Annotated in this window: 209 protein-coding genes, 6 tRNA genes, 2 rRNA genes, 19 pseudogenes and 1 riboswitch (2 of these 237 cut by a window edge); of the genes and pseudogenes, 94 read left to right on the top strand and 142 right to left on the bottom strand. The window is 33.5% G+C overall.

Annotation, left to right across the window (positions count from 1 at the left end; genetic code table 11):
* Positions 1-599 carry the 5' end (the start) of a TrkH family potassium uptake protein gene (locus OPS21_RS03645; RefSeq protein ID WP_265027729.1) on the bottom strand. It extends 859 nt beyond the left edge of the window, so the window shows 599 of its 1,458 coding nt (coding positions 1-599); it begins with the start codon at positions 597-599; its stop codon lies off the left edge, out of view.
* A 124-nt stretch (positions 600-723) separates the two neighbouring features.
* On the opposite strand from OPS21_RS03645, the gene OPS21_RS03640 reads away from it, so the two are divergent.
* Positions 724-2,019, top strand: a complete 1,296-nt coding sequence (locus OPS21_RS03640; protein ID WP_264336768.1) for a hypothetical protein — start codon at positions 724-726, stop codon at positions 2,017-2,019.
* A gap of 102 nt (positions 2,020-2,121) precedes the next feature.
* On the opposite strand, the gene OPS21_RS03635 is transcribed toward OPS21_RS03640, so the two are convergent.
* From OPS21_RS03635 to rpsB, 5 genes are all read right to left on the bottom strand, one after another.
* Positions 2,122-3,138: a substrate-binding domain-containing protein gene (locus OPS21_RS03635; RefSeq protein ID WP_264336767.1), complete on the bottom strand. Its 1,017-nt coding sequence runs from the start codon at positions 3,136-3,138 to the stop codon at positions 2,122-2,124.
* Positions 3,139-3,331: 193 nt separating this feature from the next.
* Positions 3,332-3,889, bottom strand: a complete 558-nt coding sequence (gene frr / locus OPS21_RS03630) for a ribosome recycling factor (RefSeq protein WP_015588404.1) — start codon at positions 3,887-3,889, stop codon at positions 3,332-3,334.
* A gap of 7 nt (positions 3,890-3,896) precedes the next feature.
* Positions 3,897-4,640, bottom strand: a complete 744-nt coding sequence (gene pyrH, locus OPS21_RS03625) for a UMP kinase (protein WP_264336766.1) — start codon at positions 4,638-4,640, stop codon at positions 3,897-3,899.
* Positions 4,624-5,469: a translation elongation factor Ts gene (tsf, locus tag OPS21_RS03620; protein ID WP_264336765.1), complete on the bottom strand. Its 846-nt coding sequence runs from the start codon at positions 5,467-5,469 to the stop codon at positions 4,624-4,626. Before tsf ends, pyrH begins: the two co-directional genes overlap by 17 nt.
* On the bottom strand, positions 5,466-6,281 hold the full coding sequence (gene rpsB / locus OPS21_RS03615) for a 30S ribosomal protein S2 (RefSeq protein ID WP_026092703.1): 816 nt from the start codon (positions 6,279-6,281) through the stop codon (positions 5,466-5,468). Before rpsB ends, tsf begins: the two co-directional genes overlap by 4 nt.
* 181 nt (positions 6,282-6,462) lie before the next feature.
* On the opposite strand from rpsB, the gene OPS21_RS03610 reads away from it, so the two are divergent.
* The 3 genes from OPS21_RS03610 to glmS all read left to right on the top strand — a co-directional run bounded on the left by OPS21_RS03610 (position 6,463) and on the right by glmS (position 8,906).
* A tRNA-Asp gene (locus OPS21_RS03610) sits at positions 6,463-6,539 on the top strand.
* Between the two features lie 130 nt (positions 6,540-6,669).
* A complete protein-coding gene (gene yajC / locus OPS21_RS03605; RefSeq protein WP_264336764.1) occupies positions 6,670-7,086 on the top strand; it encodes a preprotein translocase subunit YajC in 417 nt (138 codons plus the stop codon).
* A gap of 8 nt (positions 7,087-7,094) precedes the next feature.
* A complete protein-coding gene (gene glmS, locus OPS21_RS03600) occupies positions 7,095-8,906 on the top strand; it encodes a glutamine--fructose-6-phosphate transaminase (isomerizing) (protein WP_264336763.1) in 1,812 nt (603 codons plus the stop codon).
* 256 nt (positions 8,907-9,162) lie between these two features.
* Here the strand turns inward: glmS and OPS21_RS03595 are convergent.
* Positions 9,163-9,316 (bottom strand): annotated as a pseudogene (locus tag OPS21_RS03595) (IS481 family transposase); the annotation flags it as partial.
* A 213-nt stretch (positions 9,317-9,529) separates the two neighbouring features.
* Here OPS21_RS03595 and OPS21_RS03590 point away from each other — a divergent pair.
* Both OPS21_RS03590 and OPS21_RS03585 read left to right on the top strand, forming a co-directional pair.
* Positions 9,530-10,270, top strand: a complete 741-nt coding sequence (locus OPS21_RS03590) for a hypothetical protein (protein ID WP_264336762.1) — start codon at positions 9,530-9,532, stop codon at positions 10,268-10,270.
* Positions 10,271-10,497: 227 nt separating this feature from the next.
* A complete protein-coding gene (locus OPS21_RS03585) occupies positions 10,498-11,538 on the top strand; it encodes a hypothetical protein (RefSeq protein ID WP_264336761.1) in 1,041 nt (346 codons plus the stop codon).
* Here OPS21_RS03585 and OPS21_RS03580 read toward each other — a convergent pair.
* The gene (locus OPS21_RS03580) at positions 11,528-12,052 is read right to left on the bottom strand and encodes a gamma carbonic anhydrase family protein (protein WP_015588396.1); all 525 of its coding nucleotides are present in this window, start codon (positions 12,050-12,052) and stop codon (positions 11,528-11,530) included. The two genes, OPS21_RS03585 and OPS21_RS03580, sit on opposite strands and share 11 nt — an antisense overlap.
* Before the next feature lie 116 nt (positions 12,053-12,168).
* Between OPS21_RS03580 and secG the strand changes: the two genes are divergently transcribed.
* The 5 genes and pseudogenes from secG to OPS21_RS08145 form a co-directional block, all read left to right on the top strand.
* Positions 12,169-12,489, top strand: a complete 321-nt coding sequence (secG, locus tag OPS21_RS03575; protein WP_007302593.1) for a preprotein translocase subunit SecG — start codon at positions 12,169-12,171, stop codon at positions 12,487-12,489.
* Positions 12,489-14,099, top strand: coding sequence for a CTP synthase (locus tag OPS21_RS03570; protein WP_264336760.1), 1,611 nt, complete (start codon positions 12,489-12,491; stop codon positions 14,097-14,099). The genes secG and OPS21_RS03570 overlap by 1 nt, the downstream gene beginning before the upstream one ends.
* A gap of 33 nt (positions 14,100-14,132) precedes the next feature.
* Complete coding sequence (locus OPS21_RS03565; protein WP_264336759.1) at positions 14,133-14,417, top strand: hypothetical protein; 285 nt, start codon at positions 14,133-14,135, stop codon at positions 14,415-14,417.
* A 17-nt stretch (positions 14,418-14,434) separates the two neighbouring features.
* Positions 14,435-14,842, top strand: coding sequence for a nucleoside deaminase (locus tag OPS21_RS03560; RefSeq protein WP_010404879.1), 408 nt, complete (start codon positions 14,435-14,437; stop codon positions 14,840-14,842).
* Between the two features lie 73 nt (positions 14,843-14,915).
* Positions 14,916-15,057, top strand: a pseudogene (locus OPS21_RS08145) (IS3 family transposase); the annotation flags it as partial.
* Positions 15,058-15,315: 258 nt separating this feature from the next.
* On the opposite strand, the gene OPS21_RS03555 reads toward OPS21_RS08145, so the two are convergent.
* Together OPS21_RS03555 and OPS21_RS03550 are read right to left on the bottom strand one after the other, a co-directional pair.
* Positions 15,316-16,335: a hypothetical protein gene (locus tag OPS21_RS03555; RefSeq protein WP_264336758.1), complete on the bottom strand. Its 1,020-nt coding sequence runs from the start codon at positions 16,333-16,335 to the stop codon at positions 15,316-15,318.
* 138 nt (positions 16,336-16,473) lie between these two features.
* Complete coding sequence (locus OPS21_RS03550; protein WP_264336757.1) at positions 16,474-16,902, bottom strand: hypothetical protein; 429 nt, start codon at positions 16,900-16,902, stop codon at positions 16,474-16,476.
* 425 nt (positions 16,903-17,327) lie between these two features.
* Here OPS21_RS03550 and OPS21_RS03545 point away from each other — a divergent pair, with 425 nt between their 5' ends.
* The gene (locus OPS21_RS03545) at positions 17,328-17,759 is read left to right on the top strand and encodes a hypothetical protein (protein ID WP_143689087.1); all 432 of its coding nucleotides are present in this window, start codon (positions 17,328-17,330) and stop codon (positions 17,757-17,759) included.
* A gap of 728 nt (positions 17,760-18,487) precedes the next feature.
* On the opposite strand, the gene OPS21_RS03540 is transcribed toward OPS21_RS03545, so the two are convergent.
* On the bottom strand, positions 18,488-19,453 hold the full coding sequence (locus tag OPS21_RS03540; RefSeq protein WP_264336314.1) for an IS110 family RNA-guided transposase: 966 nt from the start codon (positions 19,451-19,453) through the stop codon (positions 18,488-18,490).
* Positions 19,454-19,780: 327 nt separating this feature from the next.
* Here OPS21_RS03540 and OPS21_RS03535 point away from each other — a divergent pair, with 327 nt between their 5' ends.
* The gene (locus OPS21_RS03535; RefSeq protein ID WP_264336801.1) at positions 19,781-20,116 is read left to right on the top strand and encodes a GPW/gp25 family protein; all 336 of its coding nucleotides are present in this window, start codon (positions 19,781-19,783) and stop codon (positions 20,114-20,116) included.
* A gap of 2 nt (positions 20,117-20,118) precedes the next feature.
* Positions 20,119-20,454: pseudogene (locus tag OPS21_RS03530) on the top strand (baseplate assembly protein); the annotation flags it as partial.
* Positions 20,455-20,467: 13 nt separating this feature from the next.
* On the opposite strand, the pseudogene OPS21_RS03525 reads toward OPS21_RS03530, so the two are convergent.
* The 5 genes and pseudogenes from OPS21_RS03525 to OPS21_RS03505 form a co-directional block, all read right to left on the bottom strand.
* Positions 20,468-20,626 (bottom strand): annotated as a pseudogene (locus tag OPS21_RS03525) (IS982 family transposase); the annotation flags it as partial.
* Positions 20,627-20,689: 63 nt separating this feature from the next.
* Positions 20,690-21,670, bottom strand: coding sequence for an IS481 family transposase (locus tag OPS21_RS03520; protein ID WP_265027728.1), 981 nt, complete (start codon positions 21,668-21,670; stop codon positions 20,690-20,692).
* A gap of 192 nt (positions 21,671-21,862) precedes the next feature.
* Positions 21,863-23,701, bottom strand: a complete 1,839-nt coding sequence (locus tag OPS21_RS03515) for a coiled-coil domain-containing protein (RefSeq protein ID WP_265027727.1) — start codon at positions 23,699-23,701, stop codon at positions 21,863-21,865.
* 41 nt (positions 23,702-23,742) lie between these two features.
* The gene (locus OPS21_RS03510) at positions 23,743-26,307 is read right to left on the bottom strand and encodes a valine--tRNA ligase (protein ID WP_264336734.1); all 2,565 of its coding nucleotides are present in this window, start codon (positions 26,305-26,307) and stop codon (positions 23,743-23,745) included.
* 407 nt (positions 26,308-26,714) lie between these two features.
* Positions 26,715-27,992 carry an IS4-like element ISWpi18 family transposase gene (locus tag OPS21_RS03505; RefSeq protein ID WP_264336305.1) on the bottom strand — a complete coding sequence of 426 codons (1,278 nt, stop codon included), beginning with the start codon at positions 27,990-27,992 and terminating at the stop codon, positions 26,715-26,717.
* 106 nt (positions 27,993-28,098) lie between these two features.
* Here OPS21_RS03505 and OPS21_RS03500 point away from each other — a divergent pair, with 106 nt between their 5' ends.
* Positions 28,099-28,689 (top strand): hypothetical protein, encoded by a 591-nt coding sequence (locus OPS21_RS03500; RefSeq protein WP_265027726.1) that lies wholly within the window; start codon positions 28,099-28,101, stop codon positions 28,687-28,689.
* 117 nt (positions 28,690-28,806) lie between these two features.
* On the opposite strand, the pseudogene OPS21_RS07975 reads toward OPS21_RS03500, so the two are convergent.
* A pseudogene (locus tag OPS21_RS07975) lies at positions 28,807-30,002 on the bottom strand (cbb3-type cytochrome c oxidase subunit I).
* Here OPS21_RS07975 and OPS21_RS03485 point away from each other — a divergent pair.
* The 4 genes from OPS21_RS03485 (at position 29,968) to OPS21_RS03470 (ending at position 33,835) form a co-directional block, all read left to right on the top strand.
* Positions 29,968-30,108, top strand: a complete 141-nt coding sequence (locus tag OPS21_RS03485) for a hypothetical protein (protein ID WP_237398596.1) — start codon at positions 29,968-29,970, stop codon at positions 30,106-30,108. The pseudogene OPS21_RS07975 and the gene OPS21_RS03485 overlap by 35 nt on opposite strands.
* Positions 30,109-30,421: 313 nt before the next feature.
* On the top strand, positions 30,422-31,531 hold the full coding sequence (locus tag OPS21_RS03480) for an outer membrane protein assembly factor BamB family protein (protein ID WP_264336738.1): 1,110 nt from the start codon (positions 30,422-30,424) through the stop codon (positions 31,529-31,531).
* Positions 31,524-32,912 carry a dihydrolipoyl dehydrogenase gene (gene lpdA / locus OPS21_RS03475; protein WP_265027725.1) on the top strand — a complete coding sequence of 463 codons (1,389 nt, stop codon included), beginning with the start codon at positions 31,524-31,526 and terminating at the stop codon, positions 32,910-32,912. The genes OPS21_RS03480 and lpdA overlap by 8 nt, the downstream gene beginning before the upstream one ends.
* Before the next feature lie 2 nt (positions 32,913-32,914).
* Positions 32,915-33,835 (top strand): tyrosine-type recombinase/integrase, encoded by a 921-nt coding sequence (locus OPS21_RS03470; RefSeq protein ID WP_264336740.1) that lies wholly within the window; start codon positions 32,915-32,917, stop codon positions 33,833-33,835.
* 206 nt (positions 33,836-34,041) lie between these two features.
* On the opposite strand, the gene gatB is transcribed toward OPS21_RS03470, so the two are convergent.
* Positions 34,042-35,472 (bottom strand): Asp-tRNA(Asn)/Glu-tRNA(Gln) amidotransferase subunit GatB, encoded by a 1,431-nt coding sequence (gene gatB / locus OPS21_RS03465; RefSeq protein WP_264336741.1) that lies wholly within the window; start codon positions 35,470-35,472, stop codon positions 34,042-34,044.
* Between the two features lie 205 nt (positions 35,473-35,677).
* Complete coding sequence (gene pdhA / locus OPS21_RS03460; RefSeq protein ID WP_264336742.1) at positions 35,678-36,658, bottom strand: pyruvate dehydrogenase (acetyl-transferring) E1 component subunit alpha; 981 nt, start codon at positions 36,656-36,658, stop codon at positions 35,678-35,680.
* A gap of 65 nt (positions 36,659-36,723) precedes the next feature.
* On the opposite strand from pdhA, the gene hemJ reads away from it, so the two are divergent.
* The 7 genes from hemJ (at position 36,724) to OPS21_RS03425 (ending at position 46,136) form a co-directional block, all read left to right on the top strand.
* Entirely contained in the window at positions 36,724-37,152 is a 429-nt protein-coding gene (gene hemJ, locus OPS21_RS03455; protein WP_264336743.1) for a protoporphyrinogen oxidase HemJ, read from the top strand.
* 154 nt (positions 37,153-37,306) lie between these two features.
* Positions 37,307-38,818, top strand: coding sequence for an HlyD family type I secretion periplasmic adaptor subunit (locus OPS21_RS03450; RefSeq protein WP_264336744.1), 1,512 nt, complete (start codon positions 37,307-37,309; stop codon positions 38,816-38,818).
* A gap of 556 nt (positions 38,819-39,374) precedes the next feature.
* On the top strand, positions 39,375-40,139 hold the full coding sequence (gene coxB / locus OPS21_RS03445) for a cytochrome c oxidase subunit II (RefSeq protein WP_265027724.1): 765 nt from the start codon (positions 39,375-39,377) through the stop codon (positions 40,137-40,139).
* 15 nt (positions 40,140-40,154) lie between these two features.
* Complete coding sequence (ctaD, locus tag OPS21_RS03440) at positions 40,155-41,705, top strand: cytochrome c oxidase subunit I (protein ID WP_139686463.1); 1,551 nt, start codon at positions 40,155-40,157, stop codon at positions 41,703-41,705.
* Position 41,706: 1 nt separating this feature from the next.
* Complete coding sequence (locus OPS21_RS03435; RefSeq protein ID WP_264336746.1) at positions 41,707-42,594, top strand: heme o synthase; 888 nt, start codon at positions 41,707-41,709, stop codon at positions 42,592-42,594.
* Between the two features lie 175 nt (positions 42,595-42,769).
* Positions 42,770-43,207 (top strand): ribonuclease HI, encoded by a 438-nt coding sequence (gene rnhA / locus OPS21_RS03430; protein ID WP_010401349.1) that lies wholly within the window; start codon positions 42,770-42,772, stop codon positions 43,205-43,207.
* On the top strand, positions 43,200-46,136 hold the full coding sequence (locus OPS21_RS03425; protein ID WP_265027723.1) for a DUF3971 domain-containing protein: 2,937 nt from the start codon (positions 43,200-43,202) through the stop codon (positions 46,134-46,136). Before rnhA ends, OPS21_RS03425 begins: the two co-directional genes overlap by 8 nt.
* 30 nt (positions 46,137-46,166) lie before the next feature.
* Here OPS21_RS03425 and OPS21_RS08050 read toward each other — a convergent pair whose 3' ends face one another.
* From OPS21_RS08050 to OPS21_RS03400, 6 genes are all read right to left on the bottom strand, one after another.
* The gene (locus tag OPS21_RS08050; protein ID WP_012481730.1) at positions 46,167-46,580 is read right to left on the bottom strand and encodes a YqaA family protein; all 414 of its coding nucleotides are present in this window, start codon (positions 46,578-46,580) and stop codon (positions 46,167-46,169) included.
* The gene (gene cysS, locus OPS21_RS03420; protein WP_264336748.1) at positions 46,549-47,943 is read right to left on the bottom strand and encodes a cysteine--tRNA ligase; all 1,395 of its coding nucleotides are present in this window, start codon (positions 47,941-47,943) and stop codon (positions 46,549-46,551) included. The genes OPS21_RS08050 and cysS overlap by 32 nt, the downstream gene beginning before the upstream one ends.
* The gene (locus OPS21_RS03415; RefSeq protein WP_264336749.1) at positions 47,936-48,592 is read right to left on the bottom strand and encodes an exopolysaccharide biosynthesis protein; all 657 of its coding nucleotides are present in this window, start codon (positions 48,590-48,592) and stop codon (positions 47,936-47,938) included. The genes cysS and OPS21_RS03415 overlap by 8 nt, the downstream gene beginning before the upstream one ends.
* 114 nt (positions 48,593-48,706) lie before the next feature.
* Entirely contained in the window at positions 48,707-49,360 is a 654-nt protein-coding gene (locus OPS21_RS03410; RefSeq protein WP_264336750.1) for an exopolysaccharide biosynthesis protein, read from the bottom strand.
* Positions 49,361-49,486: 126 nt separating this feature from the next.
* On the bottom strand, positions 49,487-49,654 hold the full coding sequence (gene tatA / locus OPS21_RS03405) for a twin-arginine translocase TatA (RefSeq protein ID WP_006013840.1): 168 nt from the start codon (positions 49,652-49,654) through the stop codon (positions 49,487-49,489).
* 140 nt (positions 49,655-49,794) lie between these two features.
* The gene (locus OPS21_RS03400; RefSeq protein WP_007302769.1) at positions 49,795-50,532 is read right to left on the bottom strand and encodes an ABC transporter ATP-binding protein; all 738 of its coding nucleotides are present in this window, start codon (positions 50,530-50,532) and stop codon (positions 49,795-49,797) included.
* Between the two features lie 151 nt (positions 50,533-50,683).
* Between OPS21_RS03400 and OPS21_RS03395 the strand changes: the two genes are divergently transcribed.
* Positions 50,684-50,757, top strand: a tRNA-Arg gene (locus tag OPS21_RS03395).
* 66 nt (positions 50,758-50,823) lie between these two features.
* Here the strand turns inward: OPS21_RS03395 and OPS21_RS03390 are convergent.
* Positions 50,824-52,188 (bottom strand): ankyrin repeat domain-containing protein, encoded by a 1,365-nt coding sequence (locus OPS21_RS03390; RefSeq protein WP_265027722.1) that lies wholly within the window; start codon positions 52,186-52,188, stop codon positions 50,824-50,826.
* 449 nt (positions 52,189-52,637) lie between these two features.
* On the opposite strand from OPS21_RS03390, the gene OPS21_RS03385 reads away from it, so the two are divergent.
* Positions 52,638-54,692 (top strand): recombinase family protein, encoded by a 2,055-nt coding sequence (locus OPS21_RS03385; RefSeq protein WP_264336378.1) that lies wholly within the window; start codon positions 52,638-52,640, stop codon positions 54,690-54,692.
* A gap of 5 nt (positions 54,693-54,697) precedes the next feature.
* On the opposite strand, the gene OPS21_RS03380 is transcribed toward OPS21_RS03385, so the two are convergent.
* On the bottom strand, positions 54,698-55,105 hold the full coding sequence (locus OPS21_RS03380; RefSeq protein ID WP_265027721.1) for an ankyrin repeat domain-containing protein: 408 nt from the start codon (positions 55,103-55,105) through the stop codon (positions 54,698-54,700).
* A gap of 119 nt (positions 55,106-55,224) precedes the next feature.
* On the opposite strand from OPS21_RS03380, the gene glpX reads away from it, so the two are divergent.
* Positions 55,225-56,148: a class II fructose-bisphosphatase gene (gene glpX, locus OPS21_RS03375; protein ID WP_264336800.1), complete on the top strand. Its 924-nt coding sequence runs from the start codon at positions 55,225-55,227 to the stop codon at positions 56,146-56,148.
* 146 nt (positions 56,149-56,294) lie between these two features.
* Positions 56,295-57,719, top strand: a complete 1,425-nt coding sequence (locus OPS21_RS03370; protein ID WP_264336753.1) for a hypothetical protein — start codon at positions 56,295-56,297, stop codon at positions 57,717-57,719.
* Between the two features lie 7 nt (positions 57,720-57,726).
* Here OPS21_RS03370 and ychF read toward each other — a convergent pair whose 3' ends face one another.
* Positions 57,727-58,821 (bottom strand): redox-regulated ATPase YchF, encoded by a 1,095-nt coding sequence (ychF, locus tag OPS21_RS03365; protein ID WP_265027720.1) that lies wholly within the window; start codon positions 58,819-58,821, stop codon positions 57,727-57,729.
* A 118-nt stretch (positions 58,822-58,939) separates the two neighbouring features.
* On the opposite strand from ychF, the gene OPS21_RS03360 reads away from it, so the two are divergent.
* The 11 genes from OPS21_RS03360 (at position 58,940) to OPS21_RS03310 (ending at position 70,374) form a co-directional block, all read left to right on the top strand.
* Positions 58,940-60,118: a hypothetical protein gene (locus tag OPS21_RS03360; protein ID WP_264336754.1), complete on the top strand. Its 1,179-nt coding sequence runs from the start codon at positions 58,940-58,942 to the stop codon at positions 60,116-60,118.
* A 479-nt stretch (positions 60,119-60,597) separates the two neighbouring features.
* Positions 60,598-61,209: an OTU domain-containing protein gene (locus OPS21_RS03355; protein WP_265027719.1), complete on the top strand. Its 612-nt coding sequence runs from the start codon at positions 60,598-60,600 to the stop codon at positions 61,207-61,209.
* 10 nt (positions 61,210-61,219) lie between these two features.
* A complete protein-coding gene (locus OPS21_RS03350) occupies positions 61,220-61,618 on the top strand; it encodes a hypothetical protein (protein ID WP_265027718.1) in 399 nt (132 codons plus the stop codon).
* A 137-nt stretch (positions 61,619-61,755) separates the two neighbouring features.
* Positions 61,756-62,922 carry a hypothetical protein gene (locus tag OPS21_RS03345; RefSeq protein ID WP_264336732.1) on the top strand — a complete coding sequence of 389 codons (1,167 nt, stop codon included), beginning with the start codon at positions 61,756-61,758 and terminating at the stop codon, positions 62,920-62,922.
* 43 nt (positions 62,923-62,965) lie between these two features.
* Positions 62,966-63,646: an orotidine-5'-phosphate decarboxylase gene (pyrF, locus tag OPS21_RS03340; protein WP_264336731.1), complete on the top strand. Its 681-nt coding sequence runs from the start codon at positions 62,966-62,968 to the stop codon at positions 63,644-63,646.
* A gap of 790 nt (positions 63,647-64,436) precedes the next feature.
* Positions 64,437-65,585 carry a phage major capsid protein gene (locus OPS21_RS03335; protein ID WP_264336730.1) on the top strand — a complete coding sequence of 383 codons (1,149 nt, stop codon included), beginning with the start codon at positions 64,437-64,439 and terminating at the stop codon, positions 65,583-65,585.
* Positions 65,586-65,664: 79 nt separating this feature from the next.
* Positions 65,665-66,261, top strand: a complete 597-nt coding sequence (locus tag OPS21_RS03330) for a hypothetical protein (RefSeq protein WP_264336729.1) — start codon at positions 65,665-65,667, stop codon at positions 66,259-66,261.
* A 132-nt stretch (positions 66,262-66,393) separates the two neighbouring features.
* The gene (locus OPS21_RS03325) at positions 66,394-68,106 is read left to right on the top strand and encodes a hypothetical protein (RefSeq protein ID WP_265027716.1); all 1,713 of its coding nucleotides are present in this window, start codon (positions 66,394-66,396) and stop codon (positions 68,104-68,106) included.
* Positions 68,107-68,324: 218 nt separating this feature from the next.
* Entirely contained in the window at positions 68,325-69,119 is a 795-nt protein-coding gene (dapB, locus tag OPS21_RS03320; protein WP_264336727.1) for a 4-hydroxy-tetrahydrodipicolinate reductase, read from the top strand.
* Positions 69,116-69,874, top strand: coding sequence for a phosphate ABC transporter ATP-binding protein PstB (pstB, locus tag OPS21_RS03315; RefSeq protein ID WP_010401422.1), 759 nt, complete (start codon positions 69,116-69,118; stop codon positions 69,872-69,874). Before dapB ends, pstB begins: the two co-directional genes overlap by 4 nt.
* A gap of 68 nt (positions 69,875-69,942) precedes the next feature.
* The gene (locus tag OPS21_RS03310; protein ID WP_264336726.1) at positions 69,943-70,374 is read left to right on the top strand and encodes a hypothetical protein; all 432 of its coding nucleotides are present in this window, start codon (positions 69,943-69,945) and stop codon (positions 70,372-70,374) included.
* 144 nt (positions 70,375-70,518) lie between these two features.
* Here the strand turns inward: OPS21_RS03310 and OPS21_RS03305 are convergent, their stop codons facing one another.
* A complete protein-coding gene (locus OPS21_RS03305; protein ID WP_264336725.1) occupies positions 70,519-71,796 on the bottom strand; it encodes an IS4 family transposase in 1,278 nt (425 codons plus the stop codon).
* A gap of 49 nt (positions 71,797-71,845) precedes the next feature.
* On the bottom strand, positions 71,846-71,995 hold the full coding sequence (locus tag OPS21_RS03300) for a hypothetical protein (RefSeq protein ID WP_264336724.1): 150 nt from the start codon (positions 71,993-71,995) through the stop codon (positions 71,846-71,848).
* Between the two features lie 682 nt (positions 71,996-72,677).
* Between OPS21_RS03300 and OPS21_RS03295 the strand changes: the two are divergent.
* Together OPS21_RS03295 and OPS21_RS08045 are read left to right on the top strand one after the other, a co-directional pair.
* A pseudogene (locus tag OPS21_RS03295) lies at positions 72,678-72,818 on the top strand (IS110 family transposase); the annotation flags it as partial.
* Positions 72,798-72,962: an MGMT family protein gene (locus OPS21_RS08045; protein ID WP_264336797.1), complete on the top strand. Its 165-nt coding sequence runs from the start codon at positions 72,798-72,800 to the stop codon at positions 72,960-72,962. The pseudogene OPS21_RS03295 and the gene OPS21_RS08045, both read left to right, overlap by 21 nt.
* Positions 72,963-73,243: 281 nt before the next feature.
* On the opposite strand, the pseudogene OPS21_RS03290 reads toward OPS21_RS08045, so the two are convergent.
* A pseudogene (locus OPS21_RS03290) lies at positions 73,244-73,636 on the bottom strand (WPE palindromic element domain-containing protein); the annotation flags it as partial.
* A gap of 155 nt (positions 73,637-73,791) precedes the next feature.
* On the opposite strand from OPS21_RS03290, the gene OPS21_RS03285 reads away from it, so the two are divergent.
* Entirely contained in the window at positions 73,792-75,042 is a 1,251-nt protein-coding gene (locus OPS21_RS03285; protein WP_264336723.1) for a hypothetical protein, read from the top strand.
* 214 nt (positions 75,043-75,256) lie between these two features.
* Here OPS21_RS03285 and radC read toward each other — a convergent pair whose 3' ends face one another.
* Positions 75,257-75,937 carry a RadC family protein gene (gene radC, locus OPS21_RS03280; protein WP_264336722.1) on the bottom strand — a complete coding sequence of 227 codons (681 nt, stop codon included), beginning with the start codon at positions 75,935-75,937 and terminating at the stop codon, positions 75,257-75,259.
* A gap of 662 nt (positions 75,938-76,599) precedes the next feature.
* Here radC and OPS21_RS03275 point away from each other — a divergent pair.
* Complete coding sequence (locus OPS21_RS03275) at positions 76,600-77,706, top strand: D-alanyl-D-alanine carboxypeptidase family protein (protein ID WP_264330504.1); 1,107 nt, start codon at positions 76,600-76,602, stop codon at positions 77,704-77,706.
* 32 nt (positions 77,707-77,738) lie between these two features.
* Here the strand turns inward: OPS21_RS03275 and OPS21_RS03270 are convergent, their stop codons facing one another.
* From OPS21_RS03270 to OPS21_RS03260, 3 genes are all read right to left on the bottom strand, one after another.
* Entirely contained in the window at positions 77,739-79,079 is a 1,341-nt protein-coding gene (locus OPS21_RS03270; RefSeq protein ID WP_264336720.1) for a DNA recombination protein RmuC, read from the bottom strand.
* A gap of 253 nt (positions 79,080-79,332) precedes the next feature.
* Entirely contained in the window at positions 79,333-80,493 is a 1,161-nt protein-coding gene (locus tag OPS21_RS03265) for a porin (protein WP_264336719.1), read from the bottom strand.
* 279 nt (positions 80,494-80,772) lie between these two features.
* Complete coding sequence (locus tag OPS21_RS03260) at positions 80,773-81,399, bottom strand: hypothetical protein (protein WP_264336718.1); 627 nt, start codon at positions 81,397-81,399, stop codon at positions 80,773-80,775.
* 276 nt (positions 81,400-81,675) lie between these two features.
* Here OPS21_RS03260 and OPS21_RS03255 point away from each other — a divergent pair.
* Positions 81,676-82,775 (top strand): annotated as a pseudogene (locus OPS21_RS03255) (IS3 family transposase).
* Between the two features lie 89 nt (positions 82,776-82,864).
* Here the strand turns inward: OPS21_RS03255 and OPS21_RS03250 are convergent.
* Positions 82,865-83,926 (bottom strand): hypothetical protein, encoded by a 1,062-nt coding sequence (locus OPS21_RS03250; protein WP_264336717.1) that lies wholly within the window; start codon positions 83,924-83,926, stop codon positions 82,865-82,867.
* A 225-nt stretch (positions 83,927-84,151) separates the two neighbouring features.
* Here OPS21_RS03250 and secA point away from each other — a divergent pair, with 225 nt between their 5' ends.
* On the top strand, positions 84,152-86,812 hold the full coding sequence (gene secA, locus OPS21_RS03245; protein WP_264336716.1) for a preprotein translocase subunit SecA: 2,661 nt from the start codon (positions 84,152-84,154) through the stop codon (positions 86,810-86,812).
* Positions 86,813-87,199: 387 nt separating this feature from the next.
* Here the strand turns inward: secA and OPS21_RS03240 are convergent, their stop codons facing one another.
* The 5 genes from OPS21_RS03240 to OPS21_RS03220 form a co-directional block, all read right to left on the bottom strand.
* A complete protein-coding gene (locus tag OPS21_RS03240) occupies positions 87,200-88,141 on the bottom strand; it encodes a P44/Msp2 family outer membrane protein (protein WP_264336715.1) in 942 nt (313 codons plus the stop codon).
* Between the two features lie 58 nt (positions 88,142-88,199).
* Positions 88,200-89,426: a tRNA (N(6)-L-threonylcarbamoyladenosine(37)-C(2))-methylthiotransferase MtaB gene (gene mtaB, locus OPS21_RS03235; RefSeq protein WP_264336714.1), complete on the bottom strand. Its 1,227-nt coding sequence runs from the start codon at positions 89,424-89,426 to the stop codon at positions 88,200-88,202.
* 339 nt (positions 89,427-89,765) lie between these two features.
* A complete protein-coding gene (locus OPS21_RS03230; RefSeq protein ID WP_264336713.1) occupies positions 89,766-89,990 on the bottom strand; it encodes a hypothetical protein in 225 nt (74 codons plus the stop codon).
* 167 nt (positions 89,991-90,157) lie between these two features.
* Positions 90,158-90,319, bottom strand: a complete 162-nt coding sequence (locus OPS21_RS03225; protein WP_264336712.1) for a hypothetical protein — start codon at positions 90,317-90,319, stop codon at positions 90,158-90,160.
* 182 nt (positions 90,320-90,501) lie between these two features.
* A complete protein-coding gene (locus OPS21_RS03220) occupies positions 90,502-91,821 on the bottom strand; it encodes an IS4-like element ISWosp7 family transposase (RefSeq protein WP_264336202.1) in 1,320 nt (439 codons plus the stop codon).
* A gap of 311 nt (positions 91,822-92,132) precedes the next feature.
* On the opposite strand from OPS21_RS03220, the gene OPS21_RS03215 reads away from it, so the two are divergent.
* Positions 92,133-92,381, top strand: a complete 249-nt coding sequence (locus OPS21_RS03215; RefSeq protein WP_007301923.1) for a hypothetical protein — start codon at positions 92,133-92,135, stop codon at positions 92,379-92,381.
* Positions 92,382-92,753: 372 nt separating this feature from the next.
* Here OPS21_RS03215 and OPS21_RS03210 read toward each other — a convergent pair whose 3' ends face one another.
* Positions 92,754-93,725: a hypothetical protein gene (locus OPS21_RS03210; RefSeq protein WP_264336710.1), complete on the bottom strand. Its 972-nt coding sequence runs from the start codon at positions 93,723-93,725 to the stop codon at positions 92,754-92,756.
* A 144-nt stretch (positions 93,726-93,869) separates the two neighbouring features.
* Between OPS21_RS03210 and recG the strand changes: the two genes are divergently transcribed.
* Together recG and OPS21_RS03200 are read left to right on the top strand one after the other, a co-directional pair.
* Positions 93,870-95,909, top strand: a complete 2,040-nt coding sequence (gene recG / locus OPS21_RS03205; protein WP_264336709.1) for an ATP-dependent DNA helicase RecG — start codon at positions 93,870-93,872, stop codon at positions 95,907-95,909.
* Positions 95,910-96,215: 306 nt separating this feature from the next.
* Entirely contained in the window at positions 96,216-96,434 is a 219-nt protein-coding gene (locus tag OPS21_RS03200) for a hypothetical protein (protein WP_241653901.1), read from the top strand.
* A 184-nt stretch (positions 96,435-96,618) separates the two neighbouring features.
* Here OPS21_RS03200 and lepA read toward each other — a convergent pair whose 3' ends face one another.
* Positions 96,619-98,415 (bottom strand): translation elongation factor 4, encoded by a 1,797-nt coding sequence (gene lepA / locus OPS21_RS03195; RefSeq protein ID WP_264336708.1) that lies wholly within the window; start codon positions 98,413-98,415, stop codon positions 96,619-96,621.
* Positions 98,416-99,057: 642 nt separating this feature from the next.
* Positions 99,058-100,157: pseudogene (locus OPS21_RS03190) on the bottom strand (IS3 family transposase).
* Positions 100,158-100,300: 143 nt separating this feature from the next.
* Between OPS21_RS03190 and OPS21_RS03185 the strand changes: the two are divergent.
* The 7 genes and pseudogenes from OPS21_RS03185 (at position 100,301) to OPS21_RS03155 (ending at position 106,095) form a co-directional block, all read left to right on the top strand.
* Entirely contained in the window at positions 100,301-100,861 is a 561-nt protein-coding gene (locus tag OPS21_RS03185; protein ID WP_264336707.1) for a hypothetical protein, read from the top strand.
* Positions 100,854-102,038, top strand: a complete 1,185-nt coding sequence (locus OPS21_RS03180) for a phage tail sheath subtilisin-like domain-containing protein (protein WP_264336799.1) — start codon at positions 100,854-100,856, stop codon at positions 102,036-102,038. Before OPS21_RS03185 ends, OPS21_RS03180 begins: the two co-directional genes overlap by 8 nt.
* A gap of 17 nt (positions 102,039-102,055) precedes the next feature.
* The gene (locus OPS21_RS03175) at positions 102,056-102,562 is read left to right on the top strand and encodes a phage major tail tube protein (RefSeq protein ID WP_264336706.1); all 507 of its coding nucleotides are present in this window, start codon (positions 102,056-102,058) and stop codon (positions 102,560-102,562) included.
* A gap of 36 nt (positions 102,563-102,598) precedes the next feature.
* Entirely contained in the window at positions 102,599-102,856 is a 258-nt protein-coding gene (locus OPS21_RS03170; RefSeq protein WP_264336705.1) for a phage tail assembly protein, read from the top strand.
* Positions 102,857-102,965: 109 nt separating this feature from the next.
* A pseudogene (locus OPS21_RS03165) lies at positions 102,966-103,340 on the top strand (phage tail tape measure protein); the annotation flags it as partial.
* A 273-nt stretch (positions 103,341-103,613) separates the two neighbouring features.
* Entirely contained in the window at positions 103,614-104,891 is a 1,278-nt protein-coding gene (locus tag OPS21_RS03160) for an IS4 family transposase (protein WP_264336725.1), read from the top strand.
* Between the two features lie 250 nt (positions 104,892-105,141).
* Entirely contained in the window at positions 105,142-106,095 is a 954-nt protein-coding gene (locus tag OPS21_RS03155) for an IS110 family RNA-guided transposase (RefSeq protein ID WP_264336703.1), read from the top strand.
* Between the two features lie 180 nt (positions 106,096-106,275).
* On the opposite strand, the pseudogene OPS21_RS03150 reads toward OPS21_RS03155, so the two are convergent.
* The 3 genes and pseudogenes from OPS21_RS03150 to wmk all read right to left on the bottom strand — a co-directional run.
* Positions 106,276-107,166, bottom strand: a pseudogene (locus tag OPS21_RS03150) (hypothetical protein); the annotation flags it as partial.
* Positions 107,167-107,273: 107 nt separating this feature from the next.
* Positions 107,274-107,930, bottom strand: coding sequence for a JAB domain-containing protein (locus OPS21_RS03145; protein ID WP_265027715.1), 657 nt, complete (start codon positions 107,928-107,930; stop codon positions 107,274-107,276).
* Positions 107,931-108,100: 170 nt separating this feature from the next.
* Complete coding sequence (gene wmk, locus OPS21_RS03140) at positions 108,101-109,012, bottom strand: WO male-killing family protein Wmk (RefSeq protein WP_264336992.1); 912 nt, start codon at positions 109,010-109,012, stop codon at positions 108,101-108,103.
* 129 nt (positions 109,013-109,141) lie between these two features.
* On the opposite strand from wmk, the gene OPS21_RS03135 reads away from it, so the two are divergent.
* Positions 109,142-110,059 carry an Rpn family recombination-promoting nuclease/putative transposase gene (locus OPS21_RS03135; protein ID WP_264336993.1) on the top strand — a complete coding sequence of 306 codons (918 nt, stop codon included), beginning with the start codon at positions 109,142-109,144 and terminating at the stop codon, positions 110,057-110,059.
* Positions 110,060-110,267: 208 nt separating this feature from the next.
* A pseudogene (locus OPS21_RS03130) lies at positions 110,268-111,333 on the top strand (IS481 family transposase).
* 252 nt (positions 111,334-111,585) lie between these two features.
* Here OPS21_RS03130 and OPS21_RS03125 read toward each other — a convergent pair.
* Together OPS21_RS03125 and OPS21_RS03120 are read right to left on the bottom strand one after the other, a co-directional pair.
* Positions 111,586-122,220 carry an ankyrin repeat domain-containing protein gene (locus OPS21_RS03125; protein WP_265027714.1) on the bottom strand — a complete coding sequence of 3,545 codons (10,635 nt, stop codon included), beginning with the start codon at positions 122,218-122,220 and terminating at the stop codon, positions 111,586-111,588.
* Positions 122,221-122,248: 28 nt separating this feature from the next.
* On the bottom strand, positions 122,249-123,550 hold the full coding sequence (locus OPS21_RS03120; RefSeq protein WP_264336996.1) for a hypothetical protein: 1,302 nt from the start codon (positions 123,548-123,550) through the stop codon (positions 122,249-122,251).
* A gap of 278 nt (positions 123,551-123,828) precedes the next feature.
* Here OPS21_RS03120 and OPS21_RS03115 point away from each other — a divergent pair, with 278 nt between their 5' ends.
* Positions 123,829-124,506 (top strand): hypothetical protein, encoded by a 678-nt coding sequence (locus tag OPS21_RS03115; protein WP_265027713.1) that lies wholly within the window; start codon positions 123,829-123,831, stop codon positions 124,504-124,506.
* 624 nt (positions 124,507-125,130) lie between these two features.
* Here OPS21_RS03115 and OPS21_RS03110 read toward each other — a convergent pair.
* The 17 genes from OPS21_RS03110 to OPS21_RS03030 form a co-directional block, all read right to left on the bottom strand.
* Positions 125,131-127,476, bottom strand: coding sequence for a hypothetical protein (locus OPS21_RS03110; protein ID WP_265027712.1), 2,346 nt, complete (start codon positions 127,474-127,476; stop codon positions 125,131-125,133).
* Positions 127,476-129,707, bottom strand: a complete 2,232-nt coding sequence (locus OPS21_RS03105; protein WP_265027711.1) for a hypothetical protein — start codon at positions 129,705-129,707, stop codon at positions 127,476-127,478. Before OPS21_RS03105 ends, OPS21_RS03110 begins: the two co-directional genes overlap by 1 nt.
* 140 nt (positions 129,708-129,847) lie before the next feature.
* Positions 129,848-131,332 carry a recombinase family protein gene (locus OPS21_RS03100; protein WP_265027710.1) on the bottom strand — a complete coding sequence of 495 codons (1,485 nt, stop codon included), beginning with the start codon at positions 131,330-131,332 and terminating at the stop codon, positions 129,848-129,850.
* Between the two features lie 9 nt (positions 131,333-131,341).
* The gene (locus OPS21_RS03095; protein ID WP_264954020.1) at positions 131,342-131,773 is read right to left on the bottom strand and encodes a DUF2924 domain-containing protein; all 432 of its coding nucleotides are present in this window, start codon (positions 131,771-131,773) and stop codon (positions 131,342-131,344) included.
* Positions 131,774-131,777: 4 nt separating this feature from the next.
* Complete coding sequence (locus OPS21_RS03090) at positions 131,778-132,227, bottom strand: ankyrin repeat domain-containing protein (protein ID WP_265027709.1); 450 nt, start codon at positions 132,225-132,227, stop codon at positions 131,778-131,780.
* A 38-nt stretch (positions 132,228-132,265) separates the two neighbouring features.
* Positions 132,266-132,970: an ankyrin repeat domain-containing protein gene (locus OPS21_RS03085; protein WP_265027708.1), complete on the bottom strand. Its 705-nt coding sequence runs from the start codon at positions 132,968-132,970 to the stop codon at positions 132,266-132,268.
* Positions 132,971-133,138: 168 nt separating this feature from the next.
* Entirely contained in the window at positions 133,139-134,293 is a 1,155-nt protein-coding gene (locus tag OPS21_RS03080) for a phage tail protein (RefSeq protein ID WP_265027745.1), read from the bottom strand.
* A gap of 7 nt (positions 134,294-134,300) precedes the next feature.
* On the bottom strand, positions 134,301-134,555 hold the full coding sequence (locus tag OPS21_RS03075; RefSeq protein WP_265027707.1) for a DNA alkylation repair protein: 255 nt from the start codon (positions 134,553-134,555) through the stop codon (positions 134,301-134,303).
* 27 nt (positions 134,556-134,582) lie between these two features.
* A complete protein-coding gene (locus OPS21_RS03070) occupies positions 134,583-135,902 on the bottom strand; it encodes an IS4-like element ISWosp7 family transposase (protein WP_264336202.1) in 1,320 nt (439 codons plus the stop codon).
* A gap of 30 nt (positions 135,903-135,932) precedes the next feature.
* Positions 135,933-136,457, bottom strand: coding sequence for a DNA alkylation repair protein (locus tag OPS21_RS03065; protein ID WP_265027706.1), 525 nt, complete (start codon positions 136,455-136,457; stop codon positions 135,933-135,935).
* Between the two features lie 24 nt (positions 136,458-136,481).
* Positions 136,482-137,264: a baseplate assembly protein gene (locus OPS21_RS03060; protein ID WP_265027705.1), complete on the bottom strand. Its 783-nt coding sequence runs from the start codon at positions 137,262-137,264 to the stop codon at positions 136,482-136,484.
* Positions 137,265-137,266: 2 nt separating this feature from the next.
* Positions 137,267-137,602, bottom strand: a complete 336-nt coding sequence (locus tag OPS21_RS03055; protein ID WP_265027704.1) for a GPW/gp25 family protein — start codon at positions 137,600-137,602, stop codon at positions 137,267-137,269.
* A gap of 2 nt (positions 137,603-137,604) precedes the next feature.
* A complete protein-coding gene (locus tag OPS21_RS03050; RefSeq protein ID WP_012481797.1) occupies positions 137,605-137,859 on the bottom strand; it encodes a PAAR domain-containing protein in 255 nt (84 codons plus the stop codon).
* Positions 137,856-138,320, bottom strand: coding sequence for a phage baseplate assembly protein V (locus tag OPS21_RS03045; RefSeq protein WP_265027703.1), 465 nt, complete (start codon positions 138,318-138,320; stop codon positions 137,856-137,858). Before OPS21_RS03045 ends, OPS21_RS03050 begins: the two co-directional genes overlap by 4 nt.
* Positions 138,307-138,786, bottom strand: a complete 480-nt coding sequence (locus tag OPS21_RS03040; protein WP_264731787.1) for a hypothetical protein — start codon at positions 138,784-138,786, stop codon at positions 138,307-138,309. The genes OPS21_RS03045 and OPS21_RS03040 overlap by 14 nt, the downstream gene beginning before the upstream one ends.
* Before the next feature lie 9 nt (positions 138,787-138,795).
* On the bottom strand, positions 138,796-139,287 hold the full coding sequence (locus tag OPS21_RS03035) for a phage tail protein (RefSeq protein ID WP_406833378.1): 492 nt from the start codon (positions 139,285-139,287) through the stop codon (positions 138,796-138,798).
* Entirely contained in the window at positions 139,284-139,550 is a 267-nt protein-coding gene (locus OPS21_RS03030; protein ID WP_265027702.1) for a head-tail joining protein, read from the bottom strand. The genes OPS21_RS03035 and OPS21_RS03030 overlap by 4 nt, the downstream gene beginning before the upstream one ends.
* Before the next feature lie 45 nt (positions 139,551-139,595).
* On the opposite strand from OPS21_RS03030, the gene OPS21_RS03025 reads away from it, so the two are divergent.
* The 4 genes from OPS21_RS03025 to OPS21_RS03010 all read left to right on the top strand — a co-directional run bounded on the left by OPS21_RS03025 (position 139,596) and on the right by OPS21_RS03010 (position 145,077).
* Positions 139,596-140,738 carry a hypothetical protein gene (locus tag OPS21_RS03025; protein ID WP_265027701.1) on the top strand — a complete coding sequence of 381 codons (1,143 nt, stop codon included), beginning with the start codon at positions 139,596-139,598 and terminating at the stop codon, positions 140,736-140,738.
* Positions 140,739-140,814: 76 nt separating this feature from the next.
* The gene (locus tag OPS21_RS03020; RefSeq protein WP_264336202.1) at positions 140,815-142,134 is read left to right on the top strand and encodes an IS4-like element ISWosp7 family transposase; all 1,320 of its coding nucleotides are present in this window, start codon (positions 140,815-140,817) and stop codon (positions 142,132-142,134) included.
* Positions 142,135-142,786: 652 nt separating this feature from the next.
* Positions 142,787-144,019 (top strand): TomO hydrophobic C-terminal domain-containing protein, encoded by a 1,233-nt coding sequence (locus tag OPS21_RS03015; protein WP_264336981.1) that lies wholly within the window; start codon positions 142,787-142,789, stop codon positions 144,017-144,019.
* 191 nt (positions 144,020-144,210) lie between these two features.
* A complete protein-coding gene (locus tag OPS21_RS03010) occupies positions 144,211-145,077 on the top strand; it encodes an Rpn family recombination-promoting nuclease/putative transposase (protein WP_264336980.1) in 867 nt (288 codons plus the stop codon).
* A 68-nt stretch (positions 145,078-145,145) separates the two neighbouring features.
* Here OPS21_RS03010 and OPS21_RS03005 read toward each other — a convergent pair whose 3' ends face one another.
* The 3 genes from OPS21_RS03005 to odhB form a co-directional block, all read right to left on the bottom strand.
* Positions 145,146-146,126: an IS481 family transposase gene (locus OPS21_RS03005; RefSeq protein ID WP_264336561.1), complete on the bottom strand. Its 981-nt coding sequence runs from the start codon at positions 146,124-146,126 to the stop codon at positions 145,146-145,148.
* A gap of 288 nt (positions 146,127-146,414) precedes the next feature.
* Positions 146,415-147,050: a hypothetical protein gene (locus OPS21_RS03000; protein ID WP_264336979.1), complete on the bottom strand. Its 636-nt coding sequence runs from the start codon at positions 147,048-147,050 to the stop codon at positions 146,415-146,417.
* A 437-nt stretch (positions 147,051-147,487) separates the two neighbouring features.
* Entirely contained in the window at positions 147,488-148,660 is a 1,173-nt protein-coding gene (gene odhB, locus OPS21_RS02995) for a 2-oxoglutarate dehydrogenase complex dihydrolipoyllysine-residue succinyltransferase (RefSeq protein ID WP_264336977.1), read from the bottom strand.
* A 151-nt stretch (positions 148,661-148,811) separates the two neighbouring features.
* On the opposite strand from odhB, the gene OPS21_RS02990 reads away from it, so the two are divergent.
* Both OPS21_RS02990 and OPS21_RS02985 read left to right on the top strand, forming a co-directional pair.
* Positions 148,812-148,994, top strand: a complete 183-nt coding sequence (locus tag OPS21_RS02990; protein WP_264337287.1) for a hypothetical protein — start codon at positions 148,812-148,814, stop codon at positions 148,992-148,994.
* Positions 148,912-149,203 (top strand): annotated as a pseudogene (locus OPS21_RS02985) (transposase); the annotation flags it as partial. The gene OPS21_RS02990 and the pseudogene OPS21_RS02985, both read left to right, overlap by 83 nt.
* A gap of 87 nt (positions 149,204-149,290) precedes the next feature.
* Here the strand turns inward: OPS21_RS02985 and OPS21_RS02980 are convergent.
* Positions 149,291-149,506: a hypothetical protein gene (locus OPS21_RS02980; RefSeq protein ID WP_264336975.1), complete on the bottom strand. Its 216-nt coding sequence runs from the start codon at positions 149,504-149,506 to the stop codon at positions 149,291-149,293.
* A gap of 449 nt (positions 149,507-149,955) precedes the next feature.
* Here OPS21_RS02980 and OPS21_RS02975 point away from each other — a divergent pair, with 449 nt between their 5' ends.
* The gene (locus OPS21_RS02975; protein ID WP_265027700.1) at positions 149,956-150,657 is read left to right on the top strand and encodes a hypothetical protein; all 702 of its coding nucleotides are present in this window, start codon (positions 149,956-149,958) and stop codon (positions 150,655-150,657) included.
* A gap of 412 nt (positions 150,658-151,069) precedes the next feature.
* Here OPS21_RS02975 and ubiH read toward each other — a convergent pair whose 3' ends face one another.
* On the bottom strand, positions 151,070-152,218 hold the full coding sequence (gene ubiH, locus OPS21_RS02970; RefSeq protein WP_264336973.1) for a 2-octaprenyl-6-methoxyphenyl hydroxylase: 1,149 nt from the start codon (positions 152,216-152,218) through the stop codon (positions 151,070-151,072).
* Between the two features lie 162 nt (positions 152,219-152,380).
* On the opposite strand from ubiH, the gene OPS21_RS02965 reads away from it, so the two are divergent.
* Positions 152,381-153,019, top strand: coding sequence for a hypothetical protein (locus OPS21_RS02965; RefSeq protein WP_264336972.1), 639 nt, complete (start codon positions 152,381-152,383; stop codon positions 153,017-153,019).
* Between the two features lie 224 nt (positions 153,020-153,243).
* Here OPS21_RS02965 and OPS21_RS02960 read toward each other — a convergent pair whose 3' ends face one another.
* The gene (locus tag OPS21_RS02960) at positions 153,244-153,912 is read right to left on the bottom strand and encodes a septal ring lytic transglycosylase RlpA family protein (RefSeq protein ID WP_012481726.1); all 669 of its coding nucleotides are present in this window, start codon (positions 153,910-153,912) and stop codon (positions 153,244-153,246) included.
* Between the two features lie 86 nt (positions 153,913-153,998).
* On the opposite strand from OPS21_RS02960, the gene OPS21_RS02955 reads away from it, so the two are divergent.
* Positions 153,999-154,877, top strand: coding sequence for a Mur ligase domain-containing protein (locus tag OPS21_RS02955; protein ID WP_265027699.1), 879 nt, complete (start codon positions 153,999-154,001; stop codon positions 154,875-154,877).
* 49 nt (positions 154,878-154,926) lie between these two features.
* Positions 154,927-156,204, top strand: a complete 1,278-nt coding sequence (locus tag OPS21_RS02950) for an IS4-like element ISWpi18 family transposase (protein WP_264336305.1) — start codon at positions 154,927-154,929, stop codon at positions 156,202-156,204.
* Between the two features lie 588 nt (positions 156,205-156,792).
* Here the strand turns inward: OPS21_RS02950 and OPS21_RS02945 are convergent.
* Positions 156,793-157,953, bottom strand: coding sequence for a multidrug effflux MFS transporter (locus tag OPS21_RS02945; RefSeq protein ID WP_264336970.1), 1,161 nt, complete (start codon positions 157,951-157,953; stop codon positions 156,793-156,795).
* A gap of 16 nt (positions 157,954-157,969) precedes the next feature.
* On the opposite strand from OPS21_RS02945, the gene OPS21_RS02940 reads away from it, so the two are divergent.
* On the top strand, positions 157,970-158,527 hold the full coding sequence (locus OPS21_RS02940) for an acetyltransferase (protein WP_264336969.1): 558 nt from the start codon (positions 157,970-157,972) through the stop codon (positions 158,525-158,527).
* A 254-nt stretch (positions 158,528-158,781) separates the two neighbouring features.
* A complete protein-coding gene (locus OPS21_RS02935) occupies positions 158,782-159,711 on the top strand; it encodes an AEC family transporter (protein WP_264336968.1) in 930 nt (309 codons plus the stop codon).
* Positions 159,712-160,094: 383 nt separating this feature from the next.
* Here OPS21_RS02935 and OPS21_RS02930 read toward each other — a convergent pair whose 3' ends face one another.
* Together OPS21_RS02930 and prfA are read right to left on the bottom strand one after the other, a co-directional pair.
* A complete protein-coding gene (locus OPS21_RS02930; protein ID WP_264336967.1) occupies positions 160,095-160,340 on the bottom strand; it encodes a hypothetical protein in 246 nt (81 codons plus the stop codon).
* A 118-nt stretch (positions 160,341-160,458) separates the two neighbouring features.
* Positions 160,459-161,550, bottom strand: a complete 1,092-nt coding sequence (prfA, locus tag OPS21_RS02925; protein WP_264336966.1) for a peptide chain release factor 1 — start codon at positions 161,548-161,550, stop codon at positions 160,459-160,461.
* A 110-nt stretch (positions 161,551-161,660) separates the two neighbouring features.
* On the opposite strand from prfA, the gene yihA reads away from it, so the two are divergent.
* Both yihA and argB read left to right on the top strand, forming a co-directional pair.
* Positions 161,661-162,257: a ribosome biogenesis GTP-binding protein YihA/YsxC gene (gene yihA / locus OPS21_RS02920; RefSeq protein ID WP_264337276.1), complete on the top strand. Its 597-nt coding sequence runs from the start codon at positions 161,661-161,663 to the stop codon at positions 162,255-162,257.
* Positions 162,232-163,170, top strand: coding sequence for an acetylglutamate kinase (argB, locus tag OPS21_RS02915; protein ID WP_264336965.1), 939 nt, complete (start codon positions 162,232-162,234; stop codon positions 163,168-163,170). Before yihA ends, argB begins: the two co-directional genes overlap by 26 nt.
* Here the strand turns inward: argB and OPS21_RS02910 are convergent.
* Positions 163,167-164,379 (bottom strand): annotated as a pseudogene (locus OPS21_RS02910) (IS4 family transposase). The gene argB and the pseudogene OPS21_RS02910 sit on opposite strands and share 4 nt — an antisense overlap.
* Before the next feature lie 263 nt (positions 164,380-164,642).
* Here OPS21_RS02910 and OPS21_RS02905 point away from each other — a divergent pair.
* The 3 genes from OPS21_RS02905 (at position 164,643) to OPS21_RS02895 (ending at position 168,055) form a co-directional block, all read left to right on the top strand.
* Positions 164,643-166,508 carry a DNA polymerase V family protein gene (locus tag OPS21_RS02905; RefSeq protein WP_264336964.1) on the top strand — a complete coding sequence of 622 codons (1,866 nt, stop codon included), beginning with the start codon at positions 164,643-164,645 and terminating at the stop codon, positions 166,506-166,508.
* A gap of 235 nt (positions 166,509-166,743) precedes the next feature.
* Complete coding sequence (uppS, locus tag OPS21_RS02900) at positions 166,744-167,439, top strand: polyprenyl diphosphate synthase (protein ID WP_264336963.1); 696 nt, start codon at positions 166,744-166,746, stop codon at positions 167,437-167,439.
* A complete protein-coding gene (locus OPS21_RS02895) occupies positions 167,429-168,055 on the top strand; it encodes a phosphatidate cytidylyltransferase (RefSeq protein ID WP_143689098.1) in 627 nt (208 codons plus the stop codon). Before uppS ends, OPS21_RS02895 begins: the two co-directional genes overlap by 11 nt.
* A 14-nt stretch (positions 168,056-168,069) precedes the next feature.
* On the opposite strand, the gene OPS21_RS02890 is transcribed toward OPS21_RS02895, so the two are convergent.
* Together OPS21_RS02890 and coaD are read right to left on the bottom strand one after the other, a co-directional pair.
* The gene (locus tag OPS21_RS02890; protein ID WP_006013766.1) at positions 168,070-168,279 is read right to left on the bottom strand and encodes a zinc-finger domain-containing protein; all 210 of its coding nucleotides are present in this window, start codon (positions 168,277-168,279) and stop codon (positions 168,070-168,072) included.
* Positions 168,280-168,350: 71 nt separating this feature from the next.
* Positions 168,351-168,857 carry a pantetheine-phosphate adenylyltransferase gene (gene coaD, locus OPS21_RS02885; RefSeq protein WP_063630499.1) on the bottom strand — a complete coding sequence of 169 codons (507 nt, stop codon included), beginning with the start codon at positions 168,855-168,857 and terminating at the stop codon, positions 168,351-168,353.
* 74 nt (positions 168,858-168,931) lie between these two features.
* Between coaD and OPS21_RS02880 the strand changes: the two genes are divergently transcribed.
* Both OPS21_RS02880 and OPS21_RS02875 read left to right on the top strand, forming a co-directional pair.
* Positions 168,932-169,004, top strand: a tRNA-Phe gene (locus OPS21_RS02880).
* Positions 169,005-169,064: 60 nt separating this feature from the next.
* Entirely contained in the window at positions 169,065-169,994 is a 930-nt protein-coding gene (locus tag OPS21_RS02875; RefSeq protein ID WP_264336961.1) for a gamma-glutamyl-gamma-aminobutyrate hydrolase family protein, read from the top strand.
* A gap of 116 nt (positions 169,995-170,110) precedes the next feature.
* On the opposite strand, the pseudogene OPS21_RS08140 reads toward OPS21_RS02875, so the two are convergent.
* The 9 genes and pseudogenes from OPS21_RS08140 to pgsA form a co-directional block, all read right to left on the bottom strand.
* A pseudogene (locus OPS21_RS08140) lies at positions 170,111-170,999 on the bottom strand (transposase); the annotation flags it as partial.
* A 550-nt stretch (positions 171,000-171,549) separates the two neighbouring features.
* Entirely contained in the window at positions 171,550-172,230 is a 681-nt protein-coding gene (locus OPS21_RS02855) for a thiamine diphosphokinase (RefSeq protein ID WP_319606860.1), read from the bottom strand.
* Positions 172,202-172,486 (bottom strand): SemiSWEET family sugar transporter, encoded by a 285-nt coding sequence (locus tag OPS21_RS02850; RefSeq protein ID WP_265027698.1) that lies wholly within the window; start codon positions 172,484-172,486, stop codon positions 172,202-172,204. The genes OPS21_RS02855 and OPS21_RS02850 overlap by 29 nt, the downstream gene beginning before the upstream one ends.
* Positions 172,475-172,577: riboswitch (TPP riboswitch) on the bottom strand. (Overlaps the previous gene by 12 nt.)
* Positions 172,578-172,653: 76 nt before the next feature.
* The gene (locus OPS21_RS02845; protein ID WP_264336955.1) at positions 172,654-173,523 is read right to left on the bottom strand and encodes an SPFH domain-containing protein; all 870 of its coding nucleotides are present in this window, start codon (positions 173,521-173,523) and stop codon (positions 172,654-172,656) included.
* Entirely contained in the window at positions 173,507-174,547 is a 1,041-nt protein-coding gene (locus tag OPS21_RS02840; protein WP_264336954.1) for a M23 family metallopeptidase, read from the bottom strand. Before OPS21_RS02840 ends, OPS21_RS02845 begins: the two co-directional genes overlap by 17 nt.
* Positions 174,544-175,284, bottom strand: a complete 741-nt coding sequence (locus OPS21_RS02835) for a YebC/PmpR family DNA-binding transcriptional regulator (protein ID WP_211907905.1) — start codon at positions 175,282-175,284, stop codon at positions 174,544-174,546. Before OPS21_RS02835 ends, OPS21_RS02840 begins: the two co-directional genes overlap by 4 nt.
* A 7-nt stretch (positions 175,285-175,291) precedes the next feature.
* Positions 175,292-175,969, bottom strand: a complete 678-nt coding sequence (gene bamD, locus OPS21_RS02830) for an outer membrane protein assembly factor BamD (protein ID WP_264336953.1) — start codon at positions 175,967-175,969, stop codon at positions 175,292-175,294.
* 67 nt (positions 175,970-176,036) lie between these two features.
* Positions 176,037-176,984: a hypothetical protein gene (locus tag OPS21_RS02825; protein ID WP_264336952.1), complete on the bottom strand. Its 948-nt coding sequence runs from the start codon at positions 176,982-176,984 to the stop codon at positions 176,037-176,039.
* Between the two features lie 99 nt (positions 176,985-177,083).
* Positions 177,084-177,626, bottom strand: a complete 543-nt coding sequence (pgsA, locus tag OPS21_RS02820; RefSeq protein ID WP_264330557.1) for a CDP-diacylglycerol--glycerol-3-phosphate 3-phosphatidyltransferase — start codon at positions 177,624-177,626, stop codon at positions 177,084-177,086.
* Positions 177,627-177,745: 119 nt separating this feature from the next.
* Between pgsA and OPS21_RS02815 the strand changes: the two genes are divergently transcribed.
* Genes OPS21_RS02815 through grxD form a run of 3 tightly spaced genes read left to right on the top strand, consistent with a single transcriptional unit; the run spans position 177,746 to position 179,662 of the window.
* A complete protein-coding gene (locus OPS21_RS02815; RefSeq protein WP_264336951.1) occupies positions 177,746-179,065 on the top strand; it encodes a malic enzyme-like NAD(P)-binding protein in 1,320 nt (439 codons plus the stop codon).
* 38 nt (positions 179,066-179,103) lie between these two features.
* Positions 179,104-179,322, top strand: coding sequence for a BolA/IbaG family iron-sulfur metabolism protein (locus OPS21_RS02810; RefSeq protein ID WP_006012412.1), 219 nt, complete (start codon positions 179,104-179,106; stop codon positions 179,320-179,322).
* 16 nt (positions 179,323-179,338) lie between these two features.
* Complete coding sequence (gene grxD, locus OPS21_RS02805; RefSeq protein ID WP_063631065.1) at positions 179,339-179,662, top strand: Grx4 family monothiol glutaredoxin; 324 nt, start codon at positions 179,339-179,341, stop codon at positions 179,660-179,662.
* 278 nt (positions 179,663-179,940) lie between these two features.
* On the opposite strand, the gene OPS21_RS02800 is transcribed toward grxD, so the two are convergent.
* Entirely contained in the window at positions 179,941-180,975 is a 1,035-nt protein-coding gene (locus OPS21_RS02800) for an efflux RND transporter periplasmic adaptor subunit (RefSeq protein WP_264336950.1), read from the bottom strand.
* 268 nt (positions 180,976-181,243) lie between these two features.
* Between OPS21_RS02800 and OPS21_RS02795 the strand changes: the two genes are divergently transcribed.
* Positions 181,244-181,507, top strand: a complete 264-nt coding sequence (locus tag OPS21_RS02795) for a hypothetical protein (RefSeq protein WP_264336949.1) — start codon at positions 181,244-181,246, stop codon at positions 181,505-181,507.
* Between the two features lie 334 nt (positions 181,508-181,841).
* On the opposite strand, the gene OPS21_RS02790 is transcribed toward OPS21_RS02795, so the two are convergent.
* From OPS21_RS02790 to OPS21_RS02780, 3 genes are all read right to left on the bottom strand, one after another.
* Positions 181,842-183,119: a hypothetical protein gene (locus OPS21_RS02790; protein WP_264336948.1), complete on the bottom strand. Its 1,278-nt coding sequence runs from the start codon at positions 183,117-183,119 to the stop codon at positions 181,842-181,844.
* 157 nt (positions 183,120-183,276) lie between these two features.
* Positions 183,277-185,946 carry a pyruvate, phosphate dikinase gene (gene ppdK, locus OPS21_RS02785; RefSeq protein ID WP_264336947.1) on the bottom strand — a complete coding sequence of 890 codons (2,670 nt, stop codon included), beginning with the start codon at positions 185,944-185,946 and terminating at the stop codon, positions 183,277-183,279.
* Positions 185,947-186,002: 56 nt separating this feature from the next.
* Positions 186,003-186,146: a hypothetical protein gene (locus OPS21_RS02780; protein WP_017532507.1), complete on the bottom strand. Its 144-nt coding sequence runs from the start codon at positions 186,144-186,146 to the stop codon at positions 186,003-186,005.
* 460 nt (positions 186,147-186,606) lie between these two features.
* Here OPS21_RS02780 and fabG point away from each other — a divergent pair, with 460 nt between their 5' ends.
* Together fabG and OPS21_RS02770 are read left to right on the top strand one after the other, a co-directional pair.
* Positions 186,607-187,341: a 3-oxoacyl-[acyl-carrier-protein] reductase gene (gene fabG / locus OPS21_RS02775; RefSeq protein ID WP_264336946.1), complete on the top strand. Its 735-nt coding sequence runs from the start codon at positions 186,607-186,609 to the stop codon at positions 187,339-187,341.
* Between the two features lie 95 nt (positions 187,342-187,436).
* The gene (locus OPS21_RS02770) at positions 187,437-187,775 is read left to right on the top strand and encodes a TrbC/VirB2 family protein (RefSeq protein WP_264336945.1); all 339 of its coding nucleotides are present in this window, start codon (positions 187,437-187,439) and stop codon (positions 187,773-187,775) included.
* 1 nt (position 187,776) lies between these two features.
* Here the strand turns inward: OPS21_RS02770 and OPS21_RS02765 are convergent, their stop codons facing one another.
* From OPS21_RS02765 to carA, 36 genes are all read right to left on the bottom strand, one after another.
* Positions 187,777-189,066: a M48 family metalloprotease gene (locus tag OPS21_RS02765; protein ID WP_063631059.1), complete on the bottom strand. Its 1,290-nt coding sequence runs from the start codon at positions 189,064-189,066 to the stop codon at positions 187,777-187,779.
* Positions 189,067-189,137: 71 nt separating this feature from the next.
* Positions 189,138-189,782, bottom strand: a complete 645-nt coding sequence (ribB, locus tag OPS21_RS02760) for a 3,4-dihydroxy-2-butanone-4-phosphate synthase (RefSeq protein ID WP_007302560.1) — start codon at positions 189,780-189,782, stop codon at positions 189,138-189,140.
* Between the two features lie 3 nt (positions 189,783-189,785).
* Positions 189,786-190,280 carry a transcription elongation factor GreA gene (gene greA / locus OPS21_RS02755; protein ID WP_007302559.1) on the bottom strand — a complete coding sequence of 165 codons (495 nt, stop codon included), beginning with the start codon at positions 190,278-190,280 and terminating at the stop codon, positions 189,786-189,788.
* A 9-nt stretch (positions 190,281-190,289) separates the two neighbouring features.
* Entirely contained in the window at positions 190,290-191,831 is a 1,542-nt protein-coding gene (gene atpA / locus OPS21_RS02750) for a F0F1 ATP synthase subunit alpha (protein ID WP_265027697.1), read from the bottom strand.
* Positions 191,828-192,376, bottom strand: a complete 549-nt coding sequence (atpH, locus tag OPS21_RS02745; protein ID WP_064085599.1) for an ATP synthase F1 subunit delta — start codon at positions 192,374-192,376, stop codon at positions 191,828-191,830. The genes atpA and atpH overlap by 4 nt, the downstream gene beginning before the upstream one ends.
* Before the next feature lie 38 nt (positions 192,377-192,414).
* A complete protein-coding gene (locus OPS21_RS02740) occupies positions 192,415-192,768 on the bottom strand; it encodes a YraN family protein (RefSeq protein WP_010404733.1) in 354 nt (117 codons plus the stop codon).
* 11 nt (positions 192,769-192,779) lie between these two features.
* Positions 192,780-193,208, bottom strand: coding sequence for a 50S ribosomal protein L17 (gene rplQ, locus OPS21_RS02735; RefSeq protein WP_010404731.1), 429 nt, complete (start codon positions 193,206-193,208; stop codon positions 192,780-192,782).
* A gap of 7 nt (positions 193,209-193,215) precedes the next feature.
* Complete coding sequence (locus OPS21_RS02730) at positions 193,216-194,283, bottom strand: DNA-directed RNA polymerase subunit alpha (RefSeq protein WP_264336944.1); 1,068 nt, start codon at positions 194,281-194,283, stop codon at positions 193,216-193,218.
* Positions 194,284-194,303: 20 nt separating this feature from the next.
* Complete coding sequence (rpsK, locus tag OPS21_RS02725; RefSeq protein ID WP_264336943.1) at positions 194,304-194,690, bottom strand: 30S ribosomal protein S11; 387 nt, start codon at positions 194,688-194,690, stop codon at positions 194,304-194,306.
* A 24-nt stretch (positions 194,691-194,714) separates the two neighbouring features.
* The gene (gene rpsM, locus OPS21_RS02720) at positions 194,715-195,083 is read right to left on the bottom strand and encodes a 30S ribosomal protein S13 (RefSeq protein WP_010404723.1); all 369 of its coding nucleotides are present in this window, start codon (positions 195,081-195,083) and stop codon (positions 194,715-194,717) included.
* A 59-nt stretch (positions 195,084-195,142) separates the two neighbouring features.
* Positions 195,143-195,784 carry an adenylate kinase family protein gene (locus tag OPS21_RS02715; RefSeq protein ID WP_052265056.1) on the bottom strand — a complete coding sequence of 214 codons (642 nt, stop codon included), beginning with the start codon at positions 195,782-195,784 and terminating at the stop codon, positions 195,143-195,145.
* Positions 195,781-197,109 (bottom strand): preprotein translocase subunit SecY, encoded by a 1,329-nt coding sequence (gene secY, locus OPS21_RS02710; RefSeq protein ID WP_264336942.1) that lies wholly within the window; start codon positions 197,107-197,109, stop codon positions 195,781-195,783. Before secY ends, OPS21_RS02715 begins: the two co-directional genes overlap by 4 nt.
* A gap of 3 nt (positions 197,110-197,112) precedes the next feature.
* Positions 197,113-197,583 carry a 50S ribosomal protein L15 gene (gene rplO, locus OPS21_RS02705; RefSeq protein WP_006012263.1) on the bottom strand — a complete coding sequence of 157 codons (471 nt, stop codon included), beginning with the start codon at positions 197,581-197,583 and terminating at the stop codon, positions 197,113-197,115.
* 3 nt (positions 197,584-197,586) lie between these two features.
* Positions 197,587-198,099 (bottom strand): 30S ribosomal protein S5, encoded by a 513-nt coding sequence (gene rpsE, locus OPS21_RS02700; RefSeq protein ID WP_010404712.1) that lies wholly within the window; start codon positions 198,097-198,099, stop codon positions 197,587-197,589.
* Between the two features lie 12 nt (positions 198,100-198,111).
* Positions 198,112-198,483, bottom strand: a complete 372-nt coding sequence (rplR, locus tag OPS21_RS02695) for a 50S ribosomal protein L18 (RefSeq protein WP_052265059.1) — start codon at positions 198,481-198,483, stop codon at positions 198,112-198,114.
* A gap of 5 nt (positions 198,484-198,488) precedes the next feature.
* Complete coding sequence (gene rplF, locus OPS21_RS02690) at positions 198,489-199,034, bottom strand: 50S ribosomal protein L6 (RefSeq protein ID WP_010404706.1); 546 nt, start codon at positions 199,032-199,034, stop codon at positions 198,489-198,491.
* Between the two features lie 16 nt (positions 199,035-199,050).
* Entirely contained in the window at positions 199,051-199,446 is a 396-nt protein-coding gene (gene rpsH / locus OPS21_RS02685; RefSeq protein ID WP_007302546.1) for a 30S ribosomal protein S8, read from the bottom strand.
* A gap of 22 nt (positions 199,447-199,468) precedes the next feature.
* On the bottom strand, positions 199,469-199,777 hold the full coding sequence (gene rpsN / locus OPS21_RS02680) for a 30S ribosomal protein S14 (protein ID WP_007302545.1): 309 nt from the start codon (positions 199,775-199,777) through the stop codon (positions 199,469-199,471).
* A gap of 12 nt (positions 199,778-199,789) precedes the next feature.
* Positions 199,790-200,326: a 50S ribosomal protein L5 gene (gene rplE, locus OPS21_RS02675; RefSeq protein WP_211907859.1), complete on the bottom strand. Its 537-nt coding sequence runs from the start codon at positions 200,324-200,326 to the stop codon at positions 199,790-199,792.
* A gap of 6 nt (positions 200,327-200,332) precedes the next feature.
* The gene (gene rplX / locus OPS21_RS02670) at positions 200,333-200,650 is read right to left on the bottom strand and encodes a 50S ribosomal protein L24 (protein ID WP_010404700.1); all 318 of its coding nucleotides are present in this window, start codon (positions 200,648-200,650) and stop codon (positions 200,333-200,335) included.
* Positions 200,650-201,009 (bottom strand): 50S ribosomal protein L14, encoded by a 360-nt coding sequence (rplN, locus tag OPS21_RS02665; protein WP_007302542.1) that lies wholly within the window; start codon positions 201,007-201,009, stop codon positions 200,650-200,652. Before rplN ends, rplX begins: the two co-directional genes overlap by 1 nt.
* An 18-nt stretch (positions 201,010-201,027) precedes the next feature.
* A complete protein-coding gene (gene rpsQ, locus OPS21_RS02660) occupies positions 201,028-201,258 on the bottom strand; it encodes a 30S ribosomal protein S17 (protein WP_264336940.1) in 231 nt (76 codons plus the stop codon).
* Positions 201,251-201,454: a 50S ribosomal protein L29 gene (gene rpmC, locus OPS21_RS02655; RefSeq protein WP_264336939.1), complete on the bottom strand. Its 204-nt coding sequence runs from the start codon at positions 201,452-201,454 to the stop codon at positions 201,251-201,253. Before rpmC ends, rpsQ begins: the two co-directional genes overlap by 8 nt.
* Before the next feature lie 11 nt (positions 201,455-201,465).
* The gene (gene rplP / locus OPS21_RS02650) at positions 201,466-201,879 is read right to left on the bottom strand and encodes a 50S ribosomal protein L16 (RefSeq protein ID WP_264336938.1); all 414 of its coding nucleotides are present in this window, start codon (positions 201,877-201,879) and stop codon (positions 201,466-201,468) included.
* Positions 201,880-201,890: 11 nt separating this feature from the next.
* Entirely contained in the window at positions 201,891-202,511 is a 621-nt protein-coding gene (gene rpsC / locus OPS21_RS02645) for a 30S ribosomal protein S3 (protein ID WP_264336937.1), read from the bottom strand.
* A gap of 39 nt (positions 202,512-202,550) precedes the next feature.
* The gene (gene rplV / locus OPS21_RS02640) at positions 202,551-202,901 is read right to left on the bottom strand and encodes a 50S ribosomal protein L22 (protein WP_007302537.1); all 351 of its coding nucleotides are present in this window, start codon (positions 202,899-202,901) and stop codon (positions 202,551-202,553) included.
* Positions 202,902-202,910: 9 nt separating this feature from the next.
* Positions 202,911-203,195, bottom strand: coding sequence for a 30S ribosomal protein S19 (gene rpsS, locus OPS21_RS02635; RefSeq protein ID WP_010404687.1), 285 nt, complete (start codon positions 203,193-203,195; stop codon positions 202,911-202,913).
* Positions 203,196-203,198: 3 nt separating this feature from the next.
* The gene (rplB, locus tag OPS21_RS02630; protein WP_264336936.1) at positions 203,199-204,023 is read right to left on the bottom strand and encodes a 50S ribosomal protein L2; all 825 of its coding nucleotides are present in this window, start codon (positions 204,021-204,023) and stop codon (positions 203,199-203,201) included.
* A gap of 1 nt (position 204,024) precedes the next feature.
* Positions 204,025-204,312, bottom strand: coding sequence for a 50S ribosomal protein L23 (locus tag OPS21_RS02625; protein ID WP_264336935.1), 288 nt, complete (start codon positions 204,310-204,312; stop codon positions 204,025-204,027).
* The gene (rplD, locus tag OPS21_RS02620) at positions 204,309-204,923 is read right to left on the bottom strand and encodes a 50S ribosomal protein L4 (protein WP_264336934.1); all 615 of its coding nucleotides are present in this window, start codon (positions 204,921-204,923) and stop codon (positions 204,309-204,311) included. Before rplD ends, OPS21_RS02625 begins: the two co-directional genes overlap by 4 nt.
* A 2-nt stretch (positions 204,924-204,925) precedes the next feature.
* Positions 204,926-205,648, bottom strand: a complete 723-nt coding sequence (gene rplC, locus OPS21_RS02615) for a 50S ribosomal protein L3 (RefSeq protein ID WP_264336933.1) — start codon at positions 205,646-205,648, stop codon at positions 204,926-204,928.
* Positions 205,649-205,657: 9 nt separating this feature from the next.
* Positions 205,658-205,978, bottom strand: coding sequence for a 30S ribosomal protein S10 (gene rpsJ / locus OPS21_RS02610; RefSeq protein WP_264337275.1), 321 nt, complete (start codon positions 205,976-205,978; stop codon positions 205,658-205,660).
* A 14-nt stretch (positions 205,979-205,992) separates the two neighbouring features.
* Complete coding sequence (gene tuf / locus OPS21_RS02605; protein WP_264336932.1) at positions 205,993-207,165, bottom strand: elongation factor Tu; 1,173 nt, start codon at positions 207,163-207,165, stop codon at positions 205,993-205,995.
* A gap of 78 nt (positions 207,166-207,243) precedes the next feature.
* Positions 207,244-207,314, bottom strand: a tRNA-Gly gene (locus tag OPS21_RS02600).
* Positions 207,315-207,318: 4 nt separating this feature from the next.
* A tRNA-Tyr gene (locus OPS21_RS02595) sits at positions 207,319-207,401 on the bottom strand.
* 109 nt (positions 207,402-207,510) lie between these two features.
* Positions 207,511-208,599 (bottom strand): glutamine-hydrolyzing carbamoyl-phosphate synthase small subunit, encoded by a 1,089-nt coding sequence (gene carA / locus OPS21_RS02590; protein ID WP_264336931.1) that lies wholly within the window; start codon positions 208,597-208,599, stop codon positions 207,511-207,513.
* Between the two features lie 149 nt (positions 208,600-208,748).
* Here carA and OPS21_RS02585 point away from each other — a divergent pair, with 149 nt between their 5' ends.
* Entirely contained in the window at positions 208,749-209,216 is a 468-nt protein-coding gene (locus tag OPS21_RS02585; RefSeq protein ID WP_264336930.1) for a hypothetical protein, read from the top strand.
* A 527-nt stretch (positions 209,217-209,743) separates the two neighbouring features.
* Here the strand turns inward: OPS21_RS02585 and fsa are convergent.
* On the bottom strand, positions 209,744-210,385 hold the full coding sequence (fsa, locus tag OPS21_RS02580; RefSeq protein WP_264336929.1) for a fructose-6-phosphate aldolase: 642 nt from the start codon (positions 210,383-210,385) through the stop codon (positions 209,744-209,746).
* Between the two features lie 428 nt (positions 210,386-210,813).
* Here fsa and OPS21_RS02575 point away from each other — a divergent pair, with 428 nt between their 5' ends.
* Positions 210,814-213,198, top strand: coding sequence for a coiled-coil domain-containing protein (locus OPS21_RS02575; RefSeq protein ID WP_265027696.1), 2,385 nt, complete (start codon positions 210,814-210,816; stop codon positions 213,196-213,198).
* Between the two features lie 312 nt (positions 213,199-213,510).
* On the opposite strand, the gene OPS21_RS02570 is transcribed toward OPS21_RS02575, so the two are convergent.
* The 3 genes from OPS21_RS02570 to pstC form a co-directional block, all read right to left on the bottom strand.
* Entirely contained in the window at positions 213,511-213,852 is a 342-nt protein-coding gene (locus OPS21_RS02570; RefSeq protein WP_264336926.1) for a F0F1 ATP synthase subunit epsilon, read from the bottom strand.
* A gap of 5 nt (positions 213,853-213,857) precedes the next feature.
* Complete coding sequence (atpD, locus tag OPS21_RS02565) at positions 213,858-215,294, bottom strand: F0F1 ATP synthase subunit beta (protein WP_211908760.1); 1,437 nt, start codon at positions 215,292-215,294, stop codon at positions 213,858-213,860.
* Positions 215,295-215,390: 96 nt separating this feature from the next.
* The gene (pstC, locus tag OPS21_RS02560; protein WP_264336925.1) at positions 215,391-216,479 is read right to left on the bottom strand and encodes a phosphate ABC transporter permease subunit PstC; all 1,089 of its coding nucleotides are present in this window, start codon (positions 216,477-216,479) and stop codon (positions 215,391-215,393) included.
* Positions 216,480-216,586: 107 nt separating this feature from the next.
* Between pstC and rpmH the strand changes: the two genes are divergently transcribed.
* From rpmH to OPS21_RS02545, 3 genes and pseudogenes are all read left to right on the top strand, one after another.
* A complete protein-coding gene (gene rpmH, locus OPS21_RS02555; protein WP_264336924.1) occupies positions 216,587-216,721 on the top strand; it encodes a 50S ribosomal protein L34 in 135 nt (44 codons plus the stop codon).
* Between the two features lie 70 nt (positions 216,722-216,791).
* Positions 216,792-217,082, top strand: a pseudogene (gene rnpA / locus OPS21_RS02550) (ribonuclease P protein component); the annotation flags it as partial.
* A gap of 74 nt (positions 217,083-217,156) precedes the next feature.
* A complete protein-coding gene (locus OPS21_RS02545) occupies positions 217,157-217,366 on the top strand; it encodes a hypothetical protein (protein WP_143689147.1) in 210 nt (69 codons plus the stop codon).
* A gap of 74 nt (positions 217,367-217,440) precedes the next feature.
* On the opposite strand, the pseudogene OPS21_RS08040 reads toward OPS21_RS02545, so the two are convergent.
* From OPS21_RS08040 to OPS21_RS02535, 3 genes and pseudogenes are all read right to left on the bottom strand, one after another.
* Positions 217,441-217,935: pseudogene (locus OPS21_RS08040) on the bottom strand (IS66 family transposase); the annotation flags it as partial.
* A 222-nt stretch (positions 217,936-218,157) separates the two neighbouring features.
* A 5S ribosomal RNA gene (gene rrf / locus OPS21_RS02540) occupies positions 218,158-218,264 on the bottom strand.
* Positions 218,265-218,331: 67 nt separating this feature from the next.
* Positions 218,332-221,096 (bottom strand): 23S ribosomal RNA (locus OPS21_RS02535).
* 317 nt (positions 221,097-221,413) lie between these two features.
* Between OPS21_RS02535 and OPS21_RS02530 the strand changes: the two genes are divergently transcribed.
* The 3 genes from OPS21_RS02530 to ruvX are packed head-to-tail and all read left to right on the top strand — an operon-like array spanning position 221,414 to position 224,842.
* Positions 221,414-222,484: a methyltransferase domain-containing protein gene (locus OPS21_RS02530; RefSeq protein WP_264336923.1), complete on the top strand. Its 1,071-nt coding sequence runs from the start codon at positions 221,414-221,416 to the stop codon at positions 222,482-222,484.
* A 48-nt stretch (positions 222,485-222,532) separates the two neighbouring features.
* Positions 222,533-224,317, top strand: a complete 1,785-nt coding sequence (locus OPS21_RS02525) for a ribonucleoside-diphosphate reductase subunit alpha (RefSeq protein ID WP_264336922.1) — start codon at positions 222,533-222,535, stop codon at positions 224,315-224,317.
* Between the two features lie 57 nt (positions 224,318-224,374).
* A complete protein-coding gene (gene ruvX / locus OPS21_RS02520; RefSeq protein WP_264336921.1) occupies positions 224,375-224,842 on the top strand; it encodes a Holliday junction resolvase RuvX in 468 nt (155 codons plus the stop codon).
* 25 nt (positions 224,843-224,867) lie between these two features.
* On the opposite strand, the gene ruvC is transcribed toward ruvX, so the two are convergent.
* The 5 genes and pseudogenes from ruvC to metK all read right to left on the bottom strand — a co-directional run.
* On the bottom strand, positions 224,868-225,356 hold the full coding sequence (ruvC, locus tag OPS21_RS02515; RefSeq protein WP_264336920.1) for a crossover junction endodeoxyribonuclease RuvC: 489 nt from the start codon (positions 225,354-225,356) through the stop codon (positions 224,868-224,870).
* Complete coding sequence (locus OPS21_RS02510; RefSeq protein WP_264336919.1) at positions 225,357-226,184, bottom strand: cytochrome c oxidase subunit 3; 828 nt, start codon at positions 226,182-226,184, stop codon at positions 225,357-225,359.
* 47 nt (positions 226,185-226,231) lie between these two features.
* Positions 226,232-226,891 (bottom strand): TenA family protein, encoded by a 660-nt coding sequence (locus OPS21_RS02505; RefSeq protein ID WP_264336918.1) that lies wholly within the window; start codon positions 226,889-226,891, stop codon positions 226,232-226,234.
* 39 nt (positions 226,892-226,930) lie between these two features.
* Positions 226,931-227,596, bottom strand: a complete 666-nt coding sequence (locus OPS21_RS02500; protein ID WP_064085980.1) for a TenA family protein — start codon at positions 227,594-227,596, stop codon at positions 226,931-226,933.
* 110 nt (positions 227,597-227,706) lie between these two features.
* A pseudogene (gene metK / locus OPS21_RS02495) lies at positions 227,707-228,546 on the bottom strand (methionine adenosyltransferase); the annotation flags it as partial.
* A 102-nt stretch (positions 228,547-228,648) separates the two neighbouring features.
* Between metK and OPS21_RS02490 the strand changes: the two are divergent.
* Entirely contained in the window at positions 228,649-229,926 is a 1,278-nt protein-coding gene (locus OPS21_RS02490) for an IS4-like element ISWpi18 family transposase (protein ID WP_264336305.1), read from the top strand.
* Positions 229,927-230,122: 196 nt separating this feature from the next.
* On the opposite strand, the pseudogene OPS21_RS02485 reads toward OPS21_RS02490, so the two are convergent.
* From OPS21_RS02485 to rpmA, 3 genes and pseudogenes are all read right to left on the bottom strand, one after another.
* Positions 230,123-230,458: pseudogene (locus OPS21_RS02485) on the bottom strand (S-adenosylmethionine synthetase N-terminal domain-containing protein); the annotation flags it as partial.
* 39 nt (positions 230,459-230,497) lie between these two features.
* Positions 230,498-230,574 (bottom strand) — tRNA-Ile (locus OPS21_RS02480).
* An 8-nt stretch (positions 230,575-230,582) separates the two neighbouring features.
* Positions 230,583-230,686: the end of a 50S ribosomal protein L27 gene (gene rpmA / locus OPS21_RS02475; protein WP_006012184.1), read on the bottom strand. The gene runs 166 nt beyond the window's last position; only the last 104 of its 270 coding nucleotides appear in the window; the start codon falls outside the window, past its right edge; its stop codon occupies positions 230,583-230,585.

Genomic DNA, 230,686 nt, shown 5'->3' with positions numbered 1-230,686 from the left:
AGATAGTAGGAAAATATGCACAATAAAATTAGGCAGTAATATATTTCTGCAATATGTATTACTACGCTTCGCGTATGTGGTAACTTTCTTTTAAGAGCATCTGAGTACTCAGAATAGAGTAAATTATTTAAGCTCAAAACCTTAAATATGGGAAAAATTGCAATTCCTACTGTAATTACTCCAAAACCACCTATACCGTGCAGCATTGCTCTCCACAGTAGTATCCCCGGAGATTGTTGCTCGATGTAACTTAGAACAGTTGCTCCTGTGGTTGTAATCCCAGATACTGCTTCAAACAGTGCATCAATGTAGCTTAAACTATCAAGATAAAATGGAATAGCTGCAAATAGAGATAATGCAATCCAGGTACAACTGGTAATCGCAAAAATTGCCGGCATTCCATGTACCCTATTTAGTTTACCCAGTAGAATAAAAGTCGCACTAAATGTGCAGGTAACTATAAATCCAACCAGAAAATTTTTCCATTCGTAACCTAGATAATTATTAGTAATAGCAGGAATAAGCATTGCTACGCCAAACAACAATAGGAAAATTCCCACAATAAATACAATTGAACGTAAAATTTGCAAATTTTCCATAGATAGTACAGTGAAAGCTATATGTTATTAAAAATTCAACTACTTTGCTAATTTTTTCTCTTGACTTGATTATAAATACGTATAATTATAGCGCTAAATTTGCCATAAGAGATAGAGGTAGGGTATGGTATTAGATTGTGGCCTTATTAAAACTCAAGAATCATTATATTTTGCAATTTTGAATAACAATCTTCAAGAGGTCCAGAATATATTCAATATTAATTCTTACAGTAATATACAAAAGGTTTTCAGAAGCCAATTCCCGAGTGGTCGTACAATCTTTGATGTTGCTAAATCCATAGGAAATGAAGAAATCATTCAGACACTTCAGCAGAAAGCTAATGAATACACTAATGCTTTATGGAATAAGCGTAAAGAAACTCAAAATTCATTACGTCTTGCAATTGTGAATAGCAATCTTCGAGAGGTCCTGAGCATACTCGAAAAAATTAATTCTGAGGAGGGTATAGATTATACACAAGAGGTTTTAAGGAGTAAGTTCGATGGTAATTATACTATCTTAGATTTTGCTATTTTACAACGAGAAAAAGATATCGTTAAGGCACTTTGGCAGGAAGCTAATGAAGACACTCGTGTCTTCTTGAGTGATAGTGCAATCAAATCAGCTAATTATAGTTCAAATTTTGATTTAAAAAAAATTATTCCAGAAATTGAGAGTGATAATAGAAAGTGCACTAAAAAAGCCACCAAACGAACTTATGAAGAATCTCATCGGGAAAATGATATTCGTGATATAGATATGCAAAAAGTGGAAAATTTTCAGAGAATAGGTACCCTTCATTACAAATTATGTGAAGCAATAAATTCTTTGGAAATTGAAAAAGTTAAAGCAGTATTAGAAGATTGTGATACAAATCTAGAAATGATTTTAAATAGACCTATACATTCACCGAGCAAAACTACCCTTTTACTTTACCCTCTGTACGTTGGTCTTAAAAAACTACGTACCGGTGATGGTAAAAGATTGAAACAAGAAGATCTGAGCAATATAAAAGAAATTACTAAACTTCTTTGGGATAAAGCTTCTCCTGATATTTGCGATTTCTGGCTTAAATTCCATCAAGATCAACAAGAAGAAAGTACAAAAGACAAAAAAGCAACCTTTGAAGCTCATTTGAAAAACGCTTCTCCTGATATTCGTGACTCGTGGCTTAAAAATCAAAGAGCTCCTGAAAATCAAGATGCAGCTGTAATAAAACTTCTTAAAGGTGAGCAACAACGACATGCTAAGATAGGTAGTGAGAAGTGGCTTGAAGATTTCATTCAAGAAGTTAAAGATTACACAGAACAAAAAAGCATAGAAGAAAACCTTGAAATAGCTACAGAGAAACCTACAACAAAATCTGTTCTACAAGACGCACAACTTTCTCAAATAAATAGAACTTGTTGTATTTTGTAGTAAATAAGTTCTTAGGAAATCTAAGTATGATAACAATAAAAACAAGAAATTTAAACGTTCTATTTTTAACCTAGTATCCAGAATAAAAAAATATCAAAGTCATCATATTATATCACGAACCTTTTCCAAGACTTTTTTTATATTTTCGCTTGAAAGTGGAATTAAGCCAAGCCTAGATAAATATCCACCTTCAGTACTAATAGAGTCTATAACTTCTCTAATGAATTCCCTTAATCCATCAACAGTATCTAAGTGTTCTTTCTTTATATAAAGATATAAAGGCCTTGCTAACATATACTCCCCCGATGATATATTTTTATAAGTTGGCTCAATTCCTGCGATTGTGCTTCCTTGAATCTCATCTTGGTTTTTCGCTAAAAAGCTGAAGCTAAATATTCCTAAAGCATTTTTATTGCTCTTCAATTTTTGTATTATTATGTTTTCATTAATTCCAACTTCTATATATCTTCCATCATCTCTGATATTACTACATGCTTTCTTTCTTTTTTCTTGGTCTTGATAATTCTCTTTGAAAATCCTTGAGTTCATACATGAATATTGATCAAGCATAATAAAATTAATCAAAGTTTCATGTGTACCTGTATTTTGATGTGGGCCATAGATTTTAATTTCTGTTTTTGGTAGAGCTTGATTTACATCAGACCAAAATTTCTTGTTATTCTTTACTAATCTATCATTGTCTTCAGAATATGAAGATAAAGTTTCAAACAGGTCATTTTTTGTAAAATCAAATCTATGGCTTTGATTTGAATTTGCAATAACAATTCCATCATAGCCAATTATGATCTCTATTACTTCATTCACTTTATTTCTTTTACATAATTCTCTCTCTACTTCCTTCATAGGGCGAGATGAAGTAGTGATATCTGGTGTGCCTTCCCCTATTCCTGAACAAAACATTTTGAACCCTGATCCACTTCCTATCGATTCTACAACTGGAGTTTTAAAGGGAAATATACGACTGAATTCCTCAGATACAAATGAGATAAAAGGAAAAACAGTTGAAGATCCAACAATTCTGATATATTTTCTGGCATCAGCATCTGAAAGTGGCACGAGTAATACAAATGCAAAAATAAGGAAAAAGCGTTTCAGCATCGTTTTCGCTCAAGAGTGTAAACTTAATTATCGTAATAAAAAATCAAACTGAAAAGCTTTTTTTCTAGATTTCAAAAGGTATAACGATCAAATGTGTGCGTAATGATGAGATCTGAATCACAGCATTCATACAACTGTATCTATATCGAATCCTCTTATGTTTTTCAATACTGAAAAATTCTTTCATATTAACTTAATGATGCAATATATCCTTTTCTTTAATAGATAAGTCATCATCGACTTTTTTTACATTATCATCAGTAATGTTTTGTATTTCCTTTTTGGCAACATGAAAATCATCTTCTGAGATTTCCTTATTTTTCTTCATTTCCTCTATTTCTTCCATAACATCTCTGCGTATATTTCTAATTGCAACTCGTGCATTTTCAGAAAATTGATGCAATAATTTCACTAATTTTTCACGAGTTTCTTGCGTTAAGTCTGGAAGAACTATACGTATAGTATTTCCTTCAACAACAGGATTTAAATTCAGGTTAGCATTGATTATCGCATTTTTTACTTCACCGATAACAGTAGCATCCCAAACTTTAACTGATAGAGTTTTGTTATCTATAGCTGAAACGCCTGCAACTTGGTTCAGTTTTTGATGTCCACCATAGATATTTACAACTATACCATCAAGTAATGATGAGTTAGCTCTACCAGTACGTACACCTTTCATATCATCATGAAAAGACTGAATAGTTTTTAGCATTCTTTCTTTTGTTTTAGCTTTTATTTCGTTTAACATAAATTACCTAATGTTTATAATCTGAGACTATAGTATAAGTACCTTGACCCTTAATAATATCGACCATTTTTTCTCTTTTTAAAGAAAAAACTATAATCGGGATAGAATTCTCACGAGCAAGTGAAATTGCTGATGCATCCATAACTTTTAAATCACGAGTTAGCAAATCTGTATAAGAAAGCCTATCATACATCACAGCATCCTCATTTTTTTTTGGATCAGCAGAATATACACCTCTTACTTGCGTACCTTTTAGAATAACATCACAATTCATTTCAACAGCACGTAGAGCTGCAGCTGTATCTGTGGTAAAAAATGGGTTACCTGTACCTGCTGCAAAAATGACAACTCTACCTTTTTCTAAATGATGAATAGCCTTCCTTCTTATATAAGGCTCACATATGGTAGTCATAGGTATAGCAGATAATACCCTAGAAACTATAGAGCTTTTTTCTAAAAAATTCTGCAAAATTAAAGCATTAATGACAGTGCCAAGCATTCCAATATAATCACTGCTTGCTCTTTCACAGCCACTTAAAGATGCTGATGCACCACGAAAAATATTCCCACCACCAACAACAATACAAACTTGAACTCCGAGATTACAAACTTCAACTATGTCTTTGGATAGTTTATCTATCACTTCCATATCATGGCCAAATAGCTTTGATCCCATCAAAGCCTCCCCAGAGATTTTGAATAACACTCTGGGGTATTTTACTTCTGAAGTTTTGTTACTTATTTGCATCATCCAAAGTAAGTAACTTATAATTAGCTAATTTAACAGCACTTGATTCTATAAAATCAGCAATCTTCATTTTATCATCTTTTATAAACTTCTGCTCTAGCAGAACAACTTCTTCATAGTATTTAGCCATTCGTCCATCTACTATTTTTTTCGCTACCTCTTCAGGTTTATTTAAGCTCTTTACTTGCTCCTCAATTATAGAACGCTCATTGTTTAATTTTTCTTGATCTAAATCATCTATAGATAAAGCTTCAGGTTTCATAGCAACTACATGCATAGCTATTTGCTTTCCAATCTCTTGTTTATCACCAGATGATTGCAATGCTACTAAAGCACCAATCTTACCTAAGCCATGCATATCACCATGTACATAGCCAGCAATAATCCCATCCTCAGTCTCTAGGTAGCAAAGATTGCTTAACTCTAACTTCTCACCAAGAACCGATATACCACTCATAATAGCTTCCTGCACTGTACCAACATCTTCATATTTGGCATTTTTTAACTCATCAAGACTAGTACAACGTTCTTGACAAGCAATTGATGCTAAATTTGAAACTAATGCTATGAACTTCTCATTTCTAGCAACAAAATCAGTTTCACAATTAACTTTAACCAATACACCATAATTTTTAGCCAAGCACATAGCAATAAGCCCATCTGAAGCTACTCTATCAGACTTTTTGTCAGCTTTAGCAAATCCTATTGTACGTAACCTATCAACGGCTTTCTTAATATCACCATCACACTCTTCTAACGCTTTCTTACAATCGCTTAAGCCAAGCCCTGTTCTATCGCGTAATTCCCTTATACTACTTGAATCCATCTTCATTTACTTACTATTACCTCCCTTTCTGTTTCATCCTTCATACGCTTCTTTTTAGTTTGCACAATACCCCCTTCTTTTTCTTGAATAAGCTCATCATCCTTAACTCTAGACCTTGTCAAACTAGACTCTATTCCAGCTAATATAGAATCAGCAGCTAATTTACAGTAGAGCTCTATTGATTTTCTTGAATCATCATTTCCTGGTATAGGATAGGCAATATCATCTGGGTCAGAATTGGTATCAAGTACTCCAACTACAGGAATACCTAATTTTTTAGCCTCTTTAACCGCTATATGCTCTTTGTTAGTATCAATAATGAATAAAATATCAGGAACTGCTCCCATTTCTCTAATGCCACCCAATTCTTTATCAAGCTTTTTTCTTTTCTTTTCAATATTTCCTAATTCTTTTTTTGTTAAGATACTATCTTCATCATTTAATATTTTCTCATATTGTATCAAAGTTTTTATCGAAGAAGAAACAGTGTTCCAATTAGTAAGCATACCACCAAGCCATCGATCATTTACATAATATTGACCACAACGAACCGCTTCACTTGCAACAATATCTAAAGCTTGAAATTTCGTACCAACAAATAAAATGCGACCATCTTGAGATGCAACATCGTATAAAGCTTTCATCGCCGCCTCTAACAATGGTAATGTTTTTCGTAAGTCTATTATGTGTATACGATTCTGTTGATGTACACCATATATATATGGGGCCATTTTCGCATTCCAGCGACTAACTTTATGGCCAAAATGCACACCAGATTCAGCTAAATCACGTATAGTGACTTTAGGCAAATTTGTCATATTTACTCCTCCAAATAGTTTATCCTCCATGGCATAACCCTAACGGGACTACTTGCATAAGCCATGTGTGAAATTAAGTTATTTACATAGTAATAAAAAAGACAAAAAAGCGCAAACAAAAAATATTGACAAGTAGCAACACGTTGATTAGCTTTAAGATTGCAAACGTTAAAAAGCAATGGGGGGTGTAGCTCAGTTGGTTAGAGCGCATGCCTGTCACGCATGAGGTCGTGAGTTCAAGTCTCATCACTCCCGCCATTACAGCAGAAACACCTTAAAATTCCTTAAGTTTCTTATTAATTTGAATTAATTTCTTTCAGAGACTTGACATGATATTGTAATTGCTGCTTAATCTATTTAACTTTATCGTTAATAATTGGGATTAAATATGTTCATTTCTGAGGTTTTTGCGGCAGATGCGACTAACAATGTATCAGCATCTGTTGCTAGCTTTATTCCACTCATTTTAATATTTGTAGTATTTTATTTTCTCATTATTCGCCCCAATCACAAAAAACTAAAAGAACATAGAAGGATGATAGATCAAATAAAACGTGGTGATACGGTTATTACTTCTAGTGGAATAATAGGTGAAGTAAACAAAGTTGACGAAGTAAATGCACAACTAATACTAGAAATAGCACCAAAAATTGAAATAAAAATCCTAAAGTCTGCTATATCTGAAATCTTAAATAAAGAAATTCAAAAGCCAGTAGCTAAATCTATTGAAAAAAGCAAAGTTGAAAAGAATGGCAAGAAAAATAAACTAGAAGAGGAAAGTAAAAAAGACAAAAATGCTTCATAATTTAAGAAGTGTGTGGAATATTAGGTATAGTAAGTAGTGGTGATTCAGTAATACCAACTTTACTAACCGCGTTGCAAAAATTGGAATACAGAGGGTATGACTCTTCAGGTATAGCAATTATAAATAATAGAGGTAAGATAGAAGTCAAAAAATCAGAAGGTAAAGTTGAAAGATTGTGTGAAGTTGTCCATGAGAGCAAGATATCTAGTAGCAAAATTGGTATAGCACATACTCGTTGGGCTACACATGGAGCTCCAGATCTTAAAAATGCTCATCCCATTTATATAAATAATGTTGTTGTTGCTCATAATGGCATAATTGAAAATTACAATATATTAAAAAAGGATCTGGAGGAAAAGGGAGTATCTTTCCACACCGATACTGATACAGAAGTGATACCAAACATATTAACTTCATATCTTAATGAAGGATTGTCACCAGTTGATTCTATATTACAGTGTCTAAACAATTTACAAGGTTCACTTGCTTTGGCTTTATTATTTGCAGAATATCCAGATGCTTTGTTCGTTGCGAAAAGAAATTTACCTTTGGCAATAGGATATAACTATAATAAAGTATTTGCTGCTTCTGATACTAATACTTTGAGTTCATTTGTAGAAAAAATATTGCATTTAGAAGATAATGATATTGCAGTAATAAAATCTAACGAATTCAGTATATATAATAATGGTATACAAGTTAAACGCAGAACAGAAAATAGCAGTCCAAGAAATTTTCTAATTAGTAAAAATGGTTACCCTAGCTTTATGCTAAAAGAAATTTTTGAGCAACCGTATGCATTAAACAAAACAATAAATCAATTTTATAAACAATGTAAAGAAATCAACAAAGAATTATTTTCTGAACTAGGTTACATTACTATAATTGGATGCGGTTCATCCTATTTTGCTGGACTAATAGCAAAGTATTGGCTGGAAAGTATTGCTCAAATTCGGGTATATCTAGAAATCTCGTCAGAATTTAGGTATAGCAGCGTCAAGCTCGAAGAAGGTAGTATTGGCTTATTCATTTCTCAATCTGGTGAAACTGCAGATACTATGGAAGCACTACGTTATGCGAGATTGCAGAAACAAATGATCATTAGCATAATTAATACATTTAATAGCAGCATAGAAAAAGCCTCAGATATTGTATTGCATACTCTTGCTGGACCTGAGATTGGTGTTGCTTCGACAAAAACCTTTTCTACGCAGCTTGCAATTTTAGCATGCTTTGCTGTAGAGCTTGGAAAAATAAAAGGTATACTGGGTAGAGAGAGGATAAAGGAACTAAGCGGTGCTATTAATTCTATTCCCGAACATGTTGAGCATGTTTTGAATGTGATGGAAATACAACATATATCAGGCAGTATATTAGAGCACAATAATATAATTATAATTGGGAGAGGAAGCTCATATGGAGTTGCAATGGAAGGTGCATTGAAGATAAAAGAGCTTTCATATATCAACACAATTGGTATTGCAGCGGGAGAAATGAAGCACGGTTCTATCGCTTTGATAGACTCTACTGTACTTGTTATCGCAATTATTCCTTACGATAATTTATTCTTTAAAACGCTATCCAATATACAAGAGATTATTGCAAGAAAAGGTAAAGTAATTGCCTTTAGTGATAAGCAAGGAGCATCGCTCTTAAAAGGAATTTGCATAGATGTGGTGCAACTTCCAGAAGTTGACAATTTTGTTTCTCCAATTATCTACAGTGTTGCTATGCAATTTCTTGCTTATTCTATTGCAGAAAAAAAAGGGTTAGATGTAGATTGTCCGAGAAATTTAGCTAAATCTGTCACAGTTGAGTAACTTATTTAAAGTGAGTTGCTAATTAACAGCTCTAATTGTCAGTTATAAATTACTGAATTTTACTAATAAATTCATTAGCCCTCTGCGAAAGAATATGTAACTAATGTAAGGATGAGAGAGGCTAAAATCCACGCCTCAGATTAACAAGATTTGCCATTATGGTTACCAGAGACAACTTAACCTAGCAAGCAAGAATTAACTAACAGAAAAATTGAAAACTAATATCAGTCTCTTATGTAATGCTACTAATATTTTTCTAAAAAGCAATATGTTTTCTATTCAGGAAAGTCTACATCGTCATAACAATATTTACTAGAATGAGGTCTTGTCTCACTGTAAAAACGCAACCAATGATCAACGTCTATCTGAAGATCTTCTAATGAATTGTAGATTGTTTTACAAAAAAAGAGGAGTAAATGAGAGTTCAGTAACTTGATTATAGAGTTGTACTGCCTTTCCATATTTGAAGCAAGTTGTTATTCTATCTCAAACCATAGCACAAAGTAAATATGGCAATTTATACTAAAATTTTCTGTTTATGAGTTATATTATGTAAAGATACTATTTGACATTGAGCTTTAAAGATATTATGTAATATCATTATTTTTAATAAGCGAGGTGTTATGGTTAAAGCAAGTGCTGGTGAAAACTCAAAAAAGCTTAAAGATGGTAAAAATCAGCCTATGTCGCCAAAAAAGTCCAAAAGCAGTCAACAAATGTCACCAAAACGGAGTCGGAATGCTGGTGAAAAGCTATTGAATGCATTAGAATCATTAGAAGGTGCAAAAGCAGAGTTAAAAAAAAGAAAGTTTGAAATAGAACTAAAAAAAGACGATGAAATATCAGACGAAAGAATAGAAAAAGTAGTGGAATTGGAAAAGAAAATAGAAAAAGAGGTAGAAGAAATAGCAATGCCAATATCAATGTCACTACTTAAGGAAGCAATAATAAAATTACAAGGAATAAAAATAATAAATTTTGTTAAAAAAGTAGAAAAACAAGCAAAAGCAATGCAAGAATTATGTGATAAACTAGAATTCAATGCTGAAATAGAAGAAAAAGATCTAAATAAGCTCAAGGGCATAAAGGAAGAATCAGAAAAGTATTACAAAGAGTTAATAAGCTGTACGTCTAATGCGAACCCGATAATGTTGTACACTGCTGTTATTGGTCTTGCTGTTGGGCTGGTAGCAAGTACTGTACTTGAACATACAACTAGACTAAGTCTGTTAGCAATAATTGTCATAGCCACAGCATCTGCATTCGTAGCTGGTGGTGCTACATACACAACACTAAGACCTAATACTAAAATAGATGAATCAAAAGAAGTCCAAATAAAAAGTTCTCATCACTCACTTTCCTAATCACACTTTAATTCAAACTTTATCAGTTTTATTCAAGTTGCTTCTAAAAGGAGAAGATCAATGGTGTTCTCCTTACTGATTTGGTTAAAATGCAGAAAACGCCCATGTCAAAATTTACATAGATGTTAAGTGCTGCCACTAATTCCCAGTTAGTACAATTTGTGTATCTTATTGACATATTTAATTTATTCTGTTACAATTTTTAGTAGTTAGATGGGGGCAAAACAATGAAGAGTTTTAAATGGCTACTTAATCAAGTCAGACTTTCATGGATTAGCTTAATATCAAAAGTAAAGAGCTTTTTTCAAACTAACGATACACATCATCAAACAACCGCTAGCAATGGAAATGAACATACAAAAAAAATAAGTATAGAGAATAAAATAGAAACGAAAGGTAATGAGATTGATTTAGAGGATGAGCAGGATGTGTTTGAGGATGCTCTAACAGGAGAAGAGCTAGATGAAGAAGAATTTTTTTATGCTGTTGAAAGTTTTGATGAACAGGAAGTTAATGCTAGTAGAGAAAAAAAGGAATATGAAAAAAATCAGTACTACAGTTTACAAGATAGTCTACAAGAAAAAAATGAATTTGATCATGCAACGCATACTCTTACACTTGCTTTCGAAATTGAAAAGCCATTTCCAGACTCTGACCTTAGTAAATTTAAGTTATGCGAACTTAAGCAAAATGGTGATAAATATACGTTTGTCTTAGAAAATGATCAGAAAAATCGAATAGAATTACACTCTGAATATCTCAATATTTATTTTCCTAAGTATTTTGAGAAACACAGTAAAAAAGGAGCTTACACCGAACTTTTTTCTCAAGAAGAAAATAGAATTAGCAATGATATTATAATACCGCTACAAGTTCCAAAAGAAGCAAGCATACTTACCAAAGAGTGCAATTGGCTAATAAGAAAGGTTGTAGGTGAAATACCAGATTATCCAGTGGGCAAATCGCTTGAATACTGCAGGAGTCGTGTAAATTTCTTTCTCAACTTAAACAATACTATGTCTTTTTCTCTAAAATCAGCAAAAGCACAATATGCAGCTATGCTATCAGGTACTCCAACAGAAACAAACTGGCCAATAAAGGATATTCTAGTCAGAGGTAGTTTTATTAATCAGCATATTGATAAGCAAACTAGAGTTGAAAAAGTGATTGAGCCTTATATTGATAAGCATTCTATAGTTGAAGAAGCTTTTGAAGTAGTTAACGTAGAATGTGCATCAGAGCTGAAGATTTCTCAACCTAGCATATAGCCTTATATTCTTTCATCAGCATGATATAATTTTGTGCAGATTGTGTAATATGTTTAATTTCCTCATCTGACATTTTTTTGAAGAATTGTGCTGGCCTGCCAGCCCATACTTCACCACTTTTTATCACTTTCCCATGCGTTACCAGTGAGCCAGCAGCTACCATAGCTTCAGACTCCACAATCGCATGATCCATTATAACAGAGCCCATACCAATAAATGCTTTATCGTGTATCGTGCATGCATGTAACACACAAAAATGTCCAACCGTCACCATACTACCAATAATCGTATCACCGCCTGGATTTCTATCTACATGAATTACGGTGCCATCTTGAATATTCGTTTCATCACCTATTTTGATTGATCCAACATCTCCTCTGATCACACAATTAAACCAGATACTCGCATTCCTTCCTATTTCAACGTTACCTATGATACGCACACCATCTGCGATAAAAGAACTTTCATCCATTTTTGGTTCATAATCTTTGTATTTTAAAATGTGATAGCTCATAATTTAAATAAGGTTTAATACATACTTGGATTCCAGTAGTCAAGTTACTCGGGTAAAGATATTCTTGACTTATGATCCTTATGCTCCTAAAATCTTTATTTTTAGCTCTATTCATAATGTCAGTAACAGTACTTAGTGTACTTCAAATAATATTAGTTGTTGTATTGGTAATTTTAGTGCTCCTGCAGCCACCTGGAAGTAGTTCATTAAGTGGCTTTAGTAATTCACAACAGGGAATGAATTCAATAATTCCGGTAAAGTCTTCTGAAAATCCACTCAGTAGAATAACTTCTATAGTTGCTGGGCTGTTCATTATAAATACACTGTTACTATCAGGATTATGTTCAAAAGATGTACATAAAAAATCAATTGCAGAGAAGATTATATCAGAAAAGAAGCAAGAAGGCCAATCAACTTCTGTTCCATTTGAAAATTAATGAAAGAAACCAAGTTTATCTTTGTTACAGGTGGAGTTGTTTCATCACTTGGTAAGGGTTTAGTTGCTTCAAGTGTGGGAGCACTTCTTCAAGCTTATGAATTCAATGTTCGCATCAGAAAGCTTGACCCATATCTCAACATTGATCCTGGAACAATGAGCCCAGCTCAGCACGGGGAAGTATTTGTTACTGAGGATGGTGCTGAAACTGATTTAGACCTTGGACATTACGAGCGTTTTACTAAAATTAAAGCAACCAAGGACGACAATATAACAACTGGTAAAGTATATAATAAATTATTAAAGAAGGAAAGGTGTGGTGATTATCTAGGCAAAACTGTGCAAATCATTCCTCATGTGACAGATTTAATCAAATCTTTCATTTTTAATGGTACAGAAGATTTAGATTTTGTAATATGCGAAATAGGCGGAACCGTAGGTGATATTGAAAGCCAACCGTTTTTGGAAGCTATACGCCAAGTTAATTATAAACTAGGAAAGCAAAAAGTTATCCTTATTCACTTAACTTTAATACCATACCTCACTGCAGCACAAGAATTAAAGACAAAACCGACACAGCATTCAGTTCGAGAGTTAAACTCTGCGGGGTTACAACCAGATATTATATTATGTCGCAGTGAAAAAGAAATTTCCGATAATCAAAAAGAAAAGATAGCCAATCTTTGCAATGTTTCTTTATCTAACGTAATACCTGCTCCTGATGTAAACCATATATACGAGTTACCGTCCTTGTATAATCAATGTGGGCTCGGGACACAAATTTTGGATCACTTTCACTTAAGTAAGCCAAAACCAAGCTTACCTGAATGGGACCAAATAGTACACTCTATGAAACATCCAACACAAGAAGTTATCGTTTCCATAGTAGGAAAATATACTGAATTTCCTGACGCATATAAATCACTGATTGAAGCATTAAACCATGGTGCAATTAGTAATAAAGCTAGAGTGAAGATAAATTGGGTCAACTCAAGAGAAGAGAATGGAAAATCTATAGATGCAAAGTTTATCAGAGAAAAATTACAAAGCTCTAATTCAGTCCTTGTTCCAGGAGGATTTGGTGATAATGGAATAGAAGGTAAAATATTAGCAATAAACTATGCCCGTGTAAATAACATTCCTTTTTTAGGAATATGTCTTGGTATGCAGCTTGCAGTGATTGAATTTGCTCGTAACGTTATTAAGCTTGAAGATGTACACTCTGAAGAATTTTATACTTGCAAACACCCAATCATCAAGCTCGCTGATGGTAAGAACGTTGATCTTGGTGGAACCATGAGACTTGGAACATACAAGTGTAATATAAGTCCAAATTCAAAAATGGCAAATGTGTATAGTAGTGTCACTATTTCAGAAAGACACAGACACAGATATATAGTTAATTTAGATTATAAAAGTAACTTAGAAGAGAATGGAATGATATGCAGTGGTATATCAGAAGATAAAACATGCATAGAGACAGTGGAGCTAAAAAATCACTCATGGTTTATTGGTGTGCAATTTCATCCAGAATTTCAATCAAGACCATTTTCTCCTCATCCTCTCTTTACATCATTTATTAAGGCAGCTATTGACAACAGAGTTTCATAGAACTTAATAAATTTTCTAATAGAGAGGTAAAAAATGTTACTAAGAAACAGTAAAGATAGCATTACATATGGATCTGCGACCTTCGAGGAATTGAATAGGCATGTAGAACAAATAATATATAAATTAGAGGAGGATCAAATTATAGAGGATATAATGGAAGAAGTAATTGTAGCTATAAACGAACTAAAATCGGTAGAAGAAATAAAAAAATATTTAAAGCAAGAAATAGATAGCCTTGTAAAAAGGACAACAGTCCTTAGTGAATTCTATAACCTAGAAAAGCCAAGAAAAGAAAATTATATTTACCCAAGCACCTAATGTTTAAGTACCAATACATGGAACTTGCCATAGAGCAAGCAAAACTTGCTCAGAAAGATGGCGAAGTGCCAATAGGTGCTGTAATAGTTAATGGAAACAATATCATCTCCTCTGCACACAATATATCTAATGATCCAACTGCACATGCAGAAATGTTAACAATTAGACAAGCATTTTCAACTTCCACGCTTTATGAAGCTGAAATGTACGTAACGTTAGAGCCGTGCCCGATGTGCGCTCAAGCTATCTCTTTTGCAAAAATTAAACGTCTGTACTTCGGGGCTTACAATCCCAAAGGTGGAGGAGTTGAAAACGGCACTAGAATATTTCAATTCTGTAACCACATACCTGAAGTTTATGGTGGAATATTAGAAACAAAATGTTCTCTTTTATTAAAAGATTTCTTTGAGAAATTGAGAACTTAGTTTAAGATGTGTGAGATTGTTTCAATATTTTTTGAGTAAAATCTGTATTATAACTCTTTCGTATATTTGACCAATCTGCTCATGCAACGTACATAAGGGATGTTATTACGATAACTCCGTTGCAGAAAAGTTTACTCAAAAGGGAGCTTCTTATTGATACTTCTCAACGTTCTGTTCAGCAAACTAGAACTTCCATATTTGAATACGTAGAAATTAGATTTCTTGCACTACTGGAATTTAAAGAGTTTCAGCGCGTAACGCTGGAATCTAGATTTTCTTGCTAAATCCCAGACTGGCTGGTTATGCAAAAAATCTATTTTTTATCATAAATAACTTAAATATTATATTATAAACTCTGCTAAATTTATTCTCACAACAAAAACTTCTTCTCTACTTTTTTTTGAGTAAGGTCACCAACTCTATTTTTCTACAAAAGTGTTCTCTGAACTAAAAAATCCAGAGAACATTCTCTCTTATATCAACTCATTATCAATGGGAAAAGAACTAACCTCATTATCATAAGAGTAAGGAGTTGTTCTTTGCACATTATCAAAGACAGCTTTTAATAGTACTTCCTTATCACTATCCCATGCAACTTTCTCCATAATTGCATTATAATCTTTACACTTTTGATCATTTCCACAGTCCCTGATTTTACCATTAAGCTTTAGATAAGGCTTTAATGAATTATATTGTATTTGAGTGTTATTGCCCTCTTTATCTATCATATTCCCTGCGTTATTAACAATTATCAATGGTGCAACTTGTTTCGCTTTCACAATACTTGCTCCACCGGGGTCTTTGATGAGATCAGGACATGATTCTCTAGAAAAAAAATTCTTGTTTAATTCTTTATTAGCATAATCATCGCCAGATTGGCAGAAACTCTTAACCTTCTCGTCCTGACAAGCTAACTCTTTTGGACTATCAATACATTTAAGACATTTCGTATTACCAAAGTTGGCTGCTGAACTAATAGTATCAGTAAAGGCAAATTTAAAATTTACTGCACTATAAATACCCTCTGATCCCTTTTCTATATATGGCAAAATTTTAGAATTACTATACATCTCAGGATAGAGTTCTTTTAATAAATCAGATGTATTAAAACCTTGACAACCTATCTTATTATTCGATTTATACAAAGTAGCCTTAGGCCCACAAATTCCTGGCAGGCTAAGATCTGGTGTTATTTCTCGAGATGTAATTTCTCCACTTTCATTCCCTCCTTCATTGGTAACATGTTTGCCTCTATCATTTTCATTCCCTCCTTCATTGGTAACATGTTTGCCTCTATCATTTTCATTCCCTACCTTAATACTAGGTTTATCTGTACCGATTCTTTTCTCATTTTTACATTCTTCAGCTGCTTTTTTATACCACTCAGTCTCTGCTTTTGCCATGTTAATTTTACACTTTAAAAGTTCTTCTTTTACTCCTTCAATCTTACTCTGCATCACTTCTTCTTTCTCCTGTTCAATTTTGTACCTCAAAACTTCCTCTTTTGCTGCCTCAGCTTCATTCTTAGTTTGTTCTACCTTCTCTCTTTCTTCTTGAACTTGTTTTTTTAATTTATCAACTTCTGCTTTTGCTTCATTCTCAGCTTCTTTTAACTTACCTTTAAATTCTGCCTATACCTTCTCTCTTTCTTCTTGAACTTGTTTTTTTAACTTATCATTTTCTTCTTTTACCTTATTAGCTTCACTCTCAGCTTCTTTTAACTTATCTTTAAATTCTGCCTCTACCTTCTCTCTTTCTTCTTGAACTTGTTTTTTTAACTTATCATTTTCTTCTTTTACCTTATTAGCTTCACTCTCAGCTTCTTTTAACTTATCTTTAAATTCTGCCTCTACCTTCTTTCTTTCTTCTTGAACTTGTTTTTTTAACTTATCAACTTCTTCTTCTAATTTTGTAATTTCTTTTTGTGATTCCACAGCATCCTCTTCTCCCGCAACCTGATCTCTTAGATTTTCGACTTGCTCACCCTCTTCACCATAAAAAAGTTTGTTGGCATATAAATTACTATTATTAACTTGATCGCTATAGATATTGTTTGACATTGTGACCTCCTATACAGTCAAAACTGGAATTAAATTAGAGTATAAAAGCTGAGAATTCAACATGGGTAAAAGAAACCACAGTTCAGGAAATCTCAGGTTAACTCAGAAATTATTATAAGCCAAAATGATTAAAAATTTTATAACTTATATTTTAGATCTAGCATGATAACCAACAATTATTCAATTTCCACCTTACTCACCAGCTTGACACAGTCCATCTTTATTCATTAGAGAGCCGTGATTCCTTCTCCAATGATTAATCACTTGTCAGTTTTGAGTGTAGTAGTTGATAGCCTGTACGTAAATACGTTGCTTTTGTTCTTTAGAAATTTTTAGTCTACTATCTTTATCCAGAAAAAAATTGTAAAATTTCTATAGTTATGGTATAATTGTAAATACCGCTTGCCAATAAGCTGAGTATAAAAATGCCGTTCGGACAAATCATTACATATAGTACAATATTACTTGCTGTAATTGCAGTATTTCTCTTTTTGAGAAAAATATACAAAAATCACATTAGAAAAATTATATTTCCTCTAAAAGTTCTCAAAGAAGAATGGGAAGAAAATAGAAGATTTAATGAATTATATCAAAAAAATAAGCAAAAAGAGTTGATGAAACAACAGGAAATGCTAAGCGAGAAGCAAAAAGATATTCAAGTTTACAAAGAAGATCTAGAAATAGTTGATATAACAAAGCCGCTAGGTAAATGGACAAAGATGGTTATGATGGGTAGTGGTTTAATGAAGCATTTTGCACAATTGATACACAGAGAAGGTGATAAAAAAGGATTTTGGGAGCTATTTATAAAAGCTCAGTCTTCAACTAAGGGTAAACATAAAGGAAAAGGCAGATGAAGTATCCGTTGTATAACCTGGTTTCTGGCATTAAACTTCTTAAGTGTTATAGCCAGTCAAGTATAAGGGTATCATCCCAATGCGTGACACTGGGATCCAGCTCTGCATGTAATCTAGTCAAAAATATTAATTTTAACATAAAGCAACTACTTTTATGCCAACCAGCTCAGCGTGCTTACTTAAAATTTCTGGATCCCAGATTCATGCGTCAATGTTAAACAAAATACCATAGAATTCAAGAAGACAATTCCTAGAGAATTACTAGACCCCAAAAAAAGGTAAGTCATGCTAATATTATTTGAAAAGGATAAGTTAAATTTTTTTAATCTATAAAATGGCAAAATATAATTGATTAAAGATAATGATTGAAAGGTTGGAAAAATAAATTAAAGAAAAGATTAATCGATATTATGCCGCATAAAGGTGAATTCATAAGCAATTCTTACGTTCTACTCTCCAGCGGCAGATTTACGAGTAACACGATGGCAAGGTATCAAGTAGGAAATTGGGTTGTTGGCAATTCCATTTGGTTTAACAACCATATGAGAATATTGGTATAGCCTGTTGTTGTATCTGTTGGAATGAAAACCAATACTTGACTAAAAAAGTTCTTAGAGCCTGTTCATAATCTTTTGAGCAGTTGTGTTAAAAGTCAATAGAAAAATTGATGTAGCTGTGAATAAATACTTAAAGTTGTGTGGACGTATTTATTCACAGCTACGCTAGTACTAGATAAAAGCAGAATTAGGACTATATTCCTTAGTGAACACTCTACCATCTCTTACTAAAGAGTTAGCAAGAATAAGTAATTTTCTCATGGCAGCAGTAGAAGCAACTTTATATGGTTTTTTGTATTGATCATATAGTCTATCAAAGAAGATTTTTATATAAGAATTGTACCTTTGTGCACTAAGGATACACATATACAAAACTGTTCTAATTTGTGATCTACCGCCTTGAATACACCTTTTTCCTTTACTAAAACCGCTGTCTCGATTAAATGGCGCAATTCCAGAAAGGCTAGATATTTCTTTATGTTTAAGAATTCCTAGTTCTGGCATGTAACAGATCATAGTAATAGCCAAGGTTTTACCGGCACCTGGTATACTAGTTATTGACATGTATTTTTTTTTAAGCTCTTGACTTTGATCAATTAATACCATCATTTCATCTTCCAAGATTTGAATTTGATTTTGCAAAATTACAAGCAATTCTTCTATTTGTTTGATTATGGATACATCGGTTATCTGGTGAGCTTGGGTTTTCTGTATCTTTGCCATTTCCACTAGTTGATTTCTGCGAGATAGTTTTTGCTTCAAACAATCAGTATTATTAACATTTAAAGGAGTAACACGCATGTCTGTATTATTAATATAACGTGAGATGATACTACAGTCTATTTTATCAGTTTTAGTACTAATACCAAGGCTTTTTGCGTAATCTCTAACCCATCTAGGTTGAATGACATATACTTCAAAACCATTGCTTAGTAAAGTGTAAGCGCATAGTTTTTCGTATCCACCAGTAGCTTCTAATCCAACTTTTGTTACATTATGCAAGTGTAGAAAGTCGAGCACTTGATCAATAGCTTGTACGTTATTTTCAAACGTTTTATAATAACCAAGTGGATGAATGTGGATGTCTAGTTTAGTTTTGCTAACATCAATGCCAGCAATAGTATTTGGTGAATTCATAATTCCTCCATAAAATAATATTGAATACTGCATTTTCCACCCTTATATACGAGCCTAAAAGCTCAATCAGTTGTTCGGAACTTTCAGTATATAAAACAGAGAAGAGAACCTTGCTCAAAAACGGTTCTTATAACCAAGAAGGGAAACGGTTCCTCTTCTCCATATGTCCTTATATTGCCATTCTATAACATTTATAAAGACTTGTTTTTAACATATAAGAAGGGAACTCTTAATCTTTCACGCAGATTTTATATCTAGGAATGGACGCAGAATTTTTCCCTTCTCCACCTAATGCTTAAGCTTAAAACATCAGATGCTTTTTTCAAGATACAAGGAATGGATGCTAAAACAGGAAAAGAATTAGAAGGAATAGAACATCTGAAACAATCAATAATTGATATACTGACCACTCCTATTAACAGTAGAATAATGAGGAGAGATTATGGGTCAAGACTATTTGAGTTGGTAGATAAGCCAATAAATAGAGATTTAACTTTAGAAATCTACGCAGCAGTAGCAGAAGCTCTACAAAGGTGGGAGGAAAGATTTAAGCTAGAAAAAGTAAAAATGACAGAGGTAAAAGAAGGAAAAGTAACGCTTGAACTAGAAGGATTATACTTACCAAGCGGGAAAAACATTCATTTTGATGAAATTGTAGTTTAAAGATGCAACAGCTAAATATTGTAGAAAAGCTGAGTTATGAAGAAATCTTTTCGAGAATGAAAGAAGAGTTAGTCCGTAGAGATGAAACCTTTACAGCATTAGTTGAAAGTGATCCAGCGATAAAGATTCTGGAGGTAGCAGCATGGAGAGAACTTTTGCTTAGAGAAAGAATAAATGAAGCAGTAAAGAGTAATTTACTTAAATTTGCGACAGGAGAAGATCTTGATAATTTGGCTGAGTTTTGTGGAGTAGAAAGGCAAAAAGAAGAAGAGGACGAACGATTTAGAAAAAGAATTAAAGCAAAGATAGTAGCGTGTGGGAGCAAAGAGTATTATAGACCCCAACTATGGATTAGGCAGCAAAGAAAGGCATAGAAATAGAGAACTTTTTCGACTGCATGGAATAGGAAATCAGAACAGAGAAAACATGAATTAGGAAATTTGTTGGCGATCTGTGTCTTGTGTGCTCAATCTCAAATTTGTTTTTCAAGGAGTCGAAAACAGTCTCAATTGTGTGATTCATAGAGGTTATTGCAACTAATTTGTCAGATCAAGTCTGAACTTGAAATACCTGTTAAGAGGTTTTATATTTTTGAAGTGACTTTAACTCTTGGTTATGTTTGTAATTTTGCATGACAAATGTTTCTTTTGATGAGATATAATTTTTTTGTATTTCATTTAGACAAGGAATTGTTTTTTCCAGTTCTTTATATTTTTCCCAAGGAGTCTTTCCCTGAAGAGAGCTATGAGGACGTTGTTTATTATAATATTCTTCCCAATCCCTAAGCTTGACTTGCAATTCATAATCCTTAATGTTAACGCTACTATAAAATTCATCTAAATCTGTACGCTGCGCTCTTTCTACTTTACCATTTAAATGTGGGGAAAACGGCTTAATTGGACGGAATTTTATTTTCCATTCTTTTAGACACTCTTGCACTTCGTAAGCAAAAAATTCTTGTCCTCTATCGGTCTGAATCCTTTGACAATGAAATGGAGCCCTTTCCCTTAATTGTTTTAGGAAATCCAGAGTATTTTTTGAAGTACGCCTTGAGTATAATGCGATAACTTTATAACGCGTACAATCATCTATAGCAGTATATTGATAAAGCCCCGAAGATATTTTGCAAACATCCATTTGTACACGCTCTCCTGGCACTTTGCAGTTATAACGCTTAATCTGCTTGCGATAGTGGCGCTTAATACGTAAAAGACTTACATCGTGTTTCTTCAAAACTTTGTGTATAGTAGCCAATGCAAAAGAGATATCATGTAAACGCTTTAATTCAGCTTGAATACGTCTTGCTCCTAATTTTCTAGCTTTTCTCAGATGAAGAATGAGCTGTTTATTTGACTTGTTGATTTTTTGTAAGGGTAAAGTTTTAGGCCTGCTACTAAGGTTTGACAATCCCTGTTCACCTAGCTTTTCATAACGTTTGTACCATTTTCGTAAGGTAAAGCGTGAAATGTTATAGTGTTGACATACTTTGCCTGCATGACCTAATTTTTTGTATAATTCTATCCAATTCAGACGCAACTTAACTTTGGTATCCATTTACTGATTGCCTCTTGTTGATGAATTTATTCATATTATTGTAATAAGGTATTTAAACTATCACAAGTCAAAGTTTTTATTTTATCTTACATTTTTGCTGTAATAACCTCTATGAATCACACAATTAAATCTTCGCACATTAACCATAGAGTTATTATTTTACAATTATTTGTTGCTGCTGATCTTCTATTTTTACTTCCTCCATACTATATCTTGGGTTAAGAGATTGTGCGAGAGGTTGCTCTTGAAGTTGTCTTGCAAACTTTTCCTCCTGCCCTTGAAGCCACTTTGCATAGATAAGATCTTCTTGCTCTTGAACTTCTCGTGCAAACAAAGAATCTTTTCGTACTCTTCAGAACAATTTTGATCTTCTTCTTCTAGATCACTTCGCAATTTTTCAAATTCTTTTCTTCCTTGATCAAGATTTCTTTCTAATTCTTTGATCCTATTGAGATACCCAGCTTCTTTCTCTTCCGATTGATTACTTAGTTCTTCTAAATCTACAGTTAGTTTCATCACTTCTTGAGTTTTTTCATCTAACTTTTCTTGTAATCGTCTTTTTTCTTTTTCTAAATCCGATGATTTAAGTATTAAATCATAAGTTTCAGAACTTTCTTTTTGCAACTGCGCTTCTAACTCTGCTATTTTTTTCTCTTTCTTTTCTAAACATGTCATCAATTCTGTTACTTTTTTAGATTCTAATTCATGTGATTGACTTTCTAATCTCTGGATTTGATTATATTTATCATCTAATTCTTTTTTAGTATCATTCAATTCTTGTTCTAACCTTCTATTTTTATTCACTAATTCATCCAGTTTAAGATATGATCGCTTTCTTTGATCAGTTAGTTTTTCTATTTTGACAACTAGAACTTTAGCATATTCTTCCAAGCGTTGCTTTTCTTGCACTAATTCAGCTTTTTCTTTACTTAACTTTTGTATCTCTCTTTGTGCTTTCCTTAACTTCGATTCTAACTCTTCCTTCTCTACTCTTCTCTTTTCAAATTCACTCTCTACCGAATCACTTAGCTGCTTGAGTTTTTGTGTTACTTCAGCCAAAACTTCATCTTTTTCCCTTACCTTTCCATTTAATTCCTCTACCTCTCTCATTTTTTGCTGTAATTGTTCTAATATAGTTTGATTATTTCCAGTTAATCTTGTATTTTCTTTTTCCAATTTATTAATTCTTTCGTTTAAGCTTTCATCTACAACTTGTGCAATTTTGTCTTGCATTTTAGTACTGCCTATTTGAGCTTCTTTGCTGCCAAGCTCAATTTCTTGAGTTGTTTGAATGTTAATATTTCTATTACTATTTTCTATCACAATCTCAGATGATTTATGATTGCCTTTCTCCTTATTTCTAAATTTTATTTGATACAAGAATAAGTTACCTATTTTTACATCTTTATTTGCTTTCAATTGATCATCAGTAACACGATTACGCTCGATAAGTTCTATACCATTAGCATCAATATTAATTATAATAGTGCACTTTTTTCCGTCCTCATCACACCAATTCAGAGTCATTTCGTATGCACCATCAGTTACAACATAGTGCCTTATTCCTTCTTCAGAAACAAAACCGTGCATTCCATTTTTTCCATTGCTATGCAGAGTTGAAAATCCTGAAATTCCATTATCTTGACAGAAATTACTATTCAAAAACTCACTGACTTTGAATTTGTTTTTATTAGCTCCCAATTTAACTTCTGCACAACTACCATATATTGACACTGTTTCAACACCATTTGCAATATACCCATTCAATACTTTTTTAGCCTCATCTTGAAGCTCTGGTCTAGCTTCTTTTATATTATTGAAATCTTGGATAACGGCTTTATATACTTCATCTTCATTAAAATTGGCATTGTATTTTATTAAAAAAGATAATATGTGAAAACTAGCTACAGCAGTGTGAATTGATTTATTCTTTTCTTTTATCTTACCGAGCAAAAACAAAAACCTTTGAATGAAGTCATGATAATCATCTTTTTGCTCTTCAATTTTATTATTATATGAATTACCAATCATTATTACCTCACAACTAAATAATTAGTATAGTAATACGAATGCTAAGTTACATCAATCAATAAACTTACAGTAAATTTTCCATTCTCAGTTATAAGCTCTGCTTCTGTACTCTCAACCCATTCTATCACTTCAGCATTGCAAACTGACTGCAAATCATGCTGAGCAGAATAATTTAACTCATCCTCTTTTACACTCGCTTTTATCATCAACTTTTGTATAAGATGCTTAACTGATACGTTATTATCTGCTTTTATTTTTCTCACAAGGTTTAATATCTGCACGAAATTATCTCCCATTTCCTCAGAATACTTATCATAGGTAAGTTCTTCCTTGTTAGGCCAATTACTTTTATTGTGAACGGAGTTATAACTATACAACTGATGATATATTTCCTCTGTAATGTATGGCAAAAATGGTGCAAATAACCGCAAAATAATATTGAGTACATATGCCAAACTCTGTTTCGCACTCATGTTTGCCTCGCTGTCCAATGCATCTCCATATGCACGTTTTTTAACTAACTCTAAGTAATTATCACAAAAATCTTTCCAAAAAAATTCTTCTATTGCGCTCAAAGCTTCGCAGTATTCAAACTGTAATAGGTTGTTCGTCGTTTTTTCTATCACTTTATATAATTTGGACAATATCCACTTATCCATCGTCTCACTGATGGAATTTATGCTCAATCCTTGATGTTTTTCCATAAACATGGAAACAAATTTGCTAGCATTCCAAAGTTTCGTAACAAGTCGTTTGCCAATTTTGAAGATATTTTCAGAGTAGACTGTGTCAACTCCAAGTCTTGAGTTTGCTGCCCAATAGCGTACTACGTCAGCTCCATAGGTTTCAAGCATTACATGAGGAGTGATGATATTACCTTTTGATTTACTCATCTTTTTTTTATCATCAGCCAAACACCAACCACTAATCATGATATTTTTCCACGGCAGTGAATCTGCATGATAATGTGCCTTCAAAATCGTATAAAAAGCCCAAGTTCTTATTATCTCATGGCTTTGGCTGCGCAGATCTGCAGGAAATATCTTATCATACCGATGGCTTGGTAAACCGAGCTCACTGTTTACTGCCAGTGCACTTAATTGAGGAGTGATCGCACTTGTTGCCCAAGTATCCATCACATCTTGATCTGGAGTAACTTCTTCTTTAATATACCCTTTCGGCAAATCTTTGAGTGGATCTACAGGTAAATCCTTTACTTCAGCTAGAATGATTTTGCCTTCTTCTCCCTTACGTTTTGAATACCAAACTGGAAATGGTACACCAAAATAACGCTGTCTTGAGATGCACCAATCCCAACTTAGCCCTTCTATCCACACCTCCATACGTTTACGCATAGATTCTGGATGCCAATTACATTTACTCACTTTATCTAATACTTGAGTTTTTTGCTCTAAAGTCTTGACAAACCATTGATAAGTAGGTAATATTTCAAGCGGCGCACCAGATCTTTCAGCACATTTAACAGAATGAGAAATGCTAGTGCTTTCTATTAAAAGTCCTTTTCCACTGAGGATTTCAATGATCCTCTTTCTTGCTTCTTTAACTTTTAGTCCATGGATCCCAGTGTCAGCTACTCGGATGACACCGGCATGTATCTCCTCTGTCACCTGAGTAGCTTGATAATGGGCATCTTTCTCCCCTGTCATCCCAGTGCGTGACACTGGGATCCATTTTTGATCACACACTGCATGCAGATTCATCCTTCCATCCTGATCAATTATAATTGTCACCGGCAGATTATGCTTTTGCTGCCAATATATGTCGAGCTCATCACCGAATGTACAGCACATAACAAGCCCAGTGCCTTTATCTATTTTGACCTTATCATCAGCTATTATTGGAACTTTTGCCTCTGTAATTGGCACTACGGCTATTTTTCCAATCAGATGGGCATATCGTGCATCTTCTGGATGACAAAAAACTGCAACACATGCAGGAAGTAACTCAGGTCGCGTAGTTGCAATATGAATCTGCTCATTTTTTTCAGTGGAAAAAACTATCGTGTTCAAAGATGACTCAAAGACTTTATCCTCTATTTCCGCTTGCGCAATTGCGGTTTTATCAACTGGGTCCCAAAGAATAGGTTGCATTTTCCTATATATATACCCTTTGTTATATAGATCAACAAACGACGTTTGAGAAAGTGCAACAGCTTCCTTGCTGATCGTGTGATATTCCAAACTCCAATCATAACTAATGCCGACCGATTTAAATAACTCCTTGAATTCTTGCTTTGACTTCTCAATAACTTCATGGCACATCTCTATAAATTTTTCTCTGCCAACTTCTTTTGCACTAACTTTATAGGTTTGCTCAACTAACCTTTCAGTCGGAAGGCCATTATCATCAAAACCAATTGGATAAAACACATCTTTCCCCAGCATACGTTGAAACCTTGCAATAAAGTCCGTATGGCAATAGCTAAATATATGGCCAATGTGCAACTTTCCCGATATCGTTGGTGGAGGCGTATCTATAGTGAAAGTATTATCCTTTTCACCATTCCATTTATAAACCTTGCTACCTTCCCATAATACGGTGTATTTGTCTTCAATTTCTCTAAAACTATATTTTTCTTCTAACATAAATATTTCTCAGTTTTAAGCTTTAAGTTAGCACAATTGAGCGAATACAGCAATTTTAATGTCTACCGTTTTAATTTATGATACAAATTCTTCTTGATCTTATAATTTTTAATGTATTACATAATAAATTTTTAGTATTGAGGTTTATTATGCTTAACTTTCACAACTTAAAAGAGATTAGAGATATTTTAACTCACCCATACTATGTGCCCACTGCCATTAAGTTAAGGGAAAGAGAAGTTAAGATTGGACAAAAAATTTGAAGTGATTGATAATTATGGTAAATACTAGGGTGAATTTTTAAGAAAAGGGAGTCTGAAAAGTGCAAGTTATTTAAAAAAGTAATAATTGCAGGTTATTTTGCAAAGAATGTACTAATGCAATGATACTGAAAAGATATCTTGAATTTAAAACACATGTTTTCTAGCTCTTTTCTGGTAGTTGAGTGAACGAATATCAGATATCTTATGACGATCAACTCTTCTCCCTTTTCTCACCACTAAAGTGTTCATCAAAAATAACTGTGATAGTCGATCCATAATGCAGTCTATGTCTGACTCTGTAGAAAAAATATCAAAGGCTAAGTTTTTAATCGCATTAAATGAGACAGATTTATTGATGCTTTTTTTTAGTTTACTATTCTGTGCGCTCAATGTCTCTTCATCATCTTCTATCATGATACTTTCTAGATTACTGATGAAGATAGTTGACCAAAAATCCTGCTTGATAGTTTCAATACTTTTTCCTGTGAAATTCTCTAAATTTAATCTTCCCTTCAGCCTAGAAAAAAATGTTTCTACTCCCCAGCGCAAGTAATATAATCTCTCAAACTCTTCAACTGTAAAACGTTTCTCATCTAACAGAGATGTTACTAACACTTCAACTTCGCCAGAAGAAAGTATTATTTTGACTAACCTGAATTTCATCTCATCAGGTAATCCTAGCTTTCGTAGCTGTCTTGCTACTTTAATAGGTGCGGTAGACACTACCACCGTACTAGATGGGCTTTCCGGCTTAAACATAGCGTTTATTTCATTGAAAGACGAACTTGAACAGCGAATTATATAATTGATTTTCCTTCCTGTAAGCTCAGCAAGAAATCGATAAGATACGTATCCTCTATCACAGATTAACAAATCGTCTGATTTTATGGATTCAAGCATACCGATTGCTAAATCAACCTCATAGCTGTCACCTCTACTTAGCACAGATTTTATTGCAATATTATTTAGCACATCGTAGCAAACTTCAAAGGTTGCACTTGTATAGTCTTCAAATCTCTGGATTCCATTCCATACTGCTCTTGAGCCAAACTCACCTATTATTTTGTCGCTCTTTGGCAGAATCAGTATTGAAGCATCAAATGCAAGTACTCTGAAGCCATGGTGGGTTTTAAATTCCTGATCTTGGTAGTATAGGGAAACTATATCATCATTTAACTCTGAAAACGCAGTATGCTTTAGCTTCTTTCTTGCTTGAGTAAATGCACTTGCCGTAATTGTATAATCTTTTCTTGTATGCAGAACAAACTCATTAAGCATCACTTGTAATGACTTTACACTCTTTCTAAAAATCAGGAGAAATACATTAACGAAGGGCAGCTTTCTTTTTCGTGAGAAGTCTTTTGAGGATGCTCTGTGTGCGTTTATAAAGTTTAAACTCATCAATTTATTTTTTATAAACATGATTATTCTTTTTTTTACTCATGTCATTACTTCTTTTAATTTGTGGATCTTACCTGATTTTATAATACAGTTCATCACTTTTCCTTAACTTAATGGCAGTGACTATGTGCCCCACCCAGCAAAAATAGATCTAGCAGAATTGCTTGAAGACGTGCTGGAGTTAAAAGGTAAAAAAAGCCCAGAAGAAGCAGTAGCTACATTAAAAGATAAAATAAGAAATGAACTAAAAAATGAAATGAAAAGTGAAATGAAGCAAAAAATAAATAAACTTGAGCAGCTAGAGAAGGAAAATAAAGACTTACAAACTAAAAAGGATAGAGCTGAACGGTTAAATAGATCCTTAGAATATGCAAGGAAGACAGCTAAGGACGAAAATATAGAATTAAAAGATGAAAAAAATAAACTAGATATTCAAATCCAGTATTTACAGCAAGAAAAGAAAATATTAGAAGTCGAAAATGAAGCAAATAAACAACTAAAAGAAAAAGCAACATACATCGCTACTGCTAGTACTGGTCTTGCTGTTGGGTTAGTAGTGTATATTACACTTGAACATACAACTAAATTGGACATGTGGTTAATCGTTGTTATAGCAACAGTATCTGCATTCTTAGCTGGTGGTTTAATAATGAAACCTAGCTCTCAAGTAAATGGAACACAAGAACCACAAGGAGTAGCAAATAAGAATTCAGTGTAGCTTGATATAGTTTTTTTCATTTCACTGCCTTTCCAAATTTGAAGCAGGTTATTTGAGCCATAGTACAAAGTAAATATAGTAATTTTACACTAAAATTTTTAGTTTTGTTTCTGTGGGTTAGTTGGTACGAGCCTTGCCTTTAAGAAGATGTGAAATCACAATTATTACGAATAACATTCCACCAATAACTGATATAGCTCCACCCGTAATAAAACAAGCACGTGCCAACATTGATGAAATACTTGGCAGATCTGCAACTTTTCTTAATGCACCATATCCACCAAGCCAAACAAGTCCAGTAATGTGGAGAAAATGTCCCAAACTGTAAGCGTAAATCTGTAATCTTACTATGGAGCTTTTTATTTCTTTACAGCCCAATTTTGGTAACAGCCAGTAGACAAAATTCATAAAAGCTATAGTAATACCAACCACAGAACCGTGATAATGCGCAGGGAAGTGACATTTCCTTCAATAGTTAGCACTCCAAGCACACCTCCATAAATGAACAATACAAACGAGTGGAGAAGATAATTGCCCTTATCATTGAGTAGAGTTTTTATGTTGCAATACACTAATATTGTTAAAAAGCACGGCAGAACTGCTCCAGCAATTCTCATATGCCAGGTAAAAAACTGTATCAATTCAGCACTATCCGCCGAATAAATAAAGTATATAAACGGCGCACCTACGGTCAAAACTGTGTTTATAAATAGTGGTAAAATGGTAATTTTATTTAGACTAATATAGCGAGCATTCAGTATGATCAAATAAACTAAAAACATTGCTTGAGCAAAGGCAAACTGCAGTAAATGTCCGCCTCCCCAAAAGAGATATTCATAAAATAAATTCTTGTCTGAGTGATATAGACCTGGAGGCATATTTTTATGTGCTAAAACAACACAAAGAAATGATGACACAAGTATAATGACCAGGCCAATTTGTCCGATTGAAAGATATGAGTCTTGTTTATTTGATATGTAGGCTAGAGCTGTATTTATCAATATGCTGGTAATGAAAAGACTGAGTCCAAGTAAAAATAATTTGTTTTGTAATACAGGTATATAGTTACTTTTGATAACTTCAGTATTTGGAACAAATGCAGATATAAACATTAGCAGCATGGAAAGGATTGAGAGAATCCATGAGAAGTTAAACCAATGATTGGTGTTTTTTAAGTTTATGATGAAGAGCAGAGATATTATAGAGCACATCCATACCAAAATTGACAAATTTACGTGTATCACCAGTGCATTATCAAAGATATATTGTGCAGAAGGAATGAGAGAAGAAATAAAAGGCAATCGTAGAAAAATAACAATTATTGACAGCAGTCCAGAACAAGCAAGAGCAAGTACTGCCAAGAATATCCATTGCCTGCAAAGTGAAGCGTTATTTTGTATGTTGAGCATTTATTTTTAGGTACTATAGCATAAGACAATGTACATTTTTCAAATTGATATGCATAGTTTAAATGAATGACATTACAACAATATCTTTCATCGTGAAAATGCTGCGTACATTTCCATTTCATATTATGGTAATATTACTGACAGCGTTAGTCTGAGCTATCGAAATGTGTTTTAATCAATACTTGATAAAAATTATTACAGTAAGAGAATCTTTACATAATGGCATGACATTACGTTAATGCTTTTGATCCACAATTAAGAACATTTTCGTTGTGATTTACGTTTCTAGTATGTATATTAATGAATCTTGTTTTCACTAAATAATGAAAATAATAATTGTCATGATAATGTTATTGTATAGTAACTATACAATGGCAAGCGAACGAATAAGTTTAGTAGATAAAAAATTATCTCAAGGATATGTAGCTCCAATACTTGCAGAAAATAGCGTTATTTTACCAGACAAGCACGGTACCTTATATTCCTTTGATATCGATAACCCAAGAGTTATAAATTGGAAATTATACCTCTCAAGTAGGAAAAAAATTGGTAATATGAGTTTATCGAGCTACAAAGAAAATGTTTTCTTTGTAGTGGATAACATTCTACACACAATAGATGCGAAAACAGGGGAGATTCAATGGGAAAAAGAATTAAGAGCTCCGGCAAGAGGGAAAGCAATAGTAATAAACAATAAGTTGGTAGTATTGACTATTGATAACTATCTACATGTATTTGATATAAAAGATGGCAGCCCCATTTGGGCTTATCAAAATGGTATAAATGAGGTTCGAGGTTTATATTCCATCTCACCAGCAGTCTCTAATGATAAAATAATGGCACCATTTTCAAATGGTGAGTTAATAGCTTTTAATGAAGAAGGTAAAAAACTATGGAGCCAAAAATTAGCTACAAATCTTTTAGATACACAGCTTACAGATGTAACTACTACGCCTAGAGTACACGATAATATCTTAATAGCTACGAGCAACTCTTATATTTATAGCATTGACGTAAACTCAGGAAATATTTTATGGTCAAGGCCACTACAAGTAAAAAGTATATCAAACATTGAGTCATATTATAGCCCTCTTATTCCTGCAGAGAAACAAAAAGAAGGCGGAAGAATTTTCATGGTGACTAAAGATAATAAGGTAATTGGCATCGACATACAAAGTGGAAAAACAGTTTGGACATCTGATTTTATAGAGAATGTGCAATTGTTTGTTCCAATTATGTATGCCCATACGCTTTGGGTAACAAGTAATAAAGGTTCAATATTTGTTTTTCCTGGATCTGAAAGTACAGGAAGGGTAATGAAAATACCTGGTAATGTGTTTCATGCTCCAGTATTTACCCATGGTAAGATGTATATAACGACTGAAGGAAATGGTGTTTATTCTTTAGAAAATAGGTTTGTTTTTTATGACTGATTATGATTTGATTATTATAGGTGGTGGTCCAGGTGGTTACAAATGCGCTATTGCTGCTGCAAAACTTGGACTCAAAGTTGCTTGTATAGACAAAAATAGCATTTTTGGTGGCACGTGTTTGCGAGTTGGGTGTATACCATCAAAAGCATTACTCCATTCCTCTTCTCAGTATGCTAGCGCGAAAAATAATCTATCAAAACTTGGCATAAAAGTTAAGGATGTAAGTCTCGATTTGAAAGAAATGCTAGGTTATAAAGACGCTAGAGTTCAAGAACTTGGAAAAGGCATAGAATATCTGTTTAACCTTTACAAAATTACTAAGATCAATGGACTTGGAAAAATTACTTCTTTTGATCAAGACAACCTTGAAGTTTCAGTTGAAGGTAAGGTACTGAAGGCAAAAAATATAGTAATTGCAACTGGTTCTGATGTTAGTTCTCTACCAGGAATTGATATTGATGAGAAAAATATCATTTCATCAACTGGTGCATTGTCTTTAACTGAAGTACCAAAAAAACTTGTTGTAATTGGAGCTGGGGCAATAGGACTTGAAATGTCTTCTGTGTGGAATAGGCTAGGCTCTGAAGTTACTGTAGTAGAGTTTTTTGATAGAATCGCTGCAGCAATGGATAGCGAACTAAGTAAGTCTTTACTTTCTAGTCTACAAAAGCAGGGAATAAAATTTTTACTCAGCACCAAAGTTGAAGAGATAAAACAAAGTAGTAACTCTTTGAGTGTGAAAGTTTGCTCTGTAAAAGATAATCAAATAAACACTATAGAGGCGGATAAGGTATTGGTGGCAGCAGGACGCAAACCATGTACTGATGGTCTTGGTATTGATGAAAAAATGGAGAAAGATAATCGTGGTTTCGTTCAAGTTAACAACAGATATGAAACTAATGTGAAAGGAATATTTGCTATTGGTGATGTGATTGGTGGAGCAATGCTTGCTCACAAAGCTGAGGAAGAAGGGGTGGCAGTTGCAGAGATACTAGCAAGGCAATTGCCTCACGTTGATTATGAAATCATACCGTCAGTCATTTACACCCACCCTGCAGTTTCTTCAATCGGTAAAACTGAAGAAGAACTAAAAAGTGCTGGTCGAAAGTATAAAGTTGGTAAATGTCAATTTGCTGCAAACGGTAGAGCAAAAGTCACTGACGATGCTGAGGGATTCGTGAAAGTTCTGACTTGTAGCAAAGCAGATACAATACTCGGTGTACATATCATAGGAGCATACGCTGATACGCTAATCAATGAAGCAGCGGTTGCAATGGCATATGGTGCAGCAGCAGAGGATATATACAGAATTTGTCACTCTCATCCTGATATAAATGAAGCCTTTAGGGATGCGTGCATCGATGCTTTCTTTAAAAAGTAACTGTGGACCTCGGTTCAATCATTGAAAAATGGTATGATTGGCTAAAGTACAACAGGTCTTACTCACCAAACACTTTGGAGTCATACATGAGGGACCTCAAAGATCTTATAAGTTTCCTAAATACTCACATTGGTGAAGAAGTAAATGTTGGCTCTTTAGAAAAATTAAGCATACCTGAACTGAGAAGTTGGTTTACCTCTCGTTATACAAGAGGTGTAAATGCGAGATCTAACACTCGCGCATTATCAGTAATCAGAAATTTTTTCAAATATATAAAAAACAATTATGAAATAAATAATGAAGCGGTATTTTCTTTATCAAGGCCAATTCAGAGAAGAACTCTACCTAAAGCACTTTCAATATCTAACATAGAAACTCTATTGAAAGAAATGAAATTGCCTGATCTAGGCGAGCCTTGGGTGGTAAAAAGAGAAATTGCAATTGTCGTTCTGCTATATGGTACGGGTTTAAGAATCACTGAAGCATTGAATCTTAAGGTTAGTGATATTAGCAATGAAAGTTTAATAGTAACAGGTAAGGGAGATAAACAAAGGCAGGTATTTATTCTTCCAGTAGTAAAAAAGTGTATACAAAAATATATAAAAGCTTGTCCCCACTTTGACGAAGCGGGACATCTTTTTGTGGGGGTAAGAGGAAAAAAATTGGGAAGAACTTATGTTGCTAATCGTTTGCAAAAAATAAGAAGATTTTTAAACTTACCAGAAATTTTATCTCCACATGCATTTCGCCATAGTTTTGCTACTCATTTGCTTCAGGAAGATATTGATATAAGATCAATACAACAGCTGCTTGGCCATTCAAGCCTTGAAACTACTCAAGTTTACACTCACCTAAATTATCAAGATGTCTTCAATATGTATAAAAACTTTCAGAAGAGTTTGAATAAAAAATCAAAATCTTAACTTCGTCTTAAATCGATAATATTGCCGAACTGAGTGCTTGCAACATCATTCAGTACTATACTTGCTTTATATAAGCAATAGTGACCAGCAGAGAGAAAGCAAAGCGTTTTGCAAAAGGTTGTGAATAGAATAGACAGCAGAATTTAAATTAGAAGCTATGTAAAGAAACAAGTCAAGCAAATAGCAAAAGATCTGGGATCGTACACCTAGGCACTCAATTTTAATTTTTCACTCAAAATCAAGTTTACGACATCAGGGCTAGCTTTTCCTTTGGTAGATTTCATAACTTCACCAACAAAGAATCCATACAATCTTGTTTTACCACCCTTATATTCTTGAACTTTATCTTGGTTGTTATTGATGATTGTATCTATTACCTCTGAGATTTGACATGTGTCAGTTATTTGCTTGAGATCCTGCTCTTCTATAATAAGGGATGCAGGCTTTCCAGTTTCAAACATAATATCAAAAACTTGTTTACCAAGTTTAGCAGAGATCGTTCCATCGACGATAAAGTCGAGGAGTTCGGATAAAGCATCTGCTTTAATTGGAGAGCTAACAATATCAATATTTGTTTTATTTAAACGACCGAAAAGCTCGACGGTTAACCAGGTAACTGCAATCTTTGAATCATGCTTTTTTGCTAATTTTTCAAAATAATCGGCAATTTCTTTATCAGAAGTGATAACGTCTGCATCATATTCATTGATACCTAATTCCTCTATGTATCGAAGTTTTTTTTGATCTGGCAACTCGGGTAAAGATGATTTAATAGAATCAATTTTGTCTTGGCTTATTTCAACAGGTAGCAAATCAGGTTCAGGGAAATATCTATAGTCACTTGAATCTTCTTTGCTTCTCATCACTTTTGTTTTTCCTAAAGTGACATCAAACAATAAGGTATCTTGACTTATTTCTCCTCCGCTTTCCAAAATTTTGATCTGCCTTTGTGCTTCATAATCTATAGCTTGTACAATATAACGTATTGAATTTAAGTTTTTTATTTCACAACGAGTGCCAAATGTGCTACTACCCTTTGGGCGAACAGAAACATTTGCATCACAGCGAAGTGACCCCTTTTCCATATCACCATCACATGAACCGATGTAACGCAAAATCTGCCTCAATTTTTTCATGAATTCTGCAGCTTCTGCAGATGAACGAAGATCTGGCTCTGAAACAATTTCCATTAAAGCAACACCTGCACGATTTAAATCTACGTAAGTTTTGCTTTCTTCATGAATACTCTTTCCTGCATCTTGCTCTAAGTGAATTCTTGCGATTCTTATTTCTTTTTCATTATTATTGATAAACACTTTACCATTTTTAACTATTGGCTCAAAGAACTGGGTTATTTGGTAACCTTGTGGTAAATCGGGATAAAAATAATTTTTACGATCAAAGTAAGAGCATTTATTAATTTCTGCAGAAAGTGCAAGACCGGTACATATTGCTTGCTCTATGCAGAAATAATTTAATATTGGCAATGTACCTGGCATTGCCGCATCAACTAGAGAAACTTGAGTATTGTGCTCAGTGCCAAATTCCGTTAGTGAACTAGAAAATAGCTTTGTCTTAGAAGAAACCTGAGCGTGTACCTCAAGTCCAATTACTGTCTCCCAGTTTTCTTTTGTCATGTATTTTATTCAATTAATAACTTTATATTCTGCAAACTAGCACAAAAAGTCAAATAAAACTCATTTAACCTATGATCCAAGAGCGGTGTATATCAATAATATAAGAGTTACTACAGTTTCTATTGACTAGGCTGTTATATAATAAAGTTAAGTGCTGCCAAAAAATATCTGTAGTAGGCCAAAACATAATTTTGATGGCAACTGATTAGCTAACAAATTTATAAACATCAGTATATAGTTCATCAATGCCTGGCTCTTTACTATTTTTAGCAAAATCTTCTGACTTTTTTACTAAATCTCGTATTTCCTTATCAATAGCTTTGCATTCTTCATCAGAAGCGATTTTATTGTCTGTTATATACTGCTTTAAGGTGCTTATAGGATCATGATTTTGCTTCATATCTTCAACTTCTTCTTTTGTGCGATAAGTAGCAGGATCTGACATCGAATGGCCACGATATCGATATGTCTTCATTTCAAGCAAGAGAGGTCCTTTTCCCCCACGTACGTGCTCAGCTATTTCACTTGTTACCTCATAGACAGAGAAAAAATCCATTCCATCAACTTGTTTTCCAGGAATACCAAAACTCTCTCCTCTTTTATATAGTTCAGTTACTAAAGTTGATCTTTGCACAGAAGTTCCCATTGCGTATTCGTTATTTTCTATGATATAAACCACAGGTAACTTCCACAAAGATGCCATATTAAATGATTCATATACTTGTCCTTGATTTGCAGCACCGTCACCAAAATATGTGAATACAATGTTATCTTTTTTCTTGTATTTATTAGCAAATGCTATTCCTGTGCCAATTGGGACTTGTGCACCTACTATTCCATGTCCACCAAAGAAATTTTTTTCAACATCAAATATGTGCATGGAGCCACCTTTGCCTTTTGAACACCCTGTTTCTTTGCCGGTTAGTTCTGCCATCACAACATTCGGATCAGAATTACATGCAAGCATTAAGCCATGGTCTCTATAGCTTGTGATAAAAGCATCACCAGGTTTTGATGCAGCTTGAGTCCCAACTGCAACTGCTTCTTGCCCTATTGATAAGTGACAGAATCCGCCTATTAATCCCATTCCGTATAATTGTCCTGCTTTTTCCTCAAATCTGCGTATTAGAAGCATTTTTCTGTAGAACCCAATCACTTGCTCTTTAGTGAAATTTTCTGCTTTCATATTGACTTTCTTTTATTAAACTGAGATCATACCAGAAATCTTTAACATTTTGTAACACTATCTATATGGACTACTATCACTGGCTTGAAGCTTTTCACGTTATCTCTGTAATTATGTGGGTGGCAGGTATGCTCTATTTGCCAAGGCTTTATGTTTACCATGCATCTGTAAAACCAGGGTCAGAAAATGACAGCTTACTTCAAATAATGGAGAAGAGACTCCTTAGATATATCATAAACCCTGCAATGCTTTTCTCGCTTAGTTTTGGAATTATGCTAATGATTATTAGGGAAGCATACCGCGAAGGGTGGTTTCATGTAAAAGCGCTAGCATTATTCTTAATGTTTGCTATTCATGGCCTACTTGCAAAACATAGGAAAAATTTTGCAGTGGGCTTGAATAAGAAAACTCACGTTTATTTTCGTGTTTTAAACGAAGCAGTAACAGTGTTAATAATAATTATAGTTATCATGGTTGTTGTAAAACCGTTTTGATTTTCTAGCCTAATGCTGAACCATTGAATGGAGTATAAGAATTGTTACTAAATAGTTTATTCTAGTGTCTCACAGTCTAAGTAAAATGCTTAAGTTATAGATTCTTTGTTTTTGTGTGTTATTCTGATTAACAAGAATTCAAAGTAGCATTATAATGAGTAAGTTAAAAAAACTTAGTGCTGGACTTTCTTTGACAGGCCTGATTGGTGGCGATGATATAGATATGCAAGGGGCAGGAAATAGAAAGAAGAAATATCAATTTTTGGATAAGACGTTCGCATGGATTGATGCGATGATAAATTTTATTTTTAAACGTGAGAGTAATAACATAAATGAAGTCCTAAAAGTCACATGGGGACCACTATTTTTTGGTTTAGTGGTAATATTCATCTTTTTTGGAATAGGTGGTATTTGGTCGGCTATAGCTCCAATTGATGGAGCAGTGCATGCAAGTGGAGAAGTTATTGTCTCTTCAAATAGAAAAATAGTGCAACACTTGGGTGGGGGAATAATAAGCAAAATTTTAGTAAAAGAGGGCCAAACAGTCAAAAAAGACGAACCTTTAGTTTTATTAAGCAATATTAATGAAAAGGCAAATTTGAGTATAATTAAAGAAAAACTCTTATCACTTTTGGCAACTGAAGCAAGACTTATTGCAATCAGAGGAGATTTAGACACGCTAGAATTTTCTGACGAGGTTAAAAAATTGTCGGACGATGAACTTGTAAGTAAAGCGATAAAGAATCAAGTAAAGTTATTCAACTCTCAGAGAAAGAGCATATTGGGAAAAACAGACATACTGCAACAACGTATAAAGCAGTTAAATGATGAATTAGCGGGGCTAAACTTTCAACTAAATGCAGCCCATAAGCAATATGACTTGATAACTGAGGAGTTAGAAACAAAAAGACAATTACTTGATAGTGGCCATATAAGCAAACCACACATTTTAGCTTTAGAAAAACAGTTTGCTGAAATTGAGGGTAGAGTTGGACATTACCGTTCTGCAATATCTCAAGTACAGCAAAAGATTGGAGAAAATGAGTTAGAGATTATAAATGTGAAGAATGATGCTCAAGAAAGAGCAAATGCTGAGCTTAAGGAAGTCAATACATCTATTGCAGACTTAAAAGAGAGGCTGATGGTTGCTGAAGATTCGTTAGCACGTACAATAATTAAATCACCTCAAGATGGTATAGTTACAGATATAAGATACCACACTGAAGGTGGTGTTATACAATCTGGAGTTCCAATCATGAGTATAGTACCATCAGATGATGATCTAATAATAGATGCTAAAGTTCTAACCAGAAACATAGAAGAGATACTGTCAGCAAAAAAGAAAGATAGCAATATAGTCTCTATCGACGGACTAGAAGGGCTAAAAGTTAAAGTAAGGCTGAGCGCTTATAGTGCACGTCGCTTAAGTTTAATTAACGGTATAGTAAACCATATTTCCCCTGATGCTCTTGATGATCCAAGGATGGGGCGTTATTATTCAGTGCGAGTGGTGATACCAAAATCAGAACTTGCTCAATTTAAAAACGTATACCTATATCCTGGTATGCCAGCAGAAGTATATATAGTTACTCAATCCCGCACTCTTTTATCGTTCTTGTTTACACCTATAATTGCAACATTCGATAGATCTTTCATAGAGAGATAATTTATTTTGCTTTTCTAAAAAATTTGTTTACAGAGTTTGATATGCAAAAAAATTTACACACAAGTAGTGTATTATTTTATAATTATTTTCTATAATATGTAAATCTTTGATTTAAGATGCAAATGCTAACGTAAACATTAAAGGTTAATTAGTAAACTCAGCTGTATAATAGAATTAAAGGAATTAGTAAGATTTTTACCTTAATGAATTATAAATAGGCAAACTTACCTAAAGTTTAATAGTGTCTGTTACTGCTTTTAGGTGTGAGGCTAGAGGGTTATTAGCAATAACAGACACTATTAAACTTATTATAGAACTTCCTTAAAGTAAATACTTAACTTAAAATATTATAATATTTTAACTTAAAATAGATTCATGTAAATGCTTTTTCCTCAAGTTAGTATCGTATTAGTATATTTATTAAATGCTAAAAAAACATTAATCATCATTTACTTTTGATTCAATATTTAGCAAAACACTTGTGTACATTCTATAATCTCTGTTTGCATAGTAAGTGTATATATATTATTATACAGTTAGTTTTACAGCAAAAAATATGGTGAAGTTATTTGCATTATTGATAATGTTTTACTCAAACATATCAATTGCTTCTGCTCCTACTTCTTGGCAATTTGGATTTCTTGCGCCTGCAACTGAGATAATGGAGGCTGTAGTTAAGTCACATTCGTTTGTGATGAGTGTAATGATTGCAATTATGCTTTTTGTATGGGCCCTGCTTGCTTATGTAGTATTTCGCTTTCGTAAGGGCAAAGTGAAAAATGTCAGTAAAATAACTCATAATATCTTTGTAGAAATTATCTGGTTTGTTATACCAACGATTATTGTTGGGGTATTGGCTTTTAAAAATGCTGAATTAATTAAACTACAGGAGAAAGTGCCAAAAGCTGACATAACACTAAAAGTTATTGGTCATCAATGGTATTGGAGTTACCAGTACCCAGAATATCAAGGTATTTCATTTGACAGCTATATAAAAGGAAAAGAAGACTTTACCGAAAGAGATTTAAAACTATTCTCTGTTGATAATAACGTTATTTTACCTATCAATACTAATATTCGTTTACAAGTGACAGCAGGAGATGTAATACATAGCTGGGGAATACCGGCTTTTGGTATAAAAATTGATGCAATACCAGGTAGGCTGAATGAAGCATGGTTTAACGTTACAAAGCCCGGTATTTATTATGGGCAATGTTATGAACTATGTGGTCAAGGTCATGGATTTATGCCAATTGTTGTTGAAGCAGTGAGTAAAGAAGATTTTAATAAGTGGATTAAAGATAAAAAATTAGTAAGTTAAGTTTGGAGTATAGATATGAGTGATGTACCAAAAGGTATAAGACGTTGGCTGTTTTCTACTAATCACAAAGATATAGGGACACTATACATTATTTTTTCCATATTAGCTGGAATTATTGGTGGATTATTATCGGTAATTATTCGTACTCAGCTAATGCACATTAATATACTTAACAATAATTACCAGCTATATAACGTAATGATTACAGGGCATGCGGTAATAATGGTGTTTTTTATGATAATGCCAGCCTTAATGGGAGGATTTGGTAATTGGTTCGTACCTCTCATGATTGGTGCACCAGATATGGCATTTCCTCGTATGAATAATTTAAGTTTTTGGTTGTTAGTTTCATCTTTTATTTTGCTTATCCTCTCGGTATTTGCTGGCGAAGGTCCTGGAACAGGATGGACTTTATACCCACCTTTGTCGCAAATTATGTCCCACCCAAGTGCAGGAGTTGATCTTGCTATACTTGCACTTCATATTGCTGGTATGTCATCAATTGTTGGGGCGATCAACTTTATAGTTACCATATTCAATATGCGTGCAAAAGGTATGTCACTAACTAAGATACCACTATTTGTTTGGTCTATTTTACTCACGTCATTTATGTTAATTGTTGCCTTACCGGTACTTGCTGGTGCTATAACTATGCTGCTCACTGATCGTAATATAGGTACCTCCTTTTTTGATCCTGCTGGTGGTGGTGATCCTGTGTTATTTCAACATCTGTTTTGGTTTTTTGGTCATCCAGAAGTTTACATAATTATTTTTCCTGCATTTGGTATCATCAGTCAGATTGTGTCAACTTTTTCTCATAGGCCAGTATTTGGTTATATGGGAATGGTTTATGCTATGATAGGAATAGCAACGTTTGGCTTCATGGTTTGGGCTCACCATATGTTTACTGTTGGGCTTAGCGAGGATGCTGCTATATTTTTTAGCACTAGCACAATTTTCATTGGTGTTATAACTGGTGTAAAAGTCTTTAGTTGGATTGCAACTATGTGGGGTGGAGCGATTGAATTGAAGACACCAATGCTGTTTGCATTAGGTTTTATTTTCATGTTTGTTGGAGGTGGTATAACCGGAATAATTCTTTCTCACGGTGGAATAGATAAGCTTTTGCACGATACCTATTATGTCGTTGCTCACTTTCACTATGTCATGTCGCTTGCTGCATTATTTGGAGCTTTCGCCGGTTTTTATTATTGGATAGGCAAAATGTCAGGTAAGCAATATAACGAGTGTTTAGGAAAGATACACTTTTGGCTCACTTTTATTAGCACCAATGTCACTTTCTTACCCCAGCATTTCCTGGGATTAGCAGGTATGCCAAGGCGTATACCTGATTATCCCGACGCGTTTATCCCTTGGAATTATATATCCTCAATTGGCTCATATATGTCCTTTCTTTCAGTTATGTTTTTTGTATTTATAGTTATACATCTCTTTAAGTGGGGCAAAAAAACTGGAGATAATCCTTGGGAAGGTGACACTTTAGAATGGACGGTATCTTCACCACCGCCTTTTCATACTTTTGAAAAACCACCAGTGATAAAATAGAATGTACACAAGTGTTTTGCTAAATGTTGAATCAACAATACTGGATTTTTGGCATTTGCTGAAGCCAAGGATAATGTACCTTGTAGTGTTTACTGCAATTGCTGGAATGCTTGCTGCACCAGGTAGCATTCATCCTTTCCTTGCACTAATATCTCTTATGTGCATTGCTCTTGGTTCAGGATCTGCAGGTGCAATAAATATGTGGTATGACAGAGATATAGACTTGCTTATGGAGAGAACAAAAAACCGCCCTATACCTTCAGGTAGAGTTTCTGCAGAAAGCGCGCTTGAATTTGGCATAACTCTTGGAATATTGTCAGTATTTATCATGGCAATAGCAGTGAACTATGTTTCTGCTGCTTTGCTTGCAATTAGCATATTATTTTATGTTTTTGTGTATACAATTTGGCTCAAAAGGCGTACTCCGCAGAATATTGTTATTGGTGGTGCAGCAGGTGCTTTTCCTCCAATGATTGGCTGGGCGGTTGTAACTGACTCTGTAAGCTGGGAAAGTTGTATTCTATTTTTAATAATTTTTATGTGGACTCCACCACATTTTTGGGCTCTATCCTTAAATAGATCTGAAGATTATACAAAAGCATCGATTCCAATGTTCAATATCGTTTATGGTCCAGAAAAAACGAGGAAATATATATTAATCTATAGCGTGTTACTCGTATTAACTAGCTTACTTCCAGCACTATTTTTGAAAAAGGCTCTATTTTACCTCAGTATGGCAATGATTGAAGGGTATGTTTTTATTTGGTTTGCTGCATCCGTTATAAGGCTTAAGAGTCATAGCTCGCAGAAAAAGATGTTTTCTTATTCGATTTCTTATCTATTTTCTCTGTTTGCCAGCGTTATTTACTGCTCTATTGATTTGTTTTAACCATGAAAGAACATAAAAACTATCTTTTACTTTCTCTTCTAATAATGCTCGTTGTAGCACTTTTTTTTGTTTCCATAATAAAATTTAAAGGTGCGGCTTAAATTGCCTCTATATCTATAAAAATTGTGATTTTATAGAAGCAACGATATACTTTATTAATTCACTACAGTTAAAGATGAAGAAAAAGGAAGTGACAATATACACAGATGGAGCATGCTCTGGTAACCCAGGGACAGGAGGGTGGGCAGCAATCATATTATTTCAAAATCATAGAAAGAACATCTGTGGTAGAGAAGAAAATACTACAAATAATAAAATGGAGTTAACAGCAGTGATCAATGGACTGAAGGTATTAAAATTTCCTTGTAATATCAGTTTGTATACGGATAGCCTCTATATTAAATACGGTATAACAGAATGGATAAATAAGTGGAAAATGAACGGCTGGAAGACAAGTAATAAGAAGTCAGTAAAAAATATAGAATTATGGAAAGAATTAGACGATGTTGCTTTGCAACATGAGATTAACTGGAAGTGGGTGAAAGCGCATAATGGTGATAAATACAATGAAGAAGCCGACAGCTTAGCAAGAAAAGCAATAATCGATGCTTAAAAAAATAGCTCTATCATTTTCTATAATTTTATTATTTATATTCTGCTTCTTTATCCCTTTTAAAGGGGAAGGTCCTTTAGAAATCAATATTAGTTATATTAATTTTTATATAAAGAAAAAAATATTAAAGATATTTACCAATTCGGATGTCAGCATGGAGAGTACCTCGGTTATTTGGCAGAAAGATGGCAAGCTAGTCATTACAGATTTAAAAATAACAAATCCTGACTTTACCATAGAAGTTCCTGAGCTTTTCGTACACTTTAAGTTAAGTTCCAAAAAGTTCTTTCAGGTTTTAGCTGGTAATGTACACATATATATCAAGAAGGAAGAGACCAGAGGAATAACAACATCTGTAATGACAGATAAGATGAGTAGTACAAAAAATCTGCTGAAGACAATAAGAAAAATTTTTTTCTACTTAAATGCAGACTCAAGGATTGAAATTACTAACATTGCTGTCAATAAAAGCACGGAAGGTGAATTCTTCATTGATAAAGTATATGTAGGAAAGGAGGAAAATTTTAATGTTTTGGATATTCGTGTTCATACAAAAGATAAAAAGGGGATTCTAGATGATTTATCTATTATGATAAAAAATCGCAATAATTTGTTAAATTTGTATGGAACATTTTATAACCTAAAGTTGGGGCTATTTAACGAGTTTTCCACACTAGTTAAAAGTTACAATTTGGACAAAGAAATAGGGTTCAAAGGGAACTTCTCAATGAGAATTAATGGAAAGGATGAAGTTATGGATGGAAACATATACGTGTTAAATACAGAGAGTCACTCAGGTAAAAACTTAGCCTTGACTAATGTAAATGTAAATTTGACATATAGTGATGAAATCATTAGCGTAAAAAACTTTCATTTTAGGTTAAATGATACTTACCTTTCTTTGATTGGCAAAATGAACTTTGGCACAAATCATGCTTTTCTTAGAGTTAATATTAGTAAACTTGTTGCAAAAGATTTATGTACTTATGTACCAGATGGTCTAGTGAACAATGAATTTAGAAAGTGGTATTGTAATAATATTGATGGGAATATTATAAATACAATTATAAGTTTTAACGGTAAAATCGATAGTTTAATAAATGATGATCTGTCAGGTATTGTAATTGTTGCTGATATAGAAAATGGCAGCGTTCAATTTGATGAGGATTTTGAACGAGTAGAGAACTTGAATGGTGAGTTAACTCTCAAGGATAACAATCTCAAAATTATTGTAAATAGAGCTAAGTTTCAGAATTTTACTATCAATAGTGGTCATATTGAAATGAACTCTCTCAATAAAGAAGATTCTGTTCTTACCATTAATGGTCAGGCTGTAAGTGATGCTTATGGGTTATATGAGCCTATAAGATTTAAGCTGGATGATGTGGTAAAACTTGAAAGAGATAAAGTAGGTGGAATAGCAAAGTCTGTATTCAATTTTCGCATTTTTAATCTAAACTCTAGTGATAAAAAAGTAGATTTTTCGGCCAAATTTCATTCTGAAATTGATAATTTGGTGGTGTATAATGGAAGTTTTGGTAAGTATGATATTAAGCTCGATTTTGGGAGTGACTTTATAGATTTAAATGGTAGTGGTATGGTGAATAATACACAGCTTCTATTTGACCTCAAAAGTAGCAATAAAAATGAAAATTTTGCCTGGAGTTTGACTGGAGATTTACCTGCTCAAATACTTAATTTCGGTGATGGTTATATCAATGCAAATATAGAGTCAGTAATGTATCAAGACAAAACAGGGTACGTTAATGGTAATATAGATTTATCAGAGCTCGAGTTGCGTTCAAGCTACTTAGGGTGGAAAAACCATTTTGAAGATCACAATGAAATTTTATTTTCTACAAGGCTAAAAGGAGCAGGTAAGTTACTAATAGATAAACTAGATGTTGTAGGAAATGATCTAGAAATAAAATTTAGCGGAAGAGTAGAAAATGGAAATCTATATTTAAATTCTAGCAACTTTAAATTACCTGATAATAATTTTAGTATAGAAATTGAATCAGGTAAGGAGAAAAATGCCATAACTATTCACGGTGAGAAAATCAACTTAAGTGATGTGTTAGGTTTACTTGGCAAAGATAGTAATCGATTAAATAACAAAATAGAAGTTACTATGAATGTTGATAATATAATTATGAAAGAAGGAATTATCATAAAAGATGCTAAGCTAAATGTAACTTGTGCCAAAGGTGATTGTAGTGGAAGTCAATTCACAGGACAGTTTTTAGAAGATAACAGTAATATACTAGTAGAACATAGTGAAATAGGGCTTGAAATATATTCGGATAATTCAGGTATGCTTTTGCGTTCTTTAGGTATTGGTAAATCAGTTAAAAATGGCAAATTATCTCTTTATCTATCTTCTAAGAGAGAAAATGGAGAACATTATGGTATGTTATCTATCAGCAATTTCTATATCAAAGATGCTCCACTGCTTACCACTTTATTATCAATGTCTTCACTGCCTGGTATTGTAAATGCTATAAAGAACGAAGGTGTACATTTTTATAAGTGTAATGCACCTTTTTCATATAAAGATGGCACTGTTGAAATTGAAGAATCTTGGCTTGAAGGAGCGGAACTAGGCATTAGCACTAGTGGTACGCTCGATATTAAGGGTTATAAATTCCAGGTTGAAGGACAAGTAATACCGGCATACTCAATTAACAAATCTTTGTTGAAAATCCCTATAATCGGAAAACTTCTGACTGGTGGGAAGAGTAGGGGGATTATTTCAATAGACTACAAAGCAAATGGTGATGATAAAAACAACAACGTATCTGTTAATCCTATCTCTTCGCTAACCCCAAGCTTACTTAAGAGGTTATTAGGAGTATTTGATCGTATTATGACAAAAACTAATAAAAGCATTTTAAAAGGTAGTTTGAAGAAGAAATTTAGCTCAATATGACCAGAAGAAAAGTTGTTTATTGATGTTTAGTTAGATGGTAAACGTTAGATACAACAAACAGAGGAAGTTAGATAAAATAATTAAGGGAACAAGAATATAAAGGTTTAACTTGAAGTAACCGGATAAAATCTGAGTCACACTTCCAAGTGCTGGTACCCACGAAAGCAATGCAACTGCACAAATCAGTAGGTGCCTTACAATTTTTGGTGTTTTGTCTTCATTCTCTAATTTGTGATGTGATCTTCTGATAAAAATTGTTATTCTACCTAAATACCAGTTAGCTATTCCACCAAGACTGGATCCTAATACTCCAAAAAGTAATATAAGTAGTTGATCGTAGTTTGACCTAAAGCATAACATAGTGTAAAGTACAAAACCTTGATGTATGGGTAAGATAAGCGATGATACTAGGCTATCTATAAACAATAGGAGATAATTTTCCATACCAAGTTGTTGTACCATCTTCGTTGTCAGAAATTATAACCCCCATTTGTTTCAATTGCTCTCTTATTTTGTCTGCAGTATCATAATCTTTATTTTGTTTTGCTACTTTTCTTAAGTCTATCAACCTTTCTATTTCTTGATGACTCACACCACTTGCAAACCACTCTTGATAACTTGACTCAAGAATACCAATGAACCTTGCGCTTTTAACAAACTTCTTAGTTAATTTGAGCCTCTCACATTCATTACTTGTCTTATTGATTTCTGTAGCCATTTCATGCAATATGGCTACAGCTTCAGGAATGTTTAAATCGTTTTTCAAAGCCTCTATAAAATCTTTAGAGACTTCTGCATCACTTTCCTCAATACATGTACTACGTAATAACCGATAAAACTTGTTTAAAGTTTCTTGCGACTCAGAGATAACATTTTCTGTCCAATCAAGTGGTTTTCTGTAGTGAGTTTTAAGCAGCGCATAACGTATTACTTCACCCTTTATTCCACTATCTAACAAATCCCTTACTTTGACTATATTAAATAAGGATTTGCTCATTTTCTCTTCATTTACCGTAAGAAACCCGTTGTGTACCCAATATTTTGCAAACGTTGACTCAGCAAATGCAGATTTACTCTGTGCAATTTCATTCTCATGATGAGGAAATTGCAAGTCTATACCTCCACCGTGAATGTCAAAATCTTTGCCAAGGTAAGCATATGACATTGCTGAACATTCTATATGCCACCCTGGTCTTCCCTCTCCCCATGGACTATTCCAGTGACTTGAAAGTTTATAGTCAGTTTCGTTTGCAGGTTTCCAAAGTACGAAGTCTCCTGGGTGTTTTTTATTTTCACCAACTTCAACTCTACTACCGTAGTTTAATTCATCAATTTTTTTTCCTGATAAAACGCCGTATTCAGGGTAAGATTCTACACTAAAATATACATGTTTATTGGATTCATAAGCATGACCAGCTTGCAGCAAAGACTCAATTAACTTGATAATGTTATCTATGTTTTCCGTTGCTTTTGGTTCATATGTTGGTTCTGCACAATTTATGCTTTCCATGTCTTCATGAAAAGTTTTAGTGTAATATTTGCTAATGCTTTCTATATTACTATTTTTCTCATTTGCTGCATTGATTATCTTGTCATCGATGTCGGTTATATTACGCACATAAGTAACTTTTCCATAACAAAATTTAAGCAGTCGAAATAATACATCGTAAACAACAATAGAACGTGCATTACCTATATGTGCTGTATCATATACTGTTGGCCCACAAACGTACATTTTTATATGATCTTTATCGATCGGTGTAAAGGGCTCTTTTTTTTTTGTTAAAGTGTTGTAAAGCTTAACCATATACAAAGCTTTTTAGAAAAGAAAATGCTCCAAATATAAGCTGTGGTCCTTTAACTATTACGACAAGAGTAAGTAATAACCCACACAATGATACTAATACTCCCATTATAGAGAGAAATCCATCTTTGCTCATGATACCCAGTGAAATGAGAGTTGTACCAATTGCAGGAATGAAGTTAGTTAAAGGAAGTGGGATTGCTATCGATAATGCACAAAGCAGCATTATAAATGCTAAAATATTTTCACCAGGACCACGAAAAATGAAAGACATTCTTGGTTTCATGAACTTTTCTATTTTTTTTAATGTAGGTGAAGTTTTCTCTACCATGAGAGCTAGTGTTGAACGTTGAAAAGATTTCCTTTCTAGCCAATTAGGCATCCAAGGAGAATCAAACCCAAATAGAAGCTGCAGTGAAAATAAGATTAAAGGTATAGAAAGAATGGTTGTATAGCCAGGTGGAACAGGTATAGGTACTGATAGCGGTAAAGAGAAGATGATTATTAAAATACCAAAACCACGCTCATGTAAAGCTGTTTTAATATCAAATAATGTTACTTTATCATTATCGTTATTATTAGTACCTGCAACCTCTTTTAGAATATCAGAGGCCAATTTTTTATCTTCAGTCAATTTCACACTTTTTTCCACAGTTACCCTTTAATAACAATATAACTTCTAACTAACATAGTTATTGCTATATTTCAATATCGATTATTCATTTCATGCTGTACTTCATTCTTTTATTAAAGTGTTGTAAAGCTTTTAAGTTATAAGGCTTTTAAGAAGAGAAAGTGTTCCGGCTATAAGTTTTGGTCCTTTAACTATTACAATAAGGGTAACCAATAACGCACAGAATGAAACTAACACTCCTAACGTAGATAAAAATCCATCTTTACCCATAATGCCGAGTGAAATAAGAGTTATACCAATTGCAGGAAGGAAGTGAGTAAAAGGTAATGGAAGAGCTATTATTATTGCACAAAGCAACATCATAAAAGCTAGAATCTTTTCACCCGGACCAAGAAAAATAAAAGACATTCTTGGTTTCATGAACTTTTCTATTTTTTTTAATATAGGTGAAGTTTTCTCTACCACGAGAGCTAGTGTTGAACGTTGAAAAGATTTCCTTTCTAGCCAATTAGGCATCCAAGGAGAATCAAACCCAAATAGAAGCTGCAGTGAAAATAAGATTAAAGGTATAGAAAGAATGGTTGTATAGCCAGGTGGAACAGGTATAGGTACTGATAGCGGTAAAGAGAAGATGATTATTAAAATACCAAAACCACGCTCATGTAAAGCTGTTTTGATGTCGAACAATGTTACTTTATCACTATCGTTGTTATTGGTATCTGCAACCTCTTTTAGAATATCAGAGGCCAATTTTTTATCTTTAGTCAATTTCTCACTTTCTTCCACGATTAACCTTTAATAACATTATAACTAACATAATTATTACTGTACTTCAATCATACCTCTTCAATTCTTTAGCCTTGTTTAAACAAATGACACGCACTTTAGTGCGTGTCACGAAACATAAGGAAGCTAACGATCTGGTTCATTAGATGATAGTTTCTCTGAATCCTTAAGTTCTTGTTTAAGGTTTTTAATGCCTTTGCCTAAATCACCCATAACTTGTGGTAACCTACCTGCACCAAACAGAACTAAGATTATTATTAAGACTAGAAACAGCTGCCATGGACCTAAACTCATTTGTACCTCCGTTGAAAATATTAACTTTTAGGTATTAAAACTTGACTGAAGCCAAGTGATACATAAATTATATCACTTTTATTGAATTATAAATCAAGAGTTTTTAATTATCTTATAATAGTTTTAGCCTAACATTAAGTTTAGTTTAGCTGTAGAGTAAAAGGAAGCTCACTAAAAAATTTTGCTAACGTATCATCTTTAGGTCTGTGATATATGTAGCTAGGAACTCCTGATTGAATAATTTTACCATTTTTCATCACGTAAATAAAATCTGCAACTTTCAACGCTTCTTGCGGATCATGAGTTACCATGAGTACAGGAATATTTTTGCTTCTAAAAAGTGACAATATATGGTGCCTTATTCGATATTTGAGCAGTATATCTAAATTAGAAAATGGTTCATCGAGCAAAACAACATCAGGATTTTGCGCCATTACTCTTGCTATTGCAACTAATTGTTGCTGTCCTCCTGATAAAGCATGAGGGTACATGTTTTCATATTTTTCTATATTAAATAGCTTTAAGATTTCCAATGCAGTAAGGTATTTTTCTTTCTTAGAAGTACTGCAAATAGCAAAAGTTATATTTTCTATTACTGTTTTATGAGGAAATAATGCAGAATGCTGAAAAATCAATCCGATATTTCTACGCTCTATAGCAATTGACACTTTGTTACTTGCAACTAATTTATCATTTATAACAATGGTTCCAGATTTTGGATTTTCTATTCCTGCGATTAATTTTAGAATTGTTGACTTGCCACAGCCAGAATGACCTAGTAAACAGGCAACACTTCCTTTCTTCACTTGAATGTTGATGTTGCTTAAAGCAAAGCCATCTTGATTACTATAAAAGTAACTAATATTGTTAACTAGCATTAATCTTTCAATTGGAATCGTATTATTAAATATAACAGTATTACATTCAAGAAATACAGAAATATTTTTTATTATTGTGAATTAATTGTACAGGGTGCCTAGAAAAATGCGAGACTTTTTGCTATAATTTTGCATAAATAGCAGAAGACATGGGACTATAGCTCAGTAGGATAGAGCGTTGGATTCCTAATCCGAAGGCCGTGCGTTCGAATCGCACTAGTCCCACTTAATTTTGATAAAGTGGTTTAACAATCAAGAAATTATAATTGGTTTGAAAAGTGATTCTAGGAGCTAGATTGCATGGTTTCTCAAACTTGAATTTACAGGTTCAACCTTATTTTCTCTCATTTCGCTGTAACTTGGAAGTGTAAAATTTTTTACATGTAATCCAGTTACCATTACAACTAAAATAGCTAGGACACTGCAAACTAATGCACCAGCTAAAGATGGAACCGTCACAGCAGCAGCAACAAACAATCCTGCAATAACAACTCCAACAACATCACTCCTTAATGAGGCGTAAAAACTCTCCTTACTTTTTTTGTATTTAGTTTCTTTTTCATGTGGTGGAGAAAATTGAGCCTCTACAAAGCCGTTAGCTTTCTTATCATTATTTGGTGTGACAGTTGGGCCAGTCCTTGTTGATACAGGTGCTTCATTTTTGTTATTATTACCATTAGTACTAACTGGAGGCGCTGTTGCCGTAGGTTTATTACTAATATTTTTGTTAGGTTCTGTTCTATTTTCTTCTACGCTTGGCGTAGTAACAACCTGGTCAGTCCCTGTTACTACAGGTGTTTCATCCTTGTTTACTGCTGATGCGCGTGTTTCTTGATCGTTCTGTATTAGCACTGTCGCTGCTACAGAATTCTTTTCTGCAAAAGCAGTGCAGAATGCATCATCTTTTAATTGTTGGTATAATCTGTACAATTCATCTTCAGGATTTAACTTTGATTGCTCTGCATTAATATTTCGCAGTAGCGTGCCTAGAATCTCAGCATTACTGTTATCAGTATAATGAACAACAAAGCATAATATAGATTTTTCTCCTTCAATTTTGCTAACGTAATACCTTCCTTCTTGACCGATTGCATTGATGATGGTCATTCCATTTTGTAAGAGAAATTTTATAACGTTCAAATTTTGATCTTTAATTGCATATTCTAGTACAGCATTTTTTTCACATTTGCTCTGAAGATTAATTCCCTTCCTTTTTAACCTTTTTTGCAAATCTTCAAAACTAGTAACTGTGCTATCCTGTTTTGTAACCCTATCTATATCAAGACACAGATTCCTAATGTCATCATTATTTAGCGTGAGACCAGTGCTTGTATTACTGACATTGGACTCCGCTCCATCAGGTGTGTTTTGCTTCTTGTTTATTGCTGATCTAAGCAGTGCAATTATTACACAGCTTGAGAGATATTTATTGTGATCAGAATTGCTGAAATCGACTTTAAATTCAGAATCTATTTTAAGTTCTTTTCCAAGTGATAATTTTTTCTCTTCAATTATTTCTAAAAGATTTCTTATGCCATCTTCTGGTACGCCTTTCATATACTTTAAAAGTAACCTAACTTTTGTTAGTTCACCACCTATAGAGGCATGACTCAGAGCCTGAACTTTTTCTTCTCCAGTAAATCTTTTGTTATCCAAGAGTACCTTCATAATGTCAGTGTCCTCATTGCAAGTAGCTGTGTTGAGAGCCTCCAGTATTTTCGCATGATCTATGTAATCTAACGATCAATCACCTTAATACCCTCTTCAATAATCAAGTAACTAAGGAAATTACAGTTACAGATTCAACACATCCACTATTTGGCAGAACATTTCCAATATCTTCTGTCAGCTCAAAAGTCCACAATGTATTTGTTACTTATCGCAATTACATCATTCTACGTATTCCGTTTTCTGCTACCAACTTAGCTAGTAAGCAAAACTTTCTCACCAGCAAGTTAACGTGGTCTTCATTATACGAATTTGTTTCTCTAGCAAAGGAGTATAAATTATGCCATGTAAACCATGTCAAGTGTGGCAGAAAATGTCGCAACGTTTCAAGTCAGAAGTTTTAGAAAATATATTATTAGTGTCCAAAGAGGTTATCTATGAGTACATCAGAGCTAATTACAGCACAGCATTTAGCACGCGAAGCAATAATTTATATCAGACAATCAACACCTCATCAAGCATTGAGCAACCAAGAAAGTTTGGAGTTACAGTATGCACTAAAACAAAGAGCAATTGACCTTGGATGGAAAGCTGATAATGTTGTAATCATTGATAGTGATCTTGGTTTAACTGGTGCTAGTGCTGAAAAGCGTGAAGGGTTTAAAGAGATTGTCACTAAAGTCACTTTATCAAAGGTAGGAATTATTCTCTCCTACGATGTGACTCGCTTATCACGTAATTGTTCTGACTGGTATCCTTTACTGGATATATGTGGCTATAAACAGTGTTTAATAGCTGACCGGGATGGTGTTTATGATCCTGGTACTATTAATGGTCGGCTGTTACTTGGTCTGAAAGGGCAACTTGCTGAAATGGAGTTATCTACTATAAGAGCTAGACTAAATGCTGGACTATTAAATAAAGCAACCAGAGGTGATTTAGCCTTATCTCTCCCAGTTGGTCTTGTTCGTAACATTGATGGTTCTGTGAACAAGGATCCTAACCTTGAAGTTCAGTCTCGTATCAATCTTATTTTTGAAACTTTTCTAGAAAAACGAACAGCATCAAAGGTTTTAAGACATTTTAATGATCATCAACTAACTCTTCCTAGATATAATAATTTCAAAGAACTACAGTGGAAAAAGCCAACTGTTGCAGCAATTACCTCAATACTAAAAAACCCAGCCTATGCTGGAGCATTTGTTTATGGGCGTTCCCGTACTACATACCATAAGCCATCTTCTGCTGACAAAACAACAAAAAAATTACCAATGGAGGAATGGAAAGTTCTGATCAAAGGTAAATACTCAGCTTACATAGATTGGGAAACTTTTACAAAGATTGAGATGATGCTAAAAGATAATTATGCAGAATACGATCGCAATAAAACACGTGGTATAGCAAGACCAGGTGCAGCATTATTACATGGAATAATTTATTGTGGAGAATGTGGACATAAAATGTTGGTACAGTATAAAGGAGGAAATCGTTATTTATGCAACTATCTACGTCAGCAGTATCGTGTACCTGTATGTCAGCTTTTACCAGCTGATATTATTGATAATGAAGTAGTTCCCAAATTTTTTGCTGCACTTGGTCAAATTGAGCTTGATGCTTATACTCAGGCGATTAACTCACAATTGCAATCTGAGCAAGCAATTAATAAAGCACATTTACAACAATTAGAGCGCCTAAAGTACCAAGTTAGATTGGCAGAAAGACAATTTAATCAAGTAGACCCTGACAATCGTCTTGTAGCTGCAGAACTTGAAAGACGCTGGGAGAAAGCATTGAAAGAACTCCAACAAGCAGAAATTATGTTCGAACGTCAGCGTCCAAGTGATCCAACACCTCAATTACCTGAAGAACTGAAAACAGTATTTTTAGATGTAGGCAAAAGATTACCTGAAATTTGGTATAAATCAATTCTATCACGTCAACAACAAAAGTCCTTTCTTCGTTGTCTCATTGATAAAGTGGTAGCACACAGAATCAGACGCGATTGTCTTCAGGTACGCATTATATGGCATGGTGGCGAAACTACTACTTCTCATGTTCCCATTCCAGTAAACTCTTTTCGCGAGTTGACTAAAGCAAAAGAAATGGAACAGTCTATAATAAAGTTAAGTAAAGAAGGTAAAACAGATGCAGAAATTGCTAAGTACTTAGAAAAACAGGGACATCGCTCCCCCACAAAAAACATCGTTTTAGAAAATACAGTAAAAACTATTCGGTTAAAAAATAACATTATGCGAGCAAGGAATCAGTCACATCCGCTTAAAGTATCTGGATATCTTACCGTTCCACAAATTGCAAAAATCCTCAATGTTACTACACATTGGATTTATGATAGAATTAATAATGGTCAAATCAAAGTACGAAAAGATGACAGTAAAACCAGAGGAAAATATTTATTTGAGAATACGCCAGAGACTGTTAGAATCCTTATGGATTTTAAACATGGTAAACTCAACAATCCAAATTTTTTATAGGAGTATCAATATGCATAATCAAAAAACGGCTCAAACCCTTGAACATTGCCTTGAATAATAGCACTATTTAAAGCACTAATTTTTTCTTCTTCTTCAAACTTACCACTATTCAAAAGTATCCTTACAACATCAGCTTGTTTATTTGCTACAGCTATGTTCAACATAGTTCTACCACCGCTGCTTTTTTTAACTTTAATATCTAACTGCGCAAACAATTCAACAATTCTTAGAAATACAGCAGAATCGTCTGAAACACCGTGCCTTTCTGAATAGATGGCATCTGCAAGTAAATCAAAAATTTTTGCATCTGTTGGCCCACTTTGTTTTAGCTTCTCACCAAATTCCTGAGCAGCTATATTAGGATTATCAGTTACAAATTTCTTTACATCTTCATAAGTTAAATTACTGATCATATTCAAATCTTACTATTATTGCTATACGCTTATTATATCAACTTTTTCATTATTCAGTCAAGTAATCTTGCAGTATCAAATGGCATGATATATATTGATTTATGATTCTCGAGCAAATGATAGAAGATTTAGCCTATAAGTTAGTGAAAGTAACCGAAGCTGCAGCACTTGCTGCATATAAATTGGCAGGCCTTGGTAATGAAAAAAAGGCCGATCAGGTTGCAGTTGATGCAATGCGTACGGTGCTAAACTCAATGGAAATAAATGGTACAATTGTGATTGGAGAAGGGGAGAGGGACGAAGCACCGATGCTATATATCGGAGAAAAAGTTGGCACAGGAAGTGGCCCTGAGATTGACATTGCTGTTGATCCACTTGAAGGCACTACGATTTGCGCTCATTATAAACAAGGGGCAATGTCTGTTCTTGCTGCAACAAAAAAAGGTAATTTTTTACATGCACCTGATGTTTATATGGAAAAGATAGCAGTGGGAAAAAATCTCCCAGAGGGTGTAGTCTCACTAAAAAATAGGATTGAGAAGAATCTGGACAATTTAGCCAAGGCAAAAGGATGTAAAGCAAGTGATCTTATAGTAACTGTACTTAAACGTGAAAGACATGATGAATTAATAGCAAAAATTAGGAAGCTAGGAGCAAAAGTGAAATTAATAGATGATGGTGATGTTGCAGCCATAGTTTCGCTAATAAATGGCAATCACGATATGTATATTGGAACAGGTGGAGCTCCAGAAGGAGTGCTTGCAGCAGCAGCGCTAAGCTCAATCGGTGGGCAGATAGAAGGAAGATTAATATTTGACACGGATCAATTAAAAGAAAGAGCAAAAAATTTGAATATCACTGACCCAGAAAAAATCTACACCGTGAAAGACATGGCAAAAAGTGAATCAGTGTTTATTGCAACTGGAGTAACAAATGGAGAGTTTGTGGATGGAGTAAAGTTTGGCCAAGATATTTGTCTGACTAATTCATTAATAATATTGCCTGGTAAAGTAATAAAAATACAAACAAAATCAATATCTTAAACATTTGTTATATGCTAATTATAAAATTTTATAGAAGGAAGATACTTATAATTGTCTTAAAAAAAATGAATTTACATGTTAATTTTAGCTTTACAACATTTGGCATTAAGTTATAATTAAACTTATTTAAGTATGAGAGGTGTGAAATGTTTGACTGGTTTTCTAATTTGTTAAATAGTGAGGAGAAAAATTCACCGCCTGAAAAAAATAATAATTCTTTCTCTAACAGCACAGAAAGTTTATTAGTCCGATCTACTAAAAAAAATCCTCAACTTGATGATCAAAGTAGAACTGACGCGTCTCCTCAAATAAATCTTCAATTTAGTGAGGATGATGTAAAAAACGTGCTCCAAGACTTCGAAAAATTGGATTATAATGATAGTAAGTGTTTTAACAAAATAGCAGAGAAGTATAAAAAAGAGAGAGGCCTTTTTGACTATGTAGTGTTAAGCAAGCGAAAGGAGATAATCAATATATTAGATAATAAGCTTCCTGATCTCAAAGGACAAGAAGAGTTTAGAAAAAGATTGGGTGAGTATATTTATTCTAGGATTAAAGATGGAATGAGTTATGGAGAAAAGCTCCAAAGTACACTTCAGTTTCTTAAAGGTAAGGCAGAAGAAGTATTATCAGATTTTAAAAATTTGAGATTCGATTTTAAGGATAATAAATGTGAAGACCCTAATGATTATGTAAATTATAATAGCGGCCGGCCGGCAGATCCATTTGATAAAATAGCAAATTATTATCGAAGAAAAAGGGATATTTTTCTTTTTAACTATGCGATATTGAGTCAGCAAGAAGAAATAATGAATATATTAGATAAGAAGTTTACTAATGAAGATCAGAAAAAGAATTTTGAAAATAGGTTAGGTAGATATCTTATTCGAATTGAAGAAGGGATGAATGATGCAAAAGAATTTCTAAAAGAAGATGGTCTAGTAGGCTTTTTTGATGGACGTTATTGGCCAGGCGAAAATGCAGAAGTTAATCATTATGATAATCTTAGTGTAAATATTATTAAACCTGAAAAGAGTTTAGAAACAAGCCATCTTTTCACTGACAAAATTGAAAGGATGAAAAGAAATAAAAATGAGGTAAAAAGAGCAAAAATATACAGCGATGGTAAACTAATTGTAACGATTGAAAAGAATGATAAGCAACAAAGAAATTACTGTTTTGAAGAAAATGCAATATGCAACATCAAAGTTAGGTGGAGTGCAGAAGATGAGAAAGGTAATTCTGTTAACTGCTTTATTAGTTTAAATGTAAATTCTGGTGAATTTGAGATTGAGAAGGCAACTATTAATGATGAAGATGTTGAGCTAGACGAAATTTTGAAATTAGCTAAGCAAAATAAGGATATGCTTATAGAAGGTGAAGCTTTGTACGAATTTTTAGAAAGAGATCTGGAGCACGTACTATGTGAGGAGAAGAAGAATGTACAACCACAGAAAAAAGAAGTTGTTACAACACCTAGCTCCATTCTCCATGATGTGGAACTAGATGAGGTCAGCGAAGAGAAAGATATAATAAACAGAGGCCGTATTCCCTGGTTTTTTGGTAGTTAGATGTATACTACACATTAAACCTAAAGTGCATTATATCACCATCTTGCACTATATAGTCTCTGCCTTCGAAGCGAATTTTGCCTGCATCTTTACATGCTGATTCGCTTCTATATTTTACATAATCTGCAAAGCTTATAGTTTCTGCTTTTATAAAGCCTTTCTCAAAATCAGTGTGAATTACACCTGCTGCTTTGTCAGCTGTTGATCCTATCTTTATTGGCCATGCCCGTGCTTCTTTTGGCCCTACAGTAAAAAAAGTTATCATACTTAGCACTTCATACATAATACGTGCTACTCCATCAAGTCCTGATTCTTGCAAGCCAAATTCTGATAAAAAACTCTGTTTTTCTTCTTCGCTATCAAGATTTGCAATATCTGCTTCGAGTTTTGCTGAAATACAATAAAATTTGCTTTTATTTTCCTCTGCCATTTTCTCTACCTTTTTAGATAATTCATTACCAGTTATAACATTTGTATCCTCAACATTGCAGACGTACATAACAGGCTTTGTTGTTAGCAATTGAAGCAACTTCATTTCATCTTCATCAATATGCTCTAAACTTCTTGCAGGCTTGCCAAGTTTTAAAGTAGCTAATACCTCTTGCATTAATTCAAGTTGTCTCTTTAGCTCTTTATCACCTTGCTTTGCTTTTTTTTCAAGTTGTGGAAGCCTTTTTTCTATGCTATCAATATCAGCTAGAATTAATTCCATTTCCACTACTTCAGCATCTGATATTGGATCTACAGTGCTGTGTACGTGACTGATATCGTCATCCGTAAAGCATCTGAGCAGATGAACAATGGCATCAACTTCTCTGATATGACTCAAAAATTTATTTCCTAGTCCTTCACCCTTGCTTGCACCCTTAACCAGGCCTGCAATATCTACAATTTCTAATTGGTTGTAGATTACCTTCTCTGAACTGGCAATTGCGGCAATTTGTTTCAAACGCTGATCTTGTATTGGCACTTTGCCAACATTTGGCTCGATTGTACAGAAAGGATAGTTTGCAGCTTCGGCTGCACTTGACTCTGTAAGTGCATTAAATAAAGTTGATTTTCCTATATTTGGTAACCCAACTATACCACAGTTAAAGCTCATATTTGCTATTTAAAGCCTTAATTATTGCATAATTAAAAAATTTTTGCTATACCTAATTAGTTACTTATTAATAAGTTAGTTAATATAATAACATATAGCTTGAATTAAGGTAGAAATTATGGTTGGGCTTAGAAAACGGAAATTACCAAATGGTTTTGACAGTATTGAAAATGCTAAAGGACGCAAGACTTCAGAGAGTAATGTAGAAAAAGAACCTTCTAATAACCAAGTAGTTAAATATGATACTGCAGGTGATGGCAATTGCTTTTTTCATGCAGTGTTTGGTGATAACAGTTCTGGTACATATAAAGCTGAAAGAGCGCAAGATATGAGAATGGAATGGCACAAATTTTTAAGTCGATTTACGTCTTTAGATGATCCAAGTATGCCAGCTCCTTTAAAGGATCAGCTAGAAAAGGTTTTTAATATGTTTTTTAATAAGCCAGGGGATTTAACTGGCAAGTCTGATAAAATAAAGGGTCTGGTTAAGCAAACAAATAGGAAAATTGAAAATGCTGAAGGTAATGTGAAGAGGTTAGTAAGTAGAGCTGTTAGCAAATTTAATATATCGCATAATCAAGCTGTGCTTAATCTAAGTGAATATGCAGAGGCTCTTGATGGCATTGGTGAGAGTGACTATAATGCCGAATATAACAGTGATTTTATTACACGCTCATTTCTTGACAAACCTGAACTCTATCAATCCTATCTAGAAGCAATAGAAAGTAAAAGTTATTTTCCTTTTATTGAAGAAATTCAATTATTAGCTTCTTTAGCTAACATTGAAATTAATGTCCATTGTGAAGTTAGCGGTAGAGAGAAGCAACAAAAGTTTGAACCAAAGCCTGAAATGATAAATGATGATGAAATGAATAAGTTCTTGGGTCGTGATGGTTATAAAATAAATGACGAATTATGGGGTAGTAAAGAGCGAGAAACAATATATCTTGAAGGAAACCATTACTCTAGAGCTAAAATTGTAACTCAAGAGTTAATAAAACAGCAGCAGGAGCACGAAGACTTTCTATTCGCAAGAGAACTTCAGATAGATGAAATTTTGGAGTATTGTAACCTTTCAAAGGATATCTCTGAGAGAGCAGAGGTTGAGAAGAGGTTTGATAAGTTATTGGCAAAAAATGCTGATGGAAAAATTAGTGATGTTGTAGGGCAGTGCATTAATGATGTACAGCAAAGTATAAAATGCCTTGAGGAGCCAGTCTTATCAAGAAGGTGCAGTGTGGAAGAAGCACATGTAGAGAAAGCATTTCATCAACAACAGCAAATACTTGCACATTAAATTTTCATGGCCCCATATATTTCTACATGGGGCGTTCTATAAAAATTTTTCAATTTATACTGAACAAATTACAAGAGTGTGGTTATGCTTAATTAATGATTTATTGATACTTTTATTGGTACAATAATTTAATATCTAGAGGGGTAAAATTATGAACTTAAATTAACAATTACTAATAGATTTACATGACATCGAAGTCAATACAATTAAAAAGGAAAAAAACTTTGATTTTAGAACTGCTTTAATACAACTCTTCAAGTCTTTATATGAATTATTAGGGAAAAAGCAAAGCACTTCTAAAATAGACTTAGCTAACGCAGCAGAAAGGGAAAGTAAAAGACTAGGATTAGAAGGTAGATATGACTGGAATGAAATTTTTGATTTAGAGAAAGAAGTTACTGAAAAAGCAGAAAAACAAAGTGATAAAGAACAAAAATTAAACAAATTTGACAACTTTTATGTAGGACAGGCAATCAGTAATGGAAGCTGTTTTTTTCGATTCTTTCAGGCAGAGTCTAGAACAGCAAGCAGGAATACAGGTTACTGTAGAGCAGTTAAGGAATGACTGTAAGAGATTTGCACAAGACAATCCTTCAGAGTGGTTTATAAGTAAAATTGGCAATGATTTTGATGAGGTTGAAGGTGAGTTCATAAATCGTGGAATTACGTGTGACCAATATATCAATCGCATTGAAAAAAATGAATTTTGGGGGCGTACCGATATTGAAGGTAGAATACTTTGTGGGAAGTATTATGTAAAGTTGCATGTTGTAGAGAGTAATCCATTGATTATTACTGATAATCAACAAGATCCGTTCTTGCATCAATTAATAGATAGTTTAGGATCAAAAAATGCAGGTGAGTATAACAGGGTAGATTATAATGACAATAGTGTCTTACATATAGTAAATAGTGGACATGCCCATTTTGAACCACTGCTTAATAGATTAGCAAAACAAACGCAAGAACAACTGTTTGCAAAGCAACTTCAAGAGCAAGAAGATCTTATCTACGCACAGCAGCTTCAAGAAAGAGAAGATTATTCACTAGCAATGAAATTTCAAGAACAAGAACAAAAAGTTACTATCTGAGAAAATTACTATGAAAAGGGGAATTTCACGTTTAGGTGATCAATCTTCATTATCTCATCAAAATTATGTCAGCTTTGTAAAGGATTGTACGGGTTTGATAACAGAGATGGTAAGTTTGTTTCAAGAGAGTATAGGAGAAAAAGACAATGTGACTATGCCAAGGAGTACTATGCTAGAAATTTGCGAAAGATTTGATGAATTGATTAAGCATTGTGTAGAAAGTGATCAAGAAATACAAAAGATGCTTGAAGAAGTATTTGAACAAATTAATGATAGCCCTGCTCCTTCAGATATAAGTAATGGAGATTTATCAGCACTACCAAATAAAGAGCTGGATGAAGCTTCATATTCAGAAGATTTTGGATATTCTAGTAGATGTTCTACTCCTAGATGTTCTACTCCCGTCTGATGCCACCTTGTATTTTGAGTTTAGTTAGCATATCAACTAAAGTTTATCACTGGTACAATTGTGATAAGTGTTCTCCTCTACAGGTAAGATAATTTTAATCAATATATACAAGACTGCTGAAGTTTTGTATATGGGTGATGAGCAATTTACTTAATAAATATAATACATTTTATTTTATAGCTAGTTCTCTGGCTACTCTTACATTACTTACATCTTTAGCGCTTATTAATGTACCTAGTTCTTTAATTCTCGCTTTAGCTGTATTATCTGTTTTGGCTTTTATGATTTTGTATAAAATAATTATTGACACTAGGAAAGTGGGAAAGGAATTTGCTCACAAAGAGCGTGAGTTGACTCAAGAAAAGCACAATTTATACGAGAAAGGAAGAAAATTTGGTCAAAAAATAGAAGCTGAGAGGAAATCTTTTCTTAAAGAAAAAAAATCTTTGGAGGAGAAATTAGAAGCAAAAATGATCCATATAATTGGAATAACAGAAGAATTAGAAAAAGTAACGAAGGAGAAAGATGAGCTTGCTGCACAAGAAAAAGAACTACTCCATAAAATCTCATATTTGTGTAAACAGTTACAGGAAAAAGAAGCTAATCTAACTGAGAGGAAAAAACTCATAATCGAATTGAAAAGAAAAATAGACAATGATAAATATGAAGAATTATATAAGGAAGTAGAGAAATTATCTAAAGAAAAAGAGGAGTTATCTAAGGAAATAGACAAATTACGTAAAGAGAAACATATACTATATATGAAAAAAGAAGAATTACATAAAAGACAAGAAGAACTTTGTGTGGAATTAGATGAATTACAATGTAAATTTAAAGAAATTGATCAGAAAAATAAAAACTTATCTCAAGAATTAAAAAGGAAATTTGAAGAGCTAGATAAAGCAGATGGTTTAATTAAAAATCAGTCTTTTGAGTTAGACAGAATAAGACAAGATTGTAATAACGAAGTGAAAAATTTAAGAAATTCACTTTTAGAGCGAGACAGTCAAATAAAACAACTTCAATATGTGATAGATAAGATAGAAGAATCGATAAGAGAAAATGAAACAATTAAAGATTATAGCAAAAAAATAATATTAGGGGAGACTCAGAAAATAAAATTTATATTAGGGGAACTTGCACAATTCACTCCAGTTAACGGTTCCAAAACATCGGAGAAAACGTCTGATTCTTTACAGGAAGATCTTGGATATGCCAGTCGTTCACCCACTCCGACCAGATTATCGGGTTCAGTGTCTGTACAAAGCATTGCAAGTGGACCAATCCCTGAATATGGATTGTAAAATGCAACAATTACTCTTATTATAAAAAAAATTATACAAGATAATGAACCCAATAATATGCGCACTGGATACACAAGATTTGAATAAAGCTATATCTTTAGCTAATGCTCTGCGTGATAAGGTTGGCATGGTAAAGCTTGGGTTAGAATTTTTTGCTGCACATGGCCCTTCTGGAGTGAGAGAAGTTGCAAAATGCAATATACCAATTTTTTTAGATCTGAAATTGCATGATATTCCAAACACTGTCGCTAGAACGATTGAAGCAATCAAGATTCTAGATGTTGAAATGCTAACATTGCATATCAGTGGTGGAACAAAAATGCTTCAAGAAGCGCTAAGTATAGTGCAAGGCACTAAAATAAAGCTAATTGGAGTAACAGTATTAACTAGCATGAGTAATAAAGATCTAAGTGAGCTTGGAGTGGCAAGAGAAACAAAATCACAGGTAATTTTGCTGGCAAAGCTTGCAAAAAAGATTGGTCTACATGGAATAGTTTGCTCTGCACTAGAGGCTCAAGAGGTGCACCAAGAATGTGGTAAAGACTTTAAAATTATTACTCCAGGAATCCGTATGAATCGAGGTCATGATGATCAAAAAAGGACAGCAACACCAAAAGAAGCAATAAATTCAGGAGCTGATTATGTCGTAATTGGTAGACCAATCATAAAAAGTGGTGATCCCGCAAGTAGTGCAGAATTAATATTGAAATCTTTTATTGATTGAAGCAGGGCAGATAAGGTAGCATAGGGTAAAAGCAACAAACGGTATGTATCCGTTCAGCAGGGTGGCAAAACAAGGTAGACGAGAAAAGATAACTAAATGGGTGTCATCCCAGTGCTTGACCATTTTTCTTTTTTTTCTGGATTCCAGCGTCACGCACTGGAATGACAGGGCTGTGAGTGTCATCGAAGTAGCCGATACAGGCCTTTTTCTTCTGTCATCTCAGTGCCCTGAAACTGGGATCCAGTTAAATTTACAGGTATAAAAGTAATCAACGTTTCTGGTGATGATAGAAAAATGGATCCCAGCTTTATACGGCTACGTACTTTATTTGCACATTCTCCTGAATAGATACTCAGTGAAAAAAAGTGCTTGACACAAAAAAATGGATGCTGTATAGTACTGATAATTAAGTATAATACTTAGCGTGGTGTAATGCTACACTGCTTTTTTTACTTCAACAAGTAATCATTATCATTTTTCTCCCGTTACCAAGCAGCTTACGTTCATTTGTATCTACCATGAAGCCAATGCTAGAATCCAGAAAAAAGACCGGTGAATGGCAGGTACGAGCATTATACGTCACAGTTGTATGAACGTTGTTTACCATGAGGGCGCCTCCCAGCACTGGGATCCATATTGTAAACAAGCGTTTGAGTTATACTAAGCTGCCATTCACCGGTCTTTTTTCTGAATGCAGGTTGCATGACAACAAAAAGGTACTGAGATTACTGATAAAGATTACCTTCAAATTACAATAACTATTCTAATTTTATTTTTAAAGGAGGCTATTATGTCACTTACTGATATCGCTCACCGTGTTAATGAACTTGCTTCATCATGGGAGCAATTTAAACTAATAAATGATCGTAAACTAAAAGAAATCGAAAGCAAAGGGCCTGAGCAGCTATGCAAGATAAATAGTAATATTGATAATTGCAAAGAGCGCTTAGATTTTATTGAAACCTCAGCTCAACGCCCAGAGATTAGCACAGATTTTAATACAGGTGATAAATATTTTTCTGATTATATTCGCAAAGGAATGGAAAACAGGTTATCACACAAAACCCTAAGTGGAGATGACAATGATATTGGAGGGTATTTAGTTACTCCTCATATTGTAAAACGCATAAACAAGCGTATAGCTGATTCATCTCCAATGCGGCAGATATGTTCTAGTCAAAGAATCTCTACTGAAACATTGGATTATATTATAGAGGATTGTGACCGTGCTGGTGCAGGTTGGAGTGGTGAAGTCGTAGAGGACGAAGATGGTGGCTATAAATCTAAGTATGATTTTACACAAGACACAAGTACACCTAGAATTCAAAAGATTTCCATCATAACTTATGAGCTCTATGCTCAGCCGCAAATATCACAAAAATTGCTCGATGATGCATTTGTCAATGTTGAAAGTTGGCTTGTAGAAAAGGTTGCCGAAACTTTCAGTAAGAAAGAGAATGAAGCCTTTATTAAAGGTGATGGCACTTTTCAGCCTAAAGGAATTTTAGCTTACGAAGATAAAATAGAGCAAATCAAAGCTGATAAGCTAGACAGCGACGCCATAATGATATTGTACTACTCTCTAAATGAACATTACTCTAAAAATGCATCATTTTTAATGAACAGGAGTACGTTAAAGGACGTGAGGCTACTAAAATCTGAAACAGGTCAGTATCTCTGGCAGCCGAGTTTATCGCTTGAAACACCAGATACTTTAATGGGAATACCAGTATATCAATCTGCTGATATGCCACCTACAGTCATTGCAGTAGCAGATTTCAAACAAGCTTATAAGATCGTAGATAACAGAGGAATGAGAATACTTAGAGACCCTTATACAAACAAACCTTATGTTAGATTTTTTGTCACTAAGCGTGTCGGTGGGGAAGTTGTAAACACCAGTGCTATTAAATTATTGAAAATTGCGAGCAAGTACTAAAATTTTTATGAAATAGTTGACATATTATACTCTTTATGTAATAATTAAGTTAATTTATTATTAATTTAAGGAGTAAAATATGTTAAAAAAAATAAAAATTTTTTTTCAGTCGATTGCAGGAAAAATTTCATCAGTCTGGAACAGCATTAAAAACTTGTGGTCTAGTAAACCGCAGAAAAATAGTGTAATTGAACTAGTGAGTGGTCAATCCAATCATTGGGGTGTTATTAAAGAAAATGGTAATAAACAGTTAGTACTGCATATAAGTAATAAGAATATGTCAGAAGTTATGGATTGGAAAAATATTAATTGTAACGATTCATCAAAATATCATATAAATGTCAAATCTGACGAAGCTATATTCAAAATTGCTTGTAGCAAACTTGTTGTTACAAACAATAATTCGTCATCCTTTATAGTGGACTCGGTAGATGATGGTAAAACTTCGTCTTGTGAATTAGAAGGAATGAAAAAGATGTTGGGTTTAAATAGTAAGCGTACAGTTGGTACTATAGATCAAATATCTCAGAAACCTGAAGTTGCAAGTTCTACATCTAAAGTGCCTGCAAGTGATAGCAAGGTACTAAGCTCAGAAGCTGGTAAACCTAGTAAGTTGCTAGATAATTTATCTAAAGAACAACTTATAAAGTCAAAACTTATTATGCCACCTTTCTAAAGAGTATCTTTTCTTCACAAAAGAGCACCTCTTTAGGTGCTCTTTTTTTCTTTATAAGTTTTCTCCATAGGAGAAAATTGACAAGTTAAATTTTATATGTAATAATTAAGTAAATTTATTAAGGAGTAAAGTATGTGGAAAAGTATACAAAAGCTTTTTAAGTGGATTGCTGATCATACGGGAATTTCGTGGATTACAAAAAAAGTTTCATCAGGTTGGAATTGGTTGTTTAGTAGTAAAGCAAATGCTGCTCAAAAAAGTACATCACCAGAAAGACCTCTAGGTGAGAATGTAAATAAAAGTAATACGTTGCCAAAAACTCTAGATGGTAATCAACTAATACTGCCAAAGCAGATAGATAGACCCAAAGTTTGTCTTGAAGTTATCGATAGTGAACTACTATTAACTATGATAAATAAAAATTATACAATCCTTGAAGAGAAATATAAAAATCCATATCAATATGATGAATTTCATGCATTTGTAAGATGTGACAGTGGAGATTTTCATATTACTGGTCCTTATCGCTCACAGAAAAATATAGGTGGTGAGAGGAAGTCTGTGTCAATAACTTCAGTAAAGAAACAAATTGATGAAGGTTCTGTATTAAGTAATCCATTAGAAATGATACGTGTATTAGGCTTAGGTAAAAACAAAGAGTTCGTTAAAGTGGATAAGATAAATTACAAGCCATTAAAAACAAAAAAAACATCAGTAGTAGGTGGGCTTGAATTTGAAGGGAATAACTTTTGGTTAAATTTGGAAGAGTGTATAAACATTAAGGATTATAAAGATAGTTTAACCAAGGACGCATATCATCCTAAGTTTCTTGTATATCTAAAGTGTAATAAAGGAGAATATTGCATTACTGGTAGGAGTGTTAATTCTCCTGAGTATGTTAAACATTTAATTGTAGAATCAATAATAAAGAAGAACAAAGATGGGAAGTATATCGATGGCGATAAAATATTAGTTGAATATGATATTGAGCATGTGAAAAAAATGTTAGGATTGGAAAATGGTGTAACAAATGTTAAAGTAGATAGTATATCTAATCAGCCGTTTGGAGTTAAAACACCCACTACTATGGCACAACAAATGGTTAACAATACAACTATTGATCAACTAACATCATTGGCAGTAACAAGAGAATCTTCTACTATCAACATTTTTAACGGAAACTTAGAACTACGTCTTGCAGATGATATTCAACAAAATCTAGAGGATTATAAGCATCCAAGAAACAAAGGTAAATATCGTATGAAAATACACTGCAATAAAAATGATTTTAATATTAATTTTAGTAAAAGAGATAACGATGATGGTTCCGTATCTCTAATTATTAATATGCTACAAAAAGATAAACGCGAACTTTGTCAGGTAGTGCAAATGAAAAAGTTCTTGGGCTTCAAGAAGGGGTCAACATTTGTTGTAATAGATTCTATTGAAAGTTTTAAAGCGCGTGGCGTACCAAGCTCAGAAACTACTAGTCTGGAAGCAAAGAACGCTAACTGTAATAAATCTCTATTAGTTAATGCACATAAAGAAAAAGATGAGCATAATACTGATGCTAGTAATAAGATAATACAACAAGAGGTTAATAATGAGGATAATGAACAAGAGAAGTTTTATGATGCAGAAGAGGAATTAGATGGTGATTTTCATGATGAATTTTTTATTCCAGAAGAAGAAAAATTGGAGTTTTCTCAAGAATTATCTAACTACTTATCAAAAGCAAAAAGCTCAGAAATAAGAAGATTGCTTTGCGATGAAGTAGTACCAAATTCGTTACTTATTCGACTAATAGTTGAAGAAAAGCTTGCGAGTAATAATTGTTCTTGCTAGTTAATTTCATAAAAGAGCATCTTCTTTGTTGCTCTTTTTTTCTTTATAAGTTTTATTCATACGGAAAATTGACAAATTACAATTTGTATCTTCCTCGTATCAATTTTCAATAGATTCATCGATGTATAGCTATAGTTTTATCAGTGTAAGGCTAAATATGCTAAGCTTATAAAGATGACAAAGCTTCAAAAAAATCCTAACATAGTGGAAAAAGCTTTATGAAAATCAAAGTTGGAGTAATAGGCTGCTTAGGCAGAATGGGTAAGAAAATACTCAATGAATTAATTACGAATACCAAAGTGGAAATAGCAGGTGCTGTTGCTCGCTTGGGCAGTGAGTATATAGGCTTAGATATTGGGCCTATTGTAGGCAATAATTGCAATTTAGGAATCAAAATTACAAGTTCTATTAGTGAGGTATTTGAATCGTCCGATGTTGTAATAGATTTTACAACTAAAGAATGTATGCTAGAATGCCTTAAGGCGGCCGTGAAATTTAAAAAACCGCTAGTTAGTGGCACAACTGGAATAGAAGGTCTAAATTTAAAAGAATATGCTGCTAAAGTTCCAATATTATGGTCAGCAAATATGAGTGTTGGAGTTAATGTGTTGCTGAAATTGGTAAAAGAAGCTGCCAAGCTTTTAGGTGATGAGTATGACGTTGAAATTTGGGAAATGCATCACAATTTAAAAAAGGATTCACCATCTGGAACAGCTATAGAGTTTGGTAAAGCAGTTGCTAATGCTGCAAAAGTGGATTTTGAGCTCAATCAATATTCACATAATAATTCAAATATAAGAGGGAAAGGAGGAATAGGCTTTGCAGTATCTCGTGGAGGTGGAGTAATAGGAGATCACAGTGTCATGTTTGTCAATTCCGATGAACGAGTAGAATTAAATCACAAGGCAATTGATCGTACAACGTTTGCTAGAGGGGCGGTTCAAGCAGCAATATGGTTGTGCGAGAATAAACAGGAAATACCAGGACTTTATTCAATGCAGGATTTAGTATGAGCGATAAATACGCTTTCGTTAAAAATTTAAATCTTTGGTATGGCTCTAAACAAGTTTTATTCGATATAAATTTGAATATTTGCAAAAAGAAAGTCACAACTTTTATCGGACCTTCTGGGTGCGGTAAATCGACATTTTTGCGTTGTTTCAATCGTATGAATGATTACGTACCTGGATGTAGAGCGACTGGTGAACTGGTAATCGATGGGCTGGGTAATATATATTCACGTGATATGGATGTTGTATTGCTCAGAGCAAAAGTTGGTATGGTATTTCAAAAACCCAATCCTTTTCCAAAGTCAATATATGATAATGTTGCTTATGGGCCTAAATTGCATGGCATGGTGAAAAATAAGCAAAAATTAGATGAAATAGTAGAAAGTAGTTTAACTAAGGTTGGTTTATGGGAAGAGTTGAAAGATAGATTGCAAGATAGTGCACTAAATTTATCTGGTGGCCAGCAACAAAGATTATGCATTGCTCGTGCAATTGCAGTAAAGCCAACTATTTTATTAATGGATGAACCATGCTCTGCTCTTGATCCAATGGCAACCAATGCAATCGAAAATCTTATACAAGAATTGAAATTGAGGTTCACCATAATTATGGTAACTCATTCGATGAAGCAAGCTAAAAAATTATCTGACAGCATAGTTTTCTTTTGCAATGGCAAGATTGTTGAATTCGGAAGTACTCAAGAAATCTTTGAAAATGCTCAGTCTCCTTTAACGAAGGAGTATATTCTGGATCATTAGCTTAATAGTTGATATTTTAATTTTTTCTATGTATAATTTTATCAAGTTTGTTGTGATAGGGGGTTAAAATGTTTAGTACAAGTGAAGCAACAAAAAAGTTGTTTAAAGCTATTGAATTTCAAAATGCTAGTGGTGAAAGAATAACACCTGAGGAAGCTTGGAATCATTTTCAACAAGCATTGAAAGAAGGAGCGAATGTTAACGCTTTTGAGGATGGGATGACACCTTTGATGTGCATTATTTCAGCTTTTGTTACTAGTAATAACGAGGAACATCAATATTTAGAGCTTATGGCTAAGTTGCTTGTAGAACATAAAAAAATCGATTTAAATATTAAAAGCAAGCAAGCTGTTATTGAGAGAAGACCAAAGGAACATGATGGTTATCCAGTTTACGAATTTGAGGAGAGAGAAGTAGTAGATCAGGGTAGAGGGGGTTGTGTATACCTCACTGCCATTAAGTTAAGGGAAAGAGAAGTTAAGATTGGACAAAAAATTTGAAGTGATTGATAATTATGGTAAATACTAGGGTGAATTTTTAAGAAAAGGGAGTCTGAAAAGTGCAAGTTATTTAAAAAAGTAATAATTGCAGGTTATTTTGCAAAGAATGTACTAATGCAATGATACTGAAAAGATATCTTGAATTTAAAACACATGTTTTCTAGCTCTTTTCTGGTAGTTGAGTGAACGAATATCAGATATCTTATGACGATCAACTCTTCTCCCTTTTCTCACCACTAAAGTGTTCATCAAAAATAACTGTGATAGTCGATCCATAATGCAGTCTATGTCTGACTCTGTAGAAAAAATATCAAAGGCTAAGTTTTTAATCGCATTAAATGAGACAGATTTATTGATGCTTTTTTTTAGTTTACTATTCTGTGCGCTCAATGTCTCTTCATCATCTTCTATCATGATACTTTCTAGATTACTGATGAAGATAGTTGACCAAAAATCCTGCTTGATAGTTTCAATACTTTTTCCTGTGAAATTCTCTAAATTTAATCTTCCCTTCAGCCTAGAAAAAAATGTTTCTACTCCCCAGCGCAAGTAATATAATCTCTCAAACTCTTCAACTGTAAAACGTTTCTCATCTAACAGAGATGTTACTAACACTTCAACTTCGCCAGAAGAAAGTATTATTTTGACTAACCTGAATTTCATCTCATCAGGTAATCCTAGCTTTCGTAGCTGTCTTGCTACTTTAATAGGTGCGGTAGACACTACCACCGTACTAGATGGGCTTTCCGGCTTAAACATAGCGTTTATTTCATTGAAAGACGAACTTGAACAGCGAATTATATAATTGATTTTCCTTCCTGTAAGCTCAGCAAGAAATCGATAAGATACGTATCCTCTATCACAGATTAACAAATCGTCTGATTTTATGGATTCAAGCATACCGATTGCTAAATCAACCTCATAGCTGTCACCTCTACTTAGCACAGATTTTATTGCAATATTATTTAGCACATCGTAGCAAACTTCAAAGGTTGCACTTGTATAGTCTTCAAATCTCTGGATTCCATTCCATACTGCTCTTGAGCCAAACTCACCTATTATTTTGTCGCTCTTTGGCAGAATCAGTATTGAAGCATCAAATGCAAGTACTCTGAAGCCATGGTGGGTTTTAAATTCCTGATCTTGGTAGTATAGGGAAACTATATCATCATTTAACTCTGAAAACGTAGTATGCTTTAGCTTCTTTCTTGCTTGAGTAAATGCACTTGCCGTAATTGTATAATCTTTTCTTGTATGCAGAACAAACTCATTAAGCATCACTTGTAATGACTTTACACTCTTTCTAAAAATCAGGAGAAATACATTAACGAAGGGCAGCTTTCTTTTTCGTGAGAAGTCTTTTGAGGATGCTCTGTGTGCGTTTATAAAGTTTAAACTCATCAATTTATTTTTTATAAACATGATTATTCTTTTTTTTACTCATGTCATTACTTCTTTTAATTTGTGGATCTTACCTGATTTTATAATACAGTTCATCACTTTTCCTTAACTTAATGGCAGTGCTATTGTCCCTGGCATTAACATCAGCCCCTTTATTGATAAGATCCGCAACTTGATTGGCATCTCCACTACGTACAGTAGCAAATAATTCATTAATCATTTAACCCTCCATAAAAACAACTCAATTTCAAAGTAAGAAAAAAATCTTTTTCTGAATAAAACAGCTACCTCATAATATAAAGAAAAATATTTTCACTATCATATTTATTATACATAAAAAATTAATAGCTCAATATACTTTTCATAAAATACTCCATCTCTAAAACTTGTCAATCCCTATTTAGAAGTTTTTTTGATAATCTTTAATGAAAGTTCTTAACGAATTAATACTGACTTAATAGTATATATTACTAATAACTTAGACAACACAATCACTTCCGCAACCAAAACCAGCTATTGTAAGAAGATTTTATTTTGAGATCGTAATGGTCTACCACTTGATTCGTGCGAACTTTTGTTTGTATGAATTCATTATTTTATTTCTTGGCTTAACATACTTTTCTGAACATTTCTCAGCATATAATGCACCCCATAAACTAGACCAAAAAAAAATGGTTGATTGTAAGTTAAAAATATGATATAAAGAAGATAAGAGGGAAGATAGTCCTATCTTTATAAGAAAATAGGGCTATCACGGGCGTGTGCGACTGACCAACTATTGGTATTATAACCGTTCGGATCAAGGTACACTAGCCCATCTCTCGATATGTTTGAATAGTTGTGTGGGACATAAATATGCACCCGTTTACAATCTTAAATCAATTAAAACTATCGAAGTTATTATGATTACGTCTTATCAAAATTTTATTGGCATTGACATCGGAAAATTTAAAAATGTTGTTGCAGTTCACAAACAGAAGAGCGCTGTCGAATTTGACAATGATACTTCTGATTGGCAACAAATGTTTCAAAAATTTTCAGATACAAATGCAATTGCCTACTTGATACCTTGCCATCGTGTTATTCGTAAATCTGGAGAAATTAATAAATACCGCTGGGGAATAGAACGTAAAAAGGCTATTCTTGCTTATGAACTCAACTTTATGCGGCATAACGTCGATCAATAAATCCAACTATCTTTATTTATTAATTTATATATGTTTTACATGCCAGTAAGTTTTGACCCTTCCATAGGTTGATTTAATTATGGTAGTTTAAATATTACAGCCACTCACCCCATAACTTCATTATCTTATTATTTCAAAAACATCTTGCATCTTAAAAAATTTAGCTTACCTTTAGCTCATTTAGGTAGCATTTCGCCCTTTTTTGGATGTAATGATTTTCTGGAAATTGTCTTCTTGAATTCTATGGTACTTTGTTTAACATTGGCGCATGATTCTGGAATCCAGTTTTTATTACACTGCCATTTGATGTACTCATTTGCAATTAAATTGTCTGGATCCAAGTAGTCAAGCACTGGGATGACAGAAGGTATATAAATATCCATTAGTAATAAATACATGACAAGCACTAAGGTCCAAAGCAACATAGACCCTTCTTTATTTCCCCAAACTCCACAAATCTTATAGATCAAAGGTTTTGTTGTGTGTGAGTGGTAATATACGTTTTCGAGTGAGAAATCATTTGTAATGTGGCAGTAGATCAAAATAGCCATCGATGTTGATACACAAAAAAATATGACAGAGGAGACGAATCGGTAAAAACTAAGCGGTAGAAACAAATACGTTAAAGATAACAAACAGGCTATGAGTAGCGATATATTCCCAAATTCAGGCATAAGATTCATATAATGATATTACTAATAATAAATTGGGAGTTAAAGTTTTAATATAGGAACAAAGCTAATCTTCAATTATATTAATAGTAAGTAAAAATTAAGTATTAAGCTTTTATACTTTATATTATATAACATTAATATTGTGAGGTAATATTATGGGCACAACTAAGATTAGTGAATTTCTATTCAATATAAAAGGTAAAGTGGCAAAACAACATGCTGAACCAATAATTGAAAAAAATCTCTATACTATTTTAGGATTCAAAGATGTAGAAGATTTCGAACATAAGACAAGTAAGTCCGTTAACAAAAAAATTTGGCAGCTATTTATTGATTGCTTTACAAAGGAAATAGATTATGTAGCAACTAAGCAAGTTGTAAAAAACGTTGTTTGTAATATTGCCAAAAGTGCCCAAGGGAATGCTTTTACTGAAGCTGAAAGCTTAATCTTAAACGAAAAACAAGATAATAAAAAGAGAGAAAGAGCGATTAAAAAAGCTACTAGTATTTTAAAAAAAATCAATCCAGAAAAAGCCTTCAATGAACTTTCAGTAATAAAAAAACAAGCCGAAGATTTTTTACAAACCGATTTTTATAAGGCGCAGAGCAAACCACTGCCAGGATTTGCTCCATCTGGTGCGCAGCTTTTTGCGGAAACTTTGAAATATATAGAAACACTAGAAAAATTATCAGAAGTTAAAAAGGAAGATTTAACTAAGAGTTTCCTATTAAATTACATTAGCTCACTAAATAAAAAGTATCCTAAATCACAAGGTAAAAGGGAAGATGCTATCGCAATACTATCAAGCAATGAGTTGAAGAATTTTTATGATAAAGGTGTAAAAGAAGGAATATTACAACCGCTGGCATCCTATAAAGAATGCAGAAATCTGTATGATAAAATGAGCCAGATAAAAAATCATGCTGTTGAAAAAAAAGAACAGAAAGAAAGCTTAAGGGAAATCAGTAAGTCAACAATCAGCATAATTAGTGACATAAAAAAATGTAGAGAAGCAGTCCTTAGTTGCAAAAATTTTCAGAGCTCCTACATAAAAGAAAAAGCAGAGCATCCATTTAGAGGCAGTGCATGTCAAAAAATGATTGATATATATCAAGAGAGAATTGCTGGATATCAGGAAAAATTTCGTCAAAACCTAAACCAAATAAGAGCAATATTAAAAGATACGCCGCAAGATGTGGAAGAATTCGAAGAAATAATCAATTGCGCACATGAAGCAGAGCAGTATGATGAAATTTTTGATTCGGCTTTAATTTGTTTACCGAACATACAGAATAAGCTAGATATTCAACCAGAAAATCCCCTAACAGAACTCAGAGCTTCACAAATTAACGTTGAAATTGAGCTAACTAGGCTCTGTGAACAAAATATTAGAGTAAGCATGTGAGTGCTTCAACAAAATTCAAAAAACCAATAAAGACCTCATAAGTCTTATCAAAACAGGAGATTTCTAATAGTGGCAAATACCATGTATTTCTTTCAATTTGCCACTACCTAAATCACACATTGTCTTCCAGAAGGAAAATTTTTGTTCCACTGGCAACCACCTCATGTATAGCTTTACTTCCATAATAAGAAAAATGGCAAAAGCAATTTTAGATCTACTCTAATAAAAGCCTATTTTCCTTGAAACTAAAATAGCTACTAAATGTGATAATAATATGATCTATTAATTCTATTCCTATGCTTTTGCAAGCTTCTGCAAGCTGTCTAGTGAGAAACATATCGCTACTTGAAGGCTGTATATCTCCACTTGGGTGATTGTGGGATATTACAATAGATGTTGAGCCAATCAAAAGAGCGCGTCTTATGATCTCTCTAACGTAAATAGGAGTTTGATCTACTGTACCAAAGTTTTGTAGATCTTCTGCTATTAGACGATATCTTTTATTCATATAGATAACGCGAAAATTTTCTTTATTAAGGCTTCCTATACTTGCTTTTAAATAATCAAGCAATTTTTTCCAATTATTGATTATAGGTAAGTCCTTTATTTCTTCTCGTGCAGAACGAACAAAAGCCTGTTTCACACAAAAGATAGCAGATATGGCTGCATTATTAACTCCTTTAATATTTTGCAGTGCTTCTAAATCGGCATTAAAAACCTTATTTAAACTACCAAAATTTTCTATCAAACTCTTTGCTACTGGCTTTACATCGATTCTACTATATGCTGAATATAAAATGTGTTCTAAAATCTCATAATCAAGTAATGATTGTCCGTTATCTGAAATAATTCTCTCTCTTAGGCGCTTTCTATGACCTTTTTTGTAATCTTTCATTATTCATGAATTGCTTATCTCTTATAATAAGAAATTGAATTTTTAAGTAAAATATTTAATAAAACACATGAAGCATAATTGTAAATTTTTGAAGACAGCAAATGGTGTCATGAAAGTAGCTGACACTGTCCTCCATCCAAGAGGGTGTCATTCCAGTGCTTGACACTGGAATCTAGCCTTTCTGAAATCTCACCGAAAATGTTGCAACCACTTTCTATGCTAGTTTGCTTGCTCATAAGCTAAACTTTCCTGGATTCCAGTGTCAAGCACTGGGATGACACCTCAAATATTAATAAATTTACCAAGCGAAAAAAAAGGCAAAAAAATCCCCGTGTAACGAGTTTTGACCCTATAATAATGTAAATTGGCGCTGTAATAATGTGCTAACGCTTAAAATAAGCGCGTTTTGGCTGAATGTAGAAAAAATAAAAAAGACATGCAGCCGCTATAATTTTTATGTAATTTGCCAATAAATATCTGAGTTTTTTACTGAATTTTTGTTGTTGAACCCGCGCGGATCGAAAACAAGGATAAATACTCTTACTGTCATAATAAGGGGGCTGGCGCAGTTTGTCAAGGAAGTTTTATGCAAGAGATCTATTGAAATGCTCGTGCAAAATCATACTATTAATTTAGCACATTATAAATTTAAAATTATAAATATGTTAAGCAAATTAGTAACTTTGCTATTAATTTTTATACTCCCTTTTAATTCGTACTCATATCAGTTTAGAACTAAAGCAAAGCAAGCAGTTGTTTTAGATTTAGCTTCAGACTCTTTCATTTTTGACCATAATTCCAGTGAAAAAATGGCCCCATCTTCAATGAGCAAGTTAATGACTTTATATGTGGCCTTCGATTATCTAAAAGCTGGAATAATAAAAATGGAAGATAAATTTCGAGTAAGTAGAAAAGCATGGGAAAGGAAAGGCTCTTCTATGTTTTTGAAAGAAGGTCAATTTGTTACTGTAAAAGAACTGCTTGAAGGAATTACAATTGCCTCAGGTAATGATGCATGCATAGTGCTAGCCGAGGGTATCGCAGGATCAGAAGAGAATTTTGTTGCTGAAATGAATGAAGTTGCACAAGATTTGAATCTTAATGATAGTCATTTTGTTAACTCAAGTGGATGGCCAGATGAAAACCATTTTATGAGCGCAAAAGACTTGGTAACACTGGCAAAAAGAATTTTCACCGATTTTCCTGAATACTATGATCTATTCTCTGAACAATATTTGACATATAACGATATTGTACAAAAAAATAAAAATCTTTTACTTTTCCATGATATTGGAGTTGATGGTCTAAAGACAGGTCATACGAGTGCTGGTGGTTATGGAATTATAGTATCTGCAAAACGGAACGATAGGAGAATTTTTGCTGTTGTGAATGGTTTGGACACCGAGAAAGAGCGAATAGAGGAAGCAAAAAGACTAATACAATATTCCTTAAATCATTTTAATACCAAGAAAATATTTGCTAAGGATAGCGTAGTTGAAGAAATAAATATTGTTTATGGAAAAGATAAAAAGGTGCCCGTTACAGTTGCAAACGATGTTACCATAACTTATAACCGAAGATTACATGATAAAATTAAAGTGCGTATTGAGTATAAAGATATGGTACCCGCACCAATTAAAAAAGGTCAAGAAGTGGGCAAAATTTTTGTAGAAATACCTGGTACTGAGCAAAAAACTATACCTGTTTATGCAGCAAATGATGTGCAGGAATTGAGCTATATAAAAAAAATTTTTAGAAAGTTGTTTTAATCAGCAAATGTAAGTTAAGGAGACCTGAAATACTAATCTACTTTCAACCTCTCAGCATGTAAACTGCGTGGTAAAGATTCCAACTCTTTTGCAGCAGTGAGTTCTTTATTTTTTGCATGTATACCAAGCTTATTGAATTCTCGGGCAGCAGGAAACACTCTTACCTCAAGCGAACCAGCAGTTTTATTGTAATGATCAACAGCACTTTTTAAGCTTCTGCGTAAATTATCAAAATTTTCGCCCATTGTGCAGATTCGCTCATATAAAATATGGCCTAGTTCACTTATTTTCTTTGCATTTTCAGCTATCATCTCTTGCTTCCATCCATAGGCTACTGCCCTAAGTAGCGCAATTAAAGTGATTGGTGTTGCAATAATTACTTTTTTTTCTATTCCAATTTCTATCAAAGCTGGTTCACATTCTAGTGCTGCGCTGAAAACCCCTTCTCCTGTTAAAAAAAGCACCACAAACTCTGGCGTATTTTCAAATTGGTTCCAATATTCCTTTCTGCCTAGATCATTTATATGTTTTTTTATTGCCAGAGAATGATTCTTCAATTTTTCCTTTTGTATCTGTAAATCATTTTGCGACATAGCATCCATGTAAGAATCAAGTGGTACTTTAGCATCTATTATTATTTGCTTTCCTGATGGCATTTTTACTATTAAATCAGGACGCAACAAATTGTCCTCGTTTTTATCAATCACTGAGGCTTGAGTAAAAAAATCGCAATATTCAATCATTCCCGCCATCTCTATCACTCTTTTGAGCTGCATTTCACCCCACTTACCTCTAATGTGAGGTTTCCTCAAGGCGTTAGCAAGGCTAGAAGTTTGGTTCATTAATGCTCCAATTTGCTCCCTTAAACCTTCGTAGGCCCCTACCCTCTCTTTCTCTAGCTCACGTATTTCACTGTCGAATTTTTCTAATTTTTCTTTTATTGGAGTGATAACTTCGTTGATCGTTGCTTGCCTTTTTTTGAAGTCACTTTCTGTTTCTTTTAGCTTATTATCGATCACTTCTTTTGCTAAGTTCAGAAAATTATTATTGTTTACCTGAAGAGCATCAAGAGAAAGTGCTTTAAAAGTGTTCGTAAGCCTCTCCTCTGCTTTTGTTAGTAATTCTATTTCCTTTTTCTTTTCTTCACGCTCTTTCTGAAGAATTACTTGAAGTTCTGCGTTCCTCACTTTCAAATCAACTATTTCATTATTTTTATCTACTAAAGCCTGTTTTGCCTCTTGAAGTTCATGTTCTACTTTAAGTAAATTCTTCTCAAGATTCTCACTAAATTTTCTGTTCTTTCTTACAACAATATAGAGAAATAGTAGTAAAAAAAGGAAATTCAATACAAAAGCTATAGAATTGAAAAGCATCAGAACACAGAAAAAACCGCACTCACAATACTATCTAATTTTTTTATATAAAAAAGAAAAAAGAGCACCTGAAGAGATGCGCTTACTGAAGGGTTTGGTTTGCTAATTAATAACCGTTTTCTCCTACACTTGGATTAGTAACAGAATGTCTTTTTATTGAAAATCTTATGTAATAGTTATTTTTATAATATCAAATATATTAACAACTCAATTTTACTCTCATTACTACAATACTTACATACCAGTTACTTCACTAAAAACTTAGCTTCAATCCGGCCAAAAGCACATACCCGTAGTTGTTATCTTTTACTACAGGTTCCTGAGTACTAAATTTTACAATATCGAAGTAGTATGAAGTGCCAAGAGCTAATGGATATTCAAGACTGAAAGCCTGTGATGTGAATTCGTTTGTACCTTTACCTGCAATATACCTAACACTATTAAAATATGTTAAGCTCACTTTACGAGAATCAGAATGATAAGCAACACCTGCATTTACATAATGCATATTATTTGTTTCAGGACTACGCTTCTCACCAGATTTACCGCCATTACCGTACGAAAAAATGCAATCAAGTTCAAAAAGTTTTAGCTTCAATCCAAAATTCCAGTGTAGTAATTGATTACGGCATTCATAATTTTGAGAAGTACCATCCGAGCAGTCAGTTAAATTTTCCCTTGCAAACTCACCAGCCAAGGCAGTAGTAAAACTTATATCATCTGATAGGCCATTTTCATACGAAAGACCAGCGGCTATTAGATTGTTATATTGTAAATTATTTTTACCTGGAACATAACTAAATCCAAGTTGAAAGTTATAGATTTTAGGAGAGATATAGTTTAACGTTGGTTGTTTTAACTTTAGTTCTAGTCTATTATAGTCGCTATAAATATTAGGCTTGACCCAAAATACCTTATCCTTATCATACCCAGAACCATCATCTTTTTTTTTATTACCGCGCAAATTTGCATAATCTGTCCAATGACCATTTATTCCTCCAGCAGCTGTGTAAATTTTTGAAGTGTTAATTAACATACTCTGACTAACTAAACTTCCTTTACCATATTCAACTGATCCAAACTCCTGGTTCTTTATGATAAAATAGCACTTCTCCATTTCTAATTTTTCTATGTCTAATGCTTTTAGGTTTGCAATAGCAGAAACTCCTGCCTTAACATTAAACCCCATTTGCGTATTGGGATAAACTTGCTGCAAATAAAGAAAGCGCAGGTCTGAATAACTTGAGGTCTTGTCTTTTGTAGAGCTAAAAGAATCTCTGTTGAAAGCGTAGCCAAATCTTAAATCTATTTTTCCATCTAGTTCTGCATAAAACATCTCCTTATCCAGAATTACCCTAGCATTGACACTCCCTACCACGAATAATAATGAAAATAGTTTGATCAGTAACCTCATAGTTAAGCTTAAATTTTTAATATAAGCTTAATAGAAATAAAAAACAATTCTTATATTGTGTAGAACTTAGATACTACAAACCAATTAATGACAAAAGCGTTTAAGCATTCTTCACACTATGTTTTTGAATTATATTTCCATAAATAATTGATATACTTGGTAACTTTCGCTTTAGTAACTGCTTATTAATGGTAGAATATATACGACTAATTATTTTAGATGTGTTCTTTGCATCACAGTTAATCAAAATAAAAAGCACCTTATTCTCATCAATAAATCCTAGAAAATCATCACTACGGCAATTTTTATAAAAATGCTCTTTGTGATCATACTCAATGCATCGTTTATCTCATTAAATTTATTATTGAAGCCTATTATTCCTATAACTGCATTAATTTGATATTCAAAGGCAAAATTCAATATGACATATAACTCCAAAATCGTTGAATCATTGTCTGGTATATCAAACAAGTTGTGTTTTTTATATTTCTTACCCATCAGATATTTATCCCTAAACATTGCTAGCTTATGAAACAGGCTAATGTCACGTATCAATAGCTCATAATTAATCTTGCTATTAGTAAATTGCGTTGTGCGAAAAACTTTTACCTTTGTTTTTATATCTTCTCCTTTAGCGTCGATTAAAGAAAAGCCTATCACTTTTGGCAATATATCGGGCAAATCGCGCCCATCTTCAGTATACTCCAAATAGCTTTTCATATCTTCAGCTGCTCTTTTACTTAAAATATTGATTAACGGCTTATTAAGTAAATTCTCTTCCTCACATTTTAATAAATTCCTTGCAGCTTGATTGAGTCCCAAGATTAATACGTTCTTTTTCTCATTATCCTGACAAACAGATATCACAGCATCATCTTTCCTTCTTGCAGTTATAAAATCTTCCATATCTTCTCACATATAACGTATTTATAAGTATAATAAGATTGTATTAAAATTCATTTACCCATTAATATACTTGATAAAGTATAGACAAATCGTCATGTTGCTGCATGTTCTAAGTCATGATAAAGGAAGCAAAATTACAAATGTAATTTTGCTTGTTCTCTTTATATCTTCACCGCAACAACTTATTTTGCTGTATTGGATTAGATTATAATGCACCCCATAAACTAGACCAAAAAAAAATGGTTGATCCGAGTAGGAAGGTAAAGGGGTAAAAGTATGGCAACAAAAAAATATGAACCAGAGTTAAAAGCAAAGATAGCTTTGGAAGCAATAAAAAATCAAAAAAGCACATCTGAGATATGTAGTGAATATAAAATACCATCAACAAATCTATATGATTGGCGTGATAGAGTATTGGCAAGGTTAAAAGACCTATTTGTTGAAGAAAGTGAAAGTGCGAGAAAACAAAGAATCTTAGCGCAAGAAATAGAAAGTTTACATAAAGTAATAGGAGAATTGACAGTGGAAAATAGTTATTTGAAAAAAAAATTACTGAAATAAGCAAAAAAGATAGAGTAAGGTTTATAGAAAAAGATTCTGATCTATCAATTAGGAAACAGGCTGATTTACTGGGGATTTGCAGATCTAGCCTATATTATAGGCATATAATTAATAACGAAAGTGAAATTTGATTCAAGAAGTATATTTGGCTTCTGATTGCCGTTATGGATATCGTAAAATTACTGCTGAAATCATAGCGAGTGGAGTAGTAGTCAATCACAAAAAAATCTTAAGAATTATGAAAAAAATGAAGATTAGTGGGCTGTATTGTAGAAAAAGATGTAATACAAGTATTAAAGAAAAAAAGCATAAAATATATCCTTATTTACTCAAAGATTTGATTATTTGTAGAGTTAATCAGGTATGGGCTACTATATATTATGGTAGAAGGTAAGTTTGTCTATTTTGTGGCAATAATGGACTTGTATAGTCGCTATATTATTGCTCATTCATTATCACCATATCTCGATGCTGGATTTTGCCTTTATACTCTCAAAGAAGCTCTAAAACAAGGTAAACCTGAGATTTTTAATAGTGATCAAGGAGTGCAGTTTACTAGCTACAACTTTATTATGGAATTAGAGCGTGCTAATATTAAAATTAGTATGGATCATAAAGGACGTTGCTTCGACAATATATTTGTTGAGCGTTTATGGAGAACTTTAAAGCAAGAAGCTATATATTATTATAGACCAAATAGTATCAGAGATTTGAATCTTATAATAAACGATTTTGTTGGTTGGTATAACTATAAAAGGCGACATCAGACTCTACATTATAAAGTTCCTGCTGATCTTTATTATCATAAACAGTAAATGAATATATTGATAAATACTTTAAATGTGTGTCGACGTATTTATCAACATATTCATTTTAAAAATCGGATCACTTTGAAAAAAATGGTCTAGACAAATGGGTGCATTATAGATGGTTGAATATAACCTAAACTACTGTGACACGATTCTTCGTATGACGGTGGTGATGAACACGATTCCTCGTATGAAGGTAGTAGTTCCTCAAGCGGTGCTGAAGGTTGTACTTTTTCATAATTGTCAGAAGGAAAATTGTCTAATTCTTTATTATTAGTTGCCTTATCCATACATTTTATTGGTTGCTCTATATAATTTTGTATTTCTTTTGTAAAACTATGCTTTAGGCAATAACTTGTTAAGTAAGCTACACCTGCTACTGTTAGCGCTAATGCTGCAACAACCAAAAATGGAGATGCTGTATACATAAGAGCATGTAAATAACCTATACTTCCTTGTTTAGCGGCACATACAAATAGTGCTATGAGCGGAGCCAAAAGTAACATAAAAAATGCAGTAAAACCACAAGTACACAATGCAGCGATTCCTCTTATCTCACAAAGCCCTATTTTTTTTATTTTATTATTAAGGCTTTGATACATTTTATTAACGTTAATATTGCTAGTATAATCTTCTAGTTCTTTTGAAATCTTAATCTTTAATTCTTTAACCTCACTATCCATTAATGAATAGTATGCTATATAACGTTGCCGTAATTGATTATCTAATACTGATCGACCACCATTTAGAACGTTTAAAATGTCTTTTTTGCATAACTCAATCTCCTGAGAAATTTTAGAATCGTTTTGTTCTTTTATATCTTGATCCATTTTAGCCTGTAGTTTTTGACCAAAATCTTTAAATACAGTTCTACAAGAAAGGTATTTTAATATAATAGGTAAAGCCAGCTCATTTCCCTTGCTAAGCAAAGATAAAAGCTTCAAAGCGAAAGAATTAGGTACTGCTTCTCTTGGTAGAGTTAGGGTAAAAGAAATTTTCCATTTATCGCCACATTTATAATATCTTTGGCAAAGTAATTTTATTGAAGAATCTTTAAACCATTTTGTACCAAATTGCATTTGAGCAAAGAATTCTTCTAATTCTTTAACAGAGCAACTATTTTCCTCTAATTTTACTTTTATAATATTGCTTAACATTGTAACTCCACTAACCGTTTTATACATGTAGCTTAACACTATTTTAATAATTTATCAAGAAAGTTTAATTATTAATTATAATATTTAATAAAATAAATAGACTCTTTTACATTTCATCTGCAAGAATCTTTTCCTTAGTTTGTAAATAAAGATTTTCTGAATCTAATTGCCGCAGGTTACGTTTAGTAATATAATCTCATATTAAATAAAACTTTACCTAAGTTTATGCCAGACTCTACGTTAGTTTTAACAACTATTCTTATATTCTTCATCTTTACGTTGTCACTTTTTTTTATAAAAAGGATATTTGGATCAACGAACAAGAAGATAATAAAATCCTTCAGAAAAATTGCTCAGCAGATTAATGCGCTAGAGCAAGAAATGCAGAGCTTATCTGATGAGGATCTTGCTAGTAAAACTGCGGAATTAAAACAAGAACTGAAAAATGGAAAAACACTAAATGACCTTCTCGTACCTGCATTTGCGGTTGTACGAGAAGCATCACGAAGATTCCTTAACATGAGGCATTTCGACGTTCAGCTAATTGGTGGCATGGTTCTCCATAATGGCATGATATCAGAAATGAAAACAGGAGAAGGAAAGACACTAGTCGCAACTTTAGCTGCATACCTAAATTCTTTAGAAGGAAAAGGTGTGCACGTCGTAACTGTTAACGATTATCTTGCAAAACGAGATACAGAGTGGATGAGTAAATTATATAATTCTCTTGGAGTTTCTGTTGCATTTATTACAAATAATTTGAAAGACGACGAGAGAAAAAAGGCTTATAGCGCAGATATAGTATACTCAACAAATAATGAACTTGCCTTTGATTATCTACGAGATAATATGAAATTTTCTCAAGAAGATATGGTTCAGAGAGGCTTCAATTACGCGATAGTAGACGAAGTAGACTCTATACTGATTGATGAAGCGCGTACTCCGCTCATTATTTCTGGCCCACTTGAGGAAAATAATCAGATATATAAGCATATCAATAAAATAGTAATCAAATTAGTTGATTCTGACTATGAAGTCGATGAAAAGAGTAGAACAGTGTTCCTCACTGAAAATGGCATTTCACGAGTGGAGGAATTACTAAAATCGTATAACCTCATTCCTGGAAATTCCTCGCTCTATGATACTAGCAATATTATACTGACTCATTATATAGATCAAGCACTTCGTGCACATAAGCTGTTTACTGCTGATAAAGATTATATAGTGAAAAACGGTAAGGTGGTAATTATTGATGAGTTTACTGGGCGCATGATGGAAGGTAGGAGATATTCTGATGGTCTTCACCAGGCACTGGAGGCAAAGGAGAATCTTGAAATTCAGTATGAAAGTCAAACTTTAGCATCAGTCACATTTCAGAACTACTTTCGTATGTACAACAAACTTTCTGGTATGACAGGAACAGCAGCAACAGAGGCAGAAGAATTTCGTGATATATATAGATTAAATGTAGTAAAAATTCCAACTAATGTGCCTGTTAAAAGAATAGATGTTGATGATGAAATTTATGGCACAGAAAAAGAAAAATTTAGTGCTGTATTGAAGTTTATAGAGGAATGCCACAAACGCCTACAACCAGTCCTTGTTGGTACGGTAAGTATTGAAAACTCTGAAAAACTTTCTGCGCTTTTGCAAAGCTATTCTCTTAAGCATTCAGTATTGAATGCTCGCTATCATGAACAAGAGGCATACATAATAGCTCAAGCTGGGGTGCCAGGAAGCATTACTATAGCAACAAACATGGCAGGACGTGGAACTGATATTCAGCTTGGTGGAAATGTTGAAATGATTGCAAAAATAGAGCTCAAGAAAATAAAAAATGCTGATGAAAGAGAAAAAAAATATCAAGAAATAGTCGAAAGAGTAAAAAAAGATAAGGAAATTGCTATAAAAGCTGGTGGCTTATGTGTTATCGGAACCGAAAGGCATGAAAGCAGGAGAATAGATGATCAACTACGTGGCCGTTCTGGTCGTCAGGGTGACCCTGGGCTTTCTAAGTTCTTTTTATCACTTGAGGATGATTTAATGAGGATATTTGGCTCTGATAGAATGAGGAATTTTTTACAAAGAGTGGGACTAAAGAACAATGAGGCTATTCATCATCCATGGATTAATAAAGCACTTGAGAAAGCACAGAAAAAAGTTGAAGCTAGAAATTATGATGTGCGGAAGTCTTTGCTGAAGTTTGATGATGTAATCAACAATCAACGTAAGGTTATTTTTAAGCAGAGAAATCATATTTTAAACAATGAAGTCAATGATTTAGTTGAAGTATATAGCGAAGTAAATGAGAGTGTAATAGAAGGTATAGTACGAAGTGATTACTACGAAGATTACGTTGAAGATATTGCAAAAGAATTCTACACAAGGTACGGGGTAACGCTTAATAAGGAAGCCCTAGCAGAGTTTTTGAATAAACAAGAAGCCTTGAATTATGTAAATGGTAAGATACAAGAATTTTTTACTGAAAAAGAAAAATATTTCAATAGTCAACAAACTACAGATTTGTGGAATACGATAGTGAAACAAGTTATGATCATGACACTTGATCATTTATGGAGGGAACACCTCTCGGTTTTGGAAAGCCTAAAACAAAGCATAAATTTGCGTGCCATGGGGCAAAAAGACCCATTAAATGAATTTAAACGCGAAGCTTTCTTAATGTTTGAGTCGATGCTTGAAAAATGGAAAGAGCTAACCATTTATCGCCTAGCGCACTTTAAGTTGGTAAATAACCAAGAGATAAGCAACAGATTATACCCTACTAAAAAAGATAATTTTACCAAAGTTTCAAGAAATGACAAGTGCCCTTGTCATTCCGGGCATAAATACAAACACTGCCATGGTGCTCCTAATGTACAGAATTAGTTGTTACAAGCATGCTATAGCTGCTAATATCAATATCATCTAACTCATTACTTAATGAGTACTTTGATACTCTATATGCAGCCTCATAGTAAATTCCACAGAGCCTAGTGCTATTAACAAACATGCATTGTTTATTTGGTTTTCCTCCTCTTACCTTTTTCTTGGCCTCTTCCTCTATTAAAATTTCTATTATTTTTCCAATGTTTTTCTTTTTACTCCTCTTAGTCTTCGAAGCTTCTCTTCATCAAGTTTACTTACCTGCTCAAAATTTATACCTTCCCTAATATTGCTTCTACTACTTGTTTCTTAAGTTATCCAAGAAGTCTAATGGCAAGAAAAGAAGCACTGACCACTTTTGCTTAAGATGCCCTTGAACAGATATTATTACTAAAAATTAAACATCAAACCAACTTCAATATTATGAGTGGATATATCATCTGCAATAGGTATTGGGATACTAAAGTAACGATAGCCGAAAAAGGTTTTAACTTCTGGAATTATTAAATAATTAACACCAAGCTTTATTTGATAAGCAAACCAAGGAACATTCAGTGGCATTGAATTTTCTGGTGATCCATTAATCTTTTTTAATCTAAAAACTGTTGGCCCTATACCAAGACCAATATAAGGAGCAAATTGTGTATCTCGAATACTGGAGTTATAATAGAAGTTTAATAAAAATGCAAACACGCTTGCTGATTTATCAAATAACGGAGGAGAGTTACTATCTTCAATATTGGCTGTAGAATACATAGCTTCAAAATCAACTCGGCCATTTTCCCCAGCATAGTAACCTAAAGATACGCTCCTAAGCCACTGGAAATCAATTTTGCCGTTAAATTTCTCTATACTCTTAATTTCATTTACTAATCCAGTTTTGACAAGCCTTAATATCTGAATTTCTAGCCAAGAAAGATCAGAATCATCTGTATTGATTAAACGAATAAACCTTTCTCCTATTGCCTTTATACCCTTTACAAATGTGTCTGAGTTATCATGGTATATCTTACCACCGTTAGCACTAAAATAAAAATCAAGTTTTTTTGATTTTTCCTTTGTAGGTTCAGTTTGATCTGCAATACTTGGCCACATATTTTTCTGATCAGCTGCTTGGAAAATAGAAGGTGAATTACTTTCAAGTTCTTGATATTTTATTGGTATTTCTTTTTCAGCAACCTCTTCAGAACGTATTACACTTTCATTATTGTCTGTTTCTAATTTTAAGGATTGTACTTGCTCAATGTGTGTATTGTTACTGATATAAGTAATAAAAAAATAGATACACGGAATGAAGATGAAAAATAAAGCAATAGATATTCTAATTATCATAAATGAATTATCACTTATAGTATAACTACTATATCATATATTCCTTTAATGTACAAAATTAAGAAATAATATTTCCAATTAAACAATTATTTTCTATTCCTTTAACATGAGCTTTCACAATACTTTTAGCTTGAACTCTTGATGTAAGTTTTATTAATGCAAAATTTTCTGTTCTACCAATATTATTCTGCTCAACCAAAACACTTTGCTCAGTGCAGAGCAAAGATTGATAAAAACTGCTCATCATTTCTTTATTTATTTCTCTTAGATGCTTTACTCGTTCTTTACGTACATTCTCTGGTATTTGTGGCATCCGTGCAGCAGGTGTGTTTTTCCGCTCTGAATATGGAAAAGCATGTAGATAAACTACATTTATTTTTTTCAGTAAATCAACTGTATCCTGAAACATTTCATCAGTTTCTGTTGGAAATCCAGCAATAATATCAGCGCCAAATGCTATATTAGGTCTTAAGCTCTTCATTTTATGATAAAATTCTATCACTTGTTCTCTATTGTGACGACGTTTCATTCTCTTTAGTATTAAATTATTACCAGACTGTAGACTCAAGTGTAAGTGAGGCATAAGTCTTGACTCATTAGCTATTAAATCCATTAGTTCATCATCAACTTCAGCAACATCAATAGAGGAAAGTCTTAGTCTCTTTAACTGTGGTATATCCTTTAAAACTCTTCTAATCATTGAACCAAGTGATTGCTTACCAAACAAATCTGTACCAAAATCAGTAATATCAACACCTGTAAACACCACTTCTTGATACCCATTTTCTATAAAAATCTTAATTTGCTCTATAATATTGTTTACTGGCACAGATCGATTATTCCCTCTTGCCTCAGTAATTGAGCAAAATGTGCAGCTATGATTACAACCATTTTGAATTTCAATAAATGCCCTTGATTTATCTTCAAATCCATTAATGAGAATAGGTTCTGCTTTGTTATCACTGACTAAGATTTCATCATTATTTAGTAGATAATTTTCAGCTCTTAGCTTGTCTTGATTACCTAGCACTTTACTTACACCAGGAATATCACTATATGATTTAGGATCTAATTGAACGGCACAGCCAACTACGATAATTTCTTTACTTGGGTCGTTTTTATAGATCTTACGTATTTTTTGCTTCACTTGGCGTTCTGCTTCGTTTGTCACTGCACAGCTATGCACTACAACAACATTTTCTCTCTTTGCTTTTTTTAATGCTTCTTTGATTAACTCACTCTCGTAGAAATTTAGACGACAACCAAATGTTATTACTTCATTCATGCTTTTGCTTTAATAGATCTAAATTATATCAAATATCCAAGCAAAATGACTATTTTTTTGGTAGATATTATAATTTAAACATAACCTCTAGAGTTGAAAATCACAGGAAGAATTTGTAGATATACAGTAAGATCATTTAACATTTTGGTATTAGATTTCTTGCATAACTGGAATTCAAAGAGTTCCAGCTCGTGACGCTGGAATCAAGATTTTCTTATTGGATACCAAGCTGGCTGGTTATGCAAGAAATCTATTATATTCCATAAAAAAAGCTTAAGGCCAATGATGTTAACCTCAAGCGAATATAAACCAAAAAACATTTTGCTAAACCCTGAAGCTCTACCATGCAAATTCATCTATATCATTTGGTACATAAGTGTCAGAATAAGCTTCATCTAAACTTTCTGCTTTCCATGGAAGCCATGAAGAAGGTTTTATCTTCTCTAAAACTTTACCTGGTATTGATGTTATCTCTTGCTTCACGTCTTCTTTTAATTTTTCTATTTGTAACCGAGCAAAATCTTCCACGCGAACCATGAGTTTATCTGTTAGCTCTTTTATCATATCTCGATTTTGTTCTGCAACTTTCTTTGTAATAGGTACGACAATTTTACTTATAATCTCTGTTCCTAATGGAACAACAATTTGCTTTGCAACCTGATCACTAACAGGTTTAATAAGGTAATCTGCTATACTCTTTGCTGTATTTCCAGTCAGATTTGTTACTTTTTTTAAACCATCACAATAATACCATAGTTTTTTTGGTACATCATATCTTCATCAGCAACTTCATATCTTCCTAGATCAGCATACATTCCCATTTGTTGGTGAGACAATCCATTTGCATCAGATACATATCCGTATTTATTAAGTGAATTGGAATTAGACCGCATAACATTCTCCTAATTATTTATATATGCCTATTTCAGTATAAAACAACTAACAAAACATTAACTTTGAAGAACTCTTCTCAATTAATACATCAATAAAGGTAAGACCATATAATTTTCTCCTTTCTTGATACTATTCTCCTCCGAACTTAGTTCACACAGTTATTCAGACCATACGCGTCAAGTTAAAGCAAATTTAGAGAAGTTAAGGTGGATACCCTAGTTTTTCTGTACTTGTCTTTTAATGAAAATTGCGACCAAGTTATGGTAAGCTTTTTGAGAAAAATATTTAAGCCTTTAATTTTATTATTTAGTGCTAAAAATAACTCTCTAACCCGTCTTTTTAGCTCAATAAATGCCTTTGTTAAGCTAAGCTCCGTATTTTTTTTCAGTTCTGTGCAACCCACTATTCCATGAAATATAAGAATTGCACACAATTTGGCATATAGCTCACATAATACTCTGTATGGCTTTCCTCTCAGCTTATCAAGCCTTATATTACTCTTATATAATTTGAACAATAATTCAATTTGCCATCTTATTCGGTAAACTACTAGTATTTGCTCAGCATTAATCTTACTTTTTGGAACATTAGTTATAAATATCGACCAATTTAGTAACTTTTGGTTCCTTTGAGAAGATGTGTATCCATGTGATCTTGCTAACCTATTAGCCTTTCTTCTTCTAGCCATAGCTTGTTCTTCAGTTAGTTTTTTAAATATAATTCTTACTTTAACCCTTGTCTCTTTTCCTAACAATACCTCCTGTTCTAGAAAAGATCGATCTCCCAAATGTTCTAGTAAATCTATTTTTTGACCTGTCTCTATATCATATATGTTAGTATCGGATTTATAACGACTTATGAAATAAGCTCCTATTTCATTGATTTGTTTAAAAGAACTTGGCACAAAATAACCCAAATCAGATATTAGTAAATCGTTGTTCGATATATTGCTTAAATGGCTTCTATAACCCTGATCTGACCTTATTCCTTCAGTTATATTAAGCTGGTCTAATGTCTGATTTAGGTAGTCAAAAACTAATTGTAACTTTATTCCAGACTTAGTATTGCTTTCATAACCACTGTAGCTGGTACCATAACCTTTATACATGTCTTCCATACTGTTAGGTAAGCTAATATAGCTGCTGTCTAATAATTTAACACCTCCAAAGTGCTTCAAGATTCTGCAATCAACTTGTAAGGTATTTTTAAGTAACGTTAAAGATTCATTATACATTCTTTTCATGAATTCCACTGCTTCCTTGGTAAATCTAAAGTCCAGACCTTGTTTTGTTATATTTATCGAGTCTTCATTCAATAATTGACACACTGTCTCTATACTACAATTATCAACCCCTATATTACCCAAAACGATGGCTTTTATGAACGACGAGCCTTTTAGCTTCCTCTTTCTTTTTATGAACCCTGTTGTAGCTGAGATTTTATCTGCTTTTTCATTAAAAAATTCTTTGAGCTTTTTTGAGATGCAAACTATTCTTTTCATTGTATAAGTTCTCCGTTTTCTTTGTTAAATTTAAGAGAACTTATATCTTCTTTTTCTCTTCCTTACACTAAGTTTATTACCACAGTTCCTTAACTTGACGCGTATGGTTATTCAGACACTTCTGAATTTACCACCCCCAATTCCACTGCTTTTTTATATTTTGACTAGGTCTTCTCATACAATTAGATAATCAGTACTCTTATCTGAAATGTACCATATAACTACACCAAGCTACAAATATGACACAAGAGTTTAGATTATTTTAGTTATTCTCTTGTATAAGATACTCTTTATATCAAAAAGAGGACCATATGAGTGAAGCAACTTTTTCTGAAAAAAATCAGCTTTCTAGAGAAGACATAGCAGAGTTAACAGAACTTATGTGTCTTGAACGAAGTGAAGTAAGTGAAAGTGGAACAGGGCTATTAGAACTTATAGCTGAACAGGAGCAAATACTTGAGGATTTAGGAATAGAATCAAAAGAGCTTTTATGTTCTCAGCATACAGGAATGTATGAGAACCTTAGTCAGCCCTATTCTACGGATCTCGAGGTTTTATAGCAGATATATAGATTATCATTATTATTGATACCTACTCAAGAGTTGCTATGGCAAACAGAGAAAACTGCAATTACTGCCGCTAATCTTTTTAATATATCTTTCTTTGATGGTGCTATTATCGCGCATTTTGACTGATATGGGCTATGATAAACCAGAAAATCACAGCTATATTTAGGAATTGAGACAAGGCCTCATTTAGGTAAATATTGCTATGCAGACTTTTCTTGATAGCAAGCATATTGCTTTTTAGAAAAATATTAGTAGCATCAAACATAGAGATTGATATTAGTTTTTCTGTCAGATTAAGTTGCGTCTAGTACAACTGACTATGCAAATAAGCTAACGGCTCTTGAAATATTTTAATTGTTAGTTTTAGGGTGTATTTTCGTGTTCATTGCTATGAATGGGCAGAGCTACCTCTTCGAGGTAGCTCATCGGATCACCTAAATCATGCTCTATTTCTACTTCAAACTTGAACCCTAACTTCTCGCAGAATTTGTAGAAATATTCTTTAATGATATCAAATAAACTTCTGCCATCAATTTTGTAATCTCTCAATTTCCGGGGCACAGTAAGTGACAATTTGCCATTTTTGTATATCACATCATCTTTCTCATCTTGAGACTGAAGTGTGAATTTGATTGAACTTTGTATAGTACCTATAGCTGCATCTTGTGAGTTTGCATATTTCCTTGTATTGTTAGGGTCTAATACAGATATAGACATTTTAGATTCAATTTTTGTATAACTTGATTCAGTGCAATTAATATTTATTGTTTTCTTGAGAACCCCAGTTACGAGGTTGTGGCTTGCCAACGCAGGTGTATCAACATGAAAAGATAAATTACCATCATAACCAAGTTGGTTACAGTTGGTAACCAGTTCCTCTAAGAGAGGATCGCTTGGGATTTGCGCTTCAGCATATTTAAACATTTCCTTAAAAATTTCTTTTGCAATTGGGTGATAATTCTCGTTTTTATCTCCTTTTTTTGGTAATAGATGAGTGTACCCTTTACCTAGATTGTAAAACCTTTCAAACTCCTCTTTATATTGGTCGGTTTTTTTATTGCCAGGTATCTCTTGCTTTTTATAATGTCTATCCCAAACTTCATCAAAATTATTATTTTGATCGACTCCATCTATCAATGCACCAATTAAATTTTCGTCTAGACTTTTGCTGTTAATAACAAACCTCATTCTTCGAAAATCGTCATACATCTGCTTTCCAGTGATTGCTAACTCATTATTTTTATCGGCCCTTAACCTGCTAAAATCGAACTTTTCTGCCTGAGCTTTGAGTGTAACGACTGGATTTTCATTTTTTTCCTGTATAGAGTTGTTCATTGTTAATACTTTGATATGAATTGCTGATAGTATAATAATACATAAAAATAGTTAATATGTCAATAATATACTTAACATAGACAGTCATAATAGGGTGACAGGATTTTAGTAAGGCTCTATTATGAATAAACGGTTTTACACAGTATGAATGTTGATGAGCAGTCAAGTGTGCTGACTTTTCTAAATAGCAAAATTGAGAATATACCAAGGTTTCATTCCGCAATATTGCCTAAACTTTGCGGTGGAGACAGAGTAATGGACTTGCTGTTTTATAGGCCGCTCAGTTATGTGGATAGAAGTAAATCACTACCTGATGCTCAAGTGGGAGAATTTACAACTTTTGTGGCAAAAGTGTATGAGCACCAGCGCCCCACTGTTAGAGGTAGGCCATATAAAATAATCGTTGAAAGTGAAAGTCAGTATTTATTTATAGTTTTTTTTAATTACTCAGTTAAATATTTGTATAAATTATTTCCAGTTGGAACAGATATAGTAATCAGTGGTAAACTTGAAAAGTTTGCCGAACATTGGCAAATTACTCACCCAGATTACATGTTGTCTGATATCAATCTATTTAAAGAAATAGCCTGCATAGAGCCAATTTACCAATTATGTCGCGGTATTACTAACAAGAGCATTAGAAACATAATAAGTTCTAATCTAAAAGATTTGCCTGATTTGCCAGAGTGGATAGATGAAACATTAATCAAGCAAAAGAAATGGCTGAATTGGAAAGAAAGCATCATAAGATTGCACAGACCGAGCTCACTCGCAGAAGCAGAAGTTTGCAGAGAAAGACTTGCTTATGATGAGCTATTTGCGTACCAGTTGGCACTAAAGCTTGCAAGGGAAAATCATGTAAAAAAAGAGGGAAAAGAATTTATAATATTGAGTAAATACAAAGAGCAGGTCTTAAATGAATTACCGTTCCAATTAACAAATGATCAAATTCGAGCGATAGATGAAATCTCAGAAAGACAAAAATCCAGATACCGCATGGTAAGTCTGCTGCAAGGTGACGTTGGGAGTGGCAAAACTGTAGTTGCACTCTTTGCGATGCTGAATGTGGTAGAAAATAACATGCAAGCAGCTCTAATGGCACCAACTACTATCTTGGCTGAGCAACATTATAATTGGATCGAAGAAGCTCTATCTTGTACTGATATAAAAGTTGCTTTGCTTACCGGTAAAACTGCGCGCAAGGAAAGAAAGATTATTATGAACGAACTTGCAAGTGGTATTTTAAATATAGTAATTGGTACTCATGCATTATTTCAAGCCAACGTTACATTTAAAAATTTAGGACTCGCAGTCATAGACGAACAACAGCGATTTGGAGTGATACAGAGGAATCGGTTGGTAGGAAAAGGAGAAAATACCGATATACTTTTTGTTACTGCAACTCCCATTCCAAGAACCTTGCAGCAAGCTATGTATGGTGATGTTGAATGTTCTATTTTAAGGGAAAAACCAAAATCTAGATTGCCAATAAAAACCGTTATTATGAACGTTAAAAAAGTATCAGATATTATTCAAAAACTGAAAGATGCTATAAATAGAGGCGAAAAAGCATATTGGATTTGTCCATATATAGAAGAAAATGAAGAACTCAATGTTGCCGCAGCAGAAATACGCTTTCAGGAGTTACAAAAGACATTTTTTGATAGAGTTGGAATAATACACGGAAAACTAACTCAAGATCAGAAAGATCAAGTCATGTTTTCCTTCAAGAGAAATGAATTTTCTCTGCTTGTTGCAACCACTGTGATAGAAGTTGGCATAGATGTACCAGATGCAACTATTATGATTATAGAGAATGCAGAACAGTTTGGGTTATCGCAATTACATCAGTTGAGAGGTAGAGTAGGACGAGGAAATAAACCGTCTTTTTGTGTACTGTTATATGACAATCTCAGTAAAAGTTCGTATTCAAAGTTAAAGATTATGTGTGAGTCACAAGATGGATTTTATATTGCTGAAAAGGATATGATGCTGAGGGGTAGCGGAGATATTCTAGGCACAAAACAATCAGGGTGCATGGAGTTTAAATTTGCTGATTTATATGAGGACAGAGAATTGCTCAACCTTGCATATAATAGTGCAAAAGGTACAATAGCTAATTTTGAATTACTGCTTGATATATTTGAATATAGAAGTAGACTACATTTTTCAAAATTTCAGTAATCTTCCAAGCCATAACCTTCATGAGTAGAAATTCCTTGACAGACGGGAGTATTTAACAAACCATATGCGTCAAGTTAAGGAAAAATAAGAGTGAAGAAGAAGTTTTTACCATAAGAATAAATTGTGCAGAGTTAATAGCAGGCCCTGTAAACAAAATGTTAGCAGGTCAAATTAATCAAGGGCAGGAAGTATAAAAATGGAAAAAAAGCGGTAACTTAGCCTAATGACAATAAATATATATATAGAAGATACCGTTTTAAAGAGCACAAAAGGAATACACAGTAAAAGCGAGAAGAAGTTGAGAATATGTATGGAAGGCAGTGTGTAGAAGTGGCTGCCAATGATCAAAAATTTACCACAATTACAGAAGTATACATAAGAGGTTTAAAAGGTGATGCAAAAAGGGAATTTTGGCAAAATGACTTAAGTATGCACAACAAGATCCAGATTTGCATAATTGATGATCAGATATCATTCATGCTCAGCCTATATATAGAAAAAATTCTCAAGCTCAAGAGGGCTTAGGGTGGAATGTTCAAAAAAGTTAGTCAAACCAAAAAAAAGTAATAAATTAATATAAAAAAATGTAGGTTTGACTCACTTTTTTGAACATTCCCAATAGCTATTGCAAATTTATCCATATCAATATCAGTGAACTTATTGAGCAAAATATTACTTAATTCTTGAAAATTATGTTTTTGGACATACATTAATCATTTATTTTCAAAGCCTCAATAAAAGCATTTTGTGGGATGTTTATGTTTCCCACAGAATGCAATCTTTTCTTACCTTTCTTCTGCTTTTCAAGCAGCTTCATCCTTCGTGTGACGTCTCCACCATAGAGCTTGGCTGTTACATCTTTTCTATACGGGTTAATCGTTTCTCTAGCAATAATTTTTCCGCCTACTGCCGCTTGAATCGCGATTTTATATTGCTGGCGTGGTATCAAGTCTTTCAAACGTGCACATATTTCACGGCCTCTTTTTTCTGCCCTGCTTTTATGAACAATGCAGGCTAACGCATCCACAGGTTCTCCATTAACTAAAAAACTTAATTTATCTATCTGACTTTCCTGATAATTGGATATTTCCCAATCTAAACTTGCATATCCCTTGGAAATTGATTTTAGTCTATCGTAAAAATCAAAAACAACCTCAGACAGCGGTAATTTATACTTCAGTAGTGCTGTTGTCGTATTACCAACATAAGATAAATCCTGCTGTTCTCCTCTCCTCTCTTCACACAGAGATAGAATCTCTCCTAAATATTGATCAGGTACCATTATAGTTGCAGTGATCCATGGTTCTTCCACTATTTCAATTTTTGTAGGGTCTGGCATATCGCTTGGGTTATGGATATTTAAAACTTTACCATTTTGTGTTGCAACTTTATATATAACACTCGGTGCAGTTGCTGTTAGATCTAAATCAAATTCTCTTTCGAGTCTTTCTTGAATGACTTCAAGATGTAGCATTCCTAAGAAACCGCAACGAAATCCATAACCTAGCGCATTTGACGTTTCAGCATCAAATGTAAAACTAGCATCATTTAAATGTAATTTTTCTAGTGCTTCCCTTAAATATTTAAAATCATCTGTGTTATTGGGAAAAATACTGCAAAATACTACAGGATGTACTTCTTTAAAGCCAGGTAATGCCTTGCTGCACGGCCTTTTCTCTTCAGTAATAGTGTCTCCTACTTTGCAGTCTGCTACTTCTTTCATTGAAGCAGTTATAAAACCAACTTCACCTGCTGAAAGTTCACCAGTCATAACTTTTTTAGGAGTGAAAATACCGATATTATCGACCTGATATGTAGCATTATTAGACATCATAACGATTCTCATGCCTTTTTTTAGTACTCCATTTTTAACTCGCACTAAAATTACTACTCCTAGGTAAGGATCATACCAACTATCAACTAAAATTGCTTGCAGTGGAGCATTTGTATCACCTTGAGGAGCGGGAAGTTTTGTCACTATAGCTTCAAGTACATCCTTTATCCCAAGACCAGTTTTTGCCGATATCAAAATTGACTCAGTTGCATCAATTCCGATTACCTCTTCAATCTGAAGCTTTATCCTTTCTGGATCTGCAGCAGGAAGATCGACTTTATTAAGCACAACTATTATCTCATGATTATTGTCAATTGCCTTGTAGACATTTGCCAGAGTCTGAGCTTCAACTCCTTGGCTGCTATCTACTACCAAAAGTGAGCCTTCACATGCGGCTAAGCTTCGGCTGACTTCATATGAAAAGTCAACATGACCTGGTGTGTCCATGAGGTTGAGGCAATATTTATTACCATTATTTGCAGTATAATTGAGTCTTACCGTTTGTGCTTTGATTGTGATTCCGCGTTCACGCTCTATATCCATTGAGTCAAGTACCTGATTGGTCATTTCCCTTGTCTCAAGACCGTTACATTCTTCTATCAAACGATCAGCAAGAGTTGACTTCCCATGATCTATATGTGCTATTATTGCAAAATTTCTTATATTGTTCATAGATCTACTTATTTAAGTAGATCTATTTTACATTTTAAGTATTACAAGAGCAATTACTTATATCTCTCTTTGCTAAAAACATTAAGCTGTCCTTGCCAATGGACGGCAATGCTCATTAGCTGATGCTTGCTTCACTGTGCTACTTGGATCTTCTTGCTGTCTACACGTTTTTACTGCATCAGCAAGGCTTAGGTAAGCATCACCAACTTTAATCTTTACATCTTTATTTTTTTCTAAATCCGCATCAGTTGGTCTATCACTTATTATTCTAATACTATCATCACTGTTAGCACCTAATGTAATGCTACATTCCTTTCCGTCTACATACCAGTTAAACTTTATTCCATATTGAACTGTGGTACCTATATAATAATATCTAATCCCCTCATGTATTTTACCACTGATAAATTCTTTTTGATCTCCACTTGAAAGAAGAAAACCGGCAATATTGTTTTCTTTACAAAAATCACTATTTAAAAATTCGCTTACTTTAATATCTGTGCTTTTATTGTCTTCTTTTAGCTTAATTATTATAATGCACCCATTTGTCTAGACCATTTTTTTCAAAGTGATCCGATTTTTAAAATGAATATGTTGATAAATACGTCGACACACATTTAAAGTATTTATCAATATATTCATTTACTGTTTATGATAATAAAGATCAGCAGGAACTTTATAATGTAGAGTCTGATGTCGCCTTTTATAGTTATACCAACCAACAAAATCGTTTATTATAAGATTCAAATCTCTGATACTATTTGGTCTATAATAATATATAGCTTCTTGCTTTAAAGTTCTCCATAAACGCTCAACAAATATATTGTCGAAGCAACGTCCTTTATGATCCATACTAATTTTAATATTAGCACGCTCTAATTCCATAATAAAGTTGTAGCTAGTAAACTGCACTCCTTGATCACTATTAAAAATCTCAGGTTTACCTTGTTTTAGAGCTTCTTTGAGAGTATAAAGGCAAAATCCAGCATCGAGATATGGTGATAATGAATGAGCAATAATATAGCGACTATACAAGTCCATTATTGCCACAAAATAGACAAACTTACCTTCTACCATAATATATAGTAGCCCATACCTGATTAACTCTACAAATAATCAAATCTTTGAGTAAATAAGGATATATTTTATGCTTTTTTTCTTTAATACTTGTATTACATCTTTTTCTACAATACAGCCCACTAATCTTCATTTTTTTCATAATTCTTAAGATTTTTTTGTGATTGACTACTACTCCACTCGCTATGATTTCAGCAGTAATTTTACGATATCCATAACGGCAATCAGAAGCCAAATATACTTCTTGAATCAAATTTCACTTTCGTTATTAATTATATGCCTATAATATAGGCTAGATCTGCAAATCCCCAGTAAATCAGCCTGTTTCCTAATTGATAGATCAGAATCTTTTTCTATAAACCTTACTCTATCTTTTTTGCTTATTTCAGTAATTTTTTTTTCAAATAACTATTTTCCACTGTCAATTCTCCTATTACTTTATGTAAACTTTCTATTTCTTGCGCTAAGATTCTTTGTTTTCTCGCACTTTCACTTTCTTCAACAAATAGGTCTTTTAACCTTGCCAATACTCTATCACGCCAATCATATAGATTTGTTGATGGTATTTTATATTCACTACATATCTCAGATGTGCTTTTTTGATTTTTTATTGCTTCCAAAGCTATCTTTGCTTTTAACTCTGGTTCATATTTTTTTGTTGCCATACTTTTACCCCTTTACCTTCCTACTCGGATCAACCATTTTTTTTTGGTCTAGTTTATGGGGTGCATTATATGTAGAGAGAACGCTAAAAGCTTGGCAATGTCCTGGGTTATCTGAAACTTATGAACTCTGGAGGTAATAAAGAATGTCTATCTACATTAGATTTGAGAATGATAAACAAGTAGAAACAACAACGCTTGAAAGTAAGCCAGCTGGGAATGATTGGTATGAAGCGCCAAAGAATTTTGATTGGCAAAAAAGCTATTGTTTAACAGAAGGAGGAAAAATTGCTCAGCGTACTAAAGAAGATATACAAAAGGAGTTACTGGATAATGCGAAGCTTTGTGCATTTGATAGTATGCGTTTCTATTATGATAATCATACTCACCAATATACAGGTCATTCTCACCAAAAAGCTAAATCTTATGAGATTCAAGCGGAAGCCGCAAAAAGCATTCTAGCAGCACCAGAATCTATAGATGAAAAGGATAAAGAAATTATAGAACCTTTAGCAAAAGTCCGTGGTATTACGGTTATTGAAATGGCAGGAATAATTGAGGAAAAAGTGAAAAAAGCAGTAAAAGAAATAATGAAATGTGAAGAGCTTGAAGATTTAGCCAAGAGAAAGATTGAAGAAGCCAAGAGTGAAAATGAGCTACAGACTTTGCTCGATGATTTCAGGAAAAAAATACAAAGAAATGGCTGAAGAATTTTTACATGGTGTAAATGTTATTGAGGTAACCTCTGGAGCAAGGTTAGTACGCACAGCTAAATCATCAGTAATAGGAGTAATCGGTACTGCTCCTGAAGCAGATGAGCAGAAGTTTTCACTGAATAAACCAGTACTGATAGCAGGAAGCTTAAAAGAGGCTGCGAAGCTTGGTAAAACAGGTACTCTTCCACAAGCAGTAAGCTCTATCTTTACACAAATTGGTGCAACAGTAGTAGTTATTCGAGTTGAAGAAAGTGAAAACAGCGATCCAAAATTAAAAAAAGAAGAAACGCTGAAAAATATAATTAGCGGTGTTAATGAAGAGACTGGAGAGTATCAAGGGATAGAGGCATTCCTCAGTAGTGAAAGTATAGTTCATGTTGCTCCAAGAATATTAATTGCACCTCAGTTTACTCATCAGTTACCTGAAATAGATGGAGTAAATTCAGTAGTGAGTGCTTTAATTTCCATAGCAGAAAAATTAAGAGCAATTATTGTTGCAGATGGACCAAATACCAATGACGAAGAAGCAATAAAGTGGAGAAAAAGTGTAGGCAGCTCAAGAGTTTACGTAGTTGACCCATGGATTAAGGTATTTATTGAAGGAAAAGAAGAAATTTTGCCAGCAAGCCCATTTGTAGCTGGTTTAATAGCTAAGATAGACAGCGAGCAAGGCTTCTGGCACTCACCTTCAAATAAAGAAATAAACGGTATTGTTGGAACAAGCAGGCCTATTGATTTTACGCTCGGTAATACAAATTGTAGAGCAAACCATTTAAATGAAAATGAAGTAACAACGATAATTCATCAAAATGGCTATAGGCTTTGGGGAAATAGAACATGTTCAAATGACTCAAAATGGGCTTTTTTGTCAGTGAGAAGGACTGCAGATTTAATCAACGATAGTCTACTTCGATCTCATTTATGGGCAGTTGATCGCAATATCACCAAAACTTACATAGATGATGTGATTGAGGGGGTGAATTCTTATTTGGCCAATTTAAAAACGCAAGGAGCGATTATCAGTGGAAAATGTTATGCAACTCCAGAACTCAACACACCGGCAAACATTGCAAGCGGGAAAGTGTATTTTGACTTTGAGTTTACACCACCATATCCAGCAGAACAGATTACTTTCAGGTCACACCTTGTGAGTGGCGCAATATTGTAAAAAGGAGGGAAAGAGAGGTGCTACCAAAGATTTTAAAGAATTTTAATGTATTCGTAGATGGCCGGGGTTATGCAGGAAAAATTGATGAAATAACCTTGCCGAAGCTTACCATAAAAACCGAAGAATACAGAGCTGGTGGTATGGATATTCCAATAAATATTGATATGGGCATGGAAAAGCTTGAAGCAGATTTCACTTTTTCTGAATACGACACAGAACTCTTTCGGCTATTTGGGTTGATAAATGGAAATTCAGTAGCTTTGACGCTCCGTGGTGGAATGCAAGGGAGTGGTAGTAATGATATTGAAGGAGTAATTATCAACCTTAGGGGAATATTCAGAGAATTTGATTTTGGTAGCTGGAAACCTGCTGAAAAAGCCACTCTCAAATGCACTGTAGCTGCTCATTACTATAAACTTACTATCGGTGGTAATGAGTTAATAGAAATCAATGCTGAAAATATGATTAGAAAAATAAATGGCGTTGATCAGATGGCCTTGCTGCAAACGGTTTTAGGAATATGAAAACTTATTTGAAATTTTATTTTTTAGGAGAATTTTATGGAAACTATAGCACTTAATAACCCAATAACAGTTGATGGAATTTCTGTTTCAGAGCTTACCATTAGACGTCCAAAAGTTAGAGATTATCTAGCTATTGAGAGACTTAATGGTAGTGATCTAAGTAAGGAAGTAACTTTGACTGCCAATCTGACATCAATTGCAAAAGAAGCGATTGAAGAATTAGATATTGCTGATTATGTGAAAGTGCAGGAAGTATTAAAGGATTTTTTTTCACCAATTATTCAAAGGACTTGAGGTCAGAAGTAATAGCGCTCAGTTCTATTATTGGTAGCGGAATTGGGCCTTTACTTGATATGGAAATTAATGAATTTATTCTATGGAATGAAGCAGCGAGGAAGGTACAATGTCAACGTTATCTATAAAAATAGGAGCAGTCTTGGATGGCAGTTTCAGTACTGTAATAAAAGGAAGTAGTAGTCAACTTACTCGTCTTGGTGAGAATATAAGAAAGCTTGACTCATCTTTAAAATCAGTATCAAAATTTAAGCAGTTGGGTCATGATGTTTTGACTAGCAGGAGGTCGTGGAAGGGCTTTGAAGATCAAGTAAAATCTTTAGCTAAACAAATGAAAGCGGTAGAGAAACCAAGCAAAACTTTAAAAGCTGAGTTTGACAAGGCAAAAATCTCCGCAACAAAAGCAAAAGAAGCATATTTGAAAAAGAGAGATGCTTTGCATTCATTCAATGAAGAAGTAAGAAAAAGTGGAAGAAATTGTAAGATGGAAATGTGATATAAAAGAGATAAGAGAGAAAGATAACCCTGCTCACTAGGAATAGGGTTACCACGGGCGTGTGCGACCGGGAGGAAATTGGTATTACAACCGTTAGAATCAAGGTACACTAGCCCTATCTCTCGATATGTTTGAATAGTTGTTTGGGACATATATATGCCACTGCCATTAAGTTAAGGAAAAGTGATGAACTGTATTATAAAATCAGGTAAGATCCACAAATTAAAAGAAGTAATGACATGAGTAAAAAAAAGAATAATCATGTTTATAAAAAATAAATTGATGAGTTTAAACTTTATAAACGCACACAGAGCATCCTCAAAAGACTTCTCACGAAAAAGAAAGCTGCCCTTCGTTAATGTATTTCTCCTGATTTTTAGAAAGAGTGTAAAGTCATTACAAGTGATGCTTAATGAGTTTGTTCTGCATACAAGAAAAGATTATACAATTACGGCAAGTGCATTTACTCAAGCAAGAAAGAAGCTAAAGCATACTACGTTTTCAGAGTTAAATGATGATATAGTTTCCCTATACTACCAAGATCAGGAATTTAAAACCCACCATGGCTTCAGAGTACTTGCATTTGATGCTTCAATACTGATTCTGCCAAAGAGCGACAAAATAATAGGTGAGTTTGGCTCAAGAGCAGTATGGAATGGAATCCAGAGATTTGAAGACTATACAAGTGCAACCTTTGAAGTTTGCTACGATGTGCTAAATAATATTGCAATAAAATCTGTGCTAAGTAGAGGTGACAGCTATGAGGTTGATTTAGCAATCGGTATGCTTGAATCCATAAAATCAGACGATTTGTTAATCTGTGATAGAGGATACGTATCTTATCGATTTCTTGCTGAGCTTACAGGAAGGAAAATCAATTATATAATTCGCTGTTCAAGTTCGTCTTTCAATGAAATAAACGCTATGTTTAAGCCGGAAAGCCCATCTAGTACGGTGGTAGTGTCTACCGCACCTATTAAAGTAGCAAGACAGCTACGAAAGCTAGGATTACCTGATGAGATGAAATTCAGGTTAGTCAAAATAATACTTTCTTCTGGCGAAGTTGAAGTGTTAGTAACATCTCTGTTAGATGAGAAACGTTTTACAGTTGAAGAGTTTGAGAGATTATATTACTTGCGCTGGGGAGTAGAAACATTTTTTTCTAGGCTGAAGGGAAGATTAAATTTAGAGAATTTCACAGGAAAAAGTATTGAAACTATCAAGCAGGATTTTTGGTCAACTATCTTCATCAGTAATCTAGAAAGTATCATGATAGAAGATGATGAAGAGACATTGAGCGCACAGAATAGTAAACTAAAAAAAAGCATCAATAAATCTGTCTCATTTAATGCGATTAAAAACTTAGCCTTTGATATTTTTTCTACAGAGTCAGACATAGACTGCATTATGGATCGACTATCACAGTTATTTTTGATGAACACTTTAGTGGTGAGAAAAGGGAGAAGAGTTGATCGTCATAAGATATCTGATATTCGTTCACTCAACTACCAGAAAAGAGCTAGAAAACATGTGTTTTAAATTCAAGATATCTTTTCAGTATCATTGCATTAGTACATTCTTTGCAAAATAACCTGCAATTATTACTTTTTTAAATAACTTGCACTTTTCAGACTCCCTTTTCTTAAAAATTCACCCTAGTATTTACCATAATTATCAATCACTTCAAATTTTTTGTCCAATCTTAACTTCTCTTTCCCTTAACTTAATGGCAGTGATATATATGCACCCGTTTACAATCTTAAATTAACTAAAACTATCGAGGTTTATTATGGTTACATCTTATCAAAATTTTATTGGCATTGACATCGGAAAATTTAAAAATGTCGTTGCAATTCACAAACAGAAAAATGCTGTCGAATTTGACAATAATGCTTCTGGCTGTCAACAATTGTTCCAAGAGTTTTCAGATGTCCTACCTAATTCTTTAGTGACTTTAGAAAATACAGGGAAATATGAGCTTGGCTTATCACATTTTCTTACCGACAAAAATATTGCTGTGCACCGAGCTAATACTCGTAAAGTAAAAAGCTTTATTTTATCTCATGGAACTTTGGCGAAGTCTGATAGATCAGATGCAAGAGCTCTTGCTCAATATGGATGTGAACGCCATAGAACTCTCTCTCTATTTGCACCTACGTCAAAAGAACAATCAACTCTAGCTGCACTTTGTCAACGTCGTGACGACATTATGCAAATGAGAGCTCAGGAAAAGTGTAGACTGGAAGCTCCTGAAAATGACCAGATAAAGGAAAGTTGCCAGAAGACCATTGAATTTTTCAATAGTCAAATAAACGAACTCAATGACACTATGCAAAAAATTATTGATGAAAGCCATGAGCTACAACAACATCAAAAAATCCTTAAAACAGTTCCTGGAATAGGCAAAAAGTTATCACAAGATTTTTTGTGTTTAATGCCAGAGCTTGGTTACTTAAACAGAAGAGAAGTAGCAAGTCTTGCCGGAGTAGCACCTCATCCTAAGGAAAGTGGTAAAGCTATTGGTTATCGAAGGATTATAGGTGGTAGAAGTAACATTCGTTCAAAGCTCTTTACAGCTGCTATGGCTGCAGCAAAGTCCAAATCTGTACTTGGTGCGTTTTATTCTAAGCTTGTTGAAAGTGGTAAGAAGAAGATGGTGGCTATAACAGCTCTAATGCGAAAAATTATAGTAATTGCTAATGCAAGACTTAAAGCAGCGATTATTTCACACAGTAGTAACTGACAATGAATATTGTGAATAATACACAAACTTAAAGTACTTATTCACATATTCATTGGCTTAAGCAGAAATTTCTGTGGTAGCTGTTTGATATAAAATTCTATTTCTATGACAAACGGGTTTTTATTGCCCATATAATTTGCAAAATTACACAAATAAAAAATTTTTAAAAAACATAGTTGATTCTAATACAACAGAACTTCCATCTGACATATCGGTATAGTTTCTTACACCTCCTTTCTCACTTTTAACCTCAACTGCATCATTGCCAATTTTTAAAATATTACTTCCTAACTCTCTCAGTATTTTGGCTACTTCTATTTTGCTATCTTCGGAAAATTCTATATACGATGTTGTATTGTCTATCTCGATATCTATTAATTCTCCTTCTTGCACAGCACTTTCGCCAGCTTTCTCTAGTTCTTCTAGTCTCTCATCTATCTGTGGCTGAACTTCTGGCTGTAGCTCATTATAGATTTCACCTATCAGTTTATTCTCCAATAAAGTATCATGAAACTCTGCACCGCTTAACATTAATTTACGTATTAGCTTTTTACGATCAGCCTTATCAAATTTATGAAAATGTGTACCTAATACTAGATATTCTGCAAAACTCCATTCCCCATCATTACATGCATTTAGCCTTGTTCCAGCAGCTAGTGCTTCGTCTACAGCCTTGTGCAGTTCATTTGGACTTTTTGCTCTTACCACAGCACTCTTAAACCAGCTCAACTTTTCACTTTCGCTTACACTTGGCTTTATTTTTTGCAAAGCTGAAGTGAATGGATTTAAATCTTCTGCTTGATCGTTTAAAGGTTTTGTGCCATAAACATAGTCAAATCCTTTCCCATAGTTGATTTTGTTTTCGCGAACTTCTCTACCAGGGAAAGGTGCTATTTCTTCAGGCTTTTTAGCCTTATTAATTTTGCTTACAAAGGTGGATTGCTCCTTAGTACGACCAATTCCTACAATAGCATTTAACACCTCACCTTCTGATAATTTATCAAGATCAACGTTTAATTCATAAGTACCTCCTTTCTTATCATCAAAAGGTACAATTATTTTATTACCCATATTATCCTCACTATTAAAAATACTTTTTAAGCGTACAATAAACTTTATTATTATACATTCTATTACTCATTATAAATTATAGTGAGTAGATTTGCAAATATTTTCTGCTATAACAATCCGTTTTCTCGAAAGCTGAAATAGCCTCCACTTGTGATGATAATATGGTCAAACAATTTTACGCTTACAGTACTACATGCTGCTGCTAAGCTCTTCGTTACTGCTTGATCTTCTTCTGACGGCTCTAAGCTTCCTCCAGGATGGTTATGTGACATTATTACTAATGTTGCATTCTTTATTAATGCTTTTCTTATAATTTCCTTTATGTATACTGGTGCTTTTTCCATTTCACCAATATAGGATTCTTCTCCGATTAATTGGCGCCTCTTATTCAAATACAGTATTTTTACACATTCCCTTTCTGAGTGTCCTATACTTACGTTCAAATACTCTACTAGCCTTTGTAAGTCCATTATTGGCTCACTCTTGAGCTTTTCTCTCAGTACCCTTTCTAGCGTTTCCTTAACACACATAATCATTGCTATTGAAGAATCAGTTACTCCTTCTATAACTTTCAGGTCATCCATTTCTCTACCTAAAATCCTTCCTACTCCCGTATAAGTATTCACCAGATTTTTAGCAATTTCTTGAGCCTGTGGCCTTTCATGTACTGCACTTAAAAACGTTTCCATTATTTCACGATCAAGTAGTGCTTTGCCTTTGCTTTCTAATATTCTGAATTCGATTTCTTCTTTACTTTTATTCATATAATTTACCCTTCACTAACAACAAACTTTTTTTAGATATTTACTGCTGTTTTTTATCAGCATTGGCATAAAGCCATAGCTTTCGAGTGAAGTCAAATCAATTTCTCAATCTTTTTTACTTATTTTTTCATCTAAGAGTAAAGATATTAATATATACTGATTTTTTTATTTTAAACTTGTTGAATTTTGCCTAAAGAGAGGCCTGTTATTTGCAAAATAATATCGGTAGAAATTCCTTTTTTAACTAAGTTCTTTGCAATTTTGATTCTTTCTTCTTCTCTAATTTTCTCCTCACAAATCCGTATGCCTTCAAACAATGATTTTATTAGTGCATTACGTAGTTCTTGGCTTTCAATTTTTTTGTACTCTTTCATTAAATTCGGTAATTCATTTTCTACTATCTCATCTTCTTCTATTAGCAGATCTGTAATATTAATCGATAATGTTTCTGCTATTGCATATAATTTTTCCAGTGGAATAGCTACACGCCCTTGCTCATAGTTACTTATTTCGTCACGTGTTGTATTCATTTTCTCTCCTAAATCTTTTTGAGTATACTCTCTCACTAGCCTCCATTCTTTTATCTTCTTTCCTATTTTGTAGTATATAGAACCTGTTTTTTCTTCAACACATTCATCAGCAGACAGACCAATTGTTTTTGAAACAGTATCAACAGAAACTCCTGCTTTAACCAGACCTTTTGCAATTTTTATTCTCTCCGTTTTTTTACTATTTTTCTCACTAACTTGAACAAATTTGGTTAGTAAACAAAACATTCTACGTAACTCCTGATCATTAATCTTTTTATATTTTCTTACTAGATTTAATATTTCCTCTCCCTCATTTTCAAAACAGATTTTTTCATTTGATACAGGAATTAGGTCTACAATACCAATCGACAATATCTCTGCTATAGCATACAACTTTTCAATCGAAATTTTACGTGTTCCTTTTTCATATTGTAGTACTATTTGATACGTTACGCCGATTTTTCCCGCTAAATCTTTTTGAGTATAACCTCGCTTTAACCTCCAGCTCCTTACTTTTTGTGCTATCTGGTACCTTATTGAGATATTTGCCATATATATTATACAGGTTAATACTACCAAATAAAGATATACAAAAGGGATGCTTCTTTCTATGTTTGAATTTTAGTTGAATATTTCTTCACAATTGTGTATAATTATCAATGCTTTTTAGGTTAATTCGTCATGGCTTTTTCTAAATTTCTTGATGCACGCAATGACTATGCCTTTAAAAGAATATTTGGCACCGAGAAGAATAAAGATATTCTCATTCATTTCTTGAACGATATTTTAGGCTTCACTGGCTTAGCTGCTATTCACGATGTTGAATTCTTAGCTACCATTTTAGACCCTGAAATTGCCGCTAAAAAGCAGAGTATTGTCGATGTTCTTTGTAAAGACTCTCAAGGCTCAAGATACATCATAGAAATGCAATTCACTAAGACTAAGGGCTTCGAAAAGCGTGCTCAATATTATGCTGCTAAAGCCTATTCAAGTCAAGCTGATCAGGGTGATGATTATCATAACCTCAAAGAAATTATCTTCATAGCTGTTGCTGATTGTATTATTTTTCCAGATAAGGCTGAGTACAAATCTAATCATGTCATTTTAGATCAAAATAGCTTTGAACATGACTTAAAGGATTTTTACTTCGTATTCATAGAACTACCAAAATTTACAAAGACAAAAGAAGACCAATTAGAAAATATAGTAGAAAAATGGTGTTACTTTTTTCGCTATGCAGGAGAAACAAGGGAAGAGGATCTAGATAAGATAGTTGGTAGTGACCTAATAATAAAACGAGCTTATGAAGAGATGAATAAGTTTAATTGGTCAGAAGAAGAGTTACTAGCATATGAACAAATGAAAAAACGCATAATGGATGAGGTAGCTGCTTTAGCTCAAAAATTTGATGAGGGTCTTAGAGTAGGTCAAGAAAAAGGTAGACAAGAAGGCATCCAAATCGGACATCAAAAAGGTAAAATTGAAGGTAAAATTGAAGTTGCAAAAAACTCACTCAAGGCCGGTGTATCTATAGATGTTATAGCTCAAATTACCGGTCTCTCTCATTCTGAAATTTTACAACTCAGGGAAAAAACATAATATTCCTACTTATTCACTTTAACATTTATGAAAACCTTCTTTAAGTTAGACATATCCCCTAATTAAGAATCTAGTGAACTGTCTAAAATGGCTATAAAGATTGCACATAGAATTATATAAATTACTATCATAATGTGTATTAAACAAGATTTAATCTGACACTTTAAAAAAGTAAGTTATAAAATAATAAAAGAAAGGAGTGTTAGAAATGAATACAATACAAACAAAAATATTAAAACCAAAACTAGGTTTATTAGAGCTAGCAAAACAGCTCGGGAATGTATCTCAAGCGTGCAAGGTAATGAAGAGATACGTTTTATAGATTCAAGGAGTTATACGAAAATGGAGGAGAAGAGGCGTTACATGAAATCAGCAAGAAAAAACCGCTATTTGCAAACAGAGTTTCCGAAGATATAGAAAGAGCAGTAGTAAATATTGCAATAGAATTTCCAGCATATGGACAGCAAAGAGCTGCAAATGAGCTGAGAAAAAGAGGTATAATAATTTCCGAAGGTGGTTGTATGGCTAAGAAACGACATTGAAACGTTCAAAAAAAAGACTTAAAGCCCTTGAAGCGAAGGTTGCACAAGATGGCATAATTTTAATTGAAGAGCAACTTGCAGCTTTAGAGAAAGTGAAAGAACAAAGGGAAGCACATGGTGAAATTGAAACAGAGCATCCTGGTTATTTGGGTTCTCAAGAGACTTATTATGTAGGCAATATAAAAGGTATAGGAAGGATCTACCAGCAAACTTTCATTGATACCTATTCAAGGGTTGCTATGGCAAACAGACAAAACTGCAATCACTGCCGCAGATCTTCTTAATGATAGAGTCATACCATTCTTTGATGGACAAAATGTGCCATTATCCCGCATTTTGACTGATAGGGGTACAGAATACTGTGGCAAACCAGAGAATCATGCTTATCAGCTTTACTTGGGAATTGAAAACATTGATCATTCAAGAACTAAGGCCAATTCTCCACAAACTAACGGCATATGTGAGAGGTTTCATAAAACTATGCAAGATGAGTGTTACAATATTATCTTTAGAAAGAAAATCTACAGTTCTTTGGAAGATCTGCAGATTGATGTTGATCATTGGCTGCGTTCTTACAATGAGACAAGGCCTCATTCAGGCAAATATTGCTATGGCAAAACACCTATGCAAACTTTTCTTGATAGCAAACAAATTGCTTTTCAGAAAAATATTAGTAACATTAAACAAAAGACTGATATTAGTTTTAACTACCTCAATTCTTCTGTCAGTTAATTCTCATCTGTCAGATTAAGTTGTGTCTAGTACACATAATGTTACACAAACTTCTATATCAAAGCTACGTGCTGTAAGTCCAATATGGAAAACACATTAACCACTTAGCATTTAATGTCTACTTCATCCATTTTAGTATTAAGACCATCAAACTTGATACTGGTTTCCCTAATTATTTTGGCTAATTTTGCTACTTTCACTTTAAATTTTCCACTACTTGGCATATTATAGCTCCACCTCTTATATTATAACTTACCTATTGAGATTACCTCTAAGCTTGGTTACTCCTATCTCAGAAAGACAAGTTGATACTTTTGAATGGATTTGAACAGAAGCATTACTTAAATAACTTTGAGGTTCTAAACTCATTTGCTGTTTTTTTCCATCATCAACTTCTAATGTACCATCTCTGTTGTGTAATATCTGCTCTATTGATTGATTTAGCAGACCCTTATTAAATTGAGCTATAAACTTTTCAAATTTCTTCGGACTTAATTTACCAGCTTCTTCACCAGGACACGCTTTCTCTACATACGATTTTAAAATCCCTGAAATTTCATTAAATTTACCACTCATGACTTTTCTAGTAATCTCTTTCTGCATTCCCATATAATCAATATTTAACCGGTGCATTGATATGCCACTTTTTAATGCAGCTTGCTCTACTACTTTCTCAAATCCCTTTGTAATACTGAGTGCATAGCCCTTTGCTTCTAGTGGAGATATAGACTGATCTACTGTAGAAATATACTTTTGACCTGTAACCCTTCTAATCAATAAGTCAAATAACATTATTGAACCATTTACATCCATTTTTGCATCTACTTGTGATATTGGACTTGAAGTGCTTGATGTTTCCTCAGGTAATGTAGGTTTAGAATTTAATAATCCACCTACAGAGCTTTTTACCCAACTAAACAAATTATTTATCCATGAAGATGGTCTTGTGCCACTGCTTGCTGTTATCTCAGGTTGATCACTTGAATCTATAGCAAGAGGCTGACGTGATAGGTGACCATGATGACGATCGTGATCTCCATGGTGATGACGGCGTTTACGTTGTACAGATTTTTCTCCTTTTTTATTGAGTCTTTTTTCTAAGTATTTTACAATATTAGTGCGTTCTACAGCTCTAGCAATGCCTAGTGGTGTTGTACCGTCCTTGTCCCTAGCATCAACGCTAGCTCTATTATTTACAAGGTATTCTACTACATCTAAGTAACCAGCCCTAGAAGCCCAGTGCAATGGTGTCCAGCCATCATCATTTTTAATGTTAACACCAACTCTTCTGCTATCTACCAGGGATTTCACTATATCGAACTGACCACTCCAAGCAGCACAGTGGAGAGGAGTATTACCATTATTATCTCTAGTCTCTAAATTGGCTCCCCTATCTATCAGGCATTGTACTACACCTAAGTAACCATTACAAGAAGCCCAGTACAGAGAAGTTCTACCATTTCTATCCTTAGCTTCTAAACTAGCACCTTGACTAACTAAATTTTTAACTTCATGACAATCATTATCTTTCACTGCAGCCGACAATTTTTTATCTAATTGTACTTGTTTTAAGTACTGCACAATGTTGTCATACCCTTTCCAAGAGGCAAGATCAGATGGCGTTTTATTATCCTTGTCCTTGACATCAAGATTAGCTCCCCCTTCTGTGATAGCTTGTACTATGTCCAAGTAACCATCTCTAGCAGCCCAATGCAGAGGAGCCCGACCAATATTATCCTTATCATCAATGTTAGCACCTTCCTTTATAAGATAATCTATTCCAGATCGGAAATTCTTCAGTACAGCAAGGTGTAGAGAAGTATATCCATCATCATTCTTAGTATTAATATTGGCACCTCGACTTACAAGAACTTCAGCTTTACTAATATTACAATCTTGTACTGCAGTTAACAACTGTTTATCTAGATCTAATTGCGTTTGCTTTAAAAACTCTACTACACTTGTTTCATTCCCTTGAACAGCTAAGTCTAAAGGTGTTTTACCATCCTTATTTTTAACATCAATATCAGCGCCTTTACTTATAAGATACCTTACGATATCTAAAGAATAAATAGACTGTGAAGCATAATGTAAAGGGGTTTTACCATCTTTATCTTTAGCATTAACGTTAGCACCTCGATTTACAAGGCCTTGAACTTCATTAAAATCACTATCTTTTACTGCAGCCAGTAATTGCTCATTTAATTGAGCTTGTTTTAAGTATTTTACGATGCTATCATGCTTTCGGTCGATGGCGATATCTAGCGGTGTCTTACCATCCTTATCTTTAGCTTTGATATCTGCTCCCTTACTTGCAAGATACCCCACTACATCCAGACGTCCGCCACCAGAAGCCATGTGCAATGCTGTCTGCCCATCACTATCTTTTAGATTAACATCAACTTCCCCTTCATCTATAAAATACTTTACCACATCTAGCTTACCATTGTAAGCAGCATAGTGCAGGGGAACTCTACCGCCATTATCTTTAATTTCTAAGCTATTTTTTGCATCTGCTACAAAATATTTTACTATATCCAGATTACCACCATAAGCAGCAGAATGCATAACAGTCATCCCATTACTATACTTAGCATTCAAGCTAGCCCCTTGACTTACAAGATCTCTAACTTCATCAAAATTACCATATTGTGCTGCAATAAGTAATTCTTGATCTAGCTGCACTTGTTTTAAATACCCTACAACATCTTCATGTTTTTGATCAGTAGCAGCATCCAGCGATGTCTCACCACCTTTGTCCTGAGCATTAATGTCAGCTCCCTTTTCTACAAGGTACTTCACTACACCTAAGTGACCATTCCAAGAAGCACAGTATAGTGGCGTTCTACCATACCTATCGGTATCATCAACGTTCATTCCCTTACTGAGAAAAAACTCTATGATGTTTGTATTATTACTTTCAGCAGCAACATGTATAGGTTTTCTACCAAATATATTCTCAGCATTAATATCAGCTCCCTTCTCTATTAATAATCTAGCATTGTCTAATTGACCTTTCCATGCAGCTAAATGTAGCAGTGTCCAACCATTTTCATCTGTTGAATTAACATCAACACTTTCTTCAAAATGATTATTCACAGAAATATTGCAAATAGGAGGCTCTACTAGGCTTTGATTAAAACTAAAAGCCCCACCAGTATTGTCTACAGCGCTTGTATCTTCAACCTTACTTCTACCTTTTCTTATACTAGATCCACAATCTTCTATTTTCCATACACCTTGCGTAACTTTGCCCCCTGGAATCCAAGTAAATACGCTTCTCTTATCTTTGTCATATTTAGCATAATCAGCAGCATACAAATACTCATTATGCTCAACATTCCTTATATTACATTCATTACCGTTAGGCTCAATCTTCCATACACCTTGCGTAACTCGTCCTCCTGGAATCCAAGTAAATACCATTCGTCTATCATTATCATAATTAAAATAGTTACTAGCAGCATATAAATGTTCGTTAAACTCAACATTTACTATACCAAAGTTGTCACCATAACGCTGGATCTTCCATACACCTTGTTTATCATTTTTCCCAGGAATCCAAGTAAACGCTCTCCTCCTTTCTGTGTCATAATTAAAACAATCAACAGCAGCATATAAATATTCATTTTGATAAATGTTTTTAATACATACTTTTGACGCAAATACTATATTCTTTACTGACTCTGGCAATCTGCCTTTTAGTTTCTCAAGGTTAGATCTTTTTTCTAAAGGAACATTAGGATAATTCTCCATTTCCATTGCTTCTTTAATGTAATAAGCTAACTTAAATATTACATTATCATTTAGATCACCACTCTTTTGCATTGCATCAAACACAGCTATGTAACCTGAAATAAGCTGATCAATATGACCATGATTTCGTACAAAACTTAATATTTTTTTTGTATCTACTTTCCCATACACATCATTTATAACTCCTTTAATTATATCATCAAACAACTTTCCATCTGATCTATAAATTTCATTAGCAAGTCTATTAACCGAACCATAACGATCATGTAACACACCATCCTTTAGCTTCTCTTGTGCTACACTTTTTATTGAATATCTTAACTCTTCTATAAAAGACTTTGCCCACTTTTTTACATTAGATGAAGTATCTGCTTGATTAATAATTTCCTTCTTTACACTTTCAACTATCCCCATCATCTTATATGGGTCGTTACTTTTAGCTTCAATACTAGCATTCTTATCAAGAAAAAATTTGACCATATCTAGATCACCACTACAAGCGGCTACATGCAGAGGTGTTCTACCATCATTACCTTTAGCCCCAATATCAGCACCTTTATCAACAAGAAACTTAGCTATATTCAACTTACCTTCCTGAGCAGCTAAGAGCAGAGGGTAGGTGTCCTTATTTTCAACACTAAAATCCTTTCTATCAAAAAGAACTTTTACTACATCTAACCTACCTCCTTGAATAGCCATACATAAAGGCGTTAATTCATTCTTACTTGCAGTATTCACACTTTCAATTTTTCTAATTAAACCTTTAGCTTCATTGATATTGTTTCGCACTATAGCATCAAACATTTTCTCCTTTAATAAAGTTACTTTCTCCTTATTAAAGTCCTCTAGAACATCTTCCGAATTACAAGCAGAAACTATGCATTTCAAATTAGAAATCATCGTATCATTAAAAGCGAACACCATTTCTCTTGCTGGTTGATAGGTATTCCAATTTTCTACTTTTGCTAAGGTATTATTTTTATGTGATAACACTAAACTATCATCAGTAATCTCGGTATCAAAATCCAATATAGACTTATCTCTAAAATCAACCAAACCAATATCATTTTTATCGATAGGTTGATTATGATAAATTTGTAATCCTTGTTCCTCTGGTTGATAGTATCTGAAAAAGCTAGGATTGATCTCTAGATGCTCAAGCCTTAAGTTTGTACTATCGATTTTATAAAGCTCATTGTTTATTCGTAATACAATTTGTTGATTCTCTGGATTTTTAAAATAATCAACTAACCCAATGGATAAAGACCATTTAGTACCTTTACTATCAAGTATTGTAATATCTTGTATCTCTAAACTATCCTCTGTAAGGTCAGAGATTGATTTGCCATAACATTCATTTATATAATCCCTTTTACCTTGTTCTATGCTTATACTATCAACACCTGTTACACTTAACTCAGCAAAATCAATGATACTATAAGGTATAGGTACTGCTTTATTTTTTATTTTTAAATTGAGCCTTATTGGCGACGATGAAATTTTGCTATTTAATGTATCTGGTAGTTTGATAATATACTGGTGTTGCCCTTTCTCTCCTTCTATTGTAATATCCTGATAGTAATTACATAGCATCACGTAGTCATCATAACCATAGTTCCGTCCATTATTAAGGTATTTCTGATAACTACTTGTAACGTCAGAGCTACTATAGCTAAAATCAACTATGACTTGACCTGAGTACATGCCAGAAATTATCACTTTTTCACTAGGTACTCCCATGTGGTTTTTAATAACTTCTACTTGAGATACTGGTATGTCAAAATTATTGTTATTGACAATATCTTTTGCAATTTGGTAAGTATCAAGTAATCCTTGGTCTAGTATACTTGCTTGTATAAATGCTTTTAACTTTTTTGCACTATTTTGTACTACCTCTCTACTAATATCACCTCCTGAACTTTTCAGCTCTTGATATCTAATATCTTCTATTGTATCAGACAAAGACTTATCTTGTATTGCAACAGACTCTGTTATTCCATTGCTATCTACTTGAATTACTAGATTTTTAAAATCATTGATTTTAGTACTTGAAACAATACTTTGTGTATTATTAGCTAAAAGATCTAAGCTATAGCCGACCTTTTCTATATCTTCACTTATTCTCCACTGTGTGATATTAGCAACTTGAACCTTTATTATGTCAATATTTCCTTTTATTTTTCCTTTATCTCCTAAATCATTTACTATCCTCGCATTATCACTATCTTCATTAACAACAAATATTGTTTGCTTTAATCCCCTGTGATGCACATTTTCTTTGTTAACTACTCTAACTTCATAATCTTTGTCTGTGCAGTTAAATGAATTCTGCCAGACTTCTGCATTTTTTACATTAATCAATCTTGTTTTACAGTGAGTAGTAATATTTTGCTTGCTGTCAGAATTAGACACATAGTTATATGCGTTAACCAATCTTATGTTATTACTATTACCATAACGTATAGTTCTACCATGCAAATTTGCAACGACATTATTAGCTTTAACATTCATTACTAGAGTATTTTCTTTTCCTGGTCCACCTTCAAGAGTACCAGACGTATAGTCATTAATAATAAAAATAGTTTCATTATTTTTTGAGCCAACATAACGTATATTACTACCCTCTGGAATATGCATTACTGCTGGATAATTTGCTGCTGCTGTTAATGTTTTAGGTCCTGAAATATATAATACTGATCCTCTAGGAAATGTTTGCTTTTTTGTATTACTATGCTCTTTTCTTGTTGGATTAGTAAAGATAAAAGGTCCGCCTGAGAGAGTAAAGCTCTCTTGACAATTTCTATAAATTTTGCCACTGTTACATGGAGCGAACGCATCGTCACCTTTGTGCTTTGTATTGATTGTTTTGCTGCATTGAGATTTTTGTATCGGATTTGTTAATGGTGCATCTACAATTCTTAAGCCAAGATTTTCATACTCGTATTTTGTTAGATGAGGGATATGTTTTGCATCCGTATTAACAACATAAACTTTCTTTTCTTCAATCTCTTGATAGCATTGAGGACTATTCTTTATACCACAGATAAACCTTTCCCAACCTTCACTCATAACCAAAGTATAAGGTGTCATAGTCAATATCTTAGAGATATCAATAGAAGACAAATCTCTTTTTACACTAGAGGCTATATTGATCTTGTCAAAAGAGATATCTTTATATTTTTTTTCTAAATCACATGTCCACTTCATCTGCGTCGCACACTCAGGACCATACGGTGATGGCATAATACATATAGCCTGTGCACCCATATTTTTAATCACCTCACTATATTTCTCTTCAATGGAGATTACGTATTGTACAACCGCATCTATGTCATAACTGTCATTTAACAGTTTAATAGCTGCTTCTTTTACGTAAGTTAAATAACCTTTTATTCTAATTGTGTCTTCATATTCTTTTTCTACATCTCTTCCTGTAAAAAACTTGATTACCCCTGCAAAAAATACTTCCGCTTGTTCACCACCAGGTAATAGAGGTACTTGTTCTGCTATTGCTTTTGTATACTCTATTCTCTCATGAATTTCTACACCAATTGTTATTAATACATCAGCAACCATAGTAACTACTGCTACCCTACCTAAAACTTTACCTGCAGCAGATAACCCTCTTAAAATCTTAGTAGTAGCACTTACACTTTTTACTGTAAAACTAACCCCTGCACTTATAGGCCTTATGCTCATACTTGCTAGTTTTACACCACTACTTGTTGTCCAATAATAATTTAGTGGATGATGATTACCTTGAGCTATTTCGTTTATACTGTATCCAAATTGATAAGCAATGGTTGCAAATGTAATACTTTGAACTACAGGATTACTAATAATCTTAACAAATGTTTGACGTACGTCCTGTGGTATTTTACTAATCAATTTTCCTACTTTGCTATTAGGAGAAATACTTACACTCGTCCTAACATCATCCATAGCATCTAGTATACCATTGATACCAAATACTTGCTTTAAACCATCGTTATTATGTCGTCCAAGTGTTGCTGTATCACTTATACTATCAAGCAAGTCATATATAGCCATCATGGAAAAAAACTTTCCACCTTTTGCTCCTTTTATTTTCGCTGAATCAAATTTATCACGATCAAACGCAATTCCTTTTTCTTGAAGGCTGCTCTCTACATTACTAATATAACCTGCAAAAACTTTTTCACCAAGATCATCAAAGTGACTTTTAAACCTGTCGAAAGTATCTTCCCTCACTCCTTTTGCTAATAAGTTTTGTTTAATTTCCTCTACAATATTATTGTAATCTTGATTAGTTTGAACATCACCTATATCTTCAATGTATTTTTTATTCTCTAACAACTGTTTATCATTTGATAGTTGATGTAATTTATCAAAGATTACTTCTTTTCCATCTTGAAATATACTATCTAGCTTTATTCTATAATCATCAATTTTTAAATAATATTCGCTACTTTGATCTTTAATTTCTTCTATTATAGCATACTCTTTATCGCTACTTACTTTTAACTTTATCTCAAGATTTTCCTTATCCAGTATATAATTTTCTATACTCTTAATATTTGTAGCGTTATCTATTATTAATTCTTTATCATTACCGTCATTGTCTTTGAATTTTACACTCATTTTACCACCATCAATCCTCACTTGAGGAGAATCTATAGTTATAATTTTTGTGTCATAAGCTTCAATACCAAACAACTCTTTAATAAATCTTTCTTTTTCTTCCTTTGTAATCTCTTCTTCATCACGTGAATCTATACAGGCCATACCTGTACTGCGCTGTTTCCTTCCTTTAGAACATTGCTGCTGACTAAAACTAAAGATAGAGCTATGAACTACTTTAACAGAATCAAACTCATCTTTGCTCATTAAGATAAGAGAATCTGCATTATTCGCACCTTTATCAAACACAACACCCATAAAGGCCACTTCCTTTCCATCTGTAAGTGTTTTATAAGTTACACCTTTTACATACTCTGTATTTATCTGATCATTTGCCTCCTTTACCAATGCATCAGCTGTCTTACCCTCCCTTGGTCCTTTAAGTTCTAACCCTACTGGATCGTATTCTTTAGCACTGCTAGCTTGATTTGCAAACTTAATACCATGTACGACCATATCAATACGTTTTCCCCTTCCAGTTTGAAACTCTGTTAATACTAATGCTCTGTTTTCTTGTGATTCTCCTAACTTTATATCACTGTAGTGGCTAAATGCTCCATGAAATACAGCTTGAGTATGTGCTTCCCTTTCTATTAAAACTTTAAAAGGTAACATTGCCTCACCTAATTTTCCAAATAACTCCTTATACTTGCCTATTGATTGAGATCGATCTTGTGAAGAAACAAGCTGAGACTCTAGTACTGCATCAAATATTTCCTTTAACTCAGCAGGATAAGGAATGTTTTTCCATTCTCCATTAAAAGATTCCTTTCCCCCTTTATACTCATTCAAGGAATTATATCTATTAACCTTCTCTACATCGAAAAAATCTGATTTTCTTTCCTCTTGTAAACTTATACATACCTCTGTTATTTTACTGACTGTTGGTAGGTTAATGGGTATTTTCTTCTCACTAAACTCTCCTTTTCCTCCCTCTCTAATATGAAAAATAAACACCTCTTTATCCTGTCCTTGATTTCCTTTAGTCAGCATAAATGTTGTCACAGGCCTTTCAGTTGATTGTGGACCCGATCTTGTAGAAGCGGCAAGTGGGTACTCATTATATAAAAATACAGATTTCTCTAAATCAATATCTACAAACTTATCAGCGAGAAGAAGTTGCCCTAACATGAATCTACTAAAGTAATTACCTCCTTTCTCTGGTGTACCAGGAAATGTATGATAAATACGTTCTAGTGGCTGCTTTATTTTTTCTTTAACATTAGTGATCGTATCTTGTCTTCCATCCCAGTCTGAAGCTTCCTTCAAGAGTGCTTGCATTGTAGGTGGAGCAATTTCTCTGTCTTCACGAGGTGATATATGCATTGAAAACTTTTCACTTTCAGTTGAGTCCAAATTTAACCCTACACAAAGCACATTATCTGAAATGGTCAAAACACGCATTGTATTTGGCTGAAACCCTTTTGCATAATCCTTTGCTTGCTCTAATGCATTACCTGGCGTTGTACCAGCAGCCGTTCCTGCTTTTAATTCAATAATAATTGGAACAGCATTCAATGATCTTTCCTTACCACGAGGCACTAGAACAATATCAGCGTAACCTCTTCCTGCAAATTGCTCTAAGTAAACTCTAAGGTTATATCTATAGCGGAAATTTACTAAAGCTCCTGCTATAAATCCATGATGTGCTGCTTCTCTTGCTTGATTAGCGTAAACAAGTGAACCCTTGTATTTTGAGTGAACTTTACTGATTCTATCAATGACTTTCTTGGAAGATTCTTCAACTTTACTTGCATCAGAATTAGTTAAATCAGCTATATAATCTTCAGGCTTGCTTTTTGTACTATCATTTTGATCTTTCCATATTTCCTCTTCTTTTTTAATTTCGTAAAAATTATGACTAATAGCAGAGTCAAGTATTTCTTTATCTTGTGTTTCAACAAAAATATTTTCTTCATTTTTGTTGATTTGCACTAACTTAGATTTAACCCTACCTTTAATTCTATCTTTAATACCTCGTACCGTACCGATCTTTTGTTGAGTATCAGGATGCAAATTTCCTTTTAATATATATTCCAGTTCACCAGAAGTAAATTGATGACCAGAATTACCATCTTCTGAAATAGAAAATAGTTCTATACCTTTAATAGCATCTGCATCACTTTTAATTTGACTATTTTTAACAACAACTACCTTTAATGTTTTTGCAGTGTTAAAACGAAAATAAACTTTTTTAATACCTAATTTTTCTGCAATTTGTGTATCCGGCAAGATAGAAAAGCTCCCCAAGAAAAAATGAGGGAAAAACCCTTCTTTGCTTACTGAATGTAAATATGATGGAATTTGGTCAATATATGATTGAAACCTTGCCTCAAAAGACTCAAATTTGCCCCTTTGCGCAATACTTGTACTAGCCCCCTTACCAGAATATACCTCTTGAATAAGTAGCTGTATTAACTCAAAATCCTGTACTCCTCCATCTTGTGTTTCTCCTTGCTTTCTTTTAGGCATATAACCCTCCTTTTAGACATATAATATTTTAATGATCACCTAACCCCACATAAGATTGTTTACTAATCTCTACCTCAGCTAAATCACCACTTGGGTCAGGTATTTTTCTTGGATTAAGTTCTTCATCAGCAGACTTACCATAGGCTAAAAATTTATTTAATGAATTATCACCTCTTTGCTCTAAAAGAGAACGTATATAATTTGCTTTTCTAGAAGACATAAATTCCTTGATTTGACTAGAATTAGCTTTATCTAATATTATCCATAATGATTCCATACAGCCTTTTTCAACCAAGGGTACTAACAAGCTTCCTTGAAAGGTAGAATTGTTCATCATCTCCTCATTTAATGCTGAGGTACGATGACTACCAAGCCCATCTTTCATCAACATATGCATCAAAAGCTTCACACCTACATTTAAATACTGCCCAGAACAACTTCCAATTTTTATATTTCTTAACCAGGTACAATAATAACGACCCACCACCACATCACTTGGCTTTAAGCAGTCGAATAACTTTTGAAATTGATCAAAGTTAGACATTTCTAACATTCTACCTAAAGATCCATAATAACCATTTTTCTCCAAATCTCTCTTCAAAAACTCTGAATATCTATCAGGACTTATCTGACTGAAACAAAACTCGAATACATCAGGATAGCCACTATCACCTGCTGCATGCACTGCAATTCTCATGAAAACTTCGTCTTTTTCCTGAGCACTTAACTCACTCTCAAGTAATGACTTAACCTTATTCCAAAAGAATTCTACTGCTTCTACACGTTTTCTCCTCGAACTTATTGCTGCACGGTGTAAACCAAAGACATAAGGATGCTGACCTTTTAGATCTAACTCTGAAATGTATCCACTAATGAAATGTGACCAAAATTGCATCATTGCGTCTGTACACCAACTTCCACTCATTCTTTTAGCTAACTTCTTTAATGCATTTGAATCACCATCCTTTGCTTTATGCTTCTGTTTAAAATGTTCAAATAGAGAGATTATATCCTCTTCTAAACAACACCAACATGCGATTTGGTAAAGATAAAAGTCCTCTAGCGGATTATTTGTACCTTTCCAACTCTTTGGCTCAATCATCTTTTTAGCTACTACCCTTCTATTGAGTTTGATACCATGTATTGTATCGGTTTTTTCCCAACATTCTTCATCTGACAATATGTCAAGGAAAAAAGGAAGGTTTCCGGTATTAATAGTCTCTAAGTACCCACGCCCCCAATTTTTTATTTGAAGTTGTTTAGATTCTTTATAAGGATCGTCATCCTTAATAATAGAGAAAGCTAAGTTGGTTAGGTCATCCAAGTCCATAATTCTTACCTCACAAATAAAACCATATTAAGATACAGAGCTATAATAATTTATAAATTCCATATCAACTCTGACATCGTACTCCACCCTTAAAACTTGTCAATTACTATTTTAGAAAAATTTTCTAACCTAAAGTGGTTTTCAGTAAAAGGCTCTTAATAAGCTTATATAAGGTCTTTTATTAGTTATACACATTTTGGAATTTAGTTTAAATTTTTTAAAACTATAGGTTCAACGTATATCAGTAAATAGAGTAGACGAGAATTAAAGTAATCTATATGATAATAGAAAGGTTTTCTTATTTCACAATAGTTTTGCAGGTGTATAGTGTTTCTTTATTTAGAATTTTTATTTTCGCTCTTTTTTTTCATTTGCCACTTCTTGCAAAAGAAAAGCTGGATGTGTTTTACGATCAAGAAAGTGATTTGCAGCTACCACTACCTGGTAACAGGATTATAGATGATGATAATACTGCCCTGATAGCTCATTACGAAAATGACTCTCTCATAAAAGACTCAAGAAAAGTTGTCTCATTCGAAATTGATAAGTCTGATATCTACCACTATCGCATAAGAGGAGATATGCTAATTAGCAAGGGTGATGTTTCAGAAGAAACATGTTATAGTAGTTATCCAACATGTATGAATTATGAACATCATGTTAATAGTGCAGGAAAAGTGTTACCAGATAAAATATTGATAGATGGATATTACTTTATATATCTTTATGCAGGTGAAGGTGCAGCAGGTACTGCTTATGATACATATATGTACAGAGGTATGATTGATGGCAAGTGCGTTTTCTTTGACATTCATTCACGTATGGGAAGTCCTTATAAATATTTAGACACTACTGATGATGTATCTTCAGTAGAAAATGTATATCGCTCTTTTAATAATGATATTGAGACTGTAAATAATATTATAAGAAATGTAAAATTCAACATTAATAAATAAGTCTACTAAAAAGTAAAAAATGGATTAATCTCTATAAAAGATTTTGCTACTTGTTGGTTAAATTAAAGGGCCAACAATATTGTAGAAAATTTTAGACTTGAAATAGTTTTCGATAGAACCCCTTTAACAGGCTCAATATAAGATCTTTTGTCTACTTCTAAATTCTTTTCCGCAAGTAAATTATTATTAATTTAGCAAAATATATTATTAAGATCTCAAGTAAGATAGCCATTTCTACCACTCAAACCCAAGAGCGGTGAGAGCTTTTTGTTTTGAGATGGGATGGTCTACCGCTTGATTCGTACGAACTTTTTTATATATCGATTTTGCTATACGCTAAAACTAGCCACATTAGCCCATCTCATCCATATTTACATACGAACTGTTTTGCCTAAGCTTATGGAAATAATTTAAATCTTCTATTTTTATAACCCTATTTTTACGCGGCTTGTTCTCACAAATATACGATCTTTTTTGTGATTTTCAGAAAAGTAAAGAAGTCAATAAATGAATTTTTTGTGATGCTAAATGAGATAACCTTTTGAAAATATTCAACCAATAAAAAAGCTTGTATCTCCTACCTAGTGCTCCCCCTTGCATACTTGAAAAAACTACTCAAAAAACTTATACACCAGCCCCACTGCCTTTCCCAATTCCTGCACTTGCACCTTGGCTTACATTTACATCACTAAGCGAAGTACCTTGATTTGAGAAACCTCTTACTCCTACCTCAATTATCTCAGCACTTACTCTTCCTTCTTTTATTATTTGCTCTCTATTGATTTTTATTTCCTCTATTATTGTATCTATTACCTGGTCTGGAGATCCTCTTGTACAACTTATAGCTGCTTTTATAATTTTGTCTTCACCTTCCTCACCTATTGCACCTTGTAGTTCTTCATCAAGTCCTGCTAATTTTCTAGCGCAAACCTTAACTGCTTTTTTCTCTAAGTTCTTTTGTTCCAATTCTTGTTCCAACTGTCTTACCCTTCGAGCCGCTTGTTCTGCCCTCTGAACCGCTTGTTCTCTACTTTGTTCTGATGCTCTAGTTCTAACTTCTATTTCTTCTATGCGCCTCCTTATATCATTTGATTCTTCTATTGCTTTTTTTGTTCTTTTCTTTTCTTTTTCAAAAAAGGTTTCTTTTTTCTCAAACTTTTTTTCAAGCAACTCTGTTAACTGATTTAGCGCAAAAACTGATATACTTCCTATTTCTCTCCTTTTTGGATTGCCACCGTTGTAATACTGACCTACCACCTCTTGTAACCCTTTGCCATTTTCCTTATTATAATAATAATTTACCATAAGGTTTGCAAATTTGAATAATTCCTGACACGAGAGCTTTTTTATATACTCCTTACTTATTTCAGTAAATTCAGTTTCATCTGCTCCTAACACAAATTTCTGTTGCTCAAAAAAATCACTATTATCCCAACGGAAACAATTTTCTATATTCTCACACAATTTTATTATCAATTTGTAGTATGAATTTATCAAATCAGAATACTCCAATATTGGCTCTACAAATACTTCATCAGGTTGTACTTTATCTTTTTTGTGACTCTTTAATATTTTATATTGTGTTTCACCTTCTTTTAATAACTTACCCACTTCCAATTTTATTATCTCCAACTCTTTACAATTTTTACATTCCTTACTTAACGATTTTAGATTTTCTATCCAAATCTCTTCATAGAATTTTTGATACTCTTCATTACGTTGTTCAAATTTCTTTCTTATCTCTTTTGTTGAGTCAAGAATGTTTCTTGCTTCTCTTATAGACATTTCCTCATCAAGTATCTTTTTCACAAAACCTAAGTTATTTTTTAATGGCTTTATATAGTGTTCTCTTACTTCTTCCAAATATTGATTCCTTGATTCCATTAACCTTCCTTCTTCCCAATACGCTATATAATGTAACTTATTACATGCAGCTATATTGATTATCTTAAATAAATCTTGACCGCTATTAATTAGATTGACTGAAATTTCTCCAAATAATCTATATATGTAACCATACCCTTGCTTTTCTTTCATTACATAATCATGTACATTATTTAGTGCTTTCAGTACTGCATTAATTCTCTGTTGAACACTATTTGCATTTTGTATGCCTACTTGTACATCTGGGTGATACTTTAACGACAGTCTCTTAACATCATTAATTCTATCCTTAGCATATCTATTATGTTCTTCTTTACTCTTTTTACCCGCTTCTACATCTTTCAGGCTTATATCAAGATTCATCAGTAACCATTTTAATTCAAATGACTCCAGTGCTTCGTTTAAAGTGGTATTAGAATCATTATCAATGTTATTACTTAAAATAACTGCCCTAATCAGACTACTAAACTTATCTGCTATTGCTAGCGTTCCTACTTCTGCAGTATGTCTACCAGCAAGATAAGAAGAACCTGCAGCTATAATTCCTGCTACACATATTGTTACTCCTGCACCTAATGCCGTAGCTCCTGCTCCTAACATTTTTTTTCCCATATCTTTTCCAGCATCTAGCATGTATCCCTCCTTTGTTAGCTGTTGATAATTATAAATATATCCATATTGAACAATATGCCATTGATGTACTATCACATTTGTAAATACACTAAGCACTAATCTCTGCAAAAAAGAGTAGCTATCGTAATTTATCGCTCTTTCACACTGTTCTTTAGTTAGCTCAACATCTTTGATTTTTTTGCTCCATGGCCACCACCAATAAACTCTCATTTCACCAAATGCTTCAAGTAACATCAGGTATTCATTTTCTGATACCTCACCATTTTTATTCTTTTGTAGTAGCACCTTAGAATCAAAACCCTTTTGTTTGCACAGATACTCAAATAAACTAGGACCAAACTCCCATAAAAGTACCCGATATTTCCTATGCTCAGAAAATCGCCTAATTATATTGTTTTGCCACACAGATAAACTAACACTACCAAATGTATATTCAGGAAAAATTGGTTCCATTAATTTCTTCCAATTCCTGCACTTGCACCTTGGCTTACATTTACATCACTAAGCGAAGTACCTTGATTTGAGAAACCTCTTACTCCTACCTCAATTATCTCAGCACTTACTCTTCCTTCTTTTATTATTTGCTCTCTATTGATTTTTATTTCCTCTATTATTGTATCTATTACCTGGTCTGGAGATCCTCTTGTACAACTTATAGCTGCTTTTATAATTTTGTCTTCACCTTCCTCACCTATTGCACCTTGTAGTTCTTCATCAAGTCCTGCTAATTTTCTAGCGCAAACCTTAACTGCTTTTTTCTCTAAGTTCTTTTGTTCCAATTCTTGTTCCAACTGTCTTACCCTTCGAGCCGCTTGTTCTGCCCTCTGAACCGCTTGTTCTCTACTTTGTTCTGACGCTCTGTTGCTAGCTTCTGACTCTGCTAGTCTTACACTCTCTTCACGTCTCTCTGCTTTTTCTACCTCTTCAAACTTGTTTTTTGACCATTCACCTACATCTGTACGATAATCAGGTCCTGTTAATATTTTCTCCCATGCTGGACTCCAGGTTATTGTACGAGAAACATATCTACAAAACTGAGCAACATACATTGATTTGGGCAGATCATTATAATCATATAAAATCGTAAGAAAGTTTTTGTATAATCTCTTAAGGTATGGATTGTTAGATTTTCTTACTTCCTCTTCTATCTCATTTATATAATCCACTATTACTCTATCACATCCTGTTCTTATTGCTAAGTAACCAACCTCAATACACTCATAAAGTTTAGCATATGCCTCTTCACGATCTTTTTCAGATAGCTCAGCTTTACCTACAAAGAATTCTACAATTGAACCGAAAAATGAAGTATTACGAGTATTAATATTTTCTATGCAACTTTTCAATAGACTCATAAACTCTCTTTCACCCTGACCACCTATCTCATTTAGCAATGGCATCTTCTCCCCACTTTTTACAAAAGAACCGTCCTCAGAAGGAGTTTCTGATACTAGTTTAAGTAAATCTACTTCTTCCTTTCCTACAATCGAAAAATCAAATAGCAATTTGTGGACCTTTCTCATTACTGTAAAAATCGATTTATCTATTAGAGCTTTATATTCTCCCCCCAATTTTTGCAATCTCTCCTTTACTGTAATTGATTGATTTGTTCTTGGATCTATAATACAACTTGCTAATAAAGATGCACCGTTGACTATCAACACACTTATGATATGCATACTAGGTTGATCTTTATCAGCAGCATACTCCATATACTCTTTCAAAAGTTCATGACGATTATTTTTCTTGACCTCTCCCTTTATTCTTTCTTTTATTATTCCAATCTTTTGCTCCTTATCTCCTTCTATGTTGTTGAATTCTTGATATAAAGGATGGCATCCTTCTTCAATTGCAGCATTGAGTACGTTATCAATTAGTTTATCATAAACTTCCTCAATAAATTCACCATTACGTATTCCTTTCACTACTTCTTTACTAATACTGGTTAATATCGACCTTAATTTATCATCACCATCCCTTAAACCATCAAGCTTTTTTATTAGTGATTCATTACCTTCATATAAAAGACGAATTGCCTGACCATTTCTAATTCTCAACTGATACTCTTGAGTAATCTTTGTATACATATCACCATATACTTTATTATAATGATCGGATACATCTAACTTTAATACTGGCTGCAAAGCAAGATTGCTCTTAAACGTTTCTGTAATTTCCCTTAAACACTTATTTCCTTCTGTATAATCATCGCCATCATAAGAATAAACAAATCTTCCTGCTGGATCAAACATGTCTTGCACGTTGAATACTTGATATTTATTTTCTACAGTTTCATGCCTAAAAGGCTTATATCTTTGCAGTATTTCCCGCTCCACATTTTCTAATTCTTTATTTACTTTTTCTACATCATAATTACTTGCTCTTACGTCTAAAAGTTCATCAGGTTGTGCAACGTTACTTCTGTTAGGTAACCTGCCATGTATAAGACGGCCGAAGTTTTTGTCTAAAACTTGCTTTTGTGCAGCAATTATATTAATGGGCAATTGATATTTTAAAGTTTGAGTTATCCCAATAACTTTATAAGAAAGTATGGAGTGAGTAAGCCAATCTTCCCATAATTGACAATATTTAGTGCTCAATAATATCTGCAGTAACTTAGGATCATTTCTATCTATCGCTTCTTTTACCTGTTCACTAAATTGCTTGTCAAAAAAATTAGGCATACTACCTCTCTAGCTATACAACAAGCATACCTTAACTATCATTAAACCACAAATCAACAACTTTTTTTTTGCATAAATTTTTAATAAACAGAAGTATCTTCTTTTTTGATTGTCATTTCTTTTTGTTACTTTTATAAACGTTACGATGCTAATCCATAAAATTTCTCTAGTTGGTCACTCCACAGCATTGGTATTTCTCTCAAATCAACTAACTTCAAACCTCTTGGCTGTCTCCCATTTACTATATCTTCTTTAATCTTCGGAGCTAAATAATTCAACCTTAAAATTTGCTGTATACGTCTTGTACCTATATTAATTTTGGCACTCAGCTCCTTCACACTTTCGTATTTTCTCTCTTCTAGTTGCCGTTTCCAGGAATGGGCTCTTACCACTGCTTTCAGTAATGCATTGTTTGTTTTCCCCTCTGGCTCTACTACTGTGCATTTGTTTCCTTTCTTCTTTATTGATATAAATTTTTCCTCTGATTCAGAACATACTTCTATCCCCTCTCCTTTTACCATTACTCCCTTTATTAATTTCCTCACTACTTCCTTCTGTTTTCCGAAGCTTAACTCTTCCCATTCTTCCGCTTTTTCTTGCCAATTTTTGTATAGGTGCTCTGCTCTCTTCATTACTTCTTTTTCCACCTCTCCCGCTACTATAGTTCTGTTTATTGATTCACAACCTTTTCCCCTTAAATGGTTATTGCATACGTAATATCGGTACCTTTTATTTTCTTTTTTTGAGTATGTCAGCGTCATATTTACACTACAGCTCTTGCACTTAATTATTCCCCTAAGCAATGCTTCCTCATATTTTGCTTTTCTATATGGTTGATTCTTTATCAATTCCTGCGCTTTTTGCCATTTTTCTTCCTCTATTATCGCCTCATGTTTTCCTTCATATTCTTTCTCATAATGTCTGATTTTTCCCATATATATTGGATTTGTTATTATTCTTCTCACCGTTGCTTTTTTAAAAATATCTGATTTTGTTCGGTAGCCTTGACTATTTAACTCCCTTGCCAATTCTGCCATTGATCTCAGCTCCATATACCTCTCAAATATATGTTTCACCGTCTTTGCTTCTTTCTCATTTATTATTAATTCTTTATCTTTTACATCATATCCAAGCGGCAAAGTTCCTCCCATCCATAAACCTTGTTCCTTTGATGTTGCTATTTTATTTTTTACTCTCTCGACTATCATTTCCCTTTCTAGTTGTGCTGCTCCTGATAACACTGTTTGTACGAACTTTCCCATTGGCGTATTATTATCAAATATTTGTGTTACTGCTACAAAATTTACTCGGTGCCTTCTAAAAAATGATGTTACTTCAATGCTGTCTTTTGTTTCTCTTGATAGTCTGTCTAGTGTGTACACTACTACACAATCTACCTCTCCTTTTTTTACATCTTTAAACAATTCCTTTATTGCTGGTCTTTCTAAATTCTTTCCTGAGAAACCTCCATCATCGTACCTTTTGGCCAATGCTACCCAGCCTTCTTTGCTCTTTATGTACTTTTCACATGCTACTCGCTGCGCATCAAGGCTATTAAACTTTTGCTCTAGACCATCTTCATTTGATTTTCTTGTATATATCGCACACCTTACCTCTTTTAGCATTCTCTCTCCTCAATTTCCACTTTTATCACGCATTCCAAATAATAAAGGTCCGTTGTAACTCATTCCCATTATTTTTCCTGCTACTCCTGACAATGATGTATAAAACTCTTCTCTGTAGATTAAACCCTTATCTGTTACCATTACTGCATGCGTTTCCTCACCTCTCTCTAGTATTAATTCTGTCCCTTCTACTGGTAATTTATCGCTACTTATTCTTTTTCCCTTTTCTAGCCGATCTGCCAGATATTCTAGTCTTTTTGCTCCTTTTCTTGACATTTTTCCATACGCTTCCTCCTGCATTCTATATGCTAATCTAGGTATCAGATATTTCTTTGAATGTTTAGGTGCCTCTTCCCCAAATACCTTCTTCCACGTTTTTCTCAGCTCACTCAAAGGTTTTCTCTCTAAATTCATTACTTTCTTTTCCATTTCCTTCTCCATATTTTTAGCCCTTCATAAATAGCTTCTCAATTCTGTCTATTTCTTTCTTCAATACTTCAGTTACTTCTTTACTGGTTTTCGCATAATCCATCGCTGTCATTCCGAACTTATCTTCTTGCTCTATTTCTGCTCCTGCTTCCACTAACTCTTTTACTATTTCCACTTTCCCTACCATACATGCAAGGTGCAATGGAGTGCATTTACTTCCATATTCTTCCGCATTTACATTCCCTCCTGACTTTATCAATTCTCTCACGATTTCTAGACGTTTCTCCGTTACTGCTAGGTGCAGTGCTGTGTGTCCTTCTACATCTGCTGCATTCACATTCGCTCCTTTTTCGACTAATAACCTCACTGTTTTTGCGTCTACTGCATAATGTAGTTCCCTTTTCGTCTCTTTCTTTTTAAATGAGCTCTCTAATAGAGATTTCTCTTTCTTACCAAGCTTTACCATAATCCACCTCACCTTTTCTTTAAATTTAAATCCCTCTTTTAAACCTTCATTCTCACCACCTCATCTATCATTTCATTCACTTTGCTTATTATCTTGCTTGCTAAATTTTCACATTCTTCCTTTATTAGTGATTTGTCTCTCTTTCTTATTTCTTCTATCTCTATTATTTTTAGCTCCGGCATGTAGCTTCCATTCAACATGTCTGCTATTTCTCCCACTAGCCCCTCTATTCCATAGCACGTCAGTTCTCTACTTTTTGTTACTCCACCTTTTTCTCTCAAAAATTTACTTGCCTTTTCACTCTCTTTGCTATCACATAGACGATACTTTTCACTTTCCCAGATGTAATACATTGGTGTTGCACCATATTTATTCAGTTGATTAACCTCAGCCCCTGCTTTTACTAGCTCTTTTATTATTTCAACTCCTCCTATTTTGCACGCAGAGTGCAGTGGCGTACATCCAGTGACATATTGAGTGGCATTTACTTCTGCTCCCGACCTTAGCAGCACTTTTACATTTTCTAAACTTTTTGCGAATACTGCACAGTGCAGAGGTGTATAACCATTTTTATCTCTTGCATTAACCTCTGCCCCTTTTTTTATTAATAATCTCACTGTTTTGTAATCGGAGATTTCTACTGCTTGGTGCAAGATCGTCTCTCCTTCTTCATTTTTTTTATTAATGTTTTTAAACCCGTTATTTGATACTTCTTTAAAAAACTTACTCTTGCTAAAACTCATTTCATACCTCACAAAATTAGCTTTTCCAGCGCCAGACAAATTTCTTATATTTACCTGCTGCTATTCAAGTCATGTCCTTTTTAGCATGAGAAAGCAAGTCCTTTTCTTTTTATTTCATACACTTTTACCTATTATTAATATAGTATATGAGTATCTAAATATAAGTACTTAACTTATTAGAGATATTATTCGACTATCTTTCCAACTTCTGTGCAAATGTCGATGTTCATGCCACTTCAGTACTCCCGGGTAAAATACTAAAATGTAATTTTCTAATTCGTGTATTGAGTCTTTTTGCTCTAAATCATTTTTATAGTAAACGTTGTGTTCTGCCAAACCATATTTTGTAATCTTCTGATCTGTATAGTTTTCTATTTTGTAGTGGTGAGTAACGCTAAACCTTTCTAAAATTGGCTTGTGTTTTAAATTCCAACGTTGCCCTGAAAGTTTATCGTTTCCCAATACAAATTTATTTCCTTCTTCTTCTATTCTACCAACCGGAAAACAGCTATTTATTTCTCCTAATTTCCAGCTATCTGACAGTACAATCTGCGCTTTTGCAAATTTAATCGATGGTAATAAGCTTTGAGTTAGAGGATACAGGGCTTTTAAGTTATACCACTGATGACTTCTTTCATAAATGCCTTTGTAATCCTTTGTGTGAGGCTCTGTTTCTCCAAGTACTGCTACATCTAATCGATATACATCATTACTAAATGCTTGCTCATAATGGTTGCGTAGATAACTCCCTATAACCTTAATTGGTGTACCACTAAACCTGAAAAAATTTACTCTTCCAAACGATAATACTGGTCCATCTTTTTCAATTTTTATCCCTGAGTAATCCGATAACAAACTTCCAAAAAAGCTTTCATCTAAAATAAACCTGTCAACATTGTAGTGATCATTGAAAATCCTCATTAGCCTTGATCTTGCTGGTAATGACAGCTTTGCCAATTCTACAACTGCATCTACAAAAAAGTCATTTGGCACATCCTTTATTCCAATTTGCAGCTCAAAAAAATGTTTTCCAGGTGGTTCTTCGATAATTGTAATATCTTCTATATTTGCCCATTTTAGTGCTATTTTGAGTGATTCTGGGGTTCCTCTCAGTCTTTGAAATTTCACTCCTTCTACTACAGCTTTTCTTTTGTCTTTTACCCAGCGTAGTATTTCTTCTAAGCCATATTCTCCAATTAACCATGGTAATACTTCCTCTTTAAAACTGAACTTAAATCCCCTAATGCAGCTCGGATCAACTTTGTAATCGAGGCTATCTACTATATCTCTTTCTTGTTTAGTGGAATTTGGTGGCAGCAGCATTCTTTTTTTACCTAGTGTTAAGATAACTTTTCCTTTCATTTTTAGGCAACTTTTCAATTGCATACCTCAACATCGTTCTTGGCATACAGGCAGCATATCGATCAAGAAATACCACAAGCACTTCCTTATTTCTTTTACCAACTTCTCTTAGCATCCAACCAACCGCTTTATGGATTAAGTCATGTGTATCCTTTAACAAAATCTCAGCAATCTTAAGCGTCCATTTAAATTTACCTTTACGGATAAAGTCTAGAGTTGACACAATTGCAATACGCCCATACGCGTCAAGTTAAAGCAAATTTAGAGAAGTTAAGGTGGATACCCTAGTTTTTCTGTACTTGTCTTTTAATGAAAATTGCGACCAAGTTATGGTAAGCTTTTTGAGAAAAATATTTAAGCCTTTAATTTTATTATTTAGTGCTAAAAATAACTCTCTAACCCGTCTTTTTAGCTCAATAAATGCCTTTGTTAAGCTAAGCTCCGTATTTTTTTTCAGTTCTGTGCAACCCACTATTCCATGAAATATAAGAATTGCACACAATTTGGCATATAGCTCACATAATACTCTGTATGGCTTTCCTCTCAGCTTATCAAGCCTTATATTACTCTTATATAATTTGAACAATAATTCAATTTGCCATCTTATTCGGTAAACTACTAGTATTTGCTCAGCATTAATCTTACTTTTTGGAACATTAGTTATAAATATCGACCAATTTAGTAACTTTTGGTTCCTTTGAGAAGATGTGTATCCATGTGATCTTGCTAACCTATTAGCCTTTCTTCTTCTAGCCATAGCTTGTTCTTCAGTTAGTTTTTTAAATATAATTCTTACTTTAACCCTTGTCTCTTTTCCTAACAATACCTCCTGTTCTAGAAAAGATCGATCTCCCAAATGTTCTAGTAAATCTATTTTTTGACCTGTCTCTATATCATATATGTTAGTATCGGATTTATAACGACTTATGAAATAAGCTCCTATTTCATTGATTTGTTTAAAAGAACTTGGCACAAAATAACCCAAATCAGATATTAGTAAATCGTTGTTCGATATATTGCTTAAATGGCTTCTATAACCCTGATCTGACCTTATTCCTTCAGTTATATTAAGCTGGTCTAATGTCTGATTTAGGTAGTCAAAAACTAATTGTAACTTTATTCCAGACTTAGTATTGCTTTCATAACCACTGTAGCTGGTACCATAACCTTTATACATGTCTTCCATACTGTTAGGTAAGCTAATATAGCTGCTGTCTAATAATTTAACACCTCCAAAGTGCTTCAAGATTCTGCAATCAACTTGTAAGGTATTTTTAAGTAACGTTAAAGATTCATTATACATTCTTTTCATGAATTCCACTGCTTCCTTGGTAAATCTAAAGTCCAGACCTTGTTTTGTTATATTTATCGAGTCTTCATTCAATAATTGACACACTGTCTCTATACTACAATTATCAACCCCTATATTACCCAAAACGATGGCTTTTATGAACGACGAGCCTTTTAGCTTCCTCTTTCTTTTTATGAACCCTGTTGTAGCTGAGATTTTATCTGCTTTTTCATTAAAAAATTCTTTGAGCTTTTTTGAGATGCAAACTATTCTTTTCATTGTATAAGTTCTCCGTTTTCTTTGTTAAATTTAAGAGAACTTATATCTTCTTTTTCTCTTCCTTACACTAAGTTTATTACCACAGTTCCTTAACTTGACGCGTATGATTGCAATACGCCGCTCCCACACTATCTCTGATTTTGCCAAACTCACCAGAACTTCTTTATCTTTGTTATATAGATGAGCACCAGCAATCAAATGAGCTGAAGAATCAACTAAATTCCAATTGTTCACATATTTCAAGTTATACATATAAAACTTGTAGATCTCATTTTTTAACTGTTTATCTCCTCGTTCGTATTGATTGATTAGCATTAGTAAAGCAAGTAGTCTTTCTTCATTAATAGGAGATTTAACAAGGTTTGTTATACCTTCAAGGGGTAAGTTTATAAAATCTTTAGCAATCTTTCGTAAAATAGGTACACTCACACCTATAAATTTGTCGTGCTCTGCATAATCACCAACATTAACCTTATAACATAAAGTATGTTTTTTCTGTGATAAACTAGCAAATTTCTGTAACAGCAATTTTATATCTTCTAATTCTGAGCCCATTACTTATTTATATCTTTTCTAACACTATACATTTAAGCTTAAATTTCTCAAGGTAACACACTCATTTCCTCTAACAACAATATCTTCCTTTGGTTCTGTCAGCTCAATATTACTTATTCCTTCAATGAAAAGATTAGCAATTATCCAAGACCTTGTTACATTCCAGCCCAAACCTTTTGCTAATTCAAATTTTTCAACGAATTGCTTTTTTGCTATCTCAATAGTGTCTTCTGATAGTGCTATAATTTTAGCATGAATACCCATCGAAATAATATTGCAGCCGATAACCGTAACTGCATCAGTTAGCATTCGAACATCATCTTGAGTAACTTTTTTCCTTACGATATTAAGTAATTCTTCTGAAGGCACTCCATCTACGGACAATATTGAGACCTGTACGCTCCCAGGAACAAGAGATTCAACTAATGTATCTTTAACACGAATGTCAGCTGATAGTGCATGATAGCGGTAATATTCTTTCCCACCAGGTGACCAACCTACTATTTTTATTTTTACCCTCTTTCTAAATCTTTCATCCTCTTCTTCTTTCTGCCTCTCTACTCCATAAAACTCAGCCAAATTATCAAGATCTTCTCCTGTCGCAAATTTAAGTAAATTACTCTTTACTGCTTCATTTATTCTTTCTCTAAGCAAAAGTTCTCTCCATGCTGCTACTTCTAAAATCTTTATCGCCGGATCACTTTCAACTAATGCTGTAAAACTTGCGTCACGCTTCACCAACTCTTCCCTCATCCGAGACAGAATTTCTTCGAAGTTCAGTGGCTCAATAATGTTAGTCTGCTGCATCTTTATACTACGACTCCATCAAAGCGAATGTTTTTCCCACTTGGTACGTATAATCCTTCTAGGTCAAGCGTTACTTTTCCTTCTTTCACCTCTGTCATCTTTACTTTTTCCAGTTTCAACCTCTTTTCCCATTTTTCCAAAGCTTCTGCAGTTGCTGCATATATCTCAAGTGTTAAATCTCTATTTATTGGCTTATCCACCAATTCAAATAATCTTGACCCATAATCTCTCCTCATTATTCTACTGTTTACTGGAGTGGTCAGTATATCAATTATCGATTGCTTTAAGTGCTCTATTCCTTCTAACGCTTTTCCTGTTTTAGCATCCATACCCTTCATTTCTATTTTGCAAAAACGCTTTCACTGCCTTTTATTACTTTAAAACCACATGAAACTATATCTCCTACTCTTCCTACACTAAGACCATTTGCAAACACTGTTTTTGATCCTTGAATCATTACTTTTCCTTCACTAAAACTTTCTCCTTGTCTACATATTGACTTACCGTTTACAAAAACATTATTACTTCCGCTAATGCAGAAATGTGGTATAGCTTCTCCACAGTAGTCTCCTAACCTCACTATTCCTTTGTTCAATTTAAGTCGATCCTTTCTGTTTTCAGTTTTATTCCACTTTTTGTCATTTCTATACTTGATCCCCCAGCTTTCAGTGTTATTTTGTCTACTACTTCAATCTCTAAATGATGTTTTCCCTTATCATATAACAATCTTGTTCCATCCTGAAACTTCACACTATTTATTTCTTTTTTATTCTCTGGTGCAGGGTATTTTTCCTGGTATATCCCTCCTAACACTACTCCTAATGATAATTCACTAAGAGGAGAAAATACCATAACCTGCTCATCAATATCTGGAGGAGACCAATCTCTATCTTTTCCTGCTTTGCTTGTTATCCATGGTAAATAATCTGTTAAAAATTCTCCTATTTTCACTCTTACTTTTGCTTTTTCATAGTCTATTTCTTTAACTAGGCCTATACGAATGATATTCGCTACTTTTCTATTTAGCTCTGAAATTGCAAAACTATGGTCTAACATGCACTTCACCTATCTCAATAACATGTGGCATTATGCCAGTTGACCATACTGATTTACCCGCATGCACTTCATGAGTCCACTCCACTAACCACACTAAATACGCATCCAATTCTGGCCTAAATCCGTCAATTTCCGCAGAGATAAATTCTCCTGGTGAAACACTCTTCACGTTCCAAGTATTTTTATTTACTACTCTTGCTACTTCTGTAGCTAATGTTCTAACAACTACCGAGGAATCCTCGACTGTTCCATCAACTACAACCCTTGCTTCAAATCTTGCTTTTAGCGCTAATTCTTCTGTTCCAGGATCTTTTCCCGATTCTAAACTCACAAGCTCTACAAATACCGCTGGCGCTAATAATTCTTTTCTTATTGCTGGATAAATTTCACATGTCTGTATAGCCGGTATTTCTTCCTTCAGTGTGCTGCAAATTGCTTGATGTAAATCTTTCCAGAACTTTGTCATGCATATAATTTAACTCATGTAATGTATAAAATATTTTTCAAATACCTTTTCAACTTCATAATTAACAAGATTCCCTATTATCCTTGAAGCCTCAGGTTCTAATGGCAACTTAACTTCCTTTATTGGCAATGCTGCCCTTCCTTCACGTTTAAACATACCGCTATTTCCTTTTGGCATAACTGCTGCAAATCCTCCTATAAACTCATGCTTTCCTACTTTCGATCCTCTTCTTGTTTTTTGTATTTTGCCAATTGCCGATGCTCTAATGTCATAGAGATTTGCTCTAATTAACACTTCTAATCTGCTAGTTTTCGCCTTAAAAATTCTTAATCTCTTTCTTATCAAACTTAATTTTATCTTCTTTTCCTCACTGATTTCCTTAGCTGCTTTTGATTTTAGCCATATTGCTGTTTTGTTCAGCGCTTTTATAGCTGCAAGTTTTATTTTCTGCTCTTTTCTTTCAATATTGCAGATTATTTCATTAATATTGTTACTAATCAAACACTTTCTATTGCCTCAATTTTCCATATTTCACTCGAAGAATCTTTTAACGGTGGTTCAAAAATCTTGTAGAACCTTTTTTCAATCTTGATATAATCGCCTATGCTAAAGGAAGTAACGTCCTGATCACGTATTTCTATAGAAGCAATTTGCTGAGTTAATGCTCCATCTGCACCTAAAGAGTACGTAGTGTCAGGACGTTTAATTAGCACTTTTATTTTACGAATACCTTCCTTATTTCGATTACAATATATGGCTTCCACTCCTAGATGATCAAAACAATCTTCTTGGAAAGAGAATCTTCTTTAATGGAAAGGCTATTTAATGGGTCTGTGGTCAGAATTCAAGAGAGCGTTAGAGACTATTTACTATATCCAGCCTTCGGTGTACCTGCTGTACCTGGTGTTAGAAATAGGGGTGGTGTTAGTGCTAGAGATAGGAGAATATTCCTCTACACAACTGGGTTTACCTTTGGAAATACCGCATTTGCAAAAAAAAGGATTATGTTAACAAGAGGAAATTGGGTAGATGTAACCAAACACTTATTCCACTATCATGATGACGATAAAATGCTAGATCCGCAAGGAGGGATCACACAGGTAAATGTCGGAGATCGTGACTTAACTATGGTTTTATATGCATCATTAGGAAGAGAGAAAAGAGTTATTGTACTTAATGTACGTCATATGTTAGCAACTCACCAGTTTCCAGAGCAAGGTCTAGATCTATCACATTGGCCAGACACTAGAGTGTATGAAGTAGTATGTGAATTGGATCCGGCAAGAAGAGCTGAGGATGATCTTGGTTTAACTGTTGGTGTAACACCATTTCACTCACCTGCCCTCTATTTACAAAGTAAAGTAGGTGGATCTTTTCTAGGTGAATTTTCACAGATAGGTGGTGTCAGTAACGTGCACAGCATTGCAGATATAATGATGAATACTGGTTGGCAAGTACAAAATCGTCATGCACAAATGTTTCAAGCAATTTCTAATGTGCTATTTCCGTTAAGGTGGATAGTAAATAGGGATAACGCTAGAGAGGCTGGATTTCATTCCATACTGCATGGATTATTTTACGCTTGTGATAATCCAGCTAGGGTAATTATTGAATTTCAACTGGGAGGAGGAGAGAGATTAGATCTGGTATTATTACGGTCTCCAGACAGTAGAGATGGTGTTCACCCAATAGGAATAGAGTTGAAGTTTGCTGGTGCTGGTGAATTACAGCGTAAAAAGCGGGAAGCAAATAACCAACTAGATGATTATATGCATTGTAGAAGTTATAAGCGTATTACCGATGGAGACACAGTAGTTTTATCGTATGCCATATGGAATGATCGTGCACAGAGGCCAGATACTCTTATATCAGTTAAGGATGTTCTTCGTATAAAGGACAACTTAGGACACAGTTCTGCAGATCATACGCGTCAAGTTAAGGAACTGTGGTAATAAACTTAGTGTAAGGAAGAGAAAAAGAAGATATAAGTTCTCTTAAATTTAACAAAGAAAACGGAGAACTTATACAATGAAAAGAATAGTTTGCATCTCAAAAAAGCTCAAAGAATTTTTTAATGAAAAAGCAGATAAAATCTCAGCTACAACAGGGTTCATAAAAAGAAAGAGGAAGCTAAAAGGCTCGTCGTTCATAAAAGCCATCGTTTTGGGTAATATAGGGGTTGATAATTGTAGTATAGAGACAGTGTGTCAATTATTGAATGAAGACTCGATAAATATAACAAAACAAGGTCTGGACTTTAGATTTACCAAGGAAGCAGTGGAATTCATGAAAAGAATGTATAATGAATCTTTAACGTTACTTAAAAATACCTTACAAGTTGATTGCAGAATCTTGAAGCACTTTGGAGGTGTTAAATTATTAGACAGCAGCTATATTAGCTTACCTAACAGTATGGAAGACATGTATAAAGGTTATGGTACCAGCTACAGTGGTTATGAAAGCAATACTAAGTCTGGAATAAAGTTACAATTAGTTTTTGACTACCTAAATCAGACATTAGACCAGCTTAATATAACTGAAGGAATAAGGTCAGATCAGGGTTATAGAAGCCATTTAAGCAATATATCGAACAACGATTTACTAATATCTGATTTGGGTTATTTTGTGCCAAGTTCTTTTAAACAAATCAATGAAATAGGAGCTTATTTCATAAGTCGTTATAAATCCGATACTAACATATATGATATAGAGACAGGTCAAAAAATAGATTTACTAGAACATTTGGGAGATCGATCTTTTCTAGAACAGGAGGTATTGTTAGGAAAAGAGACAAGGGTTAAAGTAAGAATTATATTTAAAAAACTAACTGAAGAACAAGCTATGGCTAGAAGAAGAAAGGCTAATAGGTTAGCAAGATCACATGGATACACATCTTCTCAAAGGAACCAAAAGTTACTAAATTGGTCGATATTTATAACTAATGTTCCAAAAAGTAAGATTAATGCTGAGCAAATACTAGTAGTTTACCGAATAAGATGGCAAATTGAATTATTGTTCAAATTATATAAGAGTAATATAAGGCTTGATAAGCTGAGAGGAAAGCCATACAGAGTATTATGTGAGCTATATGCCAAATTGTGTGCAATTCTTATATTTCATGGAATAGTGGGTTGCACAGAACTGAAAAAAAATACGGAGCTTAGCTTAACAAAGGCATTTATTGAGCTAAAAAGACGGGTTAGAGAGTTATTTTTAGCACTAAATAATAAAATTAAAGGCTTAAATATTTTTCTCAAAAAGCTTACCATAACTTGGTCGCAATTTTCATTAAAAGACAAGTACAGAAAAACTAGGGTATCCACCTTAACTTCTCTAAATTTGCTTTAACTTGACGCGTATGGTTCTGCAGATGATCTTCCTGGTAGATGAGGATTACTGAGAGTTTATATGTCAAAAATGAACTGCCATTAATTCAGTAACGTATACCATTAAAAACTTGAGCAACACAACCATTTCTAGCAACCGAAACCAGCTAGCTTGAGAAGAGTTTGTTTTGGGATGGCATGGTCTACCAAGTGATACGTTCGAACTTTTTATTATAGTGATTTTGCTATTCGCTGAAACTAGCTATATTAGCTGCTTTTTGCTAAATTTATATATGAACTAGTTTGCCTAACTTTGTTGCAACAATTTTGCGCTTTTATTTTTACAACGTTGCTTTTATTTAAATTGTTCTCACTAAGGTACGTACCTTTTTGCGATTTTAGGAAAAGTAAATAAGTGAATTTTACTTGATGCTAGAAAAGGGGATATTTTTACTAAAAATTGTCTTTCAATCTACTTGCACAGAATAGTCTGATGTTTCTATCATTTGACTTCCAGCCTCAAAAAAATTTATATTAGAATAAGTTTTTGTTCCATTGAAAGAAATAGGGGGTTATTTTTTATGCCTGATTTAGATAATACATTTGTTGATGACATTACACCTGCGATTTATGAATATAAACGATAATCAGGTAAGAAATCTTATAAACAGTTTGTGTCTGCATGTACGCTGTGTTTATCGAGATACTCTAAAGTAATAAATGATATTGAAAAGGAATATAATCATCTCAATAATGAGATTAATAATGAGAAGGCTATAGATAGTATATTGAAAAGACTAGATCAGGTCACAACAGTGCTTAATCAATTTAATGAATATCAAATTCAGCATGCTAGCACATTATTCGTTCCTATTGCGGTGAAGTTAGAGGGAACAATAAAGTCAATGGAAGGTTATGGTAATGTATACGCTGAGGAACTGAAGCAACACAAACTAGAATTATTGAAGGGTATAATTGTCAACCAAGAAGTTGATATATTAATTCCTAAGATACAAGAATTAAATGATAGAGCAAAATTATTGCAAGACAATATAAGAAATTCTGGGATACAAACTCCTAGCAAGAAAGTTAATACTACTCCAGTAGTAAAAAATGTTGCTTTACCTAATCAAGTAGGGATAGCAGAAGAAAGCTCGCCTTTAGACAGAAAAGTAAGACTACCAAATCCAAAAAAACGCACGATTTTTAAAAATGTTCAGCAAGTATTACAACCAAAAAATTCAGTTTCAGATGTCAGCAATGTGCATACAACTAAATATGTTGAGGAAAAACTTGTAGTAACCGTAGAAAATGGCGAGGATAACTTAGAAGTTAAAGGTAATCAACAAGGTCCACAGCCAGAAGTTCTACCTTCAGCATTCAATAGCAACTTTAATAATGTAGTTGTTACAGGTGAAAATGTTAAAACACCAACTTTAGAACAAAAAAACAGCATTCAGGACAATAACAAGCAGCTTACTAATTCAGATAACAAAGATGATACCCTACTATTGGCATCTGGTACTGAAAATCTTTATCTACCAGAAAGTGGTAACAGTAATTATCACAATTCACCAGCATTAATAACATCACCTCCAGTAATCAACGAAGAAACTGAACAAAATGATACTAAAACTAATAAAAGACAGCTTAATAACTCAGGTAATAGAAATACTACTATAACACAAAGTACGCAAAGGACTATTATAGCCATAACATTAGCAACGATTGCGATACCTGCTGCACTAATTGCACATTTTGTTTTCCAAGCTAGTTTATTAACAACAGGAATAATAGCAGGTTATTGCCTGATAGCAGCTGTAGTTACATATTGTGCTAGTAAACCCTCAAGTGCACTTGAAAGCAGTGATGCAAAAGTTGTAGCTAATAAAGAGGTTATTGTTTAGAGGCTTACGCTTAAATGAAATGGAGTGGCAGAGAAATTAAGAAGAGACTCTTTTGAATTTGTTTATCTGACACGCCACTCCATAAAAGTCACTTTTTACATTTGAAGCTTAATAAACAAGGTTTCAGACGTAAAAAGATTGAATATTTGTGTAGAATAGTGTATAATTACCGATCTTTAGCTCTGAATATTATGGCCATTTCTAAATTTCTTGATCCTCGCAATGATTTATGTTTCAAAAAAATCTTTGGAACGGAAAAAAATAAAAATATTCTTATCCACTTTTTGAACGACATCTTAGGATTTTCTGGAAGTAATGAAATAAAAGAAATTGAATTCTTAAGCACTATCATGGACCCTGAGATTGCCTCTGATAAACAAAGTATTGTTGATGTCCTTTGTAAAGATTCTATTGGTAATAGATTTGTCATCGAAATGCAGCTTGCTCGTGATAAAGGCTTTGAAAAACGTGCTCAACTATACGCTGCTAAGGCTTATTCAAAGCAATTAGATAAATCTGGAAATTACATTGATTTAAAGAAAGTCTTCTTTATTGCTATTTCTAATTGTAACTTACTCTCTGAAGAAGTTGATTATATTTCTACTCATAATATACGAGATATAAAAACCAATGGACACTACTTAAAAGATCTGCAATTTATCTTTATTGAATTACCTAAATTTGCAAAAAATAAAGTAGAGCTGTTAGAAAGCACAATAGAAAGGTGGTGTTTCTTTTTTAAATACGCAGAAGAAACTACAGATGAAGATTTAAAGAAAATAGCAAAGGAATCGCCAATAATAAAGCTAGCATATGATGAATTAGATAGGTTTCGCTGGAATGAAAAAGATTTAGTAGCTTATGAAGAGAGAATAATGGATCTACGTAAAGGAGAAGCCATCCTCGCTCAAAAACTTGATGACGCTAGAGAGGAAGGTAAAATTGAAGGTAAAATTGAAGTAGCAAAAGCGATGCTAGCTAATAACGTTGATATTGATACTATTGTCAAGTTTACAGGTCTTTCCATAAGTGAGATTAAAGAACTACGGAAGGTTTAATAATTTGTGTGATTCATAGAGGTTATTGCAACTAATTTGTCAGATCAAGTCTGAACTTGAAATACCTGTTAAGAGGTTTTATATTTTTGAAGTGACTTTAACTCTTGGTTATGTTTGTAATTTTGCATGACAAATGTTTCTTTTGATGAGATATAATTTTTTTGTATTTCACTTAGACAAGGAATTGTTTTTTCCAGTTCTTTATATTTTTCCCAAGGAGTCTTTCCCTGAAGAGAGCTATGAGGACGTTGTTTATTATAATATTCTTCCCAATCCCTAAGCTTGACTTGCAATTCATAATCCTTAATGTTAACGCTACTATAAAATTCATCTAAATCTGTACGCTGCGCTCTTTCTACTTTACCATTTAAATGTGGGGAAAACGGCTTAATTGGACGGAATTTTATTTTCCATTCTTTTAGACACTCTTGCACTTCGTAAGCAAAAAATTCTTGTCCTCTATCGGTCTGAATCCTTTGACAATGAAATGGAGCCCTTTCCCTTAATTGTTTTAGGAAATCCAGAGTATTTTTTGAAGTACGCCTTGAGTATAATGCGATAACTTTATAACGCGTACAATCATCTATAGCAGTATATTGATAAAGCCCCGAAGATATTTTGCAAACATCCATTTGTACACGCTCTCCTGGCACTTTGCAGTTATAACGCTTAATCTGCTTGCGATAGTGGCGCTTAATACGTAAAAGACTTACATCGTGTTTCTTCAAAACTTTGTGTATAGTAGCCAATGCAAAAGAGATATCATGTAAACGCTTTAATTCAGCTTGAATACGTCTTGCTCCTAATTTTCTAGCTTTTCTCAGATGAAGAATGAGCTGTTCATTTGACTTGTTGATTTTTTGTAAGGGTAAAGTTTTAGGCCTGCTACTAAGGTTTGACAATCCCTGTTCACCTAGCTTTTCATAACGTTTGTACCATTTTCGTAAGGTAAAGCGTGAAATGTTATAGTGTTGACATACTTTGCCTGCATGACCTAATTTTTTGTATAATTCTATCCAATTCAGACGCAACTTAACTTTGGTATCCATTTACTGATTGCCTCTTGTTGATGAATTTATTCATATTATTGTAATAAGGTATTTAAACTATCACAAGTCAAAGTTTTTATTTTATCTTACATTTTTGCTGTAATAACCTCTATGAATCACACAGATAAGTCAACACTTGTTATCTATTACACAAAGTGCAAGATGTTATAACCACTTCCATCTTTAGAGTAATATCAGCCTTGTTCTGTATAAGATAATTAGCTATATCTGAGTGATAGTTTTTTAAAGCATAGTATAAAGGAATTGCACCCTCTTTGTTCTTTTGATTTATATCAATTGTTTTACTATCTCTTCTACCTCTACTTTTTCTTTTTCTACTTTCCTCTTTTCTTTCTCTGCTACATCCCTTGCTTGTACTACTCTCGTTACTATGCTCAGCTTTAATCTATCAATCTCTTGGTCTTTGCATTCTGGTACATTCTCTCTTTCTTTCTTCTCGCCTTCAATAAAACTTCTGCTTAGCTTCTCAAACTTATCTACAAGCTTTGATAATCTTTCAAAGTCAGGCTCTTTTATTTCTCTCTTCAACTCTCTATACTCTTTACATAGGTTCTTAAATTTTGTTGTATAACCTTCATTTAAAACCAGAAAAGTATATTGGCACTCTAAAAACTTCTGCACTTCCTTATTTTGTTTTATTCTTTTTCTTGATATGTCTTGATCATCTGCTTCATCGTATAGTAGATTAAGAGCTTTTGTTTTTGCTTCTGCTTCTTCTGCTCTTCTTTCTGATATTTCATTCTTACTTCTTAACTGCTCAATTTCTTTTCTAGTTTCTACTGATTTTTTCTTTAGATCCTTAGTCGTTAATAAGTTCTCTTTCATAAATAGCATGTCCTCTTCACTCAACTCTACCCCCTTTAACATTTTTTTCTTATTTGCTTCTCGTAAAATCTCTACCATTTTATACCTTTTTTACTCCTGTTAACCTGCGAAATTTTTCATCATCTAACTCTTCTGCTATTTTCACCTTTTCCCTCACTCAAAACCCACCATTTTACTCTCTTTTTAACTTTATTCTAGTTTCGAAAGAGGTTCATTGACGCAAGAGTCTGGAATCCTTCATTTCATTAAATTTAGCATAAGCTCAGTTTGCTTGTAAATTTTTCTGGATGCCAGTGTCCGGACACTGGCATGACATTATAGAAGCTGAAATTCCAGTGTCAGCTACTTAGATAACACCAAAGGGGCTACTCGCATTTTTTAGGCCTAAATCACAGTTCTCATACAGTAAGCACTGACCATTTTTCGTATAAGTTACCTTTATAAACAAATGTTTGTACAGCTGTAACACCCACCTTAAAAACTTCAGAAAAACTGGCCTATCGTTTTTAACCTATTTAAATTTCCAAAATTAATCTATTTGGATCTTCTATGTAATTTTTTATTTTAACAAGGAAAGTCACTGCTCCTTTACCGTCAACTATTCTATGATCGTAAGAGAGAGCAATATACATCATCGGTCTGATTTCAATTGAGCTACCTATAGCAACTGGTCTATTTTGTATTGAGTGCATGCCAAGTATTCCAGATTGTGGAGGGTTGATTATTGGAGTAGAAAGGAGTGAGCCGTATACGCCACCGTTTGAGATAGTAAATGTTGCACCTTCCATTTCCGATACTTGCAGCTTACCTTCTCGTGCTTTTTTGCCAAGGGCAACTAAAGTTAGTTCAATTTCAGCAAATGACATTTGATCAGCATTGCGAATAATCGGCACAACAAGACCTTTGTCGGTACCAACAGCAACACCTATGTCATAGTAATTTTTATATATAATCTCATCATCTGAGATTTCAGCGTTAATCTCACGAATTTCTTTCAGCGCTTGCACTGCTGCCTTTATAAAAAACGACATGAAACCCAGTTTTATTCCGTATTTCTTTTCAAAAGCTTCTTTATACTTTGCCCTCAGATCCATGACGTTTTTCATGTCAATTTCATTGAACGTGGTCAGTATTGCAGCAGTATTTTGCGATGCTTTCAAACGAACAGCTATTACTTGCCTTATTTTGCTCATTTTCACTCGCTCTTCTCTTCTCTCTCCACTTACTACACTTTTTGGCGATTCATATTGTTTTACCGGAGGTTGTTCAGCTTTACTCATATGGTCTATCACATCCGCTTTAGTTATTCTGCCTCCCATGCCAGTTCCTTTTACATTTTCTGCACTAATTGCATTTTCTTCCATAATTTTACGAGCTGAAGGGGCATCTTTTTTATCAGGGCTTTCGCCTTTATCTTCTTTTTTCACTTCTTCTTTTACTTCTCCTACAGCAAGTTTTGCCAGTAATTGATCAGGGCTAATTACATCATCTTCTTTCACAAAAAATTCAGTTATTTGTCCTGAAGCTTCTGCAGTTAGTTCTAGCGCCGTTTTATCAGTTTCAATTTCAAAGATCAAGTCATCTACTTTTACTGCTTCGCCGATATTTTTCTTTATTTTTACTATACCTTCCGTAACTGATTCACCACCAAGAGTTTTTGGCGCTCTGATTTCTATAATTTTGCTCATAAAATAACTTCTACATAAAACTTTCTATAAATTTATACATGAAAAGAAACATAAATAAACTAATAAATTCATTAGGCCTTTTATCATAATGCTTGATTATTTCCTCCTAATACATGCAAAATTAAAATACTAAGTAAATTGAAATAAGATTATGGCTTTTGATAAAGTAGGCAACTCAGAAGATTTAGATAATGAAAAACTTCAACTGATATGTAAGGCTTATAGTGGAGAATTACTATCAAATCAAAGAATTGTTGATAGCATTAATTCAATGGATTACAGTAAACTTAAAGTCTTATGCAAGTATAGCATCATATGTAGAAGAAATCTATGACCATAAAATATCTGCAGCAGAGATATCTGGAATTACAGATAAATTACTACCTATAATCAATGAATGGTGTAGTCGTCCACTACAATCAATATATCCGATAGTATTCATGGTTTTTTAAGGTGAAAGAAGACGGTTGTTGTGTAAGTAAGTGCATGTATAACATATTGGGTATAGATCAAGAAGGCAAAAAGGATGTATTGGGTTTTTATTTTTTCTTTGTTTGTTAAAAATTTAGATTTTTGGTAATCGTGATTTAGAATTACTTCTAAAATAACAAAAGCATCTTTGTCATTATGCTATATACTAGTAAATAGTAACCTGTCGCTGTCACTTAATTTAGCTCGAAAATATTTAACATCTCCATCGCCTTTTATTAATTTTATACCTCCCAGGTTTGTATATTTATTTTCCTCTAAATCTTTAATGATTTCATTGAGCTTTTCCCTTAAAGGAGTTTTACCATTATCTAAATCATGATCATTAAACTCATCACAATAAAATACATCACTCATACTTCTCACCTCACTTTAATCTTAATGGTTGAATTTCATTCTTAGCTTATCATAATATCTCTAATTTCGCCAATAATTTAACTATTTCTATTTCAGTTACCATTTCGTATGTGAATTTTGTAGCATTAATGTATTGTTAGCATTGTAATGCCAATATAGATGTAGGTTATACTTTTGGTAACAATATGCCTACTTTTAAAGAATGCTTAAAAGGTATAGTAAGTGATGAAAAACTGGAAAATGCTATTACTTTTTTTCAAGGACCCTTGATTGACTTTGTTAATAAGCATAAGAGTCATTATTTTAAACTTCACGTTCTAGAAGGAAAACCTAGGGAATTTTATAATTTTGACCCATTATATTGGATTATACCTAATTGGATAAAAAGTAATTATTCATTAAGTAGCTTGTATTTACGTATGTTTGTGAAAGTGTTATCAGACTTTAGTATGTCGAAAGAAAAGGGATATATAAGAGGACTATGTGAGATATTGTGTGACTGGGTGATAAAAAATGATTATTTGTGGAATAGCGTGGCTTTTAGCAAAGTTTTTGTTAATCAACAAAAAAAACTTACAAATGATGAGAAAAAAAAGTTATTAGATATGATTTCTTCTGATGCATCATTTTTTCGACGAGAGAGATGGTATAGAGAAAGGTTATTTTATGAGCGTCATGGTTGCTACCCTAATGATTATGTTTCATGTGAAGACCATAAATGTATTATGGTTCAAGATAGAACGACAGGAAAATATAAAATAAACAGCGCAATACTTAGCAAAAATCTAGATAAAGTAAAACCTGGATACTATGCAACTCTATATTTTACTCGTCTAAATGGTAGTGGACATGCAATGTTAGTAAGGCGAAATAGTGACATTAAAGAAAGCTTTTCACTTTTTGACCCTAATTGTATAGCACTTTTTGATATTACAAAGGAAGAAGTATCTAACTCTGCTGCAGAAATTTTAGAACTACTTTATTTTGATGTTAACTTTGAGGATTTAGGCATTATCGAAAGGAGAAAAGGTATTTCTGAAAGTTTAGCTACGAAAAACAAATCAGTTGCAAAATTTACTGAGAAAGAAGTTCGGGAATTATTGGAAGATTCAAATATTTCTATGCTTACATATAGGAAACTAGAAGGTTAATTTAGAATCCCTCGTTTCATGTAAAGAAAATTCAAAATCAATATAATAATAAATTAAAAAGTTGTATTGTTAAAATTGATTGACTGATAAAAAGAAATAGGATCTTTGCTATTGCCAAAAGTTTTACTTTTAATAACATCCAAAATAAACAAAATCATACTCAAATTGTCTACAATCAGGTATATATGGTTGTTTTCGTGAGTAATCGCTAGCAGCTGTAATGATGGCAAATATCTCTATAAGGTACAAAATAGCACAAAAAATAAGAAGCTGGAGGTTAAAATAAAAGTATACCCTAAAAGATTTAGTAGAGAAAAAAGGCATAAAGTATCACACTGGGATGAAGTTATGGAATTTGGGCTCCAGTATCAGCTACTTAAATGACACCTGATTATAAAAGAAATCTAATGATTTACATAAATCCCATAGCGTGGCAAATGAAGCGTTTTTTAAGAAAATCTGAATTTTCAACTACCATTAAACCAAATGCTCTAGCGCAGAATATTCTATTGGAAAATATCCTATTTAATCCATCAGTTGCAAGTGCCATAGTAAAATTATCAAAGTATCTATCACGTGAAATTTTCTTCAATAGATAGTTACTACCAACATCAATGCCAGAGGATTTTGCAGCAGTTATTTGTCTAATAACACTCTCTAAATCTCTCATTCCAAGGTTAAGTCCTTGACCTGCAACCGGGTGGATTGAATGTGCTGCATCGCCAATCAGCAAAATTCTGCTTTTATGCAGCTTTCTTGCAAAAGAAAAACTCAAAGGATAGAATCTTCTTTCACCCTCTAATTCAATTTCTCCCAAATAAGAACCAAATCTTTTTTTGAGTTCTATGACAAATTCCTCTTCGGATAAGCTCATCAGCATTTTTGAAATTTCGCATTTTTCTGTCCAAACTATTGAAGAAGTATAGCCACCTTTCATTGGCAAAATTGCAAATGGACCACCAGGAAAAAACCGCTCTACAGCTAAGTTTTGGTGATGTAGTTCATGTTTTACATTAAATACAATGCTATTTTGTTTATAACCAAATTTTATCATTGGTATAGAAAACAGCTCTGGCAGCTTAGAGTTTTTACCTTCAGCACAGATAAATAGCGATGATATCAATTTTTGATCATTATCAAGAGTAACTTCCATGTATCCTTCGTCACAAGAAATTGTTTTATAGGAACGTGGAGAATATATATTGAGTTTATGCAAAAAATTGTTATTGATTGCATTCCATATAATAGCGCTCTTGATTACATAACCCATTGGTTCTTCACCGACCATTTTATGATCATAATGCACAGTAAATGGGCTATTTCCATCTAATATGCATATATCAAGTATTGGTTCAGCTTCGCCTTCTAAGAGCCTCCAAATCCCTAATTTTTCTAGTATTTTTTTTGATCCTTGAGAAATGGCAAATGCTCGATTATCATCAACTGTACGTGGCAAACTACTTTTTTCAATTACGGCTACAGATACAGAGTCATTACTCAGGCCAATAGCAGTAATAAGACCAATTAGCCCACCACCTGAAATGATTACATCGTAATTCATTTTATTTACCTAAAATTACATTTTATTCGTTTTGAAAATAGTTTAAACAAACTTTGTAGATGCTGGACTTCTTATCACTACCTTAGTATACCTCAGATTAGTAATAAAGTATTAATTATTTTATGCTAAAATAGGTTTTAATTTTATTAAAGGAAACAGCTTATGACTACAGATTGTAAAGAAGAAATGAGAAACTGTATCTCTAAATATAGAGAAGAACTTGCAGAAAATAAAGCAGCAATTAAACAAACCGTAACTGGCAATAATAAAATCAATATAAGCGATTACTTTTATCAGGGTGATAAAATCTGTAACAAAGAGCTGTTTAACATAGGAAGTGAGTGTCAAGATACAAAATATGGTAGTCGACAAGAATATACGTATGATGAGTGGAAGGAAAAAATTGAAAAACCTCATGCTAAAGATTTGCTAAAGACGTTACAAAATGAAGTAAAAGGTAAAATATTAAAAAGTTTTGAAGATTATGAAAAATATCATAAAAATGCTACTGAAGATATAAAAAGAGAATTAGACATAGATTCAAAATTAAAGGCAATACTCAAAGAAAATCAACAACCAGAAACTGATGAAACTCGAGCATATTATGACGTTATACGAGGTTTATATGAAAATGGAGACATGCGCTCTCAACTAAAGTGCAATGATCTTGATTGTTTTAATAGAACAATAGAAGATAATCTATCTCAAAAACAATCCGAGCTAGCTGCTATAAAGGATGACTTTTTGGATAATACGCAAAATATTTTTCAACATATTCAAGTTGAAGATAGTATTTTTTAGAGAAATAAGATTATGCTATTTTTTTAATGAAATTTCTTAAGTGGTAGATTATTTTTTACAGCTACAGCTGAGGTAGCTGTCACTACCTGAAATGTAACAAATAAAATACCAATCTTAAATATTGCTATATTTCACGATAGTTTCTCAACTTGACGCACATGCTTTTGGAACATTCTCATTTGTCAAATAGTTTCTGTCATGCTACACAATCTGTAATGCAGGTTTTAACTTACTTTTACGCAATATTGATCATTCTTGAAAAGCAATCTAACATTTTCTATTCCTTGATTACGAAGCTTTGATGCAGCTGATTTAGCTACCTGAGCGTTTACAAAAAATGCTACATATCCCTTACTTTCTGCATTGTTTTGTTTTGGGTGACGTTTCTGCATTTCTTTTTCATATTGCCTTTTGTAATGAGGAGTATTTTGTATCAATTGTTCTGACCTCTTTCTTAAGTACTCGACTTTTACCTTCGCAAGCCCAGACTTATGAAGTCCTAAAACTTGTGCTGCTTTTTCTGACAAGTCTATTATTCTACCTTCAACAAATGGCCCTCTATCATTAACTCTTATAACAAGCTTTCTTCCATTTTCTAAATTAGTAACACGAACAAAGCAGGGTAGGGGCAAGGTCTTATGTGCTGCAGAAATCAAGTGACGATTAAACACTTCACCGTTAGCTGTAATTGTGCCATGATCTTCTATTCCATACCACGATGCTATTCCTACTTCCTCATAACAGCTACAGTATTTTGGGTGGTAGGTGATACCATTTATTGTATAGCTATTGCCAATTTTATAATGACCTGCGGTGTGATTACACCTATTGCTAAAACTACAACTACTCATCAAAACGAATATTAGACATAGAAAGGCTAGTTTTTTTATCATTGTACTTAGTGAAATGGTTCGATAACATGAGGATTTTAAATTATACTATAATAAATTTAGTAATAAGTAAACGTCTACTGCCAAATATGCACAGCACTAAAAAAGAAGTAATACATATAATCGGTATAGGTGGAATTGGAATGAGCGCAATTGCTGAAATTCTTCATAATTCCAGTTATAAAGTTCAAGGCAGTGATACGCGATCAAACGACAATATAGATAGGTTACAAAAATTAGGTATAGAGGTCTATATTGGTCACGATGCAAGTAGTATTAGACAAGCTCAAATAGTTGTACATTCTTCCGCAATAAAACCTGATAATGTGGAGCTAGTTGCAGCAAGAAATAACAATAAAACCGTTTTGCATAGGTCAGACATGCTGGTTAAAATTATGAAAGGTAAATATGTGATAGCAGTTTCAGGTTCAAGTGGCAAGACGACGACGACAGCTATGATTGCTTCCATTTTTGATCATTCTGGTGCTGACGCCACTGTAATTGTTGGAGGAATATTAAATTCCTATCAGAGTAATGCAAAACTTGGCAAAAGTGACATTTTCTTAATTGAGGCTGATGAGTCTGATGGAACTATGTTAAAAATTCCTGCAGATATTGCTGTTGTAACAAGTATTAATGACGACCATATAGACCATTACGGTACATTTAACGACATCAAAAATGCGTTTTCTCGATTTGTAAACAACGCGAATTTTGCTATTTTGCCTGATTCTGCAGACATCAATCATGATGCGAGTAATTCTATAACGTTTGGGTTTGGAAATGGTAAAATTAGAGCTAGCAACATCAAACAACACAATAATAGCATAGAATTTGACGTGCTGATTAGTATAAACGAAAGTAATCGTATTCCATTGTCAACTACTCAAATAGTTGAGAGGGGTGGAATAAAAGCCACTGCCATTAAGTTAAGGAAAAGTGATGAACTGTATTATAAAATCAGGTAAGATCCACAAATTAAAAGAAGTAATGACATGAGTAAAAAAAAGAATAATCATGTTTATAAAAAATAAATTGATGAGTTTAAACTTTATAAACGCACACAGAGCATCCTCAAAAGACTTCTCACGAAAAAGAAAGCTGCCCTTCGTTAATGTATTTCTCCTGATTTTTAGAAAGAGTGTAAAGTCATTACAAGTGATGCTTAATGAGTTTGTTCTGCATACAAGAAAAGATTATACAATTACGGCAAGTGCATTTACTCAAGCAAGAAAGAAGCTAAAGCATACTGCGTTTTCAGAGTTAAATGATGATATAGTTTCCCTATACTACCAAGATCAGGAATTTAAAACCCACCATGGCTTCAGAGTACTTGCATTTGATGCTTCAATACTGATTCTGCCAAAGAGCGACAAAATAATAGGTGAGTTTGGCTCAAGAGCAGTATGGAATGGAATCCAGAGATTTGAAGACTATACAAGTGCAACCTTTGAAGTTTGCTACGATGTGCTAAATAATATTGCAATAAAATCTGTGCTAAGTAGAGGTGACAGCTATGAGGTTGATTTAGCAATCGGTATGCTTGAATCCATAAAATCAGACGATTTGTTAATCTGTGATAGAGGATACGTATCTTATCGATTTCTTGCTGAGCTTACAGGAAGGAAAATCAATTATATAATTCGCTGTTCAAGTTCGTCTTTCAATGAAATAAACGCTATGTTTAAGCCGGAAAGCCCATCTAGTACGGTGGTAGTGTCTACCGCACCTATTAAAGTAGCAAGACAGCTACGAAAGCTAGGATTACCTGATGAGATGAAATTCAGGTTAGTCAAAATAATACTTTCTTCTGGCGAAGTTGAAGTGTTAGTAACATCTCTGTTAGATGAGAAACGTTTTACAGTTGAAGAGTTTGAGAGATTATATTACTTGCGCTGGGGAGTAGAAACATTTTTTTCTAGGCTGAAGGGAAGATTAAATTTAGAGAATTTCACAGGAAAAAGTATTGAAACTATCAAGCAGGATTTTTGGTCAACTATCTTCATCAGTAATCTAGAAAGTATCATGATAGAAGATGATGAAGAGACATTGAGCGCACAGAATAGTAAACTAAAAAAAAGCATCAATAAATCTGTCTCATTTAATGCGATTAAAAACTTAGCCTTTGATATTTTTTCTACAGAGTCAGACATAGACTGCATTATGGATCGACTATCACAGTTATTTTTGATGAACACTTTAGTGGTGAGAAAAGGGAGAAGAGTTGATCGTCATAAGATATCTGATATTCGTTCACTCAACTACCAGAAAAGAGCTAGAAAACATGTGTTTTAAATTCAAGATATCTTTTCAGTATCATTGCATTAGTACATTCTTTGCAAAATAACCTGCAATTATTACTTTTTTAAATAACTTGCACTTTTCAGACTCCCTTTTCTTAAAAATTCACCCTAGTATTTACCATAATTATCAATCACTTCAAATTTTTTGTCCAATCTTAACTTCTCTTTCCCTTAACTTAATGGCAGTGGAATAAAAGCAGCCCTTTCTTCATCACCTCAATGCTTGAAACTGGATTCTCGTTTCAATGTTAAACAAGATACTATAGAATTTAAGAGGACAATCCCTAGAAAATCTCTACATTCAAAAAAAGTAAATCGTACTAATGCTATTTGAACAAGCTAGCGTAAAAGTAAGCTAAATTTTTTAAGGTACAAAAATAGCAAGAAACAGTTGTTTGAAAAAAATTGGAATTTGATTGGATTGCTGAAAATTGGCTCTTAAACTTTAGACGCATAAGCAAGATAATACTCTTTAACTAATATAGATTAGGTGATTTGGAAGAGATACATCTAGAGCAGCCGGCAAAGTTACAATACATATTACCGCAATAACTAGAAATGAGAAGGATCTATATGGTGATTATAGATTTTTCCAGACCTTGAAAACAGTAAATAGACAGTAAATTAGAACTACTGCAAAAAAAACAAGAATAGCTACACTGGTTGCTTGACCATCGTAAACGTAGCTTGTTAAGCCGGTAAAAATAGCCATAGTGAAAAATCTGACAAATGAAACTGCAGAAGAAACTGTACCTTTAATTTCAGGGAAAGTATTTAATGATGCATTAAAAATCACTGCTTGGCAAATTCCACAACCTATACAAAAAATGATCATAGACAGTGTTACCAAGTAGTAGAAGTGAGGCATGGTTATACTGAATATTAAAAGCAACAGGGATCCAATAGTAATCACGCCTGTACCAGAGATGACACACCGCATTGCTCCAAGTTTATGGGAAATTTTACCAGAAAATAGGCTCACAAGTGAGAAGGACCCAATTATTGCACCTTGATGTAGTGCATAAATAGTACTGGATAAGCCAAAAGTTTCCATATACAAAAAAGGTCCGCAAGTAATGAATGACATATAAGCAGCAGAAAAGAGGCTCTGCGCTAAAGACAGCATCACAAATTTTGAACTCAATAATAACTTTCCATAGTCTCTCATCATTTTTTTCAGACTGAAAACATCGCGGTCCTTTTTTGTTTCTGGTAATAGAAAAAGCAGTAAAACCCAGGAGATTAAACAAAGTATAGCAACACTTGCATAATTACCGCGCCACCCTACAATTTCATTGATGAAACTACCTAAAACTGGTGCAATTGCTATTAGAACTGTGAGAATAGAATTCATGATTCCAATAAATTTTACTGCTTTCTCACCCTGATAGCTGTCTGCAACAATTGCAAATACAACCACAGATGTGCTTGCACCAATGCCTTGAATAAAGCGGGAGATTAAAAGCCAAAAAACTGACGGCGCAAAAACACAGCCAATAGCACCAATTAACAGGAAAGCGTTACCTATGATCATAATTCTCCTTCTGCCATAACATTCGGATAATGGACCAAAAAACAACCCTCCTATGCAAACGCCTAAAAAATTATAAGCAATAGTTAATTGAATTGTGCCTTCCGGTACGTTAAAATAGCGTACTATATCAGGAAAACTAGGTACAGAAATATCAATTTCAATGAACTTAGCAACTAGAGATAGGATTAATATAAACGGTAGTAACACTTTAAATCTTTAACGAATGAATAAAAATATCACATTTAAAGCGTTGAAAGAAGAACATTTTTTACTGTTATTAAAATGGTTAGAAACACCCCATGTAAAGAAATGGTGGGATGCGGATATAAATTGGACACCAGAGTTAATTGAGAAAAAATATAGTACCTACATTAAGGGGTTCAAACGTTTGAAGTTTGAGACGCAAATTATTAAAAAACCGATGCATGCATTCATTATTAATTGTGACGGAGTTGATATTGGTTATATTCAATACTATAATAAACACGATTTTCCACCTGAGCAGGGTTACGACACTTCAGAACTTTCAGAAAGCTGTGCTGCTATAGACTGGTATATCGGAGAGCTGGATTATGTGGGCAAAGGCATTGGTCCACAAGCTTTGAATATATTTTTAAACGAATTTGTCTTTAAAGTTTATGAAAATGCCTTTGTCGACCCAGATATAGCAAATGTTTGTGCAATCCGTGTTTACGAAAAAGTTGGCTTTAAAAAAATTATGGAAATTAATAGTGCGATTTTAATGATTAAGGCAAGAATTCCTGAGAACCATTCAAGATGAGTGTTTTTTCAACAATCTACCTAAATTACTACAAGTGGTTTATAAAAATATACAAGGAGCTTTATACAAACTTAACATAATTTAATCATAAAAATATCATTATTAAGTCCTATATAAGAACAAATTTTGGCACTCAGTGAATCTTTTTTAACTAACTATGAACTTGATTAATTGGAAAATAAATTTTACTTACTTTTACAATACCTTAAAATCTAATATCACTTTATCAGTCAAAGGTATTACAACAGGCTAGTATGTTCTTTACTCTTTTCCTTAAAATATTACCTATTTACATTACAATACTTATTGGTTATTTAGCAGGAAAGTACCTTAAAATTGATAGAAACACTATATCCCAAATACTCTTTTATATAGCTAATCCAATAGTGATTTTATACGGAGTATCTCATACAGAAGTTAATTTAAAAGTAATTTCTCTGCCGATTTTGATATGGTTTATAGGTAGTATTATGTCCTTATCAGTATATTATCTTTCTTCTTTCTTATTTAAGGATAACACAAGGAACATATTAGCGTTTAGCTCAGGCAGCACAAGTATGGGTTATTTTGGACTACCAATTGCCATAGCTTTATTTGATGAAGATTCAGTGTCTGTGTATGTTGTCTGTTATATAGGAATGGCACTTTTTGAAAATAGCTTAGGATTTTATATAGCTGCAAATGGTATTTATACTGCAAGAGAATGTGCATTAAAGTTACTTAAACTTCCTTCATTATATTCGATGATTCTAGGTTTCTTTTTAAGTATATATGATATACAAGTACCTGATTTTTTGATAGATGTTATGATAAATATCAGAAGTACATTTATTACATTAGGAATGGTGCTACTTGGAGTGAGTGTTGCACAAATTACAAATTTTAAAGTAGATTGGAAGCTTGCTTTGACCACTATTGTAGCAAAGTATATATTCTGGCCATTATTTGTCTTAGGAATTGTTCTACTAGACAAAAATGTTGTAGGTATATACGATGAAAGTATATATAAAGCACTGATGTTGCTAGCTATTATTCCAATTTCTGGATCTAGTGTAATACTTGCTAATATTTTAAATTACCAACCAGATAAAGCTACTTTATTGCTCCTAATTAGTACTGCAGTGGGACTATTTTATGTTCCACTTATAATATCATTATTTTTTACTAAACTTGTCCCTTTTTGATCAAAAATTTAAGCGCTAGGCCTATTCACAAAACTTGAATTTAGACTAGACTTCTTGGATAATCATAAAAGAAACTAATCCTTTTTTCCTCTCCTTTCTTATTTTTTCACACAGAATAGGAAGTTATCAATTGATGGAATTTTCGCAATAATGTCAATAGCAGTAAGATTTCCTACACCTTTTAGCAGGTCTATAGTTGAATTTGGATGTTCTATGAGCAGCAACAAATAAATGTAACTTGCCTTTTTCTATATGATGCTATTAACCGAATAGGTATTCGCTTGACATTTCCATATCTTTGTTATCATTAGTAATACTAAAGGGAAAACTAAACTTAATAAGATTTGGAAGCATATTGTTGTTCCATGATTCACGTAATGCTGCTATGCCTTCGTTGCAGACGTTGTCATAAAGTAAATTAAATTCTTTGTAATATTTGGAAGATTAATATTCTCTAATGCTTCATTTAAAACTTCTCCGCACTGAGCATCAATATAACAATTAGATAAAGTCAAGCTTGTAATATTTTGCTTTTTCTGTAAAAAGTTTACTAGCTTTTCCATATATACATATAGATTATTTAACTCTAAGGTGTTACTATTAACATATTGATTAAAGTCAACTTCCATGGTTTCTATAAGTTATAGAGATGCCAATTACAGCATAAATTTAAATAATTGTCAACCTTATGAACAACTAACTTTACTTCTTTTTAACCTGATACCTATGCTTTGTTTCAAATTTCCATCAAAAAGTAACATTACCCCCTCCAGCCAACCTTTCTGCTTCATTTCGTGAAATCAATGCCTCAATAAATTCATCTAGTTCACCTTCTTTTATAATCTGTTCTAATCGATGTGAAGTCAGATTAATTCTATGGTCTGTAATTCTTGATTGTGGAAAGTTATAAGTTCTTATACGCTCAGAGCGATCTCCAGAACCAATTTGACTTTTTCTCATTGTTGATCTTTCCATTTCTTTTTTTTGTCTTTCAATTTCATATAACCTAGCTCTCAATACCTTAAGTGCTTTAGCTTTATTTTTGTGCTGCGATTTTTCATCCTGTTGTATAACAACTATCCCTGTTGGCAAGTGAGTAACCCTTACTGCACTATCGGTTGTGTTCACTGATTGCCCGCCAGGGCCACTAGACCTGTAAACATCTATTCGCAAGTCTTTTTCTTCTATTTTAAAGTCAACCTCCTCAACTTCAGGTAATATTGCAACAGTGGCTGCTGAGGTATGCAACCTTCCTGAGGATTCAGTTTCTGGCACTCTTTGTACTCTGTGCACTCCTGACTCAAATTTTAACCTTGCAAAAACTTCTGTTCCATTAATGATTGCAGAAGCTTCTTTATAACCACCTATACCTGTGTTAGAAATGTTTATTGGTTCAAATTTCCAATTTCTTCTTTCTGCATATTTTTGATACATGCGAAATAGTATCGCTGCAAACAATGCTGCTTCTTCTCCTCCTGTGCCTGCTCTAATTTCTAATATTGCATTTCTTGAGTCATCTTCATCTTTTGGCAATAGCGCTAACTTTAGCTTGGCTTTTACTTTTGGTAATAGTATCTTTTGCTTCTCAAGAAGTTCTTCTTTTGCTAACTCTTTTATATCACTCTCGCTGTTCTCATCTTTCATGATTTCTTCTAAATCTGAAATTTCCTCTTTTAATACATTATATTCATCGATTATCTCGATAATTGGTCTGAGTTCAGAGTATTCCTTTGAAAAACTAACGAATTCTTTTTGACTCAAATTGGTAGGGTTTTCCAGATTTCTCTCTACATCAGAAAACTTTTTTTTTAAGTCTTGTAAATTATTCTCTATATCCATATAGTATAGGTCTAGTTTTTAGCTGTTTAAGTAAGTAATATATACTGAAATAAAAAATTTCTTATATCAAGCAATAACACTATAATTGTCTCGAATATTTCTACCTAAGTATAATGGCAAAACAGATAACATCAATCTGCAGCTTCATATTTGGAGCTTCAGACAAAAAATCATTACCAGATGAGTCGGCTCCAGAGATTGCGTTTGCTGGTAGATCAAACGTAGGAAAATCGAGTTTGATCAACTTGCTGATAAACAGCAAAAAAGCTGCAAGAGTTTCTTCTAAACCTGGATGCACTAGACAAATAAATTTTTACTCTATGTACAATGATAAGTTTAGGATTGTCGACCTACCGGGTTATGGCTATTCTTGCGCAAGCAAAGAAGAAGCAGTACAGTACTTAAACCTAATTGAGTATTATCTAATTCACAGGAGAAATCTAAAAAGAGTGTTTGTGCTTATAGATAGCAAGGTAGGATTAAAAGAAATAGACAAAGACTTTGTTTATTGGTTAATATGTAATAATATTAACTTTAATATTGTGCTAACAAAAATAGATAAAGTGAGTCAGGAAAGTCTAGATGCTATTTTAGAAAGTACTAAAAAGTGGATTAATAATGAGCATGTGTCAATTCATCAAATAAGCATTCGTGTTAAGCATAAAATAACCAAGGTAAGAGATGAGTTTTTCAAATTTACAAGATAAAAAAATGAAAAGTGATGAATCTTTAAATGGTAAGATGCCATTGAAGGAAAAAGCAGAAATATTATTTGAAGTGCTGTCTAGCATACCTAAATTTGTAGGCGAAACTTTTATCATCAAGTGCAGCAGTGTAGTAATCTCAGATGAAACGCTGCTTAGTGCTTTTGCGCATAATGTTGTCCTGTTGAAACAGCTTGGTATAAATCTGGTGATAGTTCATGATGGAGAATATGAAATTGACTCAGTATTAAAAATGCTAGGTATGGAAGATAAGTTTATAAATGGCGTCAGACTTACAGACAAAAGCACTATGAAAATCATTGAAATGGCACTGTGTGGTTCAATTAATAAAAAAATTGTTCAGCATATAAATTCTGCTGGTGGTTCAGCTATTGGATTATGTGGAAAAGATGGCAACCTCATAAAAGCTGAAAAGATAAGCACTACGCTTAGGGAAAATAGATTAAATAATATTGAAAAAATACTAGACATGGGATTTATCGGTAGACCAACTGAAATCAATCCTGATATATTATTCTTTATTGAAGAATCAGATTCTATACCAGTTATTGCACCTATCGGTTATGGAAAAAATGGAGAAACATACCATATTGATACTGATAGCACTGCAAGTGCAATTGCACTTGCAGTTTACGCATCTAAAATGATAATCTTGAGTGATACAGATGAAGAAATAAACAAATTTGGCAATAGAAGAGTCTTGATTAAAAATTTAAAAGAATCGATTGATTGTGGAAAAATTAAAGGAGAAAAATTTGTTGAAAGGCTTATGTCATATACTAAAATGGTAGAAGAATGTGCAGGGGTTGTTCACATAGTTGATGGTAGAGTACCTAACATTATACTTGATTTATTTACTGAGAATAATTCAGGTATATCAATAATCGATGATTAATAGCTATACTGCTTATAATCATATGAACGTTGAAAATTTAGGGAAGTTAAAGTAGATACTCTAGTTTTTCTGTACTTGTCTTTTAATGAAAATCATGACCAAGTTATTGTAATCTTTTTAAGAAAAATTTTCAAACTATTAACTCTATTCTTTAGTGCTAAAAATAACTCTCTAATCCGCCTTTTTAGCTCAATAAATGCCTTTGTTAAACTGAGTTCTGTATTCTTTTTTAATTTTGTACAACTCATGAAATATGAGAATTGCACATAATTTAGCATATAATTCACACAATACTCTGTGTGGCTTCCCTTTTAAGTCTTATGTAGCTCTTGTATAGTTTAAAAACAACTCAATTTGCCACCTTACTCTGTAATACTTGCTCAGCACTAATTTTATCCTCTGGAATATTAGTTTTGACCAGTTCAACAATTTCTGATTCCTTTTGGAAGATCATGTGATTTTGCCAATTTATTAGCTTTTCTTCTTCTGGCTAGAGACTGCTCTTCAGTTAATTTATGACATATCATTCTTACTCTAATCTTTGCTTCTTTTCCCAACAACACCTTCATTTCTAAAAATAGCTTGTCTCCTAAACATTCCAATAATTCCATTTTTTGATTTGTTTCTATAGCATATACATTGGTATCAACGACTTATAAAATAAGCTCCCGTTCCATTGATCTGTTTAAAAGAACTTGAACCAAGGTCAGATATTAGCAACTTCTCCCTATAACCTTCTTACTCCCTCCGTTATGTTAAGTTGATCCAATGTCTGATTTAGGTAATCAAAAACTAATTTTAACTTTATTCCACACTTAGTGTTACTCTCATAACCTTTGTCCATAACCTTTATATAGATTTTCCATGCTGTTAGGCAAAGCTACTATCCAATGCTTTTAAATTGCTGCAAGATTCTACAATCAATTTGCAGGGTATTTTAAATAAAGCCATTGTACATTCTTTTCATAAATTCTACTGCTTCTTTAGTAAACCTGAAATCTAAACCCTGTTTCGTTATTATCACAGATTCTTCATTTAATAATTGGCACATTGTATCTATGATTCAGTTTGTAACCCCTATATTACCCAAAATTATAGCTTTTATGAATCATCAATTACTCAATTTTCTTTTCCTTTTCTGTTTCAATTATTTGCCATTTCATTGAAAAATTTGTTGAGGTAATTTGATAAGCAAGTTATTTTATTCATCATTAGTTCTCTCACTAAAATATATCCGAGAGAATTTTATATCTTCTTATCCTATCTTCTTCATACCTTTATTTCCTTAACTTGACCCTTATGCTTTTTTAAATGTTCCCGAATTGTGGTGGTTGCCATCCTTCTCCACATATGTCGTCATTACCAAACGTTCAATTTTTTTTAATTTATCTATTAGAAAGTTTGGCTAAAGATGCTTGATTATTTTTTCTAGATATTTTAAACTAAAATACTAAGTAAATTAAAATAAGATTATGGATTCTGATAAAGCAGGCAATGCAGAAGATTTAGATAACGAAAAACTTCAACTGATATGCAAGGCTTATAACAGAAGGTTACTATCAATTCAAAGAGTTGTTGATGGCATTAATTCAATGGATTACAGTAAACTTAAAATCTTATGCAAGTATAATAATAAGTTTAGTTGCAAAGGTATTGAAGAATTACTATCAAATAAGGAGATCGTTGATAACATCAATGATTTTGATGATGACGTGTTTGAAGTGATATTAAATGAAGGAGGCATACTAGAAATGCTAAAAGATGGGAAGGTTTGTAGTGATGAATTTGACAGTAGTGATGACGAGGGGAGTGAAGAAGATCATGAATATTATGATAATATTGATGACAAGGAAGATGAAAAAAATGATCTGAATAACTTTGCTAAAGAAGCACTAGGAAATAAAGGAAATGATACTGATAATGAAAACCGTGTTGATGATGATCAGTTTTATGTTTTTCATGGTAATCAGTTTTGTATTGTTGATGGTAGTCAGCTTTATATTAATGAAGAAATACTTAAATTCATATTTGACATCGGTAAGTTTAGTAATGAAGATATGACAAAATTATTAGAAAATAAGAAAATTCTTGAACGTATCAATTCGATTGATCCTAAAAAATTTAAAATCATACTTAATACTGATAAGTTTAATGATACCAGTATTATTGTAGAATTACTAAAAAATCCAAACACTATTGAGAATATCAACCTTATTAGTGAAGAACTACTTAAATACATAGTTGAGAATGATAAGTTTAGTAGTATAAAAGTACTAGAAGATCGAGAATTTATTAAGCTTATAAATTTGATTGATCCTGAAAAATCTAAATCCGTATTTAGGCAGTTTTATGGTACCAGTATTGTTATAGAATTACTAGAAAATCAGGAAGTTGTTAAACGCATCAATTCGATGAATCGTAAAATATTTGACTTGATATTTAGATATTCTGATCAAGGATATATTATGAATTTACTGAAAGATCAGAGTTTGTTTGATCAAATCAATTCTCTTGATGAGAGTAAAGTTAGTATCATGAAAAGTGATTATTTTTTTACAGATAAAGAGATTGCAGAAATACTAGAGACTTCATTACCTCAACTCCATTCTATTGATGGTAATAGATTAAAAATTATATGCAAAAGCGTTAAGTTTAATCCTACAGATGTTAGAGAAATACTAAAATGTCAGAGTCTATTCGTTCGAGTCAATTCTATCGATCTTGAAAAACTTGAACTTATATCTAGTAGTAATAAGTTTGATTGCCCCATGATTATGGATTTACTAAACAGTCGGGATTTTATCAATTCTATTAATACTGAAAAATTTCGACTTCTACTTGATAGTGCACAATTGAATGGCAAAAGGATTATAACACTACTAAAAGATCAAAATGCTGTTAAGGGCATCAATTCTGTTACCACTCAAGAGCTAAAAGCAATAACAGATAATGTTACTGGTAAGGTATTTGTTAATATATTTAAAAATTTTAAACCTAGCGTAAAGTCGACTTTGAGGCTTGCTATACTCCTGCGTAAAGCTGGTAAAATTACAGATATTAATATCGATTACTTGAACAACAAGGAACGTATTTACGAAGATATAATTAAATATGTTCCCCAAGAGCTGAGCATATATACTCAATATCCTTCCCCAGAGATTGGCTTAGACGTTAAAGATCTTCCTCAAGAGCAGGACATAAATATAAATTCACTTATATCATTCCCTAGATTTAAAAGATATATTGGATGCAAAGAACCTGTGTCAACATTATATAATTTATCTCTAGAGCAAGTTATTGAAAATATCAATCCACATGAAAGAGCTAGGTATTCCTAACACTACTAAATTCATTTATTTATAATAATTTTACTATATCGTAAAACCATCTATATCAGACTGTTTTTACTATATTTTCTTGGTAAAATCACTGGTAGCTGACACCGAGGTTCAGAAAACTTTATTCATAGAGTAGAGTATAGACTATCAATGATTTTTCAGTAATAATATAGTTTTAAGTGGATATAGTGAACGTTTCATACACATTAAGCTAATTAGAACAGGTTGAATTCAAATGTTGAATCTAGAATCTCTGCCAAAACATCTAGCAATTATTATGGATGGTAATGGTAGGTGGGCAAAGAATCAAGGAATGGTAAAAATTGATGGTTATAGCAAAGGCAGCGAAGTTGCATTTGATATTGCTAAACATTGCACAACTTTAGACATACCTTACTTAACTTTGTATGCATTTTCCATGGAAAATTGGCTCAGATCTGAAAACGAAACAGACTACCTATTTAATTTATTTTACTCCACTTTAACTAATGAAGATAAAATGAAATTCATTTACAATTGTAACATTAAGTTAAATTTTATTGGCAATTTAAGTCTATTGCCCAGTAAAATATTCGATCAAATCAAAAAAGCAGAAGAAGTGACACATAAGAACGATGGTCTATTACTCACTGTTGCAGTTAGTTATGGAGCAAAGCAGGAAATTATACATGCTATCAACAACGTCATAAAAGGAAATATTGATTGCGTATTGGAAGAGGAATTTGAAAAATTTCTGTATACTAAAGATTTGCCAAAATTGGATTTATTAATTCGCACTGGTGGCGAAAAAAGGTTAAGCAATTTTTTATTATGGCAAGCAGCTTATGCTGAATTGTATTTTTGTGATACTTTGTGGCCCGATTTTTCTTGTCAAGATTTGACCAAAGCACTAGAAGATTATACAAAAAGAGAAAAAAAATATGGTAGATAATAACTTTATGGTTAGAATATTGTCCTCAATAGTAATATTACTCATATTTTCTTTTGCTACATATTTCAGTGATTTATCATTTTATCTACTAATTTTTTCAATTGCAGTTTTATCTTCTTTTGAATGGTATAATCTAACTCAGGGCAATAGAATCTTATACATTTTCGCATTACTATTAATCGCACTACCAAATGCCTCGCTAATATGCCTATATAATCTACCACAGGGAAAATATGCATTAGTATGGCTTATCTTAACTATTTGGAGCATCGATATTGCTGCCTATTTTTTCGGCAAAAATTTTGGTAAAACTAGAATTTGTCCAATCATTAGCCCTGGGAAAACTTGGTTAGGACTTTTTGGTGCAGTCTTAGCTGGAATAGTGTGTACAATTTTTGGCTCAATATTTTTGAGTTTATTTCCAATTTTCTATTCCCCAATAATTGGCGTTACAATTGCTATTCTAGCCCAACTTGGAGACTTTACTGAATCACTCATAAAAAGAGTTTACAATGTTAAAGATAGTGGAGGTATAATACCTGGCCATGGAGGAGTACTTGACCGTATGGACAGTTTCATCTTTACTGCCCCCTTTATTGCTATTTACATAAGCTAAAGAATGAAGTGCTATTAACCTTTGGTCCTTTCCTTTTTATTCACTGCTTTCACCTCAACAAATTGAAATTCTTCGGAGTTTACTATTTCACTCATGGGCTTACTGCAATAAGGACAATACATTTCTCCTTCTTTATGTAAATATACTACTGGATGACCAGAACCATCATCATTCTCATCACCACGGCAGCAAACTATTAGATTATTATCCCTCACTTCTGACATACTGCTCCTTTATTTTATAGTATTTTGTACATCGAGCATAACCGCTTTGAAGTGGAGAAAACAACAAATATTTATTCTCCATTTTTTACCCTATTTAGATTAATCAATTCGCTTTGGACACTTTTTGATACAAAATTGCTAACATCTCCTCCTAATCTCGCTATTTCTTTCACAAAAACTGATGAGATAAATTGAGTATCTTCAGATGCAGGAAGAAATATAGTTTCGATTTCAGGAAGGAGTTTATAGTTTACCCAGCTCATTTGAAATTCATAATCAAAATCTGATACTGCTCTGAGCCCCCTGATAATAACAGAAGCATTTTGCTCTTTGGCAAAATTCATTAATAATCCATTGAAAGATATGACATCTGCGTCAATTCCTAGTCCTTTCACTTCATTTTCAGCCATGCTTGTGCGTAGATTTATGTTGAAACTAGTATGTTTGTTAACATTTTCTGCAACACCAATTACTAACTTATCGACTAGCTTACATGCTCTTTTTATTATGTCAAGGTGCCCCAAAGTTATAGGATCAAATGTACCAGGATAAATTCCTATTTTGTTATTAATGTTCATTCTTTGTTTCTATACTTCAAAAACTTTTGATGGACATGATAACGTTTTTTGTCTAAAAATGAAAGTACGTAGTTGGCCTGATAGCTCAGTTGGTAGAGCAAAGGACTGAAAATCCTTGTGTCGCTGGTTCGATTCCTGCTCAGGCCACATTCTTTTTCTTAATGTTCTATAGTATATTATAGTATTAATATAATTATTTAGGAAATAATGTATAAATGTTACAATAGAATATTTTATATACTATTAATTACATTTCTACTATTAAGTAATATCGCTTATAGTGAAAAAGCAAACAAAGAACCATCTGCTTTGACAGCAGAGAATGCAGTAAATTATAATATAATTGTTGGTTTATTGAAAATAGATGAATCTCAAAATATCTATGAGATATTCAATAATTTTGGGGTTAAAACTATATTCATTGACTACGACAAAATAATTAATCTAAAAGAAATCCAAGAAGAGTTTGCAAAACAAGATGAAATATTGGCAAAAAAGCTGATACTAGATCGAATAAAAGTTGAAGTTGCAAAATTTATCAAAAAGCAAAAGATAAACAGAATATTTATTTCAGATAACTTTCATTCAGCTCTTAACCCTTACCGCCAGCTTGTGAATGAAGCAATTGTAAAAATAGTAGATGACAATCCTACAATTCATTTGCTTGCCATATGCGGTGGTTTACAAGACATTATGTATGCAAAAGAAATTGAAGTAACAAATGTTGTTAATGATGAGAAGAATCATTTAAAATCAGCACAAAAAGAGAATATACCTCTTCAGCAGATAAAAATTGTTCCAGGTAGTCGTTTGGAAAAAGTGGTAGCTAGATTTTTACTACCTAATCAAAATGGCTGGTTTTCAACTTATTTTCCGAATGCTCATTCAGGTACAGTAAGTAATACTACAGAGAATAGAAGAAGGCTAGAGCTACTTGGATATAAAATTGCAGCATTTGCCAATGACGGGGTAATAGAAGCTATCGAAGATAAGCATGGTAATATTTACTTTCAAAGTCATCTAGAAGCCCTTGTTGTCAAATCAAATAAAAACTCTCGTTTGTCAAGCCAAAAAGCACGTCAGGTTTCAACACTAGTTGCTATAGCGATTATAAATGATTTTCTTCATCGCGTTTAATGCTAAAATAAGGAAAATCATTTAATGTCATGCCAGTACCCTTTTTCTTGTTATTCCAGCTTGTGACACTGGAATGGCTTTATTGCATCACTCTTCGGATAATAGGTAACGTGGAATGAAGCTATCTCAAATTTAGCCATGCCTATATCAGTAATTTTGTTAAGCAAATAACACTTGAGCTCTCTCACGATTAACCTCAGATTTGTTTCTAAAACTAAACCAAAATGTTTGCTTCAGTCGCGAGAAAAAACTTTCTATATAAGATCTCTTCCCATAATTTATCTCTTTTTTCCACCTCTTCATACCATCTTCATCATATGACTTTATGAGCTTGATTGTAGAATTTCTCTCATCCATATAATCCAACTTTGGATGCTCTACTGCATTATTTTGCGGAGGAATCCTTGTCTTTATGTCAAGCTCATCGCACAGTTTGTATAACTTCTTTCGATCTGTCTGCATATAGTGTGCTTATATTATATTAACATCAATCCTTGCAATAAGATCACATGCTCCATAGTGGTCAGAATAAACTCCACCACTGTATTTTGCTGCTATAACTTTTTTGCTACCTATCTCTAGCATTACATCTTGTTTGCTCATAGCGGCGATACTTTCTATCTGTACCATTTGCCTTGCTATGACCTGGAATATTATTGTACTATCTATGGCAATCTCAATATCTTCTGTATTATTTTTATCATGTCTTCAATTTTGATGTTAAGTTTTTTAAGCCTTCTTGAGGCCTGTAATAACTTGCAAGTTTTGCTCAAGGTACCCTGCTATAAATCCCGCTGTTTGTCTCAGACCTATTCTAAATAAATAAGTTATTATGTGAACCAGAATCACGAACTTATCGCTATAAATATAGTTGCCAACAGCCATTTTTGGACCTTTTTCGTACCAATTTTCTATGGCATCATTGACGTAATAAAAAATATTTCCCCTCTCTTGGAGAAATTTGTTATATTCATGGCAGTTACTGACTCTCATTTTTTGTGGCATATTTTTCTTTAGTAGGTTAAATGCTTGTCTTATAGTGAATTTTGTCAGTAACTGCCAGCTCTTTTTATTTGACCTATGCAACAAAGCCCACTGGAATCTAGGAATTTTAGGTACAAAAGTAATCCTAAGTTGATGAGATTAACGAAAAGAGTGGATTACAGCGTCACACGCTGGAATGACACCTACTTTTTTCAGTGATCCATTTCTTATCATCCGAGTGGCCCTTGTCATTCAAGTAGCCGCGCTGTAGAATAAAATTTTTTATTTTAATGAAAAAATTGCTTCCGCATACTCAAGATGCCATTATAATGACGGTAGAGATATTGAGAGAGCTCAAAATCTATCTCGGTCTGCAGACCTTTTAACCAATTTTTCAATAAAAATTCAGCCACATCTGTTGTGTGTACATTCTGAATCTTTTTTATACAGGAGGATTTTATGTCCAGAATTCCAGATATTTGACCTTTACTTTAGCTAACAACAGGCGCCTGTAGTTTTTAGAATTAGTGTTAACACGGTTTTTCTACTTTTTTTTTCTTAATGTTTTAACTCAATACACACCATCATCATTTACTGCTTCTAAATATATCATTGCTAAACACACGCCGCTGTGTATTTCTATAGATAACTCATTGCCTAGACTTCGATTAAAGCAAGAATTCTTTCCTGGAAAAGCAAGGTTACTATGGCATAGTTCCCATTTTAATCCTTTAGTTGATATTTGAGCTTTCGGTATACCAAGTAAGGATATTTTAGTATTTTTTAGCAAAGAGGAAAAACAGGTAATACCCTTTTGTAAGGCGTACCCCACCATGGAAGGCGAAGGCATATAAAAGATACTATCTGTACTTGAAAAAATGTTGATATTTTGTAGTATATGATCAATTGCTCCTCCAGTAATACCCGTTACTATTGATGGCAATAACTTTACTGTTTTTAAGTGAGCCATTGCTTTAGAAAAGTCGCAATAATCTTGATCAGGTAGATATACTGTATTTAAATTAGCACGTAAATTCGGATTTATACTATCCAAATCTCCTATTACAAGATCAGGTTTTACGCCAATTGATAGAAGCTTGTTTGCTCCTCCATCTACAGCAATAACAGGTATATCTTGTTTAAAAAACGATGAATCGGGTCTTTCTCCATTTAGTACTACAATAGAACGATATTCTTGCTCCACGCTACAATGTAGCATATGGTTATAAAACGCTTCGTGCAGTTTTTGCATCGTAGTAACATTTTTGAACAATTGATATTATACTGATCACTAATCCATCAATATTACTGAGTATCACAAAAGTTAAACCCTGACAAATACTGTAAATAAGCCAAGATGATGAACAAATAAGATAATTCACCAACATTAGCATCGATACGTCACGAGTAAGTTTTGTGATATATGCTCTATATACTTGAGGCAATAACCCAATGAGAGATGTAATGAACGCGATGAAGCCAAAGCACTCTTCAATATTTATATACATACATTTTCCTACGTTTGTTTTAACAAGATCAGGTTCAAAGGGTTGTACTTTATGTACTCTCAGCTTTTTTAGAGCACCCCTAATGCGTGTAATTTATAACATCATTTAGTCTATTAATCAAGAAATTAACAGTGACTTGCATTCATGAAACCCTATCGGCTTCTATGCTAATTATTATCCAAACTAATAGTCGGCTGTGCATCCTGCTCAGAGATCAGAGCAACTAGCAAATTGTTTATCAATTGAACCTTTTGTTTTCCATCCAATTGTAAGCTTTTATTTTTTTCAAAATGGGCTATTACTTCTTCGATAATTCCTATTGCATTTTGCACTATATGCCTTCTTGCAGAGGTGATGGCATGTGCTTGTTGACGTCTCAGCATTGCTTGTGCAATCTCAGATGAATACGCCAAATGCGATATTCTCGCTTCTGCAATTTCAATTCCAGCAATATTCAATCTTTGTTGTAGCATTGACCGCAATTCATTAGAAATTTTATCAGAATTTTTACGCAAAGATTCCTCATCACTTTCGCTGTCATACGGATAATTGCTTGCCAATTCTCTAATTACCGAGTCACTTTGCACAAAAACAAAATCATGATAATTATTAACATTATAATACGCCTTTGCAGGACTGCTCACTCTCCAAACAATTACTACTGAAATCTCTATCGGACTTCCATTAGCATCATTAACTTTAATTTTTTCTGTATTGATATTCTGAAATTTCAGAGAAACTCTATATTTACTCGAAAACGGAAGCGTTACGCATATTCCAGACTTAAAATAAGTTCCAATATAATGACCAAAAAACTCTATCACTCTTGCTTCATTAGGGTCATTAACGAAAAGTGCCTGAAGAAAAGTCAAAATTGAAACAGCAGCAACTCCAAGTGCAATTGTGCTGTCATACACAAAAAGTACCAATAAAACTAATCCTAGTACTATTAGTACAGGAAAAGCCTGAATTTTACTTAAATTTCTATCACTTATCGTATTTTTATCTGTGCTGTCTTTATCAGATTGCTTTTTCACTTGCACCCTCTCTGCTGATTATTTCATCTACCTTACTTACAAATAATTTAAACTCTCTTAATTCACGATCAGGCAACTTTAGCTCATTGCCATGAGCTATCGTAAGCGGATCAATATGTTTACCATTATATATAACTTCATAATGTAAATGAGGTCCTGTTGCAACACCAGTGCTGCCAACATAAGCAATGATTTGTCCCTGCTTTACTTTAGAACCTAACTTTATATCGCTACTAAATTTGCTTATATGTGCGTAACAAGTTGAATATTTATTGTTGTGCTTTATTTTGATGTAATTCCCATAGCCACCATTCTTTCCTATATATTCTATTACACCTTCTGCAGTGGCGTGTATAGGAGTGCCAAGTTTAGCTGCATAATCTACTCCTTTATGAAAAGCAATTTTACCATGAATGGGATGCTTTCTATTACCAAAATTCGAGGATATACGAAAATCTCCGTTCAAAGGACTTACGAAACTCTTTAAGCTTACACCCTCTTTATTAAAATACCTTTCTTTGCCGTCTTGCGATTTATAATGATATAAGCTAATGGCTTTATTGTTTGTTGTCAGTGAAGTATATAAAATTTTTTCTTCAGCTTTCTGATTACCGAGCGATTTCTCAAAAAGAACCTCCAACTTACCTTTTGGCACAATGTCTTTTTTAAAATCTATACCAAAATCTTTATATACGTTGATTAATTTCATCACCGTATTTGGCGCCAAACCTCCTGCATCAAAAAAAGAGGATTTTATGTCACTGGATATGAATGATAGCTTTCTATCACTTTCTGTCACGAAAGCAGCTTCTTTTTTTCTGATCCCGTCTTGGAATAACACTGGAGAGTGGGTTAGTGTCATTCCAGTGCTTGACCAGTTTTTTAATCGAAAATGTTGTATAGCGTGCTGTTTACAATCAATTTCCAGTGTCTGGGCACTGGAATGACAATAGTCTTTCTGCGCAAATGTTTCAGTTGAATATGCTGGTAAAATACAAAGCAGTGGAAGTATTACCAGCCTCATAGTTTATCAGCAAAAATAAAATTACCTTCAACATACTGCACATCATCATTATCTTCTAGCTCTTCAACTAATATAGATAATTTATCAATTAATTCTTTGTCGCTAACTTCAATCAGGTCCTTTGGTTGCCATGAAAGACGAGCAAGTTCTGGTTCTCCAAATTTTGTATAGAAAGCGTCACGTACTTTACCAAAGTCTTTTACTTCACAAGTTATAACATATAATTCTTCTTTGTTATTTTCCTCAACATTCAATACTTCTAATTCAATTCCATAGTTAAATAAATCTTCAAAATTTATACCCTCTGCTTTATAGACAATTAAGCCTACATGATCGAAAAGGTAACTCACACATCCTGTTTCTCCCAAATTACCGCCTTTGCGAGAAAAGATATAACGTATCTCAGAAGCAGTTCGGTTGCGATTATTTGTCAGAGCATGGACAATAAGTGCAGCACCAGAAGGTCCGCAGCCTTCATATTGTATTTCTTCATAACTTTCTCCAGCAACGTTACCAGCTGCATTTTTTATTGCTGTTTCTATTTTATCTTTTGGTAGATTTTCCTTTCGCGCAGCAAAGATAGCAGAGCGAAGACGTGGATTGAGTTCGGGATCAGGCAGCCCTTGTTTTGCAGCAACTGTTATTTCCCTAATGAGCTTCGTAAATTTTTGCGAGCGCTTTGCATCCTGAGCACCTTTTCGATGTTTTATATTTGAAAACTGTGAATGACCAGCCATAAGAAAACTAATTCACCCCTTCTGCTAACATATTTTCATACTGCTCAGCTTCTAAGTCAAGGCCAAGAGCTAAGTGAGCTGTTATTAAATAACTAATAACTCTAGAAGAATATTTATCGCTTATCATATTTTGAAAACGCTTAATTGCTGCTAAATATTCACCACGCTTTAGGTAAAATTCACCAATAGAATACTCTTTTTTTGATATATGTTCTGTGATTAATTTTTCTTTTTCTTTGATCTCTTCTATATATTCGCTATTCGGAAAAAGATTAATATATTCAGTAGCTAGCTCTAAAGTTTTATATGCAATTTGTTGCCCAAGCTGCACTTTATTAATTTGCATGTAATAAGATAATACTCTTAAGTAATATACATATGGCAAATCTTCACCATTTGGATAAACGTATATATAATCATCCATATCACTTGCAGCACTGCTGTAGTTACCCATATTATAGTAAGAAACTCCAGATAATAATTTTGCTTTCATTGCCCAATAAGATAAAGGATACAAATCCTCTATCTTTTGAAATGCTCTAATAGCTTGCTTATATTTTTTCTGATCATAAAGCTTAACTGCCTCCTCATATAGTTCAGTTTCAGTGTGTTCCAGATCATTCGCATACGACTGCGTGAAGGGGCAAGTCAGAAGAAAAAAGCATATGATTAAAGTCTTATACATAAGATTTTTTTTGATCAAAATAAAGTATAGACTAAATATTACCTAAATAAACAAATTTTTGGCATTATCATCGAACGAAAAGCGGCTCTTGGCCACCATTACCTATATTGCTCGCACCACCACCTATTGCAACACCCTTTCCACTCACTTCTACGTTCTCTAGCTTTCTACTATAAGAATGTGTGATCAATCCACTTCCTACCATCAAAAGAGCAATACCTACCAGACCTAAAGCAGGCCCAACAGTAGATGATGCTAATGCTACTCCAGAAATCAATATTATTCTCCTGATTAGTAATAAAGAAGAACCAGCGAGCATTAACTTGGCTACAGACATATTGCTTATCTTTTTTTCAGATTTCTCATCAAAGTCTTGCTCTTTTTCTACTTCATATTTTTTACTTTTCTTGTACTCGCGATAGCAGAAAGTAGCACTCGCTACAAAGTAAAATAGACTAGAAATTGAAAAAGCTACGTCTTCTATTATTCCCTGCCCCAATGCTTCACTTACTATGTTAGCCACAATAACTAATGTAACTAAAGCAGCATCAGCATAGTTAAGGTAATCATCAACTGTATAAGGAACATCTTTCTTTTCTTTTTCTCCATCTTCAATATTCCCCAACTCTCGTTCTTTTTCTGCTATTTTTCTATTATTATAAATTAAATATAGCGTGCAAATAAGAGATAAGACTGTGAAAGGTAATATAATATGGCCTAATGCACCGCTTATAAGGCCAAGTAATACCTGATCGCTACATGTTTTTTCGAGCTCAATTGCCATCAATAATGCAAATGGAACCATTGTTACCAATGATACACATTTCCTATGTAGCTCTCTTTTTTTTAGTGTTAATAGTTCTTGTTCGAGCTTTTTGCTTTTTTCTTCCTCTCTTTCTTTTCTGACTTCTTCATCAACTGTTGGCCAAAAATCCCAGAAAAAATCTTCCATTTTAGCACCTTTTTTACCTTTGGATCTTTTTAAAAAAAACTTAGTGCCTGTAATACTAGTCATATGAACAGACCAACTTATAAACTAATACATTATACAGGATTTTAACTAATCAGTCAATATTGTGAAATTATTAACTTTCTTTGTATACTCTTAAGCAATTTAGTCAATCTGTTTGATGCCAGCTAGAACGTAATTATAGCCTGACCACATAGTCATAACAGCTGCAGCCCACAAACAAATCACACCTATGTATTTAGTTGTTTCATAATCACTCATTATTAATGCCACTATAGCAACCATCTGAAAAAATGTTTTAATTTTCCCAGCTTTGCTCACAGGTAGACTAACGTTTGTAGCTATCAAAAACTCTCGTAAACCCGAAACTAATATCTCCCTACAAACAATTATAACTGACGGTATAATTGTAACATCATCTATTTTTTGCTTATAAACTAGCATGATTATTGTTGAAACTACTACTAACTTATCAGCAATTGGGTCAAATAATTTGCCAAAATTCGATTGGACTTTCCATGCACGTGCTAAATAACCATCAAAAAAATCTGTAATGCACGCAAACATAAAGATCAATATTGTTATTAGACTTGCATATTTACTTTCTATATAAAAGCTTGATATTATTGCCGGTATCGCGAGCGCACGAGAAATTGTTAGCAAATTAGGCACGTTTTTCTTAAGCATGTAAGTCACACTATTGGTAGATAAACTTATACAGAAGTACAACAGAATTCACAAGCTAATAGTTGAACATTCATAAAAACCCCATATACTTAAAAAATTACTAACAATAAGCTCAAAGCATGAATAATGATTTAGATAACACCACAAAACAAGAAGCACTTAAGTACCATAATAAAAGTGGTAAACCTGGTAAGGTATCGGTTATACCAACAAAACCCTTATCCACACAGCATGACCTATCACTTGCTTATTCCCCTGGTGTTGCAGCCCCATGCCTTGCAATAGCTAAAAATCCTAAAGCTGTTTATGATTACACGGCAAAAAGCAATTATGTGGCTGTCATTTCAAATGGCACTGCAGTGCTTGGGCTTGGTAATATAGGTCCTCTTGCTTCAAAACCCGTCATGGAAGGCAAAGCTGTTTTATTTAAGCGTTTTGCTGACATTGATGCAGTCGATATAGAAGTTGACACAGAAGATATAGAAAATTTCATCAATGCAGTAAGGTATCTTGGGCCAAGTTGGGGGGGAATAAATTTAGAAGATATAAAATCTCCTGATTGTTTCATAATAGAAAAACGTCTAAATGAATTGATGGATATTCCAGTGTTCCACGATGATCAACATGGAACTGCAGTAGTTGTTGCAGCTGGTATAGAAAATGCCCTCGATATTGCTGGAAAGAAATTAGAAGACGTCAAGATCATCATGAATGGAGCTGGAGCAGCTGGTATTGCGTGTTTGGAAATACTGAAGTCTATGGGCGCTAAGAACATAGTACTATGTGACAAACAAGGAGTAATACATAAAGACAGAAAAGAGGACATGAATGAGTGGAAGGAAAAATATGCAATTGACACTAAAGAACGTTCTCTACTTGATACCATAAAAGGCGCTGATGTATTCATCGGACTCTCTGCAAAGGATGTGCTTAGCGAAGAGATGTTAAAAAGCATGAGCAAAGACCCGGTCATTTTCGCTCTTGCTAATCCTGATCCAGAAGTAAGGCCTGAATTTGCAAAATCTGTAAGGCCAGATGCAATAATTGCAACTGGTAGGTCAGATTATAACAACCAAGTCAATAATGTAATGGGATTTCCTTACATATTCAGAGGGGCACTTGATGTATATGCAACGACAATAAATGATGAAATGAAAATTGCCGCTGCAGATGCAATAGCAAAGCTTGCTCGCGAGCCAGTGCCGCACGAGATATCTGCAGCCTATGGTGGTCGTAAAATGAGCTATGGACGTGAATATATAATACCTACTCCATTTGACCCAAGATTAATTTCTATAGTATCTCCTGCTGTTGCAAAAGCTGCAGTTACCTCAGGTGTAGCAAGAAAGGAAATAAAGGACTGGAATGAGTATGCAAGTCAATTAAAATCTCGTCTTGCTAGTGCTCTCAGCATGCTGAATCTATTGTCTTCACAATAATCAATTGCATATTTTAGACTTATAATTAAAATAAACTGATGACTATTACAATTCACGAGTTAGAGAAAATTATCAAACAATCATTTCCTGATGCTGATATAAAAATTAAAGACCTTGCTGGAGATGATGATCACTACCATTTAAAAATAACTTCCAAGTGTTTCTCTGGAAAGACAAAAATAGAACAACACAGAATGGTATACAAGGCTCTTGAAGGTCAGTCTATACATGCATTGCAACTAGAAACTGGAGCTTAAAATTAAGGTGATATTTATGAACAACTTTGAACAAATAAAAAAAGACATAGCAGAAAACGATGTAGTGCTGTATATGAAAGGCACCTCTGACTTTCCTCAATGCGGATTCTCTGGGCTCGTCGTATCAATTCTCAAAAATTTGAATGTAAAGTTTAAATGCATCAACGTACTTGAGAATGATGAAATACGTCAGTCCATAAAAAGTTTTTCTGATTGGCCAACAATTCCACAAATATATATAAAGGGAGAGTTTATTGGTGGCTGTGACATAATCCGCGAGATGTATGAAAAAGGTGAATTACAAAATTTGTTAAAAGAAAAAAAGGTTATTGCGGAGTAAGTTTACAGTATCCGTTCAGCAGAGTGGCAAAATAAGATAGATAAAAACATAGTGTTAGTGTCCAGACACTGCCTTCTTTTCTGGATTTCAGTGTCAGCTACTTGAATGACACCCTTTTAGTAGCACACACACAACTGTACAAATATTGTGATTTATACCTCAAAAATGCGAGTAGCTCATTTGGTGTCATCCCAGGTGGGATCCAGGAATTTTGAGTTTTTGATGAGATTATGACCACGCACTGGGATGACAGGATTCGTTGTCATGTTACATTCGAGTTATACCTTATCACCAGGCTTAACAAATAGATGACCCAATGTTATTAACTTTATAGGCTTACTTTCATTATTTGCGACTACCCAAACACCATCATCTTCATGATCAACAATTTCTATTGCTGTAAATACTACATAATTATTGTCATCAACAATCTTTATTCCAAGAACGCCATCATCACTTAAACTTAAGGCCGAAGAAGGAATTTTATATGCAAATCTTTCACCTGAAGGGAGGCTTACACTAGCAGTCAGTCCTTGCAAGGATATAATCTCATTATCAGTTACCTTTACCTCCACTCTATAAGATCCAGTTTTAGGCTCAGCAATTTTACTAATAAAACTCACTTCACCTACTAATTCCCTTCCGTCTAGCAAATTAATTTGCGCTGCACTACCCAGTTTTATTTTATTTACTTCATTTTCTGAAACATACAACACTACAAGAACTTGATCAAAATTAACTATGTCAGTTATCTTCTGTCCAGAATTAACAAAATCCCCTTCATTTACGTTGATCTTATCTACATAACCATCAATAGGGGATTTAATCGCAGTATTTTCCAAATCCAACTCTAGCCTTTTTAGGTCAGCTCTTGCACTCTGCAACGCAGTAAAAGCTGATTCCACTTTTATTTGCGCTCCATACCCTTTTGTATTCAATTTTCGAGAGGAATCATACTCAATTTCACGCTGATTTAATAAAGCTTTGGCTTTTTCAACTTGCTCAACTCTGTCATAATCTTCTATCTTTAAAATTACATCGCCTCTCTTTACCTTTTCACCATCAGACAAATAAACGGCAATAACTTGACCACTTGTTCTTGAGACAAGGCTTGCTCTATGCAAGGGATTTACTGTACCAGAAAAATTTAAATATACAGCGCGATTTTGTGGAGTATAATCCTGAGTTTTTACTGAAAAACTACTAATTGGATTATCACTATGAACCGCCTGATCTTTTTTTAAAAATGTACTGTTGATAAAAAACAGTAGAATAAGAGCAATACCGGAAACGATGATTACTTTGTTTCTCATCCTTAAACAGTAAAATTTGTTGACCAATCTTGTTAGAAACAACTGCATAAAATTTCAAATCAGAATCTAAGTATAATACATCTATTGTCACTTTATAAATAGTTTTATATGAGGAAATTTTCCTATAATAAGTAAGTTTTTTATTGCTAAAATGGAATTTTTAATCAAGAAACCGTATCTGAAAAGTTATTATGCTAATATAAGTATTAACATTATATTAGCATATAAGTACTAACGTGGTATTAGTTCTATAATTAAGGAATATATTATGACAAATCTTATACTCAATCCTCCATTTGAATGGAAGGCACTTCATGATTGCTATAGAGAATGTGAAGAAAAATCACCAGGTAATAGTTGGCAGGTAACAGCGGAGCGAAATAACTGCAAGTGGTACTATCGTCTGAAAGATACTCATGGCTTATTTAAATCTGATTCACAAGAAGAGTCGACACCTATTGATATAAGTAGTACATTCAGAGAGATTGGAAATAAATTCTATGATCTTGCAGATTCAGTGTCTGTTCTATAGTAAAATAAAGGTATCTATTCAGCAGAGTGGTAAAATAAGGTAGATGGGAAAAGACAACTATAGGAACAAATAGGTGTCATCCCAGTGTCAAGCACTGGGATGACACCTATTTATTTTCGGTGCTTCCTTTCTTGTCATCCGAGTAGACTTTGCTTGTCATTCAAGTAGCAGACACTCGAATCCATTATACTCCGTAAATTTAACTGGATGCCAGTGTCTGAGCACTGGCATGACAACAAAGGAGCTACTTTCATGACACCCATTTGTTTATATGGTTGTCTTTTCTCATCCACCTTATTTTGCCACTCTGCTGAATAGATATATTAGCATATATTTAAATAGGGTAATAGCCCATCACTAAATGGGTACCCAATTGCTCAACACTATCAATTTTAATTTGTAAAGTGTCCTTTATAAATTTATTAGCCTGTTCTATGCTCATCGTAATTATATATTTATTTTCTTGAATACGTGATAAATAGCTACATATATGTAAGTCTAAAATTTCAATAAACTTGCTGCGATCATCTTTATAGTGAAAAATTACATTAACACCTACAGCTTCTTTTTCATTATATTTAATATCAAGTTTTGGTTTATAGCCATAATTTGCTCCAATAATTCTCCTTATTGAGTGTTCTATTGCCATTTTTATTATTTTAGGATTACTGCAGTCTGAAATAGGCACTGATTTATAATTATGAGCAGCTACTTTAGCATAAACCGACTGGCTTTCTAATTTCTCTGAGTATTTTTCATTAAATTCTTTTATCCTGTGAAAATGTCTTTCATATTGAGTCAATCCATCTTTCCCTTTTTTCTCCATCCTTTCCAAGAATTTCTCTACAGGTTCTCGTTTGGCTAGACTAATTTTGCGTATAAGCGGAATTTGTTTTTTCAAGCTAATCCAATATGGTAGGCAAACAACTTTTGCATCTTTCGAAAATAGACCTTCTAACTTTTTCACTGCATTGTATAAGTTTGCTGATTCTGGTTTATAATGCCCACTATTATTGTCTATATAAGTTATTTTACCATTTACCACTTTCATTAAACCAGAACATAAAATCGGCTTACCGCCTGCAAGAGTTGAATGACGATAAGCCCATTCGCTTTTGTTAACATTAATATGTTCATGAGTTACTAATTTTCCATCAAGCGTGATAACATAAGCTACACAACCTTTTTTACCCTTACTAATTTTATCAGTTGTATCATATAGTTTGCCTTTAAAGCCTTTTAACTTGTTACCTTCCACTTCTGGCATTAAGTCCACGTATAATTTTCCTTTATAAGGAATTTTAGTATATTCTGCTTGGTCATCTGGAGTAAAATGCTTAACCCTTGTATTAGTTCCAGGAATTTTTCTTCCTTCAACTCCAATTTCTGGAAACAAATTATATCGTGGAAAAAAATAAGTAAAATTATTCTCTATCCAATACAGAATCTTATTTATGATACCAAAAACCTTTCTATTACCTAAATCAATAGAGAGTTGCTGTTCCTTTGGTACTGCTAGATGATTGGACTTTGTACCAGACTTGCCAAATTCTTTGGCAGCATATTTAAACTTTTCTAGTAAATATTCCTTACGTTCTTTTGATATTGACATTTTTACCTAACTCACTATTACTTTATCTTATATTATTTTAAACAAAAAGTCAATCTTTCTTAAGATATTAAGAAAAAAAGTAGCAGCAAAATAGCTAAACTGACTTAGATTTATCGACAATTTGAAAAATCATCATTCCGCTACTTGTTAGCGAAATCTATGTTCGTACAGTTGTGCTGCCCAACAAACTTATGCTAAGCTGTGCTGCCACTAATTTTGCAATCGGTACTCTGTAAGGCGAGCATGACACATAATCGACCCCTGATTTGATGAAAAACTCTATGGACTGTGGATTCGCTCCATGCTCTCCACATATACCAAGTTTAATTTCTTTTCTGGTTTTTTTGCCCCTTTCGATAGCTATTCTGATTAATTCCCCTACCCCTTCGACATCTAGCACTTCAAAGGGATCGTTTTTGAATATGTTGCTTTCCTTATAAGAATCGAGGAAATTAACTGAATCATCTCGTGAAAGTCCCATAGTTGTTTGTGTTAAATCATTAGTGCCAAAACTAAAAAATTCTGCGTGTTTTGCGAGTTTGTCAGCAATAAGTGCTGCTCTTGGCAGTTCTATCATCGTTCCGATTGAATAATTCACATCGAAATTTTTAGCTTCTTTCTTTACTAACTCGCATATCAGAACAAACTCTTTCTCGCTCATGATAAAAGGAATCATGATTTCAGGTTTCACTTCTATCTTCTTTTCTTTCCTTAATTCACTTGCAGCACTGAGTATTGCCCTAATTTGCATGCCATATATTTCAGGATGAGAAATAGCAAGTCTACAACCTCGATGGCCAAGCATTGGATTTTTTTCTGATAACTGTGCTATTTTATTTTTTACTGATTCAACTGACTTATTCAGTGATTTGGCAATTTTCTCTATAATAGATTGATTGTGGGGCAAAAACTCATGTAGAGGTGGATCAAGTAAACGTATAGTAACCTCCCTGCCCTCCATAATAGAAAATATTTCTTTGAAATCAGACTTTTGCATTTCTTCGAGTTTATTTAATGCATTTGCCCTTTCATTTTCATCATCAGCTATTATCAATTTTTGAATGAATTCGATTCTATCACTAGCAAAAAACATATGTTCTGTGCGACATAATCCTATACCTTCTGCACCGAATTCTTTCGCAATTTTTGCATCTTTTGGAGTATCAGCATTCGCTCTCACCTTCACTGTTTTGATTTTATCTACCCAGTTAATTATCGTTTTGAACTCTTGAGATAATTCAGGCAAAACTGTCGGAAGAATACCAAGCATAACCTCTCCTGTTCCTCCGTCGATGGTGATTGGTTCACCTTTATTTACTTTTATATCCCCCATAGAAAGAAATTTTTCATCTTTATCAATATAAAGTCCACTTAGACTACAAATACATGGTTTACCCATTCCACGAGTTACAACAGCGGCATGGGAGGTCATACCTCCCCTCGCTGTTACTATTCCACTTGCAGCATTCATTCCATTAATATCTTCAGGGCTCGTCTCTGATCTTACCAAAATTACTTTTTTACCCTGCTCTGCAGCTTTTTCAGCATCACTTGCACTGAATACTACATATCCAGAAGCAACACCTGGAGAAGCTGGCAGTCCTTTGCCTATTACTTCTTGATCGATTTTAACATCAAGAACTGGATGCAATAAATTGTCAAAAGTTTTTGGATCAATTCTCAATATTCCTTCCTCTTTTGTAATCGCTCCTTCTTCTACCATATCAACTATTATGCGAATAGCAGCTTCGGCTGTGCGCTTGCCAGACCTAGTCTGCAAAATCCATAACTTACCGTCCTGTACAGTAAATTCGATATCCTGCATGTCCTTATTATGCCTTTCAAGTTTTTCACATACCGCGCATAATTCTCGGTAGACACTTGGTAGCAACTTCTCCATGGTACTTTCTTGCTCCCCGTCAATTGGCATAGGAGTATAAACACCAGAAACCACATCCTCACCCTGAGCATTAACTAAAAACTCACCAAAAAGCTTTTTTTCTCCAGTTGAAGGATTACGTGTAAATATCACGCCGGTTGCAGAATTATCATTTAAATTACCAAAAACCATTGCTTGCACGTTGACCGCTGTTCCAAGGTTTTCAGGAATATTATGTATTCTTCTATAGGAAACAGCCCTATCATTTTTCCAAGAGGCAAATACTGCATTAACTGAGTTTAACAATTGCTCTTCAACGTTCTGCGGGAAATTTTTTCCTATTTTCTCACATACTATCTCTTTAAAATCATTAACAATTTTCTTTAAAACATTAACATCAAGATCAGCTAAGCTTTTTGCTCCACTCTTTTGCTGTTCACTATCAACAATGTCTTGAAATAAGTGATGGTCAAGCTGTAGTACAACACTCGAGTACATCATGATGAAACGACAGTAGCTATCATAGGCAAAACGTTCGCCACTTTTTTTTGCAAGCCCAACAACGGTTTCATCATTTAGACCAACATTTAAAATAGTATCAAGCATGCCCGGCATTGAATTCACACTACCAGAGCGTATGGAAACTAATAAAGGATTATTTGAATCCCCGAATTTACAACCGATGTCACTTTCGAGCATCGCCATGTAGTTTTTTATCTCGTTACGTAGATCACAAGACAATTCATTATCTTGACAATAGGCCTGACAAACAGCAGTGGAAATTGTAAAACCAGGTGGAACAGGAATGCCAATGTTACACATCTCTGCCAGATTTGCTCCCTTCCCTCCTAGTAGATTTCTCATTGCTGCATTACCTTCACAGTTGCTTTGGCTAAAGTAATATATTAACTTTTCTTGCATTTTTTTCGGATTTTCACTAATAAACATACTATTCTAATAAATTTGTCAGGCAGGAGTAATAAATTTTGTAAAATTCAGCACAATTAAATAGCCTCTTTTCCTTTCATTCTAGTGTCCCTATTGTCATTCAAGTCTGTCATCTCAATGAACTCTATGATATCATTCCAGCGCATGACGCTGGAATCCAGTTCGTCCATAATCTCAACAAAAACGTTGTGTTTTAGCATAATTTTGTGCTCAATATGCTTATTTATAGTAAAGACTTCTGGACTCCAGCATCAAGTGCTGGAATGACACCGTCATACCTGTTGGAGTATGAATGTAGCCTTATCTCACACTCCTGTCATCCCAGTACTGGGATCCAGAAGACTGATCAAGTAATAAGAACTAGTCACGCGCTGGCTCTCTTAAATTACTTTAGCTATAAGTGTTAAGAAATTTACCAATCAAAAAAAGGCAAAAGAATCCACATGGTGCTAATTTTATTACTGTAATTGATAATGTGCTAACGCTTTAAATAAGCGCGATCTGGCCGAATGTAGAAAAAATAAAAAAGGCATGCAGCCGCCATAATTTCGCCAATAAATACAAGATTTGTCAAGAAGCTTCTATTAAATGAAAGTTATGAAAAAATCTATTGCAAGTCTTTTAATATTCTGTTAAGAGCTGGAACAAATAAAAATTATTATGTTTGGATTAGAGAATAAGAAATTTCTGATTACTGGTGCATCAGGCGGAATAGGCCAGGCAATTGTAGAAATTATGCATAAGGCCAGAGCAACTTTATGTATCTCTGGCACAAAAAAAGAAGTACTAGAAGAAGTTGCTAAAAAATATGAAAAAAACATTCATGTACTTCCTTGCGACTTATCAAATCCTGAAGAGGTAAATCAACTAATAAATAAAGCAAGTGAGTTGATGAAAGGCTTTGATGGGCTCATATGCAATGCAGGCATTACACAAGACAGTTTATTACTGAGAATGACAGATGAATCATGGCAAAAGGTGATTGATATTAATTTGAGCTCTACATTTACACTAAATAGAGAAGCATGCAGGAAATTAATTAAAAATAGCTGGGGAAGAATTATAAATGTTTCCTCAATAGTAGGTTTAACAGGCAATGCCGGGCAAGCAAATTATGCAGCTTCTAAAGCTGGGATAATAGCCATGAGTAAATCTATAGCAAAAGAAGTTGCAAGTCGTAATGTAACAGTAAATTGTATTGCTCCTGGATTTATAGATACTAAAATGACTGAAGTTTTAAATGAAGGACAAAAGGAAAAAATATTAGATAACATCCCAATGAAAAGAATGGGAACAGGAAAAGAAATAGCAGCAGGAGTATTGTTTTTAGCAAGCGATGAGGCAAAATATATAACGGGACATGTGCTTAACATCAATGGTGGGCTATTTATGTAGCAACACTTATTTATGGACAAATTATAAGTTTTACTTTAAAATAAGTATATATATAAATTTATTTTCGCGTTAGTTTATTACTTGGAGGCAAAAGAATGAGCTATATAATAAAAAAATTTTTTAATGCTTTATGTATAGTGCTGTTTCTCTCTTTTTCAGATTACGCAAATGCTGCTAATGATATAGATGATACAACTGCCCAAGTAATATGCAATATTATTGGTTATATTTGGGGAATAGGTGGGCCACTTATGACTGTAGTCATAATAGGTGCAGCTTTGCTTGCAATATTTGGTAGAATGCCATGGCCAGCTCTCTTTGCCTTAGGTATGTTTTGTGGTGTATTTTTTGGTGCCAAAACGATTATAACGAAAATTATACCCAATATAAGCGATGAAGTAAGAGAGATGTTGAATAAGTGTGGGGAAAGATAACCTAAAAATAAGTGTGTTTTTGTGTGTATTGTTCCTTCATATCCTCAATTTGCAGCAAGCAAGAGCTATCTTTCGGTAAAGTTTTAATAGCTAACTCAGCGTATTTCATAAATTTCTCTAAATTACCTTCAATACAAGCCTTTTTCGTCAAAGCAAAATAATACATTGCCATATCAGCGCTACGTTTATATGCAATACTTAAATACTTCCAGACAAAGGCGTTATTTGTTTCTACGCTTGCAACCTGCTCTAGGTAAAAAATTGCCTTCTCTATTTCACCGTGTAATAATAAAGTATGAGATAACGCAAGTTTCACTAAATAGTTATTCTTCTCAGATAAATATCTAAGTGATTCTTCATACATTTTTATTGCTTCACTTAAATTTCCAGCTTTGTATAACATCTCCGCTTTTAATTCATATAAATAAGGATCATTGCGTGACTCTTGAATCAATGAATTAACTTTAGTAATAGCCTCTTCTATCTTTCCTTGCCTATAGTGAATTACAGCATTTACATACTTAGAACTACCTTCATATTTATTAGATAACACATGAATAGGAGCAAAGAAAGAGTCTAGCTTTGCAACCATACGCTCAAACTTCAGCAATTTATCTGCAAGGATTGGTTTTATATTGTTTTTAACCTTATAATTCTGTACAGCAAATATACGCTTATCACTAAGTGGGTGAGTGCGGAAATACTCTTCAGTGTTTTCATGCTCAATACTCTTAAAATAGTCAAAAATCTCTTTCATACCCAAATTATCATAGCCAGATTCATCTAGGTATCTTAAAGCATAGCTATCTGCTACACTCTCTTGCTCTTGAGAATAGTTAAAAAACAACCTTGAACTAAGCGTTACACCACTAAGCAAGATTGCACTCGCAACCTGAGGGTTAATGACAATACTAGAAACTAATCCTACCATATAACTAATCATTGCTATTGATTGAAAATAACCTACAGCACTACTCATTTGTAATACATGACCAGCAGATATATGAGCAATTTCATGTGCTAATATACCAAGTAAGACATAAGGTTCAGTCGAATATTGTAAAAGCCCTAAATGAATGAAAATGCTATTATTGTTAATTACAAAAGCATTAATCGATCTATCATCAACTATAAAAACTTTTATTTTATCATTATCAATACCCGCAGCAGAAAATAAAGGTTGCGCTAGATCCTTAACTACCGCTTCCACTTCACTATCTCTAATAATACTAACAGAGTAAGCGCTATTACAGTATACGAAAAAAAATAGTAAAACAAAAAGCTTAGACATGGAAATTCCTTGTTTGTATAACTTTGAGGAATTTTATATTTTAACACTTAAACTATACGAATCTATAAACGCTAGTTTAAATTTTGAACGTAACTGATAAGTTTATCAATGGTAGTTAACTTAATATTATGTTGTTCAGCAAATTCAAGCAACTGGGGTAAGCGCATCATAGAGCCATCATCATTCACTAATTCACAAATAACTGCAGAATGATTACATCCCACTAACTTAGCTATCTCAACACTTGCTTCAGTATGACCAGCACGTTGCTCTACTCCACCCTCATGTGCAATGACAGGAAAAATATGACCGGGAGTTATAATGTCATCCTGAGTTCTATTTTTATCAATAGCAACATGTATAGTTTTTGTTCTATCCTCAGCTGAAACACCCGTAGTAATACCATAACGTGCATCAATTGATGTAGTAAAAGCAGTATGATTTTCACCAACATTTTTTTTTTCCATGAAACTAAGGCCTAACCTTTTCATATGAACTTTAGTCATTGCTAAACAAACAATCCCTGTACCGTATCTAACCATAAAAGCCACATGTTCTGGCTCTAATTTCTCAGCTAATACAATCAGATCACCTTCATTCTCTCTGTTTTCATCGTCAACTAAAATGAATAATTTACCAGAACTAGCATCCCTCAATACATCTTCCACAGAAGAAATACCGGGTAGACTAATTGAAGGATAAGTTACTTGTACCATGATTTACTTAAACTCAATCTTAACTATTTTATACAATTTCTCTCCATTTGGCACTATCACTTCCACATACTCACCAACTTTTTTGCCAATTAAAGCACTACCGAGTGGTGAATCCGTAGAGATCAACTGCTTTGAAGCATCAGCTTCATACCCACCTACAATCTTATAAACATATTCTATTTCACTGTTATCATCACCGAGCATGCTTACCGTAACAGTTGCACCAAACATTACTGTATCACCAGACAAATTTTTTACTTCTATCACTTCTGCATGTGAAAGTTTACTCTCTACCTCAATTATGCGGCCTTCAATAAAACTTAATCTTTCCCGTGCTGCATGATATTCTGCATTTTCAGATAAATCGCCTTGATCACGAGCATCAGAAATAGCCTGTATGATAGAAGGTTTTTCTTCCTTTAATTTCTCAAGTTCGACTTGCATACTCTCAAAACCTTCCCTTGTAATAGGAAACTTGTTAACAATGGATGAAGTCATAATCACCGCCTAAACGCAATTAAATTGAGTGACAAAATCACTCACAATACCAAGAATATCATCTTTTATATCATCATTCATGTCACCTGACAACTTTTTTAAAACTCCAGGGTGAACAGTTTGAAAATAATTGATAAGATCACACTCGAACCTATTGATGTTGCTCACCTGTACCTTATTTAATTGACCATACAGATTAGAAAAGATATACATAAGCAATACTTGCTCTTCTATTTGCATAGGTGAATACTGTTTTTGCTTTAATAATTCAATAAGGTATTTACCTTTGTTTAAGGACAATTGAACAGTAGCATCAAGATCAGAACCAAATTTAGCAAAGTCTTCCAGTTCTCTATATTGGGCCAAACTCAGCTTTATAGAACCAGCAACTTTTCTCACAGATTTCAATTGTGCAGCAGAGCCAACCCGAGAAACCGATAAACCTATATTCACTGCAGGGCGAAATCCTTTGTGAAACAATTCAGACTCAAGAAAAATTTGTCCATCGGTAATTGAAATCACATTAGTTGGAACATATGCAGATACATCACCAGCCTGAGTCTCAATAATCGGCAAAGCAGTCAAAGATCCCTGTCCTTTTTCATCAGACATTTTGGCAGCTCTTTCAAGCAAGCGAGAGTGTACATAGAATATATCTCCAGGATAAGCTTCACGACCAGGAGGACGTCTGAGCAATAAGGACATCTGCCTATATGCCACAGCATGCTTAGATAAATCATCATATACCACCAAGCAATGCATTCCATTATCACGGAAAAATTCTCCAATAGTGCAACCGGTATAAGGTGCTAAAAATTGCATAGGCGCGCAGTCAGATGCGCTAGCCACAACTACAGTTGTATACTCTAATGCTCCACTTTCTTTTAGCTTATTCACCACTTTTGCTACTGTCGAAATTTTTTGTCCAATAGCAACATAAACACAGTAAATTTTTTGATTTTCGTTTACCTCATCATTAATCTTCTTCTGATTGATAATAGTATCAATCGCAATAGTGGTTTTACCAATTTGTCTATCGCCAATAATTAATTCACGTTGCCCTCTACCTATAGGAATCAACAAATCTATAATTTTAATTCCTGTCTGCAGAGGTTCATGCACAGATTTACGGTCAATAATACCTGGCGCTCTAGATTCTATATACATTTTGTTCTTGGCTCTAATTTCTCCGCCATCGTCTATAGGATCGCCTAATGCATTTACAACTCTCCCTAATAATTCATGACCTACAGGCACCTGTACAACATCACCACTACATTTTACAACGTCCCCTTCTTTTACATCACGGTCATTGCCAAGCACAACTATTCCAGCTGTATCATGATCTAAATCAAGAACTATTCCTTCTACACCGCTTGCAAAAGATACCTTTTCACCAAACTTTGCTTTTTCCAGCCCATAGACCAATGTGATACCATCCGTTACTGAAATTACTTCACCTATATTTTCTCGTTTTATAGGATTATCAAATGTCTCAACCTTCTCTTTTATTATGTTTACTACTTCAGAGGCATTTATGCTATTCTTCATATACAATTCCTTATTTTCAACATTTCCATTTTACTCAAATCAACCAATCTATCCAAATAACTCTTAAGCGAAGCATCAATCAAGTTAAAACCATACCTAACTACAAAGCCACCTAGTATAGAAGGATCAACCACATGACTGACTTTTATTATTTTACCAAGAAAGTTCAAAGATTCAGTAATTATTTTTATATCAGGTTTCTTTAAAATCTCTGCTGATTTTATAGTAATTTCCAATTCATTTTCACTTTCCCTTACAAGATTTAAGAATTTTTCTAATATAAGGATTAATAAACGGGAGCGCTTGTTTGCAAGTGTAACCATAATAAATTTGACTAAGTTTTCACTCAAGTTCTCCTTTATAGAAAGTATCGCTTCTTTTTTGTGCAAAAGAGAAACCATAGGATGAGATAGATACACAAAAACATCTTGATCTTTAAAAAAAGCTAACAAAAATTCTACTTCTTTTCTTATAATACCTAATCTGCTTCCTGAGACATGAAACAGTGCTCTAGCATAAGATGAAACTAAATTATTGTTTTTCATATTCAATTACCTGTTCTAGTAAATCTAAATTATTTTAGCTACCATTGTTCAATCCAAGCATTTTTTATATAAATAGGTCTTCTCCTTAAGGAAAGAAAACATAAATCATATCTGACTGAATAATCTAAAAAATCAAGATTTTTACTTAAGAAATATTTAGAAGAATTTATAATAGACTGACACTGAAAATGAGATATCGGTACTTCTTTTCCAAATAAACTTGTTTTAACTTCTATAAAAATCAGCTCCCTTTTTTTAGATACAATTAAGTCAATTTCACCCAACTTACAACGGAAGCGACGTTTTATAACATTATAGAATTTCAGCTTTAAATATATCGAAACTAACAATTCTCCAAAGTAACCTACAAAATAGCGCAACCTACTTACCATAAAAAGAATAATTAGCTTTGTGTAACTACTTTGCTTCCTTTTTTATTTTTACTATAAATCTCACCTTTTGCTGAAATATCTCTATCAACTAGCTCTATCACTGCCATTGGAGCGCAATCACCCTTTCGAGTACCAAATTTTATTATTCTAGAATATCCACCTTTACGGTCTTGATAACGATTAGCTAGAACGCTTAATAATTTATCAACTACTAACTTACTATTATGAAGACGTGAAAGCAAAAGCCTTCTACCATGTAAAGAATCGTTATTCTTAGCAATTGTAATAAACTTTTCCACATATGGACGAAGTGCTTTAGCCTTTGGTAAAGTAGTTACAATCTGCTCATGATTAATTAACGAGATAGATAGATTCTTTAACATTGATAACCTATGCTCGGTACAACGAGACAGTTTATTTTTCTTTATTCCATGTTTCATATACTACCTAATCCTCATCAGTATGTTGTTTAGCCAGTTCATCTATATCCTTAGGCGGCCAATCTGGTATATTCATACCCAAACACAAACCTGAATTATTTAAAATTGCCTTGATTTCATTCAAAGACTTTCGGCCAAAATTAGGAGTTCTTAACATTTCAACTTCCGTCTTTTGCACAAGATCACCTATATAAGTGATATCTTCATTTTTCAGACAGTTATGAGATCTAACAGATAATTCCATTTCATCTACTTTACGCAATAGAACAGGATCATAGCACAAATCTTTAGCACCACTAGACAAAGAAACTTGCGATTTTTTATAACTAATATCAGAACTAATAAAAGGCTGAAATTGCTCCTGTAATATTCTTGCAGCATAGTCAACAGCTTGACTTGGAGAGATTGTACCATCAGTTTCAATTGACAATACCAGCTTATCTTTATCAGTAACTTGACCAACACGACTATTCTCTACTCTATACGAAACCCTCTCGACAGGACTATATAAAGCATTAACTGGAATAAAACCAATTAAATCTTGTTCATTCATAAGCTTTAAAAATTCATTTTCTTTATATTTATTTACAGGAAGATAACCTTTTCCGCTAGCAACATATATAGTAATGTTAAGCTCCACATCTTGACCTAGTGTACATATCACCAAATCTTTATTAACAATAGAGCATTGGTCATCAGTTTCTATCATTCCAGCTAATATTTGACAAGGCCCTTTAGCGCTCAAATTTAAGCACTTATTAGACGTATTATTTAACTTACATCTCAACATGCCCATATTTAATGCTATATCAGTTATGTCTTCCCTAACTCCTTGGATCGAAGTAAATTCATGATTCACGCCTTCAATTTTTATTCCATAAACAGCACTACCGCAAAGAGAAGACAACATTACACGCCTTAATGCATGACCCAACGTTAAAGCAAAACCACTTTCCAAAGGTTCTAGAACTATATCACTTTTTTTACTTGAATCACCTGATATTACCTTAATCGCATTAGGCTTAGTTAATCTATCTAAATTTCCATAGAAAGAGACATTATCACTATAATACATACAAAAACCTTCCAAATATCCTATACTCTTCTTTTTTTCCTTAGTCTACACCCATTATGAGGTATCGCCGTTTTATCTGCAATTGAAGTGACAGTCAATCCACAATTCCGAAGTGCTTTAACTGCAGCTTCTGCACCAAAACCAGGACCACGAATTATTACAGAAACAACCTTCATACCAAATCTCTCTATTACTTTCTTCGCAGCAGAATCGGCAACCTTACCTGCAGCATAAGGTGTGGATTTTCTCGAACCAGAAAAACCACATGCACCAACAGAAGTCTGGTAAAGCGTATTACCACAAACATCAGTCACATTTACAAAAGTATTATTAAAAGTTGCACGAATATGGACAATACCAGTAATAAACCTTTTTGTATTCTTACCAACCATTTTAACTTTTTTCATAAAAACTCACGATAATAACAAATTTTATTTTTTTCCAGCAATAGGCAATTTAGATCTGCCTTTACGAGTTTTAGCATTAGTATGGGTTCTTTGTCCCCTCACAGGCAAACCTTTTCTATGCCTTAATCCTCTATAGCAACCGATTTCTATTAAAGATTTTATATCCATAGCCACTTTTTTTCTGAGCTCACCCTCTATGACATATTTTTGCCTAATAAAACTACTAATTTTCTCTATATCTTCATCTTGTAATTCTGAAACACGCTTACGCTCATCAATTTTACAGCTACGACAAATTATATTCGCAGTAGTAATACCTATACCATGTATATAAGTTAATGCAAAAGGAATACACTTCTTCACCGGAACATTTATGCCTGCAATACGTGCCACTGATACCTCGATACTTTATTAATAATAACTCTTAATTTATACCATAAAACAACTTATAGTCAAATCAAATTACAAGAAATTTTACTTTCAATCTCTTGCATTACTCTATCAACACTCAAATTAGCGTTAATTGTTAACAACTTGTCCTTATAATACTCGCGCAAACCCTCTATCTGAGAATGATATTCTCTTATCCTCTTATTAATTGCAAGCATATTAGCATCATCAATTCTCTTCTCCAATCTCGTACTTTTACATTTAGCACAAGTAGTATTCTTAAAAGAAGATATACTATATATACTTTTACAATCCAAACAAGTAAGACGATCTTTTAATCTATCAATTGCAATATTATCGTCAAGCTGCAACTCAATTACAAGATCAACATCCCTATTGCATCTTTTTTGCAAAACTTGAGTTAAAAAATGAGCTTGATTTAAATTTCTTGGAAAACCATCTAACAAAAAATCACCATCTATTAATGCAAGCTGGTCACACAATAATTTACATATAACTTCATCTTGAATTAAATTACCAGATTCAACAGTATCCTTTATTCCTTTACCTAATTTACTCCCACTAGATATAATGTTCCTTAATAAATCTCCTACTGAAACTAATTTAAAATTATACTTTGCTATTAACAAACTGGACTGAGTACCCTTACCAGAGCCAGGAGGACCAAAAATTGTAATAATCACTTTAGTCTCCTTGTTTTAGACTCATATTTCTTTATCCAACTATCGTACCTATTTGAAAAAACATAAGATTGTACTTGCATAATAGTATCAGTAATAACGTTAACTATAATCAGCAAGCTCGTCCCACCAAAAATAAATGGTATATCATAATGATACCTCATAATTTCAGGTATAGTACATATTACCACCAAATACGCAGACCCAATAAATGTTAATTTAAAAACTATATCTTGAAGATAATCAGAAGTATGTTTTCCAGGCCCTCTACCAGGAATAAAACCACCATTTTTCCTAAGAAAATCAGCATTTTCCTCTGGATTAAATATAAAATTGGTATAGAAAAAATTAAAAAGTACTATGAGTATTAAGTAAGTTATAATGTACATCACTTTATTTGCCATAAAGTAGTTTAAAATAAAATCAGCAATGGCATGACCTTTATAGAAATTTGCAATTGAAATAGGTGTTAATAGAATTGCGTTAGCAAAAATAGTTGGTATTACACCAGATAAATTGATCTTCAATGGAATGTAAGTAAAATCATCATTATGTAATTTTTTAAACTGTTTTTTGGGATATTGAACAATTACCTTTCTATAAGAAGATTCTGTAAAAATGACTAAAAGGAGCAGTAAAAAAAACAATACTATAACAAAAAGGGTAATGAAAAACGACATACTACCATTTTTATTTAATGTTAGCAGAGATGATAAAGCATTATGTAATTCAGATGTTATGCCAGTAAAAATGATTAATGAGATACCATTGCCTATACCGCTCACACTGATCCGCTCACCAAGCCATATTAAAAATATAGTTCCACCTAAAAGGCTAAAGACACCTATAGTACGAAACATAATACCAGGTTCAACTACAACTAATACCCCTTCCCTATTCATTCTTTCTAACCCTATTAAGATCGTAATTGATTGAAAGATACAAAACACTATAGTCATATAGCGTATATAAGAGTTCATCTTTCGACGTCCTAACTCTCCTTCATTTTTAATTTCATTGATTCCTTTAACGGCAGAAGATAATAATTGCATAACTATGGATGCAACTATGTATGGCATAACGTTTAACGCCAAGATCGTCATTCTAGCTAAAGCGCCACCAGAAAATAAATTAAATACTCCAAAAACACCAGAACTCTCTTTTGGAAATATATCATTGATTATATCAAGATTAACTCCAGGAATAGGAACATAAGTGCCTAAACGATAACAAACTAAAGCCATTAGCGTAAAAAATATACGCTTTAGTAAATCACTTTTATATAACAACGTAGAATCCAAACTATTAAATGCAAATTTACTGCTCATGATTTACGATAGTATTTCTACACTACCACCAACTGAAGCTACAGATCTTTTTGCAGCTTCTGATGCAAAATCAACATGAAACACAAATTTTTCGCTTAATTTACCCTTATTAAGAAGTTTGATTTTACTTTTAACAGATCTGATAAAACCTAATTTATGCAGTAGCTCCTTATCTATGATAGAATCCTTGACTATTTTTTTAGCTTCCATTAAGCACTGTACATCACCAACATTAAATATAGAGTATAAGTTTTTGCGTATAGGCTTAAAACCTCTTTTAGGTAAACGAGTATATATAGACTGCTGTCCACCTTCAAAACCATTTATAGAAACGCCACTTCTCGCTTTTTGCCCTTTATGCCCCCTACCAGATGTTTTACCTTTACCACAACCAATACCTCTACCTAATAATTTAGGCTTCTTTTTCTTAGATAATTTGGTAAACACAGAATTTAATTTTACAGCATCATTCATACTTTACCTATTTCCAACTATCTCACTAATCTTTTTACCCCTCTTACCTGCCACTTGGCGAGGAGATAACATAACATCAAAAGCCTTAAATACTGCACATATAATATTATGGGGATCATTTGATCTAGTAGACTTAGCTACCACATCCTTTATACCTAATACCTCAAAAACCGACCTCATTGCTCCACCAGCAATAATACCTGTTCCAGTTCTTGCAGCTCTTAAAACTATCTCACCAGAACAAAATTTAGCTTTAATATCATGATGTAAAGTTCTACCTTCACGTAAGTACACCCTAATCATCGACTTCTTTGCAGCATTGACAGCTTTCACTCTTGCTTCAGCAACCTCTGCGTGTTTACCTATTCCACATCCTACCCTACCCTTACCATCACCAACAACAACCAAAGTTGAAAATGAAAATCTTCTACCACCTTTAGTAACCGTTGTTACCCTTCGCACTGAAACCAAAAGTTCTGATAAATCATTATTATTTTGTAAATTCTTTACAGCCATATTTAAAACCTTCTAAAATTTAAATCCAGAGCTTCTTAAAGCCTCAGCAAATTGAGAAATCAATCCTGTATACTTATATGCTCCCCGATCAAAGACGAACCGCTGCTGCAATTTTGTACTAGGCAGACGCTCAATCAATAAAGAAGAAACCTGTTTTATAGTTTCAGCATTGACCCTACCTTTACATACATTCCTAATTTTATCATCCAAAGTAGAAGCAGAAGCTAGGGTTATTCCTTTTGCATCGTTAATCAACTGAACGTAAAAATGTTTATTAGACTTAAATACGGATATACGTAAACGTCCAGCGCTCTTATCGAGCTTCGCTCTATTACGAAGTTTCCTTTTTTCATAGCTACTTAAAAAATTATACAATCTTTTCATTTTAATTACTTCTTTTTATTTACAACCTTACGCAGCATAAATTTGCCTTTTATTACAATACCCTTACCTTTATAAGGATCATATTTTCTAATTTTGCATATATCAGAAGCCACCATATAGACTTTTTGCTTATCCATACCGCGAATCACTAAATGAGTTGGCTTTATACACTTAATCTCAACGTCTTTAGGCACTTTATACTTAATATTATGACTATAACCAAGATATAAAGTCAAATACTTATCATCACATTCTGCTTTATACCCCACACCATTAATCTCAAGATCAACAGAAAAATCATTAACCATACCGTTAATCATGTTATTAATATTACTTCTATAAGTGCCCCATATAGATTTTATTTTATCATAATCATCCCTGCCTTGATCAACAGAAAGTAACAATTGATTATCAACTATCTGACACAGAATGCCACTACACAAGTTCAGCTCTTTTTCTGCCCTAACACTTCTTATTAATACCCTACCATCATTATATTCAACTGAAAGATCAGCAGGAATATTGATAGGTGCGGCACCTATACGAGACATACATTTCTCCTATCATTTAAAATACGCGACACAAAACTTCTCCACCAACTTTTAATCTACGTGCATTATAATCGGTCATCACTCCTTTCGGTGTAGATATAATAAAAATTCCAAGACCATTATATGCTTTAGAAATGTCCTTACACTTAGAATAATAACGACAACCGGGCTTTGATACCCTAGCTATATCATTAATCACAGGTGATTTATCATAATACTTCAACTGCACAACAAGCGAAGGGATACTATCACTCTCTTGCTTTTCATAATTAAGAATATACCCTTCCTCTTTTAAGATCTTCAATATAGAAGAATTCACTTTAGAGAATAGGACTCTTGTTTCCCTATGCATTGCCAATTGAGCATTACGTATTCTTGTTAAAAAATCACCAATACCATCAGATAACGACACTATTACACTCCTTATATCACATTTACCAACTAGATTTTGTAACCCCTGGAACTTGTCCAAAAGAACACAAATCACGTAAAACAATCCTACATAAACCAAATTTTCTATATACTCCTCTCGGCCTACCAGTTAAAGCGCATCTATTCCTAATTCTGATTTTAGAAGAATCTCTAGGCAATTTTTTAATCAGCTTACTTTGAGCTGCAAACCTTTTTGCAATAGATAAATCCTTATTATTCATTATAGATTTTAATTCTTCCCTTCTCTCCCTATACTGATCGCATAACTTTATTCTACGAAGATTCTTCTGTATCATGGATTTTTTTGCCATATATATTTTCTCTCAATTATCAAAAAAAGGGAATTTAAGAGCCAGTAATAATTCCTTTGCTTCCTTATCACTAACTGCACTTGTTATAATATTAATATCCATACCTCTAATTTTACTTATTTTATCATAGTCTATTTCTAAAAATGATATATGCTCCTTGATACCAAAGGAAAAATTACCATGACCATCAAATTGCTTCACACTAAACCCTCTAAAATCTTTTTCCCTTGGCAAAGCAATATATATTAATCTTTCTAAGAATTCATACATTTTATTTCTACGCAAAGTCACTTTACAACCTACAGTTGCACCTTTTCTAATTTTGAAACCAGAAATAGATTTTTTTGCAAAGGTTAACACAGGCTTTTGCCCAGCAATCAAATGTAGATTATCAAATGGCTCATTTATCGCTTTATTGTCCGTAGCAGCATCTCCAACGCCCATATTGATACACACCTTGACAAGTTTAGGCACTTGCATTACATTGCCGTAATTAAACTTATCCTTTAAGGATTTTACTATATTATCTTTATACAATTGTTTAAACATATCAACCTAATCTATCACTTCTCCAGAAACTTTTGCAAAACGCACTTTTCTACCATCTATAATCTTAAATCCTACTTTAGTTGGAGTTTTACACTTAGGATCCAATATTGCAACATTGGATACATCAATAGCTAACTCTTTATTCAATATACCACCACCACTACCAGCTCTTGGTTTAGTATGTCTCTTACACACATTTACGCCAGAAACAACTACTTTCTTTTTAGCATCACGTATTATAACTTTGATTACCTTACCAATTTTTCTCTTATCTTTACCAGTTAAAACTATAATATCATCACCACTTTTTATTTTAGCACTCATTATAAAACCTCATCAGCTAATGACATTATTTTCATAAAAGAACCAGATAACAACTTTTTTACTGGACCAAACACCCGAGTGCCAAGTGGTTCACCTTGATCATTAATTAAAACCACAGCATTGCTAGAAAAACGAATTACAGAACCATCAGATTTCTTAACACTATTTTTTACTCTAACAACAACTGCTTTATATACTTTTCCTTTTTCAACTTTACCTTTTGGGTTAATAGACTTAGTAGATATAATAATCGTATCACCTACAGATGCAGATTTCCTACCACCTAACAAGCCAATACAAAGCACTGCACGCGCACCAGAATTATCAGCTACTTCTAACAATGTATTTTTTTGAATCATATAAATACCTATTCCTTTTTAGCTATTGATAACAACCCATTTTTTAGTAACAGAAATAGGCTTATGTTCCTGTATTAAAACCCTATCTCCCTTTTTGCAACTATTATTCTCATCATGTGCTGTATACTTCTTGTATTTTTTAATAACTTTTTTATACAGCCTATCCTTATACACTTGTAACACCGAAACCTTTACAGTCTTATCAGAGTCAGCCTTAGTTACGACACCACAAAAAACCTTCTTAGGCATTTTTTCCCTCTCTCTTTCTTCTATTTAGTACAGTCAGACTACGAGCTATGCTCTTTCTTATTAAGCTAAAACGCGAAAAATTGTTGCACTGGCCCAGTTTTTTTTGAAAAGCCAAATTAACAAATTCTTTCCTCAAGCTCAAAAGAATTTCATGCAATTCTTTTGAGGCTTTTGATTCAATTTCAACTATATCCATTGCAACTCCATTCAATTATGATTAGATATAAATTTACATTTCATAGGAAGCTTGGCAGTCGCTTTTTCAAGCGCCAACCTTGCTAAAGGCATGGGAACATCACTGCTAATTTCAAACAAAATCCTACCTGGCTTAGCTTTAAATACCCAAAATTCAACACTACCTTTCCCTTTACCCATACGCACATCTGCCGGCTTCTTACTAACCGGAGTATCAGGAAAAATTCTTATCCACACTTTACCAGAGCGTTTTAACGTTCTAGATATTATACGCCTTGCAGTTTCAATATGCTTAGACTGAATCTTACCTGCTTCCAAAGCTTTTAAGCCATAATCGCCAAAAGATAGTGTACTACCACCCTTCGCATTACCCTTAATTCTCCCCTTAAATGCCTTTTTATATTTACTCTTTTTGGGAACAAACATTTCAATACACCTTAACTACCAATATAAACCCAAACTTTAACTCCTATAATACCACATATAGTTTTTGCTTCACAAAAAGCATAATCTATATTAGCACGCAAAGTGTGTAAAGGCAAACGACCTTCTTTGTACCATTCAGTACGAGCTATTTCAGCTCCGCCAAGACGCCCAGAGCAACTTACTTTAATACCCTCAGCACCCATCTTCAAACAATTTTGAATAGCTTTTTTCATCGCTCTTCTACATGAAATCCTTTTTTCTAGCTGATGTGTAATACTCCTTGATATTAAAACTGCATCTATTTCAGACTTTTTAACTCCTACTACATTCACTTCAACACTACTTTCTACTTTTTTAGCTATTTTTTGCTTTATCTTCTCAACATCCAAACCTTTCTTACCTATTATAACCCCAGGTTTAGAAGAATGTATTATTACAGACACTAAAGTAACTGTACGCTCTACAGTTACTTTAGAAATACCAGCATGCTTAAAGGATTCATTTATATAACTGCGAATAAATAGATCTTGATGCAATTTCTGTTTATAATCGTCCGTAGCACACCAAACAGAATCCCAGGTATTACTATTTATTTGCAATCTAAATACTTTAGGATTAACCTTCTGTCCCATATTTTTACACTTTCCTTATTAATTTTCCATTTCTATAAATCATACAATTTCTTTCAATTTTATAGTTATATTACTATAAAATTTGCTCATTCTATTAGCCCTACCCATAGCTTTTGGATATACTCTACGCAAAGTAAGTGACTTACCTATTAAAATTTCCTTTATATATAAATTATCAACGTTCAATCCATAATTATTTTGAGCATTAGCAATTGCAGAATTCAACACCTTCATTATAAAACCGGCAGCCTTTTTTTCACAAAATCTTAATTGTACATTAGCAAAAGAAACTTTTTTATTACGCACTAAATCAGCAACCAAATTTAATTTGCGAGGAGTTGATCTTAAAACCTTAGAACCAGCCTCAACTATTATATCCCTATTTTTCATATCAATTGCCTACCTTCTTGTTGCCTTTTTATCACCACCATGCCCAGTAAATTTACGAGTAGGTGAAAATTCACCGAATTTATGACCTATCATATTCTGATTATCAACACTAACAGGAATGTAATCTTTACCATTATAAACAGCAAATTTTAAACCCAAACAATTAGGAAGAATTACAGAAGCCCTGGAATGAATTTTTATCACCTTATTAATAGAACCCTCTTTTAAAGCTCTCTGAACTAATCTTAGTACAGATGGGTGTAAAAAAGGTGGTTTCCATACAGATCTACTCATAAATTAACCTTTCAATTTTTTTATATACTTATCACTAGATTTATTTTTTTTCCTAGTTTTCTTTCCTTTTGTTGCAACACCCCAAGGAGTAACAGGATGACGACCGCCAGAAGTTTTTCCCTCTCCACCTCCATGAGGATGGTCAACCGGATTCATTGCAACTCCACGTACAGTAGGTCTAATCCCAAGCCACCTACTTCTCCCAGCTTTACCCAACTTTCTATTCTTATGGTCAGGGTTAGATACTACACCAATAGTAGCCTTGCAAGAAGATAAAATCAACCTAATTTGACCAGACCTGAGTCTTAATAAAACATATTGGCCATCACGACCAACGATTTGTGCATAACAACCAGCAGCTCTAGCAATCGCAGCACCACCACCTGGCTTCAGCTCAACATTATGAACGAAAGAACCAACAGGTATATGCTTGAGTAGTAAACAATTCCCTGGCAAAATATCAGCATCATCTCCAGCTGTCACAACATCACCAGGCTTCATACCTTGAGGAGCTAATATATAAGATTTAGTATCATCTTCCTTATATGATATTAATGCTAAAAACCCACTTCTATTTGGATCATACTCTATTTTCTCAACTATACCCTGATCACTTCTATTACGTTTAAAATCTATAACTCTATACTTCTTCTTGTGACCACCACCCCTGTGACGAGTTGTAATTCTACCATGATTATTTCTTCCACCACTGGATTTCTTGCCAAATACAAGAGACTTCTCCGGCTTATCTTTTGATAAACCAATTTTACTTATTAATATAGTCCCACGAGAAGACGGAGTAACAGGATTAAAAAATTTCATACCCATATTAAACGCTTATTATATCTAATTTTTGACCATCTATCAAAGAAAAATAAACCTTTTTTCTCTGTTTTTTACAACCAATCACACCCCTGAAACGTCTATATTTAGGTTTAATTCTAATAACATTTATAGAAGAAGTTTTGACATTAAATAAAGACTCTATTGCCGATTTTATTTGACGCTTATTTACATTTACAAAAACATACAAAGAGTATTTATTAAACTTCTCTCTTAAAAGAGAAGCCTTTTCTGTGATTATAGAAGATTTTATTATATTATTATATTTAATCATAACAATCTACCTTCAAGATGCTTTAAAGTGTCCTTTGTTAACATCACGCATTCGTGATTCAATATATCAAAAACATTTAACCCAATAGGTTTGATTAAATCTACATAGTGCAAATTTTTAGCAGCACGCAATAAATCATCTCCATAATCACCAACTATTAAAAAAGAAGAAAATTTAAAATTTTTAATATATTCACACATTTTAGATGTTTTCTTCACATCAACATTTAAACTATCAAGAACAATAATTTGATTGTTTAAATATTTTAGAGATAAAGCAATTTTCAAACCAAATTTGCGTACTTTTTTATTAAGAGAATAAGCATGACTCCTCACAACAGGGCCAAAAATAATTCCACCACCTCTAAATTGAGGAGATCGCAAGCTCCCCTGTCTCGCCCTACCGGTACGTTTTTGACCATACGGTTTAGCTGTTGTACCAGAAACATCACTGATACCCTTTGTTTTATGAGCACCAACTCTTCTCTTTGCTAATTGCCATCTCACTATATCATGCAAAATACTCAATTTTTGCTTGGCAGAAAATATCAAGGGATTAAGCTCAACACTACCTACATTATTATTAGATAGATCAACTAATTCACATTCCATAACTAACTCACCAAATTATTAGCATCATCACTCGTATTCAACAGCAGACCTACTGGAAAAGGAACATCTTTATGTAAAGGCTTTTTAACTGCATCTCTCACAAAAACATAAGAGTTTTTAAATCCAGGAACATTATTACCCTTTACAGCAATTATGCTATTTTCATAATCAATGGATAATATTTTCATATTCTGTACAGTTACTCTGCTATTACCTAAATGACCAGCCATCTTCTTCCCCTTGAATACTCTACCAGGATCTTGACATTGACCAGTAGAACCTTGCGATCTATGAGCAATAGAAACACCATGAGATGCCCTAAGCCCACTGAAGTTATGCCGCTTCATCACACCAGCAAACCCTTTACCTAAAGAATAACCCGTAATATCAAGATATTGACCAACTACAAAATGATTAACCCCCACCTTTTTACCACATTCTATTCCTAATAGATCAATTAATCTACTTTCGTATAATTTACATTTACTATTTATACCCTTTTTCTTTAAATATTCCAACTGAGGTTTTGCTATTTTTTTTAAATCCCCCGTGCCTAAAATGACTGAATTGTAGCCACATTTATCTTGTCCTTTTATATCGATAATACAAGTTTCGCTGAGATGCAGTAAAGTTACAGCCATGCGACTATTATCAAAATACATAGCAGTATGGCCAACATTAGTCATTAATAAACCAACTCTCCTAAGCGAATTTATTCTCTTCATTTTCTTTTCCTAAATATTAACTTCCTTAACCTTTAAATCCACTTCTACACCAGCAGAAAAAGATAAATCTGCAAGCATCTTCATCATAGTAGAAGTAGGATTATGTACAATAATTAACCGCTTAGAAATTCTCATTTCAAATTGCTCGCGAGATTTTTTATCAACATGAGGAGACCTATTAACAATAAATTTAGAATCTTTTCTTGGCAACGCAATCGGACCAGATAAATCTGCATTAAACTGCTTTAATTGATCAATAAACTCCCGAATACACTTTTCCAATAAAGAACAATCGAAAGCTTTAATTCTAATATATATATCTTGCTTCATCTTAGTTACTATACTCATTCTAAAATCTCCGAAACAACGCCAGAACCAACAGTTCTACCACCTTCCCTTATCGCAAAACGCAATCCTTTATCCATTGCTATTGGTACTTGCAATTCCACTTCTATACTTACATTATCCCCTGGCATTACCATCTCCTTTCCATCTAGCAATTTTATGCTCCCAGTTACATCCGTTGTCCTTAAATAAAACTGTGGCTGATAATTTCCAAAAAATGGTGTATGCCTTCCTCCTTCTTCTTTCTTCAATATATACACCTCCGCATTAAATTTCTTATGCGGAGTTATTGTCCCTGGTTTTGCCAATACTTGCCCTCTCTCCACTTCTTCTCTCTTTGTTCCTCTTAGTAGTATTCCTACATTGAGTCCTGCACTTCCCTTATCTAGCAACTTCTTAAACATCTCAACACCAGTACATATCGTCTTTTGCGTCGCTTTCAGACCTATTATCTCTATCTCATCCCCTGTCTTTATCTCCCCCTTCTCTATTCTTCCTGTTACTACCGTTCCTCGGCCCGATATTGAAAATACATCTTCTATTGGCAATAAAAACGGCAAATCTATAGGCCTTGGAGGTACTGCCACATACTCATCTAACTTCTCCATCAATTTATCTATTGATTTCTTTCCATACTCACTACCATCATCCTCTAATGCTTTTAACGCAGACCCAACTATCACAGGCACTTCATCACCTGGAAATCCATACTTACTCAGCAACTCTCTCACTTCCATTTCCACCAAATCTATCATATCAGCATCAGCAACATCAGCTTTGTTTATATATACCACGATATATCCAACACCCACTTGTTTTGCCAGCAATATATGCTCTCTCGTTTGTGGCATCGGCCCATCAACCCCTGACACTACCAATATTGCTGCATCCATCTGTGCTGCACCTACTATCATATTCTTTACATAATCAGCATGTCCAGGGCAATCAACGTGTGCATAGTGTCTCTTTTCTGTTTGATATTCAACATGCGCTGTTGCTATTGTTATCCCTCTCTTTCTTTCTTCTGGCGCTTTATCTATCTGATCATATGCTACAAAATTCCCGTAATGTTTTGTTATTGCCGCTGTTAACGTCGTCTTTCCATGATCCACATGTCCTATCGTTCCCACGTTTACATGCGGCTTTCCAAATGCTTCTACTATCGCTGTCATAACTTTAACTCTTCTACCTAAAATACAAATACATCAATAAATAATATGTTGATTTTATATAAATACAACAAAAAAAAGAGCGGATAGTGGGAATCGAACCCACGTCACTAGCTTGGAAGGCTAGAGCTCTACCATTGAGCTATACCCGCACAATGGAGGAGGTAGGATTCGAACCTACGTACGCTCACGCGGACAGATTTACAGTCTGTTACCTTTAACCACTCGGTCACTCCTCCACAAAAATCTGTTAAGAGAACACTACCTTAACTTAAGTTTTATTATCCCTAATATTAAACATCCAAATCCAAAAGATCAAGTAATAAAAGCTAATCTAACTGATTTCAGTTAGATTTTACTTTTATATAACAAAATATTATCAATAAAACGCCTAAATAAATAATGTGAATCATGCGTACCTGGCGCTTCTTCTGGATGGTATTGAGCAGAAAAGACTGGGTAATCCTTCATCATTATTCCCTCTACACTATTATCAAATAGAGAAATATGAGTAACTTCAACGTTACTTGGAAGAGAAGCTGAATCAACAACAAAACCATGATTTTGGCTAGTTATCTCAACTTTTTTACTCTCCAGATCATAAACTGGATGATTACTCCCTCGATGACCAATATCCATCTTAACAGTCTTTGCCCCCAAAGTAACTGCAAGTAATTGATGGCCCAGGCATATACCAAAAACTGGTATTTTAGATTTCACAATAATTTCTATTTCTGAAATTACACTCTCTCCTATCTCTTGTGGATCACCAGGGCCATTTGAAAGCACTATACCATCTGGATTCATGCTTAATATTTTGTGAGCAAAACCTGTATCTGGTTTGACTAATTCAACCGTACAATCAATTTCTACTAAGCGTGAGATTATACTATTTTTTACACCGAAATCAACAATTACAACCCTATATTTTGCATTAAGAGCGCTTTGAAAGTTATTACTTAAACTGACTTTCTTAGTTATTTCTATTCCATTTACAGATTTGTATTTCTTCAATTCATCTAATATATGTGCCTCACTTGACGGACATATCATTCCATTTTGAGATCCATGTTTTCTCAAATATCTCGTCAAAGCTCTAGTATCAATTCCCGATATCCCAACTACATTATTTTTCTCCAACCAATCATTTAAACTAATATATGAAGAAGAGTGAGACATAGGAGAAAGTTCACGCATAATCACACCACTTGCAAAAACTTTTTCTCCTTCATTATCTTTGTGATTTATTCCAACATTACCAATATGAGGAAAAGTGAACGCTATTATTTGATCAGCAAAAGAAGGATCGGTTATAGTATGTTGATACCCGGTCATACCAGTGGTAAAACAAACCTCACCTATACATTTACCTTTTTTACCTATCGATTTTCCCAAAAAGCACTTGCCATCTTGTAAAACTAAAGCTGCATTCTGCATTTAACTCTCTCTTAAACTAATTTAATATTATATAAGAATTTTAAATAACATGCCAAAACTCAATCGCAAGCTTCTCCACACAAAAACATCTTGACTATCGCATGTTTCATATTATATGAATAAACTGTTAATGAAAGTGGAGGGTTGCAATGCCTAATAATACAGATCAGTCTAAAAAAATAAATGAGAAATGGTTATTTATAGGAGGTGCTTCACTTTTTCTTGTAATAATGCTACCATCAATTTTTCTCTTAGCAAAAATAGCTATGATGTTTGTTATAATCTCAACTACAGCAATAGCAATAAAAATTGCCTCAAAAGCAATATCAAACGTTTTAGAGGATAAAGAGAATCAATCAACACAAAATAAAATTATAAACCTAGCTATTGGAGCAGTGTCCATACTTGCAGGTGGGCTATCATTACTTATTACAGCAAAAGTTGGTTTCATCGCAATATGCTCAACTATAGCTATTTTAGCTCTGTATGAATATATTAAAGATGAAAAAATAGGTAAGGATATAAATGATAAATTCGATGAAATAGCTAACAACACGGCTGAGTTTTGTGTAGACAGCATTGAAAAACTTATTCCATCACAAAGCCAAGGAGTGTGATCTTTTATTTATAAATAATTAAATTTGAGATACATGGCTAACGTACAAAAACTGAAACCAGTACTTCCTTTCTTGTCATCCTAGTAATGGCTTCCATCATCAAAAATGTTGTATTACTTTTATACTCGCAAATCTAACTGGATTTCAGTACTGGAATGACAACAAAGAGGCTACCTAAATGACATATTCAATCTCTATACAGATGTACGTCATGTTCATAAAATTACGATAAAAATTACTTGACAAATTCTGATAGTCTTTTTACTATTCGTAATGAAGGTGTTCTAGAGTTTGGAATCTATCTTCGTCTGCAGGCTTTTCAATTCAATTAATCTATAATCTTCAGTTAAAATATATTTTAGCTATACTTCGGTCGTAGCTGTATACATTTTTTGAATCTTTTTTTATTAACAGGAGGATCATTATGTTTAAAATTCTGAATTACGCATATCATTAACCTGCATGTCTTTAAAGGACAGATGGTACATATGTCCTTTTTATATTATATTTTATAGCAATATCATGTATCACTTTACGCCCCAGTCTTTTTCAAATATTGCGAGCCCTTGATCAGTAAGTGGATGATTAATTAATTGTCTAAGTATTTTTGCTGGTACAGTAATTGAATCAGCGCCAATCCTTGCAGCTTCTATTACATGTGCTGGGCTTCTCACTGATGCAACAAGAACTTTTGTCTTAAAATTATAATTAGAATATATAGTGCATATATCTTCTATTAGTGATAAGCCATCATAGCTTATATCATCAAGGCGACCAACAAAGGGAGAAATAAAACAAGCACCTGCCTTAGCGGCAAACAGTGCTTGTCCAGGAGAAAAACATAACGTGATATTAGCAGGTATTTTATGTTCTGTCCACAACTTTTTACAAGAAATTAATCCTTCATGTGTAAGGGGTAACTTTACTACGATATTACTAGCGATTTTTGCTAACTTAAGGCCTTCCTTAACCATATCTTCATGACTATCTGCAACAACTTCAACACTAACAGGCCCTTTTATAACAGAGCATATTTCACTTACTAAATCTTCGTATTTGTCCTTATGCCCGGACTTTGCTATTAAAGAAGGATTAGTTGTTATTCCATCAATGAACTCTTTTAGCTCCTTAATTTCATTCAAATCAACACTATCAAGAAAAATTTCCATATTATTGTCCTAATTATTGTCCTATTCAAAACCCATTTTTACAAAATATTTTCATCTTTGAAAAGTATTAAATAAAATCGGATTTTTAACTCAACTCAATTTTCAGTCCGTTAGGAAAGAAAATATTGCACTGAGATACAGTATACCTCTGGTAATAAACATGAATTGGTTGCATTTTATTAACAAAATTAGCATAACCAATTTCTGAAGTTTACTAGCTTTACGTTCAATAGAAATTCTTGCATAGCCTAAAACTTAGTGATACTATTAGTATAGTAACACAAATAGATAGTGGGGAACAATAAACAAAATGACTAAGATCGAGTTTAACGCTCGCAATTAAATTCAACTAAAAAGGTTAATATAAAAGGAGTTAATCACTCCTAAAGTAAATATATTACCAGAACAATAGTAACAAGGGGTATACTATGTCAACAAATTTCCCGACATTGAAAAACATATTAGCAGAGCTGAAAAGAAAAAATAGCATTACTGTTCTAGAAGAATACTATCAGAGCAAATGGGAGATTTATGACTTGTTCATGGATTTAACAAATGATGAAAATTTGAAGCAAGCATATATAGATCTATCTTTCAACAAGAGCTTTAAAAAAAACTTTATAGAATTAGCAAATCAGGCAAAAAAAGCTGTAAGTAAGTATTTTAGAGACAAAGACATAGACCTTCGAGCTTTTTATGTAGAAACTAACAATTCTGATAAAGTGTTAAACATTAATCTTATTAATTACAATAGAAGTGAGCCAATAAGAATTAGTGATATCTTACAGCAAGAAAGGGATATTAGCACATTGAATATCTATTGCGATAAAAAGCATGACATATACGCTTACCGAAAAGGTAAGGAAAGACATTATGAATTTAAAGAGGGTGCATATTATGAAATGACAAGCACTTGGTCTGTGCAGGACAAGGATGGAAAAACTGTTACCTGTACTATGGTTATGAATGTAAGTAATTCTGGTATAACTAAAGTACTACAGTTTAATGGTAAAGATTTTAAATCGCCACCTGAGGAGTTTTGGAATTTAATAAGACAAAATGAGGAATTATATATTCAAGGCCTCTCTCTACACGATGCTGTAAAAGCATTATTGGGAAAGAATAAAGATGCTCCAGCTGTTATTAATCTGCAAAATAATGAACATATCGTAATCAATAAAGATGAAAAGATGAAAGATCTTGAAAATGATCCTAAAAGCAATCCTATTCTTTCTTTCACTAGCAACAATGTATCAGAGGTTAATCCACAGCAGATTGCAACTCAGGCAATTGCAACTCAAACAGAAGTTAATTCACAGCACACTGAAACTCAGACAGAGGTCTCTGTGCAACACGTTAAGACTCAAACAGAAATTGGCTCTCAAGAAACCGAAACTCAAACAAAGGTTAATTTACAAGAGGCTGCAATTCAGACAGAAATTGCTGTGCAACACATTGAAACTCAAACAGAAATTATCCCTCAACAGTCTGAAGCTCAGAACTTACAAGAGGTTGCAACTCAAATAGAAGTTAGTTTACAGCACATTGAAACTCAAGCAGAGGTTACTGTGCAGCACGCTGAAACTCAAACAGGAATTGGCTCTCAAGAAACTGAAACTCAGACAGAAGTTAATTTGCAAGAAGCTGCAGTGCAAACAGAAGTTAACTCACAACAACTAGATCAAAAGCTTACAAAAGCTGAACAAGAAATTAGAGAATTAAATGAACTGAGGAACAATTTACAATATAGGCTCGACAAGGCTGAGCAAGAATTTGAAGAGTTAGAAAAGCATAATAGTGATTTACAGAATGAACTTGGAAAAGAAAAGCAAGAAATTAGAGAATTAAACGAGCAGAGGAACGATTTACAATATAGGCTCGACGAGGCTGAGCAAGAAATTAGAGAGTTAAATCAGCAGAGAAACAACTTACAATGTAGGCTCGAAGATGCTGAGCAAAAATTTGAAAAGCATAATAGTGATTTACAGAATAAACTTGAAGAAGAAAAGCAAAAAAACGTAAAATTGCAAATTGGACTAACACAAAAAGATGAGAAGCTAGAAAATATATCAACAGAGCTGCAAGAGAAAATACAAGAACTTGAAAGTGCACATGAAGGAAAGAAAGATCTAGAGAAAAAGTTAACAATTGCTAATGCAAAAAATGAAAAACTGGAAGATAAATTGAAACAGTTTAAAAAAGCGGAAGAGGAAGCAGGAGGTATATTAGATGAAAATTGGAAAGATATACAGGATTTAAAATCTACAATTCGATGCTTAGATTATAAGTACAACACAAATCTGGAATCTTATAAACAAGAGGTAGATCAGCTAAAGCAGGAATATGAAGAGTTAAAGAACGAGGTAGAGCTTAAAGATGAGCAAATTAAGAAGTATAAGCAACAGTTGTCGCAGAAGAGAGAAGAAACAAAAGAGAATCAATTACTGAAGTCAAAGATTAAAGAATTGGAAGAATGTAATGAGCACTTGACAGAAATAATTGGAAATAAAGCTCTGGAAATTGAAAGAATAACTAGAGAAAGAAAAGAGCTAAACGGTACAGTGCAATACTTAAATAGCCAAGTAGAACTGTTAAGTCCAGTAATTGATCAAGTACTTGTTAATAAAAAGGAAGTTTTTGATAATAATTCAAAAATGTTTTACCAGCTTACAGAGAAAATTGATGATTCAGAAAAAAAATCTAGGTCTTTAAGCCTTGATAGCGCATTTCATAGCGATCACTGTAATTCACTTCTAGACTTAATCAGCAGTCCCTCAAAGGTGTGTAGCCAAAGTCAGCTTGCAAGTGTTTAATACTGTTCAGATGTATGTGAAACCAGTGCTTCTTCTTGTCACCCAACTCTTGTCACTCCAGTGCGTGACACTGGGATCTAGTTTTTGGACATTGTTTTTGACATATGTTCTTAAGAACTATTGTTTACTGCATGATTTGCAAATACTTTTTATATCTGGATCCCAGTGTCACGCACTGGGATAACAAGAAAGAAGATACTGAAATGACATCTTCCCTGAACCATAATGTTCGTACAGTTGTGTGTCAACTACCTGAACAACAAACGTGGAAATGACAAGAGTAAACTCATTTCTTGAACACAAAAAGAGCCCCTAAAGAGATTTGACATCAAGATAACTTAAATATATACCAACTCTCTTATTTTTTAATGATTCCTCATCATGAGTCAAATGATCAAAAACCTGAATTTGATTTGTTAGAATGCTACAATCATTATTTATAACCTCTAATACACCATTGTCAATTACAACTTTCTCCTTTATCTGGTTACTCATTTGAACAGTAATTATACTAGGCAATAAATAAATTAAATAAGGGGAATGGTAGGCTAAAATCATCAATTCCCCTTTAAGCCCGTTCACTGAAAGAGAAACTACTTCATCGAATGAAATTCGATTATCAGGAGAAAAAAATTGCACCTTAAAAGTGTTCATAATCTTTAATGTCCGGCTCCAACTTCAGCTTTTATTGATTCAGCCTTTTCTATTGCTTCACTTATACTTCCCACCATATAAAAAGCAGCTTCTGGCAGATGATCATATTTACCTTCAATAATTCCTTTAAAACTAGAAATAGTATCAGAAAGTGAAACAAATTTGCCAGACATGCCAGTAAATACCTCCGCAACATGAAAAGGTTGAGAAAGAAACTTCTGAATTTTACGAGCTCTATCAACAATAATTTTATCTTCATCAGATAGTTCATCCATACCAAGTATTGCGATAATATCTTGCAGCGACTTATAAGTTTGCAATATACGTTTCACCTCAGAAGCCACATTATAATGTTCTTCACCAATGATTTCAGCAGATAAAGACTGAGAAGTTGAGTCAAGTGGATCAACAGCAGGGTATATACCCATTTCAGCTATCTGCCTTGACAACACTGTGGTTGCATCAAGATGAGAGAATGTCGTTGCTGGAGCTGGATCGGTCAAATCGTCTGCAGGAACATATATAGCCTGTACAGAAGTAATAGAACCAGCAGTAGTTGAGGCTATTCTCTCTTGCATAGCGCCCATATCAGTCGCAAGAGTTGGCTGATAACCAACAGCCGACGGTATTCTTCCAAGCAAAGCAGAAATTTCAGAGCCAGCTTGAGTAAAACGGAAGATATTATCTACAAAAAATAGAACATCTTGATTTTCATGATCACGAAAATACTCCGCCATAGTTAGTGCTGTTAAAGCAACCCTAGCTCTTGCTCCAGGAGGTTCATTCATTTGACCATAAACCAAAACGGCTTGAGATTTTTCGTGCTCATTTATATCTATTACATTCGAAGTAATCATCTCGTTATAAAGATCATTACCTTCACGCGTTCTCTCTCCTACTCCGGCAAACACAGAAAATCCTTTATGAGCTTTTGCTATGTTGTTAATCAGCTCCATTATCAGAACTGTTTTACCAACACCAGCTCCACCAAATAAGCCAATTTTTCCTCCTTTAAGATAAGGAGCAAGAAGATCTATAACCTTTATTCCTGTAACTAAAACTTCTTCCTGTATCTTCTGCTCGGTAAAACTTGGAGGTGATCTATGTATAGGTTCTAAATTATACTTTCCTTTTAAAGGACCACACTCATCTATAAGCTCTCCTACAACATTAAAAATCCTTCCTAAAGTTGAGCGTCCAACCGGAACTGATATTGGTGCACCTGTATCAACAAACTCATCACCTCTTGACATACCATCTGTGCTATCCATAGCAATGCAACGAACTATATTGTCACCTATATGTTGTGAAACCTCTAAAACTAGCTCCTTGCCCTTACATTTTAGTTTGCTTTTTAAAGCATTAAATATCTTAGGTAACTCGCCTTCAAATTTTAAATCAACAACTGCTTGAGTTATTTTAACTACTTTACCTGTACTCATCTCTTTCATCACCTAACACTACAATTCTATAAAAGAACTTCTAAAGAAAATAAATCTTATATTATTAACAGAAACTTTGCAATATTAAAACACTTACTAGTTACGTTTCATTATAAACAATGCAAATGCATTCAATAGCCAAGTAATAACAAACAGCACCAAACTAAGCGCATAAGCAGCAAGAGTTTGCACACTATTGAAATCCTGATCTCCGGTAAGTAATGTAGCAATTTGTACAGTGATAGTAGTAACTGAATTGAGAGGATTAAAGGTCAAATTTGCATTGATTCCCACAGCCATTAGTACAATCATTGTTTCACCTATCACCCTTGAAATTGATAATAAAACTGCACTTAAAATTGTAGGAATTGCATAAGGTATTGTTATATGCCATATAGTTTCCGCTGGTGTTGCGCCAAGCGCCATAAAACCATAACGTAAACTTTTTGGAACAGATCTTATAGCATCTTCAAGCAAAGAAATAATAAAAGGAAGAATCATTATTCCAATCGATAAACCAGCAATCAAAGCACTTTCTGAGTGTATACTTAGATTAAAAAAATTCGCTACCTGCTTTATAAAAAAAGACAAAAATACAACTGAGAAGTATCCATATACAACAGTAGGAATAGCAGACAAAACCTGTAAGGCTGTATTAATAACATAACGCACTTTTTCACTCGCATACTCACTAATATATATTGCAGAAAATAAACCAAGCGGCACCGCAACTAACATTGCTACAATAGTTATAAGTAATGTCCCCACTAAAAGTGGCGCTATACCAAAACACCCCACCTCTCCTTCACCAATAATAGCTACATTATGCTTCCATTTTAAGCAAAATAAGAATTCTGAAATAGCGACTTTGTTAAAAAAAGAAATGGACTGAATAAAAATAGATAGCATTATAAATAAAGTGATAAAAAGTGATATGGTTAAAGCCATAAATAACAAAAATTTTACCATCTTATTTCTTTTATCTTTAAAGATAAAAATCAGCATAAAAAAAAGTAACGCTATAGAAATAGAAATTATAAAATAACCACCATAGAGTGCTAACAAACAAGCTAACATCCAAATACAACTCAAATATATATAAGACTTAACTTTACTTACTGCTTGAAACCTACTCAAACAAAATAAAAGGATTAGTAAAACAGGTACGCCTATAATTAAATTCATTTTTCCATATATCAAATTTTATTCAATAAGAATGCTATAGAAGTTGACCATTATTTGACAATAGAGCAAAATAATTTAAAATAAATAGTCATATTAATATAAAAACAATGAAAAGAACATTACAAGCAAAAAATTTGATAAGAAAGCGTAGACACGGATTTCGTTCACGTATGTCAACAAAAGCTGGAAGAAAAATCCTTAATAGGCGCCGTTCATTAGGGTGTAACAAATTATGCGCATAGTAAGTATAAAAAAAAAGAGTTTTCCTTTGCCTTTAAAAATAGATTAGCACCTGACAGTCTTTTTTATCGAGGGGTATATATATCACTATATGCTATAAAAGAAAGAGAACCTGAAAAGTATATTCATGTTATTAGAGTAGGTCTGGCTATCAGTAAAAAAGTCGGAAAAGCAGCAAAAAGAAATAAAATAAAAAGGCAATTACGAATGCTAGCTAAAGTTAGCATTTCTAATATAAGTAATGTAGGATGCTATTACATAATACTAACCCATAAAAACATTATGCAAGCAGGCTATAAAAATTTACAAAAAGACCTCAATATTTGCTTAAAGAAAGATAAAATAAGAAGAAATTTTCACTAAAGTATTTACAGCTATATTTTTTATGATAAGATAAGTAAAGTTTTTAAAAATAAATTAATAGATGTGGGTGCTTGATGGTAGAGAGTATAAGAAAACAAGATAAAAAGCTCGATACAAATAATGCTAAGGAGAGTTTTTATAAATATAGAGAGTCTAGCTATCGCACACAATGGGGAATGGCATTTGAACAAAGCCTATATTTAGAACAAAATAAGGATAATCCTAGAGGGAAATTGCTAAATTTGAATATAGAAGCAACTTATTACAATAAGAGAATAGTTTGATAAAAGTAAAAGTACCCGTTCAGGGGAGTGGTTCAAGAAACGATAGGCAGGGAATTGTACAGTTCTCTTTGTTTTCATGTTAAGTATAATGAAATTATCCTTTCAAGTTCCTCGCTCTGATTACGTAAAATATGAGCTTTTACAGTAAGCGATATAATGCCTAATTTGCTGTTCAGTATGGTAGTGGAATACTTTCTGATTTACTTAAAAATTTCACATCATTCTTTCGGATTTTAAAATATTTTTCGCAACTTGAGAAGCTCCAGTTGCTTCAGATAGGTAGCTTTAAGTAATACCTTATACGTTTTGCAACTTTCTTACACTGTCTGTTAAAACATCTCTTTCACTTTTTAATAAAGCTTTTTTTTAGCACAAATAATTCAGTGAATGCGTTTTTTAAGTAACAGCCCAGAATTTTAACTTCAATAGTTCAACTATGTTTCAAAGTACCTTGCTAAGGGTATCCAATAAATTTACCTTTTTTATCAGCAAAATAATTGTACGCTGCATATCTGTCAGCGACTATTACGATTGCAACATACACTGTCTTTTAAAATCTTCTTTCCCTTTAAAACTTTCAGTATTGCTTGAGCACTAACCAATCTTATTTTAATGATTTATTAAATACTGCTATCTCTCCTCCTCGTTTGCAAATAGGTAACAAATTCTACTTTTATTTTAAAGTTTTCGCAGAGTTGTAAAAGATCAGTTATATTACCTCACAGCTACTCTATGTTTACCTTGTTTCATCGCTCTACTGAACAGATATAAATAAAAAGAAATTTTTATAAACTTGGCAACGACCTACTTTCCCTTTTTAAGTATCATCGGCGCTAAAAAGTTTCACTTCCGAGTTCGAAATGAGATCGGGTGGTTCATTTTTGCTATAGCCACCAAGTCAACAAAAATTTCTGACTTAACAAATTTTAATTTAATATTTAACACTGCATATGCACATATAGAAAGCAAATAAATCAATCAGGCTATTAGTACCAGTTAGCTTCACATGTTACCATGCTTCTACACCTAGCCTATCAACGTGGTAGTCTCCCACGGCCTTAATTGGGAAATCTTTTTGAAGAGGGTTTCTTGCTTATATGCTTTCAGCAATTATCCCATCTATACATAGCTACCCAGCGATGCTATTGGCATAACAGCTGGTACACCAGAGGTATATCCATCTCGGTCCTCTCGTACTAGAGTCAGATCTTCTCAAATTTCCTTCACCCACGGCAGATAGAAACCGAACTGTCTCACGACGTTCTAAACCCAACTCACGTATCACTTTAATCGGCGAACAGCCGAACCCTTGGGACCTTCTCCAGCCCCAGGATGTGATGAGTCGACATCGAGGTGCCAAACGGTGTCGTCGATATGAACTCTCGAACACCATCAGCCTGTTATCCCCGGCGTACCTTTTATCCGTTGAGCGATAACCCTTCCATACAGAATTACCGGATCACTATGACCGACTTTCGTCTCTGCTTGGCTTGTCAGCCTCGCAGTCAGGCAAGCTTATGCCATTGTACTATCAAGCTGATTTCCGACCAGCTCTAGCTTACCTTCGCACGCCTCCGTTACTTTTTAGGAGGCGACCGCCCCAGTCAAACTACCCACCATACAATGTCCTAGTTTCAGATAATGAAACATAGTTAGATATTAAAAATGTAAAAGGTGGTATCTCAAGGTCGACTCCATTACAGCTAGCGCCATAACTTCAAAGTCTCCCACCTATCCTGCACATCACATTTTTAATAGCAATGTAAAGTTATAGTAAAGGTGCACGGGGTCTCTTCGTCTAACCGCGGGTACCCCGCATCTGCACGGGGAATTCAATTTCGCTGAAATGATGTTGGAGACAGTGGAGAAATCGTTACGCCATTCGTGCGGGTCGGAACTTACCCGACAAGGAATTTCGCTACCTTAGGACCGTCAGTGTTACGGCCGCCGTTTACTGGGGCTTCAATTCAGAGCTTGCACTCTTCCTATTAACCTTCCAGCACCGGGCAGGCGTCAGACCCTATACTTCCACTTACGTGTTTGCAGAGTCCTGTGTTTTTAGTAAACAGTCGCTACTCCCTATTTTGTGCCACCTACTCATAGTTGCCTAAAAGCAGGTTACCCTTCTTCCGAAGTTACAGGTATAATTTGCCGAGTTCCTTCAACATCATTCTTTCAACACCTTAGTATACTCTACTCATCCACCAGTGTCGGTTTACGGTACGGCCTCATAAATATAAGTGCTATTTCCTGGAGCTTCTTTTAAGCATAGATCAATCCAATAAGACCTATACAAATACAAAACCCGTCACACTTAAGAGGTTTAGGAATATTAACCTAATTGCCATCGACTACTCCTTTACGGACTCGCCTTAGGAACCGACTAACCCTACGCAGATTAACTTAACGTAGGAACCCTTAGATTTTTGGTGAGAGTGTTTTTCACACTCTTTTACGCTACTTATGTCAGCATTCTCACTTCCGATATCTCCAGCAGTTTTCACAAACCACCTTCACAGACTTACGGAACGCTCCGCTACCGCGCCTACTAATCGAAATCAATAAGCACCCACATCTTCGGTATACAGCTTTAGCCCCGGTACATTTTCGGCGCAGAAAAACTTATTTAGACAAGTGAGCTGTTACGCTTTCTTTAAAGGATGGCTGCTTCCAAGCCAACCTCCTAGCTGTAATGGTTTTTCTACTTCCTTTCCCACTTAGCTGTAATTTTGGGACCTTAGATAGTGATCTGGGCTGTTTCCCTTTCCACCACGGACTTAGCACCCATAGTGTGTCTGCTGTATAATTAATTATTGGTATTCGGAGTTTGGTTAGATTTGGTAAGATGATGAATCCCCCTAGTCTATCCAGTGCTCTACCCCCAACAACATAAATACAACGCTCTACCTAAATAGATTTCGCGGAGAACCAGCTATTTCCAAGTTTGATTGGCCTTTCACCCCTAATCACAACTCATCCAATAATGTTGCAACATTAACTGGTTCGATCCTTCAGTATGTTTTACCATACCTTCAATCTGGTCATGACTAGATCACTTGGTTTCGGGTCTAATCCATAAAACTAAACGCCCTATTCAGACTTGCTTTCGCTACGCCTACACCTAACGGCTTAAGCTTGCTTCATAGATTAACTCGCTGACCCATTATGCAAAAGGTACGCTGTCACTCTAAATATCAATAAATTGATATAGAGCTCCAACTGTTTGTAAGCACTTGATTTCAGATTCTATTTCACTCCCCTCCCGGGGTTCTTTTCACCTTTCCCTCACGGTACTTGTTCACTATCGGTCGTTAAGGAGTATTTAGGCTTGGAGGATGGTCCCCCCATATTCAAACAGGATTTCACGTGCCCCGCTCTACTCAAGGATTTAAAAACTTTCTATTTATACAGGACTATCACCTTCTATGGTTACCATTTCCAGAGTATTCTAATTCTTATTTTTAAATCACTAGCCTTTTCCGCTTTCGCTCGTCACTACTAACAGAATCTCGGTTGATTTCTTTTCCTTTGGCTACTTAGATATTTCAGTTCACCAAGTTTGCTTTATATACTTAGTATATAATAACTAGCTAAGCTAGTTGGGTTTCCCCATTCGGAAATCTGCGGATCAAAATTTGTTGACAATTTCCCACAGCTTATCGCAGCCTGCCACGTCCTTCATCGCCTCTTAACGCCAAGGCATCCATCAAGTGCTCTTAATAATTTATTTATCTGACTATATGTAGAATATGCAGAGTTAAATATTAACTTACAATTGAATTGAGATTAAATAATCTCTACCATAAAACTTTTCAAACATCTAAAAACTAATCTTTTATATGTTACAATCTGATAAATCATATGTCAACGCCTTTTTATACAAAACATTTACCTATTATTATCAACAATCTTAAACAGTAAAATCTGAGAAATATTCTATAAATTGATATGTACAAAAAAATTAATGAAAAAGATATTTTGTAAGATAAAATGTGTTAAAATTAGTTACCTAAAAATGACAATGAACATTTGGAGTATTTCTAATGTATGAAAAGTAATCTATCTCTTATAAAAAACTTTGCTTTAAATTTTATATCTAAGCTTACTGGCTTATTAAACATTAAAAAAGTAAAAAATTTCATTATGGATAAATACAATACTCTCCATAAAGAAACTATAGTGCTTCTTGAAAAATCTAAAAACCTGTTAAATACCAACATTGAAATCGGGTTATATCACTTCTATAAAGGTAATATATCAGATGCAAAGTTAAGATTTTGGTTAATTAGCATATTCTACCCCAATTTACCTATAATCTGGTATAATATTGGAAGATGTCATTTTGCAGTAGGAAATACTAATAAAGCTTATAATTATTTAACAAAGACGTTAAAATTAGATAGTAGTCACAAAGAAGCTTCTTACTACTTAAAAAAAATAACAAACACATCAGATATCGTAGAATTGCCTAAAAATCTCATAAAGCAATATTTTGATTACACAGGTGAATATTTTGTTGAGCATTGGCTAATTGCCAAACAATACAGAGGGCATGAACTCATACACATGATAATTACAAAAGTCTTTAACAACTCCACTTCTGAACTGAATATACTCGACCTTGGTTGCGGTACTGGAATATGTGGTCACTTCCTAAAAATAAGTAATATTAGAAGTCGCATAACAGGAGTTGACATCTCAAATAGAATGCTCAATATTGCAAGAGGATGCCTTATAAAAGGTAAACCTGTTTACGATGAGTTAATACATACAGAAATGAAAGAGTTTCTTAAACAAGAGAAGAACCAGCAGTATGATGTAATTATCTTTGCTGAAGTGCTACACTATCTACATGATTTTCTAGCAGAATTGGAACTAGCAAAAGGATTGACAAACAAAAAAGGGGTTATTGTATGTTTAGTAAGAAGAAAGGAAGGTAAAGGTATTGACTTTGTAAACAAAGGAGATTATTTTCGTCATTCAGAAGATTATATTCAGCATGTTGCAAAAGAAACAAATATGCAAATAAGTCAAATGAGTTACTGTAAAATATATGGCAGTCAGGTTGATGGTATCTTATTTGCATTACAACATCCACAAACAAATTCAACAACTTAATCGAGAAATCGCTCAAATAAATTTCTATATTATCATAAAAGGAGCCTTATGAATTACATTACTATTAATTACGCAAAAGATAGTAAATTAACCGATTTTGGAAAAGCAGTTCTATTGGATAGGTATTTAATAGAAAATGAAAGTTATCAAGATCTCTTTATACGTATTGCTAATTACTATTCTGATGATAGAAAACATGCACAACGTCTTTATGATTACATGAGCAACTTGTGGTTCATGCCTTCAACACCAATACTTAGTAACGGCGGTACCAAAAGAGGATTGCCTATTTCCTGCTTTCTTAATGAAACTGAAGATAGCTTGAAGGGAATAGTTGATCTATGGAATGAAAATGTTTGGCTCGCTGCACGTGGTGGTGGAATAGGTAGTTATTGGGGAAATTTACGTTCAATTGGTGAAAGTGTCAAAGGTAGCGGTAAAACATCAGGAATTGTGCCATTTATCGTAGTACAAAACGCTCTGACGCTTGCAATCAGCCAAGGATCCTTAAGAAGAGGAAGCTCAGCAGTTTATCTTCCTGTATGGCATCCAGAAATAGAAGAGTTTCTAGACTTACGTAAGCCAACTGGTGGTGACCCAAATCGCAAAGCATTAAATATACATCATGCTGTAATAGTAACAGATAAGTTTATGCAAGCTGTTGAAGATGATCAAGAATGGGATTTAATAAGCCCTCATAACAATAAAGTTATTTCAACAGTAAAAGCACGGGATATATGGATTAAAATATTAACAGCAAGAATTGAAACTGGAGAACCTTATATTATCTTTCTTAATGCAACAAATAACAATAAACCAGAACCTTACAAAAAGCTCAATTTAGATATCAAAATGTCAAACCTATGCAGTGAAATAACTTTAACTACAGGTTACGATCACCTGAAAAAGTCACGCACTGCTGTATGTTGTTTATCATCCGTAAATCTTGAATACTACGAAGAATGGAAAGATAATGAGCTTTTCATAGAAGATATAATGCGTTTTCTTGATAATGTATTAGAGGATTTCATAAACCACGCACCAAATGAAATACAGCGAGCAAAATATTCCGCAATAAGAGAGCGTAGTATCGGTCTTGGTGTGATGGGCTTTCATTCATTTTTACAAAGTAAAATGGTTCCTTTTGAATCAGTAACAGCCCAACAATGGAATAAAAAAATATTTAAGCATTTGCGCGAGCAAGCAGATGTAGTTTCTAAAAAATTAGCAGAAGAAAAAGGGCCATGTCTTGACGCTAAAGAAATCGATCTAATGGAAAGGTTTACACATAAGCTCGCTATTGCTCCAACTGCCTCAATTTCGATTATCGCAGGCAACACTTCTCCTGGAATAGAGCCGTATGCAGCAAACGTATTTATACAGAAGACACTTACAGGTTCATTTGTAGTACGAAATAAATTCTTGCAAAAACTACTAGCAGAAAAAAATCAAGACAATGATGAAACATGGTCCTCAATTTCAACAAATGAGGGTTCTGTTCAGCATTTAGATTTTCTTAGCAAGCATGAAAAACTGACATTTAAAACAGCATACGAACTTGATCAACAATGGATCATAGAACATGCAAGTGATAGAACTCCTTATATTTGTCAATCTCAATCAGTAAATCTGTTCTTACCTGCCAATGTGCATAAACGTTACTTACACAAAATACATATGCTTGCTTGGAAAAAAGGATTAAAAAGCTTGTATTACTGCAGATCACAATCAATGCAGAGAGCTGACAAGGTCTCACATGACATATTCAAAAAAAGTGAAATATTACAACAAAAAACAGATATTAATTATGATGAATGTCTATCATGCCAGTAGACTGTACATAACTTACTGTCACAAAAATACAATTGTACAAAAGTTATGTTTTCATAGATGCTACATAGAAATCCAGATGAATTTCTAAAGTCTATTCCAAGAGATAAACGTATAATGTGCCTTGATATGGGAGAAAAACAAATAGGCATAGCATTTAGTGATAAAACACAGCTTATAGCTACAGCTCATAGTATATATTATAGAAGAAATATGAGCAAAGATTTAGGCTATCTAAATAGAATGCTTAAAGAAAATGAAGCTGGATCAATGGTAATAGGACTACCATTCACAATAGATGAACAAGAGACCGAATGGTGCAAAGTAATAATCCAGTTTGCAAATAAAATAATAAAAAAATGCAAAGTACACATATACCTACAAGACGAAAGTCTATCAACATCTCTTGCAACTCACGCACTAAAAATTATTGGAATATCAATCACAAAATCAAAAAAAATAGATGATAAAATTGCTGCATGTATTATTCTACAACAAACATTAGATAAGATAAACGCCATCAAATAGTTTTTTAAACTGAATTCATGTAAAACTACTCAATAAAACAAAAATTTTTCGTATAAGCATGACAAATTGCTGTAGCAAGAGCATCAGCAGTATGGTGACATTTTATATTTGAGCTTTTAACTATTTGCTTTACCATAAATATAATCTGACCCTTATCAGCATGACCATTTCCAGTAATGCTCTTTTTTATATAGTTTGCATCATATTCATTCATGGGTAAATCCGTCATTCGTAATATTAAAATTGCAATTGCTCTTGCATATCCTAAAGTTAGCGAAGATTTTGGATTCTTATTAATAAAAATTTTTTCCACAGCAGCTTCATTTGGAGAGTATAGGAAAATTACTTTCTTTAATTGTTCAAAAATTATATGTAGACGTTCACCTACACCCAATTTACCATCAGTTGATATGGTACCGCCACCCAAAAATTTAATATTATTCTTTTCTTCCAGTCTAATAATGGCCCAACCAGTCTTACTCATCCCTGGATCTAGGCCTATTATTTTAATCACTTAATAAAGGCTTAACCAATAAATAAACAGAAATAAAAATATCCAGACTAGATCGACAAAGTGCCAATACCAAGAAGCAAACTCAAAGCATAAGTGATCTTGAGGTGTAAATTGACCTTTTCGAGCTCTAAATAAGCATACTGACAAAAATATTATTCCTATTATAACATGCACACAATGAAAACCAGTAATCATGTAAAAGTTGGATGTATAAATAAGTTTTTCTCCTGTTTCTCGCAAAGAAAAACTTGCTTCATGATATTCGATTGCTTGCACTATTATAAAGAATATCCCAAGCAATATAGTTATAGACAGCATTTTAATCATGCTTTTTTTATCATTTTCAAGTAAAAAATGATGTGCTGAAGTAATTGTTGTACCAGAAAGCAATAATATTAGTGTATTCATAAATGGTAACGACCACGGATCCGGTGGTAAAATCCCTTCAGGGGGCCATTCAACTTTTTTTGTAGGAGAAAACGCTTCAAATAAAAAAACCGGATCAAGCCAGGCTTTAAAGAATGAACAAAAGAACGCTATAAAAAACACAACTTCCGAGAGGATAAATAAGTACATTGCAAGCTTGAGTCCATGTTTTACAATGGCAGTATGGCATTTATCATAAATTGCTTCTCTTATTACATCTCTCCACCAATAAAACAGTACACCTGATACTGCAGAGATTCCTAAAACTAAACCAAATATTCCAGAAGTTTGTTTATGAAATACACCAACTAACCCAAGTGCAAGAACAAAAATTGCTGCTGATATAGCAATTGGCCAGGGGCTTGGATCCACTAAATGAAAATCATGCTCTTTACTTTTCATATCATCTTTAAAAATACGTATCAAGCATACAAATTAGCTTAAAATTGTCAATATTTCTTAAAGTCTTGATTAAATTTTGAAAAATTATATGCCCCACTCCAAAAATCCAACTCAAATTGTGCAGTTATTTTAAATAATTCTAGCATTCTGGTTCTTTCACTTTCTCCTACTTTGTTACAATATTCGTCAACAATATCTTCCAAAGCAACACATCCAGATTCCATCAAACTACCGCCAAAAAAATCAAGCCAATCCTTATACCTATTATTTTTTTTAATTTTATTTCTCATATTATCAACAACAATTTTATATATGAAATGGCAAGAGTAAAGAACTGTTACAGCTTCATAAACATCGCTATATGAAGTAGACAAAAGAAAGTTAGTAAAATTGAAACACTCAAGCGACTTTTCTCCACGATTTATGGAATACACAGCAAAGTAGTGGTTGTATAACACTTTCATAATCTCTATTACCCCTTTAGCCACCTCAATAAATGGAACAATGTTGTTACAACTCTCCATTTTTGATGCAATCATTAAAACAGTACGAATATAATCAGCTAAAAAGAATGCATCTTGTTGTATATAAAATTTGAAGTTTTCTATGTTTAAAGTATTATTTGCTAATTCAACATTAAAAGGATGCTCAATAATATCCTTTAAAAGATTTGACCCATAATAGCTCTTAATTATACCACTGAACATCACATAAACTAGAATATAATTTAGTGTTAATACTACAGACTATGCTAGAGAATACATCTCATCCCAAAACAATATTTCTAGCTCTAAACCTCTCTTAAAAAACTCATGCATCCTTCTTTTTTCACAATCGCCAGCTTTCTTATAAAATTTATTCGTAACATTAGTAAACTCATCAATTGCAGCATTCATTGCTTTGCTATTGTAAATATTGATCCATCCTTCGTACTTGCTATTTTTAACCTCATCAGGTGTTACCTCACTCATCATATTATGTAGAATGATTTGGTATATGTTAAAGCAAGGGTAAGATGCTGATAAAGCTTCAGCAACAGAACTGTGATATGCAGCGCGCATGAAAAAGTCAGTAAAGGCAGAACAGGCTCTTGATTTTTTGTGATTATCAGATAAATCACAATCTCCAAAATGTTCTTTATATTGCCTCCGAACATCAAATGTTCCTCTTGCCACATTTATTAAGCTGCTCATTATTTCAATGTCATGAACTTTAGCTGCAATAATCAATAAAGCACGAGTACAGTCCACTAAATATAAAAAATCCTGCTGAAGATAAAATTTAAACTTTTCATAATCTAGCGTATTGTTCATCAATTCAACATTGAAAGGATGTTTTATTATTTTTTCAATAAGGCCAGATGACTCTCTTACAGCAATATCGTAAAATTCTTCTTTTGGTTTGTCGGACATCTTGTAAGCCTCATAAATATTAAAACTGGTATAATTACTAAAAAGTTACTTACAATTTAATAATAAGTTATTATATCAGTATCAAGCTAGAAATAAAAGAGTTTAATAGTTTAAAGAAATTCTCTCTTTTTTTCTTCTATATTAAATTCTTTACAAAAATCAGTAGATAAGTCCACACCTTCCCAAGAAAATCCACCATCACTTTCCGATTCTTTACCAAAATGCCCATAGCAGGCTGTACGTTTATATATAGGATGGTTAAGTGATAAATGTCTTATTATGCCTTTAGTTGATAAATCTATGTTACCTTCAATAAACCCTTTAATCCTCTCTTCATCTATTGTATTCGTGCCAAATGTATCAATGTAAAATGAAGTAGGTTTTGAGACACCAATTGCATAAGAAAGCTGCACAAGACAACGTTCAGCTAAACCTGCAAAGACAATATTTTTAGCAAGGTATCTCGCCATATAAGCTGCGGATCTATCAACTTTTGTTGCATCTTTTCCAGAAAACGCTCCTCCACCGTGTGGAATATAGCCTCCATAAGTATCAACCATAACTTTTCGTCCGGTTAATCCACAATCACCAACTGGTCCACCAATAACAAATCTACCTGTTGGATTGACTAAGAGATTTTCTTTAGGGCACATCCACCCTTCAGGTAAAGATGAAGCTATGTAAGGATAAATTATTTCCTTCACTTTCGATTGACTCAGATCCTCAAGATGCTGTATTGAAACAACAATACTTTCAGCACGCACTGGAAGGTTATTCTCATACGCCAAAGTGATTTGCGATTTTGCATCCGGACCAAGCTTTACCCCTTTGACCATACTCATGATATTTCTCAGAATCGAGTGTGCATAAAAAATGGGTGCCGGCATGAGGCTTTCTGTCTCTATTGTTGCATAGCCATACATTATGCCCTGATCCCCAGCACCTTGATCCCACTGCCATTAAGTTAAGGAAAAGTGATGAACTGTATTATAAAATCAGGTAAGATCCACAAATTAAAAGAAGTAATGACATGAGTAAAAAAAAGAATAATCATGTTTATAAAAAATAAATTGATGAGTTTAAACTTTATAAACGCACACAGAGCATCCTCAAAAGACTTCTCACGAAAAAGAAAGCTGCCCTTCGTTAATGTATTTCTCCTGATTTTTAGAAAGAGTGTAAAGTCATTACAAGTGATGCTTAATGAGTTTGTTCTGCATACAAGAAAAGATTATACAATTACGGCAAGTGCATTTACTCAAGCAAGAAAGAAGCTAAAGCATACTGCGTTTTCAGAGTTAAATGATGATATAGTTTCCCTATACTACCAAGATCAGGAATTTAAAACCCACCATGGCTTCAGAGTACTTGCATTTGATGCTTCAATACTGATTCTGCCAAAGAGCGACAAAATAATAGGTGAGTTTGGCTCAAGAGCAGTATGGAATGGAATCCAGAGATTTGAAGACTATACAAGTGCAACCTTTGAAGTTTGCTACGATGTGCTAAATAATATTGCAATAAAATCTGTGCTAAGTAGAGGTGACAGCTATGAGGTTGATTTAGCAATCGGTATGCTTGAATCCATAAAATCAGACGATTTGTTAATCTGTGATAGAGGATACGTATCTTATCGATTTCTTGCTGAGCTTACAGGAAGGAAAATCAATTATATAATTCGCTGTTCAAGTTCGTCTTTCAATGAAATAAACGCTATGTTTAAGCCGGAAAGCCCATCTAGTACGGTGGTAGTGTCTACCGCACCTATTAAAGTAGCAAGACAGCTACGAAAGCTAGGATTACCTGATGAGATGAAATTCAGGTTAGTCAAAATAATACTTTCTTCTGGCGAAGTTGAAGTGTTAGTAACATCTCTGTTAGATGAGAAACGTTTTACAGTTGAAGAGTTTGAGAGATTATATTACTTGCGCTGGGGAGTAGAAACATTTTTTTCTAGGCTGAAGGGAAGATTAAATTTAGAGAATTTCACAGGAAAAAGTATTGAAACTATCAAGCAGGATTTTTGGTCAACTATCTTCATCAGTAATCTAGAAAGTATCATGATAGAAGATGATGAAGAGACATTGAGCGCACAGAATAGTAAACTAAAAAAAAGCATCAATAAATCTGTCTCATTTAATGCGATTAAAAACTTAGCCTTTGATATTTTTTCTACAGAGTCAGACATAGACTGCATTATGGATCGACTATCACAGTTATTTTTGATGAACACTTTAGTGGTGAGAAAAGGGAGAAGAGTTGATCGTCATAAGATATCTGATATTCGTTCACTCAACTACCAGAAAAGAGCTAGAAAACATGTGTTTTAAATTCAAGATATCTTTTCAGTATCATTGCATTAGTACATTCTTTGCAAAATAACCTGCAATTATTACTTTTTTAAATAACTTGCACTTTTCAGACTCCCTTTTCTTAAAAATTCACCCTAGTATTTACCATAATTATCAATCACTTCAAATTTTTTGTCCAATCTTAACTTCTCTTTCCCTTAACTTAATGGCAGTGACCTTGATCCACACCTATTGCAATGTCATTTGATTGTTCATGTAGCAATATATTTACTTTCACTGTTTCCCAGTGGAAACCATCATGCTCATAACCAATACCTTTTATTGTATTCCGTACAATACTTTCAATCTTGCTATTTTCAATGTTCGGCCCAAATACTTCCCCAGCTATAATAACATTATCTTTAGTAACTAAAGTCTCTATTGCAGTACGAGAGGAAGAGTCATTAAAAAGGTATTCGTCAAGTATTGCATCTGAAATCTGGTCTGCTACTTTGTCTGGATGACCGGCTGCTACTGATTCACTGGTTACTGAATTCTTATGTAAAACCATCGCTTAGTTACACGATATCAAAACTATTGCAAATTTAAATGGTGGGTCTGGGAAGAGTTGAACCTCCGACCTCACGCTTATCAGGCGTGCGCTCTAACCACCTGAGCTACAGACCCGTATCTATTCAAGCCAAGGCTTGCATATCATCTGTAGGCACAACATCAATAAACGTCTTTTTATTTGCTGATTTTCTAAAACTCACCCAGCCTTTCGTTTTAGCAAAAATCG

The organism is Wolbachia endosymbiont (group B) of Chorthippus parallelus (assembly GCF_947251815.1).
Taxonomy (GTDB): domain Bacteria; phylum Pseudomonadota; class Alphaproteobacteria; order Rickettsiales; family Anaplasmataceae; genus Wolbachia.
This window is presented reverse-complemented; position numbering and strand designations above follow the sequence as displayed.

Bases quoted from the DNA above. Each gene is read 5' to 3' on its own strand.
- ribB (WP_007302560.1), bottom strand. From the start codon at position 189,782: ATGGTACAAGTAACTTATCCTTCAATTAGTCTACCCGGTATTTCTTCT.
- OPS21_RS03560 (WP_010404879.1), top strand. From the start codon at position 14,435: ATGGAACTTGCCATAGAGCAAGCAAAACTTGCTCAGAAAGATGGCGAA.
- OPS21_RS02770 (WP_264336945.1), top strand. From the start codon at position 187,437: ATGAGCTATATAATAAAAAAATTTTTTAATGCTTTATGTATAGTGCTG.
- OPS21_RS03505 (WP_264336305.1), bottom strand. From the start codon at position 27,992: ATGTTTATAAAAAATAAATTGATGAGTTTAAACTTTATAAACGCACAC.
- OPS21_RS02810 (WP_006012412.1), top strand. From the start codon at position 179,104: ATGACTATTACAATTCACGAGTTAGAGAAAATTATCAAACAATCATTT.
- OPS21_RS03300 (WP_264336724.1), bottom strand. From the start codon at position 71,995: ATGATTAATGAATTATTTGCTACTGTACGTAGTGGAGATGCCAATCAA.
- coxB (WP_265027724.1), top strand. From the start codon at position 39,375: ATGGTGAAGTTATTTGCATTATTGATAATGTTTTACTCAAACATATCA.
- rpsS (WP_010404687.1), bottom strand. From the start codon at position 203,195: ATGAGTAGATCTGTATGGAAACCACCTTTTTTACACCCATCTGTACTA.
- ppdK (WP_264336947.1), bottom strand. From the start codon at position 185,946: ATGTTTATTAGTGAAAATCCGAAAAAAATGCAAGAAAAGTTAATATAT.
- OPS21_RS03510 (WP_264336734.1), bottom strand. From the start codon at position 26,307: ATGTTAGAAGAAAAATATAGTTTTAGAGAAATTGAAGACAAATACACC.
- secY (WP_264336942.1), bottom strand. From the start codon at position 197,109: ATGAGCAGTAAATTTGCATTTAATAGTTTGGATTCTACGTTGTTATAT.
- OPS21_RS02815 (WP_264336951.1), top strand. From the start codon at position 177,746: ATGAATAATGATTTAGATAACACCACAAAACAAGAAGCACTTAAGTAC.
- fsa (WP_264336929.1), bottom strand. From the start codon at position 210,385: ATGGAAATTTTTCTTGATAGTGTTGATTTGAATGAAATTAAGGAGCTA.
- OPS21_RS03360 (WP_264336754.1), top strand. From the start codon at position 58,940: ATGGTTGGGCTTAGAAAACGGAAATTACCAAATGGTTTTGACAGTATT.
- OPS21_RS03370 (WP_264336753.1), top strand. From the start codon at position 56,295: ATGTTTGACTGGTTTTCTAATTTGTTAAATAGTGAGGAGAAAAATTCA.
- OPS21_RS03270 (WP_264336720.1), bottom strand. From the start codon at position 79,079: ATGCTTTTCAATTCTATAGCTTTTGTATTGAATTTCCTTTTTTTACTA.
- secG (WP_007302593.1), top strand. From the start codon at position 12,169: ATGTCAGTAACAGTACTTAGTGTACTTCAAATAATATTAGTTGTTGTA.
- prfA (WP_264336966.1), bottom strand. From the start codon at position 161,550: ATGGATATAGAGAATAATTTACAAGACTTAAAAAAAAAGTTTTCTGAT.
- OPS21_RS02940 (WP_264336969.1), top strand. From the start codon at position 157,970: ATGAATAAAAATATCACATTTAAAGCGTTGAAAGAAGAACATTTTTTA.
- OPS21_RS03305 (WP_264336725.1), bottom strand. From the start codon at position 71,796: ATGTTTATAAAAAATAAATTGATGAGTTTAAACTTTATAAACGCACAC.
- OPS21_RS03040 (WP_264731787.1), bottom strand. From the start codon at position 138,786: ATGACAAAGTTCTGGAAAGATTTACATCAAGCAATTTGCAGCACACTG.
- fabG (WP_264336946.1), top strand. From the start codon at position 186,607: ATGTTTGGATTAGAGAATAAGAAATTTCTGATTACTGGTGCATCAGGC.
- frr (WP_015588404.1), bottom strand. From the start codon at position 3,889: ATGTTAAACGAAATAAAAGCTAAAACAAAAGAAAGAATGCTAAAAACT.
- OPS21_RS03250 (WP_264336717.1), bottom strand. From the start codon at position 83,926: ATGTTAAGCAATATTATAAAAGTAAAATTAGAGGAAAATAGTTGCTCT.
- OPS21_RS02525 (WP_264336922.1), top strand. From the start codon at position 222,533: ATGAATTACATTACTATTAATTACGCAAAAGATAGTAAATTAACCGAT.
- OPS21_RS02780 (WP_017532507.1), bottom strand. From the start codon at position 186,146: ATGCTAAAACACAACGTTTTTGTTGAGATTATGGACGAACTGGATTCC.
- OPS21_RS03515 (WP_265027727.1), bottom strand. From the start codon at position 23,701: ATGATTGGTAATTCATATAATAATAAAATTGAAGAGCAAAAAGATGAT.
- OPS21_RS02740 (WP_010404733.1), bottom strand. From the start codon at position 192,768: ATGGTAAGTAGGTTGCGCTATTTTGTAGGTTACTTTGGAGAATTGTTA.
- OPS21_RS03115 (WP_265027713.1), top strand. From the start codon at position 123,829: ATGATAATAGAAAGGTTTTCTTATTTCACAATAGTTTTGCAGGTGTAT.
- lepA (WP_264336708.1), bottom strand. From the start codon at position 98,415: ATGAACAATATAAGAAATTTTGCAATAATAGCACATATAGATCATGGG.
- OPS21_RS02500 (WP_064085980.1), bottom strand. From the start codon at position 227,596: ATGTCCGACAAACCAAAAGAAGAATTTTACGATATTGCTGTAAGAGAG.
- OPS21_RS03640 (WP_264336768.1), top strand. From the start codon at position 724: ATGGTATTAGATTGTGGCCTTATTAAAACTCAAGAATCATTATATTTT.
- OPS21_RS03580 (WP_015588396.1), bottom strand. From the start codon at position 12,052: ATGAGCTATCACATTTTAAAATACAAAGATTATGAACCAAAAATGGAT.
- OPS21_RS03180 (WP_264336799.1), top strand. From the start codon at position 100,854: ATGGCTGAAGAATTTTTACATGGTGTAAATGTTATTGAGGTAACCTCT.
- secA (WP_264336716.1), top strand. From the start codon at position 84,152: ATGCCAGACTCTACGTTAGTTTTAACAACTATTCTTATATTCTTCATC.
- rplQ (WP_010404731.1), bottom strand. From the start codon at position 193,208: ATGAAACATGGAATAAAGAAAAATAAACTGTCTCGTTGTACCGAGCAT.
- OPS21_RS03590 (WP_264336762.1), top strand. From the start codon at position 9,530: ATGGTTAAAGCAAGTGCTGGTGAAAACTCAAAAAAGCTTAAAGATGGT.
- OPS21_RS02530 (WP_264336923.1), top strand. From the start codon at position 221,414: ATGAAAAGTAATCTATCTCTTATAAAAAACTTTGCTTTAAATTTTATA.
- OPS21_RS03055 (WP_265027704.1), bottom strand. From the start codon at position 137,602: ATGAAGGGTATGGATGCTAAAACAGGAAAAGCGTTAGAAGGAATAGAG.
- OPS21_RS03635 (WP_264336767.1), bottom strand. From the start codon at position 3,138: ATGCTGAAACGCTTTTTCCTTATTTTTGCATTTGTATTACTCGTGCCA.
- OPS21_RS03230 (WP_264336713.1), bottom strand. From the start codon at position 89,990: ATGATAAAAGAGCTAACAGATAAACTCATGGTTCGCGTGGAAGATTTT.
- OPS21_RS03005 (WP_264336561.1), bottom strand. From the start codon at position 146,126: ATGGATACCAAAGTTAAGTTGCGTCTGAATTGGATAGAATTATACAAA.
- OPS21_RS02800 (WP_264336950.1), bottom strand. From the start codon at position 180,975: ATGAGAAACAAAGTAATCATCGTTTCCGGTATTGCTCTTATTCTACTG.
- OPS21_RS02790 (WP_264336948.1), bottom strand. From the start codon at position 183,119: ATGTCAATATCAAAAGAACGTAAGGAATATTTACTAGAAAAGTTTAAA.
- OPS21_RS03385 (WP_264336378.1), top strand. From the start codon at position 52,638: ATGAGTACATCAGAGCTAATTACAGCACAGCATTTAGCACGCGAAGCA.
- carA (WP_264336931.1), bottom strand. From the start codon at position 208,599: ATGCAGAATGCAGCTTTAGTTTTACAAGATGGCAAGTGCTTTTTGGGA.
- pstB (WP_010401422.1), top strand. From the start codon at position 69,116: ATGAGCGATAAATACGCTTTCGTTAAAAATTTAAATCTTTGGTATGGC.
- atpA (WP_265027697.1), bottom strand. From the start codon at position 191,831: ATGAAGAATAGCATAAATGCCTCTGAAGTAGTAAACATAATAAAAGAG.
- OPS21_RS02575 (WP_265027696.1), top strand. From the start codon at position 210,814: ATGTCAACAAATTTCCCGACATTGAAAAACATATTAGCAGAGCTGAAA.
- OPS21_RS02625 (WP_264336935.1), bottom strand. From the start codon at position 204,312: ATGATTAAATATAATAATATAATAAAATCTTCTATAATCACAGAAAAG.
- OPS21_RS03000 (WP_264336979.1), bottom strand. From the start codon at position 147,050: ATGGTAGAGATTTTACGAGAAGCAAATAAGAAAAAAATGTTAAAGGGG.
- OPS21_RS02510 (WP_264336919.1), bottom strand. From the start codon at position 226,184: ATGAAAAGTAAAGAGCATGATTTTCATTTAGTGGATCCAAGCCCCTGG.
- rpsK (WP_264336943.1), bottom strand. From the start codon at position 194,690: ATGAAAAAAGTTAAAATGGTTGGTAAGAATACAAAAAGGTTTATTACT.
- OPS21_RS02975 (WP_265027700.1), top strand. From the start codon at position 149,956: ATGTCGAAAGAAAAGGGATATATAAGAGGACTATGTGAGATATTGTGT.
- ychF (WP_265027720.1), bottom strand. From the start codon at position 58,821: ATGAGCTTTAACTGTGGTATAGTTGGGTTACCAAATATAGGAAAATCA.
- rplP (WP_264336938.1), bottom strand. From the start codon at position 201,879: ATGTTTGTTCCCAAAAAGAGTAAATATAAAAAGGCATTTAAGGGGAGA.
- grxD (WP_063631065.1), top strand. From the start codon at position 179,339: ATGAACAACTTTGAACAAATAAAAAAAGACATAGCAGAAAACGATGTA.
- OPS21_RS03145 (WP_265027715.1), bottom strand. From the start codon at position 107,930: ATGAATAAAAGTAAAGAAGAAATCGAATTCAGAATATTAGAAAGCAAA.
- rpsC (WP_264336937.1), bottom strand. From the start codon at position 202,511: ATGGGACAGAAGGTTAATCCTAAAGTATTTAGATTGCAAATAAATAGT.
- pgsA (WP_264330557.1), bottom strand. From the start codon at position 177,626: ATGCTTAAGAAAAACGTGCCTAATTTGCTAACAATTTCTCGTGCGCTC.
- cysS (WP_264336748.1), bottom strand. From the start codon at position 47,943: ATGGTTAAGCTTTACAACACTTTAACAAAAAAAAAAGAGCCCTTTACA.
- OPS21_RS03570 (WP_264336760.1), top strand. From the start codon at position 12,489: ATGAAAGAAACCAAGTTTATCTTTGTTACAGGTGGAGTTGTTTCATCA.
- OPS21_RS03125 (WP_265027714.1), bottom strand. From the start codon at position 122,220: ATGCCTAAAAGAAAGCAAGGAGAAACACAAGATGGAGGAGTACAGGAT.
- OPS21_RS02545 (WP_143689147.1), top strand. From the start codon at position 217,157: ATGGTAGAGAGTATAAGAAAACAAGATAAAAAGCTCGATACAAATAAT.
- OPS21_RS03240 (WP_264336715.1), bottom strand. From the start codon at position 88,141: ATGATAATTAGAATATCTATTGCTTTATTTTTCATCTTCATTCCGTGT.
- OPS21_RS02765 (WP_063631059.1), bottom strand. From the start codon at position 189,066: ATGTCTAAGCTTTTTGTTTTACTATTTTTTTTCGTATACTGTAATAGC.
- OPS21_RS03100 (WP_265027710.1), bottom strand. From the start codon at position 131,332: ATGCTAAAAGAGGTAAGGTGTGCGATATATACAAGAAAATCAAATGAA.
- OPS21_RS03565 (WP_264336759.1), top strand. From the start codon at position 14,133: ATGTTACTAAGAAACAGTAAAGATAGCATTACATATGGATCTGCGACC.
- OPS21_RS02490 (WP_264336305.1), top strand. From the start codon at position 228,649: ATGTTTATAAAAAATAAATTGATGAGTTTAAACTTTATAAACGCACAC.
- OPS21_RS03275 (WP_264330504.1), top strand. From the start codon at position 76,600: ATGTTAAGCAAATTAGTAACTTTGCTATTAATTTTTATACTCCCTTTT.
- OPS21_RS03215 (WP_007301923.1), top strand. From the start codon at position 92,133: ATGAGTGAAGCAACTTTTTCTGAAAAAAATCAGCTTTCTAGAGAAGAC.
- dapB (WP_264336727.1), top strand. From the start codon at position 68,325: ATGAAAATCAAAGTTGGAGTAATAGGCTGCTTAGGCAGAATGGGTAAG.
- OPS21_RS03540 (WP_264336314.1), bottom strand. From the start codon at position 19,453: ATGAATTCACCAAATACTATTGCTGGCATTGATGTTAGCAAAACTAAA.
- tsf (WP_264336765.1), bottom strand. From the start codon at position 5,469: ATGAAGATGGATTCAAGTAGTATAAGGGAATTACGCGATAGAACAGGG.
- mtaB (WP_264336714.1), bottom strand. From the start codon at position 89,426: ATGAATGAAGTAATAACATTTGGTTGTCGTCTAAATTTCTACGAGAGT.
- rpmH (WP_264336924.1), top strand. From the start codon at position 216,587: ATGAAAAGAACATTACAAGCAAAAAATTTGATAAGAAAGCGTAGACAC.
- lpdA (WP_265027725.1), top strand. From the start codon at position 31,524: ATGACTGATTATGATTTGATTATTATAGGTGGTGGTCCAGGTGGTTAC.
- OPS21_RS02955 (WP_265027699.1), top strand. From the start codon at position 153,999: ATGCACAGCACTAAAAAAGAAGTAATACATATAATCGGTATAGGTGGA.
- OPS21_RS08050 (WP_012481730.1), bottom strand. From the start codon at position 46,580: ATGGAAAATTATCTCCTATTGTTTATAGATAGCCTAGTATCATCGCTT.
- OPS21_RS02570 (WP_264336926.1), bottom strand. From the start codon at position 213,852: ATGAACACTTTTAAGGTGCAATTTTTTTCTCCTGATAATCGAATTTCA.
- OPS21_RS03380 (WP_265027721.1), bottom strand. From the start codon at position 55,105: ATGATCAGTAATTTAACTTATGAAGATGTAAAGAAATTTGTAACTGAT.
- OPS21_RS02875 (WP_264336961.1), top strand. From the start codon at position 169,065: ATGTATAAATGTTACAATAGAATATTTTATATACTATTAATTACATTT.
- OPS21_RS03220 (WP_264336202.1), bottom strand. From the start codon at position 91,821: ATGAAAAGAATAGTTTGCATCTCAAAAAAGCTCAAAGAATTTTTTAAT.
- OPS21_RS02905 (WP_264336964.1), top strand. From the start codon at position 164,643: ATGGATTCTGATAAAGCAGGCAATGCAGAAGATTTAGATAACGAAAAA.
- OPS21_RS03210 (WP_264336710.1), bottom strand. From the start codon at position 93,725: ATGAACAACTCTATACAGGAAAAAAATGAAAATCCAGTCGTTACACTC.
- OPS21_RS02505 (WP_264336918.1), bottom strand. From the start codon at position 226,891: ATGTTCAGTGGTATAATTAAGAGCTATTATGGGTCAAATCTTTTAAAG.
- OPS21_RS03550 (WP_264336757.1), bottom strand. From the start codon at position 16,902: ATGTCAAACAATATCTATAGCGATCAAGTTAATAATAGTAATTTATAT.
- tatA (WP_006013840.1), bottom strand. From the start codon at position 49,654: ATGAGTTTAGGTCCATGGCAGCTGTTTCTAGTCTTAATAATAATCTTA.
- OPS21_RS03355 (WP_265027719.1), top strand. From the start codon at position 60,598: ATGGAAGCTGTTTTTTTCGATTCTTTCAGGCAGAGTCTAGAACAGCAA.
- rpsN (WP_007302545.1), bottom strand. From the start codon at position 199,777: ATGGCAAAAAAATCCATGATACAGAAGAATCTTCGTAGAATAAAGTTA.
- rplV (WP_007302537.1), bottom strand. From the start codon at position 202,901: ATGAAAAATAGGGATATAATAGTTGAGGCTGGTTCTAAGGTTTTAAGA.
- OPS21_RS03265 (WP_264336719.1), bottom strand. From the start codon at position 80,493: ATGAGGTTACTGATCAAACTATTTTCATTATTATTCGTGGTAGGGAGT.
- OPS21_RS08045 (WP_264336797.1), top strand. From the start codon at position 72,798: ATGTTTCAAAAATTTTCAGATACAAATGCAATTGCCTACTTGATACCT.
- rplX (WP_010404700.1), bottom strand. From the start codon at position 200,650: ATGAGTGCTAAAATAAAAAGTGGTGATGATATTATAGTTTTAACTGGT.
- pstC (WP_264336925.1), bottom strand. From the start codon at position 216,479: ATGAATTTAATTATAGGCGTACCTGTTTTACTAATCCTTTTATTTTGT.
- rpsQ (WP_264336940.1), bottom strand. From the start codon at position 201,258: ATGCCTAAGAAGGTTTTTTGTGGTGTCGTAACTAAGGCTGACTCTGAT.
- OPS21_RS03425 (WP_265027723.1), top strand. From the start codon at position 43,200: ATGCTTAAAAAAATAGCTCTATCATTTTCTATAATTTTATTATTTATA.
- bamD (WP_264336953.1), bottom strand. From the start codon at position 175,969: ATGTATAAGACTTTAATCATATGCTTTTTTCTTCTGACTTGCCCCTTC.
- pyrH (WP_264336766.1), bottom strand. From the start codon at position 4,640: ATGATGCAAATAAGTAACAAAACTTCAGAAGTAAAATACCCCAGAGTG.
- rpsB (WP_026092703.1), bottom strand. From the start codon at position 6,281: ATGACAAATTTGCCTAAAGTCACTATACGTGATTTAGCTGAATCTGGT.
- OPS21_RS03025 (WP_265027701.1), top strand. From the start codon at position 139,596: ATGGAAAGGCTATTTAATGGGTCTGTGGTCAGAATTCAAGAGAGCGTT.
- atpH (WP_064085599.1), bottom strand. From the start codon at position 192,376: ATGAAAAACAATAATTTAGTTTCATCTTATGCTAGAGCACTGTTTCAT.
- argB (WP_264336965.1), top strand. From the start codon at position 162,232: ATGAGTTTTTCAAATTTACAAGATAAAAAAATGAAAAGTGATGAATCT.
- rplN (WP_007302542.1), bottom strand. From the start codon at position 201,009: ATGATTCAAAAAAATACATTGTTAGAAGTAGCTGATAATTCTGGTGCG.
- OPS21_RS02890 (WP_006013766.1), bottom strand. From the start codon at position 168,279: ATGTCAGAAGTGAGGGATAATAATCTAATAGTTTGCTGCCGTGGTGAT.
- OPS21_RS02895 (WP_143689098.1), top strand. From the start codon at position 167,429: ATGGTAGATAATAACTTTATGGTTAGAATATTGTCCTCAATAGTAATA.
- uppS (WP_264336963.1), top strand. From the start codon at position 166,744: ATGTTGAATCTAGAATCTCTGCCAAAACATCTAGCAATTATTATGGAT.
- OPS21_RS03045 (WP_265027703.1), bottom strand. From the start codon at position 138,320: ATGTTAGACCATAGTTTTGCAATTTCAGAGCTAAATAGAAAAGTAGCG.
- OPS21_RS02850 (WP_265027698.1), bottom strand. From the start codon at position 172,486: ATGTATATAAATATTGAAGAGTGCTTTGGCTTCATCGCGTTCATTACA.
- rplC (WP_264336933.1), bottom strand. From the start codon at position 205,648: ATGAAGAGAATAAATTCGCTTAGGAGAGTTGGTTTATTAATGACTAAT.
- rpsE (WP_010404712.1), bottom strand. From the start codon at position 198,099: ATGGCTGTAAAGAATTTACAAAATAATAATGATTTATCAGAACTTTTG.
- pdhA (WP_264336742.1), bottom strand. From the start codon at position 36,658: ATGAAAGCAGAAAATTTCACTAAAGAGCAAGTGATTGGGTTCTACAGA.
- OPS21_RS03450 (WP_264336744.1), top strand. From the start codon at position 37,307: ATGAGTAAGTTAAAAAAACTTAGTGCTGGACTTTCTTTGACAGGCCTG.
- rpmC (WP_264336939.1), bottom strand. From the start codon at position 201,454: ATGGATATAGTTGAAATTGAATCAAAAGCCTCAAAAGAATTGCATGAA.
- OPS21_RS03225 (WP_264336712.1), bottom strand. From the start codon at position 90,319: ATGCGGTCTAATTCCAATTCACTTAATAAATACGGATATGTATCTGAT.
- rplO (WP_006012263.1), bottom strand. From the start codon at position 197,583: ATGAATGATGCTGTAAAATTAAATTCTGTGTTTACCAAATTATCTAAG.
- ctaD (WP_139686463.1), top strand. From the start codon at position 40,155: ATGAGTGATGTACCAAAAGGTATAAGACGTTGGCTGTTTTCTACTAAT.
- OPS21_RS03110 (WP_265027712.1), bottom strand. From the start codon at position 127,476: ATGGAACCAATTTTTCCTGAATATACATTTGGTAGTGTTAGTTTATCT.
- ruvX (WP_264336921.1), top strand. From the start codon at position 224,375: ATGCTACATAGAAATCCAGATGAATTTCTAAAGTCTATTCCAAGAGAT.
- OPS21_RS03085 (WP_265027708.1), bottom strand. From the start codon at position 132,970: ATGAGTTTTAGCAAGAGTAAGTTTTTTAAAGAAGTATCAAATAACGGG.
- OPS21_RS03335 (WP_264336730.1), top strand. From the start codon at position 64,437: ATGTCACTTACTGATATCGCTCACCGTGTTAATGAACTTGCTTCATCA.
- OPS21_RS03095 (WP_264954020.1), bottom strand. From the start codon at position 131,773: ATGGAGAAGGAAATGGAAAAGAAAGTAATGAATTTAGAGAGAAAACCT.
- rplR (WP_052265059.1), bottom strand. From the start codon at position 198,483: ATGAAAAGATTGTATAATTTTTTAAGTAGCTATGAAAAAAGGAAACTT.
- rpsJ (WP_264337275.1), bottom strand. From the start codon at position 205,978: ATGAAGCAAGATATATATATTAGAATTAAAGCTTTCGATTGTTCTTTA.
- OPS21_RS03260 (WP_264336718.1), bottom strand. From the start codon at position 81,399: ATGGAAGATTTTATAACTGCAAGAAGGAAAGATGATGCTGTGATATCT.
- OPS21_RS02825 (WP_264336952.1), bottom strand. From the start codon at position 176,984: ATGACTAGTATTACAGGCACTAAGTTTTTTTTAAAAAGATCCAAAGGT.
- rplB (WP_264336936.1), bottom strand. From the start codon at position 204,023: ATGGGTATGAAATTTTTTAATCCTGTTACTCCGTCTTCTCGTGGGACT.
- OPS21_RS02980 (WP_264336975.1), bottom strand. From the start codon at position 149,506: ATGAGTGATGTATTTTATTGTGATGAGTTTAATGATCATGATTTAGAT.
- hemJ (WP_264336743.1), top strand. From the start codon at position 36,724: ATGGACTACTATCACTGGCTTGAAGCTTTTCACGTTATCTCTGTAATT.
- OPS21_RS03185 (WP_264336707.1), top strand. From the start codon at position 100,301: ATGTCTATCTACATTAGATTTGAGAATGATAAACAAGTAGAAACAACA.
- OPS21_RS02855 (WP_319606860.1), bottom strand. From the start codon at position 172,230: ATGCAAAAACTGCACGAAGCGTTTTATAACCATATGCTACATTGTAGC.
- ubiH (WP_264336973.1), bottom strand. From the start codon at position 152,218: ATGAATTACGATGTAATCATTTCAGGTGGTGGGCTAATTGGTCTTATT.
- OPS21_RS02960 (WP_012481726.1), bottom strand. From the start codon at position 153,912: ATGATAAAAAAACTAGCCTTTCTATGTCTAATATTCGTTTTGATGAGT.
- rplD (WP_264336934.1), bottom strand. From the start codon at position 204,923: ATGGAATGTGAATTAGTTGATCTATCTAATAATAATGTAGGTAGTGTT.
- OPS21_RS03105 (WP_265027711.1), bottom strand. From the start codon at position 129,707: ATGCCTAATTTTTTTGACAAGCAATTTAGTGAACAGGTAAAAGAAGCG.
- OPS21_RS03325 (WP_265027716.1), top strand. From the start codon at position 66,394: ATGTGGAAAAGTATACAAAAGCTTTTTAAGTGGATTGCTGATCATACG.
- gatB (WP_264336741.1), bottom strand. From the start codon at position 35,472: ATGACAAAAGAAAACTGGGAGACAGTAATTGGACTTGAGGTACACGCT.
- odhB (WP_264336977.1), bottom strand. From the start codon at position 148,660: ATGAGCAAAATTATAGAAATCAGAGCGCCAAAAACTCTTGGTGGTGAA.
- coaD (WP_063630499.1), bottom strand. From the start codon at position 168,857: ATGAACATTAATAACAAAATAGGAATTTATCCTGGTACATTTGATCCT.
- rplE (WP_211907859.1), bottom strand. From the start codon at position 200,326: ATGTTTAAACAATTGTATAAAGATAATATAGTAAAATCCTTAAAGGAT.
- pyrF (WP_264336731.1), top strand. From the start codon at position 62,966: ATGAACCCAATAATATGCGCACTGGATACACAAGATTTGAATAAAGCT.
- wmk (WP_264336992.1), bottom strand. From the start codon at position 109,012: ATGGCAAATATCTCAATAAGGTACCAGATAGCACAAAAAGTAAGGAGC.
- OPS21_RS03285 (WP_264336723.1), top strand. From the start codon at position 73,792: ATGGGCACAACTAAGATTAGTGAATTTCTATTCAATATAAAAGGTAAA.
- OPS21_RS03310 (WP_264336726.1), top strand. From the start codon at position 69,943: ATGTTTAGTACAAGTGAAGCAACAAAAAAGTTGTTTAAAGCTATTGAA.
- OPS21_RS03435 (WP_264336746.1), top strand. From the start codon at position 41,707: ATGTACACAAGTGTTTTGCTAAATGTTGAATCAACAATACTGGATTTT.
- OPS21_RS03060 (WP_265027705.1), bottom strand. From the start codon at position 137,264: ATGCAGCAGACTAACATTATTGAGCCACTGAACTTCGAAGAAATTCTG.
- OPS21_RS02965 (WP_264336972.1), top strand. From the start codon at position 152,381: ATGACTACAGATTGTAAAGAAGAAATGAGAAACTGTATCTCTAAATAT.
- OPS21_RS03345 (WP_264336732.1), top strand. From the start codon at position 61,756: ATGAGCAATTTACTTAATAAATATAATACATTTTATTTTATAGCTAGT.
- OPS21_RS03160 (WP_264336725.1), top strand. From the start codon at position 103,614: ATGTTTATAAAAAATAAATTGATGAGTTTAAACTTTATAAACGCACAC.
- OPS21_RS02990 (WP_264337287.1), top strand. From the start codon at position 148,812: ATGGCTTTTGATAAAGTAGGCAACTCAGAAGATTTAGATAATGAAAAA.
- rnhA (WP_010401349.1), top strand. From the start codon at position 42,770: ATGAAGAAAAAGGAAGTGACAATATACACAGATGGAGCATGCTCTGGT.
- OPS21_RS03545 (WP_143689087.1), top strand. From the start codon at position 17,328: ATGCCGTTCGGACAAATCATTACATATAGTACAATATTACTTGCTGTA.
- yajC (WP_264336764.1), top strand. From the start codon at position 6,670: ATGTTCATTTCTGAGGTTTTTGCGGCAGATGCGACTAACAATGTATCA.
- OPS21_RS02935 (WP_264336968.1), top strand. From the start codon at position 158,782: ATGTTCTTTACTCTTTTCCTTAAAATATTACCTATTTACATTACAATA.
- OPS21_RS03480 (WP_264336738.1), top strand. From the start codon at position 30,422: ATGAAAATAATAATTGTCATGATAATGTTATTGTATAGTAACTATACA.
- OPS21_RS02840 (WP_264336954.1), bottom strand. From the start codon at position 174,547: ATGAGGCTGGTAATACTTCCACTGCTTTGTATTTTACCAGCATATTCA.
- OPS21_RS03170 (WP_264336705.1), top strand. From the start codon at position 102,599: ATGGAAACTATAGCACTTAATAACCCAATAACAGTTGATGGAATTTCT.
- OPS21_RS03520 (WP_265027728.1), bottom strand. From the start codon at position 21,670: ATGGATACCAAAGTTAAGTTGCGTCTGAATTGGATAGAATTATACAAA.
- OPS21_RS03200 (WP_241653901.1), top strand. From the start codon at position 96,216: ATGTATGGAAGGCAGTGTGTAGAAGTGGCTGCCAATGATCAAAAATTT.
- OPS21_RS02930 (WP_264336967.1), bottom strand. From the start codon at position 160,340: ATGGAAGTTGACTTTAATCAATATGTTAATAGTAACACCTTAGAGTTA.
- OPS21_RS03155 (WP_264336703.1), top strand. From the start codon at position 105,142: ATGGTTACATCTTATCAAAATTTTATTGGCATTGACATCGGAAAATTT.
- OPS21_RS03135 (WP_264336993.1), top strand. From the start codon at position 109,142: ATGGCTTTTTCTAAATTTCTTGATGCACGCAATGACTATGCCTTTAAA.
- OPS21_RS03010 (WP_264336980.1), top strand. From the start codon at position 144,211: ATGGCCATTTCTAAATTTCTTGATCCTCGCAATGATTTATGTTTCAAA.
- radC (WP_264336722.1), bottom strand. From the start codon at position 75,937: ATGAAAGATTACAAAAAAGGTCATAGAAAGCGCCTAAGAGAGAGAATT.
- OPS21_RS03065 (WP_265027706.1), bottom strand. From the start codon at position 136,457: ATGGGCTCAGAATTAGAAGATATAAAATTGCTGTTACAGAAATTTGCT.
- OPS21_RS02730 (WP_264336944.1), bottom strand. From the start codon at position 194,283: ATGTATTATAGTGATAATGTCTCTTTCTATGGAAATTTAGATAGATTA.
- OPS21_RS02585 (WP_264336930.1), top strand. From the start codon at position 208,749: ATGCCTAATAATACAGATCAGTCTAAAAAAATAAATGAGAAATGGTTA.
- tuf (WP_264336932.1), bottom strand. From the start codon at position 207,165: ATGACAGCGATAGTAGAAGCATTTGGAAAGCCGCATGTAAACGTGGGA.
- OPS21_RS03020 (WP_264336202.1), top strand. From the start codon at position 140,815: ATGAAAAGAATAGTTTGCATCTCAAAAAAGCTCAAAGAATTTTTTAAT.
- rplF (WP_010404706.1), bottom strand. From the start codon at position 199,034: ATGTCTCGTATAGGTGCCGCACCTATCAATATTCCTGCTGATCTTTCA.
- OPS21_RS03350 (WP_265027718.1), top strand. From the start codon at position 61,220: ATGAAAAGGGGAATTTCACGTTTAGGTGATCAATCTTCATTATCTCAT.
- atpD (WP_211908760.1), bottom strand. From the start codon at position 215,294: ATGAGTACAGGTAAAGTAGTTAAAATAACTCAAGCAGTTGTTGATTTA.
- OPS21_RS03080 (WP_265027745.1), bottom strand. From the start codon at position 134,293: ATGCTGCTGCCACCAAATTCCACTAAACAAGAAAGAGATATAGTAGAT.
- OPS21_RS03120 (WP_264336996.1), bottom strand. From the start codon at position 123,550: ATGGACTTGGATGACCTAACCAACTTAGCTTTCTCTATTATTAAGGAT.
- greA (WP_007302559.1), bottom strand. From the start codon at position 190,280: ATGACTTCATCCATTGTTAACAAGTTTCCTATTACAAGGGAAGGTTTT.
- OPS21_RS03485 (WP_237398596.1), top strand. From the start codon at position 29,968: ATGAGAGAAGAAATAAAAGGCAATCGTAGAAAAATAACAATTATTGAC.
- OPS21_RS03585 (WP_264336761.1), top strand. From the start codon at position 10,498: ATGAAGAGTTTTAAATGGCTACTTAATCAAGTCAGACTTTCATGGATT.
- OPS21_RS02795 (WP_264336949.1), top strand. From the start codon at position 181,244: ATGACAAATCTTATACTCAATCCTCCATTTGAATGGAAGGCACTTCAT.
- OPS21_RS02950 (WP_264336305.1), top strand. From the start codon at position 154,927: ATGTTTATAAAAAATAAATTGATGAGTTTAAACTTTATAAACGCACAC.
- OPS21_RS03400 (WP_007302769.1), bottom strand. From the start codon at position 50,532: ATGCTAGTTAACAATATTAGTTACTTTTATAGTAATCAAGATGGCTTT.
- OPS21_RS03070 (WP_264336202.1), bottom strand. From the start codon at position 135,902: ATGAAAAGAATAGTTTGCATCTCAAAAAAGCTCAAAGAATTTTTTAAT.
- OPS21_RS03330 (WP_264336729.1), top strand. From the start codon at position 65,665: ATGTTAAAAAAAATAAAAATTTTTTTTCAGTCGATTGCAGGAAAAATT.
- OPS21_RS02835 (WP_211907905.1), bottom strand. From the start codon at position 175,284: ATGGCTGGTCATTCACAGTTTTCAAATATAAAACATCGAAAAGGTGCT.
- recG (WP_264336709.1), top strand. From the start codon at position 93,870: ATGAATGTTGATGAGCAGTCAAGTGTGCTGACTTTTCTAAATAGCAAA.
- OPS21_RS03090 (WP_265027709.1), bottom strand. From the start codon at position 132,227: ATGGTAAAGCTTGGTAAGAAAGAGAAATCTCTATTAGAGAGCTCATTT.